The 230,686-nt window shown below is 73.6% G+C and carries 198 protein-coding genes and 3 pseudogenes (1 of these 201 cut by a window edge); 75 read left to right on the plus strand and 126 right to left on the minus strand.

Going from position 1 to position 230,686, the window contains the following annotated elements:
* Together ACFYON_RS13280 and ACFYON_RS13285 are read right to left on the minus strand one after the other, a co-directional pair.
* The coding region (locus ACFYON_RS13280) for an endo-1,4-beta-xylanase (RefSeq protein ID WP_354865305.1) at positions 1-298 on the minus strand (298 nt) is incomplete at its 3' end.
* Between the two features lie 202 nt (positions 299-500).
* On the minus strand, positions 501-3,371 hold the full coding sequence (locus ACFYON_RS13285) for a glycoside hydrolase family 9 protein (RefSeq protein WP_354865307.1): 2,871 nt from the start codon (positions 3,369-3,371) through the stop codon (positions 501-503).
* A 427-nt stretch (positions 3,372-3,798) separates the two neighbouring features.
* On the opposite strand from ACFYON_RS13285, the gene ACFYON_RS13290 reads away from it, so the two are divergent.
* On the plus strand, positions 3,799-5,364 hold the full coding sequence (locus ACFYON_RS13290; RefSeq protein ID WP_354865309.1) for an aldehyde dehydrogenase family protein: 1,566 nt from the start codon (positions 3,799-3,801) through the stop codon (positions 5,362-5,364).
* Between the two features lie 176 nt (positions 5,365-5,540).
* On the opposite strand, the gene ACFYON_RS13295 is transcribed toward ACFYON_RS13290, so the two are convergent.
* Both ACFYON_RS13295 and ACFYON_RS13300 read right to left on the minus strand, forming a co-directional pair.
* Entirely contained in the window at positions 5,541-6,629 is a 1,089-nt protein-coding gene (locus ACFYON_RS13295; RefSeq protein WP_354865311.1) for a GNAT family N-acetyltransferase, read from the minus strand.
* A gap of 80 nt (positions 6,630-6,709) precedes the next feature.
* Complete coding sequence (locus ACFYON_RS13300; RefSeq protein ID WP_354865313.1) at positions 6,710-7,414, minus strand: amino acid-binding protein; 705 nt, start codon at positions 7,412-7,414, stop codon at positions 6,710-6,712.
* Between the two features lie 149 nt (positions 7,415-7,563).
* Between ACFYON_RS13300 and ACFYON_RS13305 the strand changes: the two genes are divergently transcribed.
* Positions 7,564-8,637, plus strand: coding sequence for a phosphotransferase family protein (locus ACFYON_RS13305; RefSeq protein ID WP_354865315.1), 1,074 nt, complete (start codon positions 7,564-7,566; stop codon positions 8,635-8,637).
* Complete coding sequence (locus ACFYON_RS13310; protein ID WP_354865317.1) at positions 8,638-9,849, plus strand: acyl-CoA dehydrogenase family protein; 1,212 nt, start codon at positions 8,638-8,640, stop codon at positions 9,847-9,849.
* 21 nt (positions 9,850-9,870) lie between these two features.
* Here ACFYON_RS13310 and ACFYON_RS13315 read toward each other — a convergent pair whose 3' ends face one another.
* The 6 genes from ACFYON_RS13315 to ACFYON_RS13340 all read right to left on the minus strand — a co-directional run bounded on the left by ACFYON_RS13315 (position 9,871) and on the right by ACFYON_RS13340 (position 16,557).
* Complete coding sequence (locus ACFYON_RS13315; protein WP_354865319.1) at positions 9,871-10,917, minus strand: LacI family DNA-binding transcriptional regulator; 1,047 nt, start codon at positions 10,915-10,917, stop codon at positions 9,871-9,873.
* A gap of 83 nt (positions 10,918-11,000) precedes the next feature.
* Positions 11,001-12,434 (minus strand): GH1 family beta-glucosidase, encoded by a 1,434-nt coding sequence (locus tag ACFYON_RS13320; RefSeq protein WP_354865321.1) that lies wholly within the window; start codon positions 12,432-12,434, stop codon positions 11,001-11,003.
* Positions 12,431-13,231, minus strand: a complete 801-nt coding sequence (locus tag ACFYON_RS13325; RefSeq protein ID WP_354865982.1) for a carbohydrate ABC transporter permease — start codon at positions 13,229-13,231, stop codon at positions 12,431-12,433. The genes ACFYON_RS13320 and ACFYON_RS13325 overlap by 4 nt, the downstream gene beginning before the upstream one ends.
* 105 nt (positions 13,232-13,336) lie before the next feature.
* A complete protein-coding gene (locus ACFYON_RS13330; RefSeq protein ID WP_354865323.1) occupies positions 13,337-14,317 on the minus strand; it encodes a sugar ABC transporter permease in 981 nt (326 codons plus the stop codon).
* A gap of 119 nt (positions 14,318-14,436) precedes the next feature.
* Positions 14,437-15,756: an extracellular solute-binding protein gene (locus ACFYON_RS13335; protein WP_354865325.1), complete on the minus strand. Its 1,320-nt coding sequence runs from the start codon at positions 15,754-15,756 to the stop codon at positions 14,437-14,439.
* 255 nt (positions 15,757-16,011) lie between these two features.
* The gene (locus ACFYON_RS13340; RefSeq protein WP_354865327.1) at positions 16,012-16,557 is read right to left on the minus strand and encodes a plasmid pRiA4b ORF-3 family protein; all 546 of its coding nucleotides are present in this window, start codon (positions 16,555-16,557) and stop codon (positions 16,012-16,014) included.
* A gap of 150 nt (positions 16,558-16,707) precedes the next feature.
* On the opposite strand from ACFYON_RS13340, the gene ACFYON_RS13345 reads away from it, so the two are divergent.
* From ACFYON_RS13345 to ACFYON_RS13390, 10 genes are all read left to right on the plus strand, one after another.
* Entirely contained in the window at positions 16,708-17,493 is a 786-nt protein-coding gene (locus tag ACFYON_RS13345; protein ID WP_354865329.1) for a pyrimidine reductase family protein, read from the plus strand.
* Between the two features lie 200 nt (positions 17,494-17,693).
* Positions 17,694-19,442 (plus strand): ATP-binding protein, encoded by a 1,749-nt coding sequence (locus ACFYON_RS13350; RefSeq protein WP_354865331.1) that lies wholly within the window; start codon positions 17,694-17,696, stop codon positions 19,440-19,442.
* A gap of 11 nt (positions 19,443-19,453) precedes the next feature.
* Positions 19,454-20,602 carry an exonuclease SbcCD subunit D gene (locus ACFYON_RS13355; protein WP_354865333.1) on the plus strand — a complete coding sequence of 383 codons (1,149 nt, stop codon included), beginning with the start codon at positions 19,454-19,456 and terminating at the stop codon, positions 20,600-20,602.
* Positions 20,602-23,076 (plus strand): SMC family ATPase, encoded by a 2,475-nt coding sequence (locus ACFYON_RS13360; protein ID WP_354865335.1) that lies wholly within the window; start codon positions 20,602-20,604, stop codon positions 23,074-23,076. The genes ACFYON_RS13355 and ACFYON_RS13360 overlap by 1 nt, the downstream gene beginning before the upstream one ends.
* A gap of 25 nt (positions 23,077-23,101) precedes the next feature.
* On the plus strand, positions 23,102-24,073 hold the full coding sequence (locus ACFYON_RS13365; protein WP_354865337.1) for a hypothetical protein: 972 nt from the start codon (positions 23,102-23,104) through the stop codon (positions 24,071-24,073).
* Positions 24,073-24,930 (plus strand): fused MFS/spermidine synthase, encoded by an 858-nt coding sequence (locus ACFYON_RS13370; protein ID WP_354865339.1) that lies wholly within the window; start codon positions 24,073-24,075, stop codon positions 24,928-24,930. Before ACFYON_RS13365 ends, ACFYON_RS13370 begins: the two co-directional genes overlap by 1 nt.
* Before the next feature lie 81 nt (positions 24,931-25,011).
* Positions 25,012-25,710, plus strand: coding sequence for a sigma-70 family RNA polymerase sigma factor (locus tag ACFYON_RS13375; RefSeq protein WP_354865341.1), 699 nt, complete (start codon positions 25,012-25,014; stop codon positions 25,708-25,710).
* The gene (locus ACFYON_RS13380) at positions 25,707-26,486 is read left to right on the plus strand and encodes a zf-HC2 domain-containing protein (protein ID WP_354865343.1); all 780 of its coding nucleotides are present in this window, start codon (positions 25,707-25,709) and stop codon (positions 26,484-26,486) included. The genes ACFYON_RS13375 and ACFYON_RS13380 overlap by 4 nt, the downstream gene beginning before the upstream one ends.
* A 205-nt stretch (positions 26,487-26,691) precedes the next feature.
* The gene (locus tag ACFYON_RS13385; protein ID WP_354865345.1) at positions 26,692-27,351 is read left to right on the plus strand and encodes a hypothetical protein; all 660 of its coding nucleotides are present in this window, start codon (positions 26,692-26,694) and stop codon (positions 27,349-27,351) included.
* 151 nt (positions 27,352-27,502) lie between these two features.
* Entirely contained in the window at positions 27,503-28,417 is a 915-nt protein-coding gene (locus ACFYON_RS13390) for a DNA-3-methyladenine glycosylase 2 family protein (protein WP_354865346.1), read from the plus strand.
* A gap of 5 nt (positions 28,418-28,422) precedes the next feature.
* Here the strand turns inward: ACFYON_RS13390 and ACFYON_RS13395 are convergent, their stop codons facing one another.
* Entirely contained in the window at positions 28,423-28,923 is a 501-nt protein-coding gene (locus ACFYON_RS13395; protein WP_354865348.1) for a DUF1990 domain-containing protein, read from the minus strand.
* A gap of 76 nt (positions 28,924-28,999) precedes the next feature.
* Here ACFYON_RS13395 and ACFYON_RS13400 point away from each other — a divergent pair, with 76 nt between their 5' ends.
* Entirely contained in the window at positions 29,000-29,488 is a 489-nt protein-coding gene (locus ACFYON_RS13400) for a GNAT family N-acetyltransferase (RefSeq protein ID WP_354865350.1), read from the plus strand.
* Here the strand turns inward: ACFYON_RS13400 and ACFYON_RS13405 are convergent.
* Both ACFYON_RS13405 and ACFYON_RS13410 read right to left on the minus strand, forming a co-directional pair.
* On the minus strand, positions 29,463-29,885 hold the full coding sequence (locus tag ACFYON_RS13405) for an SRPBCC family protein (protein WP_354865352.1): 423 nt from the start codon (positions 29,883-29,885) through the stop codon (positions 29,463-29,465). The genes ACFYON_RS13400 and ACFYON_RS13405 overlap by 26 nt on opposite strands.
* A 265-nt stretch (positions 29,886-30,150) precedes the next feature.
* Positions 30,151-30,363 carry a hypothetical protein gene (locus ACFYON_RS13410; RefSeq protein WP_354865354.1) on the minus strand — a complete coding sequence of 71 codons (213 nt, stop codon included), beginning with the start codon at positions 30,361-30,363 and terminating at the stop codon, positions 30,151-30,153.
* A gap of 136 nt (positions 30,364-30,499) precedes the next feature.
* On the opposite strand from ACFYON_RS13410, the gene ACFYON_RS13415 reads away from it, so the two are divergent.
* Entirely contained in the window at positions 30,500-31,612 is a 1,113-nt protein-coding gene (locus ACFYON_RS13415) for an ATP-dependent DNA ligase (RefSeq protein WP_354865356.1), read from the plus strand.
* 19 nt (positions 31,613-31,631) lie between these two features.
* Positions 31,632-33,236, plus strand: coding sequence for an alpha/beta hydrolase (locus ACFYON_RS13420; RefSeq protein ID WP_354865983.1), 1,605 nt, complete (start codon positions 31,632-31,634; stop codon positions 33,234-33,236).
* Positions 33,237-33,251: 15 nt separating this feature from the next.
* Here the strand turns inward: ACFYON_RS13420 and ACFYON_RS13425 are convergent, their stop codons facing one another.
* The gene (locus ACFYON_RS13425) at positions 33,252-34,526 is read right to left on the minus strand and encodes a YncE family protein (protein ID WP_354865358.1); all 1,275 of its coding nucleotides are present in this window, start codon (positions 34,524-34,526) and stop codon (positions 33,252-33,254) included.
* 172 nt (positions 34,527-34,698) lie between these two features.
* On the opposite strand from ACFYON_RS13425, the gene ACFYON_RS13430 reads away from it, so the two are divergent.
* Positions 34,699-35,847, plus strand: a complete 1,149-nt coding sequence (locus ACFYON_RS13430) for a helix-turn-helix domain-containing protein (RefSeq protein ID WP_354865360.1) — start codon at positions 34,699-34,701, stop codon at positions 35,845-35,847.
* A 79-nt stretch (positions 35,848-35,926) separates the two neighbouring features.
* Positions 35,927-36,379 carry a GNAT family N-acetyltransferase gene (locus ACFYON_RS13435; RefSeq protein ID WP_354865362.1) on the plus strand — a complete coding sequence of 151 codons (453 nt, stop codon included), beginning with the start codon at positions 35,927-35,929 and terminating at the stop codon, positions 36,377-36,379.
* Between the two features lie 27 nt (positions 36,380-36,406).
* Here ACFYON_RS13435 and ACFYON_RS13440 read toward each other — a convergent pair whose 3' ends face one another.
* The 6 genes from ACFYON_RS13440 to ACFYON_RS13465 all read right to left on the minus strand — a co-directional run bounded on the left by ACFYON_RS13440 (position 36,407) and on the right by ACFYON_RS13465 (position 50,131).
* The gene (locus ACFYON_RS13440; protein WP_354865364.1) at positions 36,407-39,112 is read right to left on the minus strand and encodes a hypothetical protein; all 2,706 of its coding nucleotides are present in this window, start codon (positions 39,110-39,112) and stop codon (positions 36,407-36,409) included.
* 43 nt (positions 39,113-39,155) lie between these two features.
* On the minus strand, positions 39,156-42,317 hold the full coding sequence (locus ACFYON_RS13445; protein ID WP_354865366.1) for an FtsX-like permease family protein: 3,162 nt from the start codon (positions 42,315-42,317) through the stop codon (positions 39,156-39,158).
* A 186-nt stretch (positions 42,318-42,503) separates the two neighbouring features.
* Positions 42,504-43,229 (minus strand): ABC transporter ATP-binding protein, encoded by a 726-nt coding sequence (locus ACFYON_RS13450; RefSeq protein ID WP_354865368.1) that lies wholly within the window; start codon positions 43,227-43,229, stop codon positions 42,504-42,506.
* Positions 43,229-44,218, minus strand: a complete 990-nt coding sequence (locus ACFYON_RS13455; protein ID WP_354865370.1) for an ABC transporter ATP-binding protein — start codon at positions 44,216-44,218, stop codon at positions 43,229-43,231. Before ACFYON_RS13455 ends, ACFYON_RS13450 begins: the two co-directional genes overlap by 1 nt.
* Position 44,219: 1 nt before the next feature.
* Positions 44,220-46,949 carry an FtsX-like permease family protein gene (locus tag ACFYON_RS13460; RefSeq protein ID WP_354865372.1) on the minus strand — a complete coding sequence of 910 codons (2,730 nt, stop codon included), beginning with the start codon at positions 46,947-46,949 and terminating at the stop codon, positions 44,220-44,222.
* Positions 46,946-50,131 (minus strand): FtsX-like permease family protein, encoded by a 3,186-nt coding sequence (locus ACFYON_RS13465; protein ID WP_354865374.1) that lies wholly within the window; start codon positions 50,129-50,131, stop codon positions 46,946-46,948. The genes ACFYON_RS13460 and ACFYON_RS13465 overlap by 4 nt, the downstream gene beginning before the upstream one ends.
* A 216-nt stretch (positions 50,132-50,347) precedes the next feature.
* Here ACFYON_RS13465 and ACFYON_RS13470 point away from each other — a divergent pair, with 216 nt between their 5' ends.
* From ACFYON_RS13470 to ACFYON_RS13480, 3 genes and pseudogenes are all read left to right on the plus strand, one after another.
* Positions 50,348-50,596 (plus strand): hypothetical protein, encoded by a 249-nt coding sequence (locus ACFYON_RS13470; protein ID WP_120570987.1) that lies wholly within the window; start codon positions 50,348-50,350, stop codon positions 50,594-50,596.
* Between the two features lie 2 nt (positions 50,597-50,598).
* A pseudogene (locus tag ACFYON_RS13475) lies at positions 50,599-52,284 on the plus strand (DNA methyltransferase); the annotation flags it as partial.
* Between the two features lie 191 nt (positions 52,285-52,475).
* Entirely contained in the window at positions 52,476-53,351 is an 876-nt protein-coding gene (locus ACFYON_RS13480) for a type IIL restriction-modification enzyme MmeI (RefSeq protein ID WP_355095136.1), read from the plus strand.
* A 50-nt stretch (positions 53,352-53,401) separates the two neighbouring features.
* On the opposite strand, the gene ACFYON_RS13485 is transcribed toward ACFYON_RS13480, so the two are convergent.
* Positions 53,402-53,599 (minus strand): DUF397 domain-containing protein, encoded by a 198-nt coding sequence (locus ACFYON_RS13485; RefSeq protein ID WP_354865379.1) that lies wholly within the window; start codon positions 53,597-53,599, stop codon positions 53,402-53,404.
* Complete coding sequence (locus ACFYON_RS13490; protein ID WP_354865381.1) at positions 53,589-54,470, minus strand: helix-turn-helix transcriptional regulator; 882 nt, start codon at positions 54,468-54,470, stop codon at positions 53,589-53,591. The genes ACFYON_RS13485 and ACFYON_RS13490 overlap by 11 nt, the downstream gene beginning before the upstream one ends.
* Positions 54,471-54,672: 202 nt before the next feature.
* On the opposite strand from ACFYON_RS13490, the gene ACFYON_RS13495 reads away from it, so the two are divergent.
* From ACFYON_RS13495 to ACFYON_RS13505, 3 genes are read left to right on the plus strand one after another with little or no spacing between them, the layout of a single operon-like run.
* A complete protein-coding gene (locus tag ACFYON_RS13495; RefSeq protein WP_354865383.1) occupies positions 54,673-54,927 on the plus strand; it encodes a hypothetical protein in 255 nt (84 codons plus the stop codon).
* A complete protein-coding gene (locus ACFYON_RS13500) occupies positions 54,924-55,187 on the plus strand; it encodes a DivIVA domain-containing protein (RefSeq protein ID WP_354865385.1) in 264 nt (87 codons plus the stop codon). The genes ACFYON_RS13495 and ACFYON_RS13500 overlap by 4 nt, the downstream gene beginning before the upstream one ends.
* Complete coding sequence (locus ACFYON_RS13505) at positions 55,184-55,426, plus strand: hypothetical protein (RefSeq protein WP_387187491.1); 243 nt, start codon at positions 55,184-55,186, stop codon at positions 55,424-55,426. The genes ACFYON_RS13500 and ACFYON_RS13505 overlap by 4 nt, the downstream gene beginning before the upstream one ends.
* 12 nt (positions 55,427-55,438) lie before the next feature.
* Here the strand turns inward: ACFYON_RS13505 and ligD are convergent, their stop codons facing one another.
* Positions 55,439-56,464 carry a non-homologous end-joining DNA ligase gene (ligD, locus tag ACFYON_RS13510; RefSeq protein ID WP_354865389.1) on the minus strand — a complete coding sequence of 342 codons (1,026 nt, stop codon included), beginning with the start codon at positions 56,462-56,464 and terminating at the stop codon, positions 55,439-55,441.
* Positions 56,465-56,511: 47 nt separating this feature from the next.
* Between ligD and msrB the strand changes: the two genes are divergently transcribed.
* From msrB to ACFYON_RS13535, 5 genes are all read left to right on the plus strand, one after another.
* A complete protein-coding gene (msrB, locus tag ACFYON_RS13515; protein ID WP_354865391.1) occupies positions 56,512-56,922 on the plus strand; it encodes a peptide-methionine (R)-S-oxide reductase MsrB in 411 nt (136 codons plus the stop codon).
* A gap of 260 nt (positions 56,923-57,182) precedes the next feature.
* Positions 57,183-57,443 (plus strand): Prokaryotic metallothionein, encoded by a 261-nt coding sequence (locus ACFYON_RS13520; RefSeq protein ID WP_354865393.1) that lies wholly within the window; start codon positions 57,183-57,185, stop codon positions 57,441-57,443.
* A gap of 75 nt (positions 57,444-57,518) precedes the next feature.
* Positions 57,519-58,220 carry a hypothetical protein gene (locus ACFYON_RS13525; protein ID WP_354865395.1) on the plus strand — a complete coding sequence of 234 codons (702 nt, stop codon included), beginning with the start codon at positions 57,519-57,521 and terminating at the stop codon, positions 58,218-58,220.
* 74 nt (positions 58,221-58,294) lie between these two features.
* Positions 58,295-58,738, plus strand: coding sequence for a GNAT family N-acetyltransferase (locus ACFYON_RS13530; RefSeq protein WP_354865397.1), 444 nt, complete (start codon positions 58,295-58,297; stop codon positions 58,736-58,738).
* Positions 58,739-58,845: 107 nt separating this feature from the next.
* Positions 58,846-59,958, plus strand: a complete 1,113-nt coding sequence (locus ACFYON_RS13535; RefSeq protein WP_354865399.1) for a lytic polysaccharide monooxygenase — start codon at positions 58,846-58,848, stop codon at positions 59,956-59,958.
* Between the two features lie 65 nt (positions 59,959-60,023).
* Here the strand turns inward: ACFYON_RS13535 and hemQ are convergent, their stop codons facing one another.
* From hemQ to hemE, 3 genes are read right to left on the minus strand one after another with little or no spacing between them, the layout of a single operon-like run.
* A complete protein-coding gene (gene hemQ / locus ACFYON_RS13540) occupies positions 60,024-60,725 on the minus strand; it encodes a hydrogen peroxide-dependent heme synthase (RefSeq protein WP_354865401.1) in 702 nt (233 codons plus the stop codon).
* Positions 60,722-62,131, minus strand: coding sequence for a protoporphyrinogen oxidase (gene hemG / locus ACFYON_RS13545; RefSeq protein ID WP_354865403.1), 1,410 nt, complete (start codon positions 62,129-62,131; stop codon positions 60,722-60,724). Before hemG ends, hemQ begins: the two co-directional genes overlap by 4 nt.
* Before the next feature lie 9 nt (positions 62,132-62,140).
* Positions 62,141-63,232 (minus strand): uroporphyrinogen decarboxylase, encoded by a 1,092-nt coding sequence (gene hemE / locus ACFYON_RS13550; protein ID WP_354865405.1) that lies wholly within the window; start codon positions 63,230-63,232, stop codon positions 62,141-62,143.
* Between the two features lie 166 nt (positions 63,233-63,398).
* On the opposite strand from hemE, the gene ACFYON_RS13555 reads away from it, so the two are divergent.
* The gene (locus ACFYON_RS13555) at positions 63,399-63,971 is read left to right on the plus strand and encodes a DUF3000 domain-containing protein (protein ID WP_354865407.1); all 573 of its coding nucleotides are present in this window, start codon (positions 63,399-63,401) and stop codon (positions 63,969-63,971) included.
* Between the two features lie 67 nt (positions 63,972-64,038).
* On the opposite strand, the gene ACFYON_RS13560 is transcribed toward ACFYON_RS13555, so the two are convergent.
* Positions 64,039-64,839, minus strand: coding sequence for a hypothetical protein (locus ACFYON_RS13560; protein WP_354865409.1), 801 nt, complete (start codon positions 64,837-64,839; stop codon positions 64,039-64,041).
* 92 nt (positions 64,840-64,931) lie between these two features.
* Positions 64,932-66,359 (minus strand): trypsin-like peptidase domain-containing protein, encoded by a 1,428-nt coding sequence (locus ACFYON_RS13565; protein ID WP_354865411.1) that lies wholly within the window; start codon positions 66,357-66,359, stop codon positions 64,932-64,934.
* A gap of 234 nt (positions 66,360-66,593) precedes the next feature.
* Between ACFYON_RS13565 and ACFYON_RS13570 the strand changes: the two genes are divergently transcribed.
* The 4 genes from ACFYON_RS13570 to ACFYON_RS13585 all read left to right on the plus strand — a co-directional run bounded on the left by ACFYON_RS13570 (position 66,594) and on the right by ACFYON_RS13585 (position 72,436).
* Positions 66,594-67,916: a ribonuclease D gene (locus ACFYON_RS13570; RefSeq protein WP_354865413.1), complete on the plus strand. Its 1,323-nt coding sequence runs from the start codon at positions 66,594-66,596 to the stop codon at positions 67,914-67,916.
* Positions 67,917-68,019: 103 nt separating this feature from the next.
* The gene (locus tag ACFYON_RS13575) at positions 68,020-69,216 is read left to right on the plus strand and encodes a thiolase family protein (RefSeq protein WP_354865415.1); all 1,197 of its coding nucleotides are present in this window, start codon (positions 68,020-68,022) and stop codon (positions 69,214-69,216) included.
* Positions 69,213-71,276, plus strand: coding sequence for a 3-hydroxyacyl-CoA dehydrogenase NAD-binding domain-containing protein (locus ACFYON_RS13580; RefSeq protein WP_354865417.1), 2,064 nt, complete (start codon positions 69,213-69,215; stop codon positions 71,274-71,276). The genes ACFYON_RS13575 and ACFYON_RS13580 overlap by 4 nt, the downstream gene beginning before the upstream one ends.
* A 386-nt stretch (positions 71,277-71,662) precedes the next feature.
* Positions 71,663-72,436 (plus strand): hypothetical protein, encoded by a 774-nt coding sequence (locus ACFYON_RS13585; RefSeq protein ID WP_354865419.1) that lies wholly within the window; start codon positions 71,663-71,665, stop codon positions 72,434-72,436.
* Between the two features lie 57 nt (positions 72,437-72,493).
* On the opposite strand, the gene ACFYON_RS13590 is transcribed toward ACFYON_RS13585, so the two are convergent.
* The 4 genes from ACFYON_RS13590 to ACFYON_RS13605 form a co-directional block, all read right to left on the minus strand.
* Complete coding sequence (locus ACFYON_RS13590) at positions 72,494-72,880, minus strand: VOC family protein (protein ID WP_354865421.1); 387 nt, start codon at positions 72,878-72,880, stop codon at positions 72,494-72,496.
* Between the two features lie 222 nt (positions 72,881-73,102).
* Positions 73,103-75,649: a malectin domain-containing carbohydrate-binding protein gene (locus ACFYON_RS13595; RefSeq protein ID WP_354865423.1), complete on the minus strand. Its 2,547-nt coding sequence runs from the start codon at positions 75,647-75,649 to the stop codon at positions 73,103-73,105.
* Between the two features lie 212 nt (positions 75,650-75,861).
* A complete protein-coding gene (locus ACFYON_RS13600; RefSeq protein WP_387189111.1) occupies positions 75,862-77,028 on the minus strand; it encodes a sensor histidine kinase in 1,167 nt (388 codons plus the stop codon).
* The gene (locus tag ACFYON_RS13605; RefSeq protein WP_354865425.1) at positions 77,025-77,693 is read right to left on the minus strand and encodes a response regulator transcription factor; all 669 of its coding nucleotides are present in this window, start codon (positions 77,691-77,693) and stop codon (positions 77,025-77,027) included. Before ACFYON_RS13605 ends, ACFYON_RS13600 begins: the two co-directional genes overlap by 4 nt.
* Positions 77,694-78,215: 522 nt before the next feature.
* On the opposite strand from ACFYON_RS13605, the gene ACFYON_RS13610 reads away from it, so the two are divergent.
* Positions 78,216-79,448 carry a peptidase C39 family protein gene (locus ACFYON_RS13610; RefSeq protein WP_355096084.1) on the plus strand — a complete coding sequence of 411 codons (1,233 nt, stop codon included), beginning with the start codon at positions 78,216-78,218 and terminating at the stop codon, positions 79,446-79,448.
* Here the strand turns inward: ACFYON_RS13610 and ACFYON_RS13615 are convergent, their stop codons facing one another.
* Together ACFYON_RS13615 and ACFYON_RS13620 are read right to left on the minus strand one after the other, a co-directional pair.
* Positions 79,449-80,741 carry a PQQ-binding-like beta-propeller repeat protein gene (locus ACFYON_RS13615; protein ID WP_354865429.1) on the minus strand — a complete coding sequence of 431 codons (1,293 nt, stop codon included), beginning with the start codon at positions 80,739-80,741 and terminating at the stop codon, positions 79,449-79,451.
* Positions 80,738-81,976, minus strand: a complete 1,239-nt coding sequence (locus tag ACFYON_RS13620) for a PQQ-binding-like beta-propeller repeat protein (protein WP_354865431.1) — start codon at positions 81,974-81,976, stop codon at positions 80,738-80,740. The genes ACFYON_RS13615 and ACFYON_RS13620 overlap by 4 nt, the downstream gene beginning before the upstream one ends.
* Before the next feature lie 93 nt (positions 81,977-82,069).
* On the opposite strand from ACFYON_RS13620, the gene ACFYON_RS13625 reads away from it, so the two are divergent.
* Complete coding sequence (locus ACFYON_RS13625; protein ID WP_387187526.1) at positions 82,070-83,938, plus strand: hypothetical protein; 1,869 nt, start codon at positions 82,070-82,072, stop codon at positions 83,936-83,938.
* Between the two features lie 10 nt (positions 83,939-83,948).
* On the opposite strand, the gene ACFYON_RS13630 is transcribed toward ACFYON_RS13625, so the two are convergent.
* Together ACFYON_RS13630 and ACFYON_RS13635 are read right to left on the minus strand one after the other, a co-directional pair.
* The gene (locus ACFYON_RS13630; protein WP_354865432.1) at positions 83,949-85,730 is read right to left on the minus strand and encodes a hypothetical protein; all 1,782 of its coding nucleotides are present in this window, start codon (positions 85,728-85,730) and stop codon (positions 83,949-83,951) included.
* Positions 85,688-87,409, minus strand: coding sequence for a hypothetical protein (locus ACFYON_RS13635; protein WP_354865989.1), 1,722 nt, complete (start codon positions 87,407-87,409; stop codon positions 85,688-85,690). The genes ACFYON_RS13630 and ACFYON_RS13635 overlap by 43 nt, the downstream gene beginning before the upstream one ends.
* 360 nt (positions 87,410-87,769) lie before the next feature.
* Between ACFYON_RS13635 and ACFYON_RS13640 the strand changes: the two genes are divergently transcribed.
* The gene (locus ACFYON_RS13640; protein ID WP_354865434.1) at positions 87,770-88,960 is read left to right on the plus strand and encodes a hypothetical protein; all 1,191 of its coding nucleotides are present in this window, start codon (positions 87,770-87,772) and stop codon (positions 88,958-88,960) included.
* 378 nt (positions 88,961-89,338) lie between these two features.
* On the opposite strand, the gene dxs is transcribed toward ACFYON_RS13640, so the two are convergent.
* The 4 genes from dxs to ACFYON_RS13660 are packed head-to-tail and all read right to left on the minus strand — an operon-like array spanning position 89,339 to position 95,872.
* Positions 89,339-91,285 carry a 1-deoxy-D-xylulose-5-phosphate synthase gene (dxs, locus tag ACFYON_RS13645; RefSeq protein ID WP_354865436.1) on the minus strand — a complete coding sequence of 649 codons (1,947 nt, stop codon included), beginning with the start codon at positions 91,283-91,285 and terminating at the stop codon, positions 89,339-89,341.
* Between the two features lie 58 nt (positions 91,286-91,343).
* Complete coding sequence (locus ACFYON_RS13650; RefSeq protein WP_354865438.1) at positions 91,344-92,510, minus strand: anhydro-N-acetylmuramic acid kinase; 1,167 nt, start codon at positions 92,508-92,510, stop codon at positions 91,344-91,346.
* A 9-nt stretch (positions 92,511-92,519) separates the two neighbouring features.
* Positions 92,520-93,824, minus strand: coding sequence for a class I SAM-dependent RNA methyltransferase (locus ACFYON_RS13655; protein ID WP_387320771.1), 1,305 nt, complete (start codon positions 93,822-93,824; stop codon positions 92,520-92,522).
* A complete protein-coding gene (locus ACFYON_RS13660; RefSeq protein WP_354865442.1) occupies positions 93,821-95,872 on the minus strand; it encodes an APC family permease in 2,052 nt (683 codons plus the stop codon). Before ACFYON_RS13660 ends, ACFYON_RS13655 begins: the two co-directional genes overlap by 4 nt.
* A 157-nt stretch (positions 95,873-96,029) precedes the next feature.
* Between ACFYON_RS13660 and ACFYON_RS13665 the strand changes: the two genes are divergently transcribed.
* Complete coding sequence (locus ACFYON_RS13665; protein WP_354865444.1) at positions 96,030-96,695, plus strand: TrkA family potassium uptake protein; 666 nt, start codon at positions 96,030-96,032, stop codon at positions 96,693-96,695.
* A 3-nt stretch (positions 96,696-96,698) separates the two neighbouring features.
* Complete coding sequence (locus ACFYON_RS13670) at positions 96,699-97,388, plus strand: TrkA family potassium uptake protein (RefSeq protein ID WP_354865446.1); 690 nt, start codon at positions 96,699-96,701, stop codon at positions 97,386-97,388.
* A 10-nt stretch (positions 97,389-97,398) separates the two neighbouring features.
* On the opposite strand, the gene ACFYON_RS13675 is transcribed toward ACFYON_RS13670, so the two are convergent.
* The 4 genes from ACFYON_RS13675 to dut all read right to left on the minus strand — a co-directional run bounded on the left by ACFYON_RS13675 (position 97,399) and on the right by dut (position 99,766).
* Positions 97,399-98,079 carry a DUF3159 domain-containing protein gene (locus tag ACFYON_RS13675; protein ID WP_354865448.1) on the minus strand — a complete coding sequence of 227 codons (681 nt, stop codon included), beginning with the start codon at positions 98,077-98,079 and terminating at the stop codon, positions 97,399-97,401.
* The gene (locus tag ACFYON_RS13680) at positions 98,076-98,456 is read right to left on the minus strand and encodes an OB-fold nucleic acid binding domain-containing protein (RefSeq protein WP_030502986.1); all 381 of its coding nucleotides are present in this window, start codon (positions 98,454-98,456) and stop codon (positions 98,076-98,078) included. Before ACFYON_RS13680 ends, ACFYON_RS13675 begins: the two co-directional genes overlap by 4 nt.
* Before the next feature lie 169 nt (positions 98,457-98,625).
* Positions 98,626-99,243, minus strand: coding sequence for a DUF3710 domain-containing protein (locus tag ACFYON_RS13685; RefSeq protein ID WP_354865450.1), 618 nt, complete (start codon positions 99,241-99,243; stop codon positions 98,626-98,628).
* Between the two features lie 25 nt (positions 99,244-99,268).
* On the minus strand, positions 99,269-99,766 hold the full coding sequence (dut, locus tag ACFYON_RS13690; RefSeq protein ID WP_208635274.1) for a dUTP diphosphatase: 498 nt from the start codon (positions 99,764-99,766) through the stop codon (positions 99,269-99,271).
* A gap of 85 nt (positions 99,767-99,851) precedes the next feature.
* On the opposite strand from dut, the gene ACFYON_RS13695 reads away from it, so the two are divergent.
* A complete protein-coding gene (locus tag ACFYON_RS13695; RefSeq protein WP_354865452.1) occupies positions 99,852-100,340 on the plus strand; it encodes a DUF3093 domain-containing protein in 489 nt (162 codons plus the stop codon).
* A gap of 27 nt (positions 100,341-100,367) precedes the next feature.
* On the opposite strand, the gene ACFYON_RS13700 is transcribed toward ACFYON_RS13695, so the two are convergent.
* Positions 100,368-101,096 (minus strand): hypothetical protein, encoded by a 729-nt coding sequence (locus ACFYON_RS13700; protein WP_354865992.1) that lies wholly within the window; start codon positions 101,094-101,096, stop codon positions 100,368-100,370.
* A 274-nt stretch (positions 101,097-101,370) separates the two neighbouring features.
* Positions 101,371-101,667: a DUF4193 domain-containing protein gene (locus ACFYON_RS13705; protein ID WP_013284790.1), complete on the minus strand. Its 297-nt coding sequence runs from the start codon at positions 101,665-101,667 to the stop codon at positions 101,371-101,373.
* Between the two features lie 437 nt (positions 101,668-102,104).
* Here ACFYON_RS13705 and ACFYON_RS13710 point away from each other — a divergent pair, with 437 nt between their 5' ends.
* Positions 102,105-102,620 carry a LytR C-terminal domain-containing protein gene (locus ACFYON_RS13710; RefSeq protein WP_354865994.1) on the plus strand — a complete coding sequence of 172 codons (516 nt, stop codon included), beginning with the start codon at positions 102,105-102,107 and terminating at the stop codon, positions 102,618-102,620.
* A 71-nt stretch (positions 102,621-102,691) separates the two neighbouring features.
* On the opposite strand, the gene ACFYON_RS13715 is transcribed toward ACFYON_RS13710, so the two are convergent.
* The gene (locus ACFYON_RS13715; RefSeq protein WP_354865455.1) at positions 102,692-103,513 is read right to left on the minus strand and encodes an inositol monophosphatase family protein; all 822 of its coding nucleotides are present in this window, start codon (positions 103,511-103,513) and stop codon (positions 102,692-102,694) included.
* Positions 103,514-103,799: 286 nt separating this feature from the next.
* Between ACFYON_RS13715 and ACFYON_RS13720 the strand changes: the two genes are divergently transcribed.
* Together ACFYON_RS13720 and ACFYON_RS13725 are read left to right on the plus strand one after the other, a co-directional pair.
* Entirely contained in the window at positions 103,800-105,389 is a 1,590-nt protein-coding gene (locus ACFYON_RS13720; RefSeq protein ID WP_387320774.1) for an RNA polymerase sigma factor, read from the plus strand.
* A 244-nt stretch (positions 105,390-105,633) separates the two neighbouring features.
* Complete coding sequence (locus ACFYON_RS13725; RefSeq protein ID WP_354865457.1) at positions 105,634-105,867, plus strand: hypothetical protein; 234 nt, start codon at positions 105,634-105,636, stop codon at positions 105,865-105,867.
* Positions 105,868-105,994: 127 nt separating this feature from the next.
* Here ACFYON_RS13725 and ACFYON_RS13730 read toward each other — a convergent pair whose 3' ends face one another.
* The 3 genes from ACFYON_RS13730 to ACFYON_RS13740 all read right to left on the minus strand — a co-directional run bounded on the left by ACFYON_RS13730 (position 105,995) and on the right by ACFYON_RS13740 (position 108,817).
* The gene (locus ACFYON_RS13730) at positions 105,995-107,716 is read right to left on the minus strand and encodes a DEAD/DEAH box helicase (protein ID WP_354865996.1); all 1,722 of its coding nucleotides are present in this window, start codon (positions 107,714-107,716) and stop codon (positions 105,995-105,997) included.
* A 191-nt stretch (positions 107,717-107,907) separates the two neighbouring features.
* Positions 107,908-108,558 carry a TRIC cation channel family protein gene (locus ACFYON_RS13735; RefSeq protein WP_354865459.1) on the minus strand — a complete coding sequence of 217 codons (651 nt, stop codon included), beginning with the start codon at positions 108,556-108,558 and terminating at the stop codon, positions 107,908-107,910.
* Between the two features lie 40 nt (positions 108,559-108,598).
* Positions 108,599-108,817 (minus strand): DUF3039 domain-containing protein, encoded by a 219-nt coding sequence (locus tag ACFYON_RS13740; RefSeq protein WP_354865461.1) that lies wholly within the window; start codon positions 108,815-108,817, stop codon positions 108,599-108,601.
* An 88-nt stretch (positions 108,818-108,905) separates the two neighbouring features.
* Here ACFYON_RS13740 and ACFYON_RS13745 point away from each other — a divergent pair, with 88 nt between their 5' ends.
* Entirely contained in the window at positions 108,906-109,832 is a 927-nt protein-coding gene (locus tag ACFYON_RS13745; RefSeq protein ID WP_354865463.1) for a pseudouridine-5'-phosphate glycosidase, read from the plus strand.
* Complete coding sequence (locus ACFYON_RS13750; protein ID WP_354865465.1) at positions 109,829-110,725, plus strand: sugar kinase; 897 nt, start codon at positions 109,829-109,831, stop codon at positions 110,723-110,725. The genes ACFYON_RS13745 and ACFYON_RS13750 overlap by 4 nt, the downstream gene beginning before the upstream one ends.
* A 39-nt stretch (positions 110,726-110,764) precedes the next feature.
* Here ACFYON_RS13750 and ACFYON_RS13755 read toward each other — a convergent pair whose 3' ends face one another.
* The gene (locus ACFYON_RS13755; RefSeq protein WP_354865467.1) at positions 110,765-111,121 is read right to left on the minus strand and encodes a DUF3099 domain-containing protein; all 357 of its coding nucleotides are present in this window, start codon (positions 111,119-111,121) and stop codon (positions 110,765-110,767) included.
* A 106-nt stretch (positions 111,122-111,227) separates the two neighbouring features.
* Here ACFYON_RS13755 and ACFYON_RS13760 point away from each other — a divergent pair, with 106 nt between their 5' ends.
* Both ACFYON_RS13760 and ACFYON_RS13765 read left to right on the plus strand, forming a co-directional pair.
* Entirely contained in the window at positions 111,228-111,539 is a 312-nt protein-coding gene (locus tag ACFYON_RS13760) for a hypothetical protein (RefSeq protein ID WP_354865469.1), read from the plus strand.
* Positions 111,529-111,840 carry a hypothetical protein gene (locus tag ACFYON_RS13765; RefSeq protein WP_013284778.1) on the plus strand — a complete coding sequence of 104 codons (312 nt, stop codon included), beginning with the start codon at positions 111,529-111,531 and terminating at the stop codon, positions 111,838-111,840. The genes ACFYON_RS13760 and ACFYON_RS13765 overlap by 11 nt, the downstream gene beginning before the upstream one ends.
* Before the next feature lie 24 nt (positions 111,841-111,864).
* Here the strand turns inward: ACFYON_RS13765 and ACFYON_RS13770 are convergent, their stop codons facing one another.
* Complete coding sequence (locus ACFYON_RS13770) at positions 111,865-112,440, minus strand: HhH-GPD-type base excision DNA repair protein (protein ID WP_354865471.1); 576 nt, start codon at positions 112,438-112,440, stop codon at positions 111,865-111,867.
* A gap of 124 nt (positions 112,441-112,564) precedes the next feature.
* Complete coding sequence (locus tag ACFYON_RS13775; RefSeq protein WP_354865473.1) at positions 112,565-113,785, minus strand: S8 family peptidase; 1,221 nt, start codon at positions 113,783-113,785, stop codon at positions 112,565-112,567.
* A gap of 180 nt (positions 113,786-113,965) precedes the next feature.
* On the opposite strand from ACFYON_RS13775, the gene ACFYON_RS13780 reads away from it, so the two are divergent.
* Positions 113,966-115,450, plus strand: a complete 1,485-nt coding sequence (locus ACFYON_RS13780; protein ID WP_387320776.1) for a methyltransferase — start codon at positions 113,966-113,968, stop codon at positions 115,448-115,450.
* A complete protein-coding gene (gene dtd, locus ACFYON_RS13785) occupies positions 115,450-115,872 on the plus strand; it encodes a D-aminoacyl-tRNA deacylase (RefSeq protein ID WP_354865477.1) in 423 nt (140 codons plus the stop codon). The genes ACFYON_RS13780 and dtd overlap by 1 nt, the downstream gene beginning before the upstream one ends.
* Here dtd and ACFYON_RS13790 read toward each other — a convergent pair.
* Positions 115,869-116,657, minus strand: a complete 789-nt coding sequence (locus ACFYON_RS13790) for a sporulation protein (RefSeq protein ID WP_354865479.1) — start codon at positions 116,655-116,657, stop codon at positions 115,869-115,871. The genes dtd and ACFYON_RS13790 overlap by 4 nt on opposite strands.
* Positions 116,658-116,878: 221 nt before the next feature.
* Between ACFYON_RS13790 and sigB the strand changes: the two genes are divergently transcribed.
* Both sigB and ACFYON_RS13800 read left to right on the plus strand, forming a co-directional pair.
* On the plus strand, positions 116,879-117,865 hold the full coding sequence (gene sigB / locus ACFYON_RS13795) for an RNA polymerase sigma factor SigB (RefSeq protein WP_354865481.1): 987 nt from the start codon (positions 116,879-116,881) through the stop codon (positions 117,863-117,865).
* Between the two features lie 83 nt (positions 117,866-117,948).
* A complete protein-coding gene (locus ACFYON_RS13800; protein WP_354865483.1) occupies positions 117,949-118,356 on the plus strand; it encodes a VOC family protein in 408 nt (135 codons plus the stop codon).
* 3 nt (positions 118,357-118,359) lie between these two features.
* Here the strand turns inward: ACFYON_RS13800 and ACFYON_RS13805 are convergent, their stop codons facing one another.
* From ACFYON_RS13805 to ACFYON_RS13815, 3 genes are read right to left on the minus strand one after another with little or no spacing between them, the layout of a single operon-like run.
* Positions 118,360-120,954, minus strand: coding sequence for a GNAT family N-acetyltransferase (locus ACFYON_RS13805; RefSeq protein ID WP_387320818.1), 2,595 nt, complete (start codon positions 120,952-120,954; stop codon positions 118,360-118,362).
* Complete coding sequence (locus ACFYON_RS13810) at positions 120,941-122,122, minus strand: acetoin utilization protein AcuC (RefSeq protein WP_357707752.1); 1,182 nt, start codon at positions 122,120-122,122, stop codon at positions 120,941-120,943. Before ACFYON_RS13810 ends, ACFYON_RS13805 begins: the two co-directional genes overlap by 14 nt.
* Positions 122,123-122,169: 47 nt before the next feature.
* The gene (locus ACFYON_RS13815) at positions 122,170-123,024 is read right to left on the minus strand and encodes a sulfurtransferase (RefSeq protein ID WP_354865488.1); all 855 of its coding nucleotides are present in this window, start codon (positions 123,022-123,024) and stop codon (positions 122,170-122,172) included.
* A gap of 97 nt (positions 123,025-123,121) precedes the next feature.
* Here ACFYON_RS13815 and ACFYON_RS13820 point away from each other — a divergent pair, with 97 nt between their 5' ends.
* Entirely contained in the window at positions 123,122-123,808 is a 687-nt protein-coding gene (locus ACFYON_RS13820) for a metal-dependent transcriptional regulator (protein WP_354865490.1), read from the plus strand.
* Positions 123,809-123,818: 10 nt separating this feature from the next.
* On the opposite strand, the gene ACFYON_RS13825 is transcribed toward ACFYON_RS13820, so the two are convergent.
* From ACFYON_RS13825 to nrdR, 7 genes are all read right to left on the minus strand, one after another.
* Positions 123,819-124,367: a hypothetical protein gene (locus ACFYON_RS13825; RefSeq protein WP_354865492.1), complete on the minus strand. Its 549-nt coding sequence runs from the start codon at positions 124,365-124,367 to the stop codon at positions 123,819-123,821.
* Between the two features lie 87 nt (positions 124,368-124,454).
* Positions 124,455-124,688: a DUF5522 domain-containing protein gene (locus ACFYON_RS13830; protein WP_355047439.1), complete on the minus strand. Its 234-nt coding sequence runs from the start codon at positions 124,686-124,688 to the stop codon at positions 124,455-124,457.
* 61 nt (positions 124,689-124,749) lie between these two features.
* On the minus strand, positions 124,750-125,391 hold the full coding sequence (locus tag ACFYON_RS13835; protein WP_355047438.1) for a methyltransferase domain-containing protein: 642 nt from the start codon (positions 125,389-125,391) through the stop codon (positions 124,750-124,752).
* A gap of 127 nt (positions 125,392-125,518) precedes the next feature.
* A complete protein-coding gene (locus ACFYON_RS13840) occupies positions 125,519-126,454 on the minus strand; it encodes a DUF2332 domain-containing protein (RefSeq protein ID WP_387189108.1) in 936 nt (311 codons plus the stop codon).
* A gap of 59 nt (positions 126,455-126,513) precedes the next feature.
* On the minus strand, positions 126,514-127,839 hold the full coding sequence (locus ACFYON_RS13845) for a polysaccharide pyruvyl transferase family protein (protein WP_387189107.1): 1,326 nt from the start codon (positions 127,837-127,839) through the stop codon (positions 126,514-126,516).
* A gap of 224 nt (positions 127,840-128,063) precedes the next feature.
* Positions 128,064-130,952, minus strand: a complete 2,889-nt coding sequence (locus tag ACFYON_RS13850; protein WP_387189115.1) for a vitamin B12-dependent ribonucleotide reductase — start codon at positions 130,950-130,952, stop codon at positions 128,064-128,066.
* Between the two features lie 44 nt (positions 130,953-130,996).
* Positions 130,997-131,497, minus strand: coding sequence for a transcriptional regulator NrdR (gene nrdR, locus ACFYON_RS13855; protein ID WP_013284751.1), 501 nt, complete (start codon positions 131,495-131,497; stop codon positions 130,997-130,999).
* Positions 131,498-131,986: 489 nt separating this feature from the next.
* On the opposite strand from nrdR, the gene lexA reads away from it, so the two are divergent.
* Positions 131,987-132,769, plus strand: a complete 783-nt coding sequence (gene lexA / locus ACFYON_RS13860; RefSeq protein ID WP_013284750.1) for a transcriptional repressor LexA — start codon at positions 131,987-131,989, stop codon at positions 132,767-132,769.
* A gap of 56 nt (positions 132,770-132,825) precedes the next feature.
* Here the strand turns inward: lexA and ACFYON_RS13865 are convergent, their stop codons facing one another.
* Positions 132,826-134,574, minus strand: coding sequence for a hypothetical protein (locus tag ACFYON_RS13865; RefSeq protein WP_354865505.1), 1,749 nt, complete (start codon positions 134,572-134,574; stop codon positions 132,826-132,828).
* A gap of 50 nt (positions 134,575-134,624) precedes the next feature.
* On the minus strand, positions 134,625-136,088 hold the full coding sequence (gene hflX, locus ACFYON_RS13870) for a GTPase HflX (protein WP_355094188.1): 1,464 nt from the start codon (positions 136,086-136,088) through the stop codon (positions 134,625-134,627).
* Positions 136,089-136,284: 196 nt separating this feature from the next.
* On the opposite strand from hflX, the gene ACFYON_RS13875 reads away from it, so the two are divergent.
* Entirely contained in the window at positions 136,285-137,757 is a 1,473-nt protein-coding gene (locus ACFYON_RS13875; protein WP_354865508.1) for an NAD-dependent malic enzyme, read from the plus strand.
* Positions 137,758-137,814: 57 nt separating this feature from the next.
* On the opposite strand, the gene dapF is transcribed toward ACFYON_RS13875, so the two are convergent.
* Genes dapF through ACFYON_RS13890 form a run of 3 tightly spaced genes read right to left on the minus strand, consistent with a single transcriptional unit; the run spans position 137,815 to position 140,292 of the window.
* A complete protein-coding gene (gene dapF / locus ACFYON_RS13880) occupies positions 137,815-138,663 on the minus strand; it encodes a diaminopimelate epimerase (protein ID WP_354865510.1) in 849 nt (282 codons plus the stop codon).
* A gap of 7 nt (positions 138,664-138,670) precedes the next feature.
* Positions 138,671-139,576 (minus strand): tRNA (adenosine(37)-N6)-dimethylallyltransferase MiaA, encoded by a 906-nt coding sequence (miaA, locus tag ACFYON_RS13885; RefSeq protein ID WP_354865512.1) that lies wholly within the window; start codon positions 139,574-139,576, stop codon positions 138,671-138,673.
* Positions 139,573-140,292, minus strand: coding sequence for a hypothetical protein (locus ACFYON_RS13890; protein WP_354865514.1), 720 nt, complete (start codon positions 140,290-140,292; stop codon positions 139,573-139,575). Before ACFYON_RS13890 ends, miaA begins: the two co-directional genes overlap by 4 nt.
* Before the next feature lie 206 nt (positions 140,293-140,498).
* On the opposite strand from ACFYON_RS13890, the gene ACFYON_RS13895 reads away from it, so the two are divergent.
* Positions 140,499-141,707, plus strand: a complete 1,209-nt coding sequence (locus ACFYON_RS13895; RefSeq protein WP_354865516.1) for a DUF349 domain-containing protein — start codon at positions 140,499-140,501, stop codon at positions 141,705-141,707.
* Positions 141,708-142,022: 315 nt separating this feature from the next.
* On the plus strand, positions 142,023-143,642 hold the full coding sequence (locus tag ACFYON_RS13900; RefSeq protein ID WP_354865518.1) for a cellulase family glycosylhydrolase: 1,620 nt from the start codon (positions 142,023-142,025) through the stop codon (positions 143,640-143,642).
* A 67-nt stretch (positions 143,643-143,709) separates the two neighbouring features.
* Here the strand turns inward: ACFYON_RS13900 and miaB are convergent, their stop codons facing one another.
* Positions 143,710-145,209: a tRNA (N6-isopentenyl adenosine(37)-C2)-methylthiotransferase MiaB gene (gene miaB, locus ACFYON_RS13905; protein WP_354865520.1), complete on the minus strand. Its 1,500-nt coding sequence runs from the start codon at positions 145,207-145,209 to the stop codon at positions 143,710-143,712.
* 20 nt (positions 145,210-145,229) lie between these two features.
* Between miaB and ACFYON_RS13910 the strand changes: the two genes are divergently transcribed.
* Positions 145,230-145,379 carry a DUF2277 family protein gene (locus tag ACFYON_RS13910; RefSeq protein WP_354865522.1) on the plus strand — a complete coding sequence of 50 codons (150 nt, stop codon included), beginning with the start codon at positions 145,230-145,232 and terminating at the stop codon, positions 145,377-145,379.
* Between the two features lie 85 nt (positions 145,380-145,464).
* Here ACFYON_RS13910 and ACFYON_RS13915 read toward each other — a convergent pair whose 3' ends face one another.
* Together ACFYON_RS13915 and selD are read right to left on the minus strand one after the other, a co-directional pair.
* A complete protein-coding gene (locus ACFYON_RS13915; RefSeq protein ID WP_354865524.1) occupies positions 145,465-145,944 on the minus strand; it encodes a hypothetical protein in 480 nt (159 codons plus the stop codon).
* 213 nt (positions 145,945-146,157) lie between these two features.
* Positions 146,158-147,147: a selenide, water dikinase SelD gene (gene selD / locus ACFYON_RS13920; protein ID WP_354865526.1), complete on the minus strand. Its 990-nt coding sequence runs from the start codon at positions 147,145-147,147 to the stop codon at positions 146,158-146,160.
* Positions 147,148-147,345: 198 nt separating this feature from the next.
* Here selD and ACFYON_RS13925 point away from each other — a divergent pair, with 198 nt between their 5' ends.
* The 4 genes from ACFYON_RS13925 to ACFYON_RS13940 all read left to right on the plus strand — a co-directional run bounded on the left by ACFYON_RS13925 (position 147,346) and on the right by ACFYON_RS13940 (position 150,696).
* Positions 147,346-148,101 carry an amino acid ABC transporter ATP-binding protein gene (locus tag ACFYON_RS13925; RefSeq protein ID WP_354865528.1) on the plus strand — a complete coding sequence of 252 codons (756 nt, stop codon included), beginning with the start codon at positions 147,346-147,348 and terminating at the stop codon, positions 148,099-148,101.
* Positions 148,102-148,153: 52 nt separating this feature from the next.
* Positions 148,154-149,089, plus strand: a complete 936-nt coding sequence (locus ACFYON_RS13930; protein ID WP_354865530.1) for a glutamate ABC transporter substrate-binding protein — start codon at positions 148,154-148,156, stop codon at positions 149,087-149,089.
* A gap of 78 nt (positions 149,090-149,167) precedes the next feature.
* Positions 149,168-149,824 (plus strand): amino acid ABC transporter permease, encoded by a 657-nt coding sequence (locus tag ACFYON_RS13935; RefSeq protein WP_354865532.1) that lies wholly within the window; start codon positions 149,168-149,170, stop codon positions 149,822-149,824.
* Positions 149,821-150,696: an amino acid ABC transporter permease gene (locus ACFYON_RS13940; protein WP_355096652.1), complete on the plus strand. Its 876-nt coding sequence runs from the start codon at positions 149,821-149,823 to the stop codon at positions 150,694-150,696. The genes ACFYON_RS13935 and ACFYON_RS13940 overlap by 4 nt, the downstream gene beginning before the upstream one ends.
* A 67-nt stretch (positions 150,697-150,763) precedes the next feature.
* On the opposite strand, the gene rny is transcribed toward ACFYON_RS13940, so the two are convergent.
* The 7 genes from rny to ACFYON_RS13975 form a co-directional block, all read right to left on the minus strand.
* A complete protein-coding gene (gene rny / locus ACFYON_RS13945; RefSeq protein WP_354865536.1) occupies positions 150,764-152,530 on the minus strand; it encodes a ribonuclease Y in 1,767 nt (588 codons plus the stop codon).
* 704 nt (positions 152,531-153,234) lie between these two features.
* Positions 153,235-153,972 carry a 3-keto-5-aminohexanoate cleavage protein gene (locus ACFYON_RS13950; protein WP_354865538.1) on the minus strand — a complete coding sequence of 246 codons (738 nt, stop codon included), beginning with the start codon at positions 153,970-153,972 and terminating at the stop codon, positions 153,235-153,237.
* 47 nt (positions 153,973-154,019) lie between these two features.
* Positions 154,020-154,712, minus strand: a complete 693-nt coding sequence (locus ACFYON_RS13955; RefSeq protein WP_354865540.1) for a regulatory protein RecX — start codon at positions 154,710-154,712, stop codon at positions 154,020-154,022.
* A gap of 11 nt (positions 154,713-154,723) precedes the next feature.
* The gene (gene recA / locus ACFYON_RS13960; RefSeq protein ID WP_354865542.1) at positions 154,724-155,773 is read right to left on the minus strand and encodes a recombinase RecA; all 1,050 of its coding nucleotides are present in this window, start codon (positions 155,771-155,773) and stop codon (positions 154,724-154,726) included.
* Between the two features lie 185 nt (positions 155,774-155,958).
* Positions 155,959-156,159, minus strand: coding sequence for a DUF3046 domain-containing protein (locus ACFYON_RS13965; protein WP_354865544.1), 201 nt, complete (start codon positions 156,157-156,159; stop codon positions 155,959-155,961).
* A 4-nt stretch (positions 156,160-156,163) separates the two neighbouring features.
* On the minus strand, positions 156,164-157,462 hold the full coding sequence (locus ACFYON_RS13970) for an MFS transporter (RefSeq protein WP_354865546.1): 1,299 nt from the start codon (positions 157,460-157,462) through the stop codon (positions 156,164-156,166).
* Positions 157,463-157,531: 69 nt separating this feature from the next.
* Positions 157,532-158,674, minus strand: coding sequence for an acyl-CoA dehydrogenase family protein (locus ACFYON_RS13975; protein WP_354865998.1), 1,143 nt, complete (start codon positions 158,672-158,674; stop codon positions 157,532-157,534).
* Positions 158,675-158,992: 318 nt separating this feature from the next.
* Here ACFYON_RS13975 and ACFYON_RS13980 point away from each other — a divergent pair, with 318 nt between their 5' ends.
* Positions 158,993-159,367 (plus strand): VOC family protein, encoded by a 375-nt coding sequence (locus ACFYON_RS13980; protein WP_354866000.1) that lies wholly within the window; start codon positions 158,993-158,995, stop codon positions 159,365-159,367.
* Positions 159,368-159,589: 222 nt separating this feature from the next.
* Here the strand turns inward: ACFYON_RS13980 and ACFYON_RS13985 are convergent.
* Positions 159,590-159,884: pseudogene (locus tag ACFYON_RS13985) on the minus strand (uracil-DNA glycosylase family protein); the annotation flags it as partial.
* Between the two features lie 89 nt (positions 159,885-159,973).
* Entirely contained in the window at positions 159,974-161,311 is a 1,338-nt protein-coding gene (locus tag ACFYON_RS13990; RefSeq protein ID WP_354865548.1) for an aminotransferase class I/II-fold pyridoxal phosphate-dependent enzyme, read from the minus strand.
* A gap of 38 nt (positions 161,312-161,349) precedes the next feature.
* Between ACFYON_RS13990 and ACFYON_RS13995 the strand changes: the two genes are divergently transcribed.
* A complete protein-coding gene (locus ACFYON_RS13995) occupies positions 161,350-162,597 on the plus strand; it encodes a bifunctional pyridoxamine 5'-phosphate oxidase family protein/GNAT family N-acetyltransferase (RefSeq protein ID WP_387257368.1) in 1,248 nt (415 codons plus the stop codon).
* Positions 162,594-163,256 carry a leucine efflux protein LeuE gene (gene leuE, locus ACFYON_RS14000; protein ID WP_354865552.1) on the plus strand — a complete coding sequence of 221 codons (663 nt, stop codon included), beginning with the start codon at positions 162,594-162,596 and terminating at the stop codon, positions 163,254-163,256. Before ACFYON_RS13995 ends, leuE begins: the two co-directional genes overlap by 4 nt.
* A 42-nt stretch (positions 163,257-163,298) precedes the next feature.
* On the opposite strand, the gene ACFYON_RS14005 is transcribed toward leuE, so the two are convergent.
* From ACFYON_RS14005 to ACFYON_RS14050, 10 genes are all read right to left on the minus strand, one after another.
* Positions 163,299-164,228, minus strand: coding sequence for a sporulation protein (locus tag ACFYON_RS14005; RefSeq protein WP_355095248.1), 930 nt, complete (start codon positions 164,226-164,228; stop codon positions 163,299-163,301).
* A 100-nt stretch (positions 164,229-164,328) separates the two neighbouring features.
* Positions 164,329-165,393, minus strand: coding sequence for a hemolysin family protein (locus tag ACFYON_RS14010; RefSeq protein ID WP_354865556.1), 1,065 nt, complete (start codon positions 165,391-165,393; stop codon positions 164,329-164,331).
* Positions 165,390-166,745, minus strand: a complete 1,356-nt coding sequence (locus ACFYON_RS14015) for a hemolysin family protein (RefSeq protein ID WP_354865558.1) — start codon at positions 166,743-166,745, stop codon at positions 165,390-165,392. Before ACFYON_RS14015 ends, ACFYON_RS14010 begins: the two co-directional genes overlap by 4 nt.
* 163 nt (positions 166,746-166,908) lie before the next feature.
* On the minus strand, positions 166,909-167,241 hold the full coding sequence (gene mnhG / locus ACFYON_RS14020) for a monovalent cation/H(+) antiporter subunit G (protein ID WP_354865560.1): 333 nt from the start codon (positions 167,239-167,241) through the stop codon (positions 166,909-166,911).
* Positions 167,242-167,302: 61 nt separating this feature from the next.
* Entirely contained in the window at positions 167,303-167,566 is a 264-nt protein-coding gene (locus ACFYON_RS14025; protein ID WP_013284715.1) for a monovalent cation/H+ antiporter complex subunit F, read from the minus strand.
* A gap of 11 nt (positions 167,567-167,577) precedes the next feature.
* On the minus strand, positions 167,578-168,210 hold the full coding sequence (locus ACFYON_RS14030; RefSeq protein WP_354865563.1) for a Na+/H+ antiporter subunit E: 633 nt from the start codon (positions 168,208-168,210) through the stop codon (positions 167,578-167,580).
* A complete protein-coding gene (locus tag ACFYON_RS14035; RefSeq protein WP_354865565.1) occupies positions 168,207-169,712 on the minus strand; it encodes a Na+/H+ antiporter subunit D in 1,506 nt (501 codons plus the stop codon). Before ACFYON_RS14035 ends, ACFYON_RS14030 begins: the two co-directional genes overlap by 4 nt.
* Positions 169,709-170,188, minus strand: coding sequence for a Na(+)/H(+) antiporter subunit C (locus ACFYON_RS14040; RefSeq protein ID WP_387189102.1), 480 nt, complete (start codon positions 170,186-170,188; stop codon positions 169,709-169,711). The genes ACFYON_RS14035 and ACFYON_RS14040 overlap by 4 nt, the downstream gene beginning before the upstream one ends.
* Positions 170,189-170,357: 169 nt before the next feature.
* A complete protein-coding gene (locus ACFYON_RS14045) occupies positions 170,358-173,192 on the minus strand; it encodes a Na+/H+ antiporter subunit A (RefSeq protein ID WP_357707729.1) in 2,835 nt (944 codons plus the stop codon).
* A gap of 228 nt (positions 173,193-173,420) precedes the next feature.
* Complete coding sequence (locus ACFYON_RS14050) at positions 173,421-173,744, minus strand: hypothetical protein (RefSeq protein ID WP_354866002.1); 324 nt, start codon at positions 173,742-173,744, stop codon at positions 173,421-173,423.
* 279 nt (positions 173,745-174,023) lie between these two features.
* Here ACFYON_RS14050 and ACFYON_RS14055 point away from each other — a divergent pair, with 279 nt between their 5' ends.
* Together ACFYON_RS14055 and ACFYON_RS14060 are read left to right on the plus strand one after the other, a co-directional pair.
* Complete coding sequence (locus tag ACFYON_RS14055; protein WP_387320781.1) at positions 174,024-178,646, plus strand: DEAD/DEAH box helicase; 4,623 nt, start codon at positions 174,024-174,026, stop codon at positions 178,644-178,646.
* A 137-nt stretch (positions 178,647-178,783) separates the two neighbouring features.
* A complete protein-coding gene (locus ACFYON_RS14060; protein ID WP_387320783.1) occupies positions 178,784-179,572 on the plus strand; it encodes an S-adenosyl-l-methionine hydroxide adenosyltransferase family protein in 789 nt (262 codons plus the stop codon).
* 148 nt (positions 179,573-179,720) lie between these two features.
* Here ACFYON_RS14060 and ACFYON_RS14065 read toward each other — a convergent pair whose 3' ends face one another.
* On the minus strand, positions 179,721-180,965 hold the full coding sequence (locus tag ACFYON_RS14065) for a hypothetical protein (protein ID WP_354865577.1): 1,245 nt from the start codon (positions 180,963-180,965) through the stop codon (positions 179,721-179,723).
* A 109-nt stretch (positions 180,966-181,074) separates the two neighbouring features.
* Here ACFYON_RS14065 and ACFYON_RS14070 point away from each other — a divergent pair, with 109 nt between their 5' ends.
* Positions 181,075-181,896, plus strand: a complete 822-nt coding sequence (locus ACFYON_RS14070; RefSeq protein ID WP_354865579.1) for a DNA-formamidopyrimidine glycosylase family protein — start codon at positions 181,075-181,077, stop codon at positions 181,894-181,896.
* Between the two features lie 130 nt (positions 181,897-182,026).
* Positions 182,027-185,662, plus strand: a complete 3,636-nt coding sequence (locus tag ACFYON_RS14075; RefSeq protein ID WP_355096444.1) for a fibronectin type III domain-containing protein — start codon at positions 182,027-182,029, stop codon at positions 185,660-185,662.
* A 105-nt stretch (positions 185,663-185,767) separates the two neighbouring features.
* Here ACFYON_RS14075 and ACFYON_RS14080 read toward each other — a convergent pair whose 3' ends face one another.
* The 7 genes from ACFYON_RS14080 to ACFYON_RS14110 all read right to left on the minus strand — a co-directional run bounded on the left by ACFYON_RS14080 (position 185,768) and on the right by ACFYON_RS14110 (position 191,888).
* Positions 185,768-186,529: a hypothetical protein gene (locus ACFYON_RS14080; RefSeq protein WP_354865583.1), complete on the minus strand. Its 762-nt coding sequence runs from the start codon at positions 186,527-186,529 to the stop codon at positions 185,768-185,770.
* Between the two features lie 16 nt (positions 186,530-186,545).
* Positions 186,546-187,397 (minus strand): PspA/IM30 family protein, encoded by an 852-nt coding sequence (locus tag ACFYON_RS14085; RefSeq protein WP_354865585.1) that lies wholly within the window; start codon positions 187,395-187,397, stop codon positions 186,546-186,548.
* 126 nt (positions 187,398-187,523) lie between these two features.
* Entirely contained in the window at positions 187,524-187,970 is a 447-nt protein-coding gene (locus ACFYON_RS14090; RefSeq protein ID WP_354865587.1) for a helix-turn-helix transcriptional regulator, read from the minus strand.
* Between the two features lie 208 nt (positions 187,971-188,178).
* Positions 188,179-188,724 (minus strand): CinA family protein, encoded by a 546-nt coding sequence (locus ACFYON_RS14095; RefSeq protein WP_354865589.1) that lies wholly within the window; start codon positions 188,722-188,724, stop codon positions 188,179-188,181.
* Positions 188,725-188,783: 59 nt separating this feature from the next.
* Positions 188,784-189,365, minus strand: a complete 582-nt coding sequence (gene pgsA / locus ACFYON_RS14100; protein WP_354866004.1) for a CDP-diacylglycerol--glycerol-3-phosphate 3-phosphatidyltransferase — start codon at positions 189,363-189,365, stop codon at positions 188,784-188,786.
* A 47-nt stretch (positions 189,366-189,412) separates the two neighbouring features.
* A complete protein-coding gene (gene rimO, locus ACFYON_RS14105) occupies positions 189,413-190,915 on the minus strand; it encodes a 30S ribosomal protein S12 methylthiotransferase RimO (protein ID WP_355047382.1) in 1,503 nt (500 codons plus the stop codon).
* 49 nt (positions 190,916-190,964) lie between these two features.
* Positions 190,965-191,888 carry an ornithine cyclodeaminase family protein gene (locus ACFYON_RS14110; RefSeq protein ID WP_354865593.1) on the minus strand — a complete coding sequence of 308 codons (924 nt, stop codon included), beginning with the start codon at positions 191,886-191,888 and terminating at the stop codon, positions 190,965-190,967.
* Between the two features lie 117 nt (positions 191,889-192,005).
* On the opposite strand from ACFYON_RS14110, the gene ACFYON_RS14115 reads away from it, so the two are divergent.
* Together ACFYON_RS14115 and ACFYON_RS14120 are read left to right on the plus strand one after the other, a co-directional pair.
* Entirely contained in the window at positions 192,006-192,320 is a 315-nt protein-coding gene (locus ACFYON_RS14115) for a multidrug efflux SMR transporter (RefSeq protein WP_354865594.1), read from the plus strand.
* 88 nt (positions 192,321-192,408) lie between these two features.
* Entirely contained in the window at positions 192,409-192,651 is a 243-nt protein-coding gene (locus ACFYON_RS14120) for a hypothetical protein (RefSeq protein WP_354865596.1), read from the plus strand.
* Positions 192,652-192,714: 63 nt separating this feature from the next.
* Here ACFYON_RS14120 and ACFYON_RS14125 read toward each other — a convergent pair whose 3' ends face one another.
* Positions 192,715-195,162, minus strand: a complete 2,448-nt coding sequence (locus ACFYON_RS14125; RefSeq protein ID WP_354865598.1) for a DNA translocase FtsK 4TM domain-containing protein — start codon at positions 195,160-195,162, stop codon at positions 192,715-192,717.
* 113 nt (positions 195,163-195,275) lie between these two features.
* Between ACFYON_RS14125 and ACFYON_RS14130 the strand changes: the two genes are divergently transcribed.
* Positions 195,276-195,755 carry a YbjN domain-containing protein gene (locus tag ACFYON_RS14130; RefSeq protein ID WP_354865599.1) on the plus strand — a complete coding sequence of 160 codons (480 nt, stop codon included), beginning with the start codon at positions 195,276-195,278 and terminating at the stop codon, positions 195,753-195,755.
* The gene (locus tag ACFYON_RS14135) at positions 195,752-197,398 is read left to right on the plus strand and encodes a YbjN domain-containing protein (protein WP_355047383.1); all 1,647 of its coding nucleotides are present in this window, start codon (positions 195,752-195,754) and stop codon (positions 197,396-197,398) included. The genes ACFYON_RS14130 and ACFYON_RS14135 overlap by 4 nt, the downstream gene beginning before the upstream one ends.
* Positions 197,399-197,486: 88 nt before the next feature.
* Here ACFYON_RS14135 and ACFYON_RS14140 read toward each other — a convergent pair whose 3' ends face one another.
* The 6 genes from ACFYON_RS14140 to ACFYON_RS14165 form a co-directional block, all read right to left on the minus strand.
* Positions 197,487-199,037, minus strand: coding sequence for a S1 family peptidase (locus ACFYON_RS14140; RefSeq protein ID WP_355047384.1), 1,551 nt, complete (start codon positions 199,035-199,037; stop codon positions 197,487-197,489).
* Positions 199,038-199,211: 174 nt separating this feature from the next.
* A complete protein-coding gene (locus tag ACFYON_RS14145; protein WP_354865605.1) occupies positions 199,212-200,900 on the minus strand; it encodes a ribonuclease J in 1,689 nt (562 codons plus the stop codon).
* A 51-nt stretch (positions 200,901-200,951) separates the two neighbouring features.
* Positions 200,952-201,878 carry a 4-hydroxy-tetrahydrodipicolinate synthase gene (gene dapA, locus ACFYON_RS14150; protein WP_387320785.1) on the minus strand — a complete coding sequence of 309 codons (927 nt, stop codon included), beginning with the start codon at positions 201,876-201,878 and terminating at the stop codon, positions 200,952-200,954.
* A gap of 52 nt (positions 201,879-201,930) precedes the next feature.
* Complete coding sequence (gene thyX, locus ACFYON_RS14155) at positions 201,931-202,668, minus strand: FAD-dependent thymidylate synthase (protein ID WP_120573916.1); 738 nt, start codon at positions 202,666-202,668, stop codon at positions 201,931-201,933.
* A gap of 101 nt (positions 202,669-202,769) precedes the next feature.
* Positions 202,770-203,381: a DUF2752 domain-containing protein gene (locus tag ACFYON_RS14160; RefSeq protein ID WP_354865608.1), complete on the minus strand. Its 612-nt coding sequence runs from the start codon at positions 203,379-203,381 to the stop codon at positions 202,770-202,772.
* Positions 203,371-204,600, minus strand: coding sequence for a DNA glycosylase AlkZ-like family protein (locus ACFYON_RS14165; protein ID WP_355047385.1), 1,230 nt, complete (start codon positions 204,598-204,600; stop codon positions 203,371-203,373). Before ACFYON_RS14165 ends, ACFYON_RS14160 begins: the two co-directional genes overlap by 11 nt.
* Before the next feature lie 79 nt (positions 204,601-204,679).
* Between ACFYON_RS14165 and ACFYON_RS14170 the strand changes: the two genes are divergently transcribed.
* Positions 204,680-205,225 (plus strand): GNAT family N-acetyltransferase, encoded by a 546-nt coding sequence (locus tag ACFYON_RS14170; protein ID WP_354865611.1) that lies wholly within the window; start codon positions 204,680-204,682, stop codon positions 205,223-205,225.
* Here ACFYON_RS14170 and ACFYON_RS14175 read toward each other — a convergent pair.
* A complete protein-coding gene (locus tag ACFYON_RS14175; RefSeq protein WP_354865613.1) occupies positions 205,130-206,434 on the minus strand; it encodes a glycosyltransferase family 87 protein in 1,305 nt (434 codons plus the stop codon). The genes ACFYON_RS14170 and ACFYON_RS14175 overlap by 96 nt on opposite strands.
* A 35-nt stretch (positions 206,435-206,469) precedes the next feature.
* Here ACFYON_RS14175 and ACFYON_RS14180 point away from each other — a divergent pair, with 35 nt between their 5' ends.
* Entirely contained in the window at positions 206,470-207,069 is a 600-nt protein-coding gene (locus tag ACFYON_RS14180) for a GNAT family N-acetyltransferase (protein WP_354865614.1), read from the plus strand.
* On the opposite strand, the gene ACFYON_RS14185 is transcribed toward ACFYON_RS14180, so the two are convergent.
* From ACFYON_RS14185 to truB, 9 genes are all read right to left on the minus strand, one after another.
* The gene (locus tag ACFYON_RS14185) at positions 207,060-207,530 is read right to left on the minus strand and encodes a GNAT family N-acetyltransferase (RefSeq protein WP_354865616.1); all 471 of its coding nucleotides are present in this window, start codon (positions 207,528-207,530) and stop codon (positions 207,060-207,062) included. The genes ACFYON_RS14180 and ACFYON_RS14185 overlap by 10 nt on opposite strands.
* Before the next feature lie 76 nt (positions 207,531-207,606).
* Positions 207,607-208,380 (minus strand): 4-hydroxy-tetrahydrodipicolinate reductase, encoded by a 774-nt coding sequence (dapB, locus tag ACFYON_RS14190; protein WP_387320787.1) that lies wholly within the window; start codon positions 208,378-208,380, stop codon positions 207,607-207,609.
* Between the two features lie 61 nt (positions 208,381-208,441).
* Positions 208,442-212,923, minus strand: coding sequence for a hypothetical protein (locus ACFYON_RS14195; protein WP_354865620.1), 4,482 nt, complete (start codon positions 212,921-212,923; stop codon positions 208,442-208,444).
* Entirely contained in the window at positions 212,916-213,371 is a 456-nt protein-coding gene (locus tag ACFYON_RS14200) for a hypothetical protein (protein WP_354865622.1), read from the minus strand. The genes ACFYON_RS14195 and ACFYON_RS14200 overlap by 8 nt, the downstream gene beginning before the upstream one ends.
* 46 nt (positions 213,372-213,417) lie before the next feature.
* Positions 213,418-214,758: a pitrilysin family protein gene (locus ACFYON_RS14205; protein ID WP_354865624.1), complete on the minus strand. Its 1,341-nt coding sequence runs from the start codon at positions 214,756-214,758 to the stop codon at positions 213,418-213,420.
* Positions 214,759-214,912: 154 nt separating this feature from the next.
* The gene (locus ACFYON_RS14210) at positions 214,913-217,297 is read right to left on the minus strand and encodes a polyribonucleotide nucleotidyltransferase (protein WP_387320790.1); all 2,385 of its coding nucleotides are present in this window, start codon (positions 217,295-217,297) and stop codon (positions 214,913-214,915) included.
* Between the two features lie 220 nt (positions 217,298-217,517).
* A complete protein-coding gene (rpsO, locus tag ACFYON_RS14215; RefSeq protein WP_013284678.1) occupies positions 217,518-217,787 on the minus strand; it encodes a 30S ribosomal protein S15 in 270 nt (89 codons plus the stop codon).
* A 181-nt stretch (positions 217,788-217,968) separates the two neighbouring features.
* Positions 217,969-218,895 (minus strand): bifunctional riboflavin kinase/FAD synthetase, encoded by a 927-nt coding sequence (locus tag ACFYON_RS14220; RefSeq protein ID WP_355015026.1) that lies wholly within the window; start codon positions 218,893-218,895, stop codon positions 217,969-217,971.
* Positions 218,896-218,926: 31 nt separating this feature from the next.
* The gene (truB, locus tag ACFYON_RS14225) at positions 218,927-219,811 is read right to left on the minus strand and encodes a tRNA pseudouridine(55) synthase TruB (protein ID WP_355094207.1); all 885 of its coding nucleotides are present in this window, start codon (positions 219,809-219,811) and stop codon (positions 218,927-218,929) included.
* A 109-nt stretch (positions 219,812-219,920) separates the two neighbouring features.
* Here truB and ACFYON_RS14230 point away from each other — a divergent pair, with 109 nt between their 5' ends.
* On the plus strand, positions 219,921-220,916 hold the full coding sequence (locus ACFYON_RS14230) for a hypothetical protein (RefSeq protein ID WP_355015024.1): 996 nt from the start codon (positions 219,921-219,923) through the stop codon (positions 220,914-220,916).
* A 59-nt stretch (positions 220,917-220,975) separates the two neighbouring features.
* Here ACFYON_RS14230 and ACFYON_RS14235 read toward each other — a convergent pair whose 3' ends face one another.
* The 10 genes and pseudogenes from ACFYON_RS14235 to ACFYON_RS14280 all read right to left on the minus strand — a co-directional run.
* Positions 220,976-222,298: an MATE family efflux transporter gene (locus ACFYON_RS14235; RefSeq protein ID WP_355094210.1), complete on the minus strand. Its 1,323-nt coding sequence runs from the start codon at positions 222,296-222,298 to the stop codon at positions 220,976-220,978.
* Positions 222,299-222,345: 47 nt separating this feature from the next.
* A complete protein-coding gene (locus ACFYON_RS14240; protein ID WP_355094212.1) occupies positions 222,346-222,855 on the minus strand; it encodes an adenylate kinase in 510 nt (169 codons plus the stop codon).
* Between the two features lie 544 nt (positions 222,856-223,399).
* Positions 223,400-223,609 (minus strand): DUF6186 family protein, encoded by a 210-nt coding sequence (locus ACFYON_RS14245; protein WP_354865637.1) that lies wholly within the window; start codon positions 223,607-223,609, stop codon positions 223,400-223,402.
* Positions 223,609-224,016, minus strand: a complete 408-nt coding sequence (locus ACFYON_RS14250; RefSeq protein WP_355094214.1) for a hypothetical protein — start codon at positions 224,014-224,016, stop codon at positions 223,609-223,611. The genes ACFYON_RS14245 and ACFYON_RS14250 overlap by 1 nt, the downstream gene beginning before the upstream one ends.
* 72 nt (positions 224,017-224,088) lie before the next feature.
* On the minus strand, positions 224,089-225,108 hold the full coding sequence (locus tag ACFYON_RS14255; protein ID WP_355094217.1) for a bifunctional oligoribonuclease/PAP phosphatase NrnA: 1,020 nt from the start codon (positions 225,106-225,108) through the stop codon (positions 224,089-224,091).
* Positions 225,105-225,602 carry a 30S ribosome-binding factor RbfA gene (gene rbfA / locus ACFYON_RS14260; RefSeq protein ID WP_355094219.1) on the minus strand — a complete coding sequence of 166 codons (498 nt, stop codon included), beginning with the start codon at positions 225,600-225,602 and terminating at the stop codon, positions 225,105-225,107. The genes ACFYON_RS14255 and rbfA overlap by 4 nt, the downstream gene beginning before the upstream one ends.
* A gap of 174 nt (positions 225,603-225,776) precedes the next feature.
* On the minus strand, positions 225,777-226,070 hold the full coding sequence (locus ACFYON_RS14265) for a DUF503 domain-containing protein (RefSeq protein ID WP_354865645.1): 294 nt from the start codon (positions 226,068-226,070) through the stop codon (positions 225,777-225,779).
* Between the two features lie 41 nt (positions 226,071-226,111).
* The gene (locus tag ACFYON_RS14270) at positions 226,112-227,155 is read right to left on the minus strand and encodes an SAM-dependent methyltransferase (RefSeq protein ID WP_354865647.1); all 1,044 of its coding nucleotides are present in this window, start codon (positions 227,153-227,155) and stop codon (positions 226,112-226,114) included.
* Between the two features lie 82 nt (positions 227,156-227,237).
* Complete coding sequence (infB, locus tag ACFYON_RS14275; RefSeq protein ID WP_387320794.1) at positions 227,238-230,261, minus strand: translation initiation factor IF-2; 3,024 nt, start codon at positions 230,259-230,261, stop codon at positions 227,238-227,240.
* Positions 230,262-230,354: 93 nt separating this feature from the next.
* Positions 230,355-230,686: pseudogene (locus ACFYON_RS14280) on the minus strand (YlxR family protein); it runs 5 nt beyond the window's last position.

Below are 230,686 nucleotides of genomic sequence, written 5' to 3' on the forward strand. Positions count from 1 at the left end.
TGGGCTGGAGCGCCTCCGGCTTCATCTCGTTCTCGGCCGTGATCATGTTGAACTCACGCGCCGCGATCGTGCTGTACGTCGAGTCGTTCAGCCGGCCCGCCGCGATCGCCGTGCCGAAGTACCGGCCCGACTGCGCGGCGGCCGCGCCGAGCGTGGACGCGGCGGCGTTCGCCGACGGCATCATCACCGCGACGGCGGCCACCGTCACGGCGCTGACCGCGCCGGCGAGCAGCGCCCGGACGGCGGGCGATCGCCGTCGCCGACTCCCGCCGCGATGTACGGATGGGTTCATTACCATCTCGGCCTCCTTATTGGCCGACACCCAGGCCGTCGGGGCGGGACGACTGGACGTCTCGGTTGGGAAATCTAATTTCATCGATGCTTTCATCCGGCACCGACTGGGACAATGGTGTTTCGGAAACGTTTCGGAAAAGCTCTGGCCGGGAGGGTGTGGCGTGGCCGGTCACCCGGGTGCGGTACCGGCCACGCCGCGCCGACGGTCAGGAGACGGTGCAGGCGGAGCCGTTCAGCGTGAAGGCGGCGGGCCTCGCGGTGCTGCCGGTGTGCGTGCCGTTGAAGCCGAAGCTGGTCGACGCCCCCGCCGCGATCGTCCCGTTGTAGGACAGGCTCGAGGCGGTCACCTCGGCGCCCGTCTGGGTCACGTTCGCCGACCACGCCTGCCCGACCTTCTGCCCGCTGCTCGGGAACGTGAACGCCAGCGTCCAGCCGTTGATCGCCGTGGTGCCGGTGTTCGTGACGGTGATGTTCGCGGTGAACCCGGTGTCCCAGGTGTTCGCCGTCCAGGTCACCGCGCAGCCGCCGCCGGCCGGCGGGGCCGTGGTGGTCACCGTGACGCCGGGCGACGCGGGCGAGACGTTGCCGGCCGCGTCCACCGCGACCACCGTGAAGGTGTACGTGGTGGAGGCGGTCAGCCCGGTCACCGCCAGCGTGGTGCCGGCGGTGGAGCCGACCAGGACGTTCCCGCCGCGGTAGACGCGGTAGCCGGTGACCCCGACGGCGTCGGTGGCCGGGCCCCAGGTCAGGGTCAGGCCGGTGGCGCCGACAGCGGAGGCGGTGGGCGTGCCGGGCGCGGTCGGCGGGGTGGTGTCCGGCGCCGGGCCGGCCGGCGTGGTGACGGCCAGCGCCGCCGACGCCGCCGAGCGGTTGCCGGCGCCGTCGAGCGCCCGCACGGTGAACTGGTACGTCCGTTCCGGAGCCAGTCCGGTCACGGCCAGGGTGGCCCCGGTCGAGGCGGTGACGACCGGGTCGGCGCCCGCCGAGGTACGGGTCACCTCGTACCCGGCCAGGCCGCTGCCCCCGGTGTCGGTGGAGGTGGCCCAGGTCAGCGTGAGTCCGCTGGACGTGACGGCGGACGCCACAGGCGCGCCGGGCACGCTCGGCGCGGTGGTGTCCGGGGTGGCCGTTCCCGGCTCCTCGCCCCAGACGCGCACGCCGCCGGAGTAGAGCGGCACCTTGCGGTTCGGGCCGGCGGTGGCCTGGTACGACGGGTCGTTCGTCGGATCCCAGGTGCCGCCCTCCGGCACCCCGATCTTGAACTGGACCTCCATCCGGTGCTGCGACTGCCCGGCCGGCGCGATGGTGTAGCCGGTGCAGTCGACCTCGACGTACCAGATGTCGCCGGAGAACTGCTTGGCGGTCGACGGCGACGGGCAGCCCTGGGTGTAGCCGGGGGTCACGGTGACCGGGCCGGTGCCGTCGGGCCGGAAGTAGTACCGGAACTTACCGGTGGTCAGCGCCCGGGCCGGGAACGCCGACTTGTTGTAGACGATCGCCTTGAGCCCGGTGGCACGCGGCTCGGCCTGCATGACAGTGGTCTCCACGGTCATCTCGTCCATGTCGGGCGTCTCGGCGGACGGGAAGCCGGCGCGCGGGCTGCCGCCGTACTCGTTCGTGAGCCGGGCCAGCGCGGAGGTGAAGCCGGCGTTGTAGTCGGTGGCCACCTCGTTCATCACGTAGTCCGACCGGCTGTCGGTGTACGCGTCGTTTGCCGCCGACGGGCCGCCGACCAGCGCGCCGTAGAGCACGTGCCGGGTCTCGGTGGGTACGGTCTGACTGTCCCACCAGGAGCCGTGCGCGGTGCGGTGGTGCGGGTTGCGCGGCGAGTTGGCGCCGAAGCCGATCTGGTAGCTGGAGTTGCGCGGGTTGTCACCGAGCGCGTAGTTGACCTGCCGGACGGCGAAGTCGTGGTAGCGCGCCTTGCGCGTGGTGTCGGTGGTCTTGTCGCTGTAGACCAGCGCGGCGAACGCCGTGTTCGAGGCGTACCGCAGTGCACCCCACGAGTCGAGGACCGCCATCCCGCCCGGCGAGTACGGCACCCGCTGCCCGTTGACGCCGACCGTCCAGTAGTCCAGCCACCGGTTGGCGTCGTCGACGTACTTCTGCTTGCCGGTCAGATTCGCCAGCAGCACGTACGCGCCGAACTGCTTGTTGTCCCAGGCGATGGTCCACTTGTAGGAGCGGGTGGTGGACTGCGGCTCGGTGCCGAGCTTGTCGTACTCGCTCTCGGCCTTGGCGAGGTAGGTGGCGTCGCCGGTGGCCCGGTACAGCCAGATCGCGCCCCAGACCAGTTCGTCCTGGTAGCCGCTCCACGACTTGTAGAAGCTCGTCGCGTCGGTGATGCACTCGTGATAGCTCTTACGCACCGTGTCGGCGAACGTGTAGAGCTGCTTGGCGTGGCCGAGCAGCTTGTCCGCGTAGGCCGCGTCGGTGGACCGGAAGACCATCGACGAGGCGGCCATCGCGGCCGCCGTCTCCCCCGCCAGGTCCGCGCCGCCACAGCTCGCGTCGATCTTGTACGCGGGCCGCGCCATCGGCATCACCTCGGCCGGTCCCCACCACTTGTGGTCGTCGTCGCCCTTGCCGACCTGTCCGTAGAGGACGTTCGCGGCGGGGTGCGCCTTGACGAAGTAGTCGTTGACGAAGCGCAGGTTGTTCAGCAGGTGGGTGAGCTGGCCGGACGCGACGTACCCCTCGCGGTACTCGACCGCGCCCCAGGCCAGCATGGTGGCGCTGAACGCCATCGGGAAGCCGAACTTCACGTGGTCGCCGGCGTCGTACCAGCCGCCGGTGAGGTCGACGCCGACATCGGCGCCGTCGGTGAGCGCCGAGTCGCCGCGCCAGGAGACGCGGTTCCAGGAGGGCTTGCGGCCGGACTGCTGCGCCTCGTAGAAGAACAGCGACTTCTGCAACGCCTCGGCGTAGTTGAACGCGGGCGCGGCCTGCGCGGCGGAGGCGGACGTGGGCGGAGGGGCGGCGACGGCCGTGGCCAGGCCGACGGCCAGCGCGGCGCCGGCGGCGAACAGCCGGCGGAGCCGGGACCGGCCTCCTGGTGGCGGAATCGGACGGGGCATGGCGAGCTCCTGTGACTGGCGCCAGTGCGGCAGCCGGAGCGGGACGGGGATTCGGGGCTCCGGCTGCCGCGTGGCGGTGGTGGTGGGTACCCGGGAAGCCTCGGGAGCGCTCCCATGGATAAACGACAATGTAATGCGCCGTTCATCACAGGGGAAGAGGGCGCTGATCCGGGACACCCGGGCGTACTCATGGGTAACCATCGGGAGCTGGATCACATCATAGATGCGTATGGATATAGAGCCCGCTCTTTCCCAGCTCAGGAGCATCGTCGCGATGTCGAATGCGTCCGGGAGGGCACCGGCGGCGGCTCGGCCGTCCTGGCATACGAGCGTACGGTTGCCCGGCTGTTCGGCCCCGCGGGACAGTACGCCTGACCTGCGGTGCCATCGACGCCGCCGCTCCCCGGACGACACTGAGGAGATCGCGATGGCTCTACGACTCGCCGAAGGCACCTCCTGGTCCGACACGCTCGCCCGGGCGGTGGCCGCCACACCCGAGGCGTTCGGCACCGGCCCCGACGGCGCCACGACGCTGCACAACCTCGTTCAGGGCGACTGGCGCGCGCTCGGCACGCCCACCGCCGTCCGTACCCCTGTGGACAACACGGTGCTGGTCGGCCTGGCCCGGCTCGACGCCGACACCGCGCGCGCCGCCGTCGCCCACGCCGCCGCGGCGCACCGGGAGTGGGCACAGACCCCGCTGGCCGAGCGCACAGCCCGGGTCACCGACGCGGTCGACGCGCTCACCGCGCACCGCGACCTGCTCGCCCTGCTGCTGGTCTGGGAGATCGGCAAGCCGTGGCGGCTGGCCTGCGCCGACGTGGACCGCGCGCTGGACGGCGTGCGCTGGTACGTGCAGGAGATCGAGCGGATGCTCGCCGACGGCCGGGAGCCGCTGCCCGGCCCGGTCAGCAACATCGCCTCCTGGAACTACCCGATGAGCGTGCTGGTGCACGCCGAGCTGGTGCAGTTGCTCGCCGGCAACGCGGTGATCGCCAAGACGCCGTCGCAGGGCGGCGCGGTCTGCCTCACCGTCGCGCACGCGCTGATGCGCCGCGCCGGGCTGCCCGCCACGCTGCTGTCCGGCAGCGGCGAGGAACTGTCCGAGGTGCTGGTCCGCGCGCCGGAGATCGGCGCGGTCGCGTTCGTCGGCGGGCGCTCCAACGGCGGCAAGGTCGCCGCCGCGCTGCTCGACTGCGACAAGCGGCACTTCATCGAGCAGGAGGGCCTGAACGCCTGGGGCATCTGGAACTACTCCCAGTGGGACACGCTGGCCGCACACCTGCGCAAGGGCTTCGAGTACGGCAAGCAGCGCTGCACCGCGTACCCCCGGTTCGTGGTCCAGCGCGACCTGGTCGACGAGTTCCTCGACATGTACCTGCCGGTGGTCCGCTCGATCCGATTCGGCCACCCACTCGCGGTGGACGAGACGTGGCGGGCCGGCGACCCGCTGCCGGAGCTGGACTTCGGGCCGCTGATCAGCGGCGCCAAGGCCGACGAGCTGCGCCGCAAGGTCGACGAGGCGGTACGCGGCGGCGCCGTGCCGCTGCACCGCGGCAAGCTGGACGGCGCGCCGTTCCTGGACGGGCAGGACACGTCCGCGTACGTCGCCCCGGCCGTGCTGCTGGCCCCGCCCGGCCGGTCCCGCCTCATGCACGCCGAGCCGTTCGGCCCGGTCGACACGATCGTCGTGGTGGACACCACCGACGAGCTGCTGGCCCAGATGAACGCCTCCAACGGCGCGCTCGTCGCGTCGCTCGCCTGCGACGACGAGGAACTCGCCGGCAAGCTGGCAGTGGACCTCCAGGCGTTCAAGGTGGGCATCAACAAGCCGCGCTCCCGGGGTGACCGGGACGAGCCGTTCGGCGGCCGGGGCGCGTCCTGGAAGGGCGCGTTCGTCGGCGGCGACCTGCTCGTGCAGGCGGTCACCGTCGGCGGTGACGGCCGGCTCTACGGCAACTTCCCCGACTACAGCAGCTACCCGGCCACCTGACCGCACACAGACGGGCGGGGCCCCCGCACCGGGAGCCCCGCCGTGTCACCGTCCTCCGTATCGGAGGTCGGCCCGGGTGGCGCGTGACCGCGCCGGTTCCGGCCGCCCGTCCGGACCTCTCGGGTGTGCCGCGCCGTTGCGGCGCACCTCCGGGGTCCGGCCGGTCGGCCGTCAGCTCAACTCGACCGCTGCGCGGGCACCGTCACCTCGGCCCGCGCGGCCGGCTCGACCGCCGGCCGTGGGGCCAGCGGCAGCGTCGCGGTCAGCACGCTGCCGTCGCGTTCCATCGCCACCGGCCGGTCCAGCCGGCGCAGCGTCCGCAGCATCGGCCTGTTCTCGGCCTGCACGTGCAGCAGCACGGCGGCGTATCCGGCCCGGTCGGCGTGGCCCAGCAGGCGGCGCAGCAGCGCCGAGCCGAGGCCCCGGCGCTGCCAGTCGTCGCGGACCAGCAGCGCCGCCTCGGCCTCGTCGCCCTCGCCGAGCAGGTTCGCCATCGCCACGACCGGCTCCGCCGCCCCGCCGGAGCCCGCCGTGGCGAGCAGGGTCACGCCCCGGGCCGGCTCCAGCAGCCGGCGCAGCCGGGCCGGCGACGGGTCCGCCGCCCCGCTCAGGTAGCGCCGCTGCCGGCTGCGCGCCGAGCAGGCGCCGTGCAGTTCGCGTACGCCGGGGACGTCCTCGGCGGTCGCGGCCCGCACCGACACCTCGCCGCCGTCCGGCAGCACCAGCGTGATCCGGTCGGCGTCCCGCCGGGCGAGCGTGGCCGCCAGCTCGACCAGGGCCTGCGCGCGGGCGTACTCGGCCGGGGTGAAGCTGGGCTCCCGCCGGTGCAGTTCGTGGGCGCCGCCGGCCGGGTCGGCGAGCACCATCGTGGTGCCGCCCACCCCGCCCGGCGCGGCGGGGGACGTCGGACGCCAGCTCACCGCGTCCGCGCCGAGCAGCGTCCGCAGCACCTCACCGGTCGCGTCCGGGTCGCGGACCAGCCGCCCGGCCAGCCCGAGCAGCCGGGTCGGCTCGTCGGCCAGCCCGCGCGCCCCGCTGCGCGCGACCCAGCAGTCCCGCCCCCGGCCCCGCTCCACGGCGGCCCGCAGCTCGGCCTCGGTCACCTGCTCGGGCGCGTCGACCAGGAAGTCGTCGACCGCGCCGGCCTCGGTGGTGTGCACCTGCACGCTGAGGATGTTGACCCCGCGCAACGCGAGGCTCGCCGTGAGCACCGACAGGTAGCCCGGCCGGTCGTCCACGGTGGCTCGGATCCGCCACAGCGCCATGGTTGTCTCCCTTCCTCGGCACCGACCATGCCGTCCGCCTGTTGCGGGCCCGTTGCCCCGGGGTGACGCCGGCCGTCCGGTCAGGTGACGGTGGTCACGGGCGGCGTGCCGACCAGATCCAGCCGGTCACCGAGGATCACCGCGCTGGCGCGGACGAGCTGGGCGAGCCGGTCCACCTCGGTGGAGTGGAACCCGGCGGCGGTGAGCGGCTCGCTGTGGTCGCGGGCGACCACGAGCACCAGCCCGGCCCGGCCGAACGGCGCCACCGCGTAGTGGTGCCCCTCCGGGCTGCTCATCGCGCGCGCCCGCAGCGGGGTCACCTCCGGCAGGCGCGGCGGCGCCGGCGCCCGCCAGCTCGCGTGCCCGATGGCCGCGACGCCGGCCTCGCCGCTGCGTGAGGCCCAGTCCAGGGGTACGACGGCGGCCACCGCCCAGTCCGCGGCGAGCAGCCCCGGCACCGCGTCGACAAGCGTGGCCATCCCGTCGACCGGGTTGGCCGCCACCTGGGCGAGCAGCTCGGCGTCCTGACCGGTGGTGGTGGGCGCGCCGATCGCGCGCCACACGCCGTCCACCCGGACGCCGGGTATCGCGGCCAGCCCGGCGAGCATCCGCTCCACCCGCGCCGCACCGGGCCAGACCACGGTGAAGTCGTCCACCGCCCGGCCGCCGAGCCGTTCCAGCACCACCACCTGCACGATGTCCGCGCCGGAGACGCCGAGTGTGCGGGCCACCTGGCCGAGCGTGCCCGGACGGTCCGGCAGGGTCACCCGAACTCTCAGCAGCATGTCTGATCCCCTCCGCTCGGCGGGCCGGCGGAGCGCCGGCAGGCTGGGGCCCAGCCTGCCGGCTGACCATTTCGCCCCTGTTGCAGGTGCATGTCCCGCCGGGAAAACCCGACCTTGACAACAAAGCTGAGCTGCCATCAACTAATCGGATGACCGATCCGGCCGCCGATGTCGCCGCGCCCTCGACCGGTCCGGCCCCGCGCGGGCTCGACCTCGACCGGCTCGCCGCCCATCTGGCCGTCCACCGGCCGGACCTGAGCGGGCCACTGTCGGCCCGGCTGATCGCCGGCGGCAAGTCCAACCTCACCTACCTGCTCCGCGCCGGTGACCGCGAGGTGGTGCTGCGCCGGCCGCCGCTGGGACACGTGCTGGCCACCGCGCACGACATGGCCCGGGAGCACCGGGTGATCTCGGCGCTCGCGCCGACCGGCGTACCGGTGCCGGAGGCGCTGCTGCTCTGCGCCGACGACAGCGTCGTCGGTGCGCCGTTCTACCTGATGGCGAAAGTCGACGGCGAGGTCTACCGGCGGCGGGAGCAGACCGACGCGCTCACCGGCGCCCAGCGGCGCGACCTCGCGATGGCGATGATGGACACGCTCGCCACGCTGCACCGGGTCGAGCCGGCCGAGGTGGGGCTGGCCGACTTCGGCCGTCCGGAGGGCTACCTGGCCCGGCAGGTACGCCGCTGGGCCGGCCAGCTCGACCGGTCCCGCAGCCGGCCGCTGCCCGGCATCGACGAGCTGCGCGACGCGCTGGCCGCCAGCGTGCCCGAGGGCGCGAACGCGGGCCGGATCGTGCACGGCGACTACCGGCTGGACAATCTGCTCGCCACCGTCGACCCGGTGGCCGTGCGGGCGGTGCTCGACTGGGAGATGGCCACGCTCGGCGATCCGCTGGCCGACCTCGGCCTGCTGCTGACGTACTGGGACGTGCTCGGCGACAGCGACCACGGCGAGGGCAACCCGGTGGCCGACGGCATCGGGCCGCGCGCCGGCTTCCCCACCGGCGCCGAACTGATCGAGCGGTACGCCGGGCGCAGTGACGTCGACGTCGGCCCGCTGCACTGGCACGTGGCGCTCGGCTGTTTCAAGCTCGCGGTGATCTGCGAGGGCATCCACTACCGGCACACGCTCGGGCAGACGCTGGGCGAGGGTTTCGACCGGATCGGCGACATGGTGGCGCCGCTCGTGGCACACGGGCTGCGCGCGGTGAGGGAGAGCTAGATGGAGTTCGCGTACGACGACCGGACGGTCGAGCTGCGGCAACGGCTGGAGGCGTTCCTCACCGAGTGCGTGTACCCGGCCGAGCCGGTGCACCACGAGCAGGTGCTCGCCGCCGGCGACGCGTGGGCCCGCCCGCCGGTCATGGAGGAGCTGAAGGCGCAGGCCCGGGAACGCGGGCTGTGGAACCTGTTCCTGCCCGACGCCCGCTACGGCGCCGGGCTGACCAACCTCCAGTACGCGCCGCTGGCCGAGCTGACCGGCCGCAGCCCGCACCTGGCGCCGGAGGCGCTCAACTGCGCCGCGCCGGACACCGGCAACATGGAGCTGCTGACCGAGTTCGGCTCAGAGGAGCAGCGCAAGCAGTGGCTCACGCCGCTGCTGGCCGGGGAGATCCGCTCCGCGTTCTGCATGACCGAGCCGGAGGTGGCCTCCTCCGACGCCACGAACATCGCCACCCGGATCACCCGCGACGGCGACCACTACGTGATCAACGGCCGCAAGTGGTGGTCGTCCGGGGCGATGGACCCGCGCTGCGAGATCTTCATCGTGATGGGCAAGACCGACCCCGACGCCGACCGGCACCGCCAGCAGAGCATGATCCTGGTCCCCCGGGACACCCCCGGCGTGACGGTACGGCGCGGGATGCGGGTCTTCGGCTACAGCCACGCCTCGCACGGCGGGCACGCCGAGATCGACTTCACCGACGTACGGGTGCCGGCGGACAACCTGATCGGCGAGGAGGGCACCGGCTTCGCCATCGCCCAGGCCCGGCTCGGCCCCGGCCGGATCCACCACTGCATGCGCCTGGTCGGCATGGCCGAGCGGGCCCTGGAACTGCTCTGCCGGCGAGCCCTCGACCGGGTCGCGTTCGGTCGTCCGCTCGCCGAGCAGGGCGTGGTACGCGACTGGATCGCCGAGTCCCGGGTGCGGATCGAGCAGGCCCGCCTGCTGGTGCTCAAGACCGCGTGGCTGATGGACACCGTCGGCAACAAGGGCGCGCACACCGAGATCCAGGCCATCAAGATCGCTACGCCGCTGATGGCCGAGTGGGTGATCGACAAGGCCATCCAGGCGTACGGCGGGGCCGGGGTCAGCCAGGACACCCCGCTGGCCGAGCTGTGGGCACAGGCCCGCACGCTGCGCCTGGCCGACGGCCCGGACGAGGTCCACCGCGCGTCGCTGGCCCGCCGCGAGCTGCGCCGCTGGGCCTGACCGCCGCGGCCGAGGGATGGGTCAGGCGGAGGCCCGGTGGATCAGTTCGGTGTCCAGCAGCACGTGCGGGGAGGGGACCTCCTCGCCGCGGATGCGGGAGACCAGCAGCCGGGCCATCTGCCGGCCCATCTCCTCCACCGGCTGGAACACGGTGGTCAGCGGCGGCTCGGCCTGGCGCGCGATCGGCGCGTCGTCGAAGCCGATCACCGCCACGTCCTCGGGCACCCGGCGGCCGGCCTCGCGCAACGCGCGCAGCGCGCCGAAGGCCATCAGGTCGGAGGCGACGAACACGGCGTCCAGTTCCGGGCAGACGTCGAGCAGCCGGCGCATGGCCGCGGTGCCGCTGCCCTCGCTGAAGTCCCCGTACGCGATCAGGCCTGGATCCACCCGGCCGCCGGCCGCGCGCACGGCCTCCCGGTAGCCGGAGAGCCGGGCCAGGCCGGCGCCCATGTCCTGCGGGCCGGCGATGGTCGCGACCCGCCGGCGGCCCTTGCGGAACAGGTGCTCGACCGCCTGCCGCGCGCCGCCGACGTTGTCCATGTCGACGAACCAGGCCGGCTGCGCGTTCGGGTGCAGCATCCGGGCCGGGCGGCCACCGAGCACCGTCGGCAGGCCGCGCTCCTCCAGTAGCGTGGGCAGCGGGTCGGAGTCGTGCAGGGAGAGCAGGAGTACGCCGTCCACGTGCTGGTTGGTCAGGTGGTGCTCCACCCGTTCCCGCTCGATCGGCGACTGCACCATGGCCAGCCAGAGCTGCATCGGCGTCTCCACCAGCCCGGAGCTGACACCCCGGACGATGGCCGCGAAGAACGGCTCGGTGAAGACCCGCTCCCCCGACTCGGACACCACCAGGGCCACCGAGTCGGTCCGCTGGGTGACCAGCGCACGGGCGGCGCGGTTCGGGACGTACCCCAGCTCGGCGATGGCCTGCTGGACGGCGGCCCGCGCCTCCGGGCTGACCTGCGGCGAGCCGTTGACCACGCGGGAGACCGTGCCGCGCCCGACGCCGGCGCGAGCCGCGACCGCGTCGAGGGTCGGACGCCCGAGCGACCGGGTGCGCTGCGTTGTCATCGTCTGTGCTCCTCCGACGGTCGGGCGGACCCGGCACCGATTGGGGCGTCGGCGCCGGGCCGCCCGTTACTGGCTGGCCCAGCTTATTGTGCGGGCAGTCCGTTGCGTCGGATCACGTCGGCGTACCATCTGGCGCTTGACTTCGCGATCCGGGCCTGGCTGTCGTAGTCGACATAGACCATGCCGAACCGCTTCGTGTAGCCCCAGGCCCACTCGAAGTTGTCCATCAGCGACCAGGCGAAGTAGCCCTTGAGCGGCACGCCGGCCTCGATCGCGGCGTGCGCCGCGCGCAGGTGCGCGGAGAAGTAGGCCAGCCGGTCCGGGTCGTCCACCCGGCCGTCGACGAGTTCGTCGACGAACGCCGAGCCGTTCTCGGTGACGTAGAGCGGCAGGTCGGTGTACTCCCGGTGGACCCGCTCCAGCGTCTCCACCAGGCCGGGGGCGTCGATCTCCCAGTCCATGTCCGTCACCGGGACACCCCGGGTGACGAACCGGACATCCTCGCTGCCCGGCCAGCAGGACGGCGCCCGCCAGTAGGGCTCCGGCTCCGCGCCCTCGACCGGGGCGGCCACCACGTGCCGGCTGTAGTAGTTGACCCCGACCATGTCCAGCGGGGTGGAGATGGTCGCCAGGTCGCTGTCGCGCACGTGCCCCATGTCGGTGACGCCGCGCAGGTCGGCCACGAGGTCTTCCGGGTACGCGCCGCGCAGCACCGGGTCGAGGAAGAACCGGTTCGCCAGCGCGTCGATCCGGCGGGCCGCGTCGGCGTCCGCCGCCGACCCGGTGGCCGGGGTGACCGGATACAGGTTGACGGTGATGCCGATCTGCGCCTCCGGGCGGGCCGCGCGTACCGCCTGCACGGCCAGGCCGTGCCCGAGCATCAGGTGGTGCCCGGCCCGGACCGCGTCCGCGCCGTCCGAGCGGCCCGGCGCGTGCACGCCCGAGCCGTAGCCGAGGAACGCCGAGCACCACGGCTCGTTCAGCGTGGTGAAGTACTTCACCCGGTCACCGAGCGCCTCGGCGACCAGGTGGGCGTACTCGGCGAAGCGGCCGGCGGTGTCCCGGGCCGGCCAGCCGCCCGCGTCCTCCAGCGGCTGCGGCAGGTCCCAGTGGTAGAGCGTCAGCCAGGGCTCGATGCCGTGGCCGAGCAGCTCGTCGATCAACCGGCGGTAGAAGTCCATGCCCTCCTGGTTGATCCCGCCCGTGCCGCCCGGCTGCACCCGGGGCCAGCTCACCGAGAAGCGGTACGACCGCAGGCCCAGGTCGGCCATCAGCCGCACGTCGTCCGGCATCCGGTGGTAGTGGTCGCACGCCACGTCGCCGGTGTGCCCGGCCACCGTCCGGCCCTCGGTGTGGCTGAACGTGTCCCAGATCGACGGGGCACGGCCGCCCTCTGTCGCCGCGCCCTCGATCTGGTACGCGGCGGTGGCCGCGCCCCAGAGGAAGTCCGGCGGGAAGGTGAGGGCCGGACCGGCGTCGAGGACGCCGACGGCAGGCGGGCTTGCTGGGTTGCTCACGACTTGACGGCGCCTTCCATGATGCCGCCGATGATCTGGCGGCCGAACAGAACGAACACGATGAACAGGGGCAGGGTCGCGATCAACGTACCGGCGAAGATCTGCGAGTTGTCGGCGAAGTAGGCGGTGTTGAGGCTGCGCAGCGAGATCTGGACGGTCGGGTTGGACGGGTCCGCCAGCACCACGAACGGCCAGAAGAACTGGTTCCACTGCTCCATGAAGGTCAGCAGACCCAGCACCGCGGCGGCCGGACGCAGCGCGGGGACCACCACGTGCCAGTACACCCGCCACGTGGAGCAGCCGTCCACCCGAGCAGCCTCGATCAACTCGTTCGGTACCGCCTGTTCGGCGTACTGGCGCATCATGAAGATGCCGAAGCCGCCGATCAGGAACGGAACGGTCACCGACGGCATCGTGTTCAGCCACTCGAGCTTGGCCATCAGGATGTACAGCGGCAGCACGCCGAGCTGGATCGGCACCATCATCGAGGTGAGGATGATCAGCAGCAGCGCGTTCTTGCCCCGGAAGCGCAGCTTGGCGAACGCGAAGCCGGCCAGCGAGCCGAAGAACACGGTCGCGACGGTGATCGTCCCGGAGACCAGGAACGAGTTCATCAGGCCCTTGACGATGTTGGCGTCGCTGTTGGCGAGCACCCGCTCGATGTTCTCGCCGAGCTTGCCGCCGGGCAGGAACGGCGGCGGCCAGGAGTTGGCCGCGTCGTTCGTCCGGCTGGCGATCACGATCATCCAGTAGAACGGGAACAGGGAGAGCAGCACGCCGAAGATCAGGCCGATCATGGTGAGCGGGCTGGCCTTCCAGAGCCGCTCGGCCCGATGGGTGGTCTTCACCGGCGGGCTCTGCCGGGTGGGCGGGCGGACGGCGGTGGTCGTCATCTCGTCACCTCACTTGTCGGAGCTGATGCGGCGGGCGAGCAGGTAGTTGATCGCCGACATCAACGCGATGAGCACGAAGAGCACGAGCGCGACCGCTCCGGCGTAACCCCACCTGAAGCGCTGGTTCATCACGTCGAGCAGGTACATCGTGATGGTCTGGAACTGGCCCTCCGAACCGCCGGAGAGACCGCCCGAGCCGCTGGTGAACAGCAGGGGCTCGGTGAACAACTGGAGGCCGCCGATGGTGGAGATGATCAGCGTGAAGATGATCGTGGGGCGCAGCTGCGGGACCGTGATGGACCAGAACTGGCGCCGCCGGGAGGCGCCGTCCAGCGCCGCGGCCTCGTACATGTCCTTGCTGATCGACTGCATGGCGGCCAGGTAGATCAGCGCGTTGTAGCCGACCCAGCGCCAGTCGACCATGGTGGAGATGGCGAACCACGAGGCGAAGCGGTTCGCCCGCCAGTCGATCGGATCCAGGCCGACGCTGTCGAGCAGCCAGTTGACCAGGCCGAAGTCCTTGGCGTAGATCATCGAGAAGATCAGCGCGACCACGGCGGTCGAGGTGATGATCGGCATCGCGATGGCCATCCGGAAGAACGTCTGCGCGCGCAGCTTCCGGTTCAGCGCGTTGGCGAGCATCAGCGCCAGCAGCAACTGGGGCACCGTGGAGAGCAGGAACATGCCGAAGGTGTTGACCACCGCGTTCCAGAACTGCGGGTCCTGGGTGATCAGTTCGACGAAGTTGTCCATCCCGACGAAGGAGATCGTCGAGTTCAGCGGCGACCGGTCGGTCAGCGCGATCCAGACCGTGTACGCGATCGGGTACACGCCGAACACGGCGAAGATCACGAAGAACGGCAGGACGTACAGGTACGGCGAGTACTTCAGGTCCAGGCGCGTCAGGGAGGCGGAACGGCGGCGCGAATGACGGGCGGCGCGCGGCGGGCCGGGTTCGGGCGGCGCCGCGGCGTGCAGGTCGAGGCTCATGGGGAGTCCTTCTCCTCGGCCGGCGTCACCCGCCACACGGGCGACGCCGGACTCTGCGGGCACCGCGGGTGGCGCCGGCAGCCGGGGCTGCCGACGCCACCCGCGGGCGGCTCAACCGGTCACTTACCGGCAGCCGCACCGTTCTTCAGGGCCGTCTGCCACTGCTCGCCGGCCGACTTGCCCTGCTCCACGGCGCGCAGGCTGTTCTCCACAGCGGTGCGGACCGCGTTGTTCTTCGGGCCGAGGTAGACCGGCTTCAGGTCGGTGGCGCCGGTGGCGAAGATCTTGCCGACCGGGGCCTTGCTGAAGTACTCGTTGGTCGAGTCGGCCACGGCCGGGTCGGTGAGCGCCTGCGGGTTCGAGGGCAGGTTGCCGACCGCCTTGTACGCGCCGATCTGACCCTTCGCGCTGGTCAGGAACTTGGCCAGCTCCGCGGCCTCCTTCTGGTGCTTGCTCGACTTCGGCACGCCGAGGAAGGAGCCGCCCCAGTTGCCACCGGCGCCCGGCGCCTTGGCGATGTCCCACTTGCCGGCCGCCGCGTCACCGGCCTGGCCCTTGATGACACCGGTCATCCAGGCGGGGCAGGCGATGGTGGCGAAGGTGCCGTTCTTGAAGCCGGCGTTCCACTCGTTGGAGAACGACTGGAGGTTGTTGGACAGCCCCGCGGCGATCATCTTGGTGGTGAGGTCGTACGCGGTCTTCACGTCCGGGTTCTGGTCGATGACCATCTTGTTGCTCTTGTCGTAGTACGTGTAGCCGCTGCCCTGGCCGGCGACCTGCATCAGCACCACGTTGAAGAAGTTGGTCGCCGAGTCGACGAACTTGTGCTTCTTGTCGGCGCCGGCGAACTTCTGGCCGGTGGCGATGAACTCGTCCCAGGTCGGCCAGAGCGCGCCGACCTGCTCGCGGTCGGTGGGCAGCCCGGCGGCCTTGAACAGGTCGCTGCGGTAGCACAGCGCCATCGAGCCGACGTCGGTGCCGAGGCCCAGCACCTTGCCGTCCGGGGTGGTGCCCTGCTCCCACTTCCACGGCAGGAAGTTGCCCTTGAGGTCGTTCGCGCCGTGGTCGGCCAGGTTCACGAACTTGTCGGCCTGGGCGTAGAACTGGACGATGGTGCCCTCTTCCAGGGCCACCACGTCGCCGGCGCCCGACCCGGCGGTGATCTGCTGGGTCAGGCGGGTGTTGTAGTCACCGAGGCCGAGGCCCTTGCCCCGCTCCTGGATCTTGACGTTCGTGTGCTCCGCTTCGTACTGCTTGTACAGCTCTTCGTAGCCGAAGCCCTGGTCGCCGAAGACGTCGACGACGAGGGTGATCGGGCCGTCGCTGCCGCCGCTGCCGTTGCTGTCCGAGTCGTCGCTACAGGCGGCGGTGGTGCCGAGCACGACGACGGACGCGAGCGCGATGGCCGCGAAGCGCCGACGACGGATTGGGACGCTCATCCGAGACCCCTCTTTCGGTGGTGAGGCGATATCTGCTGTGTGGTGGGGGTGCGTGTCGCGCGGGCCGGAGCGGGCAGGAACGAGATCCGCACCACTCCCGGGAGCGCTCCCATGAGGTTGCCGGGAGGTGACAGGGGTGTCAATAGACCGTTGGGAGCGTTCCCATTTCGTTACCGCCTGGACGCTCGGCCCCTCGCGGAGCCCGCTGGCAGCGGCACTGCCTGCCCTGCCGTCAGCGGCGGGGCGGCACCGTGGTCAGCAGCAGCGGCGCAGCAGGACGGTGGCGCGGACCGGATCGAAGGCGGCCGGATCGAACGCCACGCCGGCCCACTCGCGCATGGCCAGGTGCTCCGGATGCGCCGGGTCGGCGAGCGCGGCCAGCAGGACCGCGTAACCGGCCGTGCCGCCCACGTCCTCGGGCGGGCACGCGCGCTCGCCGTCCAGACAGACCGGATAGCGCTCGTCCGGGTCGGCGGCGCAGCAGTCCTCCACCACCAGGTCGTGCTGCCACCAGTCGCCGAAGTCGTAGGTGTAGCGGAACCGGTCGCCCTTGCCCACGAGCGCGTCCAGCCGGACGTCCAGCTCGTCGCGCAGCGCCAGTTCGCCGTCCGGGTCGGGCTCGCCGTACTGCCGGCCGCCGACGTCGAACGAGTGCAGGTGGCAGTCGCGCCAGCCCATCGCGTGCTGGATCACCCGGTGCAGCCGGTCCAGGCTGAAGCCGCCGGGCACCAGCACCCGCCGCCACACCGGCGGCCGGACGCCGGCCAGCGACACCTTGAGCTGGAAGATCTGACGCGACACGACGTCCCGTCCTTCCTGGGCCTAGGCTGCCAGCATGATCTGCCGAGCCTGCCGGGAACGGCGGCACGACGACTGTCCCGGCCGGAAGTGGTGCGACTGCCAGCACCGTACCCCCGAACCCACCCCTCCGGTCACCGGTCCGGCCGGCGAATGAGCGTCGGAACCCCGATCGAACGGATCTGGCCCGCACCCGCCACCGGCGCGCTCACCGATCCGCAGCTCACCGCGCTCTACGGCCGGGCGGGCCACCCGCACCTGCGGGTCAACTTCGTCGCCAGCGCCGACGGCGCGGTCACTCTGGACGGCTACTCCGCCGGGCTCTCCGGCGAGCCGGACAAGCGGGTCTTCGGGCTGCTGCGGATGCTCTGCGACGCCCTCGTGGTGGCCGCCGGCACGCTGCGGCACGAGGGCTACCGGGCCGTGCGGCTGAGCCCGCAGCGCCGGGCCTGGCGCCGCGAGCGGGGACTGGCCGAGTACCCGACGCTCGTGGTCGTCTCCGGCTCGCTCGCCCTCGACCCGGCGCAGGCCGCCTTCGCCGACGCGCCGGTCCGGCCGATCGTGCTCACCCACGCCGGCGCCGTGCCGCCGCCCGGCCTGACCGACGTGGCCGACGTGGTCCGCTGCGGCACCGACCGGGTCGACCTGGCCGCCGGCCTGGCCGAGCTGCGCCGACGCGGGCTGGACCAGTTGCTCTGCGAGGGCGGCCCGCACCTGTTCGGCGCGCTCACCGCGGCGGACCTGGTCGACGAGCTGTGCCTGACGGTGGCGCCGCTGCTCGCCGGCGCCGGTCCGGGCCGGATCACCGCCGGGGACGCCGGCGTCCCGCGCCACCTGCCGCTGTGTCACGTGCTGGCCGCCGCCGACGGGGTGCTGATGCTGCGCTACGCACGCGACCCCGCGCAGACTCCGCCCGCCGGTTCCGCTCCCGCCGCCTGAGCGACTCCGCACCGCACCGTGCTCGGGCGGGCCGGACACGGAGGAAACACACGCACCGTGGCCGGGCGGATTCGGGCGGCTACCGTTCGGCGCACGGGTGGCGTGGCGTCCGCCGCGTCGCGTGGCAACCTGTCGCATCCCTCGGGCAGGATGCACGACGTGCACCGCCAACGGTACGACCAGCCGACCGGAGACCGCCGATGACCGACGACCAGCTCGACGGGCCCGGCGAGGGTGTCGGCCGGGTGCTCGGCACCGCCGACGCCACCCCGCTCACCTTCTGGACGGCTGTCGCGCCGGGCAGCTACCTGCAACTGGACGACGTGGTGGTGACCCGCCGCGATCTGCCCGACCGTGAGCCGGTGACGATCGCCGGGGTGGTGACCCAGGTGCGGGCCCGGCACGAGGGGGCGCAGTTCGACTCCGACGTCTTCGCCATCGCCGAGGGCACGCTGCCGGCGCAGGTGCAGGAGGCGGCCGAGGTGACCACGACGCGGGTCGACCCGGAGTTCTACGTGCCGCCGACGCCGGGCGCGGTGGTGCACCGGGCCGAGGGCGACGCGCGGGCGCGGGCGTTGCACTTCGACCGGATGGAGCGGCGGATCCCGATGGGGATGGGCCGCGACGGCGTGCCGGTCTACCTCAACGCCGACTTCCTCGACGGCACCCGGGGCGCACACGTGTCGATCTCCGGCATCTCCGGTGTCGCCACCAAGACGAGCTTCGCCACGTTCCTGCTCTACTCGGTGTTCCGCTCCGGCGTGCTGGGCGGCGACGCGGTGAACGCGAAGGCGCTGATCTTCAACGTCAAGGGCGAGGACCTGCTCTTCCTCGACCACCCGAACAGCCGGCTCGACGACCCGACCCGGGCGGCGTACGCGAAGCTGGGCCTGGACGCCGGGGCGTTCCCGGACGTGCGGGTGTACGCCCCGCCGCGGGTCGGCGACTCCTCCGGCACGCCGGATGTGAGCAGCCGGCTCACCGGCGTGGACAGCTTCTACTGGACGCTGTCCGAGTTCTGCGCCGACCGGCTCCTGCCGTACGTGTTCGCCGACGCCGACGACGAGCGCCAGCAGTACACGATGGTGGTCCACTCGGTCGCCGCGCACCTGGCCCGCTACGCCCAGCCGGCCGACGGCGGGGTGAGCATCGACGGCGTGCGGCTCGGCTCGTACGCCGATCTGGTCGACCACGTGGTCGAGCAACTGAACGACGACGAGACGCGCGGCGAGTGGGCCGGCAGCGCGGTCGGGCTGGGCACCGTGAACGCGTTCGCCCGCCGGCTCATCGGCAGCAAGAAGGACCTGGGCCGACTGATCCGGGGCGATCTGGCGAGCCGCCGCCCGCACTCGATCAACACGGCGGAGAGCGCCCAGGTCACCGTGGTCGACCTGCACAACCTGCCGGATCGCGCGCAGCGGTTCGTGGTCGGTGTGACGCTCAAGAGCGAGTTCGAGCGCAAGGAGAAGGCGGGCACGGCCAAGCCGCTGCTGTTCGTCGTGCTCGACGAGCTGAACAAGTACGCGCCGCGGGAGGGCTCGTCGCCGATCAAGGAGGTGCTGCTCGACATCGCCGAGCGGGGCCGCTCGCTGGGTGTGATCCTGGTCGGCGCGCAGCAGACCGCGAGCGAGGTGGAACGGCGGATCGTCACCAACTCGGCGATCCGGGTGGTGGGCCGGCTCGACCCGGCCGAGGCGTCCCGCCCGGAGTACGGCTTCCTGCCGCCCGCCCAGCGGCAGCGGGCGTTGCTGGCCAAGCCGGGCACGATGTTCGTCAACCAGCCGGACATCCCGGTGCCGCTCTGCCTGGAGTTCCCGTTCCCGGCGTGGGCCACCCGGGTCTCGGAGGCGGGCCGCGCGCCCTCGGAGACGCTACGGTCGATCACCCAGGCCGCCGATCCGTTCGCGGTGGTCGGCTCCGGCTCCTCCGACGACGACATCCCGTTCTAGGCGGCACCCAGATGAAGATCCTGCACACCTCCGACTGGCACGTCGGCAAGGTCCTCAAGGGGCAGTCCCGGGCCGAGGAGCACAAGCAGGTCCTCGCCCAGGTCATCGAGATCGCCCAGCGCGAACGGCCCGACCTGGTGATCGTCGCCGGTGACCTGTACGACACGGCCGCCCCCACCCCGGAGGCCACCCGGCTGGTCACCCGGGCGCTCACCGCGTTGCGGCGGACCGGGGCGGACGTGGTGGCGATCGGCGGCAACCACGACAACGGCGCGGCGCTGGACGCGCTGCGCCCGTGGGCCGAGGCCGCCGGGATCACACTGCGTGGCAGCGTGCGGGAGAACCCGGACGAGCACGTCGTCGACGGGGTCACCGCCGGCGGGGAGCGGTGGCGGCTCGCCGCGCTGCCGTTCCTGTCCCAGCGGTACGCGGTGCGCGCGGTGGAGATGTACACGCTCACCCCGGCCGAGGCCAACCAGACGTACGCCGACCACCTGGGCCGGGTGCTGGAGCGGCTCGCCGAGGGGTTCACCGAGCCGGACCGCGTGCACCTGGTCACCGCCCACCTCACTGTGGTCGGGGCGAGCACCGGCGGCGGCGAGCGCGACGCGCACACGGTGCTGGGGTACGCGGTGCCGGCCACCGTCTTCCCCGGCAACGCGCACTACGTGGCGCTCGGTCACCTGCACCGCTCGCAGCGGGTCATCGGCCCGTGCCCGATCCGCTACAGCGGCAGCCCGCTCGCCGTCGACTTCGGCGAGCAGGAGAACGTCTCCTCGGTGACGATCGTGGAGGTGACCGCGACCACCGCCGCCCGCATCCGGGAGGTGCCGGTGCCGGGTGCGGTGCCGCTGCGCACGGTACGCGGCACGCTCGCGCAGCTCGCCGAGGTCGAGGCGCCGGAGGGCTGGCTGCGCGTCTACGTCCGGGAGCAGCCCCGGGCCGGGCTGCGCGAGGAGGTGCAGGAGCTGCTGCCCCGGGCGCTGGAGATCCGGATCGACCCGGACCTGGTGCCCGCGCCGGGCAGCGGCACCCGGACGGCCCAGCGGGCCGGCCGGTCGCCGGGCGAGTTGTTCGGCGACTACCTGGACAGCCGCGGGCACGCCGACGAGGGTGTCCGGGAACTCTTCGACGAGCTGCTCGAGGAGGTGGAGCACTGATGCGGCCGATGCGGCTGGACATGGCCGGGTTCACGGTGTTCCGCGACGAGACCACAGTCGACTTCACCGACGCCGACTTCTTCGCGCTGGTCGGGCCGACCGGTTCGGGCAAGTCGACGGTGCTCGACGCGATCTGTTTCGCGCTCTACGGCACGGTGCCGCGCTGGGGCGGCGCCCGGGGCCTGGCGAACGCGCTGGCGCCGTCGGCGACCGAGGCGCGGGTGCGCCTGGTCTTCGAGTCGGCCGGGGACCGCTACGTGGCGACCCGGGTGGTCCGGCGCGACGGGCGGGGCACAGTGAAGACGGCGAACGCCGGTCTCCAGCTCATGCCGCCGGGTTTCGACGTCACCAAGCTCGACACCGGGCTCAGCCCGGAGGACCTGGGCGAGGTGGTGGCCGGCACCCCGGCCGAGATGGAGCAGGCGGTGCTGGACGCGGTGGGGCTGCCGTACGAGCAGTTCACCTCGTGCGTGGTGCTGCCGCAGGGGCAGTTCGCCGACTTCCTGCACGCCAAGCCGGCCACCCGCCAGCAGATCCTGGTGAACCTGCTGGGCCTGGGCGTCTACGAGAACGTGCAGAAGAAGGCCGTCGAGCGGGCCGGGCAGGCCGAGGCGAAGCTGGAGACGGTCGACAAGATGCTCGGCGGGCTCGCCGACGTCGACGACGACAGCCTGGCCACGGCCCGGGAGCGGGTGGACGCGATGCGCGAGCTGGCCGCCGCGGTCGCTGCCGCCGTACCCGAGTGGGAGCGGGCCCGGGCGACGGCGGGTGAGCGGGCCGCCGCGCTGGCCGCCCTCGACGCCGAGCTGGGTGTGCTGGCCGGGGTGCGGCCGCCGGACGGCACGGCCGAGTTGGCGCGGGCGGTGGCGGCGGCCCGGGTGGCCGCCGACGAGGCGGCGGGCGCGGTCGGGCTGGCCGAGGAGCGCGAGGAGAAGCTGCGCGGGGAGCTGGCCGCCGCCGGTGACGAGAGCGCGCTGCGGCTGCACCTGAAGGCGTACGCGGACCGGGACCGGCTGACCGCGGAGGCGGCGACGGTTCGCGCGGCGGTGGACGCGGCGCGGGCCGAGCACGACGCGGCGGTGGCGGCGCTGGCGGCGGCGCGGACGGACGCGCAGCGGGCCGAGACGGAGCTGGAGTCGGCATTCCGCGCGCACGAGGAGGCGAAGGCCGCCGACCAGGCGGTGGCGCTGCGGGCGCACCTGGTCGGCGGTGCGCCCTGCCCGGTGTGCGAGCAGCCGGTCACCACGGTGCCGGCGGTGCCGAAGGGTTCGGCGGTGAGCCGGGCGATCGAGGCGGGCAAGGCGGCGCGGGCGGCGAGCGAGGCGGCCAGGCGGGTCGAGCAGGAACGCGACGCCGCGGCCCGTGACCTGGACCGGGTGCTGCTGCGCGCCCGTACCCAGCACGACCAGCTCGGCGCGCGCCTGGCCGAGCTGGATGAGCAGCTCGCGGACGCGCCGGCGCCGGAGCGGCTGCGCGAGTCGCTGGCCGAGCACGCGCGACTGCGTACCGCGCTGGAGGAGGCGGCGGGCGCCGTGCGGGCCGGCCGGGAGGCGGCCCGGCGGGCGCGGGGCTCGCTCGACGCGGCGCAGGAGCGGCTGCGCCGGGCGTGGCGCGACTTCGACGCGGTCCGGGACGGGCTGGCCCGGTTCGGGCCGCCGGCCGCCGACCGGGACGACGTGGCGGCGGCCTGGGCGGTGCTGGCCGGCTGGGCCGGTGAGCAGGCGCAGGCGCGGCGCGCGGAGCGGGACGGGCTGGCGGCGTCGGTGGAGGCGGCGCAGCGGGCCGCGGCCGAGGTCGCGGATGGGATCGCCGCGTTGTTCACCGCGGCCGGGCTGGACGCACCGCAGGACGCGCCGCGCGACGTGGCGGTGGCGGTGGAGCGGGCCGAGGCCGAGTTGCGCCGCCTCGACGAGCGCCGCGAGCAGGCCGCCGGGCTGCGGGAACAGCGGGCCGGGCACGAGCACGAGGCGCGGGTCGCCCGGGCGCTCGCCTCGCACCTGCGGGCGAACAACTTCGAGCGCTGGCTGCTCACCGAGGCGCTGGACCTGCTGGTCGACGGCGCGTCGCGGATCCTGCGGGAGCTGTCCGGCGGGCAGTACGACCTGGTCCACGACAAGGGTGAGTTCTTCGTGGTGGATCACTACGACGCAGGGCTGCGGCGCGGGGTGCGGACGCTGTCCGGCGGGGAGACGTTCCAGGCGTCGCTGGCGCTCGCGCTGGCGCTGTCCGAGCAGCTCGCCGGCATGTCCACCACCGCCGCGAGCCTGGAGTCGATCGTGCTGGACGAGGGCTTCGGCACGCTCGACGCGGCGACGCTGGACACGGTCGCGGCGACGTTGGAGAACCTGGCCGCCCGGGGCGACCGGATGGTCGGCGTGGTCACCCACGTGCCGGCGCTGGCCGAGCGCATCCCGGTCCGGTTCGAGGTCCGCAAGGACGCGCGGACGGCCCGCGTGGAACGGACCGGCCTGTGACCGGCACGGCCCGGCGGAGCGCCGCGTGACCGGGCCGTCGCCGGCGTTCTTCGTCGACGCCTGGGATCCGTCGTACGGCGCGTCGTTCGAGGCGGCGGGCGGTTCCGGGCCGGCCGCGCCGAGCAGCGCCCAGGTCGACGCCGACGTCGAGCTGCCGGCCACCGACTGGCGGGCGATCGGCCGCCGCGCGGACGTGCGGTCGCCGGACGTGGTGCTGCTTGTCGACGGGGTACGCCGGATCGACGCCAGCGTCTGGACGGCCGAGGAGGACGGCGGCTCGTTCCCCGGCATCGCCGCCTCGTACGCGGCCGGTGTGGTGCGCTGCGACCTGGACCGGGGCGTCGCCGAGCTGGCCGGCGCCCGGGTGGGCCGGGGCCTGTTCACGGCGAGCCCGTCGGCGCAGGACGTGGTCGCCGGGTCGGTCCGCTACCCGGTGCACCGGGTCAGCGGCACCGGTGAGCTGAGCAAGCTGCCCGCGGCGGTGCAGGCGCCGCTGACCGCGCTGGAGGTGGCCGTCTCCGACGCGGTACGCACCGACGGCGACCTGCTGGTGGTGGACGGCCCGCTGCGCAGCCGACGCAACCTGCCGCGCACGCTCGGGTACATCAAGACGCAGCACAGCCAGTATCTCGACGCCCGGCTCACCGCCGTGGTGACCGGGCTGGCGCCGGGTGAGCGCTGCCCGGTGTTCCGGCTGGGCACCGCGTGGGGCGGCTGGTCGTGGTATCTGCGGCTGCCGGTGCGCGCCGGTGCGCCGTGGGCGGGCATCGTGCGGGTGGAGTGCTCGGCCGACCTGACCGTGCCGGAGGCGGTGGCGCTGGCCGACCTGTCGCTGGTGACGCTGCCCCGGTTCGCCTCCACGCCGTACAAGGATCCGCGTGCCCCGCAGAACCTGGTGCCGATCGCCGGGCTGGAACGGCGGCTGCGCGGGATGCTCGGCGACGCGCGCCTGCTGCACCGGGTGCTCACCGGCGCGGCGCGCGGGATGCGGCGCTGATGGGCCGGCGACGCGACTCCGACCGGGTGGTGGCCGACGTCGACACCGGGCGGGCCGAGCTGGTGCCGGACCTCGACCGTCCGGGTTCGTGGACGCTGCTGCTGGACGGCGCGCCGCAGTCGCATGTGGACCTGACCGACCCGGCGCACCTGGAGTTCGAGTACGTCCGGCGGCTGGCCGCCGCGTTGGACCTGGTCGCGCCGGCCGGCGCACCGCTGCGGGTGCTGCACCTGGGCGGCGGCGCGCTCACCCTGCCCCGCTACGTGCAGGCCACCCGGCCGGGTTCGACCCAGCGGGTGTCCGAGCTGGACGGCTCGCTCGTCGAGCTGGTCCGCCGCGAGCTGCCCTGGCCGTCGGATCCACGCCTGAAGGTCCGGGTGGCCGACGCGCGGGCGACGCTGACGTCGAGCCGGGACGGCGCGTACGACGTGATCGTCGCGGACGTGTTCGCGGGCGCCCGTACCCCGGCGCACCTGACCTCTGTGGAGTACGCCGCCGAGGTGGCCCGGGTGCTCGCGCCCGGCGGCAGCTACCTGGCGAACGTGGCCGACGGCCCGCCACTGCGGCACGCCCGGTCGCAGGTCGCCACCGTGCGGACCGTGCTGCCCCGGGCCTGCCTGGTCGGCGACGCGGCGGTGCTGCGCGGCCGACGCTACGGCAACCTGGTGCTGGTGGCGTCCCGGGTGGAGCCGCCGGTGCCGGAGCTGACCCGGCGGGCGGCGGGCGACTGGTTCCCCGGCCGGGTGCTGGCCGGCGCCGAGCTGGACCGGTTCACCGCCGGCGCCGCTGTGGTCCACGACGCGGACGCCGTCGACTCCACTCCCCCACCGCCGGGAATTTTCTCGGTCAAACGTTGATCCGATCGGCTGGTCGCTGCGTACCACCGGGCGGCCATGCCCGTGGGGGCCGGCTGATGTGATCGGACAGCGGAGGTCTGCATGCATGCGGTGGCGGCCGGCTGGCACGGCGAGGTGGCGCGGCCCGAGTGGATGTTCGCCCGGGCGCAACCACACTCGCGCGCCTCGCGTTCGGGCCGGGGGGTCGACGCCCGGTCCACCGATCGCCAGAATGACCCGGTGCCGCCGCGACCCGCTCCCGGACGCCACCAGGCGAGCTCCGCCGAGGCCAGCCACTCCGACCAGTTGATCCGCCTGCTGTACGCCGAGCACGCCGGCCCGCTGCTGATGTTCGTGATGCGGCTGACCGGCGGGGACCGGCAGCGCGCCGAGGACATCGTGCAGGAGACGCTGCTGCGGGCCTGGCGCAACGCGCACCGCCTCGGCGTGCAGGGCCAGGGCTCGCTGCGCCCCTGGCTGGTCACTGTGGCCCGGCGGATCGCCATCGACGAGCACCGCAGCGAGCAGGCCCGCCCGCCCGAGACGTACGACCGGGATCTGACCATGTTCGCCGAGTCGGACAGCACCGATCGGGTGCTGCGCACGATGACCGTCGCGGACGCGCTGCGTACGCTGAGCCAGTCGCACCGGGAGATCCTGGTGGCGACGTACTTCCGGGGGCGCACCGTGCCGGAGGCGGCCGAGGAGCTGGGGCTTCCGCTCGGCACCGCCAAGTCGCGGGTCTACTACGCGCTGCGCGCGCTGCGCACGGCTCTGCAGGAGAGGGGGGTGACCGAATGAGCCGGGCCGATCACATGGACGTCGCCGCGTACGCGCTCGGCGTGCTGGATCCGCAGGACACAGAGCGCTTCGAGGAGCATCTGGCCACCTGCTGGGCCTGCGCGGCGGAACTGGAGACGATGGTCCCGGTGGTGGGGCTGCTCTCCGGCATCGACGGCGAGGCGATGGCCGCGCTGGAGCAGACGCACACCGATCCGGCGCTGCTGGACCGGACGCTGATGGCGGTACGGCGGGACCGCCGTCGTACCCGGGTGCGTCAGCTGCTGGCGACCGCGGCGGCCGTGGTGGTGTTCGGCGGCGCGAGCGCGGCGGCGGCCGGGATGCTCAGCGACGATCCGGCACCGCCGCAGGCGGTGCCGACGCAGGCCGCGCCGTCCGTGGCGCCGAGCGGCGAGCCGGGCGACCCGAACGACCCGGGCCTCGGGGGGCCCGAGGGCATCGAGGGCGACCAGCACAACGCGACCGACCCGGGTACCGGCGTGCAGACCACGATGTGGCTGGCCCGCAAGGAGTACGGCACGCAGGTCGGGGTGCTGCTCAGCCGCCTGCCGGGGCCGCGCACGTGCCGGCTGGTGGTGGTCCGCAAGAACGCCACGAGCGAGGTGATCTCCACCTGGTCGGTGCCGGTCGGCGGCTACGGGACGAACCAGAACCAGCTTCCGCTACAGCTGAGCGCGTCCACGTCGGCCCCGGTGCGCGACATCGACAAGCTCCAGGTGCAGTCGGTCGACGCGAACGGGGTGGCCAGCACGCTGGTGACGGTGGACGACATCTGATCGGTGGTGCCGACGGCGCCGGGTGGCTCGGCCACCCGGCGCCGTCGTGTCATGCCCGGGCCGGCGGGCCCCCTCGTGCTGACGCACGCAGCGGAACGCCCATCGGTTCAATCGGCCCACTGTGAAATGTGCCACCGTTGCCGGTTCAACCTTGACAGTGCCGCGCCCGTACTACTCGGCGAACTGCCAAGAACGAGGAGGGCACGTGGCACACCACAAGCGGACGATCGTCATCGTCGCGAGCGCGATGGTCGCACTTACGGCCTGCGCCCCAGCAGGCTACAACGGGGCGAACTCGGGCGCGGCCGAGCCGGTCGCCGTCGCCGCGGCCGAGCCCACCGCGGCGGCCGAGCCGGAGGCGTCGGCGGCTCCCGAGGAGGAGCCGGTGGCCGACAAGGCGCCCCCGGCCAACGTGAAGATCACCGACGAGCTGGTCGGCAAGAAGCTGCCCCGGATGGGTCGCGTCGTCACCGACCAGGACGGCTGGGTGCTGTACCGGTTCGACAAGGACTCCGCCGACCCGCCGCAGTCCAACTGCGTGGACAAGTGCGCCGAGGTCTGGCCGCCGTCGCTCACCGACGGCAACCCGAAGCTGCGTGGCGTCTCCGACGACAAGGTCGGCACCATCACCCGCCAGGACGGCACCCGGCAGCTCACCGTCGGCGGCTGGCCGGTCTACCGCTACATCGGCGACAAGAAGCCGGGCCAGTGGAAGGGCCAGGGCGTCGGCGGCACCTGGTTCGTGGTCGACCCGAACGGCAAGAAGAACCTGACCTGCCTGCCGACCGGCACGCCCAAGCCGGTCGCGCCGCCCGCGGCGGGCAGCTCGAACAGCTCCGGCGGCGGCTCGGACTACTCGTACTGAGGCGCCAGGACACGGTGACCGACCGCCGCCGGGGAGGGCGCGGCCGGTCACCGTCGCGGACCCGGGAGGCGGGGCGTACCGGCATCGGCCCGCCTCCCGGCACGCGGGGCGTGCCCGGCGTGACGGCCGGGTCGCGTGGCAGAGTGGCCCTGTGACCTCGCCCGACGCCCGCCGCACGCTGCGCCCGCCGGCCGGCTACCGGCTGGCCGCCTCGGTGCGGGCGCTCACCTTCAGCCCGTACGACCCGTGCGCGCGGATCGCCGCCGGCACCTTCTGGTGGGCCACCCGCACCCCGGACGGCCCGGCCACGCTGGCGCTGCGACCGGAGACCGGCGAGCTGCTGGCCGAGGGGTACGGCCCGGGGGCGGCCTGGGCGGTCGACCGGGCCGACCGGATCGCCGGGCTGTGCGACGACCTGACCGGGTTCGCCGCGCTGGCCGCCGCGCACCCGCTGGTGGCCCGGCTGGCCCACACGCACCACGGGCTGCGGATGCCCGCCACCGGGCAGATCTTCCCCCGGCTGCTGCGGGCGGTCTTCGAGCAGAAGGTCACCGGCAAGGAGGCGTACCGGGCGTACGCCGCTACCGTGCGGCACTTCCGGGAGCCCGCGCCCGGCCCGCTGCAACCGCTGCTGCTGCCGCCGGAGCCGGCCGCGGTGGCGACCACGCCGTACTGGGTGTTCCACCCGTTCGGAGTGGAGCAGCGCCGCGCCGACACGCTGCGCCGCGCGGCGGCCGTCGCGGACCGGCTGGAACGCTGCGCCGACTCGGCGGAGGCCACCCGGCGGCTCACCGCGATTCCCGGGATCGGGCCGTGGACCGCCGCCGAGGTGGTGCGGATCGCGTACGGGGATCCGGACGCGGTGAGCGTCGGCGACTACCACGTGCCGAACACGGTGGCGTGGGCGCTCGCCGGTGAGCCGCGCGGCGACGACGCCCGGATGCTGGCGCTGCTGGAGCCGTTCCGGGGGCACCGGGGCCGGGTGTGCGTGCTGCTGGAGGCGGCGGGCGTCCAGGCCCCGAAGTACGGCCCGCGCACCCCGATCCGCTCCTTCGCCCGCTACTGACCGCCTCAGCGCCGCCGGCACAGCCGCCGCAGCGTCCGCCCCAGCCACCAGGCGTACACCCGCTGGAAACCGAGCACGACCGGTCCGCCGGCCCGCGCGTACCACTGGGCCGGGCGGCTGAACGCGGTCACCTCGAACCAGACGCCGTCGGCGCCCCGGGTCACCAGGAACGCCTCCTCACCGACCTCCGGGTGCCCGGGCAGCGTGCCGTAGCCGAACCCGGCCCGGTCCGGCTCGTCCACCGTCCAGACCACCTCGGTCGGGCCCCACAGCCGCACCGGGCCGACACCGACGCCCGGCGTGGCCCGTACCCCGGGGGCGGCGCGCGGCGCGTCCGTGCGCATCACCACGCCGGCCGCGCGGTGCAGCCGCCAGCCGAGCACCGCGTCCACCGCGACCGGGAAACCGTCGTCCGGCAGCCAGACCCGGTGGCGCAGGTGGTGGTAGCCGGCCGGCAGGCCGCCGTCGCGGGTCGCGCCCACCTCCGGGTACGTCAACTCCGGCACGCCGGTCACCTCCTCGCTCGCGGGATCACCCCCGCCAGGGTACGGCCGCCCGGGCGGGCTGTGGTGAGCTGAGCCGGTGACCGACGTGACCATCGCCCCCGCCGGAATCGCCGACGCCGGGGAGATCCTCACCGTGCAGCGTGCCGCGTACCTGGTGGAGGCGCAGCGCTACCGCGACGTGTTCCTGCCCCCGCTGACCGAGACGCTGGACGAGGTACGGGCGGCGCTGACCGGGCCGGACGTGGTGCTCACCGCCCGGCACGGCACCCGCCTGGTCGGCTCGGTACGCGCCCGCGTCGACGGCGACACCGCACACGTCGGCCGCCTCTCGGTCGCGCCCGACCAGCAGGGCCGGGGCGTCGGCGGGCGGCTGCTGGACGCCGTCGAGCAGGCCTGCGCGCACCGGGTGGCCCGGTTCGCGCTGTTCACCGGCGCGGACAGCGCGACGAACCTGTCCCTGTACGCGGGGCGCGGCTACCGGGTGGTGTCGTACCGGCCGGACGAGAACGGCAACCGCCTCGCCGTGCTGGAGAAGACGCTCAGTTCGGCTCGCAGCGACGCCTGAGCCCGTCCGCCTCCTGCCGCAGGTAACGGCGCACCATCGGCCCGGCCAGCAGCCCGACCAGCCCGGCCAGCGGACCGGTCTGCGTCAGGACCAGCTCGGCGCGGGTGCGCCCGTCGCCGGTCGGCGCCAGCCGGTGCTCGCCCCGGGTCCGCACACCGGGGCCCGCCGACTCCCAGACGAAGGAGTACGGCGGCTCGATCTCGGTGACCCGCCACACCGCCGGAGGCAGGCGCGGCTGTTCCAGCCGGGCGGTGGAGCCGAGTGCCAGCGGACCGGGCTCCAGCCGGCGGGCGGCGGTGACCGAGGGCGTCCACTCCGGCCAGCGCTCGATGTCGCTCTGCACTGCCCAGACCTGTTCGACGTCGGCGGCGATCTCGACGGACTCGACGAACCGCATCGGCGTTCCTCCCCCGTGGACGGTCCACTCAGGCTATGCCCGGACCCCGCCCGCCCGCCGCCCCGCCCGCCCTGTCCGCCCCGCCCGCCCTGCCCGCTCCCGCTCGCCCGGCTCGCCGATCGTGGACTTGTGGCGCCCAGGATGTCCGGTCAACGGTTTTCCGAGGTGCCACAACTCCGAGATCGCCGGTTTGCCGCGCCCGGGAGATGCGCGGGCGGCGCCGTCTCGCGCGGGTCGGGGCGATGGCACGGGCCGGTCCGGCGGATCAGGCGGCTTCGCGGAGATCGGCCAGGGTGACCGGGGCGTACCGCGTCAGCAGGCGTTCCAGCTCGGCGACCGAGCCGACCTCGCCGAGGACGTTGACGCCACCGCCGCGCTCGGGCGGATAGCGGTGCGCCAGCCGGTAGCGGTAGCGGCCACGGATCAACTCGACGCTGACCCGCCAGCGCCCACAGCATCCGCAACTCCACTCCGGCACGCCGCGACGGTAGCTCTGACCTGCGGTTTCACCATTCGGGCGGCGGTGACGAACGCGGTCGGGACGGGACACGCCGCCCGGCCGCCCGCGGTGATCTGCCTCACCACTGTCGGTGGGGTCTGGTTGACTGGTCGCCGTGGACCTGCCGATCAACCCTCCGGTCGAGCCGATGCTGGCCAAGAGCGTGGCCGAGTTGCCCACCGACCACGGCCTCACCTACGAGCCGAAGTGGGACGGCTTCCGCTGCATCGTGTTCCGCGACGGCGACGAGGTCGAGCTGGCCAGCCGGGGCGGCAAGTCGATGACGCGCTACTTCCCCGAGGTGGTCGAGCAGGCCCGCCGGCAGCTCCCGCCGCGGTGCGCGGTGGACGGCGAGCTGATCGTGATCCGCCGGGACGGGCCGGGTGGGCAGCCGCGGCTCGACTTCGAGCTGCTGGCCCAGCGCATCCATCCGGCCGCCTCCCGGGTGAAGCTGCTGGCCGAGACCACCCCGGCCGACTTCGTCGCCTTCGACCTGCTGGCGATCGACGACGAGCTGCTCACCGAGCAGCCCTATCCCCGGCGCCGGGAGCGGCTGGAGCAGGCGCTGTCCGGGGTGCGCCCGCCGGTGCACGTGACCCAGGTGACCACCGACCCGGAGACGGCCCGCCGCTGGTTCGACGTGTTCGAGGGCGCCGGGCTGGACGGCCTGATCGTCAAGCCGGCCGACCTGCCGTACGAGCCGGGCAAGCGGCTCATGTTCAAGGTCAAGCACGCGCGCACCATGGACGCGGTGGTGGCCGGTTTCCGCTGGCACAAGTCCGGGCCGGTGGTCGGCTCGCTACTGCTCGGTCTCTACGACGACGACGGCGTGCTGCACCACATCGGCGTCAGCTCCTCGTTCACCATGGCCCGCCGCAAGGAGCTGCTCGACGAGCTGGAGCCCTACCGCGACGTCGGCGGCGAGCACCCGTGGGCGCACGGCGACCACGAGCGGGGCCAGCGCATCCCGGGCGGGGTCAGCCGGTGGACCGGCGGCAAGAACCTGGAGTGGGAGCCGCTGCGCCCGGCGCTCGTGGTCGAGGTGGCGTACGACGCGATGGAGGGCGACCGGCTGCGGCACACCGCCCGGTTCCTGCGATGGCGCCCCGACCGCGATCCCCGCTCCTGCGGCTACGGCCAGCTCGACCGCCCGATCCGCTACGACGTCGACGAGGTGCTGCGCGGCGATCCCGCGGCGACGGTCGGTGACGCCCACGACCGGGCGTAGCCTGACTGTCGACACGATCATGGAAGGCGCCCACGTGACACGCTTCCCCGACCGGACCCGCCGGTTCCGGCCCGTCCTGGCCGCGTTCGTCGCGGCGGTGGTGCTCACCGCCGGCTGCACGCTGCCGGCGTTCGCTCCGCGCGCCGAGAGCGAGGGCGAGGCCGCCCCGCCGGGCGCCGCCGCGAACTGGCGGGCCTGCCCGGAGGTTCCCGACGAGCTGGTCGGCCGGGGCGCGGCGGACATGCGCTACGAGTGTGCCCGGATCGCCGTGCCGCGCAACTGGGGCACCGGGGCCACCACCGGCGCGACCGCCGGGCCGGGCGCCGGGGAGACGTTCGAGATCGCGCTGATCCGGGCCCGCTCGACAAAGCAACGCGACCGGATCGGGTCGCTGGTGGTCAACCCCGGCGGTCCCGGCGCCTCCGGCGTCGACACCGCCGTCTACCTCTCCTTCGGTCCGGCGTTCGGCGGCCTGCCGACGGCGATCACGGACCGGTTCGACATCGTCGGCTTCGACCCGCGCGGCGTGGCCCGGTCCAGCCCGGTCAAGTGCATCTCCGACGCCGACCTTGACGCCAGCTTCGGCTACGACCCCGACCCGCGGAGCCAGTCGTCGTTCGACGGCTTCGTCGACCTCAACCGGCGCATCGGCCAGCGGTGCGGCGCGAAGTACGGCGACCAGCTCCCGCTCTACGGCACCGAGCAGGCCGCGCGGGACATGGACGCGGTCCGCGCGGCGGTCGGCGACGACAAGCTGACCTACCTGGGCTACTCCTACGGCACGTTGCTCGGCGCCACCTATGCGCAGCTCTACCCGCAGCGCGTGCGCGCCCTGGTGCTCGACGGCGCGGTCGACCCGCAGCAGAAGCTGATCGCCGGGTCGGAGAGCCAGGCGAAGGGCTTCGAGCGGGCGTTCGACAACTTCACCAAGTGGTGCGCCGCGAACGCCGGCGGCTGCCCGATCGCCCCGGACGCCCGGGCCGCGATCACCGCCGAGATCGACAAGGCGAGGGTCTTTCCGGTGCGCGGGCGGGGCAGCCGGGAGGCCACCGCCGGGTGGATCTTCTACGCGGTGATCTCCTCCCTCTACACCGAACAGGGCTGGCAGGAGCTGGCCCGGGCGATCGACGACCTGCAGGGCGGCGACCCGGACGGCGTGTTCAAGCTGGCCGACTCGTACGCGGGCCGCGAGCCCGACGGGCACTACTCCAACCTGTTCGACGCCAACCTGGCGGTGAACTGCGCGGACGAGACCGAGAAGCCGACCCTCGATCAGGTCCGCCAGTTGCAGTCGCAGTGGCGGCAGAAGTACCCGCTGTTCGGTGCTGCCCTGGCGATGGGCATGCTGGGCTGCGTGGAGTGGCCCGGCGAGCGGGATCCGTACCCGACCGGCCGGGCGAACGGCGCCCCGCCGATCCTCGTGGTCGGCACCACCGGCGACCCGGCCACGCCGTACGAGCAGACGCCCGCGCTCGCGTCGATGCTCGGTGTGGGACGGGTGCTCACCTGGGAGGGCGAGGGGCACACCGCCTACCCGCAGACCTCGTGCGTGACGTCGGCCGTCGACGCGTACCTGATCTCGCTCACCGTCCCCCGGGAGGGGCTGCGCTGCCCCGCCCGGTGACGGTGCGGCCGCCGGTCAGCCGGCGGCCGGGGGCGTCCAGCCCGCCGGGATGTGCCCGATGCGCACGCGCTGGGGGTGGTCGCCGACCGGGACGCTGGCGACCTTCTGCCCGGTGGCGAAGTTGATCGCGGTGACCTGGTCCGCGCCGGATTCGGAGATCACGCAGTCCCGGCCGTCCCCGCTGACGGTGGCCCAGTACGGCTTGCTCGCGGGCACCAGCGGGCCCTCCCGCAGCGTGGCCCGGTCCAGCACCGTGGCGTAGTCGTCCATGGTCCCGGCGACGCAGATCCGGGTGCCGTCAGGGCTCATCGACAGGCCGTGGTGCCGGGAGTCGTTGACCCACGTGGTGCGGTCCTCGCTGGTGGCCGGGTTCTTCGGCAGCGTGGCGACGCGGGTGACCCGGTCGGTGGCCACGTCGTACTCGACCACGCCGTTGAAGAAGGACACCTGGAAGTAGAGCCGGCTGCCGTCCGGGGTGAACACGGCCGGGCGGACCGCGTCGGAGAGGTCCCGGCGACCGGCGGCGTCGAGCCGGTCGCGCATGTCGATCACCTTGACCACCTGGTACGTGCTGGTGTCGGCGACGGTGATCCGGCGATCGCCCTTGGTCCAGTCGAGCCACGGCGCGTCCAGGTCGGTGTTGACCTCCCCGATGGACATGTTCCACAGCCGGGTGCCGCCGTCGGTGAAGATGTTCTCGTGCGGCTTGTCGCCGGCGCCGAACGAGCCGAGTTGCGCGCCGGTGCGGATGTCCAGCACGTGCACGGTGTTGGAGGTGGAGGCGGAGACCGCGACCCGGGTGCCGTCGGGCGAGACGGCCATGTGGTCGGCGCGGTAGCCGGAGACCGGGAACCGCCAGCGCAGCGCGCCGGTGGCCAGGTCGATCGAGACGACGTCGGCGAAGCTGGGCCGCGACACCACGAGCGCGGCGCCGTCCGGTGTGGTGTACATGTCGTCGATGAGCTGGTCGTGGCCCTCTCCGGGGCCCTGCCGGATGCCGAGGAAGAACGCCAGCCTGACCGGGTTGAGGTAGATCTCGCGCAGTCGCGCGGCGCGGTCCGGGACCACGTTGATCCGGCCGATCCGGGCGTAGTCGCCGCGGGACCTGATGACGTCGGCGGTGCCGTCCCAGTTGTTGCCGACGAACATCACCTCCTGGAGCGTGACCGCGGCGGCGGCCGGCGCGGGGGCCGTCACCAGTGGCACCGGTGCGATCAGGGCGATCGCGGCCAGCGCGGCGAGGCCGGCGCGACGGCGGGTACGGGACGGGTGCTGTGGCACGGGGGTCATGGACGCCTCCTGGCAGCCGGTAGGGCATCGACGTTTCTCAGTGGCGCGAGCGGTGTTACCTTGCGGTAACAACCAGGAGAGCAACCGGCCACCCACCGGGGCTAGGGATCTGACGCCAACGCCCGCGCGGCCCGGTTGTGCCGTGTCGACAACGGGAGGGCGGCGGGTGCCGATGACCCGTACCGGACAGGTCCCGACGTTCGGCGCGTTGCTGCGCGACCTGTCCGCCGATCCGGCCGCCGTCGACGAGGTGGCGCGGGCGGCCCAGGCCGACTCCCCCGAGGTGGCCCGGCTGCCCGCCGAGGAGGTACGCCGCCAGGTCGTGCTGCTGCTGACCAGCGGCCTGGGCGCGCTGGAACGCCGCGAGGACCCGGCCGGACGCGACTTCGCCGAGGCCCGACGGCTGGGCGCGGACCGGGCCGCGCAGGGCGTCTCGGTGGCCGGCCTGCTGCGCGGGGTGCAGGCCGGGCGGGACCGCGCGGTGGAGCTGGTGGTGCGGCACGGGCGGGCCGCGGGAATCCCGGACGAGGTGCTGCTGGAAGGGCTGCTCACCATCGGCCGGTACGCCGCGGCCGTGGAGCGAGCCGTGGTCGACGGGCACCGCAACGCCGAGCGGGAACTGGTACGCACCGGCGCGGCGGCCCGGACACACCTGCTGCGGCGGCTGCTACGCGACGGACCGGCGGGCCTGGCCCCGGCCGAGCTGACCCGGTTCGGGCTGCGGCCGGACGCGCGCTACCACTGCCTGGTCGCCGCGCCACCCGACCCGGTCCGGGCGTACGCGCTGCACCGGCAGCTCACCGCGCGGGGCGGCCTGCTCGGCACGGTCGAGGACCGGCTGGCCGGGCTGCTTCCGCGACCGCCCGACGCCGTGCCGGCCGACCTGCTGACGCTGGTGGCGCCCGCCCAGCCGCTGGAGCGGGCCCCGGCCATGTACGCGCTCTGCCTGGCGGCGCTGGCCACCGCCGCGCACCGGCGGCTGCGCGGGCTGCGTCAGGTCACCGACCTGGCCGGGGAGACCGCGCTCGCCGCCCAGCCGGTCCTCGCCGAGCTGCTGCGGGCGAGCCTGCTCGGCGCGCTCGACCCGGCTGACGGCTTCCACCGGGAGCTGGCCGGCACGGCGCTCGCCTGGCTGCACCACGGGCAGCGGCTGGACCAGACCGCCGCCGCGCTGCACGTCCACCCGAACACGGTGCGCTACCGGCTGCGGCGGCTGCGGGAGCTGACCGGCGGGCCACCGGTCGAGGAGGGGGCGCGGTGCACGGTGCCGGAGACCGTGCACTGGTGGTGGGCGCTGCGGAGCTGGCTGGACGGCGGGTGACGCCGCCGCACCACCTCGGGGTCAGACCAGTCCGACGCCCGGGCCACCCCGGCGCGCGGCGCTGTGCCAGGCTGGCCCGATGACCGAGATGATCTTCCGGGAGGCGGTCCGCGCCGACCTGCCCGCCGTGCTCGCCCTGCTCGCCGACGACGTGCTGGGCCGCACCCGCGACCTGCCCGAGGTGGACGAGGCGTACGAGCGGGCCTTCGCCGACCTCGACGCCGACCCGCGCAACCACCTGATCGTCGCCGACGACGGCGGGGAGCTGGTCGGCTGCTTCCAGCTCACGTACATCCCCGGGCTGGGACGGCACGGGGCCGAGCGGTGCCTGATCGAGTCCGTGCGGGTCCGCTCCGACCGGCGCGGCCGTGGGCTGGGCGGGACGATGATGCGCTGGGCGATCGACCGGGCCCGGGAGCGCGGCTGCACGCTGGTGCAGCTCACCACCGACAAGCAGCGCACCGACGCGCACCGGTTCTACCGCGACCTGGGCTTCGTGGCCAGCCACGAGGGCATGAAGCTGGCACTCTGACCCGGCCGCCGCCCTCGGTGGCGGTGATCAGCTCTCCTCGCCGAGCCGCAGCACCCCACCGAGACGCAACCGGCGGTTGGCCACGGCCTCCACGGCGATCGCGACGGCGAGGGCCGCCGCTCCGACCGCGACGACCGCGACGACCAGCCAGGGCTCGAACACCAGGCGCACCGGTGTACCACCGGCGAAGGCGGACAGGCCCAGCACCGGATCGAGCAGAAGCGGCATCAGCGCACCCGCCACCGCGCCGGTGAGTACGGCCGTGCCGACCAGCGGGCCGAGTTCCACGAGCAGCAGGCCCCGCCCCTGCCCCGGGGACAGACCCAGCGTGCGCAGCCGGGACAGGACCTGGCCCCGGGCACGGGCGCCGGCCACCACCACGAACGCGATCGCCAGCAGGCCCAGCCCGGTGCCGACCGCCGCGCCCGCGGCGAACCCGAACCCGAGGATGCCGTTCACGCTGCCCTCGCCGATCTGACCACGAACGTCGGTCCAGGTGTGCACGGCCACCTCCCGCGGTGGTTCACGCCCGACGAACGCGCCGGAACTCTGGAACCGGAGCTGGCCCTCGTTGCCGACCCGCCGCAACGCCGCCACGTCGAGATCGTTTCCGGACACCAGGAAGCCGGTGGGCGTCACGTCGGTCTGCCGGGCGGGCAGATGCTGCCAGGGCAGCACCACGAACCGGGTGGTGTCGGCCCGGACCAGTGGGAACGTCTCGGACCGCTCGGCCACCCGGAACTCGTACCGCTGGCCCTGCACCCCGACGAAGGCGGAGTCGGTGTGGCCGGCGGCGGCGAGATCCGCCGCCACGGCCGGCGACACCACCGCCGGCACCGGACCCGGCCCGGCGGTGCCGAGCAGCGCCTGGGGCACCGGCACCGGCACGTCGGCGTCGCGCGCCAGGCGGGCCAGTTCCGGACCGTGCACCAGGATCACACTGACCGCGCCGACCCTCAGGTCCACGCCCCGCTCGTCTGCGGCCAGCCGCTGGTCCGCCTCCTGCGCGACCGGGGAGCTACGCCGCACCCCGGCAAGGCGGGTCAGTTCGGTGCCGGTGTCGAGGGCGAGCCGCTCGCCGGTGATCAGCGCGTCGGCCGGCACCTGCCGGGCGGCGGCCGCGTCCCGGCCGGCCTCCAGACCGGTGGTGACCACAGCACAGAACGCCGCCGAGGCGATCGCCAGAACCACTACCACCAGGGGGGTGGTGACCACGGACCGGGCGGCGCGGGCCGTGCCGAGGAACGCCACGCTGCCCGTGCCGCGGGCGGCGAGGCGGCCGAGCAGCCGCAGCGGCCACGGATACAGCCGAATCGCGAGCACCGCCGAGGCGACGGCCGACAGCACCGGAACGGACACCAGCAGCGGATCGACCTCGCCGGGGACCAGGCCCCGGCGACGCAGCAGCAGCACACCGAGCACGGCCAGCAGCAGCACCCCGGCCTCCACAGTGACGCGCCGCGCCGACGGACGCGCTGTCACCGGGTCACGGCGGACGGCCACGCCGGTCGGCACGGCGAGCGTCGCCACCGGCAGGGCCGAGACGATCAGGACCGTGGCGAGCACGGCCGCGGGTACGGAGTTCGACCACGGTCCGGGCGCGAGGTTGCCGAGCGCGTACCCGAGTGCCGCAGCGGGCACCAGCACCAGCACCGACTCGGCCAGGCTGCGCCGGACCGCGACGGCGGCGGTGCCGCCACGGGCACGCAGCAGGGTGAACTCGGTCCGCCTGCGGCGCGTCGTCGATCCGGCCGCCAGCACCACCAGCCCGGCCAGCGCGCCCAGCACGCCGGCGGCGGCCACCGCGAGGACGGTACGCGCGGCGGCCACCTGGTCGCGGAACTCCCGCAGGGGAAGGTCGAGGCCCTGGGTGAAGACGCGGCCCTGGGCCTTGTAGCTCATCTGCTGGAAGTCGTCGATGAGCCGGTCCACGTGCCGACTGTGGATTCCGCCGGCGTCCATCCGGTAGCGCCAGCCGAACCGCAGACCCCAACCGTCGGCGGAGAGCCGGTCCAGCGTGGCCCCGTCAGCCACCGCGAGACCGACGAAGGGCTGCCCGTCCCCGGACGGCTCGACCACGCGCAGCACCTGGGACAGCCCTTCCCAGATGCCGTCGGCACGGTCACGCGGCTCGAACACACCCACCACCCGCACCGCGACGGGATCGGGCACGTCCTCGGAGGACACCGACTCGGGTCCGGCGAGGGTGAGCCGGCTGCCGACCCGCAGGTTCAGCTTGCCGGCCACCTGACCGGCCAACGCGATCTGCACCGGCTCGTCGCGTGACGCCGCCGGCTCCGGCCAGGTCCCGGCGGTGAGCCGGCCCGACTCGGTGATCCCCGGCATGTCGCGCAGCCCGAGATCGACGAGCAAATTCCTCGCCGCCAGATCCGGGCCGGTCAACCGGCCGGGATCGGTCTCGGCGGTGAACCACCGCTTGTCGACCATCCGGCGCACGCCCGGCGGCATCTCGGCCTGCAACCGAGGCAGGTCGGACTCGAACGCCTCCATCAACGACGTGCCGTTGCCGACGTTGAAGATCGGCTCGGTGCCGTACGTCACGTCTCGCGTCGCGGCCGGCTGGCCACGGAGGAAGGTCTGCAGACCCGCGTCGGCGCGCTCGTTCACCAGCCGGGGCGCGGCGCCGGTCAGCGCCAGCACGACCGCGGCCAGCGCGGCCAGCAACAGGAACTGTCCGCCGTATGCCCGCACGCGGCAGGCGACGGCGCTCATCCCGTCCCCGCCGTGAAGCCGGCCGTCGCCGTGCCGCATCCGGTCACCGCTCTCCCCCGATCCGCAACTGTGCCGCCGCCACCCGCTGCCGGATGCCGAAGGCGATGAACGCGCTGAACGCCAGTGCCGCCAGCAGCAGGCCCGCCGTTGTCGCTCCGACCGGAAGCCAGGGCAGGACGAACGCCGCCTCCGGCACCGGTCTGCCGGCCGACGGGGTGAGGACGGTCAGCGGCGCCATCGTCGCCCCGACCACGGCGCCGAGCACCAGCCCGACACCGACCCCGATCCCGGCCAGGAAGATCTGCTCGGCCAGCAGTGCCCGAGCCAGCAGGCGGGGGGTCGCACCGAGCGTGTGCAGGACGGCGAACTCGCCCAGCCGTCGCCGGGCGGCGGCCCGGACGTCGACGAGCAGGCCGACGAGCGCCAGCAGCGCCGCGCCCAGGGCCGCGACGAGCAGGCCGGTCCGGGCGCCCTGCCAGTAAGGGTCGGCCGCCGCCCGGTCGGCCGTCTGCCGCCGGTCCAGCACTGTGACGCCGGCCAGGTTCCCGGCCGCCCGCCGGCCGCCGTCGTCGGCGCTCAACCACCACTCCTGCACCGGCCGCACCGTGCCGGAGTCGCGGACCAGCCAGTCGGTGGCCGCGGGCAGGTCGAGCAGGACGCCCGCACCGGGCGCGGAGGGCACGGCGTCCACCTCGCCGACCAGGACGACCGGCAGCGGATGGCCGAGGAGCGAGAGCGTGACCGTCTCGCCCGGACGCATGCTCAGCGCCTCCCGTACGCGGGGGGTCATCACCGCGGCCACCGGATGGTGGTCAGCGGTCGGCACCACCGCGAAGCGCGACGAGTCCTGGACCGCGAACCGGCCGCCGGGCCGCACGACCACGACGTTCTCGGCGGTCAGGCCGGTGTCCGTGACCGCGACGGAGAGTTCTGCGCCGGGCACGCCGTTCGTGGCCCGCCAGTCCTGACCCAGCCGGGCCGGCCGGGCCGTGCCCGCGCCGTCGACCAGGCGCAGGTCGGCCACCTCCAGCCGGTACGCGGTGCCGGCCACGTCCCCGCCGTCGGCCTCGAAGCCGGCGAGGCGCAACACCCCGGCGTCGGGCAGCGGCACCCGGAACGGCACCTGCCGGCCGGTCTCATCGCCGGTGGTCACCGGCAACCGCAGGGCGAATCCGTCCGAGCGGGTCAGCAGCAGCCACACCTGCACCTGCTGGGCGGCGACCGCGTCGCGTACCGCCGTGCGGACCGTGCCGGTGACCGCCTGGGTCCCGGCGGGCAGTTCGACACCCGCGACCGGCCCGCGGGCCCGGACCATCCGATCGAACAACGCCGCCGCGGGCTCCGGGGCCAGCCGGTCGTCCAGCCGCACCACCCCCGCGGCGCCTGCCGCGTCGAGGCTGACCACAGTGGTGGTCAGGTCGGCGCGACCGACCCGGATCTCGTCGCGCCACGCCGGCAGGACCCGGTCGACACCCGGCAGCGCGGCGGTCTCCGCGGCCCGGCCCGGCGGCGCGACGCCGCCGGACTCGGTCAGCCGCAGGTCGGCGCCGACCGTGTGGTCGGCCTGGTCGACCTGGGAGCGCTCGCCGGTGGCCACCAGCGACCAGGCCAGCGTGCTGCCACCGACGGCCAGGGCCAGCAGCAGCACCGGACCGGCGTGCGGGCGACGACCCGCCTGCCACATGCCGAGGATGGTGGCCGTCCACAGCCGCCGGTCCACGAACCGTTCGGCGAAGCGGGTCGCGGGCGGCAGCAGCCGCAGCGCCACGACCGCGCCCGCCAGCACGCCGAGCGTCGGCGCGACGACCAGCAGCGGATCGACCCCCAGCCGGCCGGTCACACCGGCGACCGGGGAGGAGTACTGACGCAACTGGGTCCAGGCGATCACCGCGAACCCGACAAGCAACAGGTCGACGCCGGCCCGCTGCGCGCCGCCGGTCCGGACGGGCCGGGACCGGGCCGCCATGTCGGCGACGTACGTGCCGGCATCGCGCAGCGTCGGCGCGACCATGGCGACCAGGCAACCGGCGGCGGTGAGGGCGGTTGCCTGCCAGAGCGAGGTGATGCCTCCGTCGACGAGCGTCCGGCCGGCCCGGCTCAGCGCGGTGTCGGCGACGACCGTGCCCAGCACGGCTGCCGGCAGGACGACCACCGTCGCCTCCCGGGCCGCCAGGCCGGCCAACTGGAGCCGGGCGGCGCCCCGGGCCCGGAGCAGGGCGGTCTGGTTGCGCCGGTCGGCGTGCAGGAGCGCGGCCACCAGCACCAGCGCGTACCCGCCGAGGACGACGATGAGCAGGACCGGGGTCGCCAGCGCCGACCGGCCGACCAGATCGGCGTCGGCCACCCGGTCGAGGAGGCGGTCCATGGTGGTGACGACCTGCGCGGAGGAGCCGAGCCCGGCCTTCTCGGGCACGTCGGTGACGGCCGCCGGCAGCGCGTCCCGGACGTCCAGCAGCCGGCCCTGGTCGGCCACTGCGGCGAGGTCCGGCCGGATCACCCACCAGGCCGACACCGAGGTCGGAAACGTCGCGACGAAGTCCGCAGGGTCGAGCACGAACGGGCCGTGCGAGCTGTCGGAGGCCGCTGCGCCGCCCGTGCCCAGCCCGGGGGCCAGCCGCCAGTACGCCTCGGCTGGGTCACGGGGTCGCCAGGTGCCGACGAGCACCACTTCGCCGGCCCGGTCGGTGCTGCGGTCGAGCATCGGCACCCGGTCACCCACCGCCATGCCGAGCGCCCCGGCCACCTTCTCCGGTAGCGTCACCTGCACCGGCCGGGCGCCGGCCCGGGGCCAGGCCCCGGCGGTCAGCTCGGCGTGGGACGGCAGGTCGTCCAGGGTGGCCAGGTTCGCGAAGACCGGGTCGTCGTCCCGGGGCCTCGGCCCAAGGTTCCCGGTGAGTTCCCGGCCCGAGCCGTACCGGGCGCCGTACACGTCGACCCCGGCGCCGCCGAGCCCGCGGGCGAAACCGTCGCGGATCTCGCGGTCCCGGTCGGCCAGTTCGGCGGCGTCCCGGCCGGCCGAGCCGGTCACCAGCAGGCTGCGTTCCTCCACCGGCGCACCGGCCAGGAACGCGCGCTGCCCCGCCTCGACCGCGCGCCGGTTGAACTCGGTGAGGCCGGTGACCAGAGCGATCGCGACCAGCGCCGCGGCGGTGGCGGCGAGCAGCAGACCGCGAGCGTCCCGGGCCCGCCTCCATACCAGTGCCATCCGACCCCTCTCGTGGCCCGGCGTTCGGACGACCACAAGAGTCGTGAGGGCCAGGGAAAGGTTCGCGCAGTTACATGATCGTTATGACGTTCCGAACTGGACACCGTGGTCGGTCATGAGGCGCGGAACCCGGCCGCAGAACCGGGTACCGGGCCGCCGCCAGCCGGCGACGACCCGGTACGCGGGTCAGTCCTCCGGCGTCAGCCGGCCGTCGCGCAGCGTCAGCGTCCGGTCCGCCAGCTCGATCAGTGCCGGGTCGTGCGTGGCCACGAGCGCGGTCATCCCCCGGGCGTGCACCACCGCCCGGAGCAGGTCCATGATCGACCGTCCGGTCTCGGAGTCGAGCTGACCGGTCGGCTCGTCGGCGATCAGCAGATCCGGTTCGTTCGCCAGCGCCCGCGCCACCGCCACCCGCTGCTGCTGCCCGCCGGACAGCTCGTACGGGCGCTGCGCGGCGTGCCCGCCCAGCCCGACCAGTTCCAGCAGCACCGCCACCCGCTGCTCCCGTTCGGCCGCCGGCACCTTGGCCAGCCGCAGCGGCACCCCGACGTTCTCCGCGGCGGACAGGATCGGCACCAGCCCGAACGTCTGGAACACGAACCCGATGGTGCCCCGGCGCAACGCCAGCAGTTCCCGCTCGCCGGCCCCTGTGACGTCGTGCCCGGCCACCCGGATCCGCCCGGCGTCCGGCCGGTCCAGGCCGCCGATCAGGTTCAGCAGCGTGGTCTTGCCGGCGCCGGAGCGGCCCCGCACCGCGACCAGCTCGCCGCGCCGCGCGGTGAAGGAGACATCCTGTACGGCATGCACGGCGTGCTCACCCTTGCCGAAGGTATGGCTCACCCCCTCCACCTGGACCACGTCCTCCACTGCCGTCACCGGCGCCGCCGGCAGCACCACCGTCTGGTCGGTCATCACTCACTCTCCTCGGCGTGCGCCCGCTCGCCGGGGCGCACCTCGACGTGGTCGGGTTCCAGGTTGAGCCGGACCCGGTCGCGCAGGGACAGCGCCTCCACGAAGGGCGCCGGCAGCTGCATCCGGCCGGTGCGGTCGAGCACCGCGTACTCCTCGCTGACCATCTCGGTGTCGCCGTCGGCGGTGACGCGCGCGGTCCGGCGTACCTCGGAGGCGGTCCGGCCGTCGCGGATCGCGACGGTACGGCGGACCTGGCCGGCCACGGCCTGGTCGTGGGTGACCACCACGATGGTGACGCCCAGCTCGGCGTTGATGGTGCGCAGCGCGGCGAAGACCTCCGCCCCGGTCGCCTCGTCCAGCTCGCCCGTCGGCTCGTCGGCGAAGAGGATCTCCGGGTCGTTGGCGACCGCCACGGCCACCGCGCAGCGCTGCTGCTCGCCGCCGCTCATCTGGCCCGGACGGCGGTCCGCGCAGTAGCCGACGCCCACCATGTCCAGCAGTTCACGGGCCCGCTCCCGCCGCTTGCGCCGCCCGCCGCCCCGCCCGGCCAGCTTCATCGGCAGCTCCACGTTCTCCAGCGCGGTCAGGTAAGGCAGCAGGTTCCGGCCGGTCTGTTGCCAGACGAACCCGACCACCTCCCGCCGGTACGCCAGCCGCCGCTTGTTCGACAGCGACAGCAGGTCGTAGTCGGCGACGCGGGCGGTTCCCGCAGTCGGCGTGTCCAACCCGGACAGGATGTTCAGCAGCGTCGACTTGCCGGAACCGGAGGCGCCGACGATCGCGACCAGCTCACCTCTGTCGATCACAAGGTCGAGGCCCTGGAGGGCGAAGACCTCGACGCCCTCGGTCTTGAAGATGCGCACCAGGCCGTCGCAGACGATGTGCCCGCGCAGCCGGTCCCGTCCTCCGGCCCGTTCGGCGGCCCGTTCGGCCGCGCGCTGCTGCAGGGACGCCAGGTCCGGTACGGACGCCTCGGCGGTCGCGGTCATCTCAGCTCTCCTCTCCGAGCCGCAGCACCTCACCGAGGCGCAACCGGCGGTTGTTCACGGCTTCCACGGTGATCGCGAAGCCGAGGGCCAGCACGGCCAGGACCGACACCCCGGCCACCAGGCCGGGTTCGAAACGAGGGCGGATGTCCACACCGCCGGTGAACGCGGGCAGCCCGAGCACCGGCGTGAGCAGCAGCGGCAGCAACGCGCCGACCACCGCCCCGGTGAGCACCGACACCAGCACCAGCGGCGTCAGTTCCACCATCAGCAGTCCGCGCCACTGCCGGCGGGACAGGCCCATGGTGCGCAGCCGGGAGAGCACCTGCCCGCGCGAGCGGGCGCCGGCGAGCACCGCGAGCGCGAGCCCGAGCAGCCCCAGCACGGCGCCACCCCCGGCGCCGAGCGCGAAGCCGAACACCAGCAGGCCGTTCACCCCGGTGCCACCGAGGTCGGCGCGGACGGCGGAACGGGTGCTCACCTCCGGCGCGCGGGCCTTGTCCCCGGCGCCGATCCCGCCGATGCGCAGGTAGCGGTTCTGCCCCTCACGCGCGACCCGGTCCACCTCGGCGGCGTCCACGCCCGCGCCCGCCAGCACAAATCCGGTGGGCGCGAGCTGATGCGGCGCGTCTGCCGGCAACGCCGGCCACGGCAGCACCACGAACCGGCGTATGCCCTTGTCGACCAGCGCGAACTCGTCGACCGTGGCGGCGGTCCGCACCGGCAGCCGGTTGCCCTGCACGTTCAGCCAGGCGGGTCGCTCGCCCCGGGCGTCGGCGAGCCCGGCGTCGGCCAGTTCCCCGGCCACCGCCGGGGAGACGAGCGCCGGCAGCGGCGTACTGCCGTCGGCGCGGGCCCGCACCGGGTCGGGCACGCTCACCGGTACGCCGGCCCGGCGCGCCACCTCGGCGAACCGCTCCCCGTCCACGAGCACCACGCGCAGCTCGGTGATCGGCGCGAGGCGACCGGCACGGTCGGCGTAGGGTCGCTCGGCCGGCACCGTGAGCAGCGGCGCGACAGCGCGTACCCCGGGTAGCGCGGCCAACTCCCCGGCCGTGTCCGGCGCGAAGCGCTCGCCGCGCACCAGCAGGTCGCCGGGCACGGCCTGGGCGGCGGCGGTGTCCCGGCCGGTCTCGATGCCCGTCGCCACCACGCCGCAGAACGCGGCGGTGGCCACCGCCAGCACCACCACGACGAGCGGTCCGGTGCTCGCGGCCCGGCTCGCGCGGGCGGTGCCGAGGAACGCGACGCTGCCGCGCGCCCGCGCGGCGACGCGGCTGAGCAGCCGCAACGGCCAGGGGTACGCGCGCAGCGCCACCAGCGCCGCCGCGATCGCCAGCAGCACCGGCACGGACACCAGCAGCGGGTCCACCGAGCCGGCGGTGAGGCCACGGCGGCGCAGCAGGAACGCGCCGAGCACGGCGAGCCCGAGCACCGCCACCTCGACGGTGAGCCGGACGGCGGGCGACCGGCCGCCCAGGTCGGAGCGGCCACCGGCGCGGCGGCCGACCGCGAGCGCGGCGAGTGGCGGCAGCACCGTGGCCAGCAGCCCGGCGACCAGCACCCACCGCCACGGCGACCCGGCGCCGGGCAGCAGCCAGCCGAGCAGCCAGCCGATCCCGGCCGCGGCCGGCAGCACCAGCGCCGACTCGGCCAGACCGCGACGCAGCACGTCACCGGTCGAGCCGCCGCGCGCCCGGATCAGGTGGAACTCGGCGCGGCGGCGGCGCGCGGCCAGCCGGGCGGCCAGCAGCGTCAGCCCGGCCAGCGTGGCGAGCAGCCCGGCGGCGATGACCGCGAGCAGGGTACGCGCGGCGGCGAGCGCGTCGGCGAAGCGCCGCAGCGGGATGTCCACGCCCTGGCTGAGGGTCATCCTGAGCTCAGTGGACATGGCGCGGTCCAGCCCGTCGACGCCGGCGATCAGCGCGTCGAGGCGGCCCGGTTCGAGCCGGTCCGGGGCGATCCGGTACCGCCAGCCGAACGTCACCGGCCATTCGCGGGCGGTGATCGAGTTCAGGCCCGCGTCGGCGGTGTACGCGACGGCCACGAACGGATCGCCGTCGCCTTCCGGCGGGCTGAGCTTCAGCATCGACGGCAGCGTGTCCCAGACACCGCCGGCCGGGTCGTTCGGCCGCCACACGCCGACCAGGTCGACCGGGCGGGATTCGAGCACGCTGTTGTCGCGGTCCAGCAGCGAGAGGCGGAACCGGTCGCCGGCCGCGACGCCCAGCCGGGTGGCGATCGTCTCGGCGAGCGTCACCTCGATCGCGCCGGCCGGGGTGACACCGCGTTCCGGCCACCGCCCGTCGACCAGGGTGGCCGCCTCCCGGATGCCGGTGCCGGCGCGCAGGTGCAGGTCGATCAGCCCTTTGTCGTCGCTCAGCGTCGGACCGCGCAGTCGCCCGGGGACGGTCTGCGCCGCGAACCAGCGCTCGCCGATCGCGTCGCGCACCTCGGCGGGCATCTTCTCCTCGACCGCCGCGAGCAGGGCTCCCCGGCTGGCGACGACGGGCTGGTCCGAGGCGGGCACGACGTCCGGTCCGGCGCTGTACGCGAGATCCCGGCGGGCCACCGGCTGACCGGCCACGTACTCGGTGAGCCCCTGCCCGGTCAGCCGGTCGGCGACCCGGGGCACACCCGTGAGCAACAGTGCGGTCACCAGGGTCAGGACGGCGAGCAGCAGGAACTGCCCTCCGTATGCGCGGACCCGGCGCGCGGCACCAGGAAGGCTCATCGTTCTCCTCCGATCCGGAGCTGCGCGGCGGCGACCCGCTGGCGGATGCCGGTGGTGATGACGGCGGCGAAGGCGAGCGCGGCGAGCAGCAGCCCGGCGGCGGTCGCCCCGATCGGCACCCACGGCACGGTGAAGACCGCCTCGGGCACCGGCCGTCCGGCGGCCGGGGTGAGGATCACCAACGGCACCATGGTGGCCGCGACGAGGGCGCCGACAAGCAGCCCGACGCCGACTCCGATCCCGGCCAGGAAACCCTGCTCGGCGAGGTAGGCGCGGGCCAGCAGCCGGGTGTTCGCGCCGAGCGTGTTGAACACGGCCAGTTCGTTGAGCCGCCGCCGGGTGGTGGCCCACACGTCGACCGCCAGGCCGACCAGCGCCAGCAGCACCGACCCGAGCGCGGCGGCCAGCAGGCCGGTACGCGCACCCTGCCAGTACGGGTCCTCGGCGGCCTCCGCGGCCACCGCCCGCCGGTCCAGCAGCACCGTGCCGCCGGTCGCGGCGAGCGCGTCAGCGGCCGCGGCGTGCCCGCCGGGCGTGGTGCCCAGCCACCACTCCGCCACCGGCCGGACGCCGCCGCTGCGTTCCAGGAGCTGGGTGGTGGCGGTGGGCAGGTCCAGCAGCACCCCGTCGCCACCGGTGCCGGGCACCGCGGCGACCTGGCCGACCACAGTGACCTCCAGCGTCACCTCGGCGACCGACAGCTTGACGGTGTCGCCGGTCTTGACGCTCATCGCGGCGGCCACGCCTGGCGTGACGAGCACCGGCACCGGCGGGTCGTCGGCCTGGGGCACCACGGCGAACCGGGACGAGGGCACCCGGGCGTACTGCAACAGCCCTTCGGGCACGTCGAAGGCCTGCGTCGCGTCCACCCGGGTGGGGGTGGCCTCGGCGTCGCGGCGTGGCCCGCTGCCCGGGTCGATCACCCGCCAGGCCCCCTCCACCGGCAACGGCAGGGACGCCCCTGCGGCGTCGGTGAGCCGCAACGTGTCCAGGAGCAGCCGGTAGGAGCTGCCGCTGGCGTCGCCGCCGTCGGCCTCGAAGCCGGCCAGGCGCAGCGGCGCGCCGCCGGTGTCGGGCAGCGGCACGGAGAAGCGCACCGGCCGTCCCTCGCCGCCGGCCTCGGCCAGCCGGACCCGCCAGGTGGCCCCGGCGTCGGTGGTGAACAGCGCGGTCACGGCGACCCGCGGCTGGTCGTACATGCTCTCGACCGGCGTGCGGACGGTGCCCGACAGTGTCTTCGCCCCGGCGGGCAGGACGCCGCCGGCCGGCGCGGCCCGGCCGCCGGCGAGCCGGTCCAGCAGGGCTCCGGTGGACGCCCCGCCGTCGGCGTCGTCGAGCCGGATCATGCCCTTCGCGGCGGCGGCGTCCAGGGCCACCACAGTCGCCGGCCGGGCCTCGCGGCCCAGGCGCACGTCGTCGCGCCAGGCGGGCAGCACCCGGTCCAGGCCGGAAACGGCGGCCAGCGCGGCGGCCCGGTCGGCCGGAGCGGCACCGTTGCGTTCGGTCAGTCGCAGGTCCGTGCCGACCGTGTGCTGGGCCTGGTCGCGTTGCGAGCGTTCCCAGGATGCGACGAGCGACCAGGCGAGCGTGCTGCCCCCGACGGCGAGCGCGAGCAGCAGCACCGGGCCGGCGTGCGGGCGGCGGCCCGCCTGCCACATGCCGAACATGGTGGCGTTCCACGTCCGCCGGTCGACGAGGCGTTCCGCGATCCGGGTGGTCGGCGGCAGCAGCCGCAACGCGATCACCGCGCCGGCCAGCACGCCGATGGTGGGTGCGGCGGCCAGCAGCGGATCGATGCCGAGGCTGCCGTTCGCGCCGGCGAGCGGCGACGAGTACTGCCGCAACTGGGTCCAGGCGAGCACGGCCAGGGCCACCAGCGCCACGTCCACGCTCGCCCGCTGCACCGCCGCTCCCCGGGTGGGGCGGGATCGGGCCGCCATGTCCGCGACGTACGTGCCGGCCCGGCGCATCGCCGGCACCACCATGGCGAGCAGACAGCCCATCGCCGCGCCGACCGCCACCAGCCACACCCGGGCCACGTCGCCGTCGGCCAGCCCCAGGTCCGCGCCCAGGAGGTGGATCGCCTGCCCGGTCAGCGCCGGGGCCAGCAGCAGCGCCGGCGCCACCACGAGCGTCGCCTCGCGTACGGCCAGCCCGGCGATCTGTCCCCGGGCCGCGCCCCGGGCCCGCAGCAGCGCGGTCTGCGCCCGCCGGTCCTCGTTGAGCAGCGCGGCCACCAGCACCAGCGCGTACCCGCCGAGCACGACGATCAGCAGCAGCGGTGTGAGCAGCGCGGACCGGCCCACCAGATCGGCCCGGCTGAGCCGGTCCACGAGCCGGTCCAGGTGGCTGAGCTGCTGCGCCGACGCGCCCAGGCCGGTGGCGTCGGGCAGCTTCCCGGTGATCTCGTCCAGCGCCGCCGTCACGGCTGGCAGCCGGGCCGGCTCGACCGCCACCAGGTCGGGGTCGACCAGCCAGGCCGCCGAGGTTGAACCCGGAAAGGTACTGGCGAAGTCGGCCGGGTCCAGCGCGAACGGCCCGTACGAGGTGACCACCGCGTCGCCCTGGCTCTCCCCCACCCCCGGGGCGAGACGCCAGTACGCCTCGGCGGCGTCCCGGGGCCGCCACGTGCCGGCCACCACCACGGTGCCGGCCCGCTCCGCTCCCCTGTCGTAGAGCGGCACCCGCTCCCCGACCTCAAGGCTCAGTTGTGCGGCGACCTTCTCCGGCAACGTCACCTGCAACGGGTTGCTGCCCGGCACCGGCCACGCCCCGGCCGCCAGCTCGGCGTGCGCCGGCAGGTCGTCGAGCGTGGCCAGGTTGGCGAACATCGGGTCGTCGTCGGTACGGGCGGCGCCCACGTCACCGGTCAGCTCCCGCCCGGTCCCGGAGCGGATGGCGGACACGGTGACCGGAGCGCCGCCGAGGCCGTTCGCGAACTGCTCCCGTACCGCCCGGTCCCGCTCGGCATACGCGGCGGCGTCGGCGCCACCGGAACCGCTGATCAGCAGACTGCGCTCCTCCGCCGGAGCGGTGTCCAGCACCGCCCGGGCGCCCGCCTCGACCGCCCGGCGGTTGTAGTCGGAGAGCCCGGTGACGAGCGCGACCGCGACGAGTGCCGCGACAGCGGCGGCGAGCAGCAGCCCACGAGCCTCTATCGCCCGCCTCCACACCAGCTTCATCCGACGTCCTCTCCGGGCCCCGGCGGGCCGATGCCGAGAGAGAGCAGCGACGCCCCGCAAAAGGTTCGCGCCCGTTACATGATCGTTATCGGCCTACCGCACAGCGCCCCGAACCCGGGGAGCGACCGTAGGGTGTGTCACGCCATGACCGGTGCCGCTCGCGGAACCCCTGACCACGCCGTACGCTGGGTCCGCTCGGCCCCGAAAGGACCGCACATGTCTGATCTTGACCACACCCCCGAACAGGCCGCCCGGGAGGCTGGACTCCGCGAGGTCTCGGAGGCGCTACTCAACATCGAGCAAGCGATCAAGAGAACCCAGCGGGCGAAGCGCACGGTGTCCATGACCGTCGGCTGCGACGATCTCGCGCGGATGCTGGACACCGCCGCACGCAACCTGGAAATCGCCCGCAAGGACCTGTTTCAGGGCGCCTACTTCTCGGCGGATTCGCCTAAGCTCTTCTGACCATGCGCAGTGGTGAGCAGATCCGATCGGCGCTCGTCAAGTTCGCCGACCGGTGGCAGGGCTACTCCGGCACGGAGCGCTCCGAGGCCCAGACCTTCCTCAACGAGTTGTTCGAGTGCTACGGCCGCAACCGCAAGGACGCCGGAGCGGTGTTCGAGGACGCCCACGCGTCCACCGGAATCATGGATCTGCACCTGCCGGGCCAGCTCATCGTCGAGATGAAGGCGCCCAAGGAGAGCACACGACTCCCTCAGCACCGCAAGCAGGCGCTCGACTACTGGCACAACTCGGCCGACGTGGCGACCGAACGGCCGGCCCCCCGGTTCGTGGTCCTCTGCTCGTTCCAGCGCTTCGAGATCTGGGAGCCGGGCAAGTATCCGAACGCTCCACTGATGGAGTACAGCCTCGCCGACCTGCCGGACCGTTACGAGTCCCTGATGGTGCTGGCCGGTGAGGAACCGCTGTTCCAGCACAGCAGCAAGGAGCTGACCAGATCCGCCGCCGTCGCGGTCGCCCGGATCTATCAGGGCCTCCTCGACCGGGAGGCGGCCGCGCCGGAGTCGATCCAGCGATTCATCCTCCAGATGGTCTGGCTGTTCTTCGCCGAGGACTTCGACATGATCGAGGGCCGGCCGACCGAGCAGACGCTCCGGTTCCTCACCGAGGTAGGCGAGGTGTGGTCGTCCTACCTGATGCTGGGCGGCCTCTTCACCTCCCTCAACGATCCCGACGACCACGGCCGGCGGGGCGTGCTGAAGGGCACGCAGTACGTCAACGGCGACCTGTTCAACAAGCCCGCGCTCGTCCACCTGACCCGGGAAGAGGCAGCGGAGCTGCTGGAGATCTGCAGGTATGACTGGCGGCAGGTCGACCCGACCATCTTCGGGTCGCTCATCGAGGGCTTCCTCAGCAGCGATCGCAGTGCCCTCGGTGCCCACTACACGCACGAGGTCGACATCCTGAAGATCGTCCGGCCGACGGTCGTCAAGCCGTGGCGGGCCCGGATCGACGCGGTGGCCACGCCGGACGAAGGCGTCGCCCTGCTGGACGAGCTGTGCCGGTTCCGGGTGCTCGACCCCGCCTGCGGCTGCGGCAACTTCCTCTACGTCGCCTACCGGGAGCTCCGTCACCTGGAACACACGCTGAAAGAGCGGATCACCTCGCTGGCCAAGGCTTCCGGCCTGCCGGTTCCCACCGGGCTGCCGTACTTCCCCCTCCGCAACATGCAGGGTATCGACGTGGTGCCGATGGCGACCGCCGTCGCCCGGGTCACGCTCTGGATGGGCCACCGGCAGATGATCGAGAAGTACGGCGCCGCCGAGCCACCGCTGCCGCTGGTCAGCCTCGCCTCCATCCGGACGGCTGATGCCCTGCGGGTGCCCTGGCCCGAGACCGACTGCATCGTCGGCAACCCCCCGTTCCTCGGCTCGCAGTTCATGCGCGACGCCCACGGCGACGACTACCTCAAGTGGCTGACCATCACCTTCAAGGTCGGCATCAAGGACTTCTGCGTCTACTGGTTCCGGCGCGCCCACCAGCATCTCAAGCCGGGCCAGCGGGCCGGGCTGGTCGGCACCAACTCGATCTCCCAGAACCGCGCCCGCTCGGCGAGCCTGGAGTACGTCACCAGCAACGGCGGCGTCATCACCGACGCGGTGTCCAGCCAGACCTGGCCGGGCGAGGCGAAGGTCCATGTCAGCCTGGTCAACTGGGTGAACACGCCGAGCGAGCCGCCCACCGAGTTCACGCTGGACAACAAATCGGTAAGCGGCATCACGGCCGAGCTTCGACCCCCCGAGCAGTCCACTGGCGACGCCCCTGCCTTGCCGGCCAACAAGGGGCGCTGTTTCCAGGGCATGACGCCGGTCGGTGAGGGTTCATCCTCAGCGATGCCGAAGCCAAGGCCCTTCTCGTCGCCACGGACGCCGATTATCGAGAAGTTGTCCGTCCTTACCTCATCGGCGAGGACATCGCCGACCACCCGGAGCAGCGTCCGGGCCGGTGGATCATCGACTTCGGTCATCGTCCGCTGGAACTGGCCATGAAGTATCCAGCCGCGATCAAGATTGTTCGAGAGCGGGTCAAACCGGTACGCGAAACGAACAGGGACCGTTTCCGACGGGAGAACTGGTGGCGCTTCGGCAGGCCGTACACAGCGGTCCGTGACGCCCTATCGGGCCTGCCTCGCTACATTGGCGCGGGAAGGGTCGGAAAACGACTGCTCTTGACCTGGTGTGACGCGTGGACCTGCCCGAGCGACTTGGTCTACGTGTTCGCGTTCGATGACGACTACTCGATGGGAGTGCTGTCGTCGTTCACCCACAGCGCCTTCGCCTGGTCCCAGTCCTCGACCCTGAAGCGAGATATCCGATACACGCCCACGTCGGCGTTCCTGCCGTTCCCGTGGCCCTATCCGGTGACCGACGAGCAGCGGGAGCGGGTCGCCGAGGCGAGCCGACGGATGATCGCCCGCCGCCGGGAGATCTGCGCGGAGGAACAGATCGGCCTGACCCGGCTCTACAACCTGGTCGATGACGGCGCCTACGCCGACCTGAAGAAGCTGCATCGTGACCTGGACGAGGCGGTGGCCGCCTGCTACGGCTGGCCGAAGTCGATCGCCCAGGACAAGGACGAGATCAGCCGCCGACTGATGGCGCTCAACGCCGAGATCGTCGCCGGCCAGCGCCCTTACGACCCGTTCGCCGGACGGGACGGCCAGTCGATCGCGCAGCAACTCGGCCTGCCCGTCGCGTGAGCATGAGCGGCGGGTGGTACCGGTGCGCCGACACCACCCGCCGTCACGACTCAGGCCCGGTCGTTCAGCAGGCCCGCGCGAACCGCCCCGACGAACCGGGTCCACGCCGCTGGGTCGAAGCTCAGCGTTGGCCCTTGCCGGTCCTTGGTGTCCCGCACGCCGACCGCGTCGGCGAATCCGGCCACCTCGACACAGTTGCCCTCACCGCCGGATCGGGATGACTTGCGCCAGACCCCGTCACGTCCCATCGGTCATCTCCTTAGCGATCGTCGTCATCAGCTCACGGGACCCGCCCGCGTCGAGCGCTCGCTCACCGAGCGAGCGCCAGGCGTCCTCGTAGGTCTGGATCTCGTGGGCCTTGTCAAGGTAGGCGGCACCGCACGGGCCGTCCATGTAGATGGTGGTCGGCTCCGGCTCACGCACCTCGGTCGGGAAGTCGAGCATCGTGAAGGTTCCCGCCGCGGCCCAGCGGTAGAGCCCAGCACTCAGTGGGAGCACCCGAATCCGGATGTTGTACTGCTGGCTCGCCACCACCAGGGCATCGAGTTGCCTACCCATCGCGGACCGGTCGCGCAGCGGTCGACGGAGCACCGCCTCGTTGAGGATCACATCGAGATAGGGAGCCCGGGGCACCGTGCGCGCCAGCAATCGCTGCCGCCGCAGTCGAACCTCAGCCTTGGCCTGCCGCTCGTGCTCACTCAACTGCGGGCTGTCGGTGGCGATGACCTCGGTCATGTACTCGACCGTTTGCAACAGACCCGGCACAAGATTCGTTTCGTAGTGGCGGATCTTCGTCGCGGCAGCTTCCAGACCCACGTACAGCTTGAACCAATCCTTGATTGCCTCCCCGTAGCTGTGCCACCAACCGTGCGCCTTGGTTTCCCGGGCCAGGGCGCGCATGGTCTCGATGGTTTCTCGCGACGCGCCGTAAACGCGGCACATGGCTTCCACGTCGTTCGGGTGCATCGGCACCTGGCCCGTTTCGTAACGCCAGATCCGGGGCGCCGACCATTCCAGCTCCTTTGCCGCCGCTGTCACCGTGACGTGCGCGCCTTCGCGAAGTTCTCTCAGATATCTGCCGAGCTGCCTACGCGGGACGGTGCTTCCCGAGTCGTCCACGTCATCTCCTTCGGTGTTGTCGCGTAAGGCACCTCATCCCTTGGTCTGCATTCTGCCGCGAAATATTGCCTCGGGCCAGAGGTGAATTGACCATTGTGGTGCCCGCCGGAGACGCGGCGGGTTCGCGGGGACGGATGCCTTTCCCCGAAACCTCATCCCGGTATCCGTCCCCGCACCCGGCACTGATCCACAAAGGAGAGTCATGGACTCGATCGATCGTATCCTCGGCGACATTCCGCTTCCGCCCTACGTCACCGCCGAGGATGTCACCTTCGCGATCCGGGCGATCACCGTGCACGCGCCCGAGCAGTGGCCCGAGGGTCCACGCTGCCGCAACGACCGGGCACCCCACCCGTGCCGGCTGCACCGCTGGGGCCGGCGGGTGCTCGACCTGCGCGGGCTCACCGACCGGCAGATCCACGCGCTGGTCGCCGAGCAGACGGCACCCGTGCGGTGATCTACGTGACCGGGGAACGCCTGCTGCCGCACCACGTCCGCGCCGCCTACTTCGACAGGCGCTGGCGGGGCTTCGACCCGACCCAGGTACGCGACCACCTCGACCGGGTCGCCGACGAACTCGACCGGCTGAGCCGTGAGCTGGTCACCACGCGGACGGAGGCCGAGCGCGTCCGCCAGGCGCTGCGGCAGTGGCAGTCCAAGCATCGCGCCTGCCGCCACCGTGACCCCGACGCGCCGCCCGGCGGATGGCCGGAATGACCGCGCCACGGTGGGTCCTCCACCTGCCCACCACGCTGACCGGCGCCGACGAGGCAGGCGCCCTCGCGGTGGCCCTCCGCGACTCGCTCGGCCACGTCACGGTCATCGACTTCGGCGAGACCACGATGAGTGAGGAGGACAGCCAGTTCGCGCGTACCCGGGTCTGGTGCGACGCCCGGCTCGACGGCGCCGGCCGGTGCGGGCGCCGCAACGACCACGGCGGCCCGTGCGCGGCGTGAGCGCGACGCGCGTCAGGGGCGCGGGCGGTCGCGGTCCTTCGAGGGCTGGACCCGCTTCGGCTCGCCGGGCATCTTCGGGTATTCCGGTGGATAAGGCATGTCGCCCAGCCCGTCGGCGGCGTCCCGCTCGGCCCACTCCAGCAGGGGTGTGATGTCCCACGGGGCGTCGTCGATGCCGGCGTGCGGGTCGCCGCGCTCGGCGAAGCGGGCGGGCACCGTGCCCAGGTGGAAGTCGTCCGGGTCGACCTCCGGCAGCTCGTCCCAGTCGACGGGTGTGGAGACGGTGGCGCGCGCGTTGGCGCGCAGCGAGTATGCGCAGGCGATGGTGCGGTCGCGTGCCATCTGGTTGAAGTCGACGAAGACCCGCTCGCCCCGCTCCTCCTTCCACCAGGCGGTGGTGACCAGCTCGGGCCGGCGGCGTTCCAGCTCGCGGGCCAGCGCGATGGTGGCCCGGCGCACCTCCACGAACGTCCAGCGCGGCTGGATGCGCAGGTAGACGTGCACGCCCCGGCCCCCGGAGGTCTTCGGCCAGCCGGGCACGCCCAGCTCGTCGAGCAGCCCGCGCAGCTCACCGGCGGCGGTCACCGCGTCGGCGAAGTCGGTGCCGGGCTGCGGGTCGAGGTCGACGCGCAGCTCGTCGGGCCGGTCGGTGTCGGCGGCGCGCACCGGCCACGGGTGGAAGACCACGGTGCCCATCTGCGCCGCCCAGGCCACGTGCGCCAGGTCGGCCGGGCACAGCTCGTCGGCCGGGCGGCCGCTGGGGAAGGCGATCCGCGCGGTGCGGACCCACGGCGGCACGCCCCGCTGCGGCACCCGCTTCTGGAAGAACATCTCCCCCTCGACGCCGTCGGGGAAGCGCTGGAGCGTGGTGGGCCGGTCGCGCAGGGCGCGCATGATCCCCTCGCCGACGGCAAGGTAGTAGCGGAAGACGTCGGCCTTGGTGAAGCCGCGCTGGGGGAAGATCACCCGGTCGGGGCTGCTCAGCCGCACCGGGTGCCCGGCCACCTCGATCTCCTCGACCGCGCTCCTGCCCGCCATTACGCGACCATATGCGATGCCACCGACAGCCGACGTACCGTGGAACGGTGAGTCTTTCCGAGAGCGAACTGCCCCGTACCGAGGACGAGTGGCGCGTGCGGCTGAGCCCCGAGGAGTTCCGGGTGCTCCGTCAGGCCGGCACCGAGGCGCCCTGGACCGGTGAGTACGTCGACACCAAGACCCCCGGCGTCTACCACTGCCGGGCCTGCGGGCTGGAGCTGTTCCGCAGCGACGACAAGTTCGACTCGCACTGCGGCTGGCCGAGCTTCGACGACGCCATCCCGGGCGCGGTCAAGGAGATCCCGGACAACACGCTCGGGATGCGGCGGGTGGAGATCCGCTGCGCGCGCTGCGACAGCCATCTCGGGCACGTCTTCGAGGGTGAGGGCTTCACCCCCAAGGACACCCGGCACTGCGTCAACTCGATCTCGGTGCGCCTGGAGCCCGGCGCGAGCTGACGGCCCGCCGGTGGCGAGGTGGCGGAAGCGGTACTCCCCCGGGCCGAGCCGGACCGTCACGGTACGGGTGCCGACGCGGCGCGGCACCAGCGCGCGCCGGCCGGGCTCCCATCCGTTGAGTTTCGGCGGTCACCGGAGTCAACGCGCGACACGCCGGGAGCGACACGCCGTGGGGCCGGATCAGGTTCGCCGGTTCCGGTTGCTCCGGGGTGCCGCCTGCGCAACCCTCGGATGACACGTCCGTTTTCGGGGGTTTTCGTATGGCTACCTGCGAGGTTTGCGGCAACGACTACTGGATGGCGTTCGAGGTGCGCACGGTAGACGGGTCGCGGCACACGTTCGACTGCTTCGAGTGCGCGGTGCACAAGATGGCGCCGATCTGCGAGCACTGCCAGATCAAGATCGTCGGGCACGGCGTCGAGGTCGCCGGGCGCTTCTTCTGCTGCGCCCACTGCGCCCGCGCCGTCGAGGGCGAGCAGGGCGCCGAGGTACGCGACGCGGTCGGCGCCCGCCCCGCCTGACGCGCGGCGGCCACGCCCAGGGGGGGCCGCGCTCCGGGGACACCGTCCGAGTCGATTTCTGACTAACATCCCTCCGTGACCCGACGGTTGATCATCGCGGCGGCACTCGTCGCCGTCCTCGCGGGCTGCTCTCCCGCCACCGAGCCGGGCGCCACGACCGGCCCCGAGCCGGGCGCCACGACCGCCCCCGATCCGGCGCTCGCCGCGCCCTCGCCCACCGACGGCGGCGCCGCCGCGGCGCTGCGCGACCGGTACGCCGCGACCGGCAGCCTGGCCGGCCTGGCCGAGGAACCCGAGCACGCCAGTGAGCGGCTCGATTCCGACGGTGTCGTGTGCGGTCGCCCGCTGCCCCTGCTCGACCGGCGGCTGGTCGTGTCCACCCGAGTCTTCGTCACGCCGCAGGGAACCCCGGCCGCCGAGTTCGTCGAGATCGCCCAGGAGACCGTGGTCTACCCGGACGAGGCGGCCGCCGCGGACGCGGTACGGCAGATCTTCGGCGTGCTGGAGGCGTGCGAGCGCGACGAGGAGGACGGCCAGGTGACTGCCGGCCACACCGCAGCGGACCTGCCCGCCGGGCTGGGCGTGCCGGGCCGGGTGGTGTCGGCGACCATGACGGTGCCCGACGGCGCCCGCTTCCCGCACCGCTACGGCTGCCTGCACCGGGGCCGGGTGACCCAGTGCGTCGCGGTCTGGACCCGCTCGGCGGCCGGCACCGGCACCTGGTTCGAGCGTGCCGTCACCGCCACCGCCACCGGGCTGCGCACGTCGAAGGACTGAACCGGCACGCCGGGCCGATGAGTCGCGCCAGGGGGAGCACGACCGGCCGGAGACGGGCCGCCTAACCTGGGCCGATGCCCGTCGAGTCCCACCTGGCAAGCTTCGCCGACCTGGACGCCCGCACCTTCCACGACCTGCTCCGGCTGCGCGTCGACGTGTTCGTGGTCGAGCAGTCCTGCCCGTACCCGGAACTGGACGGCCGGGACGTCGAGCCCGACACCCGCCACCTGTGGCTGAGCCGCGACGGCGCCGTGGTCGCGTACCTGCGGATCCTGGCCGACCCCGGCGGCGTGGCGCGGATCGGGCGGGTGGTGGTGGCGCCGGCGGCCCGCGGCGCGGGCCTGGCCGGCGCGCTGATGACCGAGGCGCTCGTGGTGGTGGGTGACCGGCAGTGCGTGCTGGACGCGCAGACGCACCTGGTCGGCTTCTACGCCGGGTTCGGCTTCACCGAGAGCGGTCCCGGCTACGTCGAGGACGGCATCCCGCACACACCGATGCGCCGCGATCCGACTAATTGACGTTTGTCGCTTTTTGTGGCAGCGTGCGGGCGGAGCCGCCACGCGGGAGAGGGCAACTCCCGACAGTCCGGGCGTCGTGCACCGACACCCCATCCCGGAGGCTTTCCATGTCCACTCCGTACCGCCGCCCCTTACCGCTCGCGGCGGCGATCCTCGCCGTCTGCGCGGTGGTGGCGGCGCTGCTCACCACCGCGTTCTCCGGCCCGGCCTCGGCGCACGGGTCGGTTGTCGACCCGGCCTCGCGCGCCTACAGCTGCTGGCAGCGCTGGGGCGGCGACTTCCAGAACCCGGCCATGGCGACCCAGGACCCGATGTGCTGGCAGGCGTGGCAGGCCGACCCGAACGCCATGTGGAACTGGAACGGCCTGTTCCGTGAGGGCGTGGCCGGCAACCACCAGGGCGCCATTCCCGACGGGCAGCTGTGCAGCGGCGGCCGCACCCAGAGCGGCCGCTACAACGCGCTCGACACCGTCGGCGCGTGGAAGACGGTGCCGGTCACCAACAACTTCCGGGTCAAGTTCTTCGACCAGGCCAGCCACGGCGCCGACTACATCCGGGTGTACGTGACCAAGCAGGGTTACAACGCGCTCACCACGCCGCTGCGCTGGAGTGACCTGGAACTGGTCGGCCAGATCGGCAACACCCCGGCCAGCCAGTGGACGCGCGAGGTGGACGGCGTGTCCATCCAGATCCCGGCGAACGCGCCGGGCCGCACCGGCCGGCACATCGTCTACACCATCTGGCAGGCCAGCCACCTGGACCAGTCCTACTACCTGTGCAGCGACGTGGACTTCGGCGGGGCCGGCCCGACCACCCCGCCCACCAGCACCCCGCCGACGAGCACCCCGCCGACCAGCACCCCGCCCACCAGTACCCCGCCGACCAGCACGCCGCCGAGCACGCCGAACCCGGCCGGTGGCTGCACCGCGACGTACGCGATCACCGGTACGTGGGGTGGCGGCTTCCAGGCCGAGGTGAAGGTGACGAACGGCAGCGGTTCACCTGCCCGCGGCTGGTCGGTGAGCTGGAACTACCAGAACGGCCAGCAGGTCAACTCGGCGTGGAACGCCAACGTGACCACGAGCGGGACGCTGGTCACAGCGCGGAACGTGGCCTACAACGGCTCGCTCGCACCGGGTGCCAGCACCTCGTTCGGCTTCACCGGCTCGGCCGGTGCGTCGAACCCGGTGCCCAGCCTGTCCTGCACGACGACCGCCTGACGGCTGTCGCCCCGGCGGGGGCCCTGCTCGACACCTTCGCCGGTGTCGAGCGGGGCCCCTTCCTTTCACACCAGGCAGTTGACGATGTCGGCGACCGGCCGGCGGCGACCGGTGTAGAACGGGATCTCCTCCCGCACGTGCCGGCGCGCGCCTGATGCGCGCAGGTCGCGCATCAGGTCCACGATCCGGTGCAGCTCGTCCGCCTCGAACGCCAGCATCCACTCGTAGTCGCCCAGCGCGAACGAGGCCACCGTGTTGGCCCGCACGTCCGGGTAGCCGCGGGCCATCTTGCCGTGCTCGGACAGCAGCTCGCGCCGCTCGGCGTCGGGCAGCAGGTACCACTCGTACGAGCGCACGAACGGGTAGACGCACAGGTAGGCGCGCGGCTCCTCGTCGGCCAGGAACGCCGGGATGTGGCTCTTGTTGAACTCGGCCGGGCGGTGCAGCGCCATCTGCGACCAGACCGGGGTGAGCGCCCGGCCCAGCGTGGTACGGCGGAACCGCAGGTACGCGTCCTGGAGCGCGTCGCTGGACGACGAGTGCCACCAGATCATCAGGTCGGCATCGGCGCGCAGCCCGGCCACGTCGTACGTGCCGCGGATGGTGACGTCCTTGCCGGCCAGCTCGGTGAAGAGCGACTCGACCTCGTCGACGACGTTCTCCCGCAGCGACGGCAGCGGGCTGCTGGCCCGGTACACCGACCACATGGTGTAGCGGATGGTCTCGTTGAGCTCCCGCAGCCGCGCCGCGTTGGTCTGCTCGGTCATGCTGCCGATCCTTCCAGAGCCGTGATGATCTCTTCGGCCGCCGTCTCGCCGGAGCGGACGCACACCGGGATGCCGACGCCGTCGTAACCGGCCCCGGCCACTGCCAGCGTCGGGTAGGCGACGCGCAGCGCCGCCCGGACCGCCGCCACCCGGGCGGTGTGCCCGGGCGTGTACTGCGGCAACGCGCCGCCCCACCGCTGCACGTGCCGGGCCACCGGGACCGGCAGCGGCGCGCCGAGCACCGCCGACAGCTCCCGGTGCACCGCGTCGGCCAGGTCGTCGTCGGTGAGCTGGAGCGACGCCTCGTCGCCGTACCGGCCCACCGAGGCGCGCACCAGCGCCAGCCCGTCCGTCCGCCGCAGGTGCCCCCACTTGGTGGTGAAGAACGTGGACGCCTTGATCGTCAGCCCCTCGCCGGCCGGCACCAGGAAGCCGGACATCTCCGGCAGGGCCGGGCCGGGCAGGGCCAGCGTGATCAGGGCGACGCTGGCGTAGTCGAGCGCGCCGATCGTGTCGGCCGCCTCGGGCGCGGCGGCGGCGAGCAGCCGGGCGGCCGGGCGGGCCGGCACCCCGAGCAGCACCGCGTCCGCCTCGACGTGCTCGGCGTCGCGGGTCGGCCCGACGGTGAGCCGCCAGCCGGACGGGGTGCGGCGCAGCTCGCGTACCGCCGCGCCCCGGCGGATCGTCGCCCCGCTCGCCGTGGCCGCCGCCTCGACCAGCGTGCTCAGCCCACCGGCGAGGGTGCCGAAGACCGGGGCGCCGGGCGCGCGCGGCGCCGCGGCCTGCGCGGCGCGTACCGCACCGACCAGCGTGTGCTCGACGCGGGCCGCGCGGGCCAGCGCCGGCATCGTGGCCACCAGCGACAGGTCGTCGGCCCGCCCGGCGTACACGCCGCCGAGCATCGGGTCGACCAGCCGGTCGACCACCGCGTCACCGAGGCGCTCGCGGACCAGCTCGCCGACCGAGGTGTCCTCGCCGTCGGCCAGCAGCGGACGGCCCGCGTCGCGGTCGGCGTCCGCGGCCGGCGGCGCGACCGCCGCCACCTTGTCCAGATCCCCGGGTACGCCGACGAGCGTGCCGCCCGGCACCGGGCGCAACGTGCCGTCGACCAGCAGCGCCGCCTGCCCGACGGTCGGGTGCACGATCGAGTCGCCCAGGCCGAGGCGGCGGGTCAGCGTCACCGCCGCCGACTCGCCACCGGCCGGGTCGCGCATCAGGAACGACTCCGCGCCGAACTCGACCGGCCCGCCGGCCAGCTCACCTGTGTGAAGCTTGCCGCCGAGGCGGCCGGACTGCTCGTACACGGTGATCTCGGTGTCCTCGGGAGCGAGGTCGCGCAACCGGACGGCGGCGGCCAGCCCGGTGATTCCGCCACCGACGATCGCCACCCGCCACGGTCGCACCACTGTCTCCTCCTAGCGCTCCGGTCGCGCGGTCAGTTCGTGCACCAGCGCGACCACCCGGGTCAGCACCTCGGGGTCGGTCTCCGGCAGGACGCCGTGACCGAGGTTGAACACGTGGCCGGGAGCGGCCCGGCCCTGCTCGACGATGCGCCGCACCTCGGCCTCCACCACCGGCCATCCGGCGAGCAGCACCGTCGGGTCGAGGTTGCCCTGCACCGCCTTGTCCGGCCCGACCCGGCCGGTGGCGACGTCCAGCGGAGTACGCCAGTCCACGCCCACCACGTCGGCGCCGGCCTCGCCCATCGCGGCGAGCAGCTCGCCGGTGCCCACCCCGAAGTGGATCCGCGGCACACCCGCGTCGGCGAGCCCGCCCAGGACGTACGTCGAGTGCGGCAGCACGAAGCGGCGGTAGTCGGCCTCGGAGAGCGTGCCGGCCCACGAGTCGAACAACTGCACCGCGGAGACCCCGGCGTCGATCTGCACCTGGAGGAACGACAACGTGACCTCGGCCAGCCGCGCGCACAGCGCGTGCCACAGCTCCGGGTCGCCGTACATCAGCGCCTTGGTCTTGGCGTGCGTCCGCGACGGCCCGCCCTCGACCAGGTAGCTGGCCAGGGTGAACGGGGCGCCGGCGAAGCCGATCAGCGGGGTGTCGCCCAGCTCGACGACGAGCCGGCGGACCGCCTCGTCCACGTACGACACGTCGTCGAGCCCGATCGGGGTGATCCGCTCGACGTCGGCGGCGGTACGGATCGGCTCGGCCACCACCGGCCCGGTGCCGGGCACGATGTCCAGGTCGACGCCGGCCGCGGCGACCGGCACCACGATGTCGCTGAACAGGATCGCCGCGTCCACGCCGTGCCGGCGCACCGGCTGGAGCGTGATCTCGGTGACCAGCTCGGGCCGGCGGCAGGATTCCAGCATCGGCACGTTCGCCCGGATCTCGCGGTACTCCGGCAGCGACCGGCCGGCCTGGCGCATGAACCAGACCGGGGTGTGCGGGCCCGGCTCGCGCCGGCAGGCGCGGACGAAGGGCGAGTCGGCCGGCCCGCCGCGGCGGGGTTCTCCGTCTCGGGCGGCAGTGCCCGTGGTGTCGGTGGTCATCGCGGCAATCGTGCCACGCCCCCGGCGCGCACCCGCGCTCACCGTCCGCATTTGTGACGTAGAAGGAAGGGCCCCCGCCCGGCGCCTCCGGTGAGGCGAGGGCTTAACCGTCGATCACCGGCGCGCCGTCGCGCGCCGCGCGGTGAGCGCGGCATAGGCTGCCCGCATGGCCCCCCCGATCGCGCTCCCGGAAACGTTCGCACGCGCGGTCGCGGGGCTGCGATCGGTGGCACCCCGCCCGGAGATCGTCCTGGAGGAGGTCGGCGCACCGCAGCGGCTGGCCCCGTACGCGTTCGCGCTCTCCGCCGCGGTGATGCGCGACGACGACGAGGTGGCCGCCGGCCGGCTGATCCTGCTGCACGACCCGGCCGGGCACGAGGCGTGGCAGGGCACGTTGCGGCTGGTCACGTACGTCACCGCCGAGCTGGAGGTCGACCTGGCCAGCGACCCGCTGCTGCCCGGCGTCGGCTGGACCTGGCTGACCGACGCGCTCGACGCGCAGGGCGCCGGACACCGGGCGATCGGCGGCACCGTCACCCAGACGCTCTCCACCCGCTTCGGCGAGCTGGCCGGGCCGCCCGCGGCCGGTGACATCGAGATCCGCGCCTCCTGGACGCCGCTTCGCGCCGACCTGGGGCCGCACCTGCTCGGCTGGTGCACGTTGCTGGCCTCCACGGCCGGCCTGCCGCCGCCCGGCGTCACCGCGCTGCCGACCCGCCGCTCCGCCGGCGCCGCCTGACCGCCTCCCGGCCGGATGCGCGAAGGCCGCCCCGGACGAACCGGGGCGGCCTCGACGTGGACACCGGTCAGAGGTAGTTCTCGGCCTCGTCGCAGATCTTGTCCAGACCCTTGCTGGCCGCCTCGAAAGCGGCCCGGTCGCCACGCGACGCCGCGGCGATGGCGGTGGTCAGCTTGTCCAGGCAGTTCGCGATGACCTTCTTCTGCCGGGCCTGCTCGTCCCGGTCGTTCTTGGTGCCGGTCAGGTCCTGCTGGGTGTCCGACAGCCGCTCCTGGACCGTCTTCAGCTCACCCTTGAGCTTCTCGATCTCCTGCTGGTTCGTCGAGATGGTGCTGTCGCGCTGGCTGACCGTCTGCCGCGACTCGTCCAGGTCGCCGTTCGTCGAGACGTACAGGAACGTCATGACGCCGCCGAAGACGAACAGCAACGCGGCGACGAGGCCGAGCACCAGCGGCGCCCACCTCCGGCCACCGCCCGCGGCCGGCGCGGGGCCGGCCGGGCCGTACGGGCCGGGCGGCCCGGACATCGGCGGCGGCGCGAAGCCGGAGCCGGAGAACGGCGGGGCCGACGCGGGTGGGACCGACATCGGCTGCGCGTAGCCCGGCCCGGAGACCGGTGGCACGGAGACCGGCGGCGCCGACATCGGCTGGGCCGGCGGAGGCCCCGGCGCGTATCCCGGCTGTCCCGGCGCCGCGGGCGGGTATCCGGCGTACCCGTGACCGTCCGGCACGCCGGGCTGTTGCAGGGTCGGGGCGGGCTGGTTCGGGTCGTGCTGCCGGGGCGCGGGCGGGCTGCCGTACGGGCTGCCGTAGACCGTGCCCCCCGGCGCCGGGGGCGGGTTCTCGCCCCCGGCCGGTGGGTAGGACATGTCGTTCCTCCAGATGTTCTGGTCCCCGCGGGGTGGCCCGGTGGGCCGGGGTCGATGCGGTACGGCCGGCCCACACCGGTGTGGGCCGGCGCTCAGCAGAGCCGGAACCGGTCGCAGGCGGTCTTGATCGGCACCGCCAGCCCGATGCCCTCGGCGTTGCGGGCCTTGGCCGTGGCGATGCCCACGACCTCCTTGGAGCCGTTGATCACCGGGCCGCCGGAGTTACCCGGGTTGATCGGCGCGTCGAACTGGATCACCGGCCCGCCGCCGCGCTCGTCGTCGCGGAACGCGCTGACCACACCGGTGGTGACGCTGTCCTGCAACCCGAGGGGCGCGCCGACCACGATGATCTGCTGGCCGGACCGGACCGGGGCGCGGGCCGCGACCAACCCGGTGAACTTGGCGCTGGCCCGCAACTGCGCCAGGTCCTTCTCCTTGTCGGTGGCGATGATCGTCGCCTCGAACCGCTGGTCCTTGCGCTCCAGGAACACCTTGCGCTCACCGGCGTTGAAGGCCGCCTCGACCACGTGGAAGTTGGTCAGCAGCGTGGTGCCGCCGCCGGACGGCGCCTTGCCGACGGCGAACGCCGTACCGGTGAACTGCCCGGCCCGCACCCGGAACACGCTCGGCAGCACCGCGCTGGCCACCGCCTCAGGGTTGAACGCCGCGTCGGCCTGCTTCTCCAGGCTGCCGGCGCGCTGCTCCAGGCCGTCGAGCCGGTCGGCGTCCGAGTCCTGCCCCTCGGCCATCCGCTTGTCGGCGGCGGCGAGCCGGTCGTCGAGCCGGTAGATCTGGTACGCCTGCACGCCGGTGACCAGCGTCAGCACGGCGACCAGGGCCAGCGCCACCACCGCCACCCGGCTGCGCCGGGACGGCTTGCCGGCAGCGGGCGCGCCGAAGCCGGCCGGGCCGCCGAGGGAGGGCTGCTGACCGGGGTACGCGAAGCCGGGCTGCCCCGGCTGGGACGGGGCGGACACCGGCTGGCCCGGGTAGCTGGGCGCGGACACCGGCTGGCCGGGATACGACGGGCCGCTGCCGGACGGGCCCGGGTAGGCCGGTGCGGCGGACCGGGAGGTCTGCGCCGGCACCGCGCCGAAGGACGACGGCTGAGCCGGCGTCGTGCCGTAAGAGGGCTGAGCCGGCGCGGAGCCGTAAGAGGGCTGTGCCGGCGCGGAGCCGTAAGAGGGCTGGCCCGGCGTGGAGCCGTAGGACGGCTGGCCCGGCTGGGCGGATGAGCTGCCGTAGGACGGCTGGCCCGGCTGGGCGGTGGCGGGCGGGGTCGCGGCGCCGGCCGGGGACGCGTAGGCGGTGGACTGCGGCGACTGGACGGCGGCCCGGGCCGACGGCGCCGGATAGCCGGAGGCGCCGCCCCACTCGGGCCCGCCGCCGAACGATCCGGGGACCGGCGCCGAACCGGCGGGCGGGGCGAAGCGCGGCGGCAGCGGCCCCGGCCGGTCGGCTGCCGTGTCGCCGCCGCCCTGCCCCGGCGCGTCGTCGCCGGTTCCGTACCCGCCTGTCATGCTCGCCCGTCCTCCCCGTCGGCTCCGCCGACGCCCCCCGACCGCTGTGGCCCGGCCCGTACGCCGTTCGCGGCTCGATGGACCGTACCGGCGGGATCGGGCTTTGTCTTCCCTCTTGTCCGACCCTCTCACGGCTCCGCAACCCGTACCTTTCCGGTCACCTGCCGGCAATCGCGCCGACACGCGCCCGACCGGCTGCGCACACCGGATCGTCCGGCCTACTAGGGTTGTCAGGTGACCGACGAACCACCCCTGCGCCGTCGGGCCGCCGAAAGCCGTACCGGGGAGGCGTCCGCCCAGCCGGCGTCGGCCCTGCCGGAGCCGACGGACGCGGGAACCGAGACCGATCCGGACGCGGCCGTCCCCCTGACCGCGCCGCGCGACGGCACGCCCGCCCCGGTGGCCACACCCGCCGAGTTGGACGAGGTCGTGGCCCGCTTCGCGGCCGGCACCGGCCCGGTGGCCCTGGATGCCGAACGCGCCTCCGGCTACCGCTACAGCCAGCGCGCCTACCTGGTGCAGTTGCGCCGGGGCGGCGCCGGCACCGCGCTCATCGACCCGCTGCCGCTGCCCGACCTCTCAGCCCTGGACGCGGCGATCGCCGACACCGAGTGGGTGCTGCACGCGGCCAGCCAGGACCTCGCCTGCCTGGCCGAGGTGGGGCTGCGCCCGCGGCGGTTGTTCGACACCGAACTGGCCGCCCGGCTGGCCGGGTTCGAGCGGGTCGGCTTGGCCGCGCTGACCGAACAGCTACTCGGGTACAGCCTGGAGAAGCACCACTCCGCCGCCGACTGGTCCAGCCGGCCGCTGCCGGAGTCCTGGCTGACGTACGCGGCGCTCGACGTCGAGATGCTCGTCGACCTGCGCGACGTGCTGGACGAGGAGTTGCGGCGGCAGGGCAAGTCCGGCTGGGCGGCGGAGGAGTTCGACGCGCTGGTGCGCAACGGCGCCCGCCCGCCGCGCGTGCGCGCCGAGCCGTGGCGGCGCACGTCCGGCATCCACCGGGTACGCGGCGCGCGCGCCCAGGCCCGGGTGCGTTCCCTCTGGTACGCGCGGGACCAGATCGCGGTCCGCCGGGACGCCGCGCCGGGCCGGGTGCTGCCCGACTCGGCCATCGTGGCCGCCGCCGAACTGGACCCGAAGGACGAGAAGACGCTGCTCACGCTCCCCGGGTTCGGTGGGCGGTCGGTGCGCCGGCTGGCGCGTACCTGGCTGGCGGCGCTTGACGACGCGCGCCAGTTGCCGGACGACGCGCTGCCGGTGAGCCCGGCGGTGGAGGGGCCGCCCCCGCCGCACCGGTGGGCCGAACGCGACCCGGTGGCCGCCGGGCGCCTGGCCCGTGCCCGGGAGGTGGTGGTCGGCACCGCCGGGGCGCACCGGCTGCCGGCGGAGAACCTGATCGCGCCGGACTCGGTCCGCCGGCTGGCGTGGCAGCCGCCGGCCGAGATCAGCGACGAGACGGTTGCGGAGGCGCTGCGCGGGTACGGAGCCCGCGAGTGGCAGATCGGGCTGCTCCTGCCCGCCCTGACGGAGGCGCTGCGCTCCCCGCAGCAGTGACAACCGCGGGCGGGGTGTGAGGTGGGCCACGCGGGGGGTGGTGCCACGTCTGGTTACTGGCGAGTAGCATCCGGGGAAATGCCCGTGCCGAGGGAGGCTCCAAGTGCCCCGTGAAGTCCGGGATGTCGTCTTCGTTGACGGCGTCCGTACCCCGTTCGGCAAGGCGGGTGGGATGTACGCCAACACCCGCGCCGACGATCTGGTGATCCGCTGCATCCGCGAGCTGATGCGCCGCAACCCGCAGCTGCCGCCGGAGAAGGTGGAGGAGGTGGCCATCGCTGCCACCACCCAGATCGGTGACCAGGGCCTGACCATCGGCCGCACCGCCGCCCTGCTGGCGGGCCTGCCCAAGACCGTGCCGGGCTTCGCCATCGACCGGATGTGCGCCGGCGCGATGACCGCCGTCACCACAGTGGCCAGCGGCATCGCCATGGGCGCGTACGACGTGGCCATCGCCGGCGGCGTCGAGCACATGGGCCGCCACCCGATGGGCGAGGGCGTCGACCCCAACCCGCGCATCGTCGCGGAGAAGCTGGTCGACCCGTCCGCCCTGGTGATGGGCTCCACCGCGGAGAACCTGCACGACCGGGTCCCGCACATCACCAAGGAGCGCACCGACGCGTTCTCGCTGGCGTCGCAGCAGAAGACCGCGAAGGCGTACGCCAACGGCAAGCTCCAGGGCGACCTGGTGTCCGTGGCGACCCGTGACCCGGAGACGGGCTGGGGTCTGGCCACCGTGGACGAGGCGCCCCGGGACACCTCGATGGAGAAGCTGGCCGGCCTGAAGACCCCGTTCCGGCCGCACGGCAAGGTCACCGCCGGTAACGCGGCCGGCCTCAACGACGGCGCCACCGCCGCGCTGCTGGTCGCCGAGGAGACCGCCCGCGAGCTGGGCCTGCCGGTCGGCATGCGCCTGGTGTCGTTCGGCTTCGTGGGCGTCGAGCCCGAGGTGATGGGCGTCGGCCCGATCCCGTCGACCGAGAAGGCGCTGCGCATCGCCGGCCTGAGCATCGACGACATCGGCCTGTTCGAGCTGAACGAGGCGTTCGCGGTGCAGGTGCTCGCCTTCCTCGACCACTTCGGCATCGCCGACGACGACCCGCGGGTCAACCCGTGGGGCGGCGCGATCGCCATCGGTCACCCGCTGGCGTCCTCCGGCGTCCGGCTGATGACCCAGCTCGCCCGCCAGTTCGCCGAGCACCCCGAGGTCCGCTACGGCCTCACCGCCATGTGCATCGGCATCGGCATGGGCGGCACCGTGATCTGGGAGAACCCGCACTGGGAGGGTGGAGACAAGTGAGCCTCGCCGCACCGAACGAGGTCGTCACCAAGGCGCTGCTGCGCCAGGTGGCCGTACCCGGGCTGGACCGGCCCGCCGCCCTCATCACCCTGGACAACGGCTTCGACCACACCAAGCCGAACAGCTTCGGCCCGGGCGGCCTGACCAGCCTGGACGAGGCGATCACCGCCGCGCTGGCGGCGGAGCCGGCGTTCATCGCGGTCACCGGCAAGCCGTACATCTTCTGCGTGGGCGCGGACATCACCAGCCTGCCCGCGCTGGAGAACCGCGAGCAGGCGCTGGAGATCGGGCGGCTGGGCCACCGGGTCTTCGCCCGGCTCAAGGACAGCACCGTCCCCACCTTCGCGTTCGTCAACGGCGCGGCGATGGGCGGCGGCCTGGAGCTGGCGCTGCACTGCCACTACCGGACGCTGTCGGCGGGCGCGGCGGCCCTGGCGCTGCCCGAGGTCTCGCTCGGCCTGATCCCCGGCTGGGGCGGTACGCAGTTGCTGCCGAACCTGATCGGCATCCCGGCCGCGACGCAGGTCATCATCCAGAACCCGCTGATGCAGAACAAGATGCTCAAGCCGAAGCAGGCGGCCGAGATGGGCATCGCGGACGTGCTGCTGGAGCCGGCCGACTTCCTGGAGCGGTCGCTGGAGTGGGCCGCCGGCGTGGTCCGGGGCGAGGTCGCGGTCACCCGGCCCGAGGTCGACAAGGACATGTGGGCGGGCGTGCTCTACTTCGCCCGGCAGACCCTGGACCAGCGGCTGCACGGCGGGGTCCCGTCCGCGTACAAGGCGCTCGACCTGCTGGAGACGGCGAAGGACGCCGACTTCGCCACCGGCACCGCGGCGGAGGACGAGGCCCTGGCGGACCTGGTCTTCTCCGAGGAGCTGCGCAGCGGCCTGTACGCCTTCGACCTGGTGCAGCGGCGGGCCAAGCGCCCGGCCGGGGCGCCGGACAAGGGCCTGGCCCGTCCGGTCACCAAGGTGGGCATCGTCGGCGCCGGCCTGATGGCCAGCCAGCTCGCGCTGCTGTTCGCCCGGCGGCTCCAGGTGCCGGTCGTGATGACCGACCTGGATCAGTCCCGGGTGGACAAGGGTGTGGGCTACGTGCACACCCAGATCGAGAAGGCCGTGAGCAAGGGCCGGATGGACAAGGGCACCGCGGCCAAGCTGTACGGCCTGGTCAGCGGCTCGGTCGACAAGTCCGTCTTCGCCGACGCCGACTTCGTCATCGAGGCCGTGTTCGAGGACCTGGGCGTCAAGAAGCAGGTCTGGGCCGAGCTGGAGAAGATCGTCAAGCCGGAGGCGGTGCTCGCCACCAACACCAGCTCGCTGTCCATCACCGAGATGGCCGCGGAGCTGGAGCACCCGGAGCGGGTGGTCGGCTTCCACTTCTTCAACCCGGTCGCGGTGCTGCCACTGCTGGAGATCGTCCGCGGCGAGCGGACCGACGACGCCACGCTTGCCACCGCGTTCGCGGTCGGCAAGCAGCTCAAGAAGTCGTCGGTGCTGGTGAAGGACGCCCCGGCGTTCGTGGTGAACCGGCTGCTGACCCGCTTCCTCGGCACCGTGTTCGCGGCCGTGGACCAGGGCACCCCGCTGGACGTGGCGAACAGCGCGCTGGACCCGCTGGGCCTGCCGATGCGCCCGCTGGCGCTGCTGCAGCTCGTCGGGCCGGCCGTGGCGTACCACGTCGGCGGCACCCTGCACGAGGCGTTCCCGGACCGGTTCGGGGTCAGCGAGAACCTCAAGCGGATCGCCGACTCGGGCCAGCCGATCGTGGTCGACGACGAGATCAACGACGAGGTGGCGAAGCTCCTGGTGGTCGGCGACCAGCCGCTCACCGCCGAGCAGGTCCGGCAGAACGCGCTGGACGCGCTGGCGCAGGAGATCCGGCTCATGCTCGACGAGGGTGTCGTCGCCGAGGCGCAGGACATCGACCTGTGCATGATCCTCGGCGCCGGCTGGCCGTTCCACCTGGGCGGCGTGACGCCGTACCTGGACCGGACCGGCACCTCCGAGCGGGTGACCGGCAAGCGGTTCCTGCCGCGCGGCGTGGCCAGCCTGCGCTGACCGACGCGACGCATCGATCGCGGGGGGGGGGGGGGGGGGGGGGGGGGGGGGGGGCCGCCGGCCGCGCGGGGGGGGGGGGGGGGGGGGGGGGGGGGGGGGGGGGGGGGGGGGGCGGGACCCCCCCCCCCCCCCCCCCCCCCCCCCCCCCCCCCCCCCCCCCCCCCCCCCCCCCCCCCCCGCCCCCCCCCCCGCCCCCCCCCCCGCGGGCGGGGGCGGGGGGCCGCCCCCCCCCCCCCCCCCCCCCCCCCCCCCCCCCCCCCCATCGGCGTTCGCGGGGCAGGTCACGGGTCGGTCGCGGTTTCGCCACACCGGCCTTCTGCGGACAGCGGCGTGTCGGTGCTCCTGGCTACGATCACGCGTCCAGTTTTCACACAGGAGCTGCCCACATGTCCCAGCCGCCGTCCAGTCCCTACCCCGGCAACTACCCTCCTCCCCAGCACCAGCCGGGCGGCTTCCAGCCGCCCCAGCAGCCGCAGTACGGCGGTGGCTACCCGCAGACTCCGCAGCAGCAGTACGGCGGTGACTACCCGTCGCAGCAGCCGCAGTACGGCGGCCAGCTCGGTGCGCCGGTCCCGCCGAAGAAGTCCGGCGTCGGCAAGATCCTGCTGATCGTCCTCGCGGTGGTCCTGGTGCTCTGCGTCGGCGGCGGTGTCGCCGCCTACTTCGCCACGAAGGACACGGTCGACGAGGTGGTCACCGCCACCAAGACCCGGGTGGTCGAGCCGCAGACGCTCGGCGGCCGGCCGAAGGTCACCGACCCGCAGCTGCAGAACGCCGCGGCGCAGATGAAGGCCGACCTCAGCAAGGACGTGCCGGACGCGACCAGCACCGTCGGCGCGTTCTACGGCGACCCGGCCAAGAAGGACCTGGTCATGATCGTGGCCGTGTCCGGCGTCATGGCCGACCCGAAGAAGGAGCTGAACGACGCCGTCACGGCGGTCACCCCGGAGCTGGGCACCAAGGACTTCAAGACGGTCGACGCGGGCCCGCTCGGCGGCGACGCCAAGTGCTCCGACGGCAAGGCGTCCGATGTGCCGGTGGCCGTCTGCGTCTGGGCCGACCGGGGCAGCCTCGGCATGGTGGTGGTCTACTTCAAGTCCGCGACGGAACTCCAGTCGCAGTTCGTGGCGCTGCGCGGCGAGATCGAGAAGCAGGACTGACACCCGTCACGCACCGGGCCCCCGCCGTCACGGCGGGGGCCCGGTGCCGTTTCCGGATCAGGCGGACGCGGCCCGTTCGGCCCAGCTCCGGCAGACGCAGAACTCGTTGCCTTCGGGGTCGGCCAGCACCACCCAGCCGCTCCCGTCCGGCCGGCGCCGGTCGGCCACCAACGCGGCGCCGAGGTCGCGCAGCCGCGCCACCTCCTCGTCCCGGGTGCCCTCGGCCGGGTGCAGGTCGATATGGAACGCGCCCTTGCCGTGCCGCTCGCCCACCCGGACGAACAGCAGGTCGGGACCCTGCCCGGCGGGTGCGGCGAGGACCGCCTCCGGGTCGTCCGGGTGGTCGTCGGCGGCGAGCTGCCGGTCGAGCACTCGGGCCCACCAGCCGGCCAGCGTGTACGGGTCGTCGGACTCGACGGTCACGCAGTGGAACTGCGCACTCATGGTGCTTCCTCCTGTGGGGAGCGCGCCCCGGCGGAGTAGGGGACGTCAGCGGGGAACGTGGGGCGCGGGACGGTTCACGACGGACATCGACCACACCCCCTTCCGCCTCTCGGGCTGACCCGATTGATCATTCCACCGCCCGGTCGCACCGACAACCCACCGTGCGAGGAAGGGCCCCTCGTCGACACCGGGGTGTCGGCGAGGGGCCCTTCGCCACCGGGCCTACGGGCCGACGAACACCGCCTTCGCGCGCCAGTCGACGCCGTCGACGGCCGGGCCGCTGCGCACCGTGAACGTCCCCGACGGAGCGCCGTTGGTCCAGTCGACGGCGGACAGGTCGCCGGTGTTCCGGTTCACCTTGTAGAGCGTGCCGCCGGCCACGAAGACCGCGCCCGCGTCGGCGAACCCGGTCGCCCCGGCCACCGAGAACCGGTCGGCGCCGACCACGCCGCCGTCCGGCGTGAACCAGCGCCAGAACAGGCCGTTCTGCCCGGTCAGGGTGTAGTAGAGCCGCCCGCCGGAGTAGAACATGCCGGTCACGTTCGGGATCTCGGCGTAGAGGCCGGTGGTCACGCCCACGTACGTCTGCCCGTCCGGACCGGAGTTGGTGATCACGTTGTCCCAGTACGGGTCGTGGTACGGATCCACCAGCTCGGGCGTGCCGAACGTGGTGCCGTCGAACGTACGCCGGTACAGCGCACCGTCGGCGCCGTAGAACACGGTCCCGCCGACCCAGAACGCGGCACGCGCACCCGTCCAGACGGTCCCGTCCGCGTCGGCCACCGGGTCCGGCGCGCCCACAGCGGTCTGCCCGTCGTACGAGCGCACCTGCACCGGCGTGCCGGTCCCGCTCGGCGGGGGCCCGGTCTTGACGATCTCGACCGCGTTGACGAGCGGGTTCTCCCGTACGTGGCGGAACTCGATGTCGATCGAGCCGTCACTGACCACTGTGAACTCGCGCATGGTGCCCACGTTGTGCCCGGCGCTGGCGGACAGGTCGAGGTCGTCGAAGACGACAGCGCCCTCCAGCGCGACGTCGAAGATGCGCGTGCCGGCGCCGGAGGTGCCCGCGTACCGGTTGGCCAGGTAGAGCCGCACGTGCACCTCGGTGCCGGTGGGCACCGGGAACTGCCACGCCATTTCCGCACCGCCGGACGGGTCGTACCGCTCGTCGTTGAAGATCGTTGCCGGCGTGCCGGCCGGCACCGTCGAGTCCACGGTGGGGGCGGTGGTGTAGCTGGACGTGCTGCTGCCGGAGTTGCGGTACGGGCTGGGGCTGGAGTTGGTGTCGGCCGACCAGTCCGGCCCGCCGTCGGTGGAGGCGACCGCCGAGCCGCCCGCGTTCACCCGGTACAGCACGTTCGTCGGCTGCGGCAGGCCGGCCTGATAGACGTTGCCGGGCAGCGTCGCCGTGGTGGTCGGGTGCGCGGCCTTGCCGCCGGCGAGCGGGAAGAACGCGATCCGCTCCCGGCGGTACTGGAAGTTGCCGATCCAGAGGGTGTCGCCGCCGATCCAGAGCCCGGACTCGGTGACGAGCATCTCGGACGCGCCGATGCCGCGCGGGTGCCGGCCCGGGTTCCAGGACAGCGGCAGGCCGTTTACCGGGTCGAGCGCGGCGATGCTGGCCCGGCCGACCGCGCCGGCTCGGGCGTTGTCGGTGCCGGCGGTGTTGTTGAGCCAGCGGAGGTGGCCGCCGACGTACACCGCCTGCTCGCTGATGCCGACGGACAGGAACGTGTCGCCGCCGCTGTAGTCGACCCAGGTCGGCTGGAGACCGGACCCGGTCGCGCCGGCCTCCCAGCGGGCCGCGGTGTCGCAGAGCGTGCCGCTGTACGGGGCGCCGGTGGTGACCACCACGAAGTAGCTGTTGTCCGGGGAGAACGCCACGTCACGGACGTACGAGTCGAACGACTGCCACTTGCAGCGCGGCGTGTAGCGGGCCGTGTTCCAGTCCGCGACGGTGGCGGCGGTGGCGCCCAGGTCGATCTTCACGATCTGGTCGCGCAGCACCCCGTCGGCCTTCTTGAAGTTGCCGATGACGACGAGCTGCGTGCCGTCCGGGGAGACGGCGAGCTTCTCCGCGCCGACGCCGGCCTTGGCGCCGCTGACGCCGTCCCAGTTGTGGTTCTCGGTCAGGGTGGTGGTGAGGTAGCCGTCGACCGCGCCGGTGGTGGCGTTGAGCGAGGCGAGCCCACCGCGCGGGTTGGGGTTGCCGGCCGTGGTGAAGATGCCGCCGACCAGCAGCCGGTTGCCGACCAGCGCGATGTCCTTGACCAGCCCGTTGAACGCCGGCGGCGCGAAGCTGGTGACGACCGCCCCGGTGGCGACGTCGAGCAGGGCCACCTTGCGCCGGGTCACGCCGTTGACGGTGTTGAACTTGCCGGCCACGAAGACCGTGCCCGCCGTGGGACCGGCGACGACCGCCGTCACCTCGCTGTCGAGCGTGGGCGCGAACGCGGTGTCCACCTGCCCGGTGTCCTTGTCGAAGGCGAGCAGGTAGTCGCGGGGGATGTCGACGTCGGAGTTGCGGTTCTGCACGCGCGTGAACGAGCCGCCCGCGATGATCTTCGTACCGGCGTCGTGGATCGCGTCGACCGAGCCGTCCTGGACGTCGGGCGAGGCGGCGGAGGGGACGGTGTGGACCACTTTGTCGTGGCCGGGCGCGGCGGCGGCCGCGGGCGTGGCCGGAGAGAGACCGGCGACGGTCAGGGCGCCGGCGGTGAGGACCGCGAGAAGACGGCGGCGGCGCGGGGCCGGGTGGTGGGTCACGGGCAGCTCCGGTGGGTGAGCAGGGTGAGGCGTCGCTGCGCTTACTCTCCGTTGATCAGCGGCTCCGCGTCCAGCGCGGGCGGCGCATTCTGCCCGACCACCGCGCCGCCGGGGCCGACCACCGTCCGGTCCGGCCAGGACAGCCGGGGCCGTCCGCACGAAAAGGTGAGGTGGCCTCACCGGCCGGCCGGGCGGGCGGGCCGGGTCGGCGGTCAGGTGGCCGCCGCCGGGTCGGCCGACGGAAGCGTGACAGTCACCTCCAGGCCGCCGCCGGGCTGGGCGACCGCCTTGACCGTGCCGCCGTGCGCGTCGCTGACGGCCCGGACGATCGACAGGCCGAGACCGGAGCCACGCGCGCCGGTGCGTTCCTGGCCGCCGCGCCGGAACGGCTCGAACAGGCCGGGTACGTCGGCCGGGGCGACCTCGAAGCCGGTGTTGCCCACCACCAGCCAGGACCGCTCCCCGTCGGTGCCGGTGCGGACCCAGATCCGGCCGTGCAGGTGGTTGTAGCGGACCGCGTTCTCCACCAGGTTGCCGGCGAGCCGGTCGAGCAGTCCGGGATCGCCGACCACCGGCGCCGGGCGCAGCGAGGTGTGCACCTTCAGGCCGATGCGCTCCACCTCCCGGGAGACGGCGGACAGCGCGTTGGCGGTGCCGATGGCGAGGTCCGACTCGGTACGCCGGGCCAGCCGCCGCCCGGTCTGCGCCTCGCTGCTCGCCAGCACCAGCAGCGCGTCGACCAGCCCGTTCGCGCGCTCGGAGGCGTCGCGCACCACGCCTGCCATGCGGCGGTACTCGGCGAGGTCGGCGTCGTCGTCGCTGAGCGTCACGTCGATTTCGGTACGCATCACCGCCAGCGGCGTACGCAGCTCGTGCGAGGCGTTCGCGACGAACCGCTTCTGCGTCTCGAACGCGCCGCTGATCCGGTCGAGCATGGCGTCGAACGTCTCGGCCAGCTCGGCCACCTCGTCGTCGGCGCCGGACCAGCCGATCCGCTCGTCGAGCGTGGCCTCGCCGAGCCGGCGGGCGGTGGCGGTGACCTGGTGCAGCGGGCGCAGCGCCCGGCCGGCCACCAGGTACGCCCCGGCCACGCCGACCACGCTGATCGCGACCAGCGCGAGCAGCCCCTTGACCAGCAGCTCCTGCGACGCGGCGTCGACCAGCTGCCGCTGCCACTGCCCGGCGTCGAGGCTGCGCCCGTCACTGAGCACCACCGTGGTGCCGGGTAGCAGCTCGTCGGTGGGGCGCAGCGCGTCGCGGACCAGCAGCCAGGCCAGCAGCACCAGAATCGCCCCGGCGCCGACCAGCAGCACGCCGTTGAGAAGGGTCAGCCGCAGCCGCAGCGTCGGCCGCACCCGGCGCGCGGTCCGCGTGGTCACTGCTGAACCCCGCCGATGCGGTATCCCGCGCCCACGACGGTGTCGATCAGCGGCGGGTCGCCGAGCTTCTTGCGCAGGGTCATCACCGTCACCCGGACGATCGTGGTGAACGGGTCGGTGTTGGCGTCCCAGACCCGCTCCAGCAGCTCCTCGCTGGACACCACGGCGCCGCGTGCCTTGAGCAGCTCGGCGAGCACGCCGAACTCCTTGTTGGTGAGGTCGAGCGGCACTCCGCCCCGGCTCACCGCCCGGCGCGCCGGGTCGAGCACCAGGTCGGCCACCTCCAGCACCGGCGGCGCCGCCGGGGTGGCGCGGCGGCCGAGCGCCTGCACGCGGGCCACCAGCTCGTCGAACGCGAACGGCTTGGCCAGGTAGTCGTCGGCGCCGAGCTGCAACCCCTCCACCCGGTCGGCGACGGTGCCGCTGGCGGTCAGCATCAGCACCCGGGTCAGCGCGCCGGAGGCGGCCAGGTCGGCGCAGATCCGGTCGCCGTGCACGCCGGGCAGGTCGCGGTCCAGGATCACCACGTCGTAGCGGGTGACGAACGCCGCCTCGTGCCCGGCGTCGCCGTCGTAGGCGACGTCGACTGCCATCCCACGCTTGCGCAGCCCGCGCGCGATCGCGTCGGCGAGGTTGCGCTCGTCCTCGACCACCAGTACCCGCATCCCGGCCTCCCACCTCGTGACCCCTGACAACCTAGTGCGGCAGGCCAAACCCGCCGCCGCAGGAGCCGACCCCCGAGGCGTCCGCCGACGGGCGCGAGGCGTGCCGCCGCCGAAGCGCGCGGGCGCGAACCGCGCCCGGCACCGGCTCCGCTGCTGCTCTGGCTCCGGTCTGGTCACTCTGTGCGACTCGGACACCGCTTCGCCGCGGAATCACATACCGTGACGGCCACTCGCTCACCCGAAGGGACCACCGAGCCACCCGGATCGCTCCTACCAGCGGAAACGGTGAATCGGGCGCCGGCACATAAGATGCCGCTCCGCGCCCTTTGCTCTGCAGCCTCATGCGCAGCGGTAGCCGTGGGTCACCGTCGCGTCGATGGCTGCAGAGCAAAGGGCGCGGGGTGACGATGCCGGGGAGCAGGCGGCGACTACGGGTGGTGACCGAGAGGCGGACGGCGGCCACGACCGGCGGCCGCCGCCCGCCGTTGCAGAAAACCTTCGGGTACGCGATGCTCGGCGACGATGATCGACAAGCGCAGCAGCCACAGGGGCGCGTCCACGCCGGGCGGGTTCCCCGTGACCGGCCGCGACGTCGCGTACCACCGGTTCCGCTTCCCGGCGGACCGGGACCGTGGTCACGCGGACGGGCTGCGTGCCGGGCCGGACGGGCTGACGCTCGACGGCGCGGCCGGCCGGGTCACGCACACCGACCCGCACTCCGGGACCACGGCCGAGTACGCCGCCGGCACCTGGACCTCCCCGGTGACGCAGGCCGGCTTCGCCGTCACCGAGCTGGTGCCCTCCTGGACCGCCGACACCCCGCCCGGCTGCTGGCTGCGCGTCGAGCTGCGCGGCTGGGCAGACGGCACCGCCACCACCGGCTGGTACGACCTGGGTCACTGGGCCGCCGACGACAGCGCGGTGCACCGCGCGTCCGTACCCGGGCAGGAGGACGACCGGGCGCGGGTCGCCGCCGACACGCTGCGGGTGACCGGCGCGACGGTGACCGGCTGGCAGGCCCGCGTGACGATGCACCGCCGGCTCGACGCCCCCGCCGGCCCGGTGCTGCGCACGGTGGGCGTGGTCGCCTCGACCGACCCGCCCGGCGGCGCGGAGGCGGCCGGCGGCGGAGCGGACGGCGCGTGGGGACGGGTGCTGGACGTGCCGCGCTACGCGCAGCGGCTGCACGCCTCCGGGGAGAGCCGCTGGGGTGGCGGCGGCGACTCCTGGTGCAGTCCCACCTGCGTTTCGATGGTGCTCGACTACTGGGGCGCCGGCCCCACCCCGGACCGGTACGCCTGGGTCGCGCCGCCCGGTCCCCGCCCGCAGGTGGTGCACGCCGCCCGGCACTGCCACGACCACGCCTTCGGCGGGCCGGGCAACTGGCCGTTCAACACGGCGTACGCGGCCACGCACGGGGTGGACGCCTTCGTGACCCGGCTGCGCTCGCTGGCCGAGGCGGAGCGGTTCGTGGCCGCCGGCATCCCGCTGATCGTCTCGGCCGCGTTCACCGCCGGCCAGGTGCCCGGACTGGACTACGACACCCGGGGACACCTCATGGTGCTGGCCGGCTTCACCGCCGACGGCGACCCGGTGCTCAACGACCCGTACGCGCCGGACGACGAGCGGGTCCGCCGCGTCGTGCCGCGGGCACCGTTCGAGAGCGCCTGGCAGGTGGGCAGCGGCGGGGTCGCGTACGTGCTGCGGCCGGAGTCGACGCCGCTGCCGCCGCCACCGGCGCAGGCCAACTGGTGATCAGCGGCCGACCGGCCAGATCGCCATGCCACCGGTCGGGCGCAGGCACACCAGCGCGGTACCCGTGTCCGCGCACTCGGACCAGGCACCCGGCAGGATCCCCCGGATCCGCACCTGGCCGGCAGCCACGTCCAGCGCGCCGACGAGCGTCCGGTCCTCGGTGAGCGTGCGCAGCCCTACCAGCGGCGCGGACGGGAAGTCGTTGCCGGAGACGCGCCAGCGGCCCAGCCGGGCCAGCACCCGGCCGGTCGGCGGGTCCAGCGCCGACAGTTCCAGCTCCTCCCCCACCCCGCGCTCGGCCGCGATCAGCCGGTCGCCGAACGGGCCCAGCCCGAGCCAGCGCTCGTCCGACCAGGCGGGACGGCCGGTCGCCGGGTCCAGGGCCTGCGCACCGCCCCTCTGGTTGCGCAGGCACACCATGCCGGCGCAGTCGGCGAACCAGAGCCCGGCGCGGGAGCCGGTCGGCACGCTCCACCGCTCGTCGAGCCGGTCCAGCCCGTACGCGATGACCGTGCCCCGGGCGTCCTCGACCAGCAGGAGACCGGCCACCACCTGCGCGTACCGGTAGGCGCCGCGTTCGGCCACGGGCGCCACCCGGCCGGTGTGCGCGACAGCGCCGGAGTCCGCGTCGTACACGGTCACCCGGCCCTGCGGGGTGACCAGGACGAGCTGCGTCACCCCGTGGTCGTCATGGCGGTAACCCACCTCCTGGCCCGGCACCGGCAGCGTCCACCGCACCGCGCCGGAGGCCGGGTCCACTGCCCGCACGGTGCCCGCGCCTGGTGGTTGCGGATTCTCCAGCAGCAACCCGCCGGACGCGGTCCGCACCGGGTAGCCGGGATGCCGCCAGCGCAGCGTGCCGGTCGCCGGGTCGAGCATCGCCGACACCGAGTCGCCGTCCCCGGCCGGGCTGCTCGTCACCAGCAGACCGCCACCCACGGCGGTGAGCCCGAGCACGTGGTCCCCGGCGGTCAGCGCGAACCGCCAGACGGGTTCCCCGCCGGGCAGCCGGTGCGCGGTGACCACCCGTCCACCCCGGCCGATCGCGCCCGGGCCGTCGGCCACCACCACCCGGCCGGGCAGGATCACGAACGCGGCCCCCTGCGGGGCGGATACCCGGACCGGCTCGGGCCGGCGCGGCGGCCCGGCGGCGGCGGTCACCACGAGCAGGACCAGAGCGCCGGCCAGCACGACGCGCCCCACCCTGCCCAGCGGCGGCCTCGGCGACGCCGGGTACGGCTGGTCGGCGGACTCGCCGTGCCGCATCTCCCCCAGTTCGATCACCGGGCTCACGGCAGCCGCCGCACCAGGAAGCCGCCGCCGGGCCTGCGGCAGACCAGCAGCCTCACGCTGGTCGTGCAGTCGGTGCCGGTGATCACTCCCCTGATCGGGGGCGGGTCGCCGGACAGGTTCATCTCGGCCAGGAGTTGCCGGCCGCCGCCCAGCGGCCGGGTGGCCAGCAGCGGCCCGCCGGACTCGTGTTGCGGGGCCAGGGTCCAGCCGTCCAGCTCGGCGATCAGATGCCCGTCGGTCTGGCCGAGCACCGCCAGGCCGCCGGCGCCGGTGGCGGTGTCGCCGACGAGCAGCCGGTCGCCGCGCGACGCCGCGACGCCCGCCCACCGGTCCGCGCTCCAGAGCACGGCGCCGGTCGCCGGGTCGAGCGCTGTCATCCCGCCGGCCGGGCGGGCGGCGCAGAGCAGGGCGCCGCAGTTGTCGACGTAGTCGACGAACTTCTGCTCGACGGTCCAGCGCGGTCGCAGCGTGTCCAGGTCGTACGCCTCGACGGTCCCGTCGGCGTCGCGGATCTCCAGCAGCAGCCCGCCGACGGTCAGCACCTGGCGCTGGGCGGGCGGTCGCACCGGGTGCAGGTCCCGGGCCGCGACCCGCGCGCCGGTGCGCGCGTCCACGACCACCGTCTGCCCGGTCACCGGGGACAAAACCATGCGTTCCGCCCCGGAGCCGTAGTCGAGCCCCAGCATGCCCGTCGAGGGCATCGTCCACATCGTCCTTCCGTCGGCCGGGTCGACCCGGGTGATCGACGGGCTGGGATCGGATGCGGCGGACTGCGACAGCAGCACCCCGCCGACCGCGAACGCGACGCCGCGCCGGCGCCAGACGTCCGCGCCGGTGGCCGCGTCGTACGTCACCGTCTCCCAGGCCGTGTCGTCGCCGGTCGGGCCGGTCACCATCACCCGGCCGTCCTGCTGCCACACCGACACGGCGGTCCCGGCTCCGGGCAGCGGACTGCGCCACAGTTCCCGTTCTCCGCGGTACGCGACGAGTTCCCGCCCGTCACCGCGGTTTGGCCGCACCACGTACACCACCTCGCCGGAGACGAACACGGCCGATCCCAGCCCGCCGGGCAGCGTCCACTCCGCCGGGTGCCGGGGCGGTGCCGCGGCGGTGAGCGTGAGCAGCGCCACCAGCAGCACCAACAGGCTGCGGAACGGACGCCCGACGGCACGCGGCGGGCGCGGGGCCGGACCGGGCGAGGCGTCGCTCAACTCCCCCAGATCGATGACGGTCACGGCCATCCTCTCCCGCGCGCCGGGCCGCCGCCCGGCCGTGACCGGACACGTGACGATCCGCCTGTACGATGGCGCGTCGTGGCCGTGCCCGTGGTGGACCCCTCGTTGAACCCCTCGTCCGTCGAGGCGGACGCCGTCGTGGCCGACCCGCCGCGCCGCGCCCGTCGCCGGCCGGCCCGCGCCGACGTGCTGGCCATCGGAGCCTATGTGTTGCTCGGTGTCCTCGTCTGCCTCAACTATTGGGGCGACGTCGAGAACCGGGTCTCCTCGCACCTGCCCACCGACCACAGTTGGTTCGAGTGGCTGTTCGCCCACGGCGCGTACTCCGTGCAGCACCTGGAGAACCCGCTGTTCACCACCCGGCAGAACGCGCCGGACGGGGTGAACATGATGGCGAACACCTCGCTGCTCGGGGTGACGTTGCCGCTGGCGCCGCTGACGTTGCTGCTCGGCCCGCAGGTGATGTACGCGCTCTATCTGGGCGCCGCGCTGTCCGCGACCGCCGCCACGTCGTACTGGGTGCTGTCCCGGCACCTGGTCCGCTCCCGGGGCGCGGCGTTCGTCGGCGGCGCGTTCCTCGGTTTCGCGCCGGGCATCGTGCACCACGCCAACGGACAGCCCAACTTCGTGTCGAACTTCCTGCTGCCGCTGATCGTGGCGCGGGTGCTGCGCCTGGGCGAGCCGGGCCGCTGGCGGCGCAACGGGCTGGCGCTCGGGCTGCTGGTCGCGTACCAGATCTTCATCAACGAGGAGATGCTGCTGCTCACCGCGCTGGCCTGCCTGGTCGTCGTGGTGGTGTACGCGGTGCAGCGCCCCCGCGCGGCCCGGGAGCGGGCCCTGTCGTTCCTGGCCGCGATCGGCGTCGGCGGCGGCCTGGCGCTGCTGCTGACCGCGTACCCGATCTGGTTCCAGTTCAACGGCCCGCAGTCCTACCGCGGCCTGCAGGGCGGCGTCTTCCACAACTGGGGCGAGGACCTGGTTGCCTTCGTCACGTTCGCCCGGGACACGATCGCCGGCGACGAGGCGGTGGAGAAGACCATCGGCCTGACCGAGCAGAACACCTGGTTCGGCTGGCCGCTGGTGCTGGTGGCGCTGGCCGCGCTGGTGCTGCTGGTCCGCCGGTCGGTGCCGGCCCGGATCCTGGCCGTGCTGGTGGTCGTGTTCACGATCGCCTCGATCGGCCCCGTCGTGCGGTTCAACGGCGCGGAGACCGACATCGACGGGCCGTGGGCGTACGTGCCGGACGACCTGCCGCTGGTCGAGATGATGATGCCGACCCGGTTGAGCCTGATCGTGGTGGCCGCCGTCGGCGTGCTGCTCGCCCTGGCGTGGGACACGCTGGCCGGGGCCGGCCGGCCGCCGGTGCCCGCCCCCCGCGCCGCCGCCGACGACAGCCCGGACGACGGCGACGGCGAGGCGGCCCGGCGCGACACGCGCCGCCGGGTCCTTCGCCTGGCCGGGCTCGTCGCGATCGCCGCCGCCGTGGTGCCGCTGATCCCGCGCCCGCTGCCGGCGGAGCGGATCGACCCGCCGCCGCACTTCATCACCGCGGGCGGCTGGCGGCCGTACGTGCCGGAGGGCCGCACGCTCGTGCCGGTGCCCATCCCCAGCAACGTGCACGGGCTGCACACGCTGCGCTGGAGCGCGCTGACCGGGCACGAGTTCCCGGTCCCGGGTGGCTACTTCATCGGCCCGAACGAACGCGGTGAGGGCGTCTTCGGCGCCCCGAACCGCCCCACCAGCACGCTCATCTACTCCACGATGGACGCACGCGAGGTGCCGGACATCACCGAGGAGAACCGCCGCCAGGCCGTGGACGACCTGCGTTTCTGGCGGGCCTCGGTGGTGGTGCTCGGGTCGGGCCCGCGCGAGGCGGTGCTGCGCGACCTGATGGCCGAGCTGCTCGGCCCGCCGCAGCGGGTCGACGACGTGTGGCTCTGGGACGTGCGCGACCGGGTGTGACCCCTGCCGGTCAGCCGACGAGCGGGCGGACGTCCCACAGGTGCCCGCCCGGCACGTCCCGGCCGGGGCCGACCAGCGCGTCCACAGTGGCGCGTACCGGGTCGCCGGGCGTCGAGCCGGCCTGCACCAGCGCCGCCGCCCGCCAGTGCCGCAGGTCGTCGGCGACCTGCCGGCGTTCCGCCTCGCCGACCGGCGGCACCCGGCCGGTCTCGGCGGCCCGGCGCAGCAGCAGCGACGTGGGCCGGTCCGGCGCGCCCCAGCGGGCGGCCTCGTCGGTGGCCGAGCGGGGGCCGATGAAGTACCCACCGGGCGCGTCGAACGCCAGCGCGGTGCGCGCCGACCAGAACATGGCGGGGCTGACCGCCGCTCCGGTCACCGGCGGCACCGGCACCAGCGTCCGGCCCGGTGGCACGTACTCCCGCCAGCCGCCGCCGGACACCACGGCCGGGACCGGCGGGACCGGCACCGTGCGGATCGGCGTCGGCGCCAGCGGCAGCAGCGCGGCGGCGACCGCGGCGGCCCACGGCGCCCAGGTGCGCACGCCGCCGCCCCGGACCCGGTCCAGGGCCAGCGCCAGCAGCACCCCGAGCACCGGAACGCAGACCAGCGCGAACCGCGCCGGCACCACCAGGTCCAGCAGCGGCACGTCGGCGAGCAGGCGGTACGGGCCGGGCACGCCGGTGTCGTGCCGGTTCACCACCACGCTCGTGCCGAGCGACAGCAGCGCGAACAGCAGACCGCACGCGGCGAGCGCCTGCACCAGCGGCCGCCGCCACAGCCGCACCACCACGAGTACGGCGAGCAGCGGCAGGAACGGCCCGAAGAACGAGTTCTGCTCGGTCGGGTTCGGCGACAGCAACCCGGCCCGGCGGGCGTCCCCGGCGACGGTCTGCCGGGCGGTGGCGGCGAACGAGACCACGTCCAGCCGGTAACCCTCGGTGTGGAACGGCATCCCCCGGTAGTGGCCCGGCCCGGCGAACTGGAACCACAGCGGGTACGCCAGCAGCACGCCCGCGACCAGCGCGCCGATGCCCAGCCGGCGGGCCACCACCGGCGCCAGCCGACGCGCGGCGGCCCGGTCGGCGAGCGCGTACGCCCCGGCGAACACCCCGGCCGCGAGCGCCAGGAAGACCAGCACCTCCTCGCCGAGGAACACCTGGTACGCGACGGCCAGCCCGAGCAGCACGCCGTCGCGCCGGACCCGGTCGGAGGCGGGCCGGAACACCAGCGCGAGAATCACCGGCACCAGGAACTGCGCGGCCATGTGCAGGTGCGCCCCGGCCTGCGCCACCATGCCCGGGGCGAAGCCGCAGAACAGGCCGCCCACCGCGGCCGCGGCCCGGGAGCGGACCAGCCGGCGGGCGAGCAGCGCGTACCAGGCGGTGGCGGTGCCGGCGAGGCTGAGCGTCACGGCGACGAGGAAGGCCGTCTGGGAGCCGAAGACGAGGGTGACGGGGGTGAGCGGCACGCCCAGCCCGAGCACCGACGTGTTCGCCATCAGGTTCACCCCGTCCGGGGCGTTCAGCGCGCCGCTGTGGAGCGGGTTCTCGCCGCCGGTGACCGCGCGGGCGGCCCGGGCCAGCATCCACTCGAACAGCATCTGGTCGCCGGCCTGGTGGAACAGCCGTTCCGGCCGGCGCCACTGGCCGGTGGTGAGCAGCACGGCGAGACCGAGGTAGCCGGCCACCACCAGCGCGTCGACCGGACGGGGCCGGCGGCGGGGCGCGGGGGCGGGGGCCGCCGGTTCGGTCAGGCGGACCGGCTGGTCAGTTTCCGCACGTCCCACAGCCACACGTCCAGCTCCTGCCGGCCGGGGCCGACCAACTGCTCCACGGTCCGGCGCAGCGGCTCGGCGTTCTGCTCGTCGCGCGGCAGCACCACCAGCGCCGCGTTCCAGTGCCGCAGCTCGTCCAGGTAGCGACGGCGCTGCCGATCGTCCAGCTTCGGCGTACGGCCGGTCGAGGACACCTCGCGCAGCATCTCGCCGATGCCACTGGGCCGGCCGCCGAAGCGTCCGGGGTCGCCGGTGACACCGTTGCGCGGCGCGAGGAAGTAGCCGCCGGGGATCTTGAAGTCGAGGTTGGTGCTGGCCGCCCAGCGCATCGGGTCGGTGTTGCCCATCGCGGGCACCGGCACGGAGACGAGCGTCTGGTCCGGTCCGACGTACCTGCGCCAGCGGTCGGCGGTGATGAACTCCGGCACCGGCTCCCGCGTGGTGACCTGCAGCGGCATCGGCGCGATCGGCAGCAGCGCGAGGACCAGGCCCGCGGCGGTGAGCCTGCGGGCGGTGGGCCGGTCCACGCCGCGCAGCGCCCAGGAGCGCCGGACCGCGTACGCGAGCAGGATCGCCACCGTCACGCCGGTGATCAGACCGAAGCGGGTCGGCACCACGGCGTCGAGCAGCGGCAGCCGCACCAGCAGCTCCCACGGTCCGGTGGCGATCTCCCGGTCCCACCAGGAGATCCGCTCGCCGAGGGAGAGCACGGCGAAGAACAGCCCGGTGGCGGCGAGCGCGCGGACGATCACGTCGCGGCGCAGCCACACCACGATGCCCACGACCAGCAGCGACAGGCTCCAGCCGAAGAACGCGTTCTCCTCGGAGTAGTTCGGCGCGAGGTTGACGTTGGCGCGCTCGTTGCCGCCGAACGTGGGCGAGCCGGGCGCGAAGAACGCGGCGATGTCGTTGCCGTAGTCGCGCACCGCGTCGCTGAGCCCGTGGTACGCCATCGGCCCGGCGAACTGCACCCACAGCGGGTACGCCAGCAGCGCCCCGGCCAGCGCCGCGCAGACCGCCAGCCCGGCACCGAGCGGACGCCAGGCCGTCGTCCACCGCTCGCGCTGCTGCACCACCACGGCGATCAGGAACACGCCGAGGCCCAGCGCGGTGAAGAGCAGGATCTCCTCGTTGATGAACGCCTGCGCGGTGACCAGCAGCGCGAGCAGCACGCCGTCGCGGACCGGCCGGGCCGACCGGGTCAGCACCAGCGCCCGCCACACGATGAACGGCAGCAGGAACTGACTGATGATGTTCGGGTGCCAGTTGGCGTGCGACAGCATGGCCGGGGAGAACCCGCAGAACCAGGCCGCCACGGCGGCGGCCGGACGGTGCCGGATCAGGTGCCGGGACAGCACCCGGTACCAGGCGGCGGCGGTGCCGGCCAGGCCGAGCGTGACGAGCGTGACGAAGGAGACCGCCGGTCCGAACAGGAGGGTCACCGGCACCATCGGGATGCCGAGCGCCAGGATGGCGGTGTTCGCCATCAGGTTGACGCCGTCGGGGTAGTTGAACTGCTCGGTGAAGAACGGGAACTCGCCGTGCAGCACCACCCGCACCGAGTGGGCCAGGAAGAACTGCACCTGCGCCGGGTCGCTGCTGTAGAGCGCGGCCACCCGGCCGGCCGGGTCGACCCAGATGGCGCTGGTCACCCAGATCGCGGCGAGCAGGAATCCGCCGTACACCGTGAGGTCGATCCGGCGGCGGGTCCACCGCCACCGGCGCTCGCGCCGCGCGCCCGGCGTGGCCGGCGCCTCCGCCGTGCCCGGCTCGGTAGTGGTGGTGGTCGCCGGCTCGGGCTCGCTGACGGTGACCGGCGGTGGGTCCAGGGTGGCGGCACGGTGGCCCGTCGGGGCGGCGGCGTCCGGCGTCGAGGCGCCGCGGGTCTCGGCAGGCGTCACAGTCGGCGGAGTCTACCGGAGCCGGATATTGATACCCGAATCGCCCGTCACGTTCCGCAGTGGCCGACCGACCGAAAGGGTGAGCCGGGCGCGCCCAGGTGACCGGCCGTCTCGTACCATGTGGGCTTCCGACCGACGACCGGCGAGGGGATCAGGGTGCTTTCAGCCCGCCGAGGCGCTACGACGGGCATCGCGCTGGCAGCTCTGCTGCTGGTCACGACCGGTTGCGGGCCGGTCGCCGAACGGCGGCCGACGGACCTGCGGGTCGGCTACGACAGTCTCGACGGCACCCTCGCGGTCTGGCCTCCGCGCGGCAGCCTGGCCGGCGACACCGCCGCCACCGCCGCGATCACCACAGCGGTACGTGGCTGGCGCTCCCCGGTGGACGACCGGGTGCACATGCCCACCTCCGGCATCCTCTTCTCCGGTCAGGTAGCCGGGTCGGCGCTCGCCCTGGTCGCCGCCGACGTGCCCGGTGAAGCCGCCTCCTGGCTGCTGCAACTCGACCGGGACGGGCAGCGCTGGCGGGTCACCCACGCCACCGAGTACACCGACGCCGGCTACCTCGTCTACTCCGACGTGCTGCCGGTGCGGGAGCCGGCCGGTCGCCGTTACCTCACCTCGGCCCGCGTCGAGCGCCTGGCCGGGCCCGACGGCAAGGTGCTCCGCAGCACCGACGGCCTCACCGACCCGGTTACCGTACCGGAGTGCCGGGCCGTCGAGTTGACCGCGACGCTGCGGCCCACGACGTCGCTGCCGCGCGGCCGGGCCGCGGACCGCGTCCTCGACCTGGGTACGGCCACCGAAGCGCCCCGCTACCCCCTGGTACGCGACGAGACGGGCGCCGGCAAGCGCGCGCTGACCGGGTTGGACACCTGCGTGCTCGCTGGTGAACGGGGCCCGTTCGGCAGCGTGCCGCGGCGCATCGGCGACCGCGACGCGCCCCGCTCCGCGCCGGAGTCCTGGCCGATGGCGAAGATCACCACTCGCTCGCTCGGCTCGGTGGCTCTCGGTGACGGCGAGCCGGGCGAGCTGGAGCAGCTCAGCTGGGAAACCTCGGGCGGGACGATGACGGCTGTGGTCTACCGCCCGGCCGGCGGCGGCACCCCGATGGTCTCCCCCGCCGACCGGTCCACCACGCTTCAGGCGTACCACCTGCCGATGCCGGGCCGCCCGCTGGCGGTGCTGTCCTGGCGTACCCGGGACGCCTCGTTCTCCGCCCCGCCCGGCACGACGCGCCTGGTCGACCGTCCCGGCCTGGTGGTCGTCGAGCACACCGACCAGAGGCAGACGTTCAGCCTGGCCGGCACCGAAAAAACCTGGTACCGCTCCCTCCCCACCCCCTGACCCCGCTGCCCCCGCCCTCCCCGCTGCCGCCCCGCTGCCGCCCCGGGGTCGCCCCACCCCGTCGATCATGAACTTGACGGCGACAAACCGGACACAATCTACGGCCAACCTCATGATCACCGCACCGCCCCGGTGATCAAGGAGTTTGAGTCACCCGGGCAGCCTCTCACGCACCCGAACTCCTTGGTCGACAGGGACGAGCTCGCCCCGACCTCGGCGATCTTGCAGTTGGTGCCCCTTCGATCGGGGTGAAACGGGCAAACCAGGCCCTCGCGATCTTGCGATTGCGGCCCTCCGAAATCAGCGAAGCCGACACCAGGAGGGCCGCAAATGCAAGATCGACGCGTAGACCCGGCGGGAACCGCGCGGGCGGGTGGGTCAGTTCTGGGCTCGGGCCTCGTCGGCGGTGGCCGGGTCGACCGGGGCGGCGTCCAGGCTGGAGATCCAGCCGGTGACGTCGCGGGCCACGTCCTGCGCGGTCAGCCGCAGGTCGGCCAGGATCTGCGCGCGGGTGCCGTGCGGGTGCCAGTCGGCAGGCACGCCCATGTCCTTGACCGGTACGCGGACGTCGGCGTCGCGCATCGCCTGGGCCAGCGCCGAGCCGACGCCGCCGATGCGCACGCCGTCCTCCACGGTGACCACGAGCCGGTGCGAGGCGGCCAGCTCGACGAGTTCGGCCGGCACCGGGCGCACCCAACGCGGGTCGACCACAGTCACGCCATACCCCTGCTCGGCGACCCGGGTGGCGACCTCCACGCCGAGGCCGGCGAACGAGCCGACAGCTACCAGCAGCACGTCGGTACGCGCCGACTCGGCCAGCACGTCCACCGGGCCGACCCGGCGAACGGCCGGCAGGTCGGCGGCCACGGTGCCGGTCGGGAAGCGCACGATGGTCGGGCCGTCGTCCACGGCGACCGCCTCGCGCAGCTCCTCGCGCAGCGTGGCCGAGTCGCGGGGCGCGGCGATCCGCAGGCCGGGCACCACGCCGAAGACGGACATGTCCCAGATGCCGTAGTGGCTGGGCCCGTCCGGGCCGGTGATGCCGGCCCGGTCCAGCACGAACGTGACGGGCAGCTTGTGCATGGCCACGTCCAGCAGGACCTGGTCGAAGGCGCGGTTGAGGAACGTGGCGTAGACCGCGACCACGGGGTGCAGGCCGCCCATCGCCAGGCCGGCCGCCGAGGTGGCGGCGTGCTGCTCGGCGATGCCCACGTCGTACACCCGCTCCGGGTACTTGCGGGCGAGCGTGGCGATGCCGGTGGGCTCGGCCATGGCGGCGGTGATGCCGACCACGTCGGGGCGCTCGTCGGCGATCGCGACCAGCTCGTCGGCGAAGACGTTCGTCCACTTCACCGACGGCACGGCGAGCAGCTTGCCGGTCTCGGCGTCGAACGCGCCGGGGCCGTGCAGGCAGTCCGCCTCGTCGTCCTCGGCGGGACGGTAGCCGTAGCCCTTGCGGGTGACCGCGTGCACGATCACCGGGCCGCCGAAGTGCTTCGCCGCGCGCAGCGCCGCCTCGACCGCCGGCACGTCGTGGCCGTCGACCGGGCCGACGTACTTGATGCCCAGGTCCTCGAACATGGCCTGCGGGGCGACCGCGTCCTTGATGCCCTTCTTGACCGCGTGCAGCACCTCGTACATCGGCTTGCCGACGAACGGGGTGTTGCCGAGGGCGTCCTTGACGGTGTCGAGCACCTTCTCGTAGCCGGGGTTGAGCCGCAGCGACGACAGGTGGTCGGCGAGGCCGCCGATGGTCGGCGAGTAGGACCGGCCGTTGTCGTTGACCACTATCACCAGCGGGTTGCCGGCGGTGGCGATGTTGTTCAGCGCCTCCCAGCACATGCCGCCGGTGAGCGCGCCGTCGCCGACCACGGCGACCACTGAGCGCTTCTCGCCGCGCAGCGCGTACGCCTTGGCGAGCCCGTCGGCGTACGACAGGGCGGTGGAGGCGTGCGAGTTCTCGATCAGGTCGTGCTCGCTCTCCGCCTGGCTGGGGTAGCCGGAGAGGCCACCGCGCTGGCGGAGCTTGTCGAAGCCCTCCTGCCGGCCGGTGAGGATCTTGTGCACGTACGCCTGGTGGCCGGTGTCGAAGAGGAGCCGGTCGCGCGGCGAGTCGAAGACCCGGTGCATGGCGAGGGTCAGCTCGACCACACCGAGGTTGGGGCCGACGTGCCCGCCGGTGCGGGAGACCTTGGCGATCAGGAAGTCACGGATCTCGGCGGCGAGGATGTCCAGCTGCTCGGCGGTCATCCGCTTCACGTCCTGCGGGCCGTGGACGGTGCCCAGCAGCCGGCCGTGGTTGGCCGTGCCCTCTTCAACACTCATGACCGGAGAGTCTATCGGCCGCGCGACAGTCCGCAGCCTGGCCGTGCATCGACCCAGGTCAGGCGTCGACCACCAGCCGGCGGGGCGCGGGCGGGCGCGGCGCGGCGACCGACGGGCCGGCCGGGGTCCAGGAGCCCAGCACGGCGGCCCGGGACGCCCCGGTCACCGACGGGACCGCGCCCGGCAGGCCGTGCCAGGACAGCCAGCCCAGCAGCGCGAACGCGTACGCCTCCTTCGCCTGCGCCGGCACGCCCAGCTCGTCGGTGGTGCGCAGCCGCCAGCGCCCCTCGCCCAGCGCCGCCAGTCGCGCCCGGAGTGTGGGATTACGCACTCCCCCGCCGGCGGCCACCACCTCGGTGACCCGGTGCCGGTCGCAGGCGTCGGCCACCGTGCGGGCGGTCAGCTCGGTGAGCGTGGCCAGCACGTCGTCGCCGGCCACCGGCTCGCCGAGCGCGGCCAGCGCGGCGTCCAGGTAGCCGCCGTGGAACAGCTCCTTGCCGGTCGACTTGGGCGGCGGCGCCGCGTAGTACGGCTCGGCGAGCAGCCGGTTCAGCAGCGCCCCGTGCACCCGCCCGGCCGCGGCGCGGACGCCGTCGACGTCGCAGGGCCGGTCCAGGAAGCGCCGGGCGGCGGCGTCCAGCAGCGCGTTGGCCGGGCCCACGTCGTACCCGAGGACGGGTGCCCCGGGCGCGACCACCGTGAGGTTCGCGATGCCGCCGAGGTTGAGCGCGGCCCGGGGGGAGGCACCGGCGCCCGGGTCGAGCAGCAGCGCGTCGAACGCCGGGACCAGCGGTGCGCCCTGGCCGCCGGCCGCCACGTCCGCCGAGCGCAGGTCGTGCAGCACCGGTAGGCCCAGCCGGGCGGCCACCCGGGCCGGTGCGCCGAGCTGGAGCGTGCCGCGCACCCGGCCGTCCTCGACCCAGTGGAAGACCGTCTGCCCGGGCGACACCACCGCGTCGGCGGCGCCCCCCGCCAGTTCGACGCCGGCCGCCGCCGCCTCCGCGAACACCTCGCCGAGCCGGTTGTCCAGCCGGCAGACCGCCTCGATCGTGGTGGCGGCCGGGGGCAGCAGCGCGCCGATCTCGGCCCGCAGGTCGTCCGGATACGGCAGCTCCTGGTGCCCGAGCGGGCGCAGCCGCAGCGTGTCACCGTCGGCGGTGAACTCGGCCGCCACCACGTCCACCCCGTCGTACGACGTGCCCGACATCAGCCCGACGATCTTCATCGGGTCAGGCTAGCCAGGCAGGAACAGCCCGACCAGCTCCACGTGCTGGGTCATCGGGAACAGGTCGAAGCCGCGCAGCGCGGCCAGCCGCCACCCCGCCTCGGCGAACGTGCGCACGTCCCGGCCGAACGCGGCCGGGTCGCAGGCCACGTAGGCGACCGCGCGTGGCCGGGCGGCCACCACGCCACGGACCACCGGCGCGCCCGCGCCGGAGCGCGGCGGGTCGAGCACCACCAGGTCGACCGGTCCGGTGATCCGGCGCCGGGCCAGCGCGGTCTCCACCCGCGCGGCGACCACCTCGACGGCGGGCAGGCCGGCCAGGTTCTCCCGGGCCGCGGCCACCCCGTCCGGCGCCGACTCGACGAGCGTCACCCGGGCGCCGCCGACCCGTTCCGCGAGGGCGGCGGCGAACAGGCCGGCCCCGCCGTACAGGTCCCAGGCCGTCTCGCCCGGCCGCGGGTCCAGCAGGTCGAGGACCGCGCCGGTGAGCGCGTCCGCGGCGGCCGGGTGCACCTGCCAGAACCCCGAGGCGGGCAGCGTGAAGGACCGCCCGGCCGCCGTCTCCCGGACCCGCTCCGGCCCGCTCACCGCCGTCGGAACCCCATCGGCGTACGCGACCACCGCGACGTCCCCGCCGGTGCTGGCGACCGTCTCCACCGCGTCGGCGTCCGGCCAGCGGGCGCCGGTGGGCGGGAGCACCGGCAACTCCTGGATCGCCGGGTGCGCGATCAGGCACCGCTCGATCGTCACCACCTCGTGCGAGCGGTGCTTGAGCAGCCCGGCCCGGCCGGCGGCGTCGACCGCGTAGCGGACCCGGGACCGCCAGCCCAGCTGCCCGCCGGGCAGCGCCTCGACGCGTACGCCGAGCGCGTCGATCTGCTCCGCCGCGAGGCCGCCCAGCCGGGTGAGCTGCTCCCGCACCACGGCGAGCTTCCAGTCGAGCTGCGCGGCCGGGGCGACGTGCTGGAGGTCGCAGCCACCGCACCGGCCCGGCCGGGCGTACGGGCAGGGCGCCGTGACCCGGTCCGGCGAGGCGTCCAGGATCTCCACCGCGTCGGCGCGGGCGAAACCCCGGTGCAGCTCGGTCACCTCGGCCACCACGCGCTCGCCGGGCAGCGCGTGCCGGACGAAGACCACCTGCCCGCCGGCCCGGGCCACGCAGTGCCCGCCCGGCGCGACCGCGTCGACTGTCAGCTCGACCCGCTCGGCCTCCTCCAGCCCGGGCCGCTCCTCCGCCGCCGGCACGGAACCGGACCGCCCCGCCACCGTCGCAGAACCGGCCGACGCGGGACCGGGACGCTCGACGCCGCTCATGACAACTCCTCGCGCTCGACGGACGGCGTGGACGCCACCGGTGGCGGCAGCGTGCTCTGCGGCGCCACCCGGGGGCCGCGCGCCGGGCCCCGGCTCAGCGTGGCGTCCAGCCGGTCCAGGTTCTTGCTGGCGGTGGAGGCGAGCTGCCACGGCACGCTGGTCACCATCACGCCCGGCTCGAACAGCAGCCGCCCCTTGAGCCGCAGCGCGCTCTGGTTGTGCAGCAGGTTCTCCCACCAGCGGCCCACCACGTACTCGGGAATGAAGACGGTGACCACGTCGCGGGGCGACTCCCGGCGCACCGACGCCACGAAGTTGAGGATCGGGCGGGTGATCTCCCGGTACGGGGAGTCGATCACGGTGAGCGGCACCGGCAGCTCACGGCGCTCCCAGTCGGCCTGGAGTTCGCGGGTGTCCTGCTCGTCCACGTTCACAGTGACCGCGGTGAGCGTGTCCGGACGGGTGGCCCGGGCGTACGCGACGGCCCGCAGCGTCGGCTTGTGCAGCTTGCTCACCAGCACGATGGCGTGGTTGCGGGCGGGCAGCACGCCCCGCTGCTCGGTCGGCTCCAGTTCCTCGGCGATCCGGTCGTAGTGCCGGCGGATGCCGAGCATCACCATGTACATCATCGCCATCGCGACGATCGCGATCCACGCGCCGAGCAGGAACTTGGTGGCCAGCACGATGATCAGCACCACGCCGGTCATGACCATGCCGAACGTGTTGATCGCCCGGGAGCGCAGCATCCGGCGGCGGGCCTCCGGATCGCGCTCGTGGCGCAGGTGCCGGTTCCAGTGCCGGATCATGCCGGCCTGGGAGAGCGTGAACGAGACGAACACCCCGACGATGTAGAGCTGGATGAGCTTCGTCACCTCGGCCTGGAAGCCGATGATCAGCACGACCGCGAAGACGGCCAGGAACACGATGCCGTTGGAGAACGCCAGCCGGTCGCCGCGGGTGTGCAACTGGCGGGGCAGGTAGCGGTCCTGCGCGAGGATCGAGCCGAGCACCGGGAAGCCGTTGAAGGCGGTGTTGGCGGCCAGGAACAGGATCAGCGCGGTCATCCCGGCGACCACGTAGAGCAGGACCGAACCGCCGCCGAACACGGTCTCGCCGAGCTGCACCGTCACCGTCTTCTGCACGTAGTCGACCGGGCCGGAGACGATCTGCCTGCTCGGGTCCTCGACGAACTGGAGGCCGGTGAGGCGGGCCAGCCAGATGATGCCGACCAGCATGGTCACCGCGATGCCGCCGAGCAGCAGCAGCGTGGTCGCCGCGTTCTTCGACTTCGGGCTCTTGAACGCCGGTACGCCGTTGGAGATCGCCTCCACCCCGGTGAGCGCGGCGCAGCCGGAGGAGAACGTGCGCAGCAGCAGGAACACCAGCGCGAACCCGGTCACGCTGTGCTCGGCCTGGATCTCCAGCCCGGCGCTCGGCGCGCGCAGGTCGTCGCCGAGCACGAAGACGCGGACCAGCCCGGTCAGCACCATGCCGCCGATGACGATCACGAAGCCGTACGTGGGGACGGCGAAGGCGGTGCCCGACTCGCGCAGGCCGCGCAGGTTGATCGCGGTGAGCAGCACGACCGCGCTGACCGCGATGAGCACCTTGTGGGTGGCCACGAACGGCACCACCGAGCCGAGGTTCGCCACGCCGGAGGAGACCGAGACGGCGACTGTGAGCACGTAGTCGACGAGCAGCGCGCTGGCCACCGCGAGGCCGGCCCGGGGACCGAGGTTGACGGTGGCGACCTCGTAGTCGCCGCCGCCGGAGGGGTAGGCGTGCACGTTCTGCCGGTAGCTCGCCACCACGGTCAGCATGACCACGACGACCGCGAGCGCCACCCACGGCGAGAAGAAGAACGCCGAGGCGCCGGCGATGGACAGCGTCAGGAGGATCTCGTCCGGGGCGTACGCGACGCTGGAGAGCGCGTCCGAGGCGAAGACCGGCAGCGCGATGCGCTTCGGCAGCAGGGTGTGCTGGAGGCGGTCGGACCGGAACGGTCGACCGAGGAGGAGTCGCTTCAGCAGCGAGGTGGGTCGGGCCACAACCGCAAAGCGTACGACCACCGGGCGTGGGGCGCGGGGGTGGTCGATCCCCGGTGCGCGGGCCCGCGCGGTACGGTCGGTCCCCCTGTCCGGGGCGGGACGTGGCAGGCTCGCAGACGACGGGTCGGCGGGCGGCACCGTGGGAGGAGCGGACACCGTGCATGTGGTGATCATGGGCTGCGGCCGGGTCGGGTCGACCCTGGCCCACAGCCTGGAGTCCCGGGGGCACTCGGTGGCGGTGATCGACCAGGACGCGGACGCGTTCCGCCGTCTCGGGCCCGACTTCGCCGGCATCACCGTGACCGGCGCGGGCTTCGACGGCGAGGTGCTGCGTGAGGCCGGCATCGAGCGGGCCGACGCGTTCGCGGCGGTGTCCAGCGGCGACAACTCCAACATCATCTCGGCGCGGCTGGCCCGGGAGACGTTCGGCGTGTCCCGGGTCGCGGCCCGCATCTACGACCAGCGCCGCGCCCAGGTCTACGAGCGGCTCGGCATCCCCACCGTGGCGACCGTCCGGTGGACCGCCGACCGGATGCTGCGCCACCTGGTCCCCGAGGGCAACGTGGAGATCTTCCGCGACCCGACGAGCACCGTCTCGATCATCGAGGTGCCGGTGCACAAGGACTGGATCGGCCGGCCGCTGCGGCAGCTGGAGCAGGCGGTCGGCGCCCGGGTGGCCTACCTGAACCGCTTCGGGATCGGCACCCTGCCCACCGCCTCCACTGTGGTGCAGGAGGGCGACCAGGTCTTCATGCTGGTGACCGACGACATCAACGGCTCGGTCACGTCGGTGGCGGCGGCGCCGCCGGAAGGGGGGCACTGAGCCATGCGGATCGCCATCGCCGGCGCGGGCAACGTGGGCCGCTCGATCGCCCAGGAACTGATCGACAACGGCCACCAGGTGATGCTGATCGAGCGGCAGCCGAAGATGCTGCGGCCCGACCGGGTGCCGGCCGCCGACTGGGTGCTCGCCGACGCGTGCGAGCTGGCCAGCCTGGAGGAGGCCGACGTGGCCGGGTGCGACGTGGTGGTCGCCGCCACCGGCGACGACAAGGTCAACCTGGTGGTGTCGCTGCTGGCCAAGACCGAGTTCGCGGTGCCCCGCGTGGTGGCCCGGGTCAACCGGGCGGAGAACGAGTGGCTGTTCACCGAGCAGTGGGGCGTGGACGTCGCGGTGAGCAAGCCGAGGGTGATGGCGGCGCTTGTGGAGGAGGCGGTCACCGTCGGCGACCTGGTCCGGCTGATGACGTTCCGGCAGGGCGAGGCGAACCTGGTCGAGATCACCCTGCCGCCGACCGCGCCCTACGTGGGGCAGCCGATCCACGCGGTGCCCATCCCCCGGGACGCGGCGCTGGTGGCGATCGTGCGCGGCAAGCGGGTGCTGGTGCCCACCCCGGACGACTCGATCGAGGCCGGTGACGAGCTGGTCTTCGTCTGCACCGCGGCGGTCGAGGACGACGTGCGCGCGGTGATCCTCGGCCCGGCCGGCGCGGACCGTGACCGGGAGCGGTCCTGAGGCGGGGGCCTCAGGCGCCGGGCAGCGGGGCGGGTGCGTTCTCCCGGGTGACCCGGCGCACCACCCAGACGGTGATCAGCAGCAGCAGCGCGTACGGCGGGTAGCCCAGGGCGAGCCGGGCCACGCCGAGCGCGGTGTCCTGGTGGGCCAGGTAGAGCCCGGCCTGTACGCCGACCTTGGCCAGCCACACCACGCCCCAGAGCACGGTGAGCTGGGTGAAGGTGCGGACCAGCTTGGGGTCGTCGCGCCACTCGGAGCGGCCCTTCGCCACAAGCACCGACCAGATCCAGCCGACCAGCGGCTGCCGGATCGCGGCCGACAGCAGCAGCGCCAGGCCGTACCCGATGCCGTAGAGGATGCCGGGCAGGTAGAAGTCGCGCTCGTCGCCGGTGCGCAGGGCCAGCAGCGCGCCGATGCCGACGCCGAACAGCCCGTTCATCGCGTGCCGCACCGGCTTGCGCTGGGCCAGCCGCAGCCCGGCGATCAGCAGCGCCACCGCCACCGAGGCGTACACGGCGGGGCGCAGTTCGCCGATCACGTTGGCGACCACGAAGACCACCACCGGGATGCTCGACTCGACCAGCCCACGCCATCCGCCGAGCTGGTCGGCCATCTGCTCGGCGAGGCTGGGCAGCCGCTCCTCGTCCTGCGGGCCGAGACCCGGCGGGGTGTGCTGCTGTCCGGTCGTCACTTCGGCGACTCCAGCTCGTAGTACGGGTTGTAGATCACCTTGCGGTCGTCGCGCACCGCCACCCGGCCGCGCGCGGTCAGGTGGCGGCCCGGCTCGATCCCGGCGATGTGCCGGCGGCCCAGCCAGACCAGTGTGACGACGTCGGTGCCGTCGTAGAGGTCCGCCTCCAGCGTGGGCAGGTTCGTGCGGGGCGTGTAGACGACGGTACGCAACCGCCCGGCCACCGACACCACCTGACCCCTGTTGCACTGGTGGGCGGGCGTGCCGCCGGACTCGGCGCTTTCCCGGCGCAGCTCCTGCGCCTCGATCTCGGCCTCGCTCGCGGTGAGCCGGTGCAGGAGCCGCCGCAGCGACCCCCGACTCTCGTCGGTCGTCATGACCTCCGCGTCACCCTCTCCACAGCGGGGCCCCGCGGGCAGCGGAACCGTCCCGCCAGCGTACGCGCAGTGGCACGCCGACGGGAGCGGCGAGGCGCGTAACGCCGGCCCGGGACCGGACACGCCGCGGGCCCGGCGCATGTCGCGCCGGGCCCGCGCACGTCGTAAATCAGACCTCCGGCGAGTCGGCGTCCTGCTGCTCGGCGACCTCGCGGGGCAGCCGCAGCGGCAGCGGCTCGCGCACCGGCTTGGCCTCCTGGCCCCGGTCGACGACCAGGCCGTCCAGGCAGGCCGCGAGCGGGCCGGCGGCGGCCGGGTCGGTGGCGGCAGCGCCCTGGAAGACGCCGCGCACCATCCACCGCGGGCCGTCGACGCCGACGAACCGCAGGTCGGTCGGCCCGTCCGGGGTACGCACCCGGGCGCGCAGCTCGGGACCCTGCTCCCCCTCGACCTCCTGGACGGTGGCGCCGTCGGTGACCAGCGACTGCCGGATCTCCTCGCGTACCTCGTCCCAGATGCCCTCGGAGCGGGGCGCGGCGAAGACGCCGAGCTGGAGCGCGCTCTGGCCGTGCACCAGCACGACCTGCTGGATCACGCCCTGCGGGTCGGCCTGGACCCGCACCTCCACGTCCGGCACCGCCGGTATCCGCAGGCTGCCCAGGTCGAGGCGAGGCGCGTCGGGGGCCTCACTGACGTCGTACGGGCCGCGGTCCGGCGCCGACGGGGTCTCCTCGGCGTCGAGGACCCCATTCTCACGCTCGTCGGCCCGCTTCCGGGAGAAGATCACTGCGCCCACCCTCCGCTGTTCACGCTCACCCTGCCACCTCTTCGCTCTGCCCGCCGGACGGCGCCGGGACCAGCCCCGCGTGCCCGCCGGTGGATCCGTGCCCACCGGTGCCGCGCCGGGACGCGGGCAGCTCGGCCACCGGCCGGAACTCGGCCCGGGCGACCCGCTGCACCACCAGTTGGGCGATCCGGTCACCCCGGCTGATCTTGGCTGGCGTGTCCCGATCGTGGTTGATCAGGTTGACCAGGATCTCACCCCGATAGCCGGCGTCGACCGTACCGGGCGCGTTGAGCACCGTCACGCCGAGTCTGGCCGCGAGTCCGGATCGGGGGTGCACCAGCCCGACGTAGCCGTCCGGCAGCGCCACCGCCACGCCGGTGGGCACCAGGGCCCGGCCGCCGGGGGGCAGCTCGACGTCCGCGGCGGCCACCAGGTCCGCGCCGGCGTCGCCGGGATGGGCGTACGCCGGCAGTGGCAGCTCCGGGTCGAGCAGCCGTACGGGCACGGGTACGACGTCTGTCACGGTCATCCTCTTCCGTCCGGTCCTGCGGGGTGCCCCTGCCATCCTGCCGGTTGCCGGAGGGCTCGCGCGCCGTACCCTCGTCTGTGTGCGTCAGTCGTCATCTCCCGCCGCCCCGCCGGCCACCGTCGCGTACGCGGAGCGCCTCGGGCTGCCCTGGTGGGCCTGGCCGGCCGGGCTGGCCGTGGCCGGCCTGCTCGCGGTCGAGCTCTGGATGGGCGCGACCGGGGTGCGCGCCTGGCTGCCGTTCGTGCTGCTGATCCCCGCCGCGATGGCCGGCCTGTGGTGGCTGGGCCGGATCGGGGTCGAGGTGCGCGACGGCGAGCTGCGGGTGGACGACGCCCACCTGCCGGTGCGGTACGTCGCGGACGTGGTGCCGCTGGACGCGGCCGGCCGGCGCGAGGTGCTCGGCGTCGGCTCCGACCCACTGGCCTTCGTGGTGCAGCGCCCGTGGATCGGCGGCGCGGTGCAGGTGGTGCTGGACGACCCGGCCGACCCGACCCCGTTCTGGGTGGTCAGCACCCGGCGCCCGGTCGAGCTGGCGGCCGCCCTGCTGGCCGCCCGCGACGCGGCCTGACGTCCCGCCGCCCGGCGCCGTGGAACGTCAGGACGGCGCCTCCGGCAGGGCACGCGCGGTACGCCGCAGGTCCTTGCGCAGTTGCTCGCCGAGCGTGCGGGTGGCCCGGCGGTTGAGGTATCCGGCCACCGCGGCGCCGGTCAGGAACGGCCCGAGCGTGGTCAGGTTGCGCCCGAAGCGGCGCATCAGGCTGTCCCGCAGTTCCCGGCGGGCGGCGGTGCCGAGCACCGCGCTCACGCCGACGCCCGGCATCATCGGGTTGACCCCCCGCTGGGTGGCCCAGGACTGCACCAGCGCCACGGCGCGGCCGGTGCCGCCGGCCGGCAGCGGCACCCGGTGGACCTCGTGCAGCTCGCCGATCAGCTTCAGCTCGATCGCCACCACGGCCACGGTCTCGGCGGCCAGCAGGACGGGGGCGGAGAGCAGGGTGGGCGTGACCGCCCACTCGACAGCGGCGACCCCGCCGCCCGCGGCGCCGACCCCGGCGGTGGCGCGGGACGCGTTGCGGACGAGCCGGTCGGCGAGCGCGTCGTCGTCCAGGCCGGGGAAGTGCCGTCGCAGCGTGGCGAGGTCGCGGACGGGCACGTGCGGGGCGACCTCGGCGACCGTGTCGGTCATCCAGCGCACCGCCGAGCGGGGCTTGAACAGGTCGGTGATGCCGCGGGAGCGGGCCTGGCGGACCAGCCGGGCCAGCAGTTGCCGCCGGCGGGCCGGCGCGATGTCGTCGGCGGTCAGCGCGGCGACGGTGGCGCCCATCTCGGCGCTGTCCGCGCCGGACTCACCCGGCGTCGGGCCGGAGCCGACCGGCTCGGGTGACGCGGCCGGGCCGCTCGATGCCGGTCTCGCCGGAGCCGGGGTCCGGTCCGCGCCGGTCCCCTCGCTGCGCTCGCTCACCCGTCCGCCCTCCTGCTCCGGGCGGCGTGGCAGCCGCCCGTAACGAGTCAAGCAGCAACCGGTCGCCGCCGCACGGCGGCGGCTCGAACAGCGGCGGCCCCGTCGAGGCGGCCGCCGCTGGTGTCCCCGGTCGGGATCAGACGCACTCGCGGCAGATGAGGTCGCCGTTGCGCTCGACCGCCAGCTGGCTGCGGTGGTGGACCAGGAAGCAGCGGGCGCACCGGAACTCGTCCTGCTGCATCGGGAGGACCTTGACCGTGAGCTCCTCGTCGGCCAGATCGGCGCCGGGCAGCTCGAAGCTCTCGGCCACCTCGGCCTCGTCGACGTCCACGGCGCCCGACTGTGAGTCGACCCGCCGGGCCTTGAGCTCTTCGAGGCTGTCCTCGCCGAGGTCGACCTCGTCGCGACGCGGGGCGTCGTAGTCGGTGGCCATCGGTTTCACTCTCCAATATCGATATTGTCGCTGCCGGTTGTAACGCCGGACGACGCCGTTTCGGTTCCCCTGACCGGCCACCATCTTTGTCGGGCACCCGACCGAGGAACGGTGGGCCGGGCTCACTGGTGCGCAATGCCCCCGGTGAGCGCGGAACCTTACCCCCCTGTGGGCGAGGCATGTATACCGCCCTCGCGGGAGAGATGTACGCCTCCAGGCCCGAAGTTGTTCCCAATGTGACTCAGGCGACACGAAGATAGGGGTAGTCCTACCGGCTCACCGCGTGGCGCGCCGGTATGTCGGACTGTTTCCACGCCTGAGCCGGACAAGCGTTAACCTCAGCGGCGTACTGGACGGCCGACCGGTCGCGGTCCGACCGCGTCGCCCGCCACCACCCAATCACTGTCCGGGGAGCGCCCAGGATGAGTTTTGCGCGAGTGCGGGCACTCGTTGTCGTCGGACTGCTGGCGGTCGTCGCCCTGGTCTTCGTGGTCGTCGCCGTGCTGAAGGACAGTCAGGGCACAGCCGGTACGGCGGCCTCCTGCCCGGACGGCTGGCCGCTGGTCGACCTGCGGCTGCGGGAACAGAAGGACGTCAAGATCAACGTTTACAACGCCACCGACGAGGCCGGCCGGGCCGGCAGCGTCGCGGACGACTTCCGCAACCGCAAGTTCCAGGTCAAGAAGGTCGGCAACGAGAAGAAGGCGTTCGACGGCGTGGCCCAGCTCCGGTTCGGCCCCAAGGCCGTGGGCTCGGCGCACCTGCTGCGTGCGTACTTCCTCAACGAGGCCAACCAGGCCTTCGACGCGAACCGCAAGGACGACGTGGTCGACGTGGTCCTGGGCAACCAGTTCCAGCAGCTCGCCACCACCACCGAGGTCAACCAGTCGCTCGGCGACCTGGGCGCGCCGCAGGCGCCACCGGAGACCTGCGCCATGCCGGTCGCCAAGTAGGCGGCAGGCGGTCCGGCGACGCGGGGCGGTCTCCCTCGGGGAGGCCGCCCTGTCGCATGTCCGGCACCCGGTCACGGCCCGCCGGAGGCGTCCAGGTCGACCAGCCGGGCGTGCAGCGGCCCGTGCAGCGCCGGCGGCGCGGCGAGCACCATGTCCGGACCGGCCGCCCGCCCGGACAGGCCGGTCACCAGCAGACCGGCCTCCCGGGCCACCAGCCCGCCGGCGGCCAGGTCCCAGTCGGCCAGCCCTTTCTCGTAGTACGCGTCCACCCGCCCCTCGGCGGCCAGGCAGAGGTCGAGCGCGGCGGCGCCCATCCGGCGGATGTCCCGGATGTGCGGAATCAGCTCGGTCACCACGCGCGCCTGGTGTGCCCGGCGGCGAGCGTCGTAGCCGAACCCGGTGGCCACGAGCGCCTGCCCGAGGTCGGTGGCGGTGGAGCCGTGCAGCCGCTGCCCGTCGCGCCAGGCGCCGCCGCCGAGCGTCGCGGTCCACTCCTCGCCGGTGACGACGTTGCGGACCACCCCGGCGACCACCTCGTCGGCCACCTCGGCGGCCAGCGAGACGGCGTAGTAGGGCAGCCCGTAGAGGTAGTTCACGGTCCCGTCGATCGGGTCGAGGATCCAGCGCACGCCGTCGGCGTCGGCGGGGCCGGCCTCGCCGGCGCCGTACTCCTCGCCCAGCACCGCGTCGCCGGGCCGGCGTGCCCGCAGCGCGGCGATCACCTGCCGCTCCACCGCCCGGTCGGCGGCGGTGACCACGTCGGTCACCGTGCTCTTGGTAGCGGCCACCGAGACGCCCTCGACCCGCATCCGGTAGGCGGTGGCGGCGGCCTCCCGGGCCACATCGACAGCGATCGCGAGCAACTCCCCCGCCGTGGGCGTCGAGGTGATCATGTTCCTCCCCTTCCGGCGCGATCGGGACCGGCCGTCTCGTGCGTGGGTATCATCCTTACAAAGTCCACATCTGCGCCGAATCTGCGGTCCCGGACCGCAGGTCAGCCGTGCGGCGCGGGATGATCGCGGCAGACGGCGTTACAATTCACCCTGCCCACGCGCCACGGACCGCCACCGACCGGACGGCCCGGGACACGGGGGTCCTCAACGACTCGCCCGGCGCGGCCGTCCCATGCTGCGCCGGACGACCCGGCCGTGCTCGCTCTTTCGCCTCCGGAAGGTCTTCGTGACAGATCCCCGCCAGACCGGCGCCGACGTTCGCTCGCTCACCGACACCCTGATCGCCCATGCGCAGAGCGCCGGCGGCCAGCTCACGTCGGCCCAGCTCGCGCGCACCGTCGAGTCCGCTGAGGTGACCCCGGACCAGGCCAAGAAGATCCTCCGCGCGCTCTCCGAGGCGGGTGTGACGGTGGTGGTGGACGGCTCGGCGAGCACCCGCCGCCGCGTCGCCGCCGCCCGGTCCGCCACCCCGGCCTCCCGCGCGACCACCGCCAAGACCACGAAGAAGGCCGCCGCGCCCGCTCCGAAGCAGGCGCCGGCCGCGGAGGAGTCGCCCGCCCCGGCCCCGCGGAAGGCGACCGCGCGCAAGGCCACCACCGCCGACGCGGCGAAGTCCGCGGTCCCGGCGAAGGCCACCAAGGCGACCCGTGCCACCAAGGCCACTGTGGCGGCGAAGACCGCCGCGGCCAAGCCGGCCAAGGCCGAGGGCGCCGAGGGTGAGGTCGACCCGGAGGCGCTGGCCGCCGAGATCGAGGACGTGGTGGTCGAGGAGCCGGCCGAGCTGGCCCAGGCCGCCGAGGCCGACGCGGCCAGCTCCGCCACCGACAACGACTTCGAGTGGGACGACGAGGAGTCCGAGGCGCTCAAGCAGGCGCGCCGGGACGCCGAGCTGACCGCCTCCGCCGACTCCGTGCGGGCGTACCTGAAGCAGATCGGCAAGGTGCCGCTGCTCAACGCCGAGCAGGAGGTCGAGCTGGCCAAGCGGATCGAGGCCGGCCTCTACGCCGCCGAGCGGCTGCGCGCCGCCGACGAGGGCGAGGAGAAGCTGGTCCGCGACCTCCAGCGCGACCTGATGTGGATCTCCCGGGACGGCGAGCGGGCCAAGAACCACCTGCTGGAGGCGAACCTCCGCCTGGTGGTCTCGCTGGCCAAGCGTTACACCGGCCGTGGCATGGCCTTCCTCGACCTCATCCAGGAGGGCAACCTCGGCCTCATCCGCGCCGTCGAGAAGTTCGACTACACCAAGGGCTACAAGTTCTCCACCTACGCCACCTGGTGGATCCGCCAGGCCATCACCCGCGCCATGGCCGACCAGGCCCGCACCATCCGCATCCCGGTGCACATGGTCGAGGTGATCAACAAGCTCGGCCGGATACAGCGCGAGCTGCTCCAGGACCTGGGCCGCGAGCCCACGCCGGAGGAGCTGGCCAAGGAGATGGACATCACACCGGAGAAGGTGCTGGAGATCCAGCAGTACGCCCGGGAGCCCATCTCGCTCGACCAGACCATCGGTGACGAGGGCGACAGCCAGCTCGGCGACTTCATCGAGGACTCCGAGGCGGTCGTCGCTGTCGACGCGGTGTCGTTCTCACTGCTCCAGGACCAGCTCCAGCAGGTCCTCCAGACGTTGTCCGAGCGTGAGGCGGGTGTGGTGCGCCTGCGTTTCGGCCTCACCGACGGCCAGCCGCGCACCCTGGACGAGATCGGCCAGGTGTACGGCGTGACCCGGGAACGCATCCGGCAGATCGAATCCAAGACCATGTCCAAGTTGCGGCACCCCTCGCGTTCCCAGGTGCTCCGCGACTACCTGGACTGACCGCGTACGTCAACTAATCGTGCCGGTTTGATCACCAGCCGTAGAACACCGATCGGTGATCGGTCGGTTGCCTGTTTGTGATCGTTGACGTGGCACCCTTGGTACACGGCACACTGTCCTCCACGCCAGGTGTGACCTCGGTCCCCCGCGGGCACACAGGGAAGGCAGGGCCCGAGATGGGTGTTGCACGATAGGTGAGCAACCGAAGAGAGTGTTCATCGGTGACGACCAGAGGAGGAAGGCGATGACCCCGACCCTCACGCCGCCGCCCGAGACGGTGAGCCCCCCGGCCGCCGATGAACGGTGCGACCGCTGCAATGCTGCCGGCAAGCTCCGGATCACCCTCTCGGGTGGGAGTGAGCTGGTGTTCTGTGGGCACCACGCGAACAAGTACGCGGAGGATCTCGTGAAGATCACCGTGCGTTTCGTGGCGGACCCGGAGTTCAGCTGGCGTGGCGCCGATCTGATGGCGAACTGAGGTCCGACAAGAAGTCCACAACCCCGACATGACCGGCCGGAGGCACCCGCAAGGGCAGCCTCCGGCCGGTTTTTCGTGCGGGTACCGATGTCCGGAAGGGGCCCCCTCATTACCGGAGGCCCCTTCCTCACAGGGTCTGCACGGTGGCGATGCGCTCCTCGAGCTGCTCGATCGTCGCCTGCGCGCTGGGCGGGCCGCCGCAGATCCGGCGCAGCTCCGCGTGGATCTTGCCGTGCGGCTGGCCGGTGTGGTGGTGCCGGGCGGCCACCAGAGTGTTCAGCTGCCGCCGTAGCGCCACCCGGCGCTGGGCGGCGCTCATCGGTGGGGGCGCCGCCGCCGGGGCCGCAGCGGCCGGCTCAGCGGTCCGCTGGGCGGCCCGGCGCTTCTGCGCGGCGAGCTGCTCGGCCTGCCGCTTGGTGAGCAGCAGCGAGACCTGGTCGGCGGTGAGCAGACCGGGCAGGCCGAGGTATTCCTCCTCCTCGGGCGTGCCGGCCTGGGCGGCGGTGCCGAACGATGCCCCGTCGAAGATCACCTGGTCCAGCTCGGCGGTGGCGGAGAGCGCGGCGAAGCGCTTCTCCAGCTCCCCGCTGGCGGCGTCGTCGCGCTGGGCGCGCTCCAGCAGGTCGTCGTCGAAGCCCTCGCGGTCCTTCGGCTTGCCGAGCACGTGGTCCCGCTCGGCCTCCATCTCGCTGGCCAGCCCGAGCAGGTGCGGCACGCTGGGCAGGAACACCGACGCGGTCTCGCCGGGACGGCGGGCCCGGACGAACCGGCCGATCGCCTGCGCGAAGTACAGCGGGGTGCTGGCGCTGGTCGCGTACACGCCGACGGCCAGCCGGGGGATGTCGACGCCCTCGGACACCATCCGCACCGCGACCAGCCACCGTTGCTGCGAGGCGGCGAACGTCGCGATCCGCGCGGACGCGCCCTGGTCGTCGGAGAGCACCACGGCGGCCTTCTCGCCGGTCACCTGCTCCAGCAACTTCGCGTACGAGCGCGCCACCTGCTGGTCGCTGGCGATGACCAGGCCACCCGCATCAGGCATGCCGTTGGCGCGCAGCACGCTCAGCCGGGCGTCGGCGGCGCGCAGCACCTGCGGCATCCAGTCGCCGGCCGGGTCCAGCGCGGTACGCCACGCCTGCGCGATCAGGTCCTGCGTCATCGGCTCGCCGAGGCGGGCGGCCAGCTCCTCGCCGGCGTTGGTGCGCCAGCGGGTCTCCCCCGAGTACGCCAGGAACAGCACCGGCCGGACCACGCCCTCGCGCAGCGCGTCGGAGTAGCCGTAGACCGAGTCGGCGCGGGAGCGCAGCAGCCCGTCGCCGCCGCGCTCGTAGCCGACGAACGGGATCGGGTTGTCGTCGGAGCGGAACGGCGTGCCGGTGAGCATCAGCCGGCGTACCGCGGGCTCGAACGCCGCCTTGACGCCGTCGCCCCAGGTACGCGAGTCACCGGCGTGGTGGATCTCGTCGAGGATGACAAGCGTGCGGCGGGTCATGGTGCGCCGCCGGTGCACCTGCGGCGCCATGCCCACCTGGGCGTAGGTGACCACCGCGCCGTGGAAGTCGGCGGCGGAGTGCAGGTCGGCGTTGCGGAACGCGGCGTCGAGCTGGATGCCGACCCGTGCGGCGGCCTGCGCCCACTGGGTCTTCAGGTGCTCGGTCGGCGCGACCACCGTGACCGCCTCGACGGTGCCGTCGGCGAGCAGTTCGGCGGCGATGCGCAGCGCGAACGTGGTCTTGCCGGCGCCGGGGGTGGCGACCGCTGTGAAGTCCTCGGTCCGGCGGCGCAGGTACTCCACGAGCGCCTTGCGTTGCCAGGCGCGCAGGGGCGGGAACGTGTCGAGCGCCGGCATCCGCGGTGGCACGCGTAGCTCCTCTCCGCCGCGGACGGCGGCGGGCCCGACCGGGGCCACGGGAGCCGCCGCCCATGAAAACGCCCTCGCGCATCCGGTGCCGCGAAGGCCGGTTCAGCATAACCAGCCGGGGCCGTGCGCCCCACTCGACGCCACGCCTGTCACATCCGCCCACCCCGGCGCACGAGGGCTCAGGACAGGGGCCCCGGGGTGCCGGTGCGCGGCGGCTGCAGCGTCGCCACGGGCGCGGACCAGCGGCGCCGCAGCGCGATCAGGCGCAGCCCGAACACGAGCAGGGCGGCGGCGGTGAGCGGCACGGCGGTGGCCTGTCCGGACGCCGACAGCAGCGCCACCGCGACCGAGCCGGCGAGCGCGGCCAGGGCGTAGATCTCCCGGCGCAGCACCACCGGGATCTCGCCGGTGAGCAGGTCCCGGCCCAGTCCGCCGCCGATGGCGGTGAGCATGCCGATCATGCAGGCGCCGACCGCCGGAACGGCGGCGTCGAGGGCCTTGAGCGTGCCGATGACGGTGAACAGGCCGAGCCCGGCCGCGTCCAGCACGAGCACCGTCGTACGCAGCCGGGCGAGCTGGGGGTGCAGCCAGAACACGGCGGCGGCGGTGACGGAGGCGGTGGCCGTGTACCGCCAGTCGGCGAACGCCAGCGGCGGAACCTCGTCGATCACCAGGTCCCGGGCGATGCCCCCGCCGAGCGCGGCGACCACACCGACGAAGACGACCCCGAACAGGTCGAGCCGTTTCGCCACCGCCGCGGAGGCGCCGGAGGCGGCGAAGACCGCCACGCCGGTGAGGTCGGCGAGCAGAAGGGCGGTGGAGGTGGTCACCGCCGCAGGTTACGTGCGCGGGCGGCGGAGCCGCCCGCGATCACTCGCGGTACGAGTCGTAGATCTCCTTGCACTTCGGGCAGACCGGGGAGCCCGGCTTGGCCGCCTTCGTGACCGGGAACGTCTCGCCGCAGAGCGCGACCACGTAGGTGCCCATGACGGCACTCTCGGCGATCTTCTCCTTGCGGACGTAGTGGAACATCTCCGGACCAGTGTCCGCGTCCTTCAGCTCGGGACGCTCGAGAATCTCTGTGTTCACGACTACACCTCCGGCGTTCCAGTTTTGCAGGTCGGTCTGCCCCGGTCCACCTGGGCCCCGGCCGGAAGCGGCCCGTACGGTAGCCGACGTGACCAACTTTCACATCAGTCTCGGTAGTGAGGTGGCCGACGCCCTGCGGGACGGCCGCCCGGTCGTGGCGTTGGAGAGCACGATCGTCTCGCACGGGCTGCCCCGGCCGGACAACCTGCGCGTGGCGCGCGAGATCGAGCAGGCGGTACGGGACGCGGGGGCGGTGCCGGCCACCATCGGCATGGTCGCCGGCGAGCTGCGGGTCGGGCTGGACGACGCCCAGCTCACCCGGCTCGCCACTGTCGACGGCGTGAGCAAGCTCTCGGTCCGCGACCTGGCCCCGGCGGCGGCGGCGGGCGCGGACGGGGCCACCACCGTGGCGGCCACCAGCGCCGTCGCGGCTGCGGCGGGGATCGGCGTGTTCGCCACCGGTGGGCTCGGCGGTGTGCACCGGGAGGCGGCGCAGACGTTCGACGAGTCGGCCGACCTGGTCACGCTGGCCCGTACGCCGATCGCCGTGGTCTGCGCCGGGGTCAAGTCGATCCTGGACGTGGGCGCGACGCTGGAGCGGCTGGAGACGCTCGGGGTGGGCGTGGTCGGCTACCGCACCCGCCGCTTCCCCGGCTTCTACCTGACCGACGCGGGCTTCGACCTGGACTGGTCGGTCGAGTCGCCCGAGCAGGTGGCGGACGTGCTGGCCGCCCGCGCGGCGCACGGTGTGCACCACGGCGGTCTGGTCGTGGCCAACCCGCTGCCCGCCGACGAGCAGCTCGACCCGGCGCTGCACGACCGCACGCTCGCGGCGGGACTGGCCGCGCTGGCCCGTGAGGGGATCACCGGCAAGGCGGTCACCCCGTTCCTGCTGTCGCACTTCCACTCCGCCACCGAGGGCGCCAGCCTGGCCGTGAACGTGCGGATCATCCTGCGCAACGCCGACCTCGCGGCCCGGATCGCGGTCGCCGCGGCGACCCGTCCCACCCCATGAGCACCACGCCGCGCGTCGTCGTCGTCGGCGACGTCATCACCGACGTGCTCGCGGTGCTGTCCGGGCCGCTGGCGACCGGTTCGGACACCGCGGCCGGGATCCGGTTCAGCGGCGGCGGGCAGGCGGCGAACACCGCGGCCTGGCTCGCCGGGCAGGGCGCGGCGGTGACCCTGGTCGCCGCCGTCGGCGACGACGAGACCGGCCGGGAGCGGGTGGCCGAGCTGGCCCGGATCGGTGTCGACTGCGCGGTGGAGCGGCACGAGGGCTACCCGACCGGCACCGTCATCGTGCTCACCCACGACGGGGAGCGCACGATGGTCAGCCAGCGGGGCGCGAACCTGCGGCTGACCGCCGGGCACGTGGACGCGGCGCTGGCCGCCGCGCCCGACGCCGGGCATCTGCACCTGTCCGCGTACACCCTGTTGGACGTCGCGTCGCGCGGCGCCGGCCTGCGCGCGCTGGCCACGGCCCGCGCGCGTGGGCTGACCGTCAGCGTCGACGCGGCGTCCGCGGCGCCGCTGCGGCGCGTCGGCGGAGCGTTCCTGACCTGGGTACGCGACGTCGACCTGCTGCTCGTCAACACGGACGAGGCGACGGTGCTGGCCGGCGGGCTCGACCCGGCGGCGCAGGCGCGGGCGCTGACAGCTGTGGCGCGCCGGGTGGTGGTCAAGCAGGGAGCGGCGGGCGCGGTGTGGGTGGAGCGCGGCGGCGTGGTGGAGTTCGCCCCGGCACCGGGGGTTGACGTGGTGGACGTGACCGGCGCCGGGGACGCGTTCGCGGCCGGGCTGCTCACCGCGTGGCTGGACGGCGCTGATCCGCGCGCCACGCTGGCCCGCGCGGGCGACCTGGGCGCGCTCGCCGTGACGACAGTGGGCGCCCGTCCGGCTCCCTGACGCGAGCGGCCGGCCCGGGTGGTGCGCCGCCCGGGCCGGTCAGGGCTCGGCGTCGATGATCTTGTGGGGGTTCTCCTCGGCGGTGAGGACCGTGGGCGCGGGCTCCTCGCGGTGCCGGTTGCGGAACCGGTTCGCCAGCCGGTGCTCCTCCTTGGGCGGCCGGTCGTTGGCGAGCAGCACGGCGAGCCAGGGCACGAGCACCATGCCGAGCGCGCACAGCGGCAGCCAGAGCCAGAGCAGCGGGGCCTTGACGCCGACCAGGATCGCGCCCGCCACCAGGCACGCGACCCGGATGGCCATCATCAGCACGTATCGCTTCTGCCGGCTGTTGAGCTGGTCGTCCTGGCTGCGCGGGGCGTCGGTGATCAGGATCGGCTGGTACGCCTGACGCTTCACCACGGACCTCCTACGAGGGGATAGGGACCATCCTGTCACTCCGGACGGATGATCGGCGAGAATCGTGACGGTCGGGTGCGTGTTACGCGCGTGGTACGCTCCGCCCGTGGCCAACCGGTTCAGCTTCACCGACGAGGCGCTGGCGAACCTGCGGGTCTACGACGTCACACCCGGGGAAGTCTGGGAGGCCCTGCACAGCAGGCGCCGGGTCATCCGGCACCTCGGCGACGACGTCATGGTGGTCTACGCGACCGACCACCGGGGCCGACGGCTCGCCGTGCTGCTGGCCGAGGCCGACGGCACCGACAACGACTGGGACATCCTCTCCGCCCGCGAGCTGAGCGACGTCGAGGCCAAGCGCTACGACGAGGCGGTACGGAGATCACGCCGACGAGGAGGCGGTCACGATGCACCGTGACGAGGCGACAAAGCGGTTCCACGCCGGAGGCGACGCGTTCGCCGACCTGATCGACGACACGTCACCCGCGCAGCTGCCCACCCCCGACACCGACGTACCGATGGTCAGCCGCTCCGTGCGGCTGCCGCTGGAGACGTACGAGCGGGTCCGCGCCGCCGCCGACGCGCGCGGCATCGGGGTGACCACGCTGATGCGGCAGTGGATCGAGGCCGGCCTGGCCGACCTGGACGACTCGGCCACCGTCTCGCTTGCCGACGTGCGGCGCGCGCTGGCGTCGCTGTCCCGCCCGACCGCCGCCTGACGGCTCACCCCACCGGCCCGGCGGTCAGCCCTTCGCGGCCTTCGCCTCCGCCTTCATCCGCTGCTTGAACTCGCGTACGCGGCGCAGCGACTCCGGGTCGGTCACGTCGGCCACCGACCGGTTGGCGTCCGCGTCGCCGTAGTCGCCGGCGGCCTCGCGCCAGCCGTCCGGGGTGATCCCGAACCGCTTGCCGAGCAGCGCCACGAAGATCTGCGCCTTCTGCCGGCCGAACCCGGGCAGCTCACCCACCCGGCGCAGCAGTTCCCGGCCGTCGGTCACGTCGGACCAGAGCCGGGCCGGGTCGCCGTCGTAGCGCTCCACGAGCACCCGGCACACCTCCTGCACGCGGGCCGCCATCGCCTTCGGGAAACGGTGCAGCGCGGGCGGCCGGGCGAAGACCTCCACCAGCGCCTCCGGGTCGTACCCGGCCAGTTCCGCGGCGTCCGGCTCGTGGCCGAGCCGCTGCGCCAGCACGTACGGGGAGGAGAACGCCTTCTCCATCGGCACCTGCTGGTCCAGCACCATGCCGAGGAGCAGTGCCAGCGGGCTGCGCGCCAGCAGCTCGTTGGCCTGCGGGTCGATGGGCAGGGAGAGCGTCATGCCCCCATCCTGCCGCCCGGCCCGGCGGCCGGGGCGCCGACTCCCCGACGACGTGACACGGCCCGGTGGACCCCTGGGAGGTCCACCGGGCCGCGGCCCACGGTGTGGTCAGGTCACCTTGTCGTCAGTTGACGACGAAGAGCAGCCGGTTCGGCGAGCCCGAGCCCGGGCTGGTCACCTTGCCGGTGGTGGCGTTGCTGGTCAGGTAGCTGGCCACCTGAGCCGGGGTGTAGGAGGTGTTCGCGGACAGCACGAGCGCCGCCGCGCCGGCCACGTGCGGGGAGGCCATCGAGGTGCCGCTGATCGAGTTGGTGGCGGTGTCGCTGGTGCGCCACGCCGAGGTGATCGACGAGCCCGGCGCGAAGATGTCCACGCAGGAGCCGTAGTTCGAGTAGGAGGCACGGGCGTCGGTGCTGGTGGTGGCGCCCACCGTGATCGCCGAGGCGACCCGGGCCGGCGACGAGTTGCACGCGTTGGCGCTGGAGTTGCCGGCCGCGAGCGCGTACGTGACGCCGGAGTTGATCGAGTTGGCCACCGCGTTGTCCAGCGTGCTGCTGGCGCCGCCGCCGAGGCTCATGTTGGCCACGGCCGGCTTCACCGCGTTCGAGGTGACCCAGTTGACGCCGCTGATCACGCCGGTGGTGCTGCCGCTGCCGCTGCAGTTGAGCACCTTGACGGCCACCAGACGCACACCCTTGGCCACGCCGTACTTGGTGCCGCCGACAGTGCCGGCGACGTGCGTGCCGTGGCCGTTGCAGTCGGTGTTGTTGGTGTCCACCGTGTTGGTGCCCCAGGTGGCCCGGCCGCCGAAGTCGCTGTGCGTGGTGCGGATGCCGGTGTCGATGATGTAGGCGCGCACGTTGCTGGCGGTGTTCGGGTAGGTGTAGGTGCTGTTCAGCGGCAGGTTCCGCTGGTCGATCCGGTCCAGGCCCCAGGTGGCCCCGGTCTGGGTGCCCTGGGTGGTCATGACGCGGTCCTGCTCGACGTACGCGACGGCCGGGTCGGCGGCCAGCCGGCGAGCCTGGGCGGGGGTCATCTTGGCGCTGTAGCCGGTGAGAGCGGAGCTCCACACCGTGCCGACGTTGCCGCCGTAGCGCTTGGCCAGCCCGGCGGCCCGGTCCGGCACCGCGGTGCGGGCGGCGAGGGTGTTCGCGGTGCCGACCGCGTCGCCCTTGAGCACGACCACGTAGCTGCCGCTGATGGCGTCGGCGGCACCGGCGTACCGGATCTCCCCGGTGGGCGCGGCGAGAGCGGGCGTGGAGGCGGCGGCGGCGAAGGCCGCGGCGGCGGCCGTGACGGCGAGCGCACGCAGCGCGCGCCGCCGGGGAAGGGACACGTCGGGCATCGTCTGGCTCCCTACCGGGGCGGCCCGGTTTGTGTCCGGATCACCCCATCGACGGATGTTGGCAGGAATGCTAACCAGAGATCGACACACATGAAAGAGATAGCTGCCAATAGATGCGGTTCACGTTATGGATCGGCGGGTGCGCGCCGCGCCGGACCGCGTCCGAGGCAGGATGAACACGTGGACCGTCACGACATGCTGCTCTCCCCCGCCGGGGTCGACGCGCTGCGCACCGCGCTGACGCTTGCCCGCTTCACCGCCAACGGCATCGCCGACCGCCTGGGCCCGCAGGGCACCGGCGCGGTGGCCCGCAACGACTACCGGGCCGCGCTGCGCGCCACCGAGGACCGGGACCGGCTGGCCACGCTGATCCGGGTCTTCATCTGCGACCAGACCGAACCGGAGGCGGCGGTGGCCGCCGCGCTGGCCCCGCTCGCCGTGGACGAGGCGCTGGCCGGGGGCATCGTCGAGCGGCACGGCGACGGCCTGCGCGCCGGGGTGGACCTGGAGCCGTACGGGGACGACTGGTGGGTGCTCGCCGACGTGCCCGCCAGTGCCCGGCCCGGACAGCCGCTGCACGCCGAGCACGTGCTGGGCATCGGCGGCGCCACCCAGACGCTGATCTCGGCCACCGTGCGTCCGACCGTGGACACCGCGCTCGACCTCGGCACCGGCTCCGGCGTCCAGGCGCTGCACCTGGGCACCCACGCGCGCCGGGTCACCGCCACCGACGTCTCCGAGCGGGCGCTGCGGTTCGCCGCGACCACCGCCGCGCTCAACGGGCAGGACTGGGAGCTGCTGCGCGGCGACATGGTCGCCCCGGTGGCCGGGCGCCGCTTCGACCTGGTGGTCAGCAACCCGCCGTTCGTGGTCGGCCCGGGCACCACCACGTACGTCTACCGGGACTCCGGGCGGGTCGGCGACGCGATCGGCGCGGAGCTGGCCGCCGCCGCGCCAGACCTGCTCACCGAGGGCGGCACCATGCAGTACCTGGCGAACTGGGTGCACGTCACCGGCGAGGACTGGGCCGAGCGGGTCACCGGCTGGTTCGCCGGCACCGGCCTGGACGCCTGGGTGATCCAGCGCGAGGTGGCCGACCCGATGGCGTACGTGAACCTCTGGCTCACCGACGTCGGCGAGAGCGCCGACCCGCAGCGGATGGCGGCGTGGCTGGACTGGTTCGACGCGCACAAGGTGGAGGCGATCGGCTTCGGCATCGTCTCGCTGCGCCGCTCCGGCCACGAACAGCCGATCGTCCGGGTGGAGGACCTGCGCCAGCGGGTCGAGCCGCCGCTCGGCGACCGGATCGGTGAGTGGTTCACCAGGCAGGACTGGCTGCGCGCCCGGGGCGCCGAGGGTCTGCTGGCCGCCCGGTACCGCGCCGCCGAAGGGCTCCAGCTGCGGCAGGAGGCCACCATGGGCGACGAGGGCTGGGCGGTGGACCGGCAGGTCCTGGCCATGCCGCGCGGACTGCGCTGGTCGGAGGAGATCGACCCGCTGGTGCTCGCCCTGGTCGGCGGCGCCGACGGCCGGTTGCCGCTGCGCGACCAGCTCGCCCTGCTGGCCGCCGCGCACGACGTGACGCCGGACGAGCTGGCCGAGGCGGCCGGGCCGATCGTGGCGCACCTGGTCGAGCGCGGCATCGTCGAGCCGGTGACCGACTGATGCGCGCTGTGGTGCAGACCGTCGGCCGGGCCCGGGTGACCGTCGACGACGAGGTGACCGGTGAGATCACCGACGGGCTGCTGGTGCTGCTCGGCGTCACCCACACCGACACCCCGCAGGTGGCCGCCACGATGGCCCGCAAGCTGCACGAGCTGCGCATCCTCGACGACGAGCGCAGCGCCGCCGACGTCGGGGCACCGCTGCTCGTGGTGAGCCAGTTCACGCTCTACGGCGACGCCCGCAAGGGCCGGCGGCCGAGCTGGACCGCCGCCGCGCCCGCCCAGGTGGCCGAACCCCTGGTGGACGCGGTGGTCGAGCAGTTGCGCGCCCGGGGCGCGAAGGTGGAGACCGGCCGTTTCCGCGCCCACATGCTGGTGGAGAGCGTCAACGTCGGTCCCCGGACCCTCGTGCTCGACCTCTAGGAGAACAGCCCGCGGCGGGACAGCGACTGCCGCAACCAGCCGTCGAGCTGGGCGGCCCAGTCGGTGCGGTCCGCCGTGGCGTGGTCCACGGTGAACCGGCCGAACGCGTCACGTCCCTCGGTGAACAGCCCGCCGCGCTTGTCCAGCTCCAGCACCACGTGGACCTGGCGCGGATCGGTCACGAAGGTGACCTCCAGCTGGTTCATCGCGCCCGCGTACTGCGACGCCGGGTAGAACTCGATCTCCTGGTAGAACGGCAGCTGCTGGTGCAGCCCGTAGATGTGTCCACGCTCGACGTCGGCGCGCGCGAAGCGGAAGCCCAGCCGCAGCAGCGCCTCCAGCAGCCGCTCGTGGGCCGGCAGCGGGTGCACCGCCACGGCGTCCATGTCGCCCTTGTCCACCGCCCGCGCCACCTCCAGCTCGGTACGCAGACCCATGGTCATGCCGTGCAGGTGCTGGCCGTACAGGTCGGTCAGCGGCGTCTCCCAGGGCACCTGGTAGCGGAACGGCACATCGTGGCGCTGCCCCGGCTCCAGCCGGAACGCGCCGGTCATCTGGGCCCGGCCGAACTCCTGGTTGACGTCGTACTCCGAATCGGAGCTCTCCACCTCGACCCGCGTGACCAGACCGAGCGCGAGGTAGCTCACGTCCACCGGGTGCTCGCCCCCGACCACCTGGATCCGGCCCTCCAGAACGCCGCCCGGGCGGCAGTTCGGGTTGGCGAGCACCGTCTCCACCGACGGCCCGCCCACACCCATCGCCTGCATGAGCCGCTTGAAGACCACCGCGTTCTCCGATCATCAGTGCCGTGCCGGCCCCGACGGCCGGTCGCTGGCACGGTAACCGCGCCGGGCAAGCGGCCGCGGGATTCCACACCGGAATCCTGTCGGTTCCCCGATCGCCTCACTCCCGTCTCACGCCCCGACCGCCAAGCTGTTTGTCATCGGCCACCACGGCGTAGGCGGCACGGGGCCGGTACGGCACGTCGGACACGGGGAGAACAGAGATGACCCAGCAGATGATCGAGCACCAGGACATGGACGTCACCCTCACGGACCTCGACGCCACCGACGAGCGCGGCGTCTCCACCGACCTGGTCCGGGCGTACCTGAACGGCATCGGCCGCACCAAGCTGCTCACCGCGGCGCAGGAGGTCGAGCTGAGCAAGCGGATCGAGGCCGGCCTCTTCGCCGAGGAGAAGCTGTCCACCTGCACCCCCGTCTCCGCCGAGCTGCGCGCGGACCTGGCGCTGATCGCGGCCGAGGGCCGCGCCGCCAAGGACCACCTGCTGGAGGCGAACCTGCGGCTGGTGGTGAGCATCGCCAAGCGTTACACCGGCCGTGGCATGGCCTTCCTCGACCTCATCCAGGAGGGCAACCTCGGCCTCATCCGCGCCGTCGAGAAGTTCGACTACACCAAGGGCTACAAGTTCTCCACCTACGCCACCTGGTGGATCCGCCAGGCCATCACCCGCGCCATGGCCGACCAGGCCCGCACCATCCGCATCCCGGTGCACATGGTCGAGCAGGTCAACCGGATGGTCCGGGTACGCCGCGAGCTGTCGGTGTCGCTGGGTCGCGAGCCCACCGTCAGCGAGGTGGCCAAGGCGCTGGAGATCCCCGAGTTCCAGGTGATCGAGCTGATCTCCTACGACCGGGAGCCGGTCAGCCTGGACCAGGCCGTCGGCGAGGACGGCGAGAGCGCGCTCGGCGACTTCGTCGCCGCCGTGGACCCGCGTACCGAGCCCGGCGACGCCGCCACCAACGGCGAGCTGCGCAACGAGGTCCGCATCGTGCTGGCCACGCTGTCCCAGCGGGAGCAGGCGGTGATCCGGCTGCGCTTCGGCCTGGACGACGGCCGGCAGCGCACGCTGGACGAGGTCGGCCGCGAGTTCGGCCTGTCCCGGGAGCGGATCCGGCAGATCGAGAAGATCACGCTGCTGAAGCTGCGCGACCCGGAGCGGGCGAACCGGCTGGAGGCGTACGCCTGCTGACCCACCCTGCCCCGAAAGGCCCCGGCGGTTCGCCGGGGCCTTTCGCGCTTGATGTGGCCGCCTCGGGCGACCACCCTGAGGCCATGAACTGGACGCTGGAAGTGGTGGTCGTACCGGTCTCCGACGTGGACCGGGCCAAGGAGTTCTACGCGCGGCGGCTCGGCTTCGTCGTCGACCACGACACCGACCTGGGCGGCGCGGGGCGGATCGTCCAGCTCACACCGCCGGGCTCCGGCTGCTCGATCGTCCTCGGCCGGGGCGTCGTACCGGAGATGCCACCCGGCTCGCTCAAGGGCCTGCAACTCGTCGTGCCGGACCTGGAGCGGGCCCGCGCCGAACTGGTCGAGCGGGGCGTCGAGGTGAGCGAGATCCAGGTGCTCGGCCAGAACCCGCGCCCGGTGCCGCACCCGCTGGACAACGTCGGCTTCGTCTTCCTCCGCGACCCGGACGGCAACGAGTGGGCGGTGCAGCAGATCTCCGCGCGCGGCTGAGGTCTACAGCCTTCGAGGGCCGGTGTCCGGGCGGGCGGCCTCCGCGCCGGTGCGGACCGTGGCGTGCAGCACCGAGATGCCGTCCGGCCGGGCCAGCACCGGGTTGAGCGTGAGCGACCGCACCCGGGGCTGCTCGTCGGCGAGCCGGCCGATCCGCACCAGCAGGTCGACCAGGGCCGCCCGGTCCACCGGCGCGGCGCCCCGGTGCCCGCGCAGCAGCGGCGCCGCGCGGGGCTCGTCGACCAGCTCGGCGGCGTCCCGGTCGGTCAGCGGCACCGCACGCCAGGACCGGTCGCCCAGCAGCTCGGTCGCCACGCCGCCCAGCCCGAACCCGACCACCGGCCCGAACGCCGGGTCCTCCACCAGCTCCACCACGCACGCCACGCCCGGCGCGACCATCGGCTGGACCAGCACCTCCGCGCCGAACACCGGCGCCATCTCGGCGTACGCGCGGCGCAGCGCGGCGGCGTCGGCCAGGTCGAGGCGTACCGCGCCGAGGTCGAGGCGGTGCCGCAGCCCGGGGGCGGCGGCCTTGAGCGCCACCGGCCAGCCGAGCCGATCGGCCGCGGCCAGCACCTCGTCGACGGTTCCGGCCGGCACCGACTCCACCACGTCGATCCCGTACGCGCGCAGCAACGCCGCCGAGTCGGCGCCGCCCGGGCGCAGCGCGGCGTGCCCGGCCGCCCGGTCCACGTCGGCCAGTTCCGGCAGCACACCGGGCGGCCGGCGCAGCCAGTCCGCGTACGCGGTGACCCGGCCCAGCGCGCGTACCGCCTCCTCCACGCTCGGGTACGCCGGCACCCCGGCCGGCACCAGCCCGGCCAGGAACGTCGCCACCACCGGCTTGCCGGTGACCCGCGCGTCGGGCAGCGCCGCCGCGAAGTCAGCCCCCGGATCGGCGAGCTGGCCGGGCAGCGGCGGCGCGAACACCGCCACCACGGCGTCCACCCGCTCGTCTGCCCCCGCGTCGCGGAGCGCGACGGCGTACGCGGCGGCCCCGGCGCTCGGCCCGACGTCCTGCGGGTAGCCGTCGGCCACGGTCAGCCCCTGGGCGGCGCAGGCGGTCGCGGCCAGCCCGGTCAGCGCCGACGAGTTGCCCACCACCGCCACCCGGCGTCCGGCCGGTAGCGGCTGGTGAGCCAGCAGCACGCCCACGTCGAGCAGTTCGGAGACGGTGTCCACCCGGATCACCCCGGACTGGGCGAACAGCGCGCTCACCGCCGCCGCGTCCAGCGCGGGCGCCTCCCCCACGCCCGGCGGCCGGGCCAGCGAGGCGAGCGCCACCACCGGCTTGCTGCGGCCGATGCGCCGGGCCAGCCGGGCGAACTTGCGCGGGTTGCCGAACGTCTCCAGGTAGAGCGTGATGACGTCGGTGGACGGGTCGTCCTGCCAGTACTGGAGCAGGTCGTTGCCGGACACGTCGGCCCGGTTGCCGGCCGACACGAAGCTGGACAGGCCGAGCCCACGGCGGGACGCCTCGGCGAGCAGCGCCACCCCGAACGCGCCGGACTGGCTGAACACGCCGACCCGGCCCGCCGCGGGCAGCACCGGGGCGAGCGTGGCGTTGAGGCGTACCGCCGGGTCGGTGTTGGCGACGCCGAGGCAGTTCGGGCCGACCACCCGCATGCCGGCCAGGTGCGCGGCGCGGACCAGTGCGCGCTGCGCCGCCGCACCGGCCGGGCCGGATTCGGCGAACCCGGCCGAGATCACCACGAGGCCGTGCGCGCCCGCGCGGGCCGCGTCGCGCACCACGTCGGTCACCGCGTCCGGCGGGACCGCCACCACGGCGAGGTCGACGTCCTGACCGGCGTCGGCCGCCGACGGGTACGCGGGCAGCCCCGCCACTGTCGACGCGCTCGGGTGCACCGGCACGATCGCGCCGGTGAACCCCCCGTCGCGCAGGTGCCCGAGCAGCGCCGCGCCGACGCCCTGGCCGGTGGTGCTGGCGCCGTAGACGGCGATGCCGCGCGGCGCGAGCAACCGGGCGATCGAGCGCGCCTCGGTGCGGTGCTCCCGGCCGCGCTGCACCTCCAGGGTCGCCTCGGTCGGCGCGACCGGGAAGCTCAGGTGCACCACGCCGTCGGCGTACTGGCGCTGGACCTGGTAGCCGAAATCGGCGAAGACGCGCAGCATGGTGCCGTTCGCGGGCAGCACCTCCGCGACGAAGTGCACGATGCCGTGCCGGCCGGCCGCGTCGGCCAGGTGCTCCAGCAGCACCGAGCCGATGCCCCGGCCCTGGTAGGCGTCCTCGACCACGAACGCCACCTCGGCCTCCGGCGAGGCGGGGCCGAGGCGCTCGTACCGGCCGACGGCGACGATCCGCTCGCCGGCGAGCACCACGAACGCCTCCCGGTCGCGGTGGTCGACGTTGACGAAGCGCTTCAGGTCGCGTTCCGGAATGCGCGGGTACGGCGAGAAGTACCGCAGGTAGCGGGTGCGCTCCGAGAAACGGCCGTGCATGGCCACGATCTCGGGCGCGTCCTCGGGACGGATCTGTCGCAGCTGGACGGTCGTGCCGTCGCTGAGCAGCACGTCCAGCGGTTGTTCGACGGTGGTCACCGGTCGGTCCTCCCCTGCCGCCGGCTCAGTCGCGCGGATCGTGCGGGTCGAGCCCGAGCAGCGGGAAGACGGCCTTGCGGGTGGCCGCGACGGCCCGGTCCACCGCGTTCGGCTCGCCGCTGGGCTGCCACGGCAGGTACGACGGGTCGACGTCGTCGGTCATCCGCAGCGGGACCTCGTGCCCGGGTCGCCGCCGCGCGGCCAGGTCCCGCCAGCCCGGCGGGGTGAGCGTGGCCGGGTCGATCGGCTCACCGGTGGCTATCGCGAGCAGGTGCGTCCAGGCCCGGGGCACCACCTCGACGAGCGCGTACCCGCCGCCGCCGGTGGCGATCCAGCGCCCCTCGCACAGTTCGTCGGCGAGCGCCCGCAGCGTGCGGTAGGTGGCCCGCTGCCCGTCCACCGACAGGCGCAGGTCGGCCAGCGGGTCGCTGCGGTGCCCGTCGGCGCCGCACTGGGTGACCAGCACCTGCGGCCGGAACGCGCGCAGCACCGACGGCACGACCGCGTGGAACGCGCGCTGCCAACCGGCGTCGCCGACCCCGGGCGGCAGCGGCACGTTCACGGCGGTGCCCTCCGCGCCCGGCCCGCCGGTCTCGTCCGGGAAGCCGGTGCCGGGGAACAGCGCGAGCGGCGTCTCGTGCAGGCTGATGGTGAGCACCCGGGGGTCGCGGTAGAAGATCTCCTGCACGCCGTCGCCGTGGTGCACGTCCACGTCCACGTACGCGATCCGCTGCGCGCCGAGGTCGAGCAGGCGGGCGATGGCCACCGCCGGGTCGTTGTAGACGCAGAAGCCGGCGGCGCGGGCGGGCATCGCGTGGTGCAGCCCGCCGGCCACGTTCACCGCCCGGCGGGCCTCGCCGCGCCAGACCGCCTCGGCGGCGGCGACCGTGGCGCCGGCGATCAGCGCGCTCGCCTCGTGCATGCCGTCGAAGACCGGATTGTCCGACGTGCCCAGACCGAACCCGGCGAACAGCGGGTCGCGCGGCGCGGCCCGCACCGCGTCCAGATAGGCCGGATCGTGTACGCGGGTGAGCAGCGCGTCGTCGGCCGGCTCGGGCTTGACCAGCCGCACGCCGGGCCGGTCCAGCACACCCAGCTCGCGGGCGAGCGCCATGGTCAGCTCGACCCGCACCGGGTCGAGCGGATGGTCGCCCATGTCGTAGGTGAGGAGAGCCTCGTCCCACACCACCACCGTGTCGTCGGCCATGCGGCCATCGTCGCACGTGGGCCCCGGTGCGCCCACCCGACGTACGCTCACCGGCCGGACGGGCCGCCGGTCGCGACCGGACGGTCCGGGTCGGCCACCCACTCGCTCCACGAGCCGACGTACAACGCGGCGTCCGGACGGCCGGCCAGGTGCAACGCGAACACCGCCTGCGCGGCGGTCACCCCGGAGCCGCAGTACGCGCCGACCGGCTCGTCCGGGGCCACCCCGGCGGCGGCGAACCGATCCCGCAGCGCCTCGACGGCGGGGAACCGGCCCTGCGTGACGTACTCCGGTGCGGGCACGTTGACCGCGCCCGGCACGTGCCCGGCCACCGGGTCGACCGGCTCCTGCTCGCCCCGGTAGCGCGGGGCGGCCCGCACGTCGAGCAGCACACCGGGCCCGGCGGCGAGCCGGGCGGCAGCCGCGGCGTCGAGCACCGGCAACGCCCCGGGCGCCACCGTCACGTCGCCGGGCACCGGGGCGGGCAGGCCGGTGTCGACCGGCAGACCGGCGGCCGACCAGGCCGGGAAGCCGCCGTGCAGCACCCGCACCTGCCGGTGCCCGGCCCAGCGCAGCGTCCACCAGGCACGGGCGGCGGACATGCCGTCGCCGCCGTCGTACACCACCACGGGATGACCCGCGCGGACGCCCGCGGCCCGCAGCGCGGCCTGCAACGCCGCCGGGTCCGGCAGCGGATGCCGCCCGGCGGCACCCGGCCGTCCGCACAGCTCGGTGTCCAGGTCGACGAAGACCGCGCCGGGCAGATGATCGACGGCGTAGTCCTCGCGGCCGGGCGGCCCGGTCAGCCGCCAGCGGACGTCGAGCAGGGTCGGCGGGTCGGCGTGGTCGAGCTCGGCGGCGAGCCGGTCGGGCTCGACCAGCAGATCTGCGGTCGCGGGCATGCGGCCCAGTCAACACCATCCGGGCCGCCACCTCCGGCTTCGCCTGCGTCGATGGCCGGTGGGAGCGGGTACCATCGGAGGCCGGGAGGCCGTAGACGTGAAGCACGACCTTGTTGACACCACCGAGATGTACCTGCGCACCATCCTCGAACTCGAGGAGGAGGGGGTGCCGCCGCTTCGCGCCCGCATCGCCGAGCGGCTGAAGCAGAGTGGCCCGACCGTCAGCCAGACCGTCGCCCGCATGGAGCGCGACGGCCTGCTCACCGTCGAGGGCGACCGGCACCTGACCCTCACGCCGCAGGGCCGCAGCTCCGCCGTGTCGGTGATGCGCAAGCACCGGCTGGCCGAGCTGCTGCTGGTAAACGTCATCGGGATGCCCTACGAGGAGGCCCACGAGGAGGCCTGCCGGTGGGAGCACGTGATGAGCGACGCGGTCGAGAAGCGGGTCTTCGACCTGCTCAACCGCCCGACCCGCTCGCCGTACGGCAACCCGATTCCGGGTCTGGAGGAGCTGGGTGACCCCGGCCACGCGCCGGCCGAGGCCAGCGAGAGCGAGCGCAACCTGGCCTTCCCCGGCCTGTCCGGCCAGGTCGTGGTGCGGCGGATCTGTGAGAGCGTGCAGACCGACTCGGACGTGCTCCGGCAGTTGCACGCGGCCGGTGTCGACCCGGGCGCGACGGTGACCGTGGCGCAGGAACGCGACGGCGTCTCCATCGACCGCTCCGGCGACCGGGTGCGCCTGCCCCGCGAGGTGGCGTCCCGGGTGTTCGTCGCGGCCCGCTGAGGCGACCCTCCTAGAGCTGCCTGGTGTCGATCACCTGCGCCAGCGTGACCAGCTTGCCTGCCGTCTTGTCCGCCTCGCCCTTCGCGGTGCCGGCCGGGGCGGTCCAGCGCAGGGTGGCGAGCCGGCCCTCGGTGTCCAGCCAGCCGACCTCGGCGACCGGGCCGGACTTCGCGGTCTTGGGCAGCGTGCGCCGGTAGGCGGCCTTGCCCAGCTTGCTGATCTTCGCCGCGCCCCTGGGCTGCACGTCGAGGGCGAACGTGGCCGCGTCGATCGACGTGTCGGTCACCGACAGCGTCAGCTCCGGGAGCACCGCCCCGGCCGCGCGGACCACACAGGTGTACGTGTCGCCCCGCTCGGTGGCCGCCGCCACGTCGAACGTGCCGCCGGTGTGCTCGGCGATCACCGCGAAGTCGAGCAGCCGGCACGCCCCGCCCGAGGACGCCGCCACGACCGCGACCGGCGGGGGCGGATCTGGCGGCCCGGCCACGGTCGGCGCCTCCTCGGCGCAGCCGGCGGCGAGCAGGACGGCCGGAACGGCCAGCCAGGTTCGGGCACGCACGGGAGACCTCCGCCGGTCGGCGGCGGGTCCGACCCGCCGGAGTTCCGTCGGACACCGTACGGCGTGCCCAGGCGGGGACGGAAGCCCCTATTCGGCCACGTACGGACAGTGCCGGCACCCTCGCCCGCAGCACGTGCCGCGCCGGGCCAGGAACCCGGCGCTGAGCACGAACAGCCCGGTCTCCGGGTCCAGGTAGCCGGCCTCCCCGGCCGTCAGGGCGGCGGCGTGCACGGCCAGGATCCGCTCCCGCCCGGGGTGACCCGGCGACAACCGCGACGGGTGCGGTTCGGTCAGGGGCCGGTCCGCCAGCTCGTCACGCACCGCTGGAGTCTACGGATCGGGTGTGACAGGGGTCGGTGGCCCGGGTCAGTCGCATCGAGGCTCAGCCGGCCGGACGCTGGGCGAGCAGGAATGCCTGGGCCTGACGCTCGCCCTCGACCGGCTCTCGGACCGTCGTGGCGGTGACGGTGAGCCCGGCGGCGGTGAGCTGCGCGGCCAGCCGCTGCGGCGACAGCCAGTAGACGTCGTACCCGACCTGGTGGCCGTACGCCCGCTCCCGCCGGTCCCGCCGGTCGCCGGCCTTGACCGCGAGCAGCAGGTGACCACCGGGGGCGAGCACCCGGTGGAAGCCCGCGAACACCTCGGGCAGCAGCTCCGGCGGCAGGTGGATCACCGAGTACCAGGAGACCAGCCCGGCCAGCGACTCGTCCGGCGCGGTGAGCTCGGTGAGCGAGCCGACCTCGAAGCGCAGGTCCGGGTATGTCCGGCGGGCCACCGCCACCATCCCGGGCGAGAGATCGACGCCGTCGATGTCGAGGCCGAGCCGGTGCAGGTGGGCGGTGACCCGGCCGGTGCCGCAGCCCACCTCCAGCACCGGCCGTCCCGGCCCGACCAGCTTCGCGAACGCGGCCAGCAGCGCGCGGTCCAGCGGCGGCTCCACCACGTCGGGCAGCAGCCGCGCGTAGTCCTCGGCGACGGTGTCGTAGGCGGCGCGGGTCTCCACCAGCCAGCTCGGTTCGTTCACGACCACCGAACCTAGACGCCTGTCCGCCCTCGCCCGGCCTTCGTCGACCATGAGGTTGGCGGCCGTCAGGGTCGGCGTGTCGCGCCGTCAACTTCATGATCGCCGGGGATGAGGGCGGGTGGGTGGGTCAGCGGAACCAGGTGAGGGCCTGGCCGTGGCCTCTCGTCCAGGCGAGCGGGCGGCCGTCGAGGGCCAGCACGTTGTGGAGACCGTCTGCGGGCGGCTCGGGCAGCGCCGCGTGCGGCAGCACCGACTGGTCCTCGTTGGCTATCCAGTGGCCGGGCAGCGTCCGGACCAGCGCGGTGAAGGCGTCCCGGCGCGCCTTCGGCACCTGGTAGAGCACCGAGCTGTGGAACACCACGAGCGTCGCCCCGGCCGGAGCTTGCACCGCCAGCGCCGGCAGGTCGTCGACCAGGTCACCGCGTACCAGCAGCGGCGGATCCGCGGCGGCGACCGCCGCCGCCGCGCGCAGCCGGTCCCGGCGGTGCCGGTGTTCCGGCCAGATCAGCGCGTCCAGCCAGGCCAGGGCGGCCGGGTCGGTGACGTCGAGCGGGTTCACGTCCAGCCCGGCGCGCCACACCACCTCCGGCAGCCGCTGCGGCGGCTCGGTACCGGTCAGGTCACAGTCGAGCACCGGCTCGCCGTCGCCGATCCGCCGGTCGCCGTAGCGGTAGGCGTACCGGTCCGGGTAGAGGCACAGCCCGGCGGACGCGCCGACCTCCAGCAAGGCCAGCGGCTGCGGCAACGCGGCGAGCACCGGAAGCAGCAGCGCGCAACGGCCGGCCTCGTTCGTCTGCGTCGCCCGCACCCGCATCTGCGCCGCCACGTCCGGCCAGTGCGCCAGCACGTACGCGCGGAACGCCGCCGGGTCGTCCACCGGCCCGCCGTGCAGCCGCACCACACCGAACAGCAGGTTCGGCTGGCGCTTGGCCGGTGGCAGCGTGTCGAGCAGCGCGAGCAGCTTCCGGTCGCGCGCCACCGCCCGCGACAACCGCTCGTACGCGGGGGACACGCCGCGCGCCTCGCGCTCGGCGAACGCCAGATAGATGTCGGCCGTGCTCATCCCCCGAGCATTCCACTCGCGTACACGATGGGCTGTGACCGCGAGCACGCGTACGACGGTCAGCGCGACAGCATCCGGCGAACCCGTCCGCCCACCGCCTGCTTGACCCGCTCACGCACGGGCTGCGCGCGGAGTGCCTTGAGGTCCTGCTGCAGCGTCCGATTCTCGGCCCGCAGCCACTGCATGCGCGCCAGCAGTTCATCGGCGGTGTAGGCGGAGGCCGGCCGGACCGCCTGCGGGTAGACGGTTTGGCGGACCTGCTCGTCGAAGCGGGCGGCGCTGTCCCCGTCGGCGAACGAAAGGCCGAGGTCGTGCTTGGCGAGGAACCCGGTGATTCGCGCGAAGCGCTCCTTGTGGCCCTCATTCAGAGCCGTGTAGTCGGCTTCCTCGTAGAGTTGGGCGGCGTCGACGTCGGCCGGTACGTCGCGCATCAACCGGTGCGGGATGTCGAAGTAGCGGGCCAGTTCCAGGGTGCGCGAGTCGTGTGCGAGGAGATATCCGGGAGTGCCGGAGACCAGCGCCGTGATGGTGCCGTGGATCCGGGTGCCGAAGGCGAAGTCGAATCCGGACAGATATTCCATCCAGGGCCACGGGTCCACGAACATCCGCACCTTGTCCTCGACGAAGAGCGGGTGTGAGGTGTGGATCGGCATGTCGTCGGTCTTGCCGCTCAAATGTGGTGCGTCGCCATAGAGCAGGGTGCCGAGGGTGTACAGGCCCTGCGCCAGGTAGCGCAGGTTCGGGTAACGCTGGTGGTGGTGATGGGCGATCGGGGCCAACGCGCGGACGTATGGCGAGATGACGAACGCGAGCCGATCCTCGGTGCCCAGGGTCGCCTTCGCCTTCTCGACCCGCAAGCTGTCGCCGTGCAGGAACATCGACGGGCAGCCGATCTGCTCGACGGCGGAGAAACCCAGCGTACGCAGGTAGCTTTCGCTGATCTCGCCGCGTACGCCGATGCTGTGCGATCGGTTCAGCACCGCCCGGCAGAACGCCTTCACCGGCTCGTCGATCGGGCGCAGGTACTCCCGGTCGCCGTCCACGTCGGTCTGCACCCCGACCCCGAGCACCACCACCGGGATCTTGAGCCGCTCGATCAGCCGGGTCATCGACATCAGCCGGTTCGCGTAGTCGTGGCGAAACGCGTTCGCCAGCGGGATCACAAAGACGTCGTACTTCTCGTTGATCTCGTCGGCATCGCGCGGATCCGCCCGGAACCGCGACGGGGTGATCTCCGCCGCCGAGGTGGACAGCAGCTTGTGCGCGGCGTGGCTGAAGACCAGGTTGCCGCTGTTCTTGCCGATCCAGTCCCGCTCGTAGGTCTCCTCGGCGGTGACGACGTCGAACGGGCCCTTGCGGGCGCGCAACAGGATCCGCTGGTGCATCCGGGGTGTCCACCCTTCGTCCCGAACGCCACGGCGCCCGGCGAGGCCGAAGCGGCGCGACCGGCCGAGCACGGCCCCGTTCCGTGCAGAAGTCGATATCCTACGCCGTCTCCACGATTGATCTGCGGCCTGGTGTCGTGCTGATTCTGCACGTCAGTGCCGCAGCGACCGCCCGACCCCTACAGGATCGGGCGGTCGCTGTCCTTCAGGCGACTCAGCCCAGTTCAGCTGCAGCCGCTGGTGGAGCCGCAGCCCTCGCAGACGTAGCAGCTACCGGCGGGCCGCATCTTCGTGCCGCAGGTGAAGCAGAGCGGCGCGTCCGCGGCCTTGCCGATCACGGCCTCCAGCAGTTCGGTGCTGGAACCCACGGCCGGGGCCGGCTTGACGGCCGCGACGTCGGTCATCTCCCGGGCCGGCTGCGCGATCGGGCCGGTCTTCGGCTCCGGCGCCTCGACCGGGGCGGAGGAGGCCATCGCGGTGAGGTCCGCACCGCTCGCCTCCGCCTCCGCCTCGGCCGCGAGCTGGGCGGCCCGCTCCTTGGCGGTGAAGATGCCCAGTTCGGCGCGGCGGTCGTACGGCAGGAAGTCCAGCGCCAGGCGACGGAAGATGTAGTCCATCACCGAGGCGGCCATGCGCACGTCCGGGTCGTCGGTCATGCCGGCCGGCTCGAAGCGCATGTTGGTGAACTTGCTGACGTACGTCTCCAGCGGGACGCCGTACTGGAGACCGATGGAGATGGCCACCGAGAAGGCGTCCATCACGCCGGCCAGGGTCGAGCCCTGCTTCGACATCTTGAGGAAGACCTCGCCGAGGCCGTCGTCCGGGTAGGACGAGGCGGTGAGGTAGCCCTCCGCGCCGCCGACCGAGAACGAGATGGTCTCCGACGGGCGCTTCTTCGGCAGCCGCTTGCGTACCGGGCGGTACTCGACGACCTTCTCCACGACCTTCTCCGGCGCGGCCTGCGCGACGGCGGTCGTGTCCGCCTTGGCCTCCGGCTTCTTCGCCACCGACAGCGGCTGGCCGACCTTGCAGTTGTCCCGGTAGATCGCCAGCGCCTTCAGGCCGAGCTTCCAGCCCTCGAAGTAGATCTTCTCGACGTCCTCGACGGTGGCCTGCTCCGGCATGTTCACCGTCTTGGAGATGGCGCCGGAGATGAACGGCTGGACCGCCGCCATCATCCGTACGTGGCCCATCGGCGCGATCGAGCGCTCGCCCATGGCGCAGTCGAAGACCGGGTAGTGCTCCGGCTTCAGGCCCGGGGCGTCGATCACGTGCCCGTGCTCGGCGATGTGCTCGACGATCGCCTCGACCTGCTCCTCGGGGTAGCCGAGGCTGCGCAGGGCGCGCGGCACGGTCTGGTTGACGATCTGCATCGAGCCGCCGCCGACCAGCTTCTTGAACTTCACCAGCGCCAGGTCCGGCTCGACTCCGGTGGTGTCGCAGTCCATCATCAGGCCGATGGTGCCGGTCGGGGCGAGGACGCTGGCCTGCGAGTTGCGCCAGCCGAACTTGTCGCCCAGCTTGTTGCCGAGCGTCCACTGCTTGGTCGCCTCGCGCTGCACGGCGGTGCCCACCGTGCCGATCGGCTTGATCGCGTCGTTGGCGGCGGCGTGCTTGCGCATGACCCGCTTGTGCGGCTCGGCGTTGCGGGCGTAGCCGTCGTACGGGCCGACGATGCCGGCCAGCTCCGCGGAGCGGCGGTAGGCGGTGCCGGTCATCAGCGAGGTGATCGCGGCGGACACCTCCCGGCCCTGCTCCGAGTCGTACGGCAGGCCGGAGGCCATCAGCAGCGCGCCCAGGTTGGCGTACCCGATGCCGAGCTGCCGGTAGGCGCGGGTGGTCTCACCGATCTTCTCGGTCGGAAAGTCGGCGAAGCAGATCGAGATGTCCATCGCGGTGATGACGAACTCGACCGACTTGACGAACTTCTCCACCTCGAAGCCGCCGTCGGCGCGGAGGAACTTCATCAGGTTCAGCGAGGCCAGGTTGCACGAGGAGTTGTCCAGGTGCAGGTACTCCGAGCACGGGTTCGACGCGGTGATCCGCCCGGTCTCCGGGCAGGTGTGCCAGTCGTTGATGATGTCGTCGTACTGCAGGCCCGGGTCGGCGCACTCCCACGCGGCCTGGGAGATGGTGTGGAACAGCTCCTTGGCGTCGATCGTCTCGATCGTCTGCCCGTCGAGCCGGCCGCGCAGGTCGAAGCTGCCGCCGTTCTCCACGGCGGTCATGAACTCGTCGGAGACGCGGACCGAGTTGTTGGCGTTCTGGTACTGCACGCTGACGATGTCGGCGCCGCCCAGGTCCATGTCGAACCCGGCGTCGCGCAGCGCGCGGATCTTGTCCTCCTCGCGCGCCTTGGTCGCCACGAACTCCTCGATGTCCGGGTGGTCGACGTCGAGGATGACCATCTTCGCCGCGCGCCGGGTGGCGCCGCCGGACTTGATGGTGCCGGCGGAGGCGTCCGCGCCGCGCATGAAGCTGACCGGGCCGGAGGCGGTGCCGCCGGAGGAGAGCAGCTCCTTCGAGGAACGGATCCGGGAGAGGTTGACCCCGGCGCCGGAGCCGCCCTGGAAGATCCGCCCCTCCTCCTTGTACCAGTCGAGGATCGAGTCCATCGAGTCGTCGACGGAGAGGATGAAGCAGGCGCTGACCTGCTGCGGCGACGGCGTGCCGACGTTGAACCACACCGGCGAGTTGAAGCTGAACACCTGGTGCAGCAGCATCCAGGTCAGCTCGTGCGCGAACACCTCGGCGTCGGCCGGGGTGGCGAAGTAGCCGTACTCCTCACCGGCGGTGCGGTAGGTCTCGACCACCCGGTCGATCAGCTGCCGCAGCGACCACTCCCGCTCCGGGGTCCCGACCGCGCCCCGGAAGTACTTGGTGGTCACGATGTTCGCCGCGTTCACCGACCAGGACTCGGGGAACTCCACCCCGCGCTGCTCGAAGTTGATCGAGCCGTCCCGCCAGTTCGTCATGACGACGTCGCGGCGCTCCCAGGCGACCTCGTCGTAGGGATGCACCCCCTCGGTCGTCCAGACACGCTCGATCTTCAGCCCCGCCCCGGCCTTGTTCCGCGACTTACTGGTCGTCACGCTCGCCCCCCTCGTCGGCACGGTCACCCACCGCGCCTCGTGTACCTGTCAGAAAAACCGAAATGTCAGCTGATCGCGCCGGCGGCGTCCGCCGCACCGGCACCGGCGCCCTCCCGGGCGCGTGCGGCGGCCCGCAGCGTCTCGATCTCGCGCTCGAAGTCGGCGAGCGAGTCGAAGGACCGGTAGACGCTGGCGAACCGCATGTAGGCCACCTCGTCGAGGTCACGCAACGGGCCGAGGATGGCCAGGCCCACCTCGTGGCTGGGGATCTCGGCCGCCCCCTTGGCCCGTACGGTCTCCTCGACCTTCTGGGCCAGCAGCGCGATCGAGTCGTCGTCGACCGGCCGCCCCTGGCACGCCTTGCGCACCCCACCGATGATCTTCGTACGGCTGAACGGCTCGGTCACCCCGCTGCGCTTGACCACCGCGAGGACCGCCTCCTCGACGGTGGTGAACCGCTTGCCGCACTCCGGGCAGGACCGTCGCCGCCGGATGAGCTGGCCGTCGTCGGCCTCCCGCGAGTCGACCACCCGGGAGTCGGCGTGCCGGCAGTACGGACACCGCATTCGCCCGACCTCCTCAGTCGATCGCGGGCACAACTGCCGGCTCCCGGGCACGCGTCGACACGGCGGGGCCATCGTCCGATGACCGTCGCCGGGTGCGCGGTGCGGGAGTGCGTTCGGTAGTCGAACCCAACCTGTAGGCAACTTACGCCCGTGTGACTACTACATCTAGGGGTCGACCGTAGGCCGAACCCCAAGCGAGGTCAAGTTGCCGGGCGTGTCCGGCGCGTCATCAGGATCACGCCCGGCACGACGCCGCCGCCGAGCCCAACGGACGGCCTCCCGTGCTAGTCACGGGCAGCCGGGATAGAACACCCGTTCGAGCGGCGTACCCTTCTATCAGAACACCAGTTCGGAAATCCAGGAATTCGGCGCGACACGCCGACAGCAGGTCGTACAGATGTTTGAAAATGGCCGATCTCACCTATACGGTCAGACCACACGCACCACGAGCCGACGAGGCACCCCAGCGCCGACCAGGGAGGGACGGACGTGACCGAGGACCGGGCCAGCCGGCAGAAGAACCCGCAGCCGAACGACGGGGCGGGTCCTCCGGCGACCCGTCGCCCCCGCACCGCCCGCAGTCGCACCGCCCCCGCGGCGGTGCGTCCGGTCACCCCGGTGGTGAGCAGCTTCCCCGACCCGGCCACTGTCGACCTGACCGCCCGGCAGCGGCGGATCCTGGAGTTCATCCGTAACTGGGTCGAGCGCCACGGCTACCCGCCGAGCGTGCGCGAGATCGGCGAGGCGGTCGGGCTGGTGTCCCCGTCCAGCGTCGCCTACCAGCTCAAGGAGCTGGAGAAGAAGGGCTTCCTGCGCCGCGACCCGAACCGGCCGCGCGCCGTCGACGTCCGCGCGCCGGGCGAGGCCGACGACGAGGCGGCCCGTGCGCAGCGGCCCGCCCCGGCGTACGTGCCGATGCTGGGTCGCATCGCCGCCGGTGGGCCGATCCTGGCCGAGCAGGCCGTGGAGGACATCTTCCCCCTCCCCCGCGAGCTGGTCGGCGAAGGCGAGGTCTTCATGCTCCAGGTCAAGGGCGACTCGATGCTCGACGCGGCGATCTGTGACGGCGACTGGGTGGTCGTCCGGCAGCAGCCCAACGCCGAGGTCGGCGACATCGTGGCCGCGATGCTCGACGGTGAGGCGACGGTGAAGACCTACCGGCGCCGCGACGGGCACGTCTGGCTGATGCCGCAGAACCCGGCCTTCGACCCGATCCCCGGCGACGACGCCACCATCATGGGTCGCGTGGTGGCGGTGCTGCGCCGCATCTGACCGACAGCGACGAAGAGGGGGTGACCGGCGACCGGTCACCCCCTCTTCGCGTCGTCTCAGTAGCGGTCGCCGCGGTACTCCCGGCCGCCGGGCACCGGGCCGTACCGACCCCTGTCGTCGTAGCCGTCGTCGCGCCGCGCGCCACGCGGATCCGATCCGCGACGCGGCGGCTCGGCCCGGCCGCCCTCGCCGCGCGGTCCGCCGCCGTTGGGCTGGCCACGGTGTCCCGGGCCGCCGCCGGAGCCGCCACCCCGGCCGCCCCGGGGGGCACCACCGCCGGGGACACCGGGACCGGCCTGGTCCGCGCCGCCGTACACGCCGCCGCCCTGGCCCCCGCCGCGCCCACCGCCGGCCGGGGCGCCGCCGTAGACGCCACCACCCTGCGGACGGTCAGGACCCGGGGGACGGTCAGGACCCGGGGGACGGCCACCACCCGGAGGACGGCCACCGCCCTGTGGGCCGCCGCCCTGGGGTCGGCCGCCGTACACGCCGCCGCCCGGCTGGCCGCCGCCGTAGACACCGCCACCCTGGGGACGGTCGCCGTTCGCGGCGCCGCCGTACACGCCGCCCTGGCCACCGCCTCCGTAGACCGCGCCTCTGGGCGGGACGTCCGGCCGTTCCGCCGACGGGAAGCCGCTGTTGACCGGGAACTCGCCGCTGCGCTCGGGCTCGTCGGCGGGCGCCCGGGGCGCCGGCTTGCGCCGCGCCCGCAGGATGCCGAAGACCCCCGCGCCGACCAGGAGCGCGCCGAGCACCCCGACCGCCGCGATCAGGTACGTGATCTCGTCGAGCGAGAGCCCTGCGAGCCAGGACTGCTTGGCTGCCGGTTTGGTCGGGGCCTCGCCGCCGTTGGGAAGCGCCTCCGCGCCCTTCGTGGACGGGGTGTAGCTGAGGATGTCGATCGGGTCCGAGTCGTCGAGCGTGCCGCCGTCGGAGACGGTGACGAACGCCTTGCCGTCCGGCGTGTAGGAGATCGCCTCGCCGAACGGATCGGCGAGCGGCGTGACCCGGGGCTTGCCCGTGGTGATCGCCTTGACGATGTCGCCGCCGGTGACGTCGAACTCGAACGCGTCGGCGTACGTGCGCAGCACCACCTTGCCGCCGTCGGGTGAGCGGGCGGCGCCGGTGACCAGCACCCGGCCCGGCCCGCCGAGCTTGTTGTCGGTGCTGGTCTTCGGGAGCGTGACCTCGCCGACCTTCTTCATCGGGATCGGCTCGGGGTCGCCGCCCGCCTTCAGCTTCGCCGTCGGGGTATAGAGCTCCGCCTTGCCCGAGAGCTCCTTCGTGATCACCAACGGCATGTTGTCGTCGCCGACGAGCAGTGCCTCCGCGTCGTGCGGCTCCTTGCCCGGGTAGGTGAGCCGGTGCAGCACCGGCTGCTTCGAGCCGCTCAGCGGCATCGTCCACACCGCGACCCGCTCCCGGCGGGTCTTCTTGTCGATGTTGTCGCCGGTGTCGGCGATCCAGAGCGTCTTGCCGTCCGGCCCGAGCGCCAGGTCCTCGGTGTCGAGCGGGCCGTCACCGGAGTAACGGACCTCCTTGTCCACCTTGCACTTGGAGTCCAGATAGAAGACCCGCTTGCGGGCGGGGTCGTCCGAGCTGTCGTTCACCACGACGTACCCGCCCGCGGTGGCGACGAGCCCGGACAACTCGCGGAGGCGTCCGTCCTCGACCGTGCACTTCTTCTTGGGTGCCGCGGCCAGCACGGGGGCCGCGGCGGGTGCCGCCGGGGCCGGCCCGGCCGGCGCCACGACCGCGCCGACCAGGCCGAGCGCGAGCGTGACCGAGGAGACAACGTGCCGCATGACGCTCAGTGTCGCACGGAGCGGGTTTCCGGCGGGTGACGCCGGACGGCTCACCGCCCGGCACCCACCCGCTCGTCGCTGGTCAGCCGGTCGCCCGCCCGGTAGGGCGCGAGTTCCGCGGCCAGTCCCTCGTTGACCCGTACGTGCAGCAGCGTGCCCTCGGGCAGGTGCGCGGTGCTGAGCACCTCACCCTGCCGGTGCACCCGGGCGACCAGGTCACCCCGGTCGTACGGCAGCACGGCGCGCACCTCGACGGCCGGCCGCGGCAAGCGCCGCTCGACCGTCTCGCGCAACTCGTCGACGCCGCGCCCGCTGTGGGCGGAGACGAAGACCGCATCCGGCCACAGCCGCTTGAGCCGCAGCATCGTCTCCTCGCCGGTGGCGTCGGTCTTGTTCACCACGAGTAGTTCCGGCAGCCGGTCGGCGCCCACCTCGGCGAGCACCTCGCGGACCGCCCGGACCTGCTCCTCCGGGTCCGGGTGGGTGCCGTCGACCACGTGCACCACCAGGTCGGCGTCGGCGACCTCCTCCAGGGTGGAGCGGAACGCCTCGACGATCTGGTGCGGCAGGTGTCGGACGAACCCGACCGTGTCGGACAGCGTGTAGAGCCGCCCGTCGGACGTGGTGGCCCGGCGGGTGGTCGGGTCCAGCGTGGCGAACAGCGCGTTCTCCACCAGTACGCCCGCACCGGTCAGGCGGTTGAGCAGGCTGGACTTGCCGGCGTTCGTGTAGCCGGCGATGGCCACCGCGGGCACCGCGTTACGGGTACGCCGGGCACGCTTGGTCTGGCGTACCGTCGCCATGCTCTTGATCTCGCGGCGCAGCCGCGCGATGCGGTGGCGGATGCGCCGCCGGTCGGTCTCCAGCTTCGTCTCACCGGGACCGCGCAGGCCCACGCCGCCGCCGGCGCCACCGCCGCGGCCGCTACCGCCGGTCTGCCGGGACAGCGTCTCGCCCCAACCGCGCAGGCGCGGCAGCAGGTACTGGAGCTGGGCCAGCTCGACCTGCGCCTTGCCCTCCTTGCTCTTGGCGTGCTGGGCGAAGATGTCCAGGATCAGGGCGGTCCGGTCGACCACCTTGACCTTGGTGCGCTGCTCCAGGTTGCGCAGCTGCGACGGCGACAGCTCACCGTCGCAGATGATCGTGTCGGCGCCGGTGGACAGCACCACCGCGCCCAGGTCGTCGACCTTGCCGCGGCCGATGTACGTGGCCGGGTCGGGCCGGTGCCGGCGCTGGATCAGCCCTTCGAGCACCTGCGAGCCGGCCGTCTCGGCCAGCGCCGCCAGCTCGGTGAGGCTGTTGTCGGCGTCGGACTGGGTGCCCTCGGTCCAGACCCCCACCAGGACGACCCGCTCCAGCCGGAGCTGGCGGTATTCGACCTCGGTGATGTCGGTGAGTTCGGTGGAGAGGCCGGGGACCCGCCGCAGCGCCTGCCGCTCCGACAGCTCGTACTCGCCCGTGGTGGCGTCGAGCTCGTCGTCCTCGTAGGGATGGAAGGTCTCCTGCTCGCGCAAATCGCGTCTCCTGTCCGTTATGTGCATCGCCGAGAATTTTCGGCGCGTGACAGCAATCCTGACATGTGTCAACGCCGGGCGCACCTGTCTTATGCCCGTGACGCTACCGACCGGTAGCGGGGGCGGATGCCGGGCGACCTGGCCAGGCGAGTAGAAATGCCAGTCGAGCCGCTCAGCGCCGACGGAGGAGTTTCTCGTGGCAAACACACGACTGCCGAGTGCCGGATTCTCCATCACCATCCGGATCGCGGTACCCGCCGACGCCTCCTCCATCGGCCGGCTCACCACCGCCGCCGGCGAGGCCGGCGCCATCGTCACCGCGCTCGACGTGGTCGACTCCGACCCGACGAACGTGATCGTCGACCTCACCTGCGACACCGCCGACGCCGGCCACGCCGACCAGGTGGTCGACGCGCTCACCGCGCTCGACGGGGTCGACGTGCGCAAGGTCTCCGACCGGACGTTCCTGCTGCACCTCGGCGGCAAGATCGAGGTCACCCCGAAGATCGCGCTGCGCACCCGTGACGAGCTGTCCCGCGCGTACACCCCGGGGGTCGCCCGGGTCTGCATGGCGATCGCGGAGAACCCGGCCGACGCCCGCCGGCTCACCATCAAGCGCAACACCGTCGCCGTGGTCAGCGACGGCACCGCGGTGCTCGGCCTCGGCAACCTCGGGCCGGCCGCGTCGCTGCCGGTGATGGAGGGCAAGGCGGCCCTGTTCAAGCGCTTCGGCGGGGTGGACGCCTGGCCGGTGGTGCTCGACACCCAGGACACCGACGAGATCGTGGCGATCGTCAAGGCGATCGCGCCCGCGTACGGCGGGATCAACCTGGAGGACATCGCCGCGCCGCGCTGCTTCGAGATCGAGGCCCGACTGCGCGAGGCGCTCGACATCCCGGTCTTCCACGACGACCAGCACGGCACCGCGATCTGCGTGCTGGCCGCGCTGACGAACGCGCTGCGCGTCGTGGGCAAGCAGCTCGCGGACGTCCGGGTCGTGGTCTCCGGCGCCGGCGCCGCCGGCACCGCGATCATGAAGCTGCTGCTGCGTCAGGGCGTGGGCGACATCATCGCGTACGACCGCAGGGGCGCCCTGCACCGCGGACTGCCGGACCTCAACCCGGCGTGGCAGTGGCTGGCCGAGAACACCAACAAGGAGAACTACTCCGGCGACCTGGCCGGTGCGGTACGCGGCGCGGACGTGTTCATCGGCGTGAGCGCGCCGAACCTGCTCACCGGCGACGACGTCGCCGCGATGGCGAAGGACTCGATCGTCTTCGCGCTCGCCAACCCCGACCCGGAGGTGGACCCGCGGGAGGCGCGCAAGTACGCCGCGGTGGTCGCCACCGGCCGCTCGGACCAGCCGAACCAGATCAACAACGTGCTCGCCTTCCCCGGCGTGTTCCGCGGCATGCTCGACGCGCACGCCGAGGAGTTCACCGAGGAGATGGCGATCGCCGCCGCCCGGGCCATCGCGGACGTGGTCGGCGAGGAAAAGATCAACCCGACGGTGATCGTGCCGAGCGTCTTCGACTCCCGGGTCGCCCCGGCGGTGGCCGCGGCGGTACGGGCCGCCGCCCAGAACCCGGCCGCGACGCCGGCCCCGGCGGCCGATCCCGGTCCCGCCGACCTGCCCGAGATCGCCGCCAACGCCAGCGCCACCCCCTGACGCCGTCCCCGCGCCGCCTGGTGCGAGATCACCGGCCCCGGGGCCGGCGGGCGACGGTCAGGGGCGCAGGGCGGCGGGGGTCAGGGTGCCCGTCGCCACCAGGACCGCGGGGCCCGACAGCCAGCAGGAGTCGGCCGTCACGGTGACCGTGAGACGCCCGCCGGGCACGTCCACCGCCACCGCGCCGGTGTCCAGGCCGGCGTCGCGCAACGCCACCGCCGCCACCGCGCACGCGCCGGTGCCGCAGGAGAGCGTCTCGGCGGAGCCGCGCTCGTAGACCCGCATCAGCACGTGCCCGTCGGTGCCGGCGACCGGCTCACCCGGCGTGGTGAACTCGACGTTCACCCCGGCCGGGAACATCGAGGCGTCGACCTCGGGCGCGCGGGTGAGGTCCAGCGCGGCCAGCTCCAGCGCGGCGGGCAGCGGGCACACCAGGTGCGGGTTGCCGACGTCCACCGCGGTGCCGGGCACCGTCAGCCCGCCGAGCGTGGCGGTGGCCGTGTCGTACAGCCGGGGACGGCGCATCTCGACCGCCACGTCGGCGCCCTCGACGCGGGCCCGCACCAGACCGGCGCGGGTGGCGATGGGCAGCGTCCCGCCGGACGGGGCGGCGGCCGGCGAACGGTCCAGCAGGTAGCGGACGAACACGCGGGCCCCGTTGCCGCACATCTCGGCGAACGAGCCGTCGGAGTTCCAGTAGTCCATGAACCACTCGGCCTCGCCGGCCAGCGCGACGCCCTCGGGGTGCTTGGCGGCGCGCACCACGCGCAGCACGCCGTCGGCGCCGAGCCCGCGCCGCCTGTCGCAGAGCGCGGCGACCAGGCCGGGTGTCAGGTCGAGGGCGCCGTCCGGGTCGGGCAGGATGACGAAGTCGTTGCCGGTGCCGTGCCCCTTTGTGAACTCCACGCCCCCATCATCGCCGATGCTCGGCGACCACCCGCAGGGCAGTGTCGAGAAACCCGGGCGAGGCCGAGTCCAGCCAGGTGACGCGCGGGTCACGCCGGAACCAGGAGCGCTGCCGCCGGACGAAACGGCGGGTGGCGCGGATCGTCTCCTCGTACGCTTCGGTCTCGGTCAGCTCACCGGCCAGGAACCGCAGCACCTGCTGGTAGCCGAGCGCCCGGCTGGCCGTCCGTCCCTCGGGCAGCCCCTCGCCGACCAGCGCCCGCACCTCGTCGACCAGCCCGTCGGCCCACATCCGGTCCACCCGCAGCGCGATCCGCTCGTCCAGGCGCGCGGTGTCCAGGTCCACACCGAGCTGGACGGACGGGTAGTACGGCGTGGGCGACGGCAGCGAGGCGGTGAACGGGGCGCCGGTCAGCTCGATCACCTCCAGTGCCCGTACGATCCGGCGGCCGTTGGTGGGCAGGATGCTCGCCGCCGCGCCCGGGTCCGCCTCGGCCAGCCGCGCGTGCAGCGGCAGGGGGCCGACCGCCGCCAGTTCCGCCTCCAGCCGCTCCCGCAGCGCCGGGTCGGTGCCGGGGAACTCGAACCGCTCCAGCACCGCCCGCACGTACAGCCCCGAACCGCCCACCAGCAGCGGCACCCGCCCCCGGGCCAGGATGTCGTCGACCGCCGCGCGGGCCAGCGTCTGGTACTCGGCGACGCTGGCCGGCTCGGTCACCGGCCAGATGTCCAGCAGGTGGTGCGGCACGCCCTCGCGCTCGGCCGGTGTCAGCTTCGCGGTGCCGATGTCCATGCCCCGGTAGAGCTGCATCGAGTCGGCGTTGACCACCTCGCCGCCGAGCGCGTGCGCCAGTGCGATGCTCAGCGCCGACTTCCCGGCCGCGGTCGGCCCGACCACCGCCACGACGGTCATGACTGCTCCCAGTTCGCCACGAAGTAGGCCACGCCGTAGGGGGCACTGTGGTAGCTCAGGTCACCACGCCAGTCGCCGCCCGCCGCCTCGACGGCGCCGGCCAGCACCTGCCACGGCGCCCGCCCGGCGACCCGCAGCTGCGCCGAGAGCACCGGGTCCAGGCCGCGCAGCGCCTCCGCGTCCGCGCCGGCCAGGGCCGCGGCGACCCCCTCGTCGTACGCCTCGGCGCGCGGGTCGTCGTACCCCGGCGCGGTGACGCCCCGGCACGCGGACCCGTCACCGAGCACGAGCAGCCCGACCGGCGGGTCCTCGTCGTGGAGCAGGCCCGCGCCGAAGGCCGCGCACTCGGCCGGGGTGGCGTCGTGGGCCACCGCCCGGGCGAAGCGGGGCAGGGCGGTGCCGGAGCGGTCGAGCAGCCAGGCGCCGATGGTCAGGCTCAACGGCAGACGCACACCACCCTCGCAGTTGACCTTCCAGAGCCGCACGTGGCGGTTCAGCCCGTACGGGCGCAGCGAGCCGTGCTCGGCGGTGCTGAACCGGACGGTCTCCCACCCGCCGCCGACGAGCAGGATCGCCTCGGGTCCGGCGGCGAGCAGCCGGGCCACCGCGGCGTCGGTGGCGGCGCGCAGGTCGTCCAGCTCGGGCGCGGCGGCGCCGGCCAGCTCGGGCACGATCAACGGCGGGTGGGGGCAGACGGCGGCGGCGACCAGTGGCACGCCCCCAAACCTATCGCCGATCCCCCGGTGCGTCCCCGCGCCGATCCGGCCATCGAGGGCGTACAACACCGTATGGTCACGGTCGGCGACAGGCGCTCGACACGGACGGGGGCGGACCTGTGACAATGCCGGGAGAAAGTTTGCTGCGCCGTGGCGGCGAGCGAGGGGGGCTGTCCCCTCGACGCCGGGAGAACGAGGATGGGCACATGAGCGACTGGACTGCCTACGGACGGGTCGACGAGGACGGCACCGTCTACGTCAAGACCGCCGAGGGCGAGCGGGTGGTCGGATCCTGGCAGGCAGGTGCACCGGAGGAAGGGCTCGCCCACTTCGCCCGGCGCTACGCCGACCTGGTGACCGAGGTCGATCTGACCGAGGCCCGGCTCAACTCGGGCGCTGCTGACGCCGGCCACTCCCTGACCACCATCCGCCGGATCCGTGGGTCGCTGGCCGAGGCGCACGTGGTCGGTGACATCGACGCCCTTGCCGCCCGCCTGGACAAGCTGGCCGCCGTCGCCGAGGAGAAGGCCGGCGAGGCCAAGGCGGCCCGCGAGGCCGCCCGGGTCGAGGCGCTGGCGCGCAAGACCGCCCTGGTCGAGGAGGCCGAGAAGCTGGCCGCCGAGTCGACCGGCTGGAAGACCGCCGGTGACCGGCTCAAGGAGATCCTCGACGAGTGGAAGACCATCCGCGGCGTCGACAAGAAGACCGACGGTGAGCTGTGGAAGCGGTTCGCCGCCGCCCGGGACGGCTTCACCCGTCGCCGGGGCGCCCACTTCGCCACCCTGGACCAGCAGCGCAAGCAGGCGCAGACGGTCAAGGAGGAGCTGGTCGCCGAGGCGGAGAAGCTCAAGGACTCCAGCGACTGGGGTGTCACCGCCGGTCAGCTCAAGGACCTGATGGCCCAGTGGAAGGCCGCGCCGCGCGCCGCCAAGGAGGCCGAGCAGAAGCTCTGGGAACGGTTCCGGGCCGCGCAGGACGAGTTCTTCACCCGCCGCAGCGAGGTCTTCTCGGCCCGCGACAACGAGCAGCGCGCCAACCTGGAGCGCAAGGAGGCGCTGCTGGCCGAGGCCGAGGCGCTCGACGTCGACGGCGACCCGAAGGGCGCCCAGGCGAAGCTGCGGGAGATCCAGGCGCAGTGGCACGAGGCCGGCCGGGTGCCCCGCGAGGCCGCCGCCGGGCTGGAGCGCCGGCTGCGGGCCGTGGACGACAAGGTCCGCCAGGTGATGGACTCGGCGTGGCGGCGGACCACCAAGGAGGACAACCCGCTGCTGGCGCAGATGCGCGCCCAGGTCGCCGAGGCCGAGGACCGGCTGGCCCGGGCCCAGGCCGCCGGTGACGCCCGGCGGGTCAAGGAGGCGGAGCAGGCGCTCGCCTCGAAGCGGCAGTTCCTCCAGCTCGCCGAGCAGGCCGGCTGACGCAAGCACCCAGCGACACACACCAGGTGAGCCCCCGGCCGGGTCGGCCGGGGGCTCACCTGCGTCCGGGGCCGGGTTGACGCATCGAGGCAGGCTGATCAGAATGAGCGGCGGAGCCAGGTTCCGGCACCGGCACGAGGGCATCGACGGCTGATCTTCGCCGTCGACGATCGCCGGCGCGCATTCCCGCGAGTGGCCGTCCACGTGACCGGCCCGGCGCGCGCTGTCGCGCGTACTCGATGAGGAGCGGGCCGATCCTCCTGGTCCTGCCGCCCGCGGCGCCCATGCGGCGCGGGCATCCGAAGTGGAGCTCCCATGCACCGACGCACCGCCCTCGGCGGCGCCCTGACGGCGCTCGCCACCGCCGCGGCCGGCGTTCTCGTCGCCGCCGCCGTCTCCACCGCACCGGCCGCCGCTGCGGCCGGTGGCACCGGCACCGGCTACCTGCACACCAGCGGCAACAAGATCGTCGACAGTACGGGCGCCACCGTCCGGCTGACCGGCATCAACTGGTTCGGGATGGAGACCGACAACAAGACGTTCCACGGCCTGTGGTCGAGCAACCCGTGGCGTTCCCAGCTCGACACCATGGCCCGGCTGGGCTACAACACGCTGCGGCTCCCGTACTCGAACGACGCGCTGAAGCCCGGCGCGACCGCGACCGGCATCAACGACTTCGTCAACCCGGACCTGATCGGGCTCTCCCCGCTGCAGATCCTCGACAAGGTCATCGACTACGCGGGCAGCAAGGGGATGCGGGTCATCCTGGACCGGCACCGGCCGACGTCGGCCGGGCAGTCGCCGCTCTGGTACACCTCGACGGTCTCCGAGGCGACCTGGATCAACGACTGGAAGATGCTGGCCCAGCGGTACGCCGGCAACACCACTGTGATCGGCGCGGACCTGCACAACGAGCCGCACGCCGAGGGCACCAACCCGGCCGCCACCGGCGCCTGCTGGGGCTGCGGCGACACCGCCCGGGACTGGCGGCTGGCCGCCGAGCGGGCCGGCAACGCGGTCCTCGGCGTGCAGCCGAACTGGCTGATCTTCGTGGAGGGGGTGAGTTGCCCGAGCGGCGGCCTGTCGAACGTCTGGGACAACGACCCCAGCAACGACGAGGACTGCGGCTGGTGGGGCGGCAACCTGTCCAAGGCCGGGCAGTTCCCGGTCCGGCTGAACGTGGCCAACCGGCTGGTCTACTCGCCGCACGAGTACGCCACCTCGGTGTACCGCCAGGCGTGGTTCGACGACCCGTCGTACCCGGCGAACATGCCGGCCATCTGGGACAAGTACTGGGGCTACCTCTACAAGCAGAACATCGCGCCGATCATGATGGGCGAGTTCGGCACCACGCTCCAGGACCCCAAGGACAAGATCTGGCTGCAGAACCTGATGGCGTACACCGGCACCGGGGTGAACGGCATGTCGTTCACGTACTGGTCGTGGAACCCGAACTCCGGTGACACCGGTGGCATCGCCAACGACGACTGGACCACGATCAACCAGCCGAAGCAGGACATCCTCACGCCGTACCTGATCCCGCCGACCGGCGGTGGCGGCACCACCAGCCCGTCCCCCACCGGCACGCCGAACACCTCGCCGGCGCCCACGACCCCGCCGCCGCCCACCGGTGGCTGCACCGCGAGCTACAAGCAGATCAACTCCTGGGCGGGTGGCTTCCAGGGCGAGCTGACCGTGAAGAACACCGGCACCGCCGCGGTGAACCCGTGGTCGGCCACCTGGACCTGGCCGTCCGGGGTGACGCTGGCCAGCGGCTGGAACGCCACAGTCACGCAGTCCGGCACCACCGTGACGGCCGCCGCGCCGACCTGGGCGTCGTCGCTGGCGCCGGGCGCGTCGGTCACCGTCGGCTTCACCGCCAACGGCACCGCCGCCACGCCGGGCAGCGTGAAGCTCAACGGCACCGCCTGCTGACGGTCTCCGGTAGCGGAAGGGCCCTCTTCAACGCCGAGTGTTGAAGAGGGCCCTTCCTTACCCGAGGTCAGTGGGCGGCGCAGCCGCCGACCGGGGCGGGCGCGGCGGCCGGCGCACCGACCGTCGGCAGTCCGAGCAGCACCCCTGGGGTACGCGGGACCTGTCCCGCCTCGGCCGCGTCCCCGGCCCGGGTGCGCCGGTGCGCCGCCGGCGCACCGTCGGCGTTCAGGTGGTGCGGGGCGGCGTACGTGACGGCTGTGTGCACGATGTCGCCGGGGCGGATCCGCCCGGCCAGGTCACCGGTCGCGAAGTGCACCAGCCGGCCGTCGCGGGCCCGGCCGGACATCCGGCCGGTGCGCTCGTCCTTGCGGCCCTCGCCGACCGCCACCAGCACCTCGACGGTCTCGCCGACGAGCTTCTTGTTCTCCGCCCAGGTGATCTCCTCGACACAGGCGATCAGCCGCTCGTAGCGCTCCTGCACGACCTGCTTGGGCAGTTGCCCGTCCATCGTGGCGGCCGGTGTGCCGGGTCGCTTGGAGTACTGGAACGTGAACGCCGAGGAGAACCGGGCCTCCCGGACCACGTCGAGCGTGCGGGCGAAGTCGGCCTCGGTCTCGCCGGGGAAGCCGACGATGATGTCTGTGGTGATCGCCGCGTCCGGCATCGCCGCCCGCACCTTCTCGATGATCCCCAGGTAACGCTCCGACCGGTACGAGCGGCGCATCGCCCGCAGCACGTCGTCCGAGCCGGACTGCAACGGCATGTGCAGCGAGTGGCAGACGTTCGGCGTCTCGGCCATCGCGGCGATCACGTCGTCGGTGAAGTCCTTCGGGTGCGGGCTGGTGAACCGCACCCGCTCCAGAGCGTCGATGTCCCCGCAGGCGCGCAGCAGCTTGCCGAAGGCGTACCGGTCGCCGAACTCGACGCCGTAGGAGTTGACGTTCTGCCCGAGCAGCGTCACCTCCAGCACGCCGGAGTCGACGAGCGCGCGGACCTCGGAGAGGATGTCACCGGGGCGGCGGTCCTTCTCCTTGCCGCGCAGCGAGGGCACGATGCAGAACGTGCACGTGTTGTTGCAGCCGACGGAGATGGAGACCCATCCGGCGTACGTCGACTCGCGCCGGGTCGGCAGCGTGGAGGGAAAGACCTCCAGCGACTCCAGGATCTCGACCTCGGCCGCGGCGTTGTGCCGCGCCCGGTCCAGCAGCGCCGGCAGCGAGCCGATGTTGTGCGTGCCGAAGACGACGTCCACCCAGGGGGCCTTGCGGACGATGTCGCCGCGATCCTTCTGGGCCAGGCAGCCGCCGACGGCGATCTGCATCCCCGGGTGCTTGGCCTTCACGGGGCGCAGATGACCCAGGTTGCCGTAGAGCCGGTTGTCGGCGTTCTCCCGGACCGCGCAGGTGTTGAACACCACCACGTCGGGCTGATCGTCGGCTTCGGGGGCACGCACGTACCCGGCGTCCTCGAGGAGGCCGGAGATGCGCTCGGAGTCGTGCACGTTCATCTGGCAGCCGTACGTACGCACCTGGTAGGTGCGCGGGCTGCCCGCCGCTGCGGTAGTCATGACCCGGACAGCGTATCCGGGTGGAGTCGATCGGATCGAACGAGGAGGAGACCCCGGCGGCGCACGACGCCGCCGCGTTCGAGGCCGCGGTGGACGCCGTGGCCGCCGCCACCGCGACGCTGCTCGACCATCTCGTGGTGCGGGGACAGCAGCCGGCGGCCCAGGGCTGAGCCGGACGGCCGCGCGCTCGCCGCCGGCCGGGCACGGCGGGCCGGCGTCCACCCGGCGGCGAGCCCCGTCTGAGCGCGGCCGCGCTCAGGCGGCGGCGAGCGCCGGGGCGACCGTGTCCGGGGCCCAGCGGGAGCGGTGGCACTGCGACCAGCCCCGGCAGCGCGCGTCGGCGACCGTGCAGAGCCGGTGGTGGCTGAGCACCTCGCCGTCGTCGGTGTCGGCCACGTCGAAGTGCACCGGCCGGATCGTGCCGTCCGGCGCGACCAGCAGGTGCCGGCCGGCGTCGAGCGTGTCGTCACGCATCAGGCAGTTGCGGCCCAGCAGCCGGGCCAGCGCCGCGAGGGCGGGCAGCTCGGACAGGTTCTCGGGCACCCCGTAACAGTCGACCACCGTGCCGTACAGCCCGGGCGCCTCCCACACGTCGCAGACCACCGCGTACGCGGGGAGCCGGACCGGGTCGGCGACGGCCATGGGCATCACCACCCGGCCGAGTGCCTCGGCCAGCGCCGGGTAGACCTCCACCGGCTCGCCGCCGTCGATTCTCCAGTTCCACAGCTCGGTCATGCCGCCTCCTCGCTGCGCTCGTTCCATCGGCCTCCGGATCGGGCCTTACTGACGATGGTGGAGGGCATTTGCCCTCAGCCGGGCGCAAGTTACCGGTCTGTGACCATTCCGGGCAAAATTCCCTCCGGGCGACGTTGCCCAGAGTATCTGGAAGATGACAGTTTATCGGGTACGGTGCCGCGCCGGCGCACCGGCCACGCCGCGAGTCGAGGCTCAGCGGACCCGGATCAGGTGCTCCGAGGCCGGCAGCAGCTCACCGATCACCGTGCCGCCGGGCACCTCACCGGCGACCAGCAGCCCGCCCGAGGTCTGCGCGTCGGCAAGCAGCAGCCGCTCCCCCTCGTCGGCGCCGCCGAAGTCGGTCCACGGGACGACCCATTCCAGGTTGCGCCGGGTGCCGCCGCTGACGTACCCGTCGCGCAGCGCCTCCCGTGCGCCCGGCAGGTACGGCACCGCCGCCGCGTCGATCGCCACCGTCAGGCGGCTCGCGCGGGCCAGCTTCGAGGCGTGCCCGAGCAGGCCGAAGCCGGTCACGTCGGTGCCGCAGCGGATGCCCGCGGCGATCGCCGCGCGGGCCGCGTCCCGGTTGAGGCGGGCCATCGAATCGACCGCCTCGGGGAAGCGCTGCCCGGTCTGCTTGTGGCGGGTGTTGAGCACGCCCACCCCGAGCGGCTTGGTCAGCGACAGCGGCAGGCCGGCCCGCCCGGCGTCGAGCGTGATCAGCTCGTCCGGCCGGACCACGCCGGTCACCGCCAGGCCGTACTTCGGGCTGTCGTCGTCCACGCTGTGCCCGCCGGCCAGGTGACAGTTCGCCTCCCGGGCCACGTCCAGACCGCCGCGCAGCACCTCGCGGGCCATCTCCGGCGGCAGTACGCCGCGCGGCCAGCAGAGCAGGTTGAGCGCGACCAGCGGGATGCCGCCCATCGCGTACACGTCGGAGAGCGCGTTGGCGGCGGCGATGCGCCCCCAGTCGTAGGCGTCGTCGACCACCGGGGTGAAGAAGTCGGCGGTGCTGACCAGGCCGGTCCGCTCGTCCAGCCGGACCACCGCGGCGTCGTCGCCGTTCTCCAGGCCGACCAGCAGGTCGGCCGAGCCACCGGTGGCGCCGAGACCGGCGACCATCACCTCCAGCTCGCCGGGCGGGATCTTGCAGGCGCAGCCGCCACCGCGGGCGTAGTCGGTCAGCCGGATCGCGTCGGTCACCGCCTCATGATCTCCCGCCTGCGGCGACGGCGCCAGTCGGCCCACCCGACGGTGACGAAATTCGGACGGGCCGGTACGCCGGTGATCGGTGTTACCGCTCCGTGACCATCTGAGTTGCGTTCTGCCACGTCACCCCGCCTACAGTTGCCCAACCGGGGGTCGACCGACCCCCGAGTTCCGCCATGGACGACAGGGACGGTGGACGACGTGACGACGGGCGACCCGCTGATCGTGCTCGACGGGGTCAACAAGTGGTTCGGGCCGCTGCACGTGCTCGACGACGTGTCCCTCTCCGTCGAACGGGGCGAGGTGGTCGTGGTCATCGGCCCGTCCGGCTCCGGCAAGTCGACGCTCTGCCGCACCATCAACCGGCTGGAGCCGATCGACAAGGGCACCATCACCTTCGACGGGCAGCCGCTGCCGGCCGAGGGCAAGCCCCTGGCCAAGCTGCGCAGCGAGGTCGGCATGGTGTTCCAGTCGTTCAACCTCTTCGCGCACAAGACCATCCTGGAGAACGTCACGCTGGGGCCGGTCAAGGTCCGCAAGGAGAAGCCGGCCGCCGCCCGTGAACGCGGGCTGGCGCTGCTGGACCGCGTCGGCATCGCCAACCAGGCCGACAAGTACCCCGCGCAGCTCTCCGGCGGCCAGCAGCAGCGGGCGGCGATCGCCCGCGCGCTGGCCATGCAGCCCAAGGCGATGCTGTTCGACGAGCCGACGAGCGCCCTGGACCCGGAGATGGTCGGCGAGGTGCTGGACGTGATGACGTCGCTGGCCCGCGAGGGCATGACCATGGTCGTGGTCACCCACGAGATGGGCTTCGCCCGGCACGCGGCCAACCGGGTCATCTTCATGGCCGACGGCAAGCTGGTCGAGGACGCGCCGCCGACCGAGTTCTTCGCGAACCCGCGCAGCGAGCGGGCCAAGGACTTCCTCTCCAAAATCCTCACCCACTGAGCGCCCGTATGTGGAGCCACGACGTCGGCTCCATCGAAGAAGGAGAATGAGTATGCGTTTCAAGCGCGTGGCGGCGGTGGCCGTGATGGCCTCGCTCGCCCTGTCCGCGGCGGCCTGCGGCAAGGAGGGGGACCCCGCCCCCAGCGGCGGCGGCAACGCCAGCGGCGGTGCGCAGGGTGACAGCTGCACCAGCTCGGGTGTCACCTTCACCCCCAAGACGGACGCCGCCGTCGCCGGCAGCCCGGCCTTCGAGAAGATCAAGTCGGCCGGCAAGGTCGTCATCGGCGTCAAGTTCGACCAGCCGAACCTCGGCTACAAGGACGCCCAGGGCAAGCGCTGCGGCTTCGACATCGAGATCGCCCAGTACGTCGCCAGCACGCTCGGCGTCGACCCGGCGAAGATCGAGTACAAGGAGATCGCGTCCGCCAACCGGGAGACCGCCATCAAGGGTGGCGAGATCGACTACTACGTCGGCACGTACTCGATCACCGACAAGCGCAAGAACGACGTCTCCTTCGCCGGCCCGTACTTCGTCGCCGGCCAGGACCTGCTGGTCCGCAAGGACGAGTCGTCGATCACCGGCAAGGACACCCTCAAGGGCAAGAAGGTCTGCTCGGTCACCGGCTCCACGCCGATTCAGAAGGTCCGCGACGAGGGCCTGACCGAGGGCGAGAACATCGTCGAGTTCAAGACCTACTCCGAGTGCGTCTCGCAGCTGCTCGACAAGAAGGTCGACGCGGTGACCACCGACGACGCCATCCTCAAGGGCTACGCCGCGCAGAACCCGGACGAGCTCAAGGTCGTCGGCCAGCCGTTCAGCACCGAGAAGTACGGCATCGGCCTGCCCAAGGACGACAAGGCGCTGCGTGACTACGTGAACAACCAGATCGAGGCCGCGTTCACCGACGGCACCTGGAAGAAGGTCTACGACGGCACGCTCGGCAAGTCCGGCTCGCCGGCCACCCCGCCGCAGCTCGAGCGGTACTGACGGTCCGCACCGACGTCGGGCCGGGCGGGGAGGTCGTCCTCCCCGCCCGGCCCCGTCTGGAGAGAGTGAGAGCGAGGTATGGGCGAGTTCTTCCGCGTCCTGACGGACAACGCGAGCCTGTTCCGCGACGGGTTCTACAACACAGTCAAGTTGTTCCTGATCGCCGGCGTGGGCAGCCTCGTCCTCGGCACACTGCTCGGCGCGATGCGGGTGTCCCCGATCCCCGCGCTGCGGGCGTTCGGCGCCACGTACGTCAACCTGGTCCGCAACACCCCACTGACCCTGGTGTTCGCGTTCCTCGTCTTCGCGGTGCCGAAGCTGGACGTGAACATCGACTACTTCAACAGCGCCTGCATCGCGCTGATCGCCTACACGTCGGCGTTCATCTGCGAGGTGATCCGCTCCGGCGTGAACACGGTCGCCACCGGTCAGGCCGAGGCGGCCCGCGCGCTGGGCATGACGTTCGCCCAGGTGCTGACGCTGATCGTGCTGCCGCAGGCGCTGCGGGCCATGGTCCCGCCCATGATGAGCGTGCTCATCGCCATGCTGAAGAACACCACGATCGCGGCGGGCTTCTCGGTGCTGGAGGCGGGCGCCATTCCGGCGTACATGTCGGAACGGGGTGAGCCGCAGTTCATCGTGCTCACCTGGATCGTGATCGGCTTCCTCATCCTGATCCTCCCGCTGGTGGTGCTCCAGCGGTTCCTCGAGCGCAAGTGGGCGGTGGCCCGATGAGCAGCAACAGCATCCTCTACGACATCCCCGGCCCGAAGGCCCGGCTGCGCAACCGGATCCTCGGCATCGTCTCGATCGCCGCGATCGTCGCGCTGCTCGCGTTCGTGGTCTACAAGTTCGACCAGACCGGCCAGTTCGAGGCCCGCAAGTGGGAGCAGTTCCAGTACGCGGCCGTGCAGCGCGAGCTGCTCAACGGCCTCTGGGCCACGCTGAAGGTCGCCGCCGTCGCCACCGTGCTGGCACTGCTGTTCGGCGCGTTCTTCGCCAGCGCCCGGCTCAGCGACAAGGTGTTGTTCCGCGCTCCGGCCACGTTCGTGGTGGAGCTGTTCCGCGCGATCCCCCTGCTGATCCTGATCTTCTTCGGCTACTACGTGCCGCTGCAGTACGGCTGGCCGATCGACAAGTTCTGGGCGCTGGTCATCGGATTGACGCTCTACAACGGCTCGGTGCTCGCGGAGATCTTCCGCGCCGGCGTCAACGCCGTGCCGTACGGGCAGTCCGAGGGCGCGTACGCGGTGGGCATGCGCAAGAACCAGGTGCTGCGGCTGATCCTGCTGCCGCAGGCGTTCCGGTCGATGCTCCCGGCGATCGTGAGCCAGCTCGTCGTCCTGCTCAAGGACACCGCGCTCGGCTTCATCATCACGTACCCGGAGCTGCTGTTCGTGGGCAAGCAGATCGGCGGCCGGCTGGCGTTCGGCCTGCCGTACGTGCCGACGTACCTGATCGTCGCGGCCATCTACATCAGCATCTGCGGCCTGCTGTCGGTGCTGGCCTGGTGGTTGCAGAAGCGGCTGACCCGGCTGCCGCGCAGCGCCGCCAAGCCGCTGCCGGCGACGCAGACCGACGGCGGCACCGGCGTCACGCCTCTGTGAGTCGACGGACACGAAGCGGGCGGGTGGGGTTCCACCCCCACCCGCCCGTTCTTCGTCTCGCCGCCGCTCAGCGGGCGATCTCGGTGACCCGCGACTCGCGCACCACGGTCACCCGGATCTGCCCCGGGTAGGTCAGCTCCTCCTCGATCTGCTTGGCCACGTCCCGGGCCAGCACCGCCGCGCCGATGTCGTCCACGTCGTCCGGCTTGACCATCACCCGGATCTCCCGGCCCGCCTGCATGGCGAAGACCTTCTCCACACCCAGCTTGCCGGCCGCGATCTCCTCGATCCGCTCCAGCCGCTTCACGTACGCCTCAAGGCTCTCCCGCCGCGCGCCCGGTCGCCCGCCCGAGCAGGCGTCCGACGCCTGGGTCAGCACCGCCTCGATGGTCTGCGGCGGCACCTCGTTGTGGTGCGCCTCGATGGCGTGCACCACGTCCTCGCTCTCGCCGTACTTGCGGGCCACGTCCGCGCCGATGATCGCGTGGCTGCCCTCCACCTCGTGGGTGAGCGCCTTGCCGATGTCGTGCAGGAACGCGCACCGCTTGATCGTCGGCACGTCCAGCCGCAGCTCGGCGGCCATCACGCCGGCGATGTGCGCGGTCTCCACCAGGTGTTTGAGCACGTTCTGCCCGTACGACGTGCGATAGCGCAACCGGCCCAGCAGCGTCACCAGCTCCGGGTGGATCTCGGTGATGCCGACCTCGACCAGCGCGTCCTCGGCGGCCCGGTGGCACAGCTCCTCCACCTCCTGCCGGGCCAGGTCGTAGACCTCCTCGATCCGGTGCGGGTGGATGCGGCCGTCCAGCACCAGCTTCTCCAGCGTGACCCGGCCGACCTCCCGGCGTACCGGGTCGAAGCAGGACAGCAGCACCGCCTCGGGGGTGTCGTCGATGATCAGGTTGACGCCGGTCACCGACTCGAAGGCGCGGATGTTGCGCCCCTCCCGGCCGATGATGCGTCCCTTCATCTCGTCACCAGGCAGGTGCAGGACGCTGACCACGCTCTCCGCGGTCTGTTCGCTGGCGACCCGCTGGATGGCGTCGACCACGATGTTGCGGGCGCGCTGCTCGGCGCTGCCCCGGGCGTCCGCCTCGATCTCCCGGACCAGCAGCGCGGCCTCCCGCTTCGCCTGCCCCTCGATCGACTCGACCAGCTCGACGCGGGCCGCGTCGGCGGTCAGCCCGGCCACCCGCTCCAGCTCGCGGCGACGCTGCTCCTCCACCTCGGTCAGCGTCCGCTCCCGCTCGGCCAGGGCGGCCTCCCGGGCGGCCAGCGCCGCGGTGGCGGCGGTGAGCTGCCGCTCCCGCTCGGCCAGTCGCTCCACCTCCTCGGTGTGCAGCCGTTCCCGCTCGTCCATCCGGGCGGCACGGCGTTCCACCTCGGCCGCCTGCTCCCGGGTGGTGGCGGCGAGCACCGCCACCTCCCGCTCGCCGCTGCGCCGCGCGGCGGTACGCAGCTGCTCGGCGTCCGCCTCGGCCTGCTTGTGCGCCCGCTCCAGCACCGTGTCGGCCTCGGCACGGGCGTCGTCGAGCACCCGCCGCGCCTCGGCCCGGGCGGCCTTCGCCTCCGCCTTCGCGGCGGCCGCCTCGGCCCGGGCCGCGGAGGCCGCGGACTTCGCCACGTCGATGGTGCTGTTCACCTCGTCGGCGGCCGTCCGCAACGCCGCGAGGGACTGCTCCTGCCGGTCCTTCTCCGCGATGAAGGCCGGATCCTCCGGCGCGGGCGCCAGGCTGAGCCGCTTGAGGGTACGCACGCCGAACAGCACGGCGCCGACCACCACCGCGACGAGCAGCAGCACGACCACGAGGAGGACGATGTCGAAGGCGCTCATCCGGCCGCTCCGAGCCGGTACACGGGCACGTCCGCCCGCCCCGCTTCGACGACCCGCCCGGCGTCGCCGGCCCACCGGGGCGCGGTGGCGGTACGGGGCGTGTCGCCCGTCGCGGAAAGGTCGGGGCCGTGTGGCAGTCCGCCGGTGAACCTGTGCCGCCCTGCCATGGCCGCCTCCCCCTGAACGTCGGCGCCGCAGCACGCGTGAAGGACACGCGCCTGCGGCTCTGTACGCCCGACCGGAGCGGCTGGCCCTGGGCAGCTTTCCGTCGGCGGTGCCCCCCGTGAGGGCACCGCTGACGGCCGGTTGCAGTTGTCGGAGGTTCCGGAGGTTCCCGGAGCGCCCCGTCAAGGGCCGGTGTGGCTGGCCAAAGTGATGCTGTTCTGTTACGAGATCTATGTTGTGCGCTTAGCCTGCGCTGGTCGGGCAAAGTGAGCCTGTATGGCGAGGCTAGGTCGCGAGGGGCCATTCGGTCAACTAGTCATGATCAAACCACCCGGACGGAGAGAAGTTGCGACGTCACTCAGTGGTGATCAGATCCCGGACAGGCCAGGACAAACCTCACCCCGCAAACGCACCAGCCCCGCCTCCCCGACCTGCTCAGCTCTTCCCCACCCTCGCGGGCGCCACACAGCCCCGGCAACCCCGTTGATCAAGGAGCTGACGTCACCCCCAGCCCTCCCACCACACAGCGGGCGGCCGGTTCAGGGCTGGGCCGGGTGGGCGTTGGGGGTGTCGGGGACGGCGGGGTGGGTGCGGGCGGTGGTTACCAGGGTGGCGTTGTCGGGAGCAGTGGTGCCGTCGGGCAGCAGTAGCGTGTCCTCCAGGCCGATCCGGGTGTGCAGGCCGCGCCGGAGCGCGTCGGCGTACACGGGCCAGGTGGCCGGACCCTCACCGTGCAGCAGCACCGGCGGGTGCCCGCCGGGCAGCGCGGCCAGGATCGCCGCCGCGTCGGCGAGTGCCGTCTCGACCTGCTCGGCCATGCACTCGACAAGGATCCGCCCGGTGGGTGCGGACCAGCGGCGCCAGGCGTCGACAGCCGCCAGGGTCCACAGACCGGCCTCGACCATCACGCCGCGCTCGCTCAGGGCGACGGCCACCTCGGCCGCTCCGGGTTCGTGGGCGTTGACCGAGGCGAAGTCGGGCAGCACCGTCCAGGCGCGGACCACGGCGACCCGCTCCGCCGGGTCGGGGACGATCCAGGCGCCGGTGCTCACCCCGACCGGCAGACCGGGACGGGCGGCCCGGATGGCGCTGACCGCCGCGGCGATCGCGGCCGGGTCGAGCGATTCGGCGCCGGCCTCGTCGCGCGGGTGCACGTGCACCGCGGCCACCCCGGCGGTCGCGCAGCGCACCGCGTCGGCGGCCAGTTCGGCCGGGGTGAGCGGCACGGCGGGGTGCTCGTCCCGCCGTCGGGTGCCGTTGAGACACGCCTTCAGCACTGGTGTGCGCCTCTCCCCTCGGGACAGCGGCCGACACGGCCGGTCGGTCAGTCGAGCCGGCGGGAGTCGAGGTCGTGCTCGGCGTCGGCCATCGCGTCGGCGTCGATGTGCTCGGCGAACTCGGCCGCCTCGGCGCTCTGCGCGGCCAGCGCGTCCTTCACCGCCCGGATCGCCACCCCGGGCGGGTAGCCCTTGCGCGCCAGCATGCCGACCAGGCGGCGGAACACCGCGTCCGGCTCGCCCCGGGTGCTGCGCAGTTTCCGTTCCACCAGGGCGCGGGCGGTCTGCGCCTCGGTCTCCTCGTCCAGCCCGTCCAGGGCCGCGCCGGCCACCTCGCCGTCGACACCGCGCTGGCGCAGCTCGTTGGCGAGCGCCCGGCGGGCCAGCCCTCGGCCGGTGTGCCGACTGCTCACCCAGGCGCGGGCGAAGGCGGCGTCGTCGACGATGCCGACCTCGTCGTAGCGGTCGAGGACCTGCTCGGCGACCTCCTCGGAGATGCCCCGACGAGCCAGCGCGCCGGCCAGCTCGGCCCGGGTGCGCGGACGCACCGCGAGCTGCCGAAGGCAGATCTCCCGGGCCAGCTCGGCCTCGTCGCGCGGCGGAGCCGGAGCCTCCCCTGCATCGGGCTCCGCCGCGCGATCACGGCGCCCCCGGCGGGGCCGGGGCGTACCTGTGGCGTCGCCCGTACGAGATGGGCTGGCATCCCAGCCCCGGCCCGTACGGGCGCGTCGTCCTGCCACCGGTCAGCGGATCAGAAGTCGACCGGCGGCAGTTCCGGGCCACCGGCGGCGTCGCCCGCACCACCGGTGCCGACGCCGAGCTTCTCCAGGATCTTCTTCTCGATCTCGGCCGCCACGTCCGGGTTCTCGCGGAGGAACTCGCGGGCCTTCTCCTTGCCCTGGCCGAGCTGGTCGCCGTCGTAGGTGTACCAGGCGCCGGACTTGCGGATGATCGCCTGTTCCACGCCGACGTCGATCAGCGAGCCCTCGCGGGAGATGCCCTTGCCGTACATGATGTCGAACTCGGCCTGCTTGAACGGCGCGGCGACCTTGTTCTTCACGACCTTGACCCGGGTGCGGTTACCGACCACGTCGGTGCCGTCCTTGAGGCTCTCGATGCGGCGCACGTCGAGCCGGACCGAGGCGTAGAACTTCAGCGCCCGGCCACCGGTGGTGGTCTCCGGGCTGCCGAACATCACGCCGATCTTCTCGCGGAGCTGGTTGATGAAGATCGCGGTGGTGCCGGTGTTGTTGAGCACGCCGGTGATCTTCCGCAGCGCCTGGCTCATCAGCCGGGCCTGCAGACCGACGTGGCTGTCGCCCATCTCGCCCTCGATCTCGGCGCGCGGCACCAGGGCAGCCACCGAGTCGATCACGATGATGTCGATCGCGCCGGAGCGGACCAGCATGTCCGCGATCTCCAGCGCCTGCTCGCCGGTGTCCGGCTGGGAGACCAGCAGGGCGTCGGTGTCGACGCCGAGGGCCCGCGCGTAGTCCGGGTCGAGCGCGTGCTCCGCGTCGATGAACGCGGCGATGCCACCGGCCCGCTGGGCGTTGGCCACCGCGTGCAGCGCGACGGTGGTCTTACCGCTGGACTCCGGACCGTAGATCTCGACCACCCGGCCGCGGGGCAGACCGCCCACGCCGAGCGCCACGTCGAGCGCGATGGAGCCGGTCGGGATGACGGCCGTCTGCACGACAGGCCGCTCCCCCAGGCGCATCACCGAACCCTTGCCGAACTGCTTGTCGATCTGAGCGAGAGCAAGGTCGAGCGCCTTCTCCCGGTCAGGCCCTGCTGCCATCGTTGCCACCCCTGCCTTCGCCGGCGTCTTTCCTGAGCTTCGCGTCACGCGGGACACGCTAGGCGCTGGGTCCGACAGAAAACCAGCCGACGGGCCGTGAGCTGTGGACGAGCACCCCGCTGTGGACAATAGCCGAACAGGTGTACGACTGGGCAAGCGACACGCGGGATCGACGAAAAGGCTGCTCAGCGTAGCCGGGCGGGCACCCGGTCGGGATATGCGGCGACCACGGCACGCCACACCACGTGCGTTTCCTCACCGGCGGCGAGGGCCTGCTCGATGGTCCGCCCGCCGAGCTGGGACAGCACCTGGTCGCTGGCGATGCTGGCCGCGTACCCCGGGCCGAACGCATTCTCCAGCCGCGTCCAGAAGTCGGTCAGCCGCACGTGTTCAGTCCTCCTCGTCGAGTGGCGCCGTGGCGGGACGGCGCAGCGCCAGCGCCACCAGCGGCACCACGGCGATCGCCGCCAGCAGGGTGAGCGTCGGGTACCCCACGGCCCGCATGACGAACCCGCTCGCCGCCGCCGCGCCCGCCCCGGCCAGCCCCATGAGCAGGTCGGACAGGCCCTGCACACCGGGCCGGTCGGCGGTCGGCACCGACTCCGACAGCAGCGTCGAGCCCGCCACCATCGTGCCCGACCAGCCCAGCCCGAGCAGCGTCAGCCCCACCGACAGCAGCGCTGTGTGGTGCCCGGCGGTGCCGGAGACCGCGCACGCGGCCAGCAGCAGCGCGACCCCGCCGAGGATCACCGGGCGCCGGCCGAACCGGTCGGTGAGCCACCCCACCACCGGCGACAGCGCGTACATGCCGGCGATGTGCAGGCTCAGCACCAGGCCGACCACCGGCAACACGTCCTCGTCGGAGTGCCACTCGCCGAGGTGCACCGGGGTCATCGACATCACCGCGACCATCACCAGGTGCCCCACCGCGACAGCGGCGATGCCGAGACGGGCGGCCGGCCTGCGGCGTACCGTGCGCCACGCGGCGGCCATGCCACCGCGGCGGGCGACCGCCGGCGCGGAGTCCGGCGCGGGCTCGGCCGCCGCCAGCCGGCGCGCGGTGAGCAGCGGGTCCGGCCGGAGCAGGACCAGGATTACGACGGCGGCCAGCGTGAACGCGACGGCGCTGAAGGCGAACGGCCCGGACAGCGCCGGCAGGCCCCAGCCCCGGGTGGTGTCGTCGGCGAGCGCGGCGAAGTTCGGCGCGGCCACCGCGCCGATGGTGGTGGCCCAGACCACCATCGAGAGCTGCCGCCCCCGGCGGTGCGGCTCGGCCAGGTCCACCGCCGTGTAACGGGCCTGGAGGTTGGCCGCCGTGCCGCCGCCGAACAGCAGCATGCCGACGAAGAGCAACGGGACCGCCCCCGTCACGGCGGCGACCACCACCAGCACGCCGCCGACCGCACCGACTGTGTACGCGAGGACCAGGCCGGGCCGCCGGCCACGGGCGGCCATGAGCCGGGTGACCGGGATGGCCAGCAGCGCGGCGCCGACCACCCCGGCGCTCTGCGCCAGCCCGGCCAGCGCGGTGCCGGCGACCCGGGCGGCGAGCAGCGCGCCGACCGAGATGCCGATGGTGACGCCGATCCCGCCGATGATCTGGGTGAGGAACAGCAGCCGGACGGTACGCCGCTGGACGCGGGCGACGTCGGGCCGGGGCGGGGCCGGCGCGGTCAGGCCGATGGACATGCTGCGCTCCTGGTGGGGGTGGGTGTCTCATCCTCCCGCACCACTCCGACCGGCTGGCACCCGGTTTAGCTACAGGCCGAGGCCCCGGCCGATGATCTCCTTCATGATCTCGGTGGTGCCGCCGTAGATGGTCTGCACCCGGCTGTCCAGCCACGCCTTCGCCACCGGGTACTCCGCCATGAAGCCGTAACCGCCGTGCAGCTGCACGCACCGGTCGGCGACCTTGGTCTGCAACTCGGTGGTCCACCACTTGGCCTTCGCCGCGTCGGTGACCGAGAGGCGGCCCGCGTTGAACTCGGTGACGCAGTGGTTGACGAACGTCCGCGCGATGGTGACCTCGGTGTCCAGCTCGGCCAGCAGGAACCGGTTGTGCTGGAACCGGCCGATCGGCCGGCCGAACGCCTCCCGGGAGCGGGCGTACTCGATGGTGAGCGCGAGCAGCTTCTCGCAGGCTGCCACCGCGGCCACGGCGATGCTCAGCCGCTCCCGGGGCAGGTTGGCCATCAGGTGGTAGAAGCCCTGGTTCTCGGCGCCGATCAGGTTCTCCGCCGGCACCCGGCAGTCGTCGAAGAACAGCTCGGCGGTGTCGTTCGCCTTCAGGCCGACCTTCGCCAGGCGGCGGCCCCTGGCGAAACCCGGCGTGCCGGTCTCCACCACGACCAGGCTCACCCCGTGCGCGCCCTGCTCCGGCGCGGTCTTGACCACCACGACCACCAGGTCGGCCATCTCACCGTTGGTGATGAACGTCTTCTGCCCGTTGAGGACCAGGCTGTCGCCGTCGCGGACCGCCGTGGTGCGGATGCCGGCCAGGTCGCTGCCCGCGCCCGGCTCGCTCATCGCGATGGCGGTGACCAGGTCGCCGGAGCAGAAGCCCGGCAGCCACCGCTTGCGCTGGTCGTCGGTGGTCAGCTCGGTCAGGTACGGGGCGACCACGTCGTTGTGCAGCCCGAACCCCAGACCGGTGCACCCGGCCGCGACGATCTCCTCGTCCAGCACCGCGTTGAACCGGAAGTCGCGCTGCCCGCCGCCGCCGTACTCGGGGTCGACGTCCGGGCCGAGCAGCCCGGCCGCGCCGGCGGCCCGCCACACCTGCCGGTCGACGATCCCGTCGGCCTCCCAGCGCTCGTGGTGCGGCACCGCCTCCCGGGTCAGGAAACGGCGGCACAGGTCGCGGAACTCGTCGTGGACGGGCTCGTAGAGATGCTGCTCCATGGCGGCAAGTCTGACACCGCTCACCCGCCCCGGACAGGGGCGAGCGCCGCGCGCAGCCGGCGCTCGCGGCGGCCGGTGCGTACGGCCACCGCCAGCACAAGCCAGAGGACTCCGGAGAACGCCATGGGGCCACGTAGGGGCCGGGAGCGCCGAACCGGAGAAGCTCCACGCGAGGCCGGGGTTCCGCCGATGCCGGAGCCGTACCCCCGCGCCGTTGGGTAATCCTCTATGGAGGATGGCGACCGGACGGAGCGCACGCCAGGATGGCCGGATGAGCACACTCACGGGGAAACAGGTGGCCGAGGCCGGGCTGGACGGGTGGACGTACCTGCGGCCGGGCTGGCCCGCCTGGAACTCGCGCTGGACACCCCGGAGCACGCGGCCGTGCTGCCGTTCTGGCGGGCGGTCCTGACCTGGCAGTCGCCCGACGGCCGGGGCCCGGACGACGACGAGGTACGTGACCCCGACGGCGTGCTGCCCACGCTCTGGTTTCAGCGCTCCGGCCGGGACGAACCGCGGCAGCGGTGGCACCCGGACGTGTGGGTGGATCCGGCCGAGGTGGACGCGCGGATCGCCGCCGCGCTGGCGGCCGGCGGCACCCTCGTCAGCGACGCGGAGGCGCCGAATTTCTGGGTGCTCGCCGACCCGGACGGCAACCGCGTCTGCCTCTGCACCTGGCAGCAGCGCGCCTGACTCAGCGCAGCGCCTCGGCGGCCACCTTGAGGTCGGCGACCAGGCCCTCGTACGCGACGTCCTGGTTGTCGGCGCGCAGCACCGCCGACGGGTGGATGGTGGCGAGCAGCCGGGCCGCCGGGGCGTCGGCGACGTCGCCGGCCCGGTCCACCGGCACCCGCTGGCGGCTGTCGCGCCGAGCACCACCACGATCTCCGGGCGCAGCCGGGCGAACTCGGCGACCAGCCAGGGCCGGCAGGCGGTGACGTGCACCCGGTCCGGGGTCTGGTGGACTGCGCAGCAGCCGACCGGCCGGGCCGACGAACGGCAGTCCCTTCTGGTCCTCGATGTCGCCCGGCTGCTCGCCGACGAAGACCACGCGCGCGTGTTCGTCGCCGCGACCGAAGACGGTCTGGGTGGCGTCCCGGTACAGCTCGCAGCCCCGGCATCCGCCGGCGGCGGCGCGCAGCGCGTCGATGGTGTCCGCGCCGGGCGGGATGAACTCCTGCGCTCCGGGGGCGGTCTCGGTCTCGGCCATGCCGACGTTCTACCCCGTCCGCCGCCGCCCACGCGAGCGGCCCGCCGCGCTGTCCGCCCGCCGGGCGGCCGGGGATTGTCAACAGGGACCTATACCGAATGCGTCAACAGGGGGCCCTTCCCCACCGCGGCGAGCGCGTCGGCCAGCGCGGGGATGTCGGCCTCGTCCAGCGCGCTCACCGAGACGCGCACGGCGGGGTCGGCGGCGATCCGGTAGAGCCCGCCGGGGGCGAGCGCCCACCCCGCGTCGCGCAGTGTCGTGACCGCCACCGTCTCGTCGGGCACCGTCACCCAGACGTTGATCCCGGTGCGCCCGTGCGCGGTCACACCCCGTGCGGCCAGCGCCTCGACCAACCCGTCGCGCCGCCGGTCGTAGCTGTCCGCCGCACGCCGCACCAGCTCGGCGGTGGCCGGGTCGCGCCAGAGCGACACGACCAGGCGTTGCAGCACAGTGGAGACCCAGCCGGCGCCGACCCGTGCCCGCCCGGCCACCCGGGCCACAGTGGCCTCGTCGCCGGTCAGCACCGCGAGCCGCAGGTCGGGCCCGTAGGGCTTGCTCACCGACCGGACGAAGGCCCACGCCGGGGTCGCCCCGGCGAGCGGATGCAGGGGTACGCGGGCCAGTTCGGCGGCGTGGTCGTCCTCGATCAGCAGCAGGTCGGCCCGGCCGGCCAGCAGCGTGCGCAGCGCGTCGGCGCGGTCGGCGGAGACGGCCGCGCCGGTCGGGTTCTGCGCCCGGCTGGTCACCACCAGCGCCCGGACCCCGGCGGCGAGCGCCGACCGCACCCCGGCCACGGTGGGGCCCTCGTCGTCCACCGGCACCCCGACGGTACGCAGCCCGAGCGCCGCGATCAGGTCGAGCAGGTTGGCCCAGCCGGGGTCCTCCACCGCCACCGCGTCGCCGGGGCGCAGGTGGGCGGCGAGTAGCCGTTCGATGCCGTCGAGCGCCCCGCCGGTGACGGTCAGCTCGCCGGCCGGGACCCGATCGGCGGCTAGCCGTTCCCGGGCCAGGGCGGCCAGGTCGGGCAGCACGGCGTCGGTCGCGTACCCGCCGGGGGGTCCGATCTCGGCGGCGAGCGCGGCGAGGTGCGGCCCGAGCGGGGGCAGCAGCCGGGGATCGGGTTGTCCGGCGGAGAGGTCGTGGCCGCCGGTGCGCGGCGGAGGCAGCAGCGCGGCGCGGCGGGCGGCGACCGGTGGGCGGGGACGGACCCGGGTGCCGTGCCGGCCGGCGGTCACGACCAGGCCGCGTTGCCGCAGCTCCTGGTACGCCTTCGCGACGGTGGCCGGGCTGACGCCGAGGTCGGCGGCGAGCGCGCGCACGGCGGGCAGGGCGTCGCCGGGGGCGAGGGCGCCGGTGCGGATGCCGGATTCGACGCTTGCCGAAATCGCGGCGGAGGCGGACCCGGCGATCTGATAATGTGCTGCCACAGTTTAGAGATTGTACTAGAACAAAGGTGGGATGTCACGTGTACCCTCCGACCGAACGCACCACGGCCACCCGCACCCGCGACCGGATGTCCTACGACCGGGCCACCGCGCACGCGCTACTGGACGAGGCGTACCACTGCGCGCTGGCGTTCACGGTGGACGGCGAGCCGCGCCTCCTGCCGACCCTGCACGTCCGTATCGGCGACACGCTCTACCTGCACGGGTCCACCGGCAGCCGGCCGCTGCTCGCCGCCCGGGGCGAGGCCGGGCTGCCGGTCTGCGTCGCCGTCACCCACCTCGACGGGCTGATCTACGCCCGCTCCCAGTTCCACCACAGCGCGAACTACCGGTCGGTGGTGGCGCACGGCACCGCCCGCCTGGTCGAGGACGCGGACGAGAAGGCCGCGGTGCTGACCGCGCTGGTGGAGAAGGTGGCCGCCGGCCGGTCCGCCGAGAGCCGCCCGCCGAACCGGCGTGAGCTGGCCGAGACGGCGGTGCTGGCGCTGCCGCTGCGCGAGGTGTCGGTACGGATGCGTACCGGCGGCGTCAAGGACGAGCCCGCCGACGAGGCGCTGCCGTACTGGGCCGGCGTGGTGCCACTGCGGCTCACGCCGGGCCGCCCCGAACCCGCGCCCGGGGTGGGCACGCCGGTGCCGGCGTACCTGCGGGCAGCCCGCTCGCCCTGGCACGAGCCGGCGGTGCTGCGCGGCGCGCACGTGGTGCTGGAGCCACTCGACCTCGCCCACGCCGACGAGCTGTACGCCGCCACCGCCGACCCGCAGGTGTGGCGGCACCTGGGCGGCGTCCAGCCGGCCGACGCCGCCGAGATGCGCCGGCTTGTGGCCGGCTACCTCGACGCGCAGGAACGCGGCGAGCAGGTGTGCTGGGTCCAGCGCTGCGCCACCACCGGCGCGGTGATCGGCACGACCTCCTACTACGAGATCGACCCGGTACGCCGGTCACTGGCGATCGGCTACACCTGGCTGGGCCGCCCGTGGTGGCGTACCGGCGTGAACACCGAGGCGAAGCTGCTGCTGCTCGGCCGGGCATTCGACGAGTTGGACGCGGTCCGCGTGGTCTGGCACACCGACCTCCGCAACGAACGCTCCCAGCGGGCCATCGAACGGCTCGGCGCGAGCCGGGAGGGCGTGCTGCGGCAGCACAAGCAGCGCGCCGACGGCTCCTGGCGGGACACCGTCCAGTACTCCATGCTCGCGCAGGAGTGGCCGACGGCACAGGTCAGCCTGCGGGAAAGGCTTCGCCCGGCGGTGGGCGCGGCGTCATGATGTCCGGCGTGCTGGGGATCACCGACATCTGGACGTACGTGCTGGGCACCGTGGCGATCGTGCTGCTGCCCGGCCCGAACTCGATCTTCGTGCTGGCCACCGCCGCCCGCCGGGGCGTGGCCACCGGTTACCGGGCGGCGGCCGGGGTGTTCGTCGGCGACGCGGTGCTGATGGTCCTCTCCGCCGCCGGGGTGGCCTCACTGCTCCAGGCGTACCCGCCGCTCTACCTGGTGATCAAGTACGCCGGCGCGGCGTACCTCGGGTATCTGGGGCTGGCCATGCTGCGCGGCGCGTGGCGGCGCTGGCGCGACCGCAACGACCCGGCCACGCCGCGCCTGATCGACGAGGTGGAGCCGGCCGAGCAGCGGGAGCCCTTCCGGCGTGCGCTGGTGATCAGCCTGCTCAACCCGAAGGCGATCCTGTTCTTCGTCTCGTTCTTCATCCAGTTCGTCGACCCCTCGTACGCGTGGCCGGCGCTGTCGTTCCTGCTGCTCGGTCTGATCGCACAGGTCGCCAGCGCGCTCTACCTGACCGTGCTGATCTTCACCGGCACCTACCTGGCGGCCCAGTTCCGGCAGCGCCGCCGGCTCGCCGCGAGCGGCACCACAGCCGTCGCGGTGCTGTTCCTCGGCTTCAGCCTCAAGCTTGCCGCCGGCTGAGGTGTAAGGGGAGGGCTCTTACACCGGCAGCGGCGGCGCTGCTCACGTGCCGTCGCCGCCTCCGCCACCACCGCCGATGCCCGCGCCGCCGGCCGTGCCCCCGAGTCCGTAGCCCGGCGCGACCGGACGGTCGGGGCGGCGGCTGACGTGCGCCGACTCGCGGATCGTGGCCGACCAGTCGGCGTGCGCGACGGCCGCCGCGTGCCTGTCGATGGCGTGCCGCAGCCAGCCGTCCACGGTGGCCACCCAGTCGCGCTCGTCGGCTCCGGCGTGCCAGACCCGGAACCGGCTGATGCTCTGGTGGGTGATCCCGGCCAGGGAGAGCCGCCGGTCCAGCCAGAGCAGCACCTCCATGCCGGCCGAGTCGGTCAGCATGATCATTTCGAGTTCGGTCATCGGACCGGCGTAGAGCGGGGCGGCCCAGAACCCGTACCACTGCTGGAACGGCAGCGTCTGCTCCACCCCCGGGAGCCGCCCCTCTCGCAGGCCCGCCTGCCGGATCGCGAAGCCGAGCGTGTCCAGCGCCGCGAGCACGTGCTCCTGGGCGGGCAGCGGATGGATCAGCACCGGCACCATCGAGCCCTGATCCACCTCCGGATCCACCGACACCTCGGTCCGCAGCCCGGTACGCAGGCTCAGCAACGGCACCCCGCCGTACGTGGTCACCGGTGACTCCCACGACAGAGGCACGGCGAAGTCGACAGCGCGCCGCCGCCCGGCCGGCACCACGAACCGCGCCGCGATCGTCCACGTCTGGAACTGCACCAGGCGGCGGGGCGCCTCCGGATCCTCCGGCTCGACCTGGGTCACCAGCCCGAGCCGGATGTGCCGGACCGGCACGTCCGATCCGCCCGCGCTGAGCGTCACCCGGCCGGGCAGGCGCAGGCCGGGCCGGGTGCTCGGGTTGGGCACCGTGGTGCTCACCGACAGCCCGGTCCAGGCGGAGTCCCGCGACACGCCGGTCAACCGCATGCCGTGGCTTTCCCGCTGCCCGCCCGCCCATGCCAGGCCGAAACGGACGCCGGCCCGGCGAGGTGTCCCCACCTCGCCGGGCCGGCGTGAATCATGACGCTCAGCGCATCCGGCGGCCCCGCGGCACCGGGTCGGTCTCGTCGTCGAACTCGCCGATGACCTCCTCCAGCAGGTCCTCCAGCGCGACGAACCCGATCGGCCGGGTCGGCCCACCGCCGTTGCTCACCAGCGCGAGCTGCGCCTGCTGCGCCCGCATGGAGGTCACCGCCTCGGTCACCGACGCCTCGGCCGGCAGCGTGAAGGCGCTTGTCATCAGCTCCTCCGCGGTCGCCGGGCGGCCGATGGTGACGGCGCGCACCGCCTCGCGTACGTGCACCAGGCCGCACACCTCGCCACCGGCGTCGACAACGGCCAGCCGGGACCGGCCGCTGTCGCGTGAGACGTGCTCGATCCGCTCGGCGGTCTCGCCCCGGCCCACAGTGACGATCTGGTCGAACGGCTCCATCACCTGGGCGACAGTGGTGCCCTGAAGCTCCAGCATGCTGGTCAGCAACTGGTGCTGCTCGGCACCGAGCAGGCCGTGCTCCCGGGACTGCTCCAGCAGTATGCGCAGCTCGTCCGGGCCGTGCACCTGGGCCAACTGGTCCTGCTGCTGCACCCCGACCAGGCGCAGCATCGCGTTCGCCAGCCCGTTGAGCACGGACAGCACCGGCCGGGCGATCCGGGCGAACGCCCGGAACGGCAGCGCCAGCAGCGTCGCCGAACGCTCGGCGTCGGTGATCGCCCACGACTTCGGGGCCATCTCGCCGACCACCAGGTGCAGGAACGTCACCAGCGACAGCGCGAACACCAGCGCCACCACGTGACTGACCGCATCGGGCAGGCCGACCGCGTGCAGCAGCGGGCTGAGCAGGTGCTCGATGGCCGGTTCGGCCAGCGCGCCCAGACCCAGCGTGCACAGCGTGATGCCGAGCTGCGCGCCCGCCAGCATCAGACTCAGCTCGCGGACGCCGTCCAGCGCCGCGCGGGCCGCCCGGCCGCCGCCGGCCGCCGCCTGTTCCAGCCGGTACCGCTTGGCCGCGACGAGCGCGAACTCGGCGGCCACGAAGAACCCGTTGAGCGCCAGCAGCCCCACGGAGAAGAACAACGCGAACCCGGGGCTCATGCGGCACCCTCCCCGGACACGTCGGCGGTGGACCGCAGCCGCACCGAGTCGGCCACGTGCCGGTCCACCGCCAGCACCTCGACCAGCACCCGGGGGCCGGCGGCCGGCTCGTCGCCGTCCGTGGCGACCGGGATCTCCAGCAGGTCACCGACCTCGGGCACCCGGCCCAGCTCCCGCATCACCAGACCGGAGAGCGTGTCGTACTCGGGGCGCTCGGGCAGCTCGATGCCGGTGCTGTCGGCGACCTCGTCGATGCGCCAGCGCGCCGGGACCACCCAGGAGCCGTCCTCCTGCCGCGCCGCGGCCCGGTCCGGCGGGTCGTCCTCGTCGCGGATCGGCCCGACCAGCTCCTCGGCCAGATCCTCCAGCGTGATCACGCCGGCGAAGCCGCCGTACTCGTCGACCACGCAGGCGAGCTGCCGGTGCCCGGACCGCAGGCGGTCCAGCACCGTCGGCAGCGGCAGCGTCTCGGGCACCAGCAACGGGGGTACGGCCACCGCGTCGACCCGGGTGGTCGCGCGCTGCGCCGGGGGCACCCCGAGCACATCGGCGATGCCGACCACGCCGATCAGGTCGTCGACGCCCTCGGCGCCGCTCACCGGAAACCGGGAGTGGCCGGTGTCCAGCAGCTCGACGATGCGGCTGACCGGCTCGTCCGCCCGGATGGTGTGCACGTCGACGCGCGGCACCATCGCCTCCCCGGCGGTCAGCTCCCGGAAGTCCAGACCCCGGTCCAGCAGGTCGGACATCTCGGCGTCGAGGTGCCCCTCCTCCCGGGACTCGGCGATGATCTGTTCCAGGTCCTGCGGGGTGGCGCCGCTGGGCAGCTCCTCGATCGGCTCGATGCCGAGCCGGCGGAGCAGCCGAACGGCCGCCCTGTCGAACAGCGTGATCAGCGGACCGGCGATCTTCAGGTAGAGCAGGGTGGACGGCGCCAGCGCCCGGGCGAGCCGTTCCGCCCGCGCGATGGCCAGGTTCTTCGGGGCCAGCTCGCCGAGGACCATCTGCACCACTGTGGCGATGGTCAGGGCGAGGGCCACCGACAGCGGCAGCGTGACCGCGCTGGACAGCCCGGCCAGGCCGAGCAGATCGGCCAGCCCGGCACCCAGGAACGGCTCGGCGACGTAACCGACCAGCAGGGCGGTCACTGTGATGCCGAGCTGGGCGCCGGACAGCATGAAGGAGAGCCGCGCGGTCACCTCCAGGGCCCGGGCCGCGGGACGATCGCCACCGTCGGCGAGCTGCTTGAGCTTGCCACGGTCCACGGCGACGTAACCGAACTCCTGGGCCACGAAGTAACCGGTGGCGGCGGTGAGGACGGTGATGAGAAGGAGACCGACGAGGATCAACACGGGAGGTTCAGGGCTCCCGGGGTCGTCGGGGAGGGAATTCGCCGGGTATTACCCGGCCGGCTACTGCTGCCCTCCGGGGCAGGAGAGTCGATCATGCGGCCCATTTTATCGGTAGCCGCTGGACGTTCGCTGAGGGTGCCGGGAAGCCTCCCGTGCGTCCGGTTCACCGTCCGGCCAGTTCGTCGGCGTCCAGCAGCGTCCGGTCGACCCGTCCGGAACGGTACGCGGCCCGGCCGATCATCTGCGCGGCCACCGGCGCGGTGGCGAGCTGGAAGATCGCCACCAGGACCAGCATGCCCAGGTCCGAGGGGGTACGCAGACGCAGCGCCAGCCCGGCCAGCAGCAGCAGGACGCCCAGCACCTGCGGCTTGGTGGCCGCGTGCATGCGGTCCAGCACGTCCGGGAAACGCACCAGCCCGATGCCGGCGATCAGGGCCAGCGCCGCCCCGGCCAGCAGCAGCACCCCACCCACCCAGTCCACGATCGTGCCGACCATCAGGTTGAACCTCCTTCCGTTCGCGACTGCGGGGCTCGCAAGACCGGCTCACTCCTCGCGCTCACGCTTCAGCCCGGACCGCGAAGCGCACCAGCGACACCGACCCGATGAAGCCGAGCAGGGAGAGCACCACCAGGACGGGCAGCGTGGTGGCGTGCCGGTTCACCGCCGCCTCCGCCCCCACCGCGGCGAGCATCGCCGACAGCAGCAGGTCGGCGCCGACGACCCGGTCGAGCAGGGACGGTCCGCGGTAGATCCGGGCCAGAGCGAGCAACGCGGTGGCCGAGAGCAGCACGGTGAGCGCGACGGCGAGCAGGACTGTCACTGGTTCCTCCGTTACACGGGTTCGGGGCCGAGGCGGCGTACCTCGGCGGGAGATCCGATGGCACGCACGATGCGCCGTTCGACGGCCAGCACGCGCTCGCGGCTGCCGACCAGGTCCTCGGGTCCGCGCACGTCGAGCACGTGCACGTAGAGCACGCCCTCCGCCCTGTCGACGTCGATGATCAGCGTGCCCGGCACCAGCGAGATCGCCTCGGCGGTGAGTGTCAGGTTGAGGTCGGTGCGCACGCGCAGCGGCACCGCGATGATCGCGCCGCGCGGGCGGTAGCCGAAGCGCAGCGCCACGGCTGCCACGTGGATGCTGGCGCTGACCAGCTCAGCGACGAACGTGGCCACGAACACCAGCAGCGCGCGGGGGCGTACCCGGCCGCCGAACGTGACCGACGGCAGCGGGAAGAACAGCAGCACCGCCACGCCGACCACCAGGCCGGCGACCAGGTTGCCCCAGGACACGTCGCCCCACAGCAGCATCCACACGACGACCAGCCAGCCGAGCGCGACCGCCTGGTCCCGCCGCCGCCCGCCCCGGCCGGTGGTCGGGGCGGGCGCGTCCGGGGCGGGCGCCGCCCGGGGAACGCCCGCGGGCTCTCCGGCCGCGCCCCCGCCCGGGGGCAGGTGGTCGCTCACGGCACGTCCCCGGGCAGGACCGCCCGCACGTACGGGGTGCGTTCGCGCAGGTCGGTGGCCGCGTCCGCGGTGACCTGGAACAGCGGCCCGGCCGCCAGCGTGAACAGCACCCCCAGCGCCACCAGGGCGGTGGTCGCGCCGACCATCAGCCCGGGCAGCCGGGCCGGCGGGGTGGCGGTGGCCAGCCGGGGCTCCCGCCAGAACGCGATGTTCCACACCCGGGAAGCGGCGTAGAGGGTGAGCAGGCTGGTGAGCGTGCCAGCCGCGACGAGCACGGCGGGCAGCACGCCGCCGGCCGCCACGCCGGCCTGGAGCAGGCCGAGCTTGCCGAGGAAGCCGGAGAACGGCGGGATGCCGGCGAGGTTCATCGCGGGGACGAAGAAGAGCACGCCGAGGGTCGGGGCGACCCGCGCCAAGCCGCCGATGCGACGCAGGTCGGTGCTGCCTGCGCGTTCCTCGACCAGGCCGGCGACCAGGAACAGCGTGGTCTGGATGGTGATGTGGTGCACCACGTAGAAGATCGCCCCGGACAGGCCGGCGACACTGCTCAGCGCCACCCCGAAGATCATGTACCCGATGTGGCTGACCAGCGTGAACGACAGCAGCCGCTTCAGGTCCGACTGCGCCACCGCGCCGAGGATGCCGACCACCATGGTCAGCCCGGCCACCACCATCAGCAGCGTGGCGACCTGGCCGCCGGGGAACAGCAACGTCTCGGCACGGATGATCGCGTACACGCCGACCTTGGTGAGCAGGCCCGCGAAGACCGCTGTCACCGGGGCGGGCGCGGTCGGGTAGCTGTCCGGCAGCCACGCCGACAGCGGGAACACCGCCGCCTTGATCCCGAACGCGAGCAGCAGCATCAGTTGCAGGGTCAGGCGTACGCCCGACGGCAACGCGTCCAGCCGGCCGGCGAGCTGCGCCATGTTCAGCGTGCCGGTGGCCGCGTACACCAGTCCCACCGCGGACAGGAACAGCAGTGACGACAGGATGCTGACCACCACGTACGTCGATCCGGTCCGCAGCCGCACCTCGGTGCCGCCCAGCGTGATCAGCACGAAGCTCGCGGCCAGCAGGATCTCGAAGCCGACGAAGAGGTTGAACAGGTCCCCGGCGAGGAAGGCGTTCGTGACGCCGGCGGTCAGCACCAGGTACGTGGGGTGGTAGATGCTCACCGGCGCTGTCTCCCCGGTCTCGCCCCGGCCCTGCCCGATCGAGTAGAGCAGCACGCACAGCGTCACCGCCGAGGAGACGAGCACCATCAGCGCCGCCAACTGGTCCGCCACCAGCACGATGCCCGCCGGCGCCGGCCAGCCGCCCACGTGCACCACCACCGGCCCGAACCGGTACGCCTCCACCAGCAGCGCCGCCGCCACCACAAGGACGCTGGACAGGCACAGCACGCTTATCCACCGTTGCAACCCGGGCCGGCCGGACAGCAGGAGGGTGAGGGCCGCGCCGAGCAGCGGCACCACCACCGGCAGCGGAACCAGCGCGGTCATGAGGCGTCCCCGCGATGCAACCGCCGCCGGGCCGGCTCCGGGTCCACCTGCTCCGGGTCGTCGTCCGGGCCCTCACCGCCGTGGTCCGCGGTGGACACCTCGTTGCTCTCGGCGAGCCGGACGATCTGCCGGTCCTCCAGGTCGTCCTGCACCTCGTCGTCGCCGCTGGTGTACCAGCTCCGGTAGGCGACAGCGAGCAGGAACGCGGTCAGCCCGAACGTGATCACCACGGCGGTGAGCACCATGGCCTGCGGCAGCGCGTCGCTCATCTCGCCCTGCGAGGCGGAACCGACGAGCGGTGCGGCGCCGGACCGCCCACCGAGCAGGATGAGCAGGTTCACGCCGTTGCCGAGCAGGATGATGCCGAGCAGGATCCGGGTCAGGCTGCGTTCCAGCAACAGCATGACGCCGGTGGCGACGAGCACCCCGACGGCCAGCACCAGCACCAGCGTCGGCCCGGCCGCGCTCCTCGTCACTGAGCCACCTCTGTTCGCGACTGCGGGGCTCGCAAAACCGGCTCACTCCTCGCGCTCACAGCCACCTCTGTTCGCGACTGCGGGGCTCGCAAAACCGGCTCACTCCTCGCGCTCACAGCCACCTCTGTTCGCGACTGCGGGGCTCGCAAAACCGGCTCACTCCTCGCGCTCACGGTGGCCCCTCCCGCTGGACCACCAGCCCGTGCCCCGCGTCTCCCGCGGCCTCCACGTGCCGGTCCACCTCGGTGCCCAGGCTGCGCAGGATGTCCAGGATCAGCCCGACCACCACGAGATAGACGCCGATGTCGAAGAACAGCGACGTGACCAGGTAGAAGTCGCCGACCACGGGCAGCCACAGGTTGACCTTCACGCTCTGCAGCACCTGGCCGGTGAGCGCCAGGCCGAGCACGCCGCTGCCCACCGAGATGCCCAGACCCGCGCCGAGCACCGTTCCGGCCCCGACCGGCGCCGCCTCGGCCAGCTCGTACCGGCCGCCGGCCAGGTAACGCAGGGCCAGCGCCAGCCCGGCCACGAGCCCGCCGGCGAAACCGCCGCCGGGCGCGTTGTGCCCGGAGAACAGCAGGAAGAACGAGAAGATCAGTACGGTGTGGAAGATCAGCCGGGTGACCACCTCGAACACGATCGAGCGCCGCCGTTCCGGCAGCGTCTGCCCGCCGCGCAGCCACACCGTGCGCCGGTCCCCGGCGCGCAGCGCGGCCGGTGGCGGGCGACGAGGGCGCGGCCCGGTGCGGGAACGCTCGTAGATCAGGCTGGCCACACCGGTCGCGGTCACCACGAGCACCGAGATCTCCCCCATGGTGTCCCAGGCGCGGATGTCGACGAGCGTCACGTTCACGACGTTGCGGCCGTACCCCTGCGTGAGGGCGAGATCCGGGAAGGCCGCGGAGATCGACGGCGCGCGCCGCGCCCCGGCCGCGACGAGCGCCAGCCCGGCCATCACCACACCGGCGGCGATCCCGATCCCGCGCCGTACCCAGCGGCTGCGGCGCAGCGGACGGGCCGAGAAGCGCGCCGGCAGCCGCCGCAGCACCAGCACGAACACCGCGATCGTGGCGGTCTCCACCAGGAACTGGGTGAGCGCCACGTCCGGGGCGCCGTAGAGGACGAACATCATCGCGGTGCCGTAGCCGGTCACGCCGACGAGCAGCATCGCGGTGAGCCGGCGCCGCGCGCTCACCGCGAGCAGTGCGGCGACCGCGATCACCACGCAGACCACGAGCTGGGCCGGGTTGTCCCAGACCGCCAGATCGACCCGCCACGGCGCGGTGGCGATCATCGCCCCGCCAGGCACGAACACCAGCGCGAGCAGCACGGTGCCGAGGTACTGCGGCAGCGAGCCGCGCTGGGTGGCGCCGGTGACCTCGATGGCGAGCCGGTCGAAGGCGTGCGTCACCCACTCGTACCCCTGGTTGCCGCCCACCGGCGAACGCAGCCGGGCCAGCAGGGGCGCCAGCGGGCCGCGGACCAGGTGCAGCACCACGCCGCCGGCCAGCACGAGGGCGGACAGGCCGAGCGCCTCCGTCGGTCCGTGCCAGAGCGCCAGGCGCTCCTCGACCGGCCCGAACAGCTCGGCGTACGGCTCGAACAGGCCGCTCAGCCACCCGGCGGCCGGACCGGCGGCGAGCCCGGCCACGGCGAGCAGAGCCGGGGGTACGAACATCGCGGCGGGCGGCCGGGCCCACTCGGTGTCCGGCACACCGGGCCGGGTGCCGAACGCGCCCCAGAGGAACCGGATGCTGTACGCGACGGTGAGCGCGCTGCCGACCACCAGCACGATCAGGACCGGTGGATCACCGGTGAACGCGGCGAGCGCCGCCTCCTTCCCGACGAACCCGAGCAGCGGCGGCACCCCGGCCATCGAGGCGGCGGCCAGCGTGGCGACGGTGGCCAGCACCGGCGCGGCCCGGCCCAGCCCGGACAGATCCCGCAGGTCACGGGTGCCGGCCTCGTGGTCGAGGATGCCGACGACCAGGAACAGCGCCGCCTTGAACAGGGCGTGCGCCGCCAGCATCGCCACGCCGGCCAGCGCCGCCTTCGGCGTGCCCGCGCCGAACACCACTGTGAGCAGGCCGAGCTGGCTGACCGTGCCGTACGCCAGCAGCAACTTCAGGTCGACCTGCCGCAGCGCCGCCCACCCGCCGATGACGAGCGTGACCAGCCCGGCCACGACGGTGACCGGCCGCCACCCGCCGGCCGGGGCGAGCAGCGGGCCGAGCAGTCCGATGAGGAAGATGCCGGCCTTCACCATCGCCGCCGCGTGCAGGTACGCGCTCACCGGCGTCGGCGCGGCCATCGCCACCGGCAGCCAGGCGTTGAACGGGAACACGGCGGACTTCGCCAGCGCCCCGGCGAGGATGAGCAGCACCGCGACGGTGAGGTATCCCCCGCCGGGCAGCGGCGCCGCCGCCACCGCGGACCACCGGTAGCCGCCGGCGTGGTGGCCGAGCAGCAGGAACCCGACGAGCATGGCCAGCCCGCCCAGCGTGGTCACGGTGAGCGCCTGCGCGGCGGCCCACCGGCTGGACCGGCGCTCGGTGCTGTGCCCGATGAGCAGGTAGGAGAAGACGGTGGTCAGCTCCCAGAAGACGTAGAGCAGCAGCAGGTCGTCGGAGACGACGAGGCCGAGCATCGCCCCGGCGAAGGCGACCATGACGGCGGCGAACCGGGCCAGCCCGGTCGACCCGGGCGGGAAGTAGCGGGCGGAGTAGACCAGCACCAGCGCGCCGACGCCGCCGACGAGCAGCAACATCAGCCAGGACAGCGTGGTGACCCGCAGCGCCACGTCGAGCTGCAACTGCGAGATCCACGGGTACGTCTCGACCACCGCGCCGCCGTCGCGTACCGCTCCGGTGTGCGCCGCCGCCCACACCGCTGTGGCGGCCGGGGCGAGCGCGAGCAGCAGGCAGGCGCGCGGACCCCACCGGCGGACCAGCGGCGGGGCGAGCAGCGCCGCCACCAGGTGCACGATCAGCAGGACGAGCACGCGTACTCCCGGTCGAGGTGACAGCGCGGGGACACGCTGGTGTCACGACCGATCACACGCCACAGCGGCACCGAACCGGGCCGTTTTCCCCAAAACCCACCCGTATCCCCCTCGCCCAGCCGCCCTCTCCGGCCCGCTGATCAAGGAGTTCGTGTCCGGGAGCACGCCTGATCCCGCCGCAAATTCCCTGGTCGCCGCGCGAGGGAAGGGCGGGGTGGGGTGCGGTCGTCAGGGGGCGGGGTTGGGGGTGGCCAGCTGGCGGGCGGCGCGGTCGACGGCGCGCTGGGCGGCGGCCAGGGAGCGCAGCGGCAGCCGGGCGTCGCGGCTCTCCCGCCGCTGGACGAAGTAGTGCACAGCGGCCCGGACCCGGGCCCGGTCGGCGGCGCTGGACCGGGCGGTGGCCAGGATCATCTCGCGCAGCCGTGCGGCCAGCTCCTCGGCCAGCTCCAGATCGGGGCCGCGCAGACCGGCGCGCAGCGCGGCCAGGCGACTGTCGACCTTACGGATGAGCACGTCGGTCCCCGGCCCCAGGACTCGTTCCTCGACGGTCATCCACGCCTCCACCCCACGCTGCATCGCGAGTGAAGTTACTTTATGTTGCTGCTCACAAGCAAGCAGTTAAGTAAGACTTAACGGAATAATCGCCCATTGCATTCTTCGCCCGCTGCGGGCGGGACGCAACGGTCCGGCGACGGGCCGGATGTCACACCCGCGCGGCAGGATGGGAGCGTGGCGGACGAGGTGACCCCGTCAGGCGGGTCAGACAGGTCAGGCGGGTCAGACAGGTCGAGCGGGTCAAGCGGGTCAGGCAGGTCGAGCGGGTCGGGCGGCGTGCTGGCGGAGTTCGGCGCGGCGACCCGGGAGTGGTTCACCGCGGCCTTCGCCGCGCCCACCCCGGCCCAGGAGGGCGCCTGGCGTTCGGTGGCCGCCGCACGCAACGCGCTGGTGGTCGCGCCGACCGGCTCGGGCAAGACGCTCGCGGCGTTCCTCTGGTCGCTCGACCGGCTCGCCAAGGAGTCGCCGCCGGCCGATCCCCGGCGCCGCTGCCGGGTGCTCTACGTCAGCCCTCTCAAGGCGCTCGCCGTGGACGTGGAACGCAACCTGCGCGCCCCGCTCACCGGCATCCGCCACGCCGCCTCCCGGCTCGGTCTGGTCCCGCCGGACATCACCGTCGGGATGCGTACCGGCGACACCCCGGCCGACGAGCGCCGGGCCTTCGCCCGCACCCCGCCGGACATCCTCATCACCACGCCCGAGTCGCTGTTCCTGCTGCTCACCTCCGCCGCCCGCGACTCGCTGCGCGGCGTCGACACGGTGATCGTGGACGAGGTGCACGCGGTCGCCGGCACCAAGCGCGGCGCCCACCTGGCGCTGTCCCTGGAACGGCTCGACGCGCTGCTGGACCGGCCCGCGCAACGGATCGGCCTGTCCGCCACCGTCCGGCCGATCGACGTGTGCGCCCGCTTCCTCGGCGGCGCGCGCCCGGTCGACGTGGTGCAACCACCGGCCGACAAGACCATCGAGGTCAGCGTCCAGGTCCCGGTGGAGGACATGACCCGCCTCGACGAGCAGGAGCCGCCCGAGGACGACCTGGGCGGCCGCGCCCCCCGCCGCGCCTCGATCTGGCCGGCCGTCGAGGAGCGGGTGTTCGCGCTGATTCGCGCGCACCGGTCCACGATCGTGTTCACCAACTCCCGGCGCGGCGCCGAACGCCTCTGCGCGCGGCTCAACGAGCTGGCCGCCGAGGAGATCGAGGCGGCGTCCGCCCAGGAGGGCAGCCGCGTGGCCCGGGGCGGAGAGCCGGTGCGCGTATCCGATCTGCTGCCCGGCGCCGACGGCCCGCCGCCCGCCGCCGGGTCCGGGCCGGTGCGGACGCCGCGGCTGCCGGCGGAGGTGATGGCGCAGGCCGGCGCGGCGGCCGGTGCGCCGGCGGTGATCGCCCGGGCGCACCACGGCAGCGTCTCCCGGGAGGAGCGCAAGCAGATCGAGGAGGCACTCAAATCCGGTCGGCTGCCCGCCGTGGTCGCCACGTCCAGCCTGGAGCTGGGCATCGACATGGGCGCCGTCGACCTGGTGGTGCAGATCGAGGCGCCGCCGAGCGTGGCGGCCGGGCTGCAACGGGTCGGGCGGGCCGGGCACCAGGTGGGCGCTGTCTCACGTGGCGTCGTCTTCCCCAAGCACCGGGGCGACCTGCTCTCCTGCACGGTGGTGGCCGAGCGGATGGGCGCCGGGGCGATCGAGGAGCTGCACTACCCGCGCAACCCGCTCGACGTGCTGGCACAGCAGATCGTCGCGATGGTGGCGCTGGAGCCGTGGCCGCTCGGCGACCTGGCCGTGCTGGTCCGCCGGGCGGCGCCGTTCGCGGAGCTGCCCGACTCGGCGCTGCACGCGGTGCTCGACATGCTCTCCGGCCGCTACCCGTCCACCGCGTTCGCCGAGCTGCGTCCCCGGCTGGTCTGGGACCGCGCCACCGACGTGCTGACCGGCCGGCCCGGCGCCCAGCGGCTCGCCGTGACCAGCGGCGGCACCATCCCCGACCGGGGCCTGTTCGGCGTGTTCCTGGCCGGTGCCGAGCGGGCGGCCCGGGTCGGCGAGCTGGACGAGGAGATGGTCTACGAGTCCCGGGTGGGCGACGTGTTCCTGCTCGGCTCGTCGTCCTGGCGGATCGAGGAGATCACCCCCGACCGGGTGCTGGTCTCCCCCGCGCCCGGGCAGGCGGCCCGGATGCCGTTCTGGAAGGGCGACCAGCTCGGCCGCCCGGTCGAGCTGGGCCGGGCGATCGGCGCCCGGGTCCGGGCGCTGCTGCGGCAGTCCGACGCGGACGCGGTGGCGGCGCTGCGCGCCGGTGGGCTCGACGACTGGGCCGCCGGCAACCTGATGAACTACCTGCGCGAGCAGAAGGCGGCCACCCGGTCGCTGCCGGACGACCGGACCGTGGTGGTCGAGCGGTTCCGCGACGAGCTCGGCGACTGGCGGCTCGCCGTGCACTCGGTGCTGGGCGCGCGCGTCAACGGGCCGTGGGCGCTGGCGATCGGCCGCCGGCTGGCCGAGCGGTACGGCGTGGACGCCCAGGTCATGCCCTCCGACGACGGCATCGTGGTGCGCCTGCCGGACACCGCCGACACCCCGCCCGGCGCCGACGTGGTCGTCTTCGAGCCGGACGAGATCGCCCAGCTCGTCGAGGAGTCGGTGGGTACGTCGGCGCTGTTCGCGTCCCGGTTCCGCGAGTGCGCGGCCCGGTCGCTGCTGCTGCCCCGGCGTGACCCCCGGCGGCGGCAGCCGCTGTGGCAGCAACGCCAGCGCGCCGCGCAACTGCTCGACGTGGCCCGCGAGTACGCCGACTTCCCGGTCACGCTGGAGGCCGCCCGCGAGTGCCTCCAGGACGTGTTCGACCAGCCCGCCCTCGCGGGGCTGATGCGCGACCTGGCCGCCCGCAAGGTACGCCTGGTCGAGGTGGAGTCCGAGCGCCCGTCGCCGTTCGCGCGGTCGCTGCTGTTCGGGTACGTCGGCGCGTTCCTCTACGAGGGCGACGCGCCACTGGCCGAGCGGCGGGCCGCCGCGCTGGCGCTCGACTCCGGGCTGCTCGGCGAGCTTCTCGGCCGCGTCGACCTGCGGGAGCTGCTCGATCCGGCGGTGCTCACCGAGACCGCGCGCCAACTGCGCTGGCTCACCGAGCAGCGGCGGCCCCGCGACCCGGAGGACGTGGTCGAGCTGCTGCGCGTGGTCGGCGACCTGAGCGGCGCCGAGCTGGCCGAGCGCGGCGTGCCGGAGTCGTGGACCGGCGAGCTGGCGGCAGCCCGGCGGGTGCTGCGCGTCCGCATCGCCGGGGAGGACCGCTGGGTGGTGGTCGAGGACGCCGCCCGGCTGCGCGACGCGCTCGGGGTGGCGCTGCCCGTCGGGGTCGCCGAGGCTTACCTGGCACCGGTGGCCGATCCGCTCGCCGACCTGGTCGCCCGGTACGCCCGCACGCACGGCCCGTTCGCGGCGGCCACCTGCGCGGCCCGGTTCGGGCTCGGCGTGTTCGTGGTGGAGCAGGCGCTGCGCCGGCTCGCCGCGACCGGCCGGGTGGTCTCCGGTGAGTTCGCCCCGGACACGGTGGGCACCCAGTGGTGCGACGCCGAGGTGCTGCGCCTGCTGCGCCGCCGCTCCCTCGCCGCCCTGCGCCGGGAGATCGAGCCGGTGCCGCCGCGCGCGCTCGCCGCGTTCCTGCCGCGCTGGCAGCAGGTCGGATCGTCGGCCCGGGGCGTCGAGGCGGTCACCGCCGCCGTGGAGCAGTTGCAGGGCGTGAGCGTGCCCGCGTCCGCGCTGGAACGCCTGGTGCTGCCCGCCCGGGTGGCCGACTACTCCCCCGCCCAGCTCGACGAGCTGTGCGCCGGCGGCGAGGTGGTGTGGGCCGGCGCGGGCGCGATCTCCGGCGGGGACGGGTGGGTGACACTCGCGTACGCCGACGTCGCGCCGCTGCTGCTCCCGCCGCCGGACGAGGCGCTGACGCTCACCCCGCTGCACGAGTCGGTGCTCGACGCGCTCGCCGACGGGCAGGCGCTGTTCTTCCGCTCGCTGTCCGACCGGGTCGGCGCCACCGACGACGCCGCACTGTCCGGCGCGGTGTGGGATCTGGTGTGGGCCGGTCACCTCACCAACGACACCCTCGCGCCGCTGCGGGCCACGCTCGGCGCGGGTGGGGCGCACCGCTCCCGGCCGTCGGCGCCGCGCACCCGCTTCCGCCGTCCCGGCCGGGTCGCGCTGCCCAGCCGCAGCGGTCCGCCCACGATGGCCGGTCGCTGGTCCCGGCTGCCCGAACGCGACCTCGACCCCACCCGCCGCGCCGCCGCGCTGGCCGACCTGCTGCTGGAGCGGCACGGTGTGGTGACCCGGGGCGCGGTCATGGCCGAGCAGGTCACCGGCGGATTCGCCGGGGTCTACCCGGTGCTGTCCGCGATGGAGGAACGCGGGGCGGCCCGGCGCGGCTACTTCGTGGAAGGGCTCGGCGCGGCCCAGTTCGCGGTGCCCGGCGCGGTGGACCGCATCCGGGCGCTCGCCGACGACACCCAGGGCCGGGGCGGGCCGACAGTGGTGCTCGCGGCCACCGACCCGGCCAACCCGTACGGCGCGGCGGTGCCCTGGCCCGAACGCGTTGTCGACTCCGGCGGCGGCGCGGCACCCGCCACCGGCCACCGGGCCGGGCGCAAGGCGGGCGCGCTTGTCGTGCTGGTCGGCGGCGATCTGGTGCTCTACGTCGAGCGGGGCGGCCGGACGATCCTGTCGTTCACCGACGACACCGACACGCTCGGCGCGGCCGGCAAGGCGCTCGCCGACGCGGTGCACTCCGGTGCGCTCGGTGCGATCTCGGTGGAACGCGCCGACGGCGAGGCCGTGCACGCGTCCCCGCTGCACTACGCGCTGACCGCCGCCGGTTTCCGCGCCACCCCGCGCGGCCTGCGCCTACGCGGCTGACCGCCCGCTGTGCCGGTTAGGGTGTGCCGGACGCGAGCGGGAGGAGGGCCGGTGGCGATCCCGCACGTCGGCTCCGACGGCATCCCGCTGCACGACGAGCTGCGGCTGGCTCGGCACCTGACCAGGGCGGGCACCCAGTGAACGGCACCCCGCAGTGTGTCTCGCTGACCACCGACTACGGCCTGGCCGACGGGTTCGTGGCGGCGTGCCACGGGGTGCTGGCCCGGCTCGCCCCGGCGGTACGGGTGATCGACGTGACGCACCTGATCCCACCCGCCGACGTACGCCGGGGCGCGGCGGTGCTCGCGCAGACCGTGCCGTACCTGCCGTGGGGGGTGCACGTGGCAGTGGTCGACCCGGGCGTGGGCACCACGCGACGCGGGATCGCGCTCGCCGCGCCCGGCGGGCTGCTCGTCGGGCCGGACAACGGGCTGCTGATCCCGGCCGCCGAGGCGCTGGGCGGGGTCGTCGCCGCGGTGGAGCTGACCAACCCGGCCTGGCTCGGCCCGGTCGTCTCCCGCACGTTCCACGGGCGTGACGTGTTCGCGCCGGTGGCAGCCCGGCTGGCGCTCGGCGCGCCAGTGGCCGAGGCCGGGCCGGCGGTGGACCCGGGCACGCTGGTCCGGCTGCCGGAACCGGTGGTGCACGCGGCGGACGGCGTGCTGCGCGCCGAGGTGCTGACCGTCGACCACTTCGGCAACGTCCAGCTCGCCGCGCCCGGCCCACTGCTCGACGGGCTGCCGTCCCGGGTGCTGGTGAACGGCCACGAGGCGGTCCACGGCCGCACGTTCGGCGACGCGCCGCAGGGCGTCTTGGTGGTCTACGTCGACTCCGCCGCCCAGGTCGCCGTCGCGGTGAACACCGGCCGGGCCGCCGACACCCTGAACACCGCCCCGGGCGACCTGGTCACCATCACCACCCCCTGACCCCGCCCTCCCCCTCCCCCCTCCCCCCCGGTCCCGCGATCTTGCGGTTGCTGCCCCGGCACATCCGGCGAAAGCCCCACCGGGCGGGCCGAAAGTGCAAGATCAGCGGGAGGCGGGAGGCGAGAGGCGAGGGGGTGACGGGCGGGGGTCAGCAGCGGGGGACGGTGGCGCCGTAGATCGAGGACAGGTACGCGTGGCTGACGTAGGTGCCGTCCACCAGGCGGTACCACCTCGTCGTGGTGCGGTACGTGCCGGCGACGCGCTGCCCGGTGACGTAGCACCGCACCGGCACGTGGGCGTGCGTGGCGGCCAGGCCACGGCTCGCGTACGAGGTGCTCGCCCCGGTGCGCAGGTTCAGCGGCCCGGAGCCGACGATCGCCCGCGCCCCGCCGCCGGTCCACAGCAGCGTCACGTCCACCCAGGCGTTGTCGGTGAGCCGCAGCCCGTCCCAGAACGTCCCGTCGGCGAGGTCCAGCCCTGCCGGGTTGCGCACGGTACGTCCGAACTGGTCGCGCCCTCCGTTGTAGCCGTTCTGGTACGCCGCCTGCGCCTCCGGCAATCCGCGTGGCAGGTCCGTCCAGTTCTCCCGGACCGACGCCGGGTTCCACCAGTCGTCCCTGGTGTTCCACGGGCCGACGTCCCACACCGGTGCGTACTCGCAACGGCTGCCGCTCGTCGTGCAGACCTTGACCGTGTAGTCACCAGTGTCGCGCGGGGACAGGCCGCGCCGGGTGGGCAGCGCCGCGAAGTGGTCCCGGGTGCCCACGGTGTGCCCGTTGGCGGTGGTGCCGCCGACCAGGCCGATGCGGGTCGCGTACACCCGGTAGGTGAGCGCGGCGGCCGGCTGGACCGCTGTGGTGGTGACCCGGTCGGCGGCCAGGGTCAGGCCGGTCACGGTGGCCTCCGACGCGGCGTCGCGGGTGGTCAGCACGACGCGCGCCTGGACCCGGCTGACCGGCTGGTCGAAGACCGCGTCGGCGCCGTCGCGCCACTCGGTCCAGCCACGGGCACGCCAGCCGCGTACCTGGGCCACCGCCGTACCCCCGTCGCCGGTGCGGGCGGCGAGCTGCGCGCGTACCCGGGTCGCGGGTTTCCGCAGGGCGCGCGGCGCGGAGAGCAGGATGCCCTCGGCCACCGGTCCGCCCACGGCGGCCGGGCGGGTCCGGACGGCGGGTCGGGGGTCGGCCAGCCCCAGGCGGCCGGACCGCCAGGCGACGTTGACGTCGTCGCCGCCGGCCACGGCGAGGTCGACGGACCAGCGTTCGGGACCGGCGGCGCGGGCCGGTGCGGCGGTGGGTGAGGGCGCGGCGGGCGCGGGCGTGCCGGGCAGTCCGGCGGCCACGGTGAGCAGTGCGGTCAGGGCGACGACGGTACGACGTCGTGAGTGAGCCATCAGCATTCTCCTCAGAACCCCCTGATCGTTGCGTTTCCATAGATCATGTGGAACCTCAGTACAAATGGCGACACATGCGAGTTCTGCTCGACCGGGGGACAATGGCCGGGTGCCCGAAGGCGACACCGTCTGGAACACCGCGCGCGTGCTGCAACGCGCGCTGGCCGGGGCCCGGCTCACCGGGTCCGACTTCCGCGTGCCGCAGCTCGCCGCCACCGACCTGACCGGCTGGACCGTGCGGGAGTCGGCGAGCCGGGGCAAGCACCTGCTGCTGCGCCTGGCCGACCCCGACGCCCGGCAGTGGACGCTGCACTCGCACCTGCGGATGGACGGCGCCTGGCGGGCGTACGCCCCGGGTGAGCGCTGGACCGCGCGGCCGGCGCACCTGATCCGGGTGGTGCTCCGCTCCCCCGCCGCGGTCGCTGTCGGCTACCACCTGCACGAGGTGGCGCTGGTGCCGACCGCCGAGGAGGAGTCGCTCGTCGGCCACCTGGGCCCGGACCTGCTCGGCCCGGACTGGGACGCCGACGAGGCGGTACGCCGGCTCGCCGCCGACCCGGACCGCACCGTCGGCGAGGCGCTGCTCGACCAGCGCAACCTGGCCGGGGTGGGCAACCTCTACAAGTGCGAGGTGCTGTTCCTGCGCGGCGTGTCGCCGTGGACGCCGGTCGGCGCGGTGCCGGACCTGCCCGCCACAGTGGCGCTGGCCCAGCGGCTGCTCGCGGCCAACCGGGGCCGGTGGACGCAGAGCACCACAGGCGTGTTGCACCGCGGCGGCACCAGCTACGTCTACGGTCGCCGGGCCCAGCCCTGCCGCCGCTGCGGGACCGCCATCCGCAAGGAGGAGCTGGGCGAACGGGTCACCTACTGGTGTCCGGCCTGCCAGCCCGGCGTGGAACTTCCACGAAACGCCGAAGATCAGTCGAGATAGGGACGATTGGGCAATTCCCCCTCGCCCTTCCGACGTCGCATGCTGCGGTGGACCGCTCACGGATCGTCAGCAGCGCGCACGCCCGCCACGCCGGGGTGTCGGCCGGCGCGCCCCGACCCCGGGGAGAGCCATGGTGCTGTTCCGCCGCAGCCGGCCCGGACGTCCGGACCACGCCGCCGTCGTCGCCGAGGAGACCGCGCCGCCCGGTTCCGTCGCGCCCACCGTTCCGGCCGCTCGCGGGCACGACGAGGAACCGGCCGACGGCCCGGCGCCGGCGAGCCTGGACCCGGCCGCCGTCCCGCGCCTGTTCGGCCCGGTGCCGAACACCGCCGCCAGCCCGCTGCCCACGCTCGACCCGGACGGCCGTGCGGTGCCCGGCACCGGCCTCCGCAAGTTCGTCGACCCGCTGCCGCTACCAGGGCAGCCGGCCACCGCCGGGCTCGGTGCCCGCCTGCCGGTCGCCGTCCCCGACACCATCACCTGGCCGGGCTGCGACTACTACGAGATCGGCCTCCAGGAGTACGCGCAGCGCCTGCACCGCGACCTGCCGGCCACCCGGCTGCGCGGCTACCGGCAGCTCAACCTGGGCACCGACGCCTCCGGGCACAACACGGTCGGCCCGCCCGGCCGCCCCTGGCACCTCGGCCCGATGATCGTTGCCCGCCGGGGCCGCCCGGTGCGGATCAAGTTCATCAACCAGCTCCCCACCGGCCGGGCCGGCGAGCTGTTCCTGCCGGTCGACGAGACTGTCGACGGCGCCGGCGCCGGGCCGCTCGACGGGCCCGCGCCGTACCCGCAGAACCGGGCCGTGCCGCACCTGTCCGGCGCGCAGACCGGCTGGATCAGCGCCGGCAACCCGTGGCAGTGGGTGACCCCGGCCGGCGAGATCACCCCGTATCCGGTCGGTGTGGGCGTCACGCCGGTGCCGGACATGCCGCCGCCCGGAGCGGGGGCCACCACGCTGTACTTCCCGAACGAGCAGAGCGGCCGGCTGATGTGGCTGCACGACAACACGCTCGGCCTGTCCCGGCTCACCGTCTACTCCGGGCAGATCGCGCTCTACCTGCTCACCGACCCGGCCGAGGAACAGCTCGTCGAGGACGGCGTGCTGCCCGCCGACCAGTTCCCGCTGGTGATCGAGGACAAGACGTTCGTACCCGACGACGCGCAGCTCGCCGCCCAGGACCCCACCTGGGACCGGGACCGCTGGGGCGCCAAGGGCAGCCTCTGGCACCCGCACGTCTACCAGCCCCGGCAGAACCCGTACCGGCTCACCGGCACCAACCCGACCGGGCGCTGGGACTACGGGCCGTGGACCCACGACCCGGACGGCGGCGCCAGCCCGTGGGTCGCGCCGGTGCCGAACCCGCACCACGACCCCGACGCCGACACCGACGAGCCGCCGCTGGTGCCGGGCGTGCCGCACCCGTCGGCCGTCCCCGAGGCGTACGGCGACACACCGCTCGTCAACGGCGTGGCCTATCCGTACCTGGAGGTCGCGCCGCGCGCGTACCGGTTCCGGATCCTCAACGCCTGCGCGGACCGGGCGCTCAACCTCCAGCTCTACCGGGCCGCCTCGGACGCGCCGATGTGGGCGGACGACGGCACCCCCGGCGAGCTGGACGCCGGTGAGGTGCCGATGGTCGAGGCGGTACGCGCGCCGGGACGGCCCGCCTACTGGCCGGCCGACGCACGCGACGGCGGCGTGCCCGACCCGGCCGCCGCCGGCCCCGGGATGATCCAGATCGGCAACGAGGGCGGCCTGCTCCCCGCCCCCGTCGTGCTGACCAACCGGCCGGTGGACTACCGGTACGACAGGCAGGACCCGACGGTGCTCAACGTGGACGGGCACGCGCTGCTGCTCGCCCCCGGCGAGCGGGCCGACGTGGTGATCGACTTCTCCACCGTGCCGCCGGGCAGCACGCTCATCCTCTACAACGACTGCCCCGCGCCGCTGCCCCGGTTCGATCCGCGCCACGACCACCACACCGGCGCGCCGGACCGGACCCCCGCCGGTGGCCTGCCGCCGACCCGGCCCGGGTACGGCCCGAACACCCGTACGCTGCTCCAGATCCGGGTCACCGGCAGCCCGGCCGAGCCGTACGACACGCGGCGGCTCGCCGACCGGCTCCCGGGTGCGTACGCGCGCAGCCAGCCGCCGCCGATCGTGCCGCAACCGGCGTACGACACCGCGATCGGCACCTCCACCCCGCGCCCGACGCTCGTCCCCGCGCGGGCCGCCTCGGTCACGTTCACGCCGGCCGGCGCGACCACCCCGGTCACGTTGCCGCTGGCGGTGAAGTCGGTCGGGCAGGTGTTCGAGCCCCGGCACGGGCGCGCGGTGGGACGGCTCGGGGTCGGCCACCCGGTCAGCGGGCCGCTCGCACCGGCCACCCTGCCGCTGGGCCCGGCCGACCCGGCCACCGAGGTGCTGCACGCCACCGACCCGGCAGTGGCGGTCGGTGCGCCCGGCGACGGCACGCAGCTCTGGCGGATCGTGGGGGACGCCCCGCGTACCCATCCGGTGCACATCGAGGGCTGCGACGTACAGGTGGTCAACCGGGTCGGCTGGGACGGCACGGTCCGCCCGCCGGACCCCGGCGAGCTGGGCTGGAAGGACACCGTCCGGGTCAACCCCCGGGAGGACGTCGTGGTGGCGCTGCGTCCCGTACCGCCCGCCCTGCCGTTCAAGATCGGCGACAGCGTACGGCTGCTCGACCCCACCCGCCCGGCCGGCGTACGGCTGGACGCCGGTCCGGTCAGCCCGGTCGACGGCCGCCCCGCGGTAGTGGTCAACCAGATGGTCAACCTCGGCTGGGAGTACCGCTGGCAGACCCGCTCGGCCGGACTGCGCGACCAGGGCATGAGCCGTCCGCTGGTCCTGCGCGTCGCACCCAGGGCGCCGACCGGGCTCGGCGCCACCCCCGCGCCCGGCGGCGCCACCGCGCTACCGGCCATCGCGCTGACCTGGACCGGCAACGGCAGCCGTCCCGTGCCCACCAGCCACCGGCTGCAACGCGCCACCGACAGCGCCTTCTCCACCGGGCTTACCCAGATCACCGTGGCCGCCACCGCCACGCGGTACACCGACGCCACAGTCACCCCGGGCGTCACCTACCACTACCGGATCCGGGCCGAGAACGCGGTGAGCTGCTCGTCCTGGTCGAACGCCACACCGGCGGCGGTGCACCTGGCCGCGCCGACCCGGCTGACCGCGGTGCTGCCGCCGAACGCGCCACTGCGGGTGGCGCTGCGCTGGGCCAACCACTCCTTCGCGACGGGGGTGGACGTGCAGCGGGCCACGAACCCGACGTTCACCAGCGGTCCGGGCACCACGGCCATCGCCGTGGGCGAGGCCCACGTGGACCCGGCAGTCGCACCGGACACCACGTACTACTACCGGGTACGCACGACGTACCTGGGCGCGGCCTCCCCCTGGTCGACGGTGGCCGCGGTGACCACCCCGGCGCGGCCGGCCGCACCGACCGGGGTGAGCGTCACCACGAGCGCGTCCGGGCCGGACACGGCCACCGTGACGGTGAGCTGGTCGGCGCAGACGCCGGCCGGACCGGGCGCCGGGTTCATCGTGCAGCGCGCCACCGACGCCGCCTTCACCCGCGAACCGGCGACGTTCCACGTCACCGGCCGTGGCTTCACGAACACCGGCCTGGCGCGCGGGGTCACCTACCACTACCGGGTACGCGCGACGAACGTCGTAGGCACCTCCCCCTGGACTCCCCCCACCCCCAAGACCACCCCCACCTGACTCCTCGCCCTCCCCCGGCCTCGACCGGGTGCCGAGACAGGCCCAGGCCGGTGATCATGGGGAGGGAAGCCGCAGCGGCGGGGTGGGAGCGCCCGGAGGGGACGGTCAGGGGGCGCGCAAGGGGGTGCGGAGTTCGGCCAGGGCGGAGGCTACGCCGTGCAACAGGTCGGTGGCCTCGGTCAGCCGCGCGGCGGCCGGGTGCGCGGTGTTCGGGCGGGCGTCCTCGGCGACGTAACCCGCCGCGGCCACCACCAGCCGCTCGTACGCGGCCACCCCGTCCTCCAACTGCGCCACCAGCGAGGCGTGCACCTCGTTCAACGGGCTCTGCGGCGTCAGCTTCGACGCGCGTTCCACGCCCGCCACCCGGTTCGCCAGCTCGCGCAGGGACCGGTCCGCCTCGGCCGCCTCCCGTACCGCCGGCTCGGCCAGCCCGGTCAGCCGCCCGGCCAGCCCGGCCAGGGTGAGCGCGGCCCGGTCCAGCCGGGCCCACGGCTCGGCCGCGGCGGTGCCGCGCAGCGCGAGGCGGGAACGGACCCGGCGAGCCTCGGCCAGGACGCCCGGCCCGACCGGGAGCCGCTCGACGGCGGCGACCAGCCGGGCCCGGGAGCGGGCGGCGGCCTCGGCCGGATCAAGGGCGGGTGGGGGCGGCACGGCGGCCAGCGCGCGGTGGTCGACCCAGCGCCAGGCGGCGACCGCGATCGCGCTGCCCGCGGCGCCGGCCCAGGCCGCGTCCGGCAGGCCCAGTCCGGCGTACGGGGTCAACACCGCGGCGGCGCCGCCGAGCCCTCCGGCCAGCACGCTCCACCGACGCGCCGAGTTACGCAGCCTGCGCAGCCTGCGGAAGTGCCGGGCCCGTTCGTCCGCCATCGTGTCCGCCCCTCCGTCAGCCGGTCGTGGTCTCCCCGGTGCCACGCTCCCGGCTCATGCTGGCCCGGATCTCGTCGAGCCGGGCGGTGGCGGCCGGGTCGGTCGGCTGCCCCACCGCTGGGGTCTCGTGCCGGGCACCGAGCTGCTCGCCGGCCATGCTCGACCGGATCTGCTCCAGTCTCGCCGATCCGGACGAGTCGAGGGTCGCCTTCTGAATCTCCAGCATCCGGCCCTCGACCGAGTTGCCGGCCAGTTCGGCCCGGCCCATGGCGGTGGCGTAGCGGCGCTCGATCCGATCGCGTACCTCGTCGAGTGACGGGGTGCTGGCGGGCGCGGTGAGCGACGACATCGACTCCAGCGAGCGGGCCACGCTCTCCTGCATCTTGGCCTGCTCCAGCTGGCTGAGCAGCTTGGTGCGCTCGGCCAGCTTCTGCTGGAGGATCATCGAGTTGTTCTCGACCGCCTTGCGTGCCTGCGCGGCGGCGCCCAGCGCCTGGTCGTGCAGCGTCTTCAGGTCCTCCAGCGCCTGCTCGGCGGAGACCAACTGGGTGGCGAGCATCTGGGCGGACTGCTCGTAGCGCCCCGCCTCGGTCTCGTCGCCCTTGCCGCGGGCCTGGTCGGCCAGCGCCAGCGCCTGCCGCGCGTTGCCCTGGAGCTGTTCCACCTCGGTCATCTGCCGGGACAGCTTCATCTCCAACTGGCGCTGGTTGCCGATCACCGCCGCCGCCTGCTGGACCAGCGCCTGGTGCTGGCGCTGCGCCTCCTCGACGGCCTGCTGGATCTGCACCTTCGGATCCGCGTGTTCGTCGATCTTCGCGCCGAAGAGCGCCATCAGGTACTTCCAACCCTTGACGAACGGGTTAGCCATCTCCGCCTCGTCCCCTCAGTAGCGTCGCGTCTACATCGTTCCAGCCGGACGCCACTCCGGCACCCGTACGCTCCTGATCAACAGTACGACGCGGACGCCAGCACTGCCCACGGCGCGGCAGCCGGGTCAGGCGGCGCAGACCACGTCCCGCTCGGCGGGGCGTACGCGGGTGCTGCGCAGCGTGGCCTTGAGCGGCGAGTCCTGCCGGACCTGGACGGCGACGGCGCCGTCGGTGACCTGCCGGACTCCACGGTTGGTGGCCTTGCGCACGGCGGACGGGGCCACCGCTGCCGGCTCGACCCGCTCGTCGGCCATCGGCACCAGCACGCCGGGCATCTGCTCGGCCAGGGCGACCGTGTCGCTCACCTCGCGCAGCAGCTCGGACAGGCGGGCGCCGAGCGCGTCGCAGATCGCCGCCAGCAGCTCGCTGGAGGGTTCCTTCTGGCCGCGTTCGATCTCGGAGAGGTAGCCGAGGCTGACGTTGGCGGCGGAGGAGACCTCGCGGAGGGTGCGGTGCTGTCCTTGCCTGCGTGCCCGCAGCGCGTCACCGATCACCCGGCGTAGCAGGACCATCGCACCTCCCCCTGAACGGGACCACCATCCCCGGCCGACCGCGTCGCGCCGGACGCGGCGGACCGCTCCGGCGCCGACGGCGACCGCCGGAGCCTTCCCGCAACCGTACCCGTTGGTCGCCACGACGACATCCCACCCCGCCTCCGAAATCCAGGCGGATCGGCCCGCCCGGCGGTCCCGCCGCCGGGTGTGCCGGCGCCTCGGCGGCTCACCGGTGGCCGGCCCCCGCCGCCTGCGCGGCGTCGGTGCCCTCAGGGAGATCGATGCGGTCGGCGAGCAGGCGCAGCGCCTCGATCACCGCGGCCGAGCGGATGTGGTCACGGCCGCCGTCGATGTCGAGCCGGCGCACCTCGGTGCCGTCCGGCCCGGCGACCGCCACGTAGACCAGGCCGACCGGCTTGCCGTCCTGCGGCTCCGGCCCGGCCACTCCGGTGGTGGCCAGGCCCCAGTCCGCGCCGCACCGCCGCCGTCCGCCCTCGGCGAGCGCCACCGCCACCTCCGGGTCGACCGGGCCGCGGTCGGCCAGCAGGTCCTCCGGTACGCCGGCGAGCGTCGCCTTGAGTTCGGTGGCGTAGACCACCATGCCGCCCCGGTAGATCGAGCTGACGCCGGCGATCTCCACTATCGCGGCGGCCAGCAGGCCGCCGGTCAGCGACTCGACGGTGGCCAGCGTCTGGCCGCACTCGTGCAGGCGGTGCACCACGGCGGCCGCCGGGCTGCCGGCGGGCCGCTGGTTTCTCGCGTCGGTGTCCATGCCCGCCCCCATTTCCCGCCCCACGCCGGCTTACTCGCCCGCCGACCGGTTCGAACGGATCAACGGGCCGGGCGGCGCAGCCGCAACGCCTGGGCGACGTAGTCGAACCCGGTGACCACGGTGACCACCACCGCCGCTCCCATGAACCACGGCCCGATCGCGGCCGGCGCCTCCGGCATCGGCCAGAGGTACCAGGTGATGGCCAGGATCTGCAGCGCGGTCTTGACCTTGCCGCCCCGGCTGGCCGCGATCACCCCGTGCCGGATCACCCAGAACCGCAGCCCGGTGATGCCCAGCTCGCGGGCCAGGATCACCACTGTCACCCACCAGGGCAGCCGGTCGTAGACGGAGAGCAGCAGCAGCGCGGCGCCGGTGAGTGCCTTGTCGGCGATCGGGTCGGCGACCTTGCCCAGCGAGGTGACCAGGTCGTACCGGCGGGCGATCCAGCCGTCGACCAGGTCGGTCGCGGAGGCCACCACGAAGATCAGGCAGGCCGTCATCCGCCAGCCCGCGTGACTCATGCCGGAGGCGATCACGGTGGCCATGAAGACCGGCACCAGCATCAGGCGCGCGCCGGTGAGCAGGTTCGCCGCGTTGAGCAGCGGTACGGGGGCAGCCGCCGTCGACTCCGCCCCCGTCATGTCCCGCATCGCCCCACGTGGCTTCCCCGCTCCGTCCGGGCCCGCCGTCACCGTACCGCGCCGGGCGCCGCCGAGATCATCTCATCCGGCACGGCGACCAGGTCGACGCCCTCGGTCGCCGTCACGGTGGCGCGGACCAGGTCACCGGGGCGCAGCGCGGCCAGATCCACGCCGCCGCCGACCGGCGCGACGAGCGTGGTCGAGCCGTCGACCTCGGGCGCCTGGTGGGCGGCCCGCCCCTCCACCACGCCGTCGGCGGTCGAGTCCACGAGCACCTCCACCGTCGCGCCGAGGCGCTCCTCGGCGCGCTGCGAGCAGAGTTCGTCGGCCAGCGCGCTGAGCTTGTCGTACCGCCGCTTGATCGTGGCGGCGGAAACCTTGCCGGTCAGCCCGGCGGCCTCGGTGCCGTCCTCGTCGCTGTAGTCGAACATGCCGATCGCGTCCAGCCGCGCCTCGGTCAGGAACCGGACCATCTCGGCGACGTCCTGCTTCGTCTCGCCGGGGAAGCCGACGATGAAGTTGCTGCGCGCGCCCGCGTCCGGCGCCAGCGCGCGGGCCGAGGCCAGCAGCTCCAGGAACCGGTCGGTGGAGCCGAAGCGCCGCATCCGGCGCAGCACCGGCTCGCTGGAGTGCTGGAACGACAGGTCGAAGTACGCGGCGACGCCGGGCGTGGTGGCGATCACCTCGACCAGGCCGGGCCGGGTCTCGGCCGGCTGGAGGTAGCTGGCCCGCACCCGCACGATCCCGTCGATGGCGGCGAGCTGCGGCAGCAGCTTCTCCAGCGCGCGCGGGTCGCCGAGGTCCTTGCCGTACGAGGTGGAGTTCTCGCTGACCAGCACCAGCTCCCGTACGCCGGTCTTGGCCAGCCACTCGGCCTCGGCGAGCAGCTCGTCCGGGGTACGCGAGACGAACGCCCCACGGAACGCCGGGATGGCGCAGAACGCGCACCGCCTGTCGCACCCGCTGGCGAGCTTCAGCGAGGCCACCGGGCCGGTGTCGAGACGGTGCCGCAGCACCTGCCGCAGGTGCGCCGGGGTGTGCGCGTCGGTCTCCGGAGCGACCCGGGCCGGGGTGCCGTGCCCGGGCAGCGACACCGCCGCGTCGCGGCGCTTCACCGGGGTCAGCGGCAGCAGTTCCCGCCGGTCGCGGGGGGTGTGCGCGCCGATCGCCTCGCCGGCGAGCACCGAGTCGAGCCGGGATGCGATGTCCGGGTAGTCGTCGAAGCTGAGCACGGCCTGCGCCTCGGGCAGACTGTCGGCCAGCTCACGGCCGTACCGCTCGGCCATGCACCCGGCGGCGACCACCTTGGCGCCGGTGTCGGCGGCGGCCAACAGCGTCTGGATCGAGTCCTGCTTGGCCTTCTCCACGAACCCGCAGGTGTTCACCACCACCACGTCGGCGCCCTCGCCGTCGGTGGTGACCTGCCACCCGTCGGCGTGCAGCCGGGCGGCCAACTCCTCCGAGTCGACCTCGTTGCGGGCGCAGCCGAGGGTCAGCAGGGCGACGCGGCGCCCGTCGGATCGCGGGGTGGAGGAGGAGGCAGACACCATCCGAGGGTACCGGGCCGGTTCCGGTCCGCCGCGCACCCGTCCGGCCGGCTCAGCGAGCGGGAACGGCCACCCGGGCCAGCCGGTCGAGGAGGAACACCTCCGTGCCGGCCAGGCCGGTGGAGCAGAAGACCGAGATCTGGTCCGCGGTGGTCCGGCCGGGGACCGCGCCGGCCAGCACCGCGCCCAGGTCGCGCAACCGCCCGGCGTACGGCTCCAGGGCGGCGAGCATCGGCGGGACGTACGCGGTGGCCTGCCCGGGTGAGTCGGTGACCAGCAGGTCGGCGGCGTCGAGGAGGTCGGGCCCGAACTCGTGCCGGTCGACCTGCTTGAAGCCGACAGTGGTGACGTGGGTGCCCGGGGCCAGGTCGGCGGCGTCGAGCACCGGGGTGGTGCTGGTGGTGGCGAGCACCACGACGTCCCGGTCGCGTACCGCGGCGGCGGCCGAGCCGACCGCGCGGGCGGGCACGCCCAGCTCGGCGCGGACGCGTGTGGCGAACGCCTCCCGCCGGGCCGCCGAGCGGCTGTACACGGTCACCTCGCGCAGCGGCCGGACCGCCGCCGCGGCCCAGACCTGGGTCCACGCCTGCCGCCCGGACCCCACCACGCCGACCGTGGCGGCGTCCGCGCGGGCCAGGGCGTCCACCGCCACGCCGCCCAGTCCTCCGGTACGCCGGGAGCCCAGCTCCTCGCCGACGGCGATGGCGCGTACCGCACCGGTGGTGGCGTCGTGCAGCACGACGAGCTGGCCGCTCTCCGGGTGGCCGAACGTGTCGTACGAACGGAAGCCGTACCACTGCCCGGTGAGGTGCCCGGCGGTCAGCACCATCCGGCCCCCGCCCAGCGGCGCGGACGCCCGGGGCGGGGCGATGAGCCGCCCGGCGTACGCGGCCAGCAGCGCGTCCCGCATGGCCGCCACGGTGAGCGGGGCGTCCACGGCGGCCGCGACGTCGTCGTCGGAGAAGAGCAGGGTCATACCTCCATCGTGCAACCTGAAGTTGACGTCAACTCCACTGATGGTGGGCTTTCTCACCTCGCCGCCGACGCGGCCGGCCCGGTGCTACGGTGGGCCCGCCCGTCAGAGGTGATACCCATGGCCTGGATCGTGCTGGTGCTCTCCGGACTGCTGGAGACCGCGTGGGCGATCGCGCTGGACCGCAGCGCGGGCTTCACCCGCCCTCTCCCCTCCGCCGTCTTCGCCGTCACCCTGGCCGGCAGCATGGCCGGCCTGGCGTACGCGCTGCGCGACATCCCGGTCGGCACCGGCTACGCGGTGTGGGTCGGCATCGGCGCGGTCGGCACCGCGCTGATCGGAATGCTCGCGCTCGGCGAACCGGTCAACCTGCCGCGCGTGGCCTGCCTGCTGCTGGTGGTGGCCGGCGTGGTGGGACTGAAGTTGTTCGGCTGATCGATACCGCATCCGGTTTGGACGACGCGGCGGCCGGGGTACCGAATCCTTCGTCGCCACACAGCGAGACCACTCACGGAGGAACCCCATGGCCAACATGCACGCCACCGCCCGTCCGCGCACCAACGCCGCCCGCATCTGCACCATCGTCGCGTTCGTGTTCGCGGCCCTCGCGATCTTCGTGTCCCCGCTGGTCTTCGGGGTCCTCGGTCTGGTCCTCGGCATCGTCGGCGCCGTCCTCGGCGACAAGCCGCTGGGCTGGTACGCCGCCGCCGCGAGCGTGGTCGGCGCGATCATCGGCGCCGTGCTCGTCGCCGCGCTGCTCAACTGACCCGGAACCGCCGACGGCGGCCACCACCGGAAGGTGGGGCCGCCGTCGTGCGTTACGGGGCCGTCAGTCCCCGTCGCCGCGCAGGCCCGCCAGGACCTCCTCCAGCTCGTCCGGCTTGACCAGCACGTCGCGGGCCTTGGAGCCCTCGGACGGGCCGACCACGCCCCGGGTCTCCATCAGGTCCATCAACCGGCCCGCCTTGGCGAAGCCGACCCGCAGCTTGCGCTGAAGCATCGAGGTCGAGCCGAACTGCGAGGTGACCACCAGCTCGACCGCCTGCACGAGCAGGTCCAGGTCGTCGCCGATGTCCTCGTCGATCTTCTTCTTGCTGTCCTGCGCCGGGGCGAGCACGTCCGGACGGAACTCCGGCTCGCGCTGGTCCTTGCAGAACTTCACCACGTCGGCGATCTCGCGCTCGGTGACCCAGGCGCCCTGGATGCGCTGCGGCTTGGACGCGCCCATCGGCAGGAACAGGCCGTCGCCGCGGCCGAGCAGCTTCTCCGCGCCGGGCTGGTCCAGGATGACCCGCGAGTCGGCGAGCGACGAGGTGGCGAACGCGAGCCGGGACGGCACGTTCGCCTTGATCAGGCCGGTCACCACGTCGACCGAGGGCCGCTGGGTCGCCAGCACCAGGTGGATGCCGGCGGCCCGGGCGAGCTGGGTGATCCGGACGATGGAGTCCTCCACGTCGCGCGGCGCGACCATCATCAGGTCGGCCAGCTCGTCCACGATCACCAGCAGGTACGGGTACGGCCGCATCTCCCGCTCGCTGCCCGGCGGCGCCTTGATCTCGCCGTTGCGCACCTTGCGGTTGAAGTCGTCGATGTGCCGGACCCCGTTGGCGGCGAGGTCGTCGTAGCGCATGTCCATCTCGCGGACGACCCACTCCAGCGAGTCGGCCGCCTTCTTCGGGTTGGTCACGATCGGCGTGACCAGGTGCGGGATGCCCTCGTAGCCGGTCATCTCGACCCGCTTCGGGTCGATCAGCAGCAGCCGCACCTCGTCCGGCGTGGCCCGGGTGAGGATGGACACCAGCAGCGAGTTGAGGCAGGACGACTTGCCCGCGCCGGTGGCGCCCGCGATCAGGATGTGCGGCATCTTCGCGAGGTTGGCCACCACGTAGCCGCCCTCGATGTCCTTGCCGAGCGCCGCCACCATCGGGTGGTGGTCGCTCGTCGCCTCGCGGGAGCGCAGCACGTCACCGAGCGACACGTTCTCCGGGTCGGTGTTCGGGATCTCCACACCGACCGCGCTCTTGCCCGGGATCGGGCTGAGGATCCGCACGTCCGGCGACTTCACCGCGTACGCGATGTTGCGGGACAGCTGGGTGATCCGCTCGACCTTGACGCCCGGGCCCAGCTCCACCTCGTACCGGGTGACTGTCGGGCCCCGGGTGAAGCCGGTGACCGCGGCGTCCACGTCGAACTGCTCGAAGACGCCGGTCAGCGCCGCGATCACCTCGTCGTTGGCCTTGCTGCGGGTCTTCGGCTTGGCGCCGCCGCCGAGCAGGTTCGCGGGCGGCAGCGTGTAGTCGCCGGCCAGCCCGGTGAGCGCGAGCTGCTCGGCGCGGGTGGGCAGCGGCGAGTGCTCCGGCGGCTCCACCGGCTTGCGGTTCGCCGGCACCTTCGGCGGCTTGCGCGGCAGCACCAGGGTCTCCTGGAGGTCCACGCCGGCCAGCTCGTCGTCCGGGTCCAGCGGCTCCAGCGGCGGCGGCATCCGCTTCGCCGGCCGCTTGCGGGCCGGTTTCACCGGCGCCTCGTCCTCGGCGAACTCCTCGTCGTCGTCCACCCCGGCCGGGTCGGCGCGCAGGCCGAGCCGCTCCGGGATCTTGTTGATCGGCGTCGCGGTGACCACGAGCAGGCCGAACACCAGCAGCAGGAGCAGCAGCGGCATGGCCACCCAGGCGGTCACCGCCGACTTCAGCAGGTCGCCCACGCCCGCGCCGATCAGGCCACCCGCGAAGTCGCGCTGGACCTCGTCGACCGGGTTCTGCCCGATGTGCAGCATCGAGGCGGTGGCCAGCATCATCGAGCCCCAGCCGACCAGGCCCCGACCGCGATGCTCGGGGTCGGCCGGAGTCCGCATCAGCCGCCACGCGCCGACCATGAACAGCACCGGCAGGATTATCGAGATGGCGCCGATGAACAGGCGCACGGTGTCGGCCAGGTGCCGGCCCACCGGGCCGGCGCCGCCGCCCCAGATGCCCACCGCACTGAGGATGGCCAGGCCGAACAGCAGCAGCCCGGCGCCGTCGCGGCGGTGCTCCGGATCCAGCTCCCGGGTGGACGCGCCCGCGGCCCGGAACGTCCAGCCGACAGTGTGGGCAAGTCCCATCCAGACGGCGCCCACGGCCCGGCCGACGAACGCGGCCGGGCTCGGCCCGGCGGCCGGGCGCCGCCGTGCCGTCTTCCGCGCCGCCGCCTTCTTCGCCGGCTGACGGGCGCGGTTGTTCGTGTTGCCACGCGGCGACGCGCCGCGCCGCCGGCTCGCCTGAGAGGTACGGCCCGCCATAGAGTCACGGTAACGGCGACACCCGGTGGATCGCCGCTTTTCCGGGTCGTGTCCGCGCGTCGCAGCACGGGTCGGACCGTCGTTTGTGTTATTCGCCTCAGAAGGGATGCCCGATGGCGTCGCCGGAGATCGAGGACGGTCCGGACGGCCCGCTGGCCGGACACCCGCAGGAACTGCGCCCGCTGACCGGCGAGCTGATCGCCGCCGTGCTGGGCCACCGGGGGTACGCGGTGGCCGAGGAACCGGACGGCGCGCTCGTGGGCCGCTGGGAGCGGAACCTGATCTGGTTCCACCGCCGGGGCGAGGCCGGCGAGCTTCTTCAGGTGCGCACGGTCGTGGCGCGCCACTTCGGCATCGAGCGGGTGCCCGAGCTGCACGCCTTCTGCAACACGTGGAACCACGACCGGCTCTGGCCGAAGGCGTACGTGCACGTCGCCGACGACGGGTCGGCACAGGTGTGCGGCGAGGTCACCGCCGACCTGGAGCGCGGGGTGACGCCGCACCAGCTCGACCGGCTCGTCGACTGTGGCGTGACCACCGGGTGCCAGCTCGCCGCCGCCGTCGACGAGCTGGCCGGCGGGACGCTCCGGTGACCACGGCACGCGACCGGGGACTGGCCGCCGCGCTCGACGACGCCCGGGACCGGCCCGACGGCGCCGAGCGCTGCGCCGAGCTGGAACGGATCGCGTCGCGGGCGGACGCCACCGGCGATCCGCGTACCGCCCTGTCGGCGCGGTTCGCGCTGGTCGAGGCGTACCTGCACCGGGGCGAGCGGTGGCGCGCGGTGGAGCCGGTCCGGCGGATGCGGGCCACGCTGGCCCGGCACCCCGGGCTGCTGGACGCCCGCCCCGAGGAGCTGACCCGGTTGCGCCGGCACCAGCGGCACGCGGTGGAGGCGTCGTTCGGCACCCCCCGGGTGGGCCTGGACCAGGCCCGGTCCCTGTTGGACGCGCTCGCCGACGAGCTGGGCGAGGACGCCGCCCCGGTGGCGGAGCTGCGCTGCCGGCTCGCCGACCACCTCGGCGACGAGCCTGCGGCCCGGCGTGCGTACGAGCGCTGGTCGGCGGCGGACGCCACGGACCCGGTGGGCGGCTGTCCGGGGTGCGCCCCGGCCCGGCGGGCCGAACTCCTGGCCGGCTGGGGCGAGCCGGAGGCGGCTCTGGCGGCGCTGGCGCCGGCGCTGGCCGGTTGGGTCGAGCCGCAGACGGCGCCGACCCGGCGGGGCGAGCGGGAGGCAGCGCTGGCCGGGGCGGCGACCTGCACCGACCAGCCCGAACGGGCGCTCGCGGTGGGGCTGCTGCCCTGGCTGCGTACCGGAGCGGTGACGCGGGCGGCCCGGGCACACGTCCACGCGTATCGCCGGCACCGGGGCGAGCGGACCGCGTTCCCGCTGCTCGCCGCGCATCTGCGCTTCTGCGCGCTGGGCGGCTACCTGCATCGCGGGCTGGAGATTCTGACCGAGCAACTGCCCGAGTTGGACCGCCCGGCCGACGACCTGTCCGCGATGGAGTTCGCCGCGGCGGGCGCGCTGCTGTGCGGCCTGGCCACCGAGGCCGGGCTGGGCGGGCGGCGGATCCACCGCCCCGGGCACGGCTCCCGGCCCGCCGCCGAGGTGGACGTGGCGACGCTGGGTACGCAGTTGCAAGCGCTGGCGACGGCGCTCGCCGGCAGCTTCGACGCCCGCAACGGCACCGGGCACCAGTCCGGCCGGATCGCCTCCTGGCTGGCCGAGCGGCCGCTCGCCGCGCCGGTGTCGCTGGCCGCCGAGAGCGAGTTCGACGAGGAGCCGGAAACTGATCCGGCCGAGCCCGGCCCGCCCGGCCCGGAGGAACCGGCCCCGCTGGACGCGGCGCTGCTCGCCGCCGCGCTCGCCGCCCGGGGCGAGCCGTACACGGTGGAGCCGGACGGCACGCTCGCCGGGCGGTGGGGCGAGGCCACGATCCAGTTCCGCCGGCTGGGGCGGCGGGGCGACGTGCTGCACGCCCGGGTGGTGGCGCAGCGGCGGCTGCCGGCCGAGCGGCGCGCGGAGGCGTACGCGTTCTGCAACGCCTGGAACCACGATCGGCTGCTGCCCGCCGCGTACGTGCACGAACCCGGCGACGGAATGCTGGTGCTGGCCGCGGGCGTCTCCACCGACCTGTCCTGCGGGGTGGCTCCGGCTCAGCTCGTGGTGCTGGTGGCCGCCGCGGTCCGCACCGGCACCGCGTACGCCGACGCGGTCGCCGCGCTGCCCTGAGTGCCCGGCCTGCCGGCGAACCGGCCGGCGCGGCGCGGCCCCCGACCACCGGGCGGTGGTGATCGGGGGCCGCGGTCTGGTGCGGCGGTCAGCGGGCGGAGAACGCCAGCGTGTACTCGCCGGAGCCGGACAACCCGACGACGCGGTACCGGTAGGCGCCGGCCGGGGTCTCGGCGGTCAGCCGGGCCGTGCCGTCGGCGGAGGTCGTGCGAGCCACGGTGCGGAACGCGCCGCCGGTGAAGCGTTGCAGTTCCAGCACCACCCGGGCGCCGTCCGGCGCGGCCAGGCACGCCTCCTGGGTGCCGTCCGGCACCCGGAAGAAGCGCCCGTCCGGCTGGATCTGGGCCCGTCCGGCGGCGATCCGGCCGGTCCGGCTGACCTGGCCGGAGCAGTCGGTGTCGCCGGCCGGCGGGGTGGGCTCGGCGGTCACCGGCGGGGTGGTCTCGCCGCCGCCCGCCGGTGGCTGCGTGGGCGCGGGCTGGTCACCGGCGGTGACCAGCGTCAGGTTGTTGCGCTGGAGAATCTCGTTGACCGGCTGGAAGAACGTGGTGCCGCCGCGTGTGCAGTCGCCCGAGCCCCCGGAGGTGACGCCCTGCGCCTGATCACCGGAGAGCCACGCGCCGCCGGAGTCACCCGGCTCGGCGCAGACGTTCGTGCGGGTCAGCCCGGTCACCGTCCCCTGGGGGTAGTTGACTGTGGCGTTCTTCGCCTGGACCAGGCCGCAGCGGGTGCCGGTGGTGGAGCCGGACCGGCAGATCGACGCGCCGACCGGCGCCTCGGTGGAGCCGTTCACCGCCACCGTGCCGCCGCCGTTGAAGTCGGTCACCACGCCCAGCGGCGTCCAGTCGGCGTTGGCGCGGACGAATGCCCAGTCGTCGCCGGGGAACGAGGAGGCCGCGAACGTGCCCTGGGCGACCCGGTTGGATCCGGTGGTGCGATCCCCCGGCTGTCCGCAGTGCCCGGCGGTGACGAACCCGCCGACCACCGAGAAGCCGACCGAGCAGCGGCCCGCATTGTTGATCAGGTAGGCGTCTCCGCCGCGCACGTCGAACAGCGGACGCGGCGCCTCGTCGGCGGTACGCACCCGGATCATCGCGGTCTTCGATCCGGCGGCAGCGGCGAACCGGCGACCGTCGGCCTCCGCGCCCGGCCGGGCGATCACGGCCACCGCGTTGTCGGTGACGTCGACGTACCAGCCGGCGACGTCGGGGCTGGCGTCGGCGCCCGCCGCGTCCAGCCGGGTCTTCACCGCGTCCAGCTCGGCGACGCCCCGGGCGACCCGCTTCGGGACCGCGCCCGCGGCCCGTACCCGCGCCTCGCCGGCCGCGTCGGCCACCGCCACGGTGAGCGTGGCGCCGTCCGCGCTGAGCCAGCTCCCGCCGTAGCCGGCGCCGAGTTCGCCGCGCAGCCGGGTGACGGCGCCGGCCGCCCACCGCTCGGTCCGCAGCCGCTTCACCGCCTGGTCGCGGGTCAGCGCGAGGTCGCGGCCCATCGCGTCCAGGACCTCCGGCGCGACGCCGTCGGCCGCCGGGGCGGCCCGCCGGGGTTCCTCACCGGCGAACGACGGCAGGGTCACCGCCGCCGTCAACCCGGCCGCCGCCACCACTACGCCGATGGCTGTCATCCGTCTGCGGTCCATCCGCCACGCTCCTCCCGACCGGCGCAGGGGCACGCCGGCCGTCGGGAGGTACGGAGACGGACGCCGATCGGATGAGTACGCGCGGCAGGTTTCGACGCGCCGTGTCGGGGCGTACCCGGAATGCGACGACGCCGGCCCACCGCGGACGGTGGACCGGCGTGCGGCGCGGTCGGGTCAGACCTCGACGACGGTCGGGACGATCATGGGCCGACGGCGGTACGCGTCGTTGACCCAGCGCCCCACCGTGCGGCGGACGATCTGCTGGAGCTGGTGCGGGTCGGTGATGCCGTCCGCGGCGGCCCGGTTCAGCGCCTCGGTGATCAGCGGGATCACGGGGTTGAACGCCCCCGGGTCCTCGGAGAAGCCCTTCGCCGAGACGGTCGGCCCGGCGACCACCTTGCCGGTGACCGAGTCGACCACGACTGTGGTCGCGATGAAACCACCGTCGCCGAGGATCCGCCGCTCGGTGAGCAGCGACTCGCTGACGTCGCCGACGGCGAGACCGTCGACGTAGACGTACCGGCTCTTCACCCGCCCGACCACGCTGGCGCGGCCCTCGACCAGGTCGACCACGTCGCCGTCCTCGCAGAGCACGACCCGGTCCGGCGCGACGCCGGACTCGATGCCGAGCCGGGCGTGCGCCCGCAGGTGCCGCCACTCGCCGTGCACCGGCATCAGGTTGCTCGGGCGTACGACGTTGAGCAGGTAGAGCAGCTCCCCGGCCGGGGCGTGGCCGGAGACGTGCACCTTCGCCACGTCCTTGTGCACCACCACGGCGCCGGCGCGAGCCAGCCGGTTGATCACCCGGTAGACCGACGTCTCGTTGCCCGGCACCAGCGACGACGCCAGCACCACGGTGTCGCCCGGCGCGATGGTGATGTGCCGGTGGTCGCCGCTGGCCATCCGGCCCAGCGCGCTCATCGGCTCGCCCTGCGAACCGGTGGACATCAGCACGATCTGCTCGGGCGGCAGGTTGGTGGCCTCCTCGATGCCGACCACCAGGCCCGACGGGATGTTGAGCAGGCCCAGGTCGCGGGCGATGCCCATGTTGCGGACCATGGACCGGCCGATCAGGGCCACCTTGCGGCCGTGCTCGGCCGCAGAGTCGAAGACCTGCTGCACCCGGTGCACGTGCGAGGCGAACGAGGCGACGATGATCCGCCCCTTCGCCTTGGCGAAGATCGAGTCCAGGACCGGCCCGATCTCCCGCTCCGGCGTGACGAACCCGGGGATCTCCGCGTTCGTCGAGTCGGACAGCAGCAGGTCGACGCCCTCGGCGCCGAGCCGGGCGAACCCGGCCAGGTCGGTGATCCGCCCGTCCAGCGGGAGCTGGTCCATCTTGAAGTCGCCGGTGTGCAGCACCAGACCGGCCGGGGTACGGATGGCCACCGCCAGCGCGTCCGGGATCGAGTGGTTCACCGCGAAGAACTCGCACTCGAACGGGCCCAGCCGTTCCCGGCCGCCCTCCCGCACGGTCAGCGTGTACGGCTGGATCCGCCGCTCGGCCAGCTTCGCCTCGACCAGCGCGAGCGTGAACTGGGAGCCGACGAGCGGGATGTCCGGCTTGTGGGCGAGCAGGTACGGCACGGCGCCGATGTGGTCCTCGTGGCCGTGCGTGAGCACGATCGCTTGCACGTCGGCCAGCCGGTCCAGGATCGGACCGAAGTCGGGCAGGATCAGATCCACGCCCGGCTGCTCGACGTCGGGGAAGAGCACCCCGCAGTCGACGATGAGCAGCTTGCCGTCGTACTCGAAGACGGTCATGTTCCGGCCGATGGCGCCGAGTCCGCCGAGCGGGATGATCCGCAGGCCGCCCTCGGGCAGCGGCGGGGGCAGCTCACCCTCGATGTGCGCCTCGGTCACGCGTCACCTCATTCTGCGACGCCGTCGCGCGGCGTCCGTCGTCTCGTTTGGTCATTCGGGCAGGGGCAGGCCCGCCGCGGCGCAGTCGGCGCGCAGCTGGGCCAGTTCGTCGCCGGTGGCGTCGACGAGCGGCGGTCGCACCGGACCGGCCGGGCGGCCCTGGGCCGCGAGGCCGGCCTTCACCAGGATCGTGCCCTGGGTCCGGAAGATACCGGTGTAGAGCGGCAGCAACTGCCGGTGCAGCGTGAGCGCGGCGGCGTTGTCGCCCGCCTCGAACGCCTCGATCATCCGCTTGGTCAGCGCACCGGTGAAGTGGGTGGAGGTGCCGACCACGCCGACCGCGCCGACCGACAACATCGGCAGGGTGAGCGCGTCCTCGCCGCTGTAGTAGGCCAGGTCGGTGCGGCTGAGCACCTCGGCGGTGGCGAACAGGTCGCCCTTGGCGTCCTTCACCGCGACGATCCGGCCGTGCTCGGCCAGCTTCACCAGCGTCTCGGTGGCGATCGCCACACCCGCGCGGTGCGGGATGTCGTAGAGCATGACCGGCAGGCCGGTGGCGTCCGCGACAGTGGTGAAGTGACGCAGCAGCCCGGCCTGCGGCGGCTTGTTGTAGTAGGGCGTGACCACCAGCAAGCCGTGCGCGCCGGCCTTCTCGGCCTGCGCGGCCAGCTCGACCGTGCGCCGGGTGTCGTTGGTGCCCACCCCGGCGACGATCCGGGCCCGGTCGCCGACCGCCTCGACCACGGCGCGGATCAGCGACTCCTTCTCCGCCTCGGTGGTGGTCGGGGACTCGCCGGTGGTGCCGTTGAGCACCAGCGCGTCGTTGCCCTGCTCGTCCACGAGGTATTCGGCCAGCCGGGCGGCGCCGTCCAGGTCCAGCCCGCCATCCGGCGCGAACGGGGTCACCATGGCCGTCATCACTCGCCCGAACGGGCGGGACGCGCCCCGGCTCGGGTCGGTGGAGTGGTCGTGCGTCATGCTCACAACCTAGCGGACGACCGCCGGTGGCCCGGCGGCGAAGGGCGACGAGTCACTCGGCGTGCGGCGACGCTGCCACCTCGGTGCCGTCGGGCAGAGTGGAGATCACGAAGTCGGCGAAGACGTTCGGCGCGACACCCTTGAGCTGGCGCAGGCACTCCACCGCCAGCTCGCGGATCTCCACGTCGGCGTGCTCCGTGGCGCGCATCTTCACGAAGTGCCGCCAGGCCCGGTAGTTGCCGGTCACCACGATCCGCGTCTCGGTGGCGTTGGGCAGCACCGCCCGCGCCGCCTGGCGGGCCTGCTTGCGGCGCAGCGTCGGGTTGGGCTCGTCGGTGAAGCGGGCCTCCAGCCCCTCCAGCAACTCGGTGTACGCCCGCACCGCCGCGTCGGTGGCCTCGACGAACTTCTTGTGCAGCTCCGGGTCGTCGGCGATCACCGACGGCTCGACCATCGCCGCGTCCCGCTCGGGCACGTAGCGCTGGGACAGCTGCGAGTAGGAGAAGTGCCGGTGCCGGATCAGCTCGTGCGTGAAGGACCGGGAGACGCCGCTGAAGTAGAAGCTCACCGAGCCGTGCTCCAGCACGCTCAGGTGGCCGACCTCCAGGATGTGCGCCAGGTAGCCGGCGTTCGTGGCGGTCGCCGGGTTCGGCTTCTTCCAGCTCTGGTAGCAGGCCCGGCCGGCGAACTCGGCGAGCGCCTGCCCGCCGTCGGCGTCGGTGGACCAGGGCACCTCTTCCGGCGCCTGGAACTGGGTCCACGCGATCAACTTGACCTGGGGCTGAACCATCTCCGGCATTCCTGCGACTGTAGTGGCCCCGCCCCTCGCCGCGGAAATCGGCCACGCGGCCGACCACCCGCCTTCCACCAGGCTTCGTGGGCGGCGGGAGGTCAGACGTAGAGCGAGGTGAAGGGGGCCCACGGGAGGTTGCGGACGACCGAGAAGACCGCCCAGGCGGCCATGAACACGCCGATGACCTTGGGGCTGAACTGCGCCTCGGGCAGCTTCCAGCCGAACGCCCGGTTGCCGGCCCAGGCCACGAAGAGCCAGGTCAGGAACGGCAGCGCGAAGACGAAAAGGAAGTGGTGCCGGGCCGCAGCGGGCAGGTCGCCGTGCAGCACGTACCAGAGGGCGCGGGTGCCGCCGCAGCCCGGGCAGTCCAGACCGGTGGTGAGCTTGAGCAGGCAGGACGGCGGGGCGTCCGGGTCGCTCCGGGTCGGGTCGCTGATCATCGCGTACGCGATGCCGACGCCGACGCAGCCGAGCGCGGCGAGCGGCACCGCCCAGCGCGGGGCGCGGGCGTGCAGGCGCAGCACCATCCGGGTGAACCGGTCGGCCTCGACCGGCTGGTACGCCACCGGGTAACCCCCCGGCCACGACCCGTCGGGAGCGTGCGGGCCGTGCGGGTGCGACAGGTGCGGGTGCGGATCGGTGTCCGGGCGCGTGTGCGGGTCGGGCGCGGTGGCAGGCCGGTCAACGCTCGTCACGCGCTCACCGTACACCCGCCAGGCCTGCCAGCGCGGCGGCCAGCGGCCCCGCCAGGTCGCCCGCGACGGGCGGGGCGACCGCGTCCAGGCCGAGCCAGCCGGCCAGCCGGTACAGCTCGGCGGCGAGCGCCACGGCGGTCTCCCCCGGGTCGGCGCCCGGCTCGACCCAGGCGGCCGGCACCAGCAGCACCCCGGCCTTCCGGTCGGCCTTGAGGTCGACCCGGGCGGTGAAGCGCTCGCCCTGGCGGAACGGCAGCACGTAGTAGCCGTAGACGCGCTGGGGCGCCGGCACGTAGATCTCGATCCGGTACGTGAAGCCGAACAGCCGCTCGGTGCGCGCCCGTTCCCAGACCAACGGGTCGAACGGGCTCACCAGCGTGTTGCCGCGTACCCACCGGGGCAGCCGGGCGTCGGCGTGCAGGTAGGCGGGCTGCCGCCAGCCCTGCACCGTGACCGGGGTCAGCTCGCCCGCCTCGACCAGCTCGGCCACCGCGCGTCGCGCCCCGGCGACCGGAAGCCGGAAGTAGTCGCGCAGCTCCGGCTCGGCGGCGACACCGAGCGAACGGGCGGCCATCGACACGAGCGTGCGGTGCGCCTCGGCGTCGGCCGGGGTGGGCGCGTCCAGCACGGCGGCCGGAAGCACCCGCTCGGGCAGGTCGTAGCGGCGGGCGAACGAGTTGGTGCGGCCGGCGGCGGTGACCTCGCCGGCCCAGAAGAGGAACTCCAACGCCCTCTTCACCGCCGACCAGTTCCAGCCCCAGTTGCCGGTCTCCCGGGGCGCGTCGTGCTCGATCTCGGCGGCGGTCAGCGGACCCCGGGCGGCCACCTCGTCGCGGACCCAGGCGACCAGCTCGGGCTGCTCCTCGGCGATCCGGCGCATCCCGCCCCACGCCTCGTCGCGGGCCTTCGCCATCCGCCAGCGCAGCACCGGGTGCAGCCCGACCGGCACCAGCGACGCCTCGTGCGCCCAGTACTCGAAAAGCTCGCGGGGGCGGCGGTAGGCGGCGGTGTCGAGCAGGGTCGTCGGGTAGGGCCCGAGCCGGCTGTAGAGCGGCAGGTAGTGCGCCCGCTGGAGCACGTTCACCGAGTCCATCTGGATCAGCCCGACCCGGTCGAGGACCCGGCGCAGGTGCCGCCGGGTGGGCACGCCGGCAGGCGCCGGGTCGGTGAAACCCTGGGCGGCCAGGGCGATCCGGCGGGCCTGGGCGAGGGAGAGCGATTCCGGTACGGCCATCGTCGGCGACCCTAATCCAGCGGTACGACACCGGGAGCGGCGACTGGACCGATCGCCCGTCGGGGCATAGAACGGACAGGTGTTCACCATCCGTCGGGAGGAGCCGGACGACGCCGAGGCGATCGCCCGGGTGCACGTCCACGGCTGGCAGGCCGGTTACGCCGGGATCATGCCCGCGGAGGTGCTGAGCCGGCTGAACCCGCGCGCCTGGGCGCAGCGCCGCCGCGACCTCGGCACCGCCGACCCGGAGCACCCGTTCACCACGCTGGTCGCCGAGGACGACGGGGTGATGGTCGGGTTCACCACGTTCGGGCCGTACCGGAACAACCAGGACCGCGGCGACCTCGACCCGGCGCACGGCGAGCTGGTCGCCATCTACCTGGAGCCGGCGCACTGGGGCTCGGGCGCCGCCCGGACGCTGCTCGCGGCGGCCCGCGACGGCCTGGCCGAGCGGGGCTGGACGGCGTACCGGCTGTGGGTGCTGGCCGACAACACCCGGGCCCGCCGCTTCTACGAGCGGACCGGGCACTCACCTGACGGGGACGAGTCCACCTACGCGGTGCCGTTGCACGGTGGACGCGCCCCGATCCTGCTCCGCGAGTTGCGGTACACCGCCGGAGGCTGACCCGGCCGGGACGTCCACGCCCCGCCGCTCACCGCCGGCCGGCGTGAGCCAGCGGCGGATCGGCAGCCCGAGCAGCAGTGCCAGGCTGATCCACACGTACGTGTTGCTGCCGAGGAAGCCGTCCACGCCGGAGAAGTCCTTCTCCCAGGACCAGACGATCCGGCTGCACAGCAGCGCGTACCCGATCACCGCGGCGGCCAGCAGCAGGCGGCGCCGGCGGCTGCGCGCGGGCGCCGCCATGCCGTTGTCGACGAGCAGGATCAGACCCGGCAGCAGCCAGACCAGGTGGTGCACCCAGGTGACCGGGCTGACCAGGCACATCACCGCGCCGGTGAGGGCCAGGCCGGTGGCCTCGTCGCCGGCGGCCACCGCCGCCCGCGACCGCCACGCCCACACCACGAGCGTCAGGAGTACGAGCACCAGCCAGGCGATCGTGCTCGGATGCTGCGGGTCGAGCCGGGCGACCACCCCGCGCAGCGACTGGTTGGAGACGAACGCCAGCTCACCGACCCGGTCGGTGTTCCACAGCGCCTCGGTCCAGAACTCCCGGGAGGCGTCGGGGAAGAAACCGGCCGCCACGAGCGTGGCGACGGCGGCCGCGCCGACGGTGGTCAGCGCGGCCCGCCAGCGGCCGGTGACCAGCAGGTAGACGATGAAGATGCCGGGTGTCAGCTTGATCGCGGTGGCCAGGCCGATGCCCACGCCCGCCCAGCGGCTGCGCGCCGGCAGCAGCCACAGCAGGTCCACCGCCACCAGGAACAGCAGCAGCATGTTGACCTGGCCGAAGTTGACCGTCTCGCGCATCGGCTCGTACGCGGCGGCCAGGCAGAGCGCGACCGCGAGCGCGAACCAACGGGTCCAGCCGGACCGGCGGGCCACCGGGTCCAGCAGCCGCCAGATGACCACGGCGCTCGTCAGCACCGTGGCGGTCACGCTCACCACGATCGCCGCGACCCACGGCAGGTACGCCATGGGCAGCATCACCAGCGCGGCGAACGGCGGATACGTGAAGCCGTACTGGGTGCCGGGGCGCAGGAAGTCGTAGATCTCCCCGCCGTCACGCGCCCAGTACGTCAGCGCGCCGTAGTAGACCTGCAGGTCGAAGAAGCCGTGCCGGACCGCCGCCACGGAGAGGAACACGGTGACCGCCGCGGCGAGCGCGGCCACGGCGACGACCTGCGTGATCGTCCGCCCGGCACCCTGCGCCACAGTCACCCTCCTCGCCCTGCGTAGGCTCACGTGCCATGGCTGCAGGCTACGTCCGGCCCGCGCGTCCCGAGGACGCCGGCGAGATCGCACGCATCCAGCTCGCGACCTGGCGGCTCGCGTACCGCCGGATCCTGCCACGGCACGTGCTCGACAACCTCGACGAGGCGTACCTCGCGCGGCGGTGGAACGCGGCGGTGCAGGAGCCGCCCTCGGGCGCGCACCGGGTGCTGGTCGCCGTCGAACAGGCGGCGCAATCCTATCTGGTGGGGTTCGTCGCCTCCGGTCCGGCCGATTCCGACGCGCTCGCCCCGGACGAGCCGGCCGAGGCGCTCGGATCGGACGTCGCGGCGGTGACCGACCTGCTGATCGAGCCCCGGTGGGGGCGGCGCGGGCACGGCAGCCGGCTGCTCGCCGCGGCCGTCGAGCACTGGCGCGGCGACGGTCTGACCCGGGCGGTGGCGTGGGCGTTCGACGCCGACACGGCGACCCGCAACTTCCTCGGCTCGACCGGCTGGGAGCCGGACGGCGCGACCCGCGCGCTGGACGTGGACGACATGCTGGTCCCCCAGCTCCGCCTCCACGTAGCCGTCTCGGAGGAAGACCTTCCGCCACAGCCCGGTGGCGATCACCCCTGAGGGGGGAGTTCGGCTACCAGCTCGTCGTCCTCGACCGCGCCTGTGGGGTGGAAACCCAGGGACGTGTAGAGAGCGGCGGCGGGCTTGTTGTCGGGGTGGTAGCTGAGGCGGATCGGCTCGCCGGCCTCGGCGAGCCAGTCGGTGAGCGTCCGCACGGTGGCACGGCCCAGCCCTCGGCCCTGCTCGGCGGCGTCGATCACCATTCCGCCGATCCAGCGCGACCCGTCGTCGTCCACTCCCCACATGACGTGGCCGACGACCGTCTCGTCGGCGTAGACGGCCAGCGAGTTCCAGACGTCCGAGCGCATGGTCAGCAGCAGGTAGCGGGCGGCCAGCGCGGCCACGAAGGCACGCTGGTCGTCGCGCGGGGCGACGTCCGCCACGGCCCGCCAGTTGTCGTCGTCCACCGGCCGCAGCGTCACCCGGCGGCCGGCGCGGTCGGAGTGTCCGGAATCGATCATGGAAAGCAGCCTAGGTCCACACCGCCGAGCAGGCCAAACGGTTTCCGGCAGCGGGCCGGGGGCACGCCGCGCGGGTTCAGTCGAGCAGGGCGTCCAGGCCGACCGTGAGACCGGGGCGGCGGGCCACCTCCCGGACCGCGAGCAGCACGCCGGGCATGAAGGACACCCGGTCGTACGAGTCGTGCCGGATGGTCAGCGTCTCGCCCGTGGTGCCGAACAGCACCTCCTGGTGGGCGACCAGGCCGGTGGCGCGCACCGCGTGCACGCGTACCCCGTCGATGTCGGCGCCGCGCGCGCCCGCCACCTCGTCGCGGGTGGCGTCCGGCGCGGGCCCCAGGCCGGCGTCGCCGCGGGCCGCGGCGATCAGCCGGGCGGTGTGGGTGGCGGTGCCGCTCGGCGCGTCCAGCTTGCGCGGGTGGTGCTGCTCGACGATCTCGACCGACTCGAAGTAGCGGGCGGCGCGCGCCGCGAACTGCATCATCAGCACCGCGCCGATGCCGAAGTTCGGGGCGATCACCACGCCCACGCCGGGACGGCCGGCCAGCCATTCGCGCACCTGGTCGAGCCGCTGCCCGGTGAAGCCGGTGGTGCCGACCACCGCGTGCACGCCGTTCTCGACGCACCAGCGCAGGTTGTCCATGACCGCGTCGGGGGTGGTGAAGTCGACGACCACCTCGGCGCCCGCCTGGGCCACCGCGTCCAGGTCGTCACCCTGGTCGACGGCCGCCACCAGCTCCAGGTCGGCGGCGGAGTCGACCGCCTTGCAGACCTCCATGCCCATCCGGCCCCGGGCGCCCAGCACACCGACCCGGGCCGCCTCGGCCGGGCCCTTCTCCCGCACGTCAGTCACGCGGCACAACCTATCCCAATCGGGACGCCCGGCTTCCGGCGGACCGGACCGTGACGCCCGGTCAGGGGCAGGGGGCGCGACGGTCCAACGTGCCGAAGTAGCGCCGCCACTCCTCGCCGGCGAGCTGGGCCGGCGGAACCTCGCACAGCTGTCGGTAGACCCGGTCCGGGTCGAGATCCCAGACGGCGGACACACCGCCGGGGGCGAGAATTCGCGTTCGCCCGAGCGGAAGCGACGCCAGGGCCGCGCCGCCGTCGGGGGTGAACTCCGCGAAGGTGCCCGGCACCGTGGCGAAGGCGGTGAAGATCGAACCAGGATCGGCACGGCGCCAGAGCACGAAGCTGTTCCCTTCGAAGCCACTGCTGGTGGCGACCAGCGTCCGGCCGTCCGGGGTCACGTCGAGGGCGCGACGCAACGAGTCGGCGGCGAGTGCCGGGCCCTCCTGCGGGCGCGCGAGATCGCGAATGTCCCAGGACCGCACACCACCGGCCGACCCGACCGCCAGGGTGTCCGGATCCGTGACCATCACCTCGCCGAACGTGTCGTCCATCGGAATGTCACCCCGCTGTCCCGGATGGTAGGGATCGGTGAGGTCCCACAGCCGGGTACGCGGCCTGCTCCCGGCCTCCCGCACGCTGGTGAACGCCACATGCCGGCTGTCCTCGTAGAGCAATCGACCGCCGGCTGCCGCCCCGGGCAGGACGCCGGCCGATGCCGGCCGGGCCGGGTCCGCGACATCCCAGAGCCGGATGTCGTCCTCGCCCCAAACGCTCAGGGTTCGCTCGTCGAGGAACCACAGCCCCTGCACCGGCTCGGTGGCCACGAAGCGGGCGCGCTCCGCCGGAGCCCTCGGGTCACCGACGTCCAGCAGCAACACCGTACGATCACGCTTGTCTGCCAAGGCGAGGTGACGGCCGTCCCGGCTGGCCACGACGAGGAGGTCGGCTCCCGGCGCGCCGGGCCAGCGCAGATCGGCGGCCGGCATCGGGTGGTGGGGATCAGCGAGGTCCCACAGCCGGTAGCCGGTGCGTTGGCGGTTTCGGCTGATCACGGTCCGGTCGTCGGGCAGAAACACCGCGTTGGGCCAGTCGGCCGGCAGTTCTGCCAGCGGTGCCGGCGGTCGCGCGGTGAGATCCCAGAGCCGGGCACCGGTCTGTTCGTCCGCGCCTGCGGCAACCAATGCGTAGCTGCCGTCGAAGCCGACGGCTTCGCCCGGTACCGGGGCACCGACCGGGTCGACATATCCGTCGAGGGCCGGGACGGCTGAGGACCAGACCCGGATCGTGCCCTCGTCATCGCCGTCGGCCAGTCCCCTCCCGTCCGGGCGGAACGCGACCGCCCGGACGGGCACCGGGCCCGGCAGGCTGTCCAGCTGGCTCACCGACTCGTTGTTCCCCCGCTCGACGCGCCACAGTCGCGCTCCGCCGGCGCTGCTCGCGCTGGCGAACAGTTGGCCGTCCGAGCGGAAGGAGAGCGAGAAGATGTCGCCGATGGCCGGATTGCCGACGCCCTCCGCCTGCACCACTCGGGGCCGGGCCGGGTTCGCGACGTCCCACACGTTCGTCACACCCCCGGCCCCGGCGGCGGCCAGCACGGCCCCCACCGGGCTGAATGCCACTGAGATGGCGGTGCGCACGGGCAGGGCGGCCCGCCGGACCGGCCGCCCTGGGTCCTGGACATCCCAGAGGGTGACCAGGCCACCCTCGGTTTTACCGTCCTCGATCTGGTGTGCCACGGCGAGCGTACGGCCGTCCGGGCTGAACGTCACGCCCTGCAGGCCGCTGGCGCCGATCACCCGTTCGACCGCCAGGCGCGGGTGACCCGGCTCCCGGACATCCCACAGCCGCAGCGTGCCGCGGGCCCCGACGGTGGCCAGCGTTCGCCCGTCCGGTGCGAAGGCGGCCGCGTAGGTCGGCGTCCCGCGGGTGCCCAACATCTTCAGCGGTTCCGGGTGCGCCGGGTCGGCGATGTTCCAGAACCCGAGCGTGTCGACCGACGCGCCGGCCAGCAGCCGGCCGACCGGGCTGACCGCCACCACCGTGTTCTGCTCCCGCTCGATCGTCGCCCGGGCGGCTGGACGCCGGGGCTCGGTGACGTCCCACAGCCGGATCCGGTGGTCGGCGCCGGAGCTGACCAGTGTGCGACCGTCCCGTGTGTACGCCAGGTTGAAGACCGGCTTGTCATGACCGGCCAGCAGTTGCGGACGCGGATCGGCGTACGCGGCGTAGAGCGCCTGGCGCGCCTCCGCCGTGGGTGCGGTGCGGTAGGCGGTGAGGCTGAGCGAGAAGGCTTCCTCCGGACGGCTCTCCCGCATCGCGTTTGCCTGCGCCGCCAGCCGACGCGAGTCGATCTGGGCGTCGAGCCGCTGCGCCCGGGCCCGCTGCTGCCCCGCCACCACGGTGCCGGCGCCAGCCAACAGCACCAGCACGGCCAGCAGCGCGGCGATTCCCCGACGCAGAAGCTGGAGTCGCAGGCTGCGGGCCAGGAACTCGCGTTCCACCCGACCCAACCGGGGCATCTCATCGTCGGGCAACGCCCGACGGACCACGGTCAGTCGCGCTCCGGAGAGCAGATCGCCGCGGTCCCGCCCGCCGGCCACCCACGCCGCCGTCGAGTCGACGATCTGCTGCCGGGCGACGAGCCGGGCCCGGTCCTCGTTGATCCAGGTGCGCAGCCGGGGCCACGCGGTAAGCAGGATCTCGTGGCTGATCCGCACCACCCCGTCCGGGTCGATGCCGACAAGCCGGTGCGCGGCGAGCCGCTCCAGCACCACCTCGGCCGCGGCGACGAAGTCCCCGAGCAGCTCGGCGCGGGGCACCGGCCGGGCCGCGTCGATTCCGTCAGCGCCCACCCGCACCAGGTGAAGCAGGAGGCGACGCGCGGTGACCCGTGCCGCATCGTCGAGCCCCTCGTACGTCTCGTCGGCGGTCTTCGCCACGGCGCCGGTGAGACCGCCGCTGCGGCGGTAACCGCTCACGCTGAGCCGGTTGCCCACCCGCAGACGCCACGTCTCGAAGAGCACGTGCGACAGCAGCGGCAGCGCACCCGGCTCGGGGCCGCGTGGACTCCCCGCGCCCAGCTCGTGCAGGAGCAACTCGGCCAGCCCGTCGCCCAGTTCGAGGCCGGCCCGGCCGGCGGGCCCCTCGATCGTCCGGCGCAATTCGACGCCGCTCATCGGCCCGACCACCACCCGCGGGCCGGTGAGCAGCCCGGCGAAGGCCGGCTCCTCGCTTGCCGGCCCGTAGAAGTCGGCGCGCAGCGCGGCCACCACCACGGCCCGGGGCGAGCCGTCCGGCCGGGGCGCGGCCAACGCGGCGAGACCGTCCAGGAACGCGGCCCGCGCGGCCCGGTCCGCGCCCAGCGTGAACAACTCTTCCATCTGGTCGACGACCACCAGCGACGGCTGGCCGGGGGTGAGCCCGTCGAGCAGCTCGGCGATGCTCTCCGGCGGGCCGTCCGGCGCCGCCCCGACGACCCGGAACAGTGCCGCCACCGGATCACGTCCCGGAGTGACGACCGAGCGGACCACCGGCCAGATCCGGCCGCCGCCGGCGGTCGGCAGGCCGTCGCGGCGGACCGTGGCGATCATCCCGGCGTGCAGCAACGAGGTCTTGCCACTGCCGGACGGGCCGAGCACCAGCATCGGCGCCGAGTCGGCGAGCCGACGGCCGGCCTGTCGCACCAGCTCGGCGGAGATCTCCTCCCGCCCGAAGAAGTCCCGCTCGTCCTCCTCGCGGTAGGGCTGGAGGCTGCGCCACGGGCTCGGTCCGGGCGACGGCGGCTCCGACTCGTCGGCGTCCGGCGGATCGGGCCGGCGGGCCGGATTGTCCGCGAGGACCAGACGGCCGGCGTTGCCGGCGTCGTGCCGGCGGGGCAACGGGCCGCCCCGCGCCCGCAGGACACGGAAGAGATGGTGGTAGGAGTCGTCGAGGGTCAGCATCGGGCCGGCTTCCGGATCGCCCTCCTCGAGGAAACGGAGAAACTCACCGGTGAAGGCGGTGTGTTGCCGGCGTGAGTCGACCGAGGCGAGTTGCTCGGCCGAGCTGAGCAGGTAGACACCGTGCACCGGCGCCAGTTCGCCGAGCGGGTCGGGCGGCGGCGCGGTCAGCCGGGCCCGGCCGGAGTAGCAGCAGTCGAGAACCACCACGACCGACGGCGCCCGGCACGTGCCCAGCGCCTCCCTCAGATCCGACAACGCGTAAGCCTGGTGTGCGGCGAGCCCGGGGACCAGCCGGTCGGTGCTGGAGGCGGCGAGGTACAGCTCGCCACCCGGTCCTCGAAGGCCGTGACCGACATACCAGATCAAGAGCGCGCTCTCGGCCTCCTGCGCGGACGTGCTCACAGCTTGGGCGACGGTGAGCACGTCCGGCGGGTCGATCACCAACGTCAACTGAGCGGCCGGGACGCCGCAGCGGGCGGTCAGGCGGTCGGCGAGTGCCTCGGCGGTGCGACCTGCCGCTGGGACCGACGGCAGGCCCTCGCCGTGGTGCGTGGCCGTGCCGATCACCAGGACACGGACGCCGCGCCCCGCCAGGTCAGCCATGGGTGGCAGCCGGGCGACCCGCCGCGTCTCCGTCGGGTGCCGCGCCGACGGCCGGCCCACCCGTCCCCGCCCCCTGGGGCAGGGCGGCCAGCACCCGGTCCAGCTCGGCCCGTAGCTGCGGCTCGGTGAGGGCCCGGACCTGGTCGGCCTCCAGCCGCACGCGCGTCCCGTCGGGCAGCTCGACCTCGACCCGCACCGCGCCGGTCCGGTGCCGGATCCAGGTGACCAGGGCGGTGGCGAGGGCGGTCGCCACGCTGCCGGGCGCGAGCGCGACGAGCAGGGCGTCCAGCACCGGCCCCAGCGCCCCGGGTGGTGGTGGCGACTCGACCGGCGTGACGCGGCCGCGCAGTTCCGGGGTGCCGGCGAGCCATTCCTCGAGCGATTCGAGCTCGGTGAGCCGGTCGCCACTGCCCGTCACGATCCGTACGTCCACCAGGACCCCCGCCACTCGTACTCCTGAGTGACGGGAGTCTATCCGAGCGTGACGACGACGGTCAGCCCGTGACGGTGAAGGCGCCCTCGTCGAACGGGCCGACCACGGCCAGCGACATCGGCCGGCCGAGCAACTCGGCCGCCAGGTCGTTCACGTCGGCCAGCGTCACCGCGTCCACCCGGGCCAGCAGGTCGTCCACCGGCATCAGGTTGCCGTAGAGCAGTTCGCCCTTGGCGAGCCGGCTCATCCGCGAGCCGGTGTCCTCCAGCCCGAGCACGAACGAGCCCTTGCTCATCCCCTTGCCCCGGGCCAGTTCCGCCTCGGTGATCCCCTCGGCGGCCACCCGCGCCAGCTCGGCGCGGGTCAGGTCCAGCACCTCGTCCACCTTGCCCGGCGCGCACCCGGCGTAGACGGCGAAGACGCCGCTGTCGGCGTACTGGCTGGCGTAGGAGTAGACCGAGTAAGCCAGGCCGCGCTGCTCCCGGATCTGCTGGAACAGCCGGCTGGACATGCCGCCGCCGAGCACGTTGTTCAGCACGCCGAGCGCGAACCGCCGGTCGTCGGTGCGGTCGATCCCCGGGCAGCCGAGGATGACGTGCGCCTGCTCGGTCTCCTTCGGCTCGACGAGCGTGGTGGCCGGCTTGGTGCGTACCGCCGGGGTGGCCGCCCGGTGCGGTGCCGGCGCGGCCGGGTCGGTGTCCAGCGGGGTGCCGCGCAGCGCCTGCCGGACCAGCTTGACCACGGCGGCGTGGTCGAGGTTGCCGGCGGCGGCGATCACGATCTGCGGCGCGGTGTAGCGGCGGCGGTAGAAGCCCTGGATCTGCCGCCGGGTCATCGGCGTGACCGTCTCCTCCGTGCCGGAGATGAGCCGGCCCAGCGGGTGGTCGCCGTAGACGGCGCGGGCGAACAGGTCGTGCACCTCGTCGCCGGGCTCGTCGTCGTGCATGGCGATCTCTTCGAGGATGACGCCGCGCTCGGTCTCCACGTCGGGTGCGGCCAGCACCGAGTCGGCGACCAGGTCGCACATGACGTCGATGGCCAGCGGCAGGTCCTCGTCCAGCACCCGCGCGTAGTAGCAGGTGTATTCCTTCGTGGTGAAGGCGTTCGTCTCGCCGCCCACCGCCTCGATCTGCGCCGAGATCTCCAGCGCGCTGCGCTTGTTGGTGCCCTTGAACAGCAGGTGCTCCAGGAAGTGCGCGGCGCCGGCCTGCGAGCCGGTCTCGTCGCGCGAGCCGACAGCCACCCAGATGCCGAACGACACGCTGCGCATCGCCGGGATCGCCTCGGTGAGCACCCGCAGCCCGCTGGGCAGCACGGTACGGCGGACGGTGCCGCCGAGCGGGTCGTCGGTGAGCGTGCGGGTGACCGCGCGGGCCGCCGAAACCGGCCCGGTCGACGTCACCCCCCGTCCCGTCGAGGCGGCTGACGAACTCACGAGCACCTGCTCTCCGGATGACGAGGAACGGCGGGACGTACGACGGCTCCAGCTCGCGCGGACGACCTGGAGCCGTGGGCCGGCCCGGGTGACGCGCAGGTCACCCGGGCCGGTCGGTGGATCAGCTGTGCCGGGTACGGCGGCGCGGACGGGAGTCGCCGCCGCCCTCGCCACCCTCGGAACGACGCTCGCCGCCCTCGGAACGACGCTCGCCGCCCTCGGAACGACGCTCGCGGTCACCCCGGTCGCGCGGGCCACGGTCGCCGCCGCGGTCCCGGCCCGACGGACGGTCACCGCCGCCGGCCCCGCCCTCGGCCGGCGCCTCGGCGCCCTCCGGGCGGATCTTGTCCAGGTAGATCTTGCCGCGGGCGTCGATGTCCGCGATCTCCACCTCGACCTTGTCGCCGACGTTGAGGAAGTCCTCGACCTTCTCGACCCGCTTGCCGTCGCCCACCTTGGAGATGTGCAGCAGGCCGTCGCGGCCCGGCAGCAGCGAGATGAAGGCGCCGAACGCGGCGGTCTTCACCACGGTGCCGAGGAACCGCTCGCCGACCTTGGGCAGCGTCGGGTTGGCGATCCCGTTGATCCGGTCCACAGCGGCCTGGGCCGACGGGCCGTTTGTCGCGCCGACGTAGATCGTGCCGTCGTCCTCGATGGAGATCTCGGCGCCGGTCTCGTCCTGGATCGCGTTGATGGTCTGGCCCTTCGGGCCGATCACCATGCCGATCTTGTCAACCGGGATCTTGACGGTGGTCACCCGCGGCGCGTAGTCCGACATCTCGGCCGGCGTCTCGATGGCCCGCTGCATCACGTCGAGGATGGTCTGCCGGGCCTCGTGCGCCTGCTGCAGCGCGGCGGCCAGCACGTCCGACGGGATGCCGTCCAGCTTGGTGTCGAGCTGGAGCGCGGTGACGAAGTCCCGGGTGCCGGCGACCTTGAAGTCCATGTCGCCGAACGCGTCCTCGGCGCCGAGGATGTCGGTGAGCGTCACGTACTGGGTCTTGCCGTCGACCTCGTCGGAGATGAGGCCCATGGCGATGCCGGCGACCGGCGCCTTCAGCGGCACACCGGCGGAGAGCAGGCCCAGCGTCGAGGCGCAGACCGAACCCATCGAGGTGGAGCCGTTGGAGCTGAGCGCCTCGGAGACCTGCCGGATGGCGTAGGGGAACTCCTCACGCGACGGCAGCACCGGGAGCAGCGCACGCTCGGCGAGCGCGCCGTGGCCGATCTCGCGCCGCTTCGGCGAGCCCACCCGGCCAGTCTCACCGGTCGAGTAAGGCGGGAAGTTGTAGTTGTGCATGTAGCGCTTGCGGTTCTCCGGGGACAGCGTGTCCACCATCTGCTCCATGCGCAGCATGTTCAGCGTGGTGACGCCCAGGATCTGGGTCTCGCCGCGCTCGAACAGCGCCGAGCCGTGCACCCGCGGCAGCACGCCGACCTCGGCGGTCAGCGGACGGATGTCACGCGGGCCGCGCCCGTCGATGCGGACCTGCTCGCGCAGCACCCGGTTGCGGACCTCGGACTTGGTCAGCGACCGGAACGCGGCGGAGAGCTCCTTCTCACGGCCCTCGAACCGGCCGCCCAGCTCCTCGGCGACCTTGGCCTTGATCCGGTCCAGGGCCTCCTCGCGGTCGGCCTTGCCGGCGATCTTCAGCGCCTCGGTGACGTCGGCGCGGGCCACGCCGGCCACCGCGTCGTACACGTCGTCCTGGTAGTCCAGGAACACCGGGAACTCGCTGACCGGCTTGGCGGCCACCTCGGCCAGCTCGCTCTGCGCCCGGCACAGCTCACGGATGGCCGGCTTGGCGGCCTCCAGGCCGCTCGCCACGATCTCCTCGGTCGGCGCGGTCGCGCCCTCGGAGATCAGGGTCACCGCGTTCGGGGTGGCCTCGGCCTCGACCATCATGATCGCGACCTCGCCGTCCGGCAGGGTGCGGCCGGCCACGACCATGTCGAAGGTGGCCCGGGCCAGTTCCTCCAGGGTCGGGAAGGCGACCCACTGGCCGTCCACGTGCGCGACCCGGGTCGCCCCGATCGGGCCGGAGAACGGCAGGCCGGAGAGCTTGGTCGACATCGACGCGGCGTTGATCGCCACCACGTCGTACGGGTGCTGCGGGTCGAGCGCGAGGATGGTCTCGACGACCTGGACCTCGTTGCGCAGGCCCTTGACGAAGGACGGGCGCAGCGGCCGGTCGATGAGCCGGCAGGTGAGGATGGCGTCCTCGCTGGGGCGGCCCTCGCGGCGGAAGAACGAGCCGGGGATCCGGCCCGCGGCGTACATCCGCTCCTCGACGTCCACGGTCAGCGGGAAGAAGTCGAACGACTCGCGCGGGTGCTTGCCGGCCGTGGTCGCGGAGAGGACGACAGTCTCGCCGAGCTGGGCGACGACAGAGCCGGCGGCCTGGCGGGCCAGCCGGCCGGTGGAGAAGGTGATCTCCCGGGTGCCGAAGGCCCCGTTGTCGATCACGGCGGTGCGGGATTCGGTGCCGAGTTTGGTCTCGGTCATGTGCTGTGGTGCTCCTTCGCGTCGTCGGCCGACGACACGGGAACTGCTCAGGCGGCCGGTCTTCGATCGAAGCGCCCGGGATGGCCGGCGTCGTGCCGGGGTTCCCGGGGGCCACTACCGGAGACCGGTGCTGACCGGCTCCCTCTTCGGGTGTCGCGCGGCCGGGTTCTTCGGTGGTACCGGAACGGGGGAGCAGCCAGGCGGCCACTCCCCCGTCAGGTCATCGACGCAGGCCGAGCCGCTCGATGAGCGACCGGTAGCGGTTGATGTCCTTCTTCTGGACGTAGTTGAGCAGCCGGCGGCGCCGGCCGACCAGCAGCAGCAGCCCACGGCGGCTGTGGTGGTCGTGCTTGTGCACCTTCAGGTGCTCGGTGAGCTCCGCGATCCGCTTGGTCAGGACCGCGACCTGCACCTCGGGCGAGCCGGTGTCACCCTCGGCGGTCGCGTACTCCTGGCGGATCTTGGCCTTGGCTTCCTGGTCGAGCGCCATGTTCTCCCTGTTTCGTGGGTCATTCGATGAGGTCCGGAGCGGTCGTGGTGACCGGTGCAACGGACCGGTTCCTCGCACCCGCGGCGTCGTGCAGGCACGCGAGGCCCCCGTCGGTCAGCCGACGTCTTCGTCAGCTTACCAGCCCTCGGGACGGACGGCCGGTCAAGGTGGTCCGGACGGGTCAGAGCACCGCCCGGCGGGTGCGCTCCACGTCCTCGGCCATCTGGGCCACCAGCGGCTCGATCGCGTCGTACCTCCGCTGCTCACGCAGGTGCGCCACGAAGTCCAGGGCCAGCCGCTCGCCGTACAGGTCGCCGGTGAAGTCCAGCGCGTACGCCTCCACCCGCCGCTCCTGCCCGGAGAACGTCGGGTTGGTGCCGATCGACACCGCCGCGGCCAGCGGTTCGCCGTCGCGGCGCACCAGGCGGGCCGCGTACACGCCGTCGGCGGGCACCGCCGCGTACCTGTGGGTCAGCAGGTTGGCCGTCGGGTAACCCAGCTCACGTCCACGCTGATCGCCGCGGACCACCACGCCCTCGACCCGGTGCGGGCGGCCCAGCGCCGCCGCCGCCGCGCCCACGTCGCCCGCGTCGACGCAGGACCTGATGTACGTGGAGGAGAAGACCGTCCCCCCCTCGGCGACCAGCGGCGCCCCCTCGACGGCGAACCCGAAGGTGCTGCCCAGCCGCTCCAGCAGGGGCACGTCGCCGGCGGCCCGGTGCCCGAACCGGAAGTTGTCGCCGACCACCACCAGTGCGGCGTGCAGGTGCTCGACCAGGACGTCGTGCACGAACGCCTCGGGTGGCAGCCGGGAGAACTCGACTGTGAACGGCACCACGCAGAGCACGTCCACGCCGAGCGCCTCGATCAGCTCGGCCTTGCGGGCCGGCTCGGTCAGCACCGCCGGGTGCGAGCCGGGGCGCACCACCTCGGCCGGATGCGGGTCGAACGTCACCACCACCGACTTGACGCCCAGCTCCCGGGCGCGCGCCACGGTGTGCCCGATGGTGGCCTGGTGCCCCCGGTGCACGCCGTCGAAGACGCCGATGGTGACCACCGATCGTCCCCACCCGCCGGGCGCCGCCTCGTACCCCCGCCACCGCTGCATGCCGTTCCTCCCCTGTCCGCCCGCGCGCCGTTCAGGCCGGGGCCAGCACGATCTCCGCGCGGGCCCGACCGTCCCGCTCGCTGACGATAGCGATCAACCCGCCCGCCGGGTCGAAGACGGCGTACGGACCGGCGATCCCGGCCGGCGTCAGCGGCCCGCCGTGGGACAGCACCCGGGCCTCGTCGGCGGTGGCGTCCCGGCGCGGGAAGAACCGCTCGGCGGCGGCGTCCAGCGGCAGGTTCACCACGTCCGGCGCGCGCTCCTCGAGCTGGCCGAGCGTGGCCGCCTCGGCGAGCGTGAACCCGCCCACAGCGGTCCGGCGCAGCGCGGTGAGGTGACCACCGACGCCGAGCGCCGCGCCCGCGTCGCGGGCCAGCGCCCGGACGTACGTCCCGGACGAGCAGGTCACGTCCACGTCCACGTCCACCACGTCCGGGGTGTCCCGGCGGATCGCGCGCACGTCCAGCCGCGACACGGTGACGCGCCGGGCGGGCAGGTCGACCGCCTCGCCGTCGCGGACCCGCTTGTACGCCCGCTGTCCGTTGATCTTGATGGCGCTCACCGCGCTCGGCACCTGGTCGATCTCGCCGGTGAGCGGTGCCAGCGCGGCGCGTACCGCGTCGTCGGTGACGACGCCGGCCGGGGTGGTCGCGACCACCTCGCCCTCGGCGTCGTCGGTGACGGTGGCCTGTCCCAGCCGGATCGTCGCGGCGTAGCTCTTGCCGACGCCGATCACGTACGTGAGCAGCCGGGTCGCCCGGCCCACGCCGATCACCAGGACGCCGGTGGCCATCGGGTCGAGCGTGCCGCCGTGACCGACGCGGCGGGTACGGGCCAGCCGCCGGATGCGGGCCACCACGTCGTGCGACGTCATGCCGCCGGGCTTGTCGACCACGATCAGACCGTCTGTGCTCACGACCGCCAAGCCTGCCAGACGGTGCGTGATCGGCCCTGCGGGGGATACCGCCCAGCTTCGGCCGGGTGTCAAGATCGTGCGCCAGCGCCCCGTCTGCCCGGGAAGTCCGATGACCGATCACCGCCCCGCCGCCGACCCCCACCCCACCGCAGGCCCGTCGGAGGACGAACTGGGACCGGTGCCCGAGTGGCTGCGCCGGCCCGCGCCCGAGGTGCCGCCCGGCCGCACGGACCGGCTGCGCATCGCGCTCGGCGGGCACTCCGGCAAGCTGCTCGGCGGCGTACTCGCGCTGGCGTTGCTCGCGTTCTTCGGGCTCGTCGGCGGCCTCGGTTACCAGGGCTTCCAGCGCTGGCGCGAGCCGGCGGCCGAGCACCCGACGGTGAGCCTGCCGGTCGGCGAGCAGGCGTCCTCGTCGGCGTCGCCGCCACCGGTCGCCGGCCCGTTCGACGGCACTCCGGCGGCCGGCTTCCCGGAGGGCGCGGCCGGGATCACGCTGCCCCGGGCCAAGCGGACCGGCCCGTTCACCGAGAAGCAGGTGGCCGACGCGCTGACCCGGGTACGCAAGGCGCTGATCACCGCGCGGCTGGACCGCACCTTCTTCACCGCGAGGGACCCGGAGCGGCTGGTCCGCCAGTTCGCCCCGGACGCGCGGGCCGGCGTGCGCGACGACTTCCCCACCGGCGAGGCGGGCACCTACGCGACCCGGCTCGCCCCGGGCGCCCGGCTCACGGCCGACCAGCCCCGGGTCAAGGGCCGGATCAACTACCGGGCGACGAAGGACCGGGACGGCATCCGCATCCTGGAGGTGACCACGAACTTCGTCTGGGCGTACGCGTTCCCCACCACCAGCCCCACGCCGGGCGACGGCGTGGTGGTGGTCCACGACACGGTGAAGTGGAGCATCCCGCACCCGGCCGACGTGACCACCGCCTCCGCCGGGCTGTGGATCGAGCGGGCGGACTCGTACACCTCCAACATCGACTGCGCCGCGCTGGACAAGGGGCTGCTGGCGCTCGGCAAGCCGTCCTTCGGCGGTCCGGCCGACCCGGACCCGGACGCGGTCTTCGACCCGGACAAGACAGTCGACCTGCCGGACACCTGCTGACCGGCCCGGCGGGGCCGTGGATGGGCGGACCCGGCTCGTTCAAGCCCTGCTGACCGGTGTCAGCGGACCGCGCCGACCACCGCCCACGCGCCCGAGCGCATCCGCAGCAGCAGGCCGGCCAGCCGCAGCACCACGAACAGCGTCAGCCCGGCCCAGATCCCGCCCAGCCCGAGTTCGAGCCCGTAGGCCAGCCAGATCGCCGGCAGGAACCCGCCGAACGCGCACACGATGGTGAGGTTGCGCAGGTAGCGCACGTCGCCTGCGCCGATCAGCACCCCGTCGAGCGCGAACACCACGCCGCCGATCGGCTGGAGCGCGACGAACCAGGGCCAGGCGGTCATGGCCTGCTCGCGTACCTGGGGATCGGAGCTGAACCACGACGGCACCACGCCGGCGCCGGCGGCGATGAGCACCGCGAAGGCCACGCCGCACAGCCCGCCGAGCAGCGCGACGCGGCGGGCCAGGAACCGCGCGGCGGCCGCGTCGCCGGCGCCGAGCGCGGCGCCGACGAGCGACTGCGCGGCGATGGCCAGGGCGTCGAGCACCAGCACCGTGAAGAACCACAGTTGCAGGGCGATCTGGTGCGCGCCCACCGCGGCGGCGCCGAAGCGGGCCGCGACGGCGGTCGCGGACAGGAAGCTGGCCTGGAACGCGACACCGCGCACGAGCAGGTCGCGGCTGAGCACGAGCTGCTGCCCGATCACCCGGGGCCGGGGCCGCAGCGAGACCCGCTCGCGCACCAGCGCGCCCGCGAACAGGACGCCGGAGAGCGTCTGCGCCACCGCGTTCGCCACCGCCGAGCCGACCAGCCCGAGCCCGGCCGGGTAGACGAGCAGCGGGCAGAGCACCGCCGAGAGCAGGTTGGGACCGAGCACGAACAGCAGCGGCCGGCGGGTGTCCTGGATGCCGCGCAGCCAGCCGTTGCCGGCGGCGGCGAGCAGCAGGCCGGGCGCGCCGAGCGCCGCGACCCGCAGCCATCCGGCGGCGGCGTCGGCCACCTCGCCGGGGCCGCCGACGAGGGTACGCGCCAGCGCGCCGCCGCCGATGCCGATGGCGACCGCCACCAGCACTCCGGTGGCCAACGCGAGCCAGGACGCCTGCACGCCCTCGGCCACCGCGGCGGCCCGGTCCCCCGCCCCGAAGCGGCGGGCCGAGCGCCCGGTGGTGCCGTACGCGACGACGGTGCCGACCCAGGCGGTCAGCGTCATGACGGTGCCGCCGACGGCGAGCGCGGCCAGCGGCACCCGGCCGAGGTGACCGACCACCGCGGTGTCGACCAGGACGTAGAGCGGCTCGGCGGCCAGCACCACCAGGGCGGGCAGCGCGAGCGCGGCGATCCGCCGGGGTGTGGCGGCGGTGGCGGGGGCGGCAGTCGTGCTCATCGCCGCCGATCCTGGCACGCGCTCAGTAAGGTCCGCAAGCAGCGTGACTACTTACCCACGTCAGTTAGGAGCCGGGCGGCGTCACGCCGCCCGCGCAGGCGCCGCACCGGCAGCCCGGGAGCGTGCTCGGCCAGCGCGGCCAGCACCCGGGGCCGGGAGTCGCGGGGGAAGCGCCAGACATGCGGCAGGAAGTCGAGATCGAGCCGCTCCGGGCAGCCCTCGGGCAGGTCGGGGCGACGCGCTGCGCGATGTGCCCACCGGCGGCGGACGATCCGGACCAGGCAGCGCAGCCGGGAGGTGTCGCAGAGCACCAGCAGGTCGGCGCGGGGCAGCCGGAGATCGAGGGTGCTCGCGTAGTTGCCGTCCATGATCCAGGCCGGGCGGGCGGCGAGCGCGGCCACCTCGGCGCGGAAGTCGGCCGGGGCGGGGGCGGTCCAGCCCGGGCGCCAGTAGTGGCGGTCGAGGTGGATCAGCGGAAGGTCGAGTCGCCGGGCCAGTTCACCGGCGAGGGCCGTCTTGCCGGCACCGGAGGCGCCGACGACCAGGATGCGTCGCACCGGGCGACGGTAGCGCTGCCGGGCGCGGCGGTCGGTCCCGAGCGGCGGTGACGTCGGCGTCGGGCCACGCGTGCGGCCCGGCCGGCGTCACCGCCGGACGGCGTACGTCACTGACGGGTGTCCATCGAGGTCTGCAGCGCGCGGCGCATCTGCTCGCGCGCCTCGTCGGTGGTGGTCTCGGTCCGCGGCTTGCGCTTGCTGGGCATCTGAGGGTCCTTCCAGGGTGCGGACCGCCGGGAAACGGCGGTCCTACGGGCGCCCGGCGCTCCGGATCGGCGCGACGACACATCGCGCCACGACCGGAGGTCGTCGGCGGCTGAACGCCCGGCAGCGGTCCGGGATCACCGGAGCGGCTCGCCTGGCAGCGGGAGCCCGGGTCGGTCTGACCCTGGAGGGAGGCGGGGCCGGGTGCGGCACCACCGCCCGTGACCAGCGCCGCGAAGCGCCGGTCCCGCACCCAAATTAACGTTCACTTTCCAGATGCTGCTCACTGTTCCCGAAATGCGGAAAGATCAATCTCGTCGTCCCGCCTCGGCGAGGGCGGTCAGCGGGCCAGGAAGTGCCAGCCCAGCCACCACCAGAACCCGAACAGGCCGATCCGGCCGACCGGCACCGGGCCCACCTCGTAGCGCATCACGAATGCGCAGACGTCGGCCATCGACGGGATCCGCGAACCCTCCCGGCGCGCGACCCACTCGACGACCGCGAACAGCACGATCGAGACCAGGAACCCGCCGATCGCCAGTGCCCGCATCAACGGCGCACCATTCCCCAGAACGTGGACAGCCACGCGAACCAGGCCGCAGAACGGACCAGGCTGTCCTCCAGCAGCGGATCGGCCAGCCGGGAGAAGGTGGGGAAGTCGTCGCCCGCCGCCATCACGAACGTCGCCCCCTCGAAGACCCCGAAGACGGTAACCGGCACCAGCCACCAGAGCGCGACCGACGGCAACCGGCGCGGTGCCGGACGCCGGGGCACCCGGTTGCTCAGGCCGACCCAGATCAACCCCCCGCCGGTGGTGAGGATGTAGAGGTTCGCCGCGGTCGAGAAGGACGGCATCTGGCCGCCGACCAGGGACAGGCAGATCAGCACCGGCACGGAGACGACCGGCCGGTCCCAGGCCCGGGGCGCCTCGACGGTGAGCTCACGGGGATGATCCATCACCCGATTGTCCTCAGCGTGCCGCACGGCGGAAAGCCCGGCACGCGTCGCGATCCCCCGAAAACGCGCCGATCAGCTCACACCTGCGGTCACCAGCTCGGCGCGGATCCGGCCGACCACCTCGTCGAGCGCCCCTCGCCCCGTGAAACCGGCGGCGAACCGGTGCCCGCCGCCGCCGAGCGCCATCGCCACCCGGCTCACGTCCACCGCGCCCTTGCTGCGCAGCGACACCGCCCATTCCGCCTCGCCCGCCTGCTTGACCACGCAGCTCACGTCCGCCTCGGCCGTGCAGCGCACCGAGTCGATCAACGCCTCCAGCACGTACGCGGGCTGGTCGTGGCGGGCCAGGTCCGCGCGGGTGGCGTACGTCCAGACGAGGCCGTGCCCGGCGGCGGCCGCCGGTTCCAGCGTGGCCCGGCCCAGCACCTCGCCGAAGAGGCGGACCGCGCCGAACGGACGGGTGTCGAAGACCCGCCGGGAGATGTCGCCGGGCCGGATGCCGGTGGCCACCAGGCGCGCGGCCGTCTCGTGCACGGCCGGGGTGGTCGCCTCGAAGCGGAACGAGCCGGTGTCGGTGGTCAGCGCGACGTACAGCCCGGTCGCGATCTCCGCGTCGACCGTCACGCCGAGCCGGTCCAGCAGTTCCAGCGCGACCACCGAGGTGGCGGCGGCGTGCGGATCGACCAGGTTGATCCGGCCGAACCCGCTGTTCGAGGCGTGGTGGTCGAGCACCAGCGAGCTGCCCGCCGTGTCCAGCCGGCCGGCCAGGTCACCCAGCCGGGACTCGCTCGCCGCGTCGAAGCAGATCACCAGGTCGGGATCAGGGTACGCGTCGTCCTGCGGCACCAGCAGGTCCATGCCGGGCAGCCAGCGGAACGGCTCGGGCACCTCCGGCGGGCCGGGGAAGGTGGCCTGGAGATCACGTACGCCGAGCCGGCGCAGGCCCAGCGCGAAGCCGAGCATGCTGCCCAGCGCATCCCCGTCCGGGTTGACGTGGCAGATCAGCAGCACCCGCGCGTCGGCGGGAAGGTCGCGTACCGCCGTGACGGCGGCGGCCCACGCGGTCTCGGTGGGCCCGGCGGCCTCGGTCACCGGCTTTCGCCGGCGCGCGGCTCGTCGTCGTCCTCGTCCTCGTCCTCGGTCGAGGCGCCGTCGGCGTTCTCGTCGTCCTCCTCGACCCGGTACGGCTGGGGCTCGCCCGCATACGAGGCCTTGGCGGCCAGCCGCTGCACCTCGGCGTCGGCGGTACGCGCGGCCGCGAGCAGGTCGTCGATGTGCTTGACCTGGTCCTGCACGTCGTCGAGGACGAAGGTGAGCGTCGGCGAGTGACGCAGCCCGAGCGCCTTGCCGACGGTGCTGCGCAGCATGCCGTTAGCGCTCTCCAGCGCGGCGGCGGTGCTCGCCTGGGCCGTCGCGTCGCCGAGCACCGTGTAGAAGACGGTGGCGTCGCGCAGGTCGGCGGTGATCCGGGCGTCGGTGATCGTGATCATGCCGAGCCGGGGGTCCTTGATCTGGCTGCGCACCACCGACGCGACGAGTTCCCGGATGCGCTCCGCGTGCCGGCGAATCTTTGCCTGATCCGTCATGTCCCCCACCTCCGGGATCACCTTTACCCACGACGACGCCGGATCCCCGTGTGATCCGGGTCGTCGGCCGGAGACGGCGGGCGCGTGGGCGCCGCCGGGTCCGACCGCCCAACGCTGAAGAACACTACCCGCGCCCGGTCGGCGCTCGCGCGGCACGGCCCGAGTGCCGCGCGGTCAGTCGTCCGCGCCGTGCAGGCGACGGCGCACCGACAGCAGCTCGGTCTCCGGGCGGGCGGCGACCAGCCGCTCGCAGGAGTCGAGCACCTCGCGGACGTGGGCCGGCTCGGCGGCCACCACCGCCACAGCGATCTCGGCCCGGCCGTGCAGATCCAGCGCCCCCACCTCGGCGGCGGAGACCTCGAACTTGCGCAGCGCGGCGACGATCGGCCGGACGTAGGACCGCTTGGCCTTCAGGGACCGGGAGTCACCCGGGAGCAACAGGTCGAACAGCGCGGTTCCGGTATACACGGCGAGCAACGGTACGCCGGGCGGCGCGCCCCGGCACCCGATTAAGGCGCGACCGCCACCAGCACGTCCCGCTCGATCGCCTGGTCGACCCGGTGGGCGAAGTCACCGAAGCCGGGGCCGTCCAGCACGCGCAGCCCGGCGTCGGCGAGCACCGCCTCCGCCTGCGCCCGCGGGGCCACGTGGGTGTTCCAGGACACGCCAAGCGCGCCACCGGGGCGCAGCAGCTCCCGCCACACCGGCACGGCCGCGGTGAGCAGCTCCAGCGGGCTGCGGGACAGCCCCTGGCCGGTCCGGCTGCCGTGCGCCACCCCGTACGGCGCGTCGGTGACGATCACGTCGGCGCACCGGGCGCGCAACGCCTCGCGGGCACGGATGGTGTCGGTGTTCAGCACTGTGACCCGCTGTGTGGCGCCGGCCCGGTGCTCGTCCCGCGACGGTGCGACGACGGCCTCGAAGCGGCGGGCGACCAGCTTGCGGTCCCGGCGCACCGACGTGGTCTCCGCGGTGTGCTTGAGCCGCTTGCGGCGCAGCCAGGTACGCAGGAACGCCGCGTACGCCTCCACGTCCTGACTGTCACGCTCGATGCCGATGCCGTCGTAGCCGTACATCAGCGCCTGGTTGAGCGTGGTGCCCCGGCCGCACAGCGGGTCGAGCACCACCACCGGCCCGTCCAGCATCCGGGGCGCGGCGGCGGAGGCGAGCACCGTGACGTTGAGCAGCAGGCGGGTGAACTGCTCGTTGGTCTTACCGGCGTACTTGGGGATGGTGATCAGGTCCGAGTCGTACCGGGCCAGCGGGCGCAGCGGCACCGGCCGCAACAGGTCGTCGCCGACGCGCTCGAACAGCGCGTACGCGGCCGACAGGTTCGCCAGGTGGGCCAGGTCCCGCTCGCCGAGCCCGGGTTCGGCGGTGCCGAACGTCAGGTACTCCACCCCGCCGATCCTCGTCACCTCCGCGTCGGCCGGTACGACGCCGAGCACGCCGGAGCCGGCGAACACGGCCAGTTCGGCGCGGGCCAGCCGGGCCGCCGCGTCGGCGTAGACGCGGTTGGCGGAGGGGGCGAGGAGCAGTGCGTACCGGATCACGCCGCAGATTGTCGCAGCCTGCGGAAACGGCGACGGCCGGGGCCCGAGGGCCCCGGCCGCCGGCCGGTCGTACGCGTGGTTGTCAGGCGCGCGGCTTCTCGCGCATCTCGAACGTCTCGATGACGTCGCCGACCTGGACGTTGTTGTAGCCGCCCAGCGTCAGACCACACTCGAAGCCCTCGCGGACCTCGGTCGCGTCGTCCTTGAACCGCTTCAAGGAGCTGATCGTGAGGTTGTCCGCCACGACCGCACCGTCCCGCAGCAGCCGCGCCTTGGCGTTGCGGCGGATGAGACCGGACCGGACGATACAGCCGGAGATGTTGCCGATCTTGGACGAGCGGAAGACGTCGCGGATCTCCGCGGTGCCCAGCTCGACCTCCTCGTACTCCGGCTTGAGCAGACCCTTGAGCGCGGCGTCGATCTCCTCGATGGCCTGGTAGATGACGGTGTAGTACCGGATCTCCACGCCCTCGCGGTCGGCCATCTCGCGGACCTTGTTGGAGGCCCGCACGTTGAAGCCGATGATCGTGACCGCCTCGGACGAGGCGCTCGCGAGCATGACGTCGCTCTCGGTGATCGCACCCACGCCCCGGTGGATGATCCGAAGCTGGACCTCCTCCGGGATGTCCAGGTTGAACAGCGCGTCCTCGAGCGCCTCCACGGAACCGGAGACGTCACCCTTGAGCACCAGGTTGAGCGAGGTCTTCTCGCCCTCCTTGAGCTGCTCCATGAGCGTTTCGAGGGTGGCCCGGCCACGGGAGTTGGCGAAGGACGCCGCCCGTCGCCGCGCCTGACGCTGCTCGGCGATCTGCCGCACGGTCCGGTCGTCCGCGGCGGCCAGGAAGGTGTCACCCGCACCCGGCACCGTGGTCAGACCCAGCACCATGACCGGACGCGCCGGACCGGCCGAATCGACCGGCTTGCCGTTCTCGTCCAGCATGGCCCGGACCCGGCCGTGCGCCCCACCGGCGACGATCGAGTCGCCGGCACGCAGGGTGCCCTTCTGCACCAGCACGGTCGCCACCGCGCCACGGCCCTTGTCCAGGTGCGCCTCGATGGCCACACCCTGCGCCGGCCCGTCGATGGCAGCGGTCAGCTCCAGCGACGCGTCGGCGGTCAGCAGCACGGCCTCGAGCAGTTCCTCGATGCCGATGCCGGGCTTGGCCGCCACGTTGACGAACATGGTGTCGCCGCCGTACTCCTCGGCGACCAGGCCGTACTCGGTGAGCTGCTGGCGGACCTTGTCCGGGTTCGCCTCGGGCTTGTCGACCTTGTTGACCGCGACCACGATCGGCACGTCCGCCGCCTTGGCGTGGTTGAGCGCCTCGATGGTCTGCGGCATGACGCCGTCGTCCGCCGCGACCACCAGGATCACGATGTCCGTGACCTGGGCACCACGGGCACGCATGGCGGTGAACGCCTCGTGACCCGGGGTGTCGATGAACGTCACCGCGCGGTCCTCGCCCTCGTGCGGGACGTGGACCTGGTAGGCGCCGATGTGCTGGGTGATGCCACCCGCCTCGCCGGCCACCACGTTCGCCTTACGGATCGCGTCGAGCAGCTTGGTCTTACCGTGGTCGACGTGACCCATGACGGTCACCACCGGCGCACGGCTGACCAGGCGGTCCGCCGCGACCTCGGCGTCGAGGTCGATGTTGAACTGCGCGAGCAGCTCGCGGTCCTCGTCCTCCGGGCTGACGATCTGCACGTCGAAGCCGAGGTGCTCACCCAGCAACTGCAGGGTCTCGTCGGAGCACGACTGGGTCGCCGTCACCATCTCGCCCAGGTTGAACATCTCCTGGACCAGCGAACCCGGGTTGGCGTTGATCCTGTCGGCGAAGTCCGACAGCGAGGCGCCACGGGACAACCGGACGACCTGACCCTGACCGCGGGGCGCGCCCGAGGACATGGTCGGCGCCGACAGGTTGTCGAACTCCTGTCTGCGCTGCTTCTTGGACTTGCGGCCACGGGTCGGCCGGCCGCCCGGACGCCCGAAGGCACCCGCCGCGCCACCGCCACGGCCACGGCCGCCGCCACCGGGACGGCCACCGCCGCCGACCGGACCACCCGGACGGAAACCACCGCCGGGAGCACCGCCGCCACCACCGGGACCGCCGCGGTAGCCACCGCCACCGCCGCCGCCACCACCGGGACCGCCGCGGTAGCCACCGCCACCGCCGCCACCACCGGGTCCACCGCGGTAGCCACCGCCACCGCCACCGGGGCCGCCGCCGGGGCGACCCGCGCCGCCACCGGGGCCGCCACGACCCCCACCGGGGCCGCCGGGGCGGCCGGTGGTCGGGCGCTGGCTCGGCATGGACGCCGGGCTCGGCCGCGGCGGCATGGACGCCGGGCTGGGCCGCGGCGGCATGCCGGACGGGCTGGGCCGGGGACCGGCCGCACCGGCGGCCGGCGGACGCTGCTGACCGCCCTGGATACCGAACGGGTTGTTACCGGCGCCACGCGCCGGCGGACGACCGCCGGGCCGGGCACCGGGGCCCTGGCCCTGACCCGGGCCGCCGGGCCGACCGGCGGCCGGGGAACCCGGACGCGGCGGCATGGCGTTCGGGCCGGGACGCGGACCGGGACGGGGACCGCCCTCAGCCGGAGGCTCCCGGCGTACGGTCTCGCGCTGCTGCTGGCGGGCGGCCTGGGCGGCCTTGACCGCGGCCTCCTGCTCAGCCTTGAGCGCGGCGGCGCGCGCCTCGGCGGCCGCCACTTCGATGTCGTGCGCGCTCGCCGGCTTGGCGACCGGAGTCGCCGGCTGCGGCGGGCCGGGGACCGGACCCTTGGGCTTCGGTCCAGGGGTCGGCGCGGACGGACGCCGGGGCGGCGTCGGCCTGGCCGAGACCCGGGGCGCGCCCGGGGTCGGGGTGGGCATCGGGGTCGGTGCCGGGCCGCTCGAGGCGGCTGCCGGCGGGGCGGCGGGCGCCGGGGAACCGGCGGACGCCACGAACGCGTTACGCAGCCGTCGGGCGACAGGCGCCTCGACGGTGCTGGACGCGGACTTCACGAACTCGCCCATCTCCTTGAGCTTGGCGAGAACGGTCTTGCTTTCGACCCCGAGCTCCTTGGCAAGCTCGTGTACGCGGGCCTTTCCTGCCACTGCACTCCTCACTCCGAGGTCGTGCGGGCAGCACCCGCAGCGACCTCACTCCTGCACTTGAAGCCTGGTCATTTCAGGGACTTCATCGTGTGCTCATGTCGGTCGTCCTACCTTGCTAGCGACCCTCGACCGGTCGGGCTTGACCGGTCGTCGGGGGTTGCGCGTCGACGTGCTCCGCAAGCGCACCGGGGTCAGGAACCCCGGTGAGGCGCAGTGCCCGCCCGAAGGCGCGACGCCGCACCGCCTGCGCGAAGCAGGCCGGATCAGGGTGCATGTTCGCTCCCCGACCCGGCAGTATGCGGGCCGGATCGGGCCGGAGGCTGGCGTGACCAGCCTCGTCACCAACCGCGACGATCCGCAACAACTCGCTGGCCGGCGCTCGTTTCCGGCAGCCCACACAGGTGCGCTCCGGCAGCGCGCGTCGT

This window comes from Micromonospora sp. NPDC005686, from assembly GCF_042871665.1.
Lineage (GTDB): Bacteria > Actinomycetota > Actinomycetes > Mycobacteriales > Micromonosporaceae > Micromonospora.

Excerpts from the sequence above, each read along its gene's own strand:
- ACFYON_RS13285 (WP_354865307.1), bottom strand. The coding sequence starts at position 3,371 with ATGCCCCGTCCGATTCCGCCACCAGGAGGCCGGTCCCGGCTCCGCCGG.
- ACFYON_RS13290 (WP_354865309.1), top strand. The coding sequence starts at position 3,799 with ATGGCTCTACGACTCGCCGAAGGCACCTCCTGGTCCGACACGCTCGCC.
- ACFYON_RS13295 (WP_354865311.1), bottom strand. The coding sequence starts at position 6,629 with ATGGCGCTGTGGCGGATCCGAGCCACCGTGGACGACCGGCCGGGCTAC.
- ACFYON_RS13300 (WP_354865313.1), bottom strand. The coding sequence starts at position 7,414 with ATGCTGCTGAGAGTTCGGGTGACCCTGCCGGACCGTCCGGGCACGCTC.
- ACFYON_RS13305 (WP_354865315.1), top strand. The coding sequence starts at position 7,564 with ATGACCGATCCGGCCGCCGATGTCGCCGCGCCCTCGACCGGTCCGGCC.
- ACFYON_RS13310 (WP_354865317.1), top strand. The coding sequence starts at position 8,638 with ATGGAGTTCGCGTACGACGACCGGACGGTCGAGCTGCGGCAACGGCTG.
- ACFYON_RS13315 (WP_354865319.1), bottom strand. The coding sequence starts at position 10,917 with ATGACAACGCAGCGCACCCGGTCGCTCGGGCGTCCGACCCTCGACGCG.
- ACFYON_RS13325 (WP_354865982.1), bottom strand. The coding sequence starts at position 13,231 with ATGATCGGCCTGATCTTCGGCGTGCTGCTCTCCCTGTTCCCGTTCTAC.
- ACFYON_RS13330 (WP_354865323.1), bottom strand. The coding sequence starts at position 14,317 with ATGAGCCTCGACCTGCACGCCGCGGCGCCGCCCGAACCCGGCCCGCCG.
- ACFYON_RS13335 (WP_354865325.1), bottom strand. The coding sequence starts at position 15,756 with ATGAGCGTCCCAATCCGTCGTCGGCGCTTCGCGGCCATCGCGCTCGCG.
- ACFYON_RS13345 (WP_354865329.1), top strand. The coding sequence starts at position 16,708 with ATGAGCGTCGGAACCCCGATCGAACGGATCTGGCCCGCACCCGCCACC.
- ACFYON_RS13350 (WP_354865331.1), top strand. The coding sequence starts at position 17,694 with ATGACCGACGACCAGCTCGACGGGCCCGGCGAGGGTGTCGGCCGGGTG.
- ACFYON_RS13355 (WP_354865333.1), top strand. The coding sequence starts at position 19,454 with ATGAAGATCCTGCACACCTCCGACTGGCACGTCGGCAAGGTCCTCAAG.
- ACFYON_RS13360 (WP_354865335.1), top strand. The coding sequence starts at position 20,602 with ATGCGGCCGATGCGGCTGGACATGGCCGGGTTCACGGTGTTCCGCGAC.
- ACFYON_RS13370 (WP_354865339.1), top strand. The coding sequence starts at position 24,073 with ATGGGCCGGCGACGCGACTCCGACCGGGTGGTGGCCGACGTCGACACC.
- ACFYON_RS13375 (WP_354865341.1), top strand. The coding sequence starts at position 25,012 with ATGCATGCGGTGGCGGCCGGCTGGCACGGCGAGGTGGCGCGGCCCGAG.
- ACFYON_RS13380 (WP_354865343.1), top strand. The coding sequence starts at position 25,707 with ATGAGCCGGGCCGATCACATGGACGTCGCCGCGTACGCGCTCGGCGTG.
- ACFYON_RS13405 (WP_354865352.1), bottom strand. The coding sequence starts at position 29,885 with ATGCGGTTCGTCGAGTCCGTCGAGATCGCCGCCGACGTCGAACAGGTC.
- ACFYON_RS13420 (WP_354865983.1), top strand. The coding sequence starts at position 31,632 with ATGGAAGGCGCCCACGTGACACGCTTCCCCGACCGGACCCGCCGGTTC.
- ACFYON_RS13425 (WP_354865358.1), bottom strand. The coding sequence starts at position 34,526 with ATGACCCCCGTGCCACAGCACCCGTCCCGTACCCGCCGTCGCGCCGGC.
- ACFYON_RS13430 (WP_354865360.1), top strand. The coding sequence starts at position 34,699 with ATGACCCGTACCGGACAGGTCCCGACGTTCGGCGCGTTGCTGCGCGAC.
- ACFYON_RS13435 (WP_354865362.1), top strand. The coding sequence starts at position 35,927 with ATGACCGAGATGATCTTCCGGGAGGCGGTCCGCGCCGACCTGCCCGCC.
- ACFYON_RS13440 (WP_354865364.1), bottom strand. The coding sequence starts at position 39,112 with ATGAGCGCCGTCGCCTGCCGCGTGCGGGCATACGGCGGACAGTTCCTG.
- ACFYON_RS13445 (WP_354865366.1), bottom strand. The coding sequence starts at position 42,317 with ATGGCACTGGTATGGAGGCGGGCCCGGGACGCTCGCGGTCTGCTGCTC.
- ACFYON_RS13450 (WP_354865368.1), bottom strand. The coding sequence starts at position 43,229 with ATGACCGACCAGACGGTGGTGCTGCCGGCGGCGCCGGTGACGGCAGTG.
- ACFYON_RS13455 (WP_354865370.1), bottom strand. The coding sequence starts at position 44,218 with ATGACCGCGACCGCCGAGGCGTCCGTACCGGACCTGGCGTCCCTGCAG.
- ACFYON_RS13460 (WP_354865372.1), bottom strand. The coding sequence starts at position 46,949 with ATGAGCCTTCCTGGTGCCGCGCGCCGGGTCCGCGCATACGGAGGGCAG.
- ACFYON_RS13465 (WP_354865374.1), bottom strand. The coding sequence starts at position 50,131 with ATGAAGCTGGTGTGGAGGCGGGCGATAGAGGCTCGTGGGCTGCTGCTC.
- ACFYON_RS13470 (WP_120570987.1), top strand. The coding sequence starts at position 50,348 with ATGTCTGATCTTGACCACACCCCCGAACAGGCCGCCCGGGAGGCTGGA.
- ACFYON_RS13485 (WP_354865379.1), bottom strand. The coding sequence starts at position 53,599 with ATGGGACGTGACGGGGTCTGGCGCAAGTCATCCCGATCCGGCGGTGAG.
- ACFYON_RS13495 (WP_354865383.1), top strand. The coding sequence starts at position 54,673 with ATGGACTCGATCGATCGTATCCTCGGCGACATTCCGCTTCCGCCCTAC.
- ACFYON_RS13505 (WP_387187491.1), top strand. The coding sequence starts at position 55,184 with ATGACCGCGCCACGGTGGGTCCTCCACCTGCCCACCACGCTGACCGGC.
- ligD (WP_354865389.1), bottom strand. The coding sequence starts at position 56,464 with ATGGCGGGCAGGAGCGCGGTCGAGGAGATCGAGGTGGCCGGGCACCCG.
- ACFYON_RS13520 (WP_354865393.1), top strand. The coding sequence starts at position 57,183 with ATGGCTACCTGCGAGGTTTGCGGCAACGACTACTGGATGGCGTTCGAG.
- ACFYON_RS13530 (WP_354865397.1), top strand. The coding sequence starts at position 58,295 with ATGCCCGTCGAGTCCCACCTGGCAAGCTTCGCCGACCTGGACGCCCGC.
- ACFYON_RS13535 (WP_354865399.1), top strand. The coding sequence starts at position 58,846 with ATGTCCACTCCGTACCGCCGCCCCTTACCGCTCGCGGCGGCGATCCTC.
- hemQ (WP_354865401.1), bottom strand. The coding sequence starts at position 60,725 with ATGACCGAGCAGACCAACGCGGCGCGGCTGCGGGAGCTCAACGAGACC.
- hemE (WP_354865405.1), bottom strand. The coding sequence starts at position 63,232 with ATGACCACCGACACCACGGGCACTGCCGCCCGAGACGGAGAACCCCGC.
- ACFYON_RS13555 (WP_354865407.1), top strand. The coding sequence starts at position 63,399 with ATGGCCCCCCCGATCGCGCTCCCGGAAACGTTCGCACGCGCGGTCGCG.
- ACFYON_RS13560 (WP_354865409.1), bottom strand. The coding sequence starts at position 64,839 with ATGTCCTACCCACCGGCCGGGGGCGAGAACCCGCCCCCGGCGCCGGGG.
- ACFYON_RS13565 (WP_354865411.1), bottom strand. The coding sequence starts at position 66,359 with ATGACAGGCGGGTACGGAACCGGCGACGACGCGCCGGGGCAGGGCGGC.
- ACFYON_RS13585 (WP_354865419.1), top strand. The coding sequence starts at position 71,663 with ATGTCCCAGCCGCCGTCCAGTCCCTACCCCGGCAACTACCCTCCTCCC.
- ACFYON_RS13590 (WP_354865421.1), bottom strand. The coding sequence starts at position 72,880 with ATGAGTGCGCAGTTCCACTGCGTGACCGTCGAGTCCGACGACCCGTAC.
- ACFYON_RS13605 (WP_354865425.1), bottom strand. The coding sequence starts at position 77,693 with ATGCGGGTACTGGTGGTCGAGGACGAGCGCAACCTCGCCGACGCGATC.
- ACFYON_RS13610 (WP_355096084.1), top strand. The coding sequence starts at position 78,216 with ATGATCGACAAGCGCAGCAGCCACAGGGGCGCGTCCACGCCGGGCGGG.
- dxs (WP_354865436.1), bottom strand. The coding sequence starts at position 91,285 with ATGAGTGTTGAAGAGGGCACGGCCAACCACGGCCGGCTGCTGGGCACC.
- ACFYON_RS13650 (WP_354865438.1), bottom strand. The coding sequence starts at position 92,510 with ATGAAGATCGTCGGGCTGATGTCGGGCACGTCGTACGACGGGGTGGAC.
- ACFYON_RS13655 (WP_387320771.1), bottom strand. The coding sequence starts at position 93,824 with ATGAGCGGCGTCGAGCGTCCCGGTCCCGCGTCGGCCGGTTCTGCGACG.
- ACFYON_RS13670 (WP_354865446.1), top strand. The coding sequence starts at position 96,699 with ATGCGGATCGCCATCGCCGGCGCGGGCAACGTGGGCCGCTCGATCGCC.
- ACFYON_RS13680 (WP_030502986.1), bottom strand. The coding sequence starts at position 98,456 with ATGACGACCGACGAGAGTCGGGGGTCGCTGCGGCGGCTCCTGCACCGG.
- ACFYON_RS13700 (WP_354865992.1), bottom strand. The coding sequence starts at position 101,096 with ATGGGCGCCACCGTCGCCGCGCTGACCGCCGACGACATCGCGCCGGCC.
- ACFYON_RS13705 (WP_013284790.1), bottom strand. The coding sequence starts at position 101,667 with ATGGCCACCGACTACGACGCCCCGCGTCGCGACGAGGTCGACCTCGGC.
- ACFYON_RS13715 (WP_354865455.1), bottom strand. The coding sequence starts at position 103,513 with ATGATCACCTCGACGCCCACGGCGGGGGAGTTGCTCGCGATCGCTGTC.
- ACFYON_RS13725 (WP_354865457.1), top strand. The coding sequence starts at position 105,634 with ATGACCCCGACCCTCACGCCGCCGCCCGAGACGGTGAGCCCCCCGGCC.
- ACFYON_RS13730 (WP_354865996.1), bottom strand. The coding sequence starts at position 107,716 with ATGCCGGCGCTCGACACGTTCCCGCCCCTGCGCGCCTGGCAACGCAAG.
- ACFYON_RS13750 (WP_354865465.1), top strand. The coding sequence starts at position 109,829 with ATGAGCACCACGCCGCGCGTCGTCGTCGTCGGCGACGTCATCACCGAC.
- ACFYON_RS13765 (WP_013284778.1), top strand. The coding sequence starts at position 111,529 with ATGCACCGTGACGAGGCGACAAAGCGGTTCCACGCCGGAGGCGACGCG.
- ACFYON_RS13770 (WP_354865471.1), bottom strand. The coding sequence starts at position 112,440 with ATGACGCTCTCCCTGCCCATCGACCCGCAGGCCAACGAGCTGCTGGCG.
- ACFYON_RS13775 (WP_354865473.1), bottom strand. The coding sequence starts at position 113,785 with ATGCCCGACGTGTCCCTTCCCCGGCGGCGCGCGCTGCGTGCGCTCGCC.
- dtd (WP_354865477.1), top strand. The coding sequence starts at position 115,450 with ATGCGCGCTGTGGTGCAGACCGTCGGCCGGGCCCGGGTGACCGTCGAC.
- sigB (WP_354865481.1), top strand. The coding sequence starts at position 116,879 with ATGACCCAGCAGATGATCGAGCACCAGGACATGGACGTCACCCTCACG.
- ACFYON_RS13800 (WP_354865483.1), top strand. The coding sequence starts at position 117,949 with ATGAACTGGACGCTGGAAGTGGTGGTCGTACCGGTCTCCGACGTGGAC.
- ACFYON_RS13810 (WP_357707752.1), bottom strand. The coding sequence starts at position 122,122 with ATGGCCGACGACACGGTGGTGGTGTGGGACGAGGCTCTCCTCACCTAC.
- ACFYON_RS13815 (WP_354865488.1), bottom strand. The coding sequence starts at position 123,024 with ATGCCCGCGACCGCAGATCTGCTGGTCGAGCCCGACCGGCTCGCCGCC.
- ACFYON_RS13840 (WP_387189108.1), bottom strand. The coding sequence starts at position 126,454 with ATGAGCACGGCCGACATCTATCTGGCGTTCGCCGAGCGCGAGGCGCGC.
- ACFYON_RS13845 (WP_387189107.1), bottom strand. The coding sequence starts at position 127,839 with ATGCACCAGCGGATCCTGTTGCGCGCCCGCAAGGGCCCGTTCGACGTC.
- nrdR (WP_013284751.1), bottom strand. The coding sequence starts at position 131,497 with ATGCGGTGTCCGTACTGCCGGCACGCCGACTCCCGGGTGGTCGACTCG.
- ACFYON_RS13865 (WP_354865505.1), bottom strand. The coding sequence starts at position 134,574 with ATGCGGCACGTTGTCTCCTCGGTCACGCTCGCGCTCGGCCTGGTCGGC.
- miaA (WP_354865512.1), bottom strand. The coding sequence starts at position 139,576 with ATGACCGTCGTGGCGGTGGTCGGGCCGACCGCGGCCGGGAAGTCGGCG.
- ACFYON_RS13895 (WP_354865516.1), top strand. The coding sequence starts at position 140,499 with ATGAGCGACTGGACTGCCTACGGACGGGTCGACGAGGACGGCACCGTC.
- ACFYON_RS13900 (WP_354865518.1), top strand. The coding sequence starts at position 142,023 with ATGCACCGACGCACCGCCCTCGGCGGCGCCCTGACGGCGCTCGCCACC.
- miaB (WP_354865520.1), bottom strand. The coding sequence starts at position 145,209 with ATGACTACCGCAGCGGCGGGCAGCCCGCGCACCTACCAGGTGCGTACG.
- ACFYON_RS13915 (WP_354865524.1), bottom strand. The coding sequence starts at position 145,944 with ATGACCGAGCTGTGGAACTGGAGAATCGACGGCGGCGAGCCGGTGGAG.
- ACFYON_RS13930 (WP_354865530.1), top strand. The coding sequence starts at position 148,154 with ATGCGTTTCAAGCGCGTGGCGGCGGTGGCCGTGATGGCCTCGCTCGCC.
- ACFYON_RS13935 (WP_354865532.1), top strand. The coding sequence starts at position 149,168 with ATGGGCGAGTTCTTCCGCGTCCTGACGGACAACGCGAGCCTGTTCCGC.
- ACFYON_RS13940 (WP_355096652.1), top strand. The coding sequence starts at position 149,821 with ATGAGCAGCAACAGCATCCTCTACGACATCCCCGGCCCGAAGGCCCGG.
- rny (WP_354865536.1), bottom strand. The coding sequence starts at position 152,530 with ATGAGCGCCTTCGACATCGTCCTCCTCGTGGTCGTGCTGCTGCTCGTC.
- recA (WP_354865542.1), bottom strand. The coding sequence starts at position 155,773 with ATGGCAGCAGGGCCTGACCGGGAGAAGGCGCTCGACCTTGCTCTCGCT.
- ACFYON_RS13970 (WP_354865546.1), bottom strand. The coding sequence starts at position 157,462 with ATGTCCATCGGCCTGACCGCGCCGGCCCCGCCCCGGCCCGACGTCGCC.
- ACFYON_RS13975 (WP_354865998.1), bottom strand. The coding sequence starts at position 158,674 with ATGGAGCAGCATCTCTACGAGCCCGTCCACGACGAGTTCCGCGACCTG.
- leuE (WP_354865552.1), top strand. The coding sequence starts at position 162,594 with ATGATGTCCGGCGTGCTGGGGATCACCGACATCTGGACGTACGTGCTG.
- ACFYON_RS14005 (WP_355095248.1), bottom strand. The coding sequence starts at position 164,228 with ATGCGGTTGACCGGCGTGTCGCGGGACTCCGCCTGGACCGGGCTGTCG.
- ACFYON_RS14010 (WP_354865556.1), bottom strand. The coding sequence starts at position 165,393 with ATGAGCCCCGGGTTCGCGTTGTTCTTCTCCGTGGGGCTGCTGGCGCTC.
- mnhG (WP_354865560.1), bottom strand. The coding sequence starts at position 167,241 with ATGGTCGGCACGATCGTGGACTGGGTGGGTGGGGTGCTGCTGCTGGCC.
- ACFYON_RS14035 (WP_354865565.1), bottom strand. The coding sequence starts at position 169,712 with ATGACCGCGCTGGTTCCGCTGCCGGTGGTGGTGCCGCTGCTCGGCGCG.
- ACFYON_RS14050 (WP_354866002.1), bottom strand. The coding sequence starts at position 173,744 with ATGACCGTCGAGGAACGAGTCCTGGGGCCGGGGACCGACGTGCTCATC.
- ACFYON_RS14065 (WP_354865577.1), bottom strand. The coding sequence starts at position 180,965 with ATGGCTCACTCACGACGTCGTACCGTCGTCGCCCTGACCGCACTGCTC.
- ACFYON_RS14075 (WP_355096444.1), top strand. The coding sequence starts at position 182,027 with ATGGTGCTGTTCCGCCGCAGCCGGCCCGGACGTCCGGACCACGCCGCC.
- ACFYON_RS14080 (WP_354865583.1), bottom strand. The coding sequence starts at position 186,529 with ATGGCGGACGAACGGGCCCGGCACTTCCGCAGGCTGCGCAGGCTGCGT.
- ACFYON_RS14085 (WP_354865585.1), bottom strand. The coding sequence starts at position 187,397 with ATGGCTAACCCGTTCGTCAAGGGTTGGAAGTACCTGATGGCGCTCTTC.
- ACFYON_RS14090 (WP_354865587.1), bottom strand. The coding sequence starts at position 187,970 with ATGGTCCTGCTACGCCGGGTGATCGGTGACGCGCTGCGGGCACGCAGG.
- ACFYON_RS14095 (WP_354865589.1), bottom strand. The coding sequence starts at position 188,724 with ATGGACACCGACGCGAGAAACCAGCGGCCCGCCGGCAGCCCGGCGGCC.
- pgsA (WP_354866004.1), bottom strand. The coding sequence starts at position 189,365 with ATGACGGGGGCGGAGTCGACGGCGGCTGCCCCCGTACCGCTGCTCAAC.
- rimO (WP_355047382.1), bottom strand. The coding sequence starts at position 190,915 with ATGGTGTCTGCCTCCTCCTCCACCCCGCGATCCGACGGGCGCCGCGTC.
- ACFYON_RS14110 (WP_354865593.1), bottom strand. The coding sequence starts at position 191,888 with ATGACCCTGCTCTTCTCCGACGACGACGTCGCGGCCGCCGTGGACGCC.
- ACFYON_RS14115 (WP_354865594.1), top strand. The coding sequence starts at position 192,006 with ATGGCCTGGATCGTGCTGGTGCTCTCCGGACTGCTGGAGACCGCGTGG.
- ACFYON_RS14120 (WP_354865596.1), top strand. The coding sequence starts at position 192,409 with ATGGCCAACATGCACGCCACCGCCCGTCCGCGCACCAACGCCGCCCGC.
- ACFYON_RS14125 (WP_354865598.1), bottom strand. The coding sequence starts at position 195,162 with ATGGCGGGCCGTACCTCTCAGGCGAGCCGGCGGCGCGGCGCGTCGCCG.
- ACFYON_RS14130 (WP_354865599.1), top strand. The coding sequence starts at position 195,276 with ATGGCGTCGCCGGAGATCGAGGACGGTCCGGACGGCCCGCTGGCCGGA.
- ACFYON_RS14140 (WP_355047384.1), bottom strand. The coding sequence starts at position 199,037 with ATGGACCGCAGACGGATGACAGCCATCGGCGTAGTGGTGGCGGCGGCC.
- dapA (WP_387320785.1), bottom strand. The coding sequence starts at position 201,878 with ATGACGCACGACCACTCCACCGACCCGAGCCGGGGCGCGTCCCGCCCG.
- thyX (WP_120573916.1), bottom strand. The coding sequence starts at position 202,668 with ATGGTTCAGCCCCAGGTCAAGTTGATCGCGTGGACCCAGTTCCAGGCG.
- ACFYON_RS14165 (WP_355047385.1), bottom strand. The coding sequence starts at position 204,600 with ATGGCCGTACCGGAATCGCTCTCCCTCGCCCAGGCCCGCCGGATCGCC.
- ACFYON_RS14180 (WP_354865614.1), top strand. The coding sequence starts at position 206,470 with ATGGCTGCAGGCTACGTCCGGCCCGCGCGTCCCGAGGACGCCGGCGAG.
- ACFYON_RS14185 (WP_354865616.1), bottom strand. The coding sequence starts at position 207,530 with ATGATCGATTCCGGACACTCCGACCGCGCCGGCCGCCGGGTGACGCTG.
- ACFYON_RS14195 (WP_354865620.1), bottom strand. The coding sequence starts at position 212,923 with ATGGCTGACCTGGCGGGGCGCGGCGTCCGTGTCCTGGTGATCGGCACG.
- ACFYON_RS14210 (WP_387320790.1), bottom strand. The coding sequence starts at position 217,297 with ATGACCGAGACCAAACTCGGCACCGAATCCCGCACCGCCGTGATCGAC.
- rpsO (WP_013284678.1), bottom strand. The coding sequence starts at position 217,787 with ATGGCGCTCGACCAGGAAGCCAAGGCCAAGATCCGCCAGGAGTACGCG.
- ACFYON_RS14220 (WP_355015026.1), bottom strand. The coding sequence starts at position 218,895 with ATGCAGCGGTGGCGGGGGTACGAGGCGGCGCCCGGCGGGTGGGGACGA.
- ACFYON_RS14230 (WP_355015024.1), top strand. The coding sequence starts at position 219,921 with ATGACCGATCACCGCCCCGCCGCCGACCCCCACCCCACCGCAGGCCCG.
- ACFYON_RS14235 (WP_355094210.1), bottom strand. The coding sequence starts at position 222,298 with ATGAGCACGACTGCCGCCCCCGCCACCGCCGCCACACCCCGGCGGATC.
- ACFYON_RS14245 (WP_354865637.1), bottom strand. The coding sequence starts at position 223,609 with ATGCGGGCACTGGCGATCGGCGGGTTCCTGGTCTCGATCGTGCTGTTC.
- ACFYON_RS14250 (WP_355094214.1), bottom strand. The coding sequence starts at position 224,016 with ATGGATCATCCCCGTGAGCTCACCGTCGAGGCGCCCCGGGCCTGGGAC.
- rbfA (WP_355094219.1), bottom strand. The coding sequence starts at position 225,602 with ATGACGGATCAGGCAAAGATTCGCCGGCACGCGGAGCGCATCCGGGAA.